This is a genomic window from Pseudomonas capeferrum, assembly GCF_000731675.1.
Classification (GTDB): Bacteria; Pseudomonadota; Gammaproteobacteria; order Pseudomonadales; family Pseudomonadaceae; genus Aquipseudomonas; species Aquipseudomonas capeferrum.
The window spans coordinates 1,531,125-1,758,649 of record NZ_JMIT01000001.1 but is presented as its reverse complement, the minus strand read 5'-3'; the positions used below and the strand labels follow the sequence as shown (position 1 = coordinate 1,758,649).

Here is a 227,525-nt window from a genome sequence, read left to right as displayed (position 1 = left end):
GTTGCCGTCGACGAACTGCAGGGCGGTGTGTTGCTCGAAAAAGGCGACCATGTGCGGGCAGGCCTGGAGGAAGGCATCCACCCGTTCAGCGTCGTAATGCGCGCCCAGCTCGTTGCGCAGGTAGGTGCGCGGCTGCTCGATGTCTTCTTCGATACCGGCGCGGCGCGCCAGCGGGTTGCGTGGCACCCAGGCCCAGCCGCCGGACCAGGCGGTGGCGCCGCCGAACACAGGCGCCTTCTCTACCAGCAGCACGCGTTGCCCATGCCAGGCAGCCGTTACTGCCGCGGCCAGGCCGGCTGCGCCGGAGCCAATGACCAGTACGTCGTATTCGGCTTGCAAGGTGTCGGTGGGCATTGCAGGGTCTCCGGGGCTATTATTGGAATGTGATTCCATATTTTTCCCGTGTGACGACTTAAGTTGCAAGCCGCGCCGCGTGGTAATGGTCGATTACCGGACACTTCAGCGTAGCGCTGCTGCACGGTGGCCTTGGTTGTGGAATCATCTTCCAGAATTCGCCACATTTTCAGGGACCTTAGTCATGGCTGGTAGTCAGATCGAACGCGCCTTCAGTCTTGTAGAAAGCCTTACCGGCGAGCCTGAAGGCCTTGCCCTGCAGACCCTGGCCGAGCGCCTGGAGATTCCCAAGAGCGCCACCCACCGCATGCTGGCCGAGCTGATTCGCCTGGGCTACGTGCGGCAGAACCGCGACAACAGCCGCTACCAGTTGTCTGCCAAGCTGGTGGCGCTGGGCTTTCGCTACCTCTCCAGCAGTGGTGCCGACATCATCCAGCCGATTCTCGACCGCCTGGCCCAGGACAGCGGCGAGCTGGTGCGCCTCGGTGTGATCGACGGTAGCCGCCAGACTTGGATCGCCAAGTCCCAGGGAGCGCGCTCGGGTTTGCGCTACGACCCCGACATGGGCCGCGATGCGCCCTTGTTCTACACCGCCTCCGGGCATGCCTGGCTGGCCAGCCTGAGCGATGCCGATGCCGTGCAGATGGTGTTGCGCCAGGGCATTGCCGACCCCGCGCAGTTCGGCCCGAATGCACCGCGCTCCACGGACGAGCTGCTGGGCTACCTGCAACGGGCACGCGAGCGGGGCTATGCCTGGGTCGAGCAAACCTCGGCAGTGGGCACGTCGGCGTTGGCCGCCGTGGTGCGGCGCCCCCGTACCGATGAAGTGATTGGCGTGCTGAGCATTGCAGGCCCCAGCGCACGGCTGGCGCCTACGCGTTTGCCTGAACTGGCGGCGCAGCTGTTGGCCGCAGCCGACGAGCTGTCCGCCGCCAGCCAGGCCAGCGAACTGTTTGCCTGACATGCGCAGGCCTGTGCATTTGTGGTCGATAACCGCACAGTCTGTGCGTGCGGTGCTTCTGTAAAGCGGAACGGGGTTCTAAATTGTTGATTGTGGATTCTGGAACGGCGTTCCGTAATCCGTGATCCGACAATAATGACAACAATGACAAGAGGACAGTCCGTTGAACGCACCGCTTCGTATCGCCCTGATTGGCGCCGGCATCATGGGCCGCCAGCACTACCAGCACCTGCGTCAGGTCCCGCAAGCCCAGTTGTGCGCGGTGGCAGACCCTGGCCCGCAGGCCGAGGCCTTCGCGGCCGAATGCGCGGTGCCTTGTTTTGCCGACCACCGCCGCATGCTGGAGGTAGTCCAGCCCGAGGCGGTGATCGTCGCCAACCCCAATAACCTGCATGTGGCCACCGCGCTCGATTGCATCGAGGCCGGTGTGCCGGTGCTGTTGGAAAAACCGGTGGGCGTGCACCTGGATGAAGTCCGTGCGCTGGTGGAGGCGTCTCGGCGCTGTGGCGTGCCCGTGCTGGTCGGCCACCACCGACGGCATAACCCTCTGATCGCCAGTGCCCGTGGGATGATCGCCGACGGCGCCCTGGGCAGGCTGATCAACGTCACCGCGCTGTGGCAGTTGCAGAAGCCCGACAGCTACTTCGACACCCCCTGGCGCCGTGAGCCAGGCGCTGGTTTCTTGTTGACCAACCTGATCCACGACCTGGATCTGCTGCGTTATCTGTGCGGCGAGGTGGTGCAGGTACAGGCGTTCACCCGCAACGATGTACGCGGTTATGCCAATGAAGACAGCGCAGCGGTACTGCTGCAGTTCGCCAACGGCGCGCTGGGCAGCCTGACGGGCTCCGACGCGGTGGCTGCACCCTGGAGCTGGGAGCTGACGTCTGGCGAGAGCCCGATCTACCCGCGCCAGGATGGCCAGCCCTGCTTCCTGCTGGCGGGCACCCAGGGGGCGCTGAGTATTCCGCAGCTCAAGCGCTGGCAGTACGCCGAAGCCGGCTCGGGTTGGCATACACCGTTGCTGCAAAGCGAGGCTGGCACCCCGGCGGGCGAGGCATTGACCTTGCAACTGCAGCACTTCGTGCGCGTTGCCCGCGGTGAAGAAGCACCGCTGACCGACGCCGCAGACGGCGCCCGTACCTTGGCCCTGGTCGAGGCGATCCGCCAGGCCGCCGAAAGCGGCCGAGCGTGTGCCCCCGCGATCATCGCCTGACGCGCGAGCAAAGCGCGACCTTCGATCACACCTTTTTTGCTTTCAGGTAACGAACATGACTGACCGTATTTTTTCCCTTGCCGCGCTGACGGTGCTCGAGCTTTCGCCGCCCGCCATGGTGGAAGCTGCCGCCCGAGCCGGCTACAGCCACGTGGGCCTGCGCCTGGTCGCGGCCACCCCGGAGGAACAGCACTTCCCGCTGGTTGCCGATGCCGAGTTGCGTCGCCAGACCCAGGCGCGCCTGCGCGACACCGGTATCAAGGTGCTCGACCTGGAAATCCTGCGCCTCAAGCCTGAAACCTGTGTGGCTGATTTCGAGGCCATTCTGGCGGTGGGTGCCGAGTTGGGGGGTACCGAACTGCTGGTTGCCGGCAACGACCCGGACGAGGCCCGCCTTACTGAGCGCTTTGCCGAGCTGTGCGACCTGGCGGCGGGTTACGGTATCCATCCGCACCTGGAGTTCATGCCCTGGACCGACGTTCGCGACTTGCGCCAGGCCATGCGTGTGGTAGCCAACGCTGGCCGGGAAAATGGCTGTGTGCTGGTGGACGCGTTCCATTTCAACCGCTCTGCCTCCTCGCTCGACGACCTGGCGCGCCTGGCACCACAGCGCATGCGTTACGCCCAGTTGTGCGACGTGGCCGGCCCGGTGCCGGAGGATATGGGCGAGATATTGCGCCAGGCGCGTAATGAACGGCGCTTCCCCGGTGATGGCGATGCTGACCTGGTCGGGTTGTTGCGCGGCTTGCCGGCAAGCGTGCCGCTGAGCCTGGAGATTCCGACGCGGCAGTTGCTGGAGCAAGGTGTCAGCGGCGAGCAGCGGGCGCGGCTGGCGCTGGAGAAGGCCAAGGCGGTGCTGGCGCGGGTGTGAGATAGGGTTGGGGCGGCTTAGTGCCTGGCTTGGGTTTTGAGGTGGTGCATAGATCGAGCGCCGCCCGCGCGGCGCTCGATCTATGCACCAACACACATCCAATGCCAGGCACTAAGCCCCCTCAACCCCACGCGGCGCCATGAAATACATCCACACCAGCGCCAGGAAGTACATCACCGGGATCATGGTAAACAGCACCGCATAATTGTTGTGGGTAACCGTCAGCACGCTGCCGACGATCTGCGTCATGAACATCCCACCGATGGCCGCACACATGCTGCCAAAGCCGAACACCGTGCTCACCAGGTGCTTGGGTGTGTAGTCCATGACCAGGCTCCAGATATTCGCGGTCCAGGCCTGGTGCGCGCCGACCGCCACGGCAATGGCGAGCACTGCGACCCACAGGCCACTGGCGTGGGCAGCAAAGACCACACTGACAATGGTGCAGGCAAAGATCAGCATCGAGATCAGCCGTGCGCGGATCGCACGTACGCCGCGGCCGATCAGCCACGACGAAAGTATCCCGCCGCCAATGCTGCCGAAATCCGCAGTCAGCCAGATCAGGATCAACGGGATACCCATCTGCGTCACGCTGATGCCCAGCGCGTACTGCTGGTTCAGAAACGGTGGCAGCCAGTAGAGGTAGAACCAGAACACCGGCGCCGTGATCGAGTAAGCCACGGCGAAGGCCCAGGTGCCGCGCTGGCGCAAGATGCGGCGAAATGGCATCGGCTTCGCTTCGGGCTCGTCATCCTGCTGGATATAGTCCAGCTCGCTCTGGCGCACGTGCGGGTGCGCTTCCGGGTTGAAGTACTTCAACCCCCACAACACCACCCACACCAGGCCAAGGCTGCCCATGGCAATGAACGCGGCCTGCCAGCCCCAGGCGGCCAGGATCAGCGGCAGCAGCGCCGGGGTGACCATGGCACCGACGTTGGTGCCGGCGTTGAACAGGCCGGTGGCGATGGCGCGTTCGCCGGCAGGGAACCACAACCGCGTGGTCTTCACGCAGGCCGGGTAGTTGGCCGCCTCGGTCAGGCCGAGGATGAAGCGGCAGACCATGAAGCCGGCCGCCGAGGTGGCCAGGCCGTGGGCGCCGGTGGCCAGGCTCCACAGCAGCACCGCAACGAAGAAGGCGTGCTTGACCCCAACCCTGTCGATCAACCGGCCCTGCAGCAGAAAGCCGATCGCGTAGCCGACCTGGAACCAGAAATTGATGTTGGCGTAGTCCATCGCCGTCCAGCCCATGTCCTTGGCCAGGACCGGTTGCATGATGCCGAGGGCGGCGCGGTCGATGTAATTCAGGGTGGTGGCGAAGAACACCAGGGCCAGCATGCCCCAGCGGGTCTTGCCGACGGCGAAGGCGCCACGCACCTTGTCACCGATGGAGCCATGGGCGAGGCGGGGGGTGGCAGTGTTGAACTTGGAAGGGGTCATGTGAGGTCGTTTCTTGAAATTGTTTTGAACGGCAGTGCGTCTGGAACGCGGTTTTGCCCATGGCAAGGATGGGCACGCAAGGTCATTTAATGGTGAGCAGTGAATGATTGAGCGTCAATTCAAAGATGGGGCTACTGTTCGCTGATCGAACAAAAGTGCTGCTGCGCTAAGTTGCGGGGCCGCACAGCGCTTTGCCCGCCAGGTAGCCGAAGGTCATGCCGGGGCCAAGGGTGATGCCGCCGCTTGGGTAGTGCCCGCCCATGATGCTGTGCATATCGTTGCCGACTGCATAAAGGCCGGGTATCGGGCGCTGTTCGCTGTCCAGGACCTGGGCAGAAGCCTCCGTGCACAGGCCGGCGAACGTCCCCAGGCTGCCCGGCAGCAGCTTCACCGCATGAAAGGGGCCGTGCAGCAGGGGCCGCAGTGACGGGTTGGGCGCTTGCAGCGGGTCGCCCTGCGCGCAGTTGTAGCGCGAGGCGCCGCGCTGGTAGTCCGGGTCTGTGCCCTGCGTTGCGTGGTAGTTGAAACGGGCCACGCTGCGCTGCAGTTGCTGGGCGTCGATCCCGCAGCGTGCGGCCAACTGCGCCAGGTTAGGGCCGCTGAACAGGTAGCCACGCCGTTCATAGAAGCCGGTAGGGAAGGGGAACGGCTTGGCCCAGCCGATGCCATGGCGGCGCTGCGCGGCGTGATCGCAGATCAGCCAGGCCTCAGGTGCCTCGCCTGGCGGCGTGGCCGCGAACAGCGCATTCATGAAGGCATGGTAGCTGTCGGCCTCGTTGACGAACCGCCGGCCGTCCCGGCGCACGGCAATGAAACCGGGCTTCGCACGGTCGATCAGGTGCGGAAAATGGCCGAGGCTACCGTCGCTTCGTGGCACCTGTGACACCGGCGCCCAGGCCCCGGCGTGGGCCGCCGTGGTGGCGACCTGTGCGCCAACCTGCTCGCCCAGGCGCAGGCCGTCGCCGCTGTTTTGTAAGGGTGCAGCGGAGTAGTGGCGATCGCCTTCGGGCGCATGGGGTATCAGTTGCGCGATGCGCTGGCGGTCATGCGGGAATCCGCCGCAGGCCAGCACCACACCGCGTCGTGTGTGGATCACCTGACCATCGCTGAACTGAACGCCAGTGATGCGCCCATCCCTGAGCAACCCGGTGGCCTGTCGCGCATGCAACAGCGTCACGCCCAGGTCGAGGGCGCTGCGCAGCAGGCGCGCCACCAGCGCATTGCCGTTGACCAGGTGCAGGCCGCGACGATGCAGCAGCAAGTCGCGCCCATGGCGCAGCAGGCGCTTGCCGACGTGCCAGGCGGCCTTGGGCGAACGGCTGGCATTGAAGAACGCGGCCATGTCCGCCCCACCGGCGATGCCCATGCCGGCCAGGCTGACGATGTCCAAAGGGGGGCGAAGGCGGTGCACCCAGTGCCCGAGCAGGCGCCCGTCGAATGGCTGCGCGCACAGGGAGCGCCCACCCGGTGCGCTGCCGTCGCCCTCGTGCATGTCGGGCATCTTCGTGCCGGACTGGAACTGCACAGCGGTGTGCTGCTGGAAGAACGCCACCATTTCCGGCCCATGGCGCAAGAACGCCTGCTGGCGCAAGTCCAGCTCGGCGACGTGGGTTTGCGCGCGCAGGTAGCGTTCGGGTGCGTCGTCGGTTTCGACGATGCCTTCGGCGATGGCCAGCGGGTTGCGGGGTATCCACAACCACCCCCCCGACCAGGCGCTGGTGCCGCCGAACTGGCTGGCCTTTTCGGCGACGATCACCTTCAGGCCATGATGCGCGGCGGTTACTGCGGCAGCCAGGCCAGAGGCACCGGAGCCGAGGACAAGTACGTCACATTCCAGGGATTGCATGGGTGCGCTCCGGTCAGGTGGGGGGCAAGGCATTCACTGCAGGGGCGAAAAGCCGGTCGGGCGCATTAGCCGCGATTGCAATCGCAGCACGGCGCCCAGTTCGCGATTGCGCTTGGAGAACTCCGCCCAGCGCGGGTCCGCAGCCATCGCTGCGCGGCGCTGCATGCGCTCGTCGAGGCTGGCATAGCCCCACAGGTGCACCACCTGGTTGACCTCGCCGAATTCGCTGGTGAAAAAGCCGACCAGGTTGCCCAGGTGTTCGCTCTGCACCGCCAGCGCATGGCTCTGGTACAGGGCCAGCCAGTCGGCCAATTTCAGCGGGTCGAGGGTGTAGGTTCTCAGTTCAAAATACATGCGACAGTCTCCGGATGAGGGGCCGACGCCTGCAGGCGTTCGGCAATAGGGCTGGCGACGAGCCAGCCGACGGTGAGGGCAGGGCCTCAGATCTCCAGCGGGGTGACGCCCATGAAGGCGCCGAGCAGTCCGAGTTGGGCAAAGGCCATCTGTGGCCCGGTCTGGATCGCACAACCGAGCTGGCGTGCCCTGTGCAGCAAGGGGGTGATCTCTGGCGAAGTGACCACGTCGGCAACCAGGGTGCAGGGCTGCAGGGTGTCCAGCAGGGCGCCAGGCAGAGGCAGCTCGTCGCTGCCGCCCATGCCGATGGGCGAAGCGTTGACCAGCAGGTCGAACGCCTCCAGCGAGTGGTATTGGGTAGCGACTTCGAGGTTGGGGAAGGTGTTGCCAAGCAGTTCGCAAAGCGCGCCCGCCCGTGCCGAGCAGGGGTCGCTCAGGGTGACCTGGCCCACGCCAGCCTCACCCAGGGCATAAGCGATGGCGCTGCCGACCCCACCACAGCCGATCACCAGTGCGCGTTTGCCCGCTGGCTGAAAGCCCTGCTTGCGCGCGGCGCTGAGGAAGCCTGCGCCGTCGACGTTGTCGCCCAGCAGGCACCCGTCGCTGCCGCGCCGCACCACATTGACCGAGCCCAGTGCGCCAGCGCGCTCGCTCAGGCCGTCCAGGCGCGTGGCCAGCGCCTGTTTGTAGGGCACGGTGACCACGCAACCGCGCAGGTTGCGCCAGCCCCGCAGGCTGTCGACGAAGGCGTCCAGCGCCGTTTCCTGCAAGTCGATGGGGAGCATCGCCAGGTCGCAGCCATGGCTGGCGAACCAGGTGTTGAAGTTTTCAGGCGATTTCACCTGGGCGATGGGTGAACCGACGATGGCGACCAGTTCTGTCGAACCCCGAATCATGCTGACCTCCGTGCTTGCTGTTGTTGTGCAGGCAAGGGTGGCGTGCGAGGGGGTGGGGGACAATGCGCTTGTCGGGCAAGTAGTGCGATAATCGCAGTTGCCTGGCGATTATCGAACCAGAGTGCTGAACAATGTACAGCCCGGATCACGACAGACCGCACGAGGTGAAGGCATGGACAAACCGCAGATCCACCCCCGCGACCTGATCGCCGGCTTGCAGAAAGGCCTGGCGTTGATGCAGCTGTTCAGCGTCGATCAGCCGCGCCTGACCGTGCCACAGGCGGCCAGGCAGTCAGGCCTTACCCCCAGCGCTGCGCGGCGCTTCCTGCTGACCTTGGTACACGAAGGCTTTGCCGACACCGACAGCCGCCATTACTGGCTCACGCCCAAGGCGCTGCGCATTGGCCAGGCCTACGTGGATTCGGCGCAACTGCCGCGCATGCTGCGGCCTATCGTCGAGCAGGTTGCCCGGCAGACCCAGGAACATGTCTCGGTCGGCACCCGAGACGGCGATGAAATCATCCACCTGGTGCGCAGCCGCTACAGCCACATCGCCTCGTTGTCGATCAGGCCCGGTTCGCGGGTGCCGATGTACTGCACGGCCGGGGGGCGAATCTGGCTGGCCGCGCTGAGCGAGGCAGCGCGCGACGCGTATTTCTCGCGCAACCCGTTACGCCAGCTCACGCCCTACACGCAGACAGACAGGGCGCTACTGGAGCAAGCGCTGCAACGTGTACGCCAGCAGGGCTTCTGCATCGTCGACCAGGAGTATGAAGTCGGCATGCGTGTGTTGGGCGTGCCGCTGCTGGACCGCAGCGGTGAATTGAAGGCGACCCTGACGATCACCACCCACGCCTCAAGGTTGAGCGTTGACGAGATACGGCTGCGCTATTTGCCGCCGCTGTATGAAGCGCAGGTGTTGTTGAGGCCAGTGGTTGGTTGATCTGCAGTCTGACTAGGTGCTTGGCTTGGTTTATTCAGGGGGGCGGATAAACCAAGCCAAGCACCTGGCGGCCCCGACAAACTTAAGCTTTGCCCCCCAGTAAACCCCGTGCAGGCCATTGGTGCAGAGGGCAATGGCTGCCGATCACTCTGACTGAACTCCCGGCCCCAGCGCTACGTCCCCCGAATGAAGGCACACAGTCCGGCACCTGCCGGTTGTTCATTTGCGAGGGATATGACCATGGAACGCGATCAAGGCTCGGCGGCACCGCCGAGCAGCCCCCAGGATCACCTGCACGCCATTACCGACGAGGCCGGCGCCCTACTGAGCGAGGCAAAGCACCAGGGCACCGAGCAGTACGAGCACTACCGCACCACAGCCGCCGAGCAACTTGACTCCTTGCAACAAGGTGCACGCTCGGCTGCATCCGCGTTGCAGGGCAACGACAGCCTGGGGCTTTCCCATTACCTGGGCGAAGCTGCCGAGTGGATGGGCAATTTTGCCGAGCAAATCCGCCATGAAAGTGCTGAGGACCTGCTGCACCGAGGGTCTCGCCTGGCGCGGGACAACCCGGCGCTGTTCCTGGCTGGCAGTGTGGCGGCAGGGTTTGCCTTGTCCCGCTTTCTGCGCGCCAGCGCCAGCCACGCCACTACGGCGCCGTCGCCGGTGCCAGGGCAAGGCAGCAGCGAGCCCAGGCACGCCGCTGCGCCGATGCCGGACCGCGCCAGCGACGTGTCCACGCACAAACCCTACACCCCGGTCGACCCTGTCGGCATGGGCGGCGGCACGCCGGTAAGCGGTGGCCCATTGGAGCGTGACCCGCTCAAAGGAGGTGAATGATGAACAAAGACCCTCTACAACCTGCGCCGGGGCTACATACCCCGGCAGAGGACACGGTCGGGGTGGGCGGTTTGCTGCGTCAGTTGATGCGCGAAATCCCAGAACTGTTCACCCAGGAGCTGGCCCTGGCCAAGGCCGAACTGCAGCGCAATCTCAACGCCTTGAAGGCCGGTACGGCAGCGGTGGCGGTAGGGGCCATCGTGCTATTGGCGGGCTTCATCATCCTGCTGCTGGCAGCGGTGTATGCCTTGTCGATGGTGCTCGTGCCCTGGCTTGCAGCGCTTATCGTCGGGGCGGTAACGGTGATCATCGGGTTCATCATGCTGCAGGCCGGCAAGAAGCAGTTCGAGCCAGCTCAACTGACCCCGGATCGCACGCTGCATGCCCTGCAGCAGGACAAGGATGCGCTGAAGAGGAAACTGCCATGAGCACTTCTTTCGAACAAGAAACGCAGAAAGACCCTGACCTGCTCGAGCAACAGATCAATGCCAAGCGCGAGCATATCAGTGACCTGGTCGATGCCCTGGAGCAGCGCCTGAGCCCCGGCCAACTGATGGACCAGGTATTGGCTTACAGCAAGGGCAGCGGCGGGGAGTTCTTCCATAACCTGGGCACCACCTTGAAAAACAACCCGGTGCCGACCACCCTCACGGTGCTTGGCCTGGCGTGGCTGGGCTTCAATCAGAATCGCCCGTTCAACCCTGGCCCTGCGCACACCGGCCCAGGCCTGGGCGAAAAACTGGGTGATGCGGTCGACAGTGTGAAGGGGGCTTTTGCCCATGCCACAGAGGCGCTGCACGATGCCGGCCACGCGGTGAGCAGCAAGGCCCATGACCTGCGTGACCGGGCTGGCGAGCTGGGGCAGGGCGCGCGCGACACGGTGCACGGGTCGGCTGACAGCCTGCGCGGCAGCGCCCAGCAGATCGGTGACCAGGCCACAGCCCTGAAGGGCCAGTTCGATCAGTTGCTCAAGGAGCAGCCTTTGGTGCTGGCGGCGCTAGGCATCGCGTTGGGTGCAGCCTTGGGCGCGGCATTGCCCGGCACCCGTAAAGAGGATGAGCTGATGGGCGCCAGCAGTGACCGCTTGACCGACACGCTGAAGGCCAAGGGTGAGCAAGCCAAGGAGGCGGTAAAAGAGTCGGTAAGGGAAGCCACCGCGAAAGAGGCGCCCACGGGCACGCATCGAACGGCGGACACTGACTTGTCTTCGGGGTTGGGCTTCCCGTCCTGAAAACCTCAGGGGGCGTCGCTGCCAGCGGGCGACGCCCTCTGAGGGGCTATTGGCCGCGGCGTTTTCGGCCGGCTTCGTAGCGCGCCAGCAGGGGCTGGACGCTTAGCCCATGCACCACGATGCTCAGCGCCACCACCGACAACGTGAGGTTGGTACTCGACGCGGCAACACTGGGCAGCATCGGGTGATTGAGCGCGTAGAACAGGTAGTAGAGGCTACCGATGCCGCGTATGCCGAACCAGCCAAGCAGGCCGCGCTGGCGCAGGTCCAGCAGGCCGCGCCCGGGGATCAGCAGCGTGCTCAGTGGCCGAATGATCACGAACAGCGCCGCGCCGACGACCAGCGCTCGCCAGTCCCAGTGCTCGATCAACACGACCCCGAGCAAGGTCACCAGAAAGACCTCCATCGCCCGCTCCACCAGCCCGCCAAAAGAGAGCATGTCGCCGAGCATGATGCCCGCTGCGACCTGGGTGTCTTCCAGTGCGGCGATATCCCCTTTCACCGCATGCTCCGGGGCGACATGCTGGTGACCGACGACGGGCTGTACAAGGTGCTCGGCGGGCGCTTGCGGGGTGGGGCTGGTGTGCACCTCGGCCTGTCGCAGGCCGAGCCCCGCCGCGAATACCGCAAGAAAGCCATAGCCATGGATCAGGTCGGCGACCACATAAGCCATGGCAATCAGCGCCAGTGCCAGGTAGTCGTTGGGCGAAAGCGTGCTGTCGGCATGCTGGGTGCGCAGGTACAGGCTCAAGTGCCCAAGGCCGCGGCCCATCCAGTAGCCACTGAGCAAGCCTGCGGGTACCGCCCACAGCACGTCCTGCAACAGCCAGTCGGTAAGCCACTGGCTGCCTTCGGCGCCCTGCACCAGCAGCAGGCCGAGGATCACGAACGGAAAGGCGATGCCATCGTTGAGCCCCGCTTCGCCCGACAGGCTGAAGCGCACCCGGTCGTAGTCCTGCGCGTCGTTGACCTGTACCAGCGTGGCCAGCACCGGGTCGGTCGGGGCCAGGATGGCGCCAATCAGCACCGATACTCCCCAACCCAGTTGCAGGCCGTAGTGCAGCACCAGGCTGACCCCCGCGATGCAGGCCAGCATCACGGGCCCGGCCAGGAAGAAGGCCACCCGCCAACTGCGGCTGCTCAGCGGCAGGCGCAGCTTGAGGCCGCTGACGAACAGGGAAAACAACACAGCGACCTCGGTCAGGTGCTCCATCCAGCCGCTGGCCTGGGGCAGGTCGAGTTGCAGCAGCCCGAGGCCACCCGGGCCAAGGCCTACGCCCAGCCCCAGGCACACCACCGAGGTAGTGACAGGGATCCAGCGCAGGTAAGAGGAGGTCAGCGCCAGCAGCAGCAAGACGGCGCCGAGCATGGCCACCCAGACAATGAAACTCATGTGCGCAGGTGCCTCCAGCGAGTCGGGTTGTGACGCGGGTACAGACAGTGAGTCTAGCCGTTGCTGTCGCGAAGCAGCGCCTTTGCGCTGTACAGGGCGGTTGACGTAGCGGCATTTTGATGGTCATCTGCGCGCCTGTTTCAGGTGCCCCCTGCCGCCGTGCATGGGGTGAAACGGGAAGCCGGTTCGTCATCGCGCGATGATCAGTCCGGCGCTGCCCCCGCAACGGTATGCGAGAGAAGTATTCAAGACACCACTGTGCCCCGGCATGGGAAGGTGAATGCTTCATGCCCCTCGCGAGCCCGGAGACCGGCCTGAAGCATCGTTTGGCAAACCCGCGGTGGGCGGGCGCAGGCCGGTTTCCGTAGGCGTGTGCGCCTGCGATGCCCCTTTGCGTTGTTCCCCCGGGATTCTTTCATTCCTGCTTCAAGTGGAACGACATGTCCCGTTATTCGCTGTTCAGTTCTCTGCCAGGCTCGCTGCTGCATGCAAGCCTGCTGCCCTGTGTTTTTATTAGCGTTGCCGCCCACGCCGCCGAGGCGGACAACGCCCTGGCGCTGCCGGCCACGGACATTACCGGCACGGCCGAGCGCAACCCGCAGCCCGACCTGCATACCCCAGGCACCAGTGGCTCGCGGCTTGGCCTGACGCCGCTGGAAACACCCGCCAGCGTGACCAGCATCAGTGCCGAGCAAATCCTCAAGCGCAACAACGCAACAGTTCAGGACGCGGTGACCCGTTCGCCCGGCATCACCTTCATCGGTACCCCCGGCAACGGCGGCACGGCGTTGTCGGCCCGCGGTTTTACCGGGCACAGTTCGACCATGCAGTTGTACGACGGCACCCGGCTGTACGTAGGCGCCGGCACGGTGACCTTCCCGGTGGACACCTGGTCGGTAGAACGCATCGATGTGCTGCGCGGCCCGGCATCGGTGCTGTACGGGGAGGGCGCCACCGGCGCGGTGATCAACGTGGTGCCGAAGAAGCCGTTCGAGGGTGAAATCCGCAACCACCTGCGCCTGGGCTACGGCTCGGATGACCGCCGGCAGATGGCCCTGGACAGCGGCGGTTCGCTGACCGATACCTTGAGCTATCGCCTGAACCTGAACAAACAGGCCAGCAACGGCTGGGTCGACCGCGGCGACTCGCAGAGCCTCGCCATCAGCGGCTCGCTGCGCTGGCAGCCCAGTGACGAGCTGAGCTTCACCCTCAGCCACGACTACGGTGACCAGAACCCGCAGCAGTACATGGGTACGCCGTTGGTGGGTGGGCACTACCGCGAGTCGCTGCGCGACCACAACTACAACGTCGACAACGCCGAGCTGCATTACAACGACCAGTCCACGCGCCTGGTGACCGACTGGGTGATCAACGACAACCTGACCGCCAGCAACCAGTTGTACTTCCTCAAGGCCCAGCGTCGCTGGCGCAACGCCGAGACCTACACCTGGTTGCCAGGTGACCAGGTGCGCCGTAGCAGCTTCATCAGCATCAAGCAGACCCAGGAACAGCTCGGTGACCGCCAGTCGTTCACCTTGCAACACTCGCTGTTCGGCCTGGACAGCCAGACCGTGGTGGGCGCCGACTACAACACGATCCGCTTCGTGCGCAAACACGACTTCGGCAACACCCTGACCGATACGGTGCCGTTGTCGGGTTCGGGGGGCGGCGAATACATCAGCAACGACCCCTTCCGCTCGCGCGAAGCCAACCAGGCCAAGCAGTTTTCGCTGTTTGCCGAGAACCGCACGCAGTTGACCGAGCGCCTGTCGCTGATCACCGGTGTGCGCCGCGACCAGGTGCACTTGCACAGCGACGACCTGGATACCGATACCCGCACCGACCGCAGCTTGTCCGGCAACAACTGGCGCGCTGGGTTGGTGTTCGCGGTTACCGAGGACTTGTCGGTCTACGGCCAGTACGCCACCAGTACCGAAGGCGTAAGCGACCTGCTGACCCTCGACGCCGCTCAGCAGCAGTGGGACCTGAGCACCGCCAAGCAAACCGAAGTGGGCATCAAGCAGATGCTGCCCGAGGGGCGAGGGGAGTGGACCTTGGCGGCGTACCACATCGTCAAGAAAAAGCTGCTAAGCACCGACCCGCTCAACCCGACGCTGCAACAGCAGGTCGGCCAGCAGTCGTCGGACGGTATCGAAGCCACCCTCGAACTGCGCCTGCCCTACGACGTGCAGCTGTCCGCCAACGCCGCCTGGGTGCGGGCGGAGTATGACGAATTTACCAATGGTACCGACGACTACTCCGGCAACCAGCCCACCGAGGTGCCTCGCCGTTCCGCCAACCTGTGGTTGAGCAAGGATTTCGGCCAACGCTTCAGTGCCGGTGCCGGGGCGCGTTATGTCGACAGCCGTTACGCCGACAACGCCAATACCGTTCAGGTGCCCAGCTACACCGTGGTCGACGCCACTGTCGACTGGCACGTGCAACCGGACCTGACCCTGGGCCTGCAGTTGAACAACCTGTTCGATCGCCAGTACGCCATCACCACCGGCAACAACGGCCGGCAGTGGTACCTGGGTGAGCCGCGCTCATTCTTCGTCACGGCTGATTACAGCTTCTGAGCCTGCCGCACCGGCCATTGGCCGGTGCCTCCTGGAGGTGATGCCCATGACGCAACTGCACATCGAGGCCCTCGCCTGGGCCCCGCAGGAACGGGGGCGGGCACCGCGCCCGCTGTTGCAAGGCGTGGACCTGCACGTGGGGCCGGGCGAGTTCGTCGGCCTGATCGGCCCCAATGGCAGCGGCAAGACCAGCCTGCTGCGCTGCGCCTACCGCGCCAACCCACCTGACCAAGGCCGGGTGAGCCTTGGCGCGGATGACATCTGGCTGCGCAGCGCGCGATGGTGCGCACAACGCATCGCGGTGGTGCTGCAGGAGTTTCCCGATGAGTTCGGCTTGAGCGTTGCCGAGGTGGTTGCCATGGGCCGCGCGCCGCACAAGGGCCTGTTCGATGGCGACAGTGCCGAGGATGCCCGGCACGTGGTGCAGGCACTTGCGCAAGTGGGCCTTGCCGAGCAGCGCGAGCGGGCGTTTGCCAGCCTGTCAGGAGGCGAGAAACAGCGCGTGCTGCTGGCCCGGGCCTTGGTGCAGGCACCGCAGTTGCTGATGCTCGATGAGCCGACCAACCATCTGGACCCACGCTACCAGCTGGAGCTGCTCCAGCACCTGCGCAGCCTGGGCCTGAGCATTCTGGCCAGCTTTCATGACCTTAACTTGGCGGCCGCGTTCTGTGATCGGCTGTACGTCATCGACGGCGGGCGCCTTGTTGCCAGCGGTACGCCGCAAGCGGTGCTGACCCCCGGCCTGCTCAGGCAGGTCTTCGGTGTCGAGGCGCTGGTCGACCGCCACCCCCTGCACACTTACCCACGTATTACCTGGATCACACGACCATGACCCTTCGCTACCTGATCGGCTTGCTGTCGATCCTGACCGCGCTGCCTGCCACGGCCAGCGACTACCCCTTGAGCGTGCGCAGCTGTGACCGCGACGTGACGTTCACCCAGGCACCGCAGCGGGTGGTGGTGCACGATGTGAACATGAGCGCAATGCTGCTGCACCTCGGGCTGCGCGAGCGCATCGTCGGCTACACCGGTTTCAGCGCCCGCAAGCACCGCGACCCGTGGCTGGACACGGCGCTGCAGGGCGTGCCGCAGCTGGCCAGCCGCTACCCGGCCATCGAAACCTTGCTGGCGGCTGAAGCCGATCTGTTTTTTGCCGGCTGGAACTACGGCATGCAGGTTGGCGGCCCGGTGACCCCCAGCACCCTTGCGCCATTTGCCATCCCGGTGTACGAGCTGAGCGAGTCGTGCTCGTGGGTCATGGCCCAGCAGCGGGCCAGCCTGGACGATGTCTACCGCGACCTGGGCAACCTGGGGCGGATATTCTCGGTCGAGCCCCAGGCCGACCGCGTGATCGCCAGCATGCGCGCGCGTATCGGTGAAGTGCAGCATCGGGTCGGGCAGGCGCGGTACATGCCACGGGTGTTCCTTTACGACAGTGGCGAAGATCGCCCCACCACCTCGGGAAGGCTTGGCGTGCCCCAGGCCCTGATCGAAGCCGCCGGCGGGCGCAACGTGATGGACGATGTGGCCGCCAGCTGGACCGAGGTGAACTGGGAAAGCGTGGTGGAGCGCGACCCGGAGGTCATTCTGATCGTCGACTACGGCCCCAGCAGTTGGCAGCAGAAGCGCGACTTCCTGGTGCGCCAACCTGCGTTGAAAGACGTGCGGGCGATTCGTGATCAGCGCTTCATTGTGCTGACCTACCTAGAGGTGACGCCTTCCGTGGAGAACGCAGTGGCCATCGAAAAGCTTGCCGATGCATTGCATCCCCCGTTGCTCCAAGGTGCTGCCCGATGAGGGTTGGGCACAGCACTGCGGCGTACCGGTGGCTGATCGTGCTGCTGAGCGTCGTGTTGCTGCTGTCGTGCCTGATCGCGCTTGCCTTTGGCCCCGCGTCGGTGCCGCTGGCCAAGGTTGCCGGTATTGTCGGCCAGCAACTGGGCATCGACATGCCGGGTGAGTGGAGCCAGAGCCAGGCCCATATCGTCTGGCTGATCCGCGCGCCCCGGGTGTTGCTGGGGGCTTTGGTGGGTGCCGGCCTGGCGCTGGTCGGCAGCGCGCTGCAAGCCGTGACCCGCAACCCCCTGGCAGACCCGCACCTGTTGGGTGTCAGCTCGGGGGCGGCGCTGGGGGCAGTGCTGGTGATGCTCTACCTGGGCGAATTCATCGGGGTCTTCAGCTTGCCACTGGCGGCGTTCATGGGCGCGGCGGCGAGCATGTTGCTGGTGATCGGCGTGGCCCGGCGCAATGGCCGCATGGAAACCGACCGCCTGCTGTTGGCGGGCGTCGCCGTGTCGTTCGTGCTGATGGCGGTGGTCAACCTGCTGTTGTACACGGGCGATCAGCATGCCGCCGCTTCGGTGGTGTTCTGGATGCTGGGTGGCCTGGGCGCGGCGCGCTGGCATGTCATCTGGCTGCCGGCGCTGTGCGTGGTGCTGGGGCTGGTCACGCTGCAAATGTTGGGGCGCGGCCTGAATGCGCTGATGAGTGGTGAGCAGACGGCGCTGAGCCTGGGTTTCAACGGCCGACGCCTGCGCCTGCAGGTGTTCACCTGCACCTCGCTGCTGACCGGCGTACTGGTATCGCTGTCGGGCGCCATCGGCTTCGTCGGCCTGATGGTGCCGCACATGGCGCGGGCGCTGGTGGGTGCGGAAAACCGCCGGCTGATGCCGGTCAGTGCACTGCTTGGGGCGATTTTTCTGGTTTGGGTGGATGTGGCTGCACGCACCTTGATCGCCCCGCAAGACTTGCCCATCGGCATTGCCACCGCAGCGCTTGGCGGGTTGTTTTTCATTGCCCTGCTCAAGCGCTGAACGGCTGTGGCAAACGCTACGGTTTCAGAAAATCGGTGACCGCGTTGGCGAACGCCTGTGGCTGGTCGAGCATGACGAAGTGGAAGCTGTCGTCGATGCGCTTGAAGCGGATGTGCGGGGTGGTGGCGTAGGCGTTGCGGAAGGTGGCCTCGACGTTGGCAGCGGGTATGCCGTAGCGAGGGTCGTAGGCATAGACGACTTCTACCGGCACCTTGATACGACCGAGCTCAGGGCGCAGGTCGGTGGTCATCAGTTCATAGGTGGCATCGGCCGTGGTCTGCCGGTCCGAGCCTAATGCCGCCGCGAGCAGTGCAGGCCTGGCCGCTTCGCTTTTTGCCAGGCGGGCTATGGAGGCGCGCTGCATGGCCTCGGTTTGCGCCGGCGGTGACGCCAGCAGCGCATCACGGAACGCCGCCGCATGCGGTGCGGCAGTTTCGCGAGTGGCGGCGGGGTCCATCAGCAGGGTGTAGAAGGGCAGGGCATCGACGATCATCAGGCGTGCGACCTGGTCGGGATGACGCGCACCGAGCATCAGCGCCACCTCGCCACCCAGCGAGTGGCCAATGATCACCGGGGCCTTGAGGTGCTGGGTGCGGATGTAGTCAGCGATGGCCTCGGCCGTTGGGGCGGCCACGTTGCCTTGCGGGTTGGAGACGGCCGGTGCTCCAGCAAAGCCTGCGACCTGCACCAGGTGCAGGCGGTAGCTATGCTTTAGCCTGGCGGCCAGGTCTTGCCACACTTCGCGGGAAGACGCCAAGCCCGGGATCAGGATGACATCCGGGCCGGCGCCCTCAACGGTTACCGAGATGCGGTCTTTGCTCAACGTTGCCGACGCCTGCGATGCGGGCTGGGTGGCTGATGCCGGGGCTGAGATCAAGGTGAAAGCGGTACCGATTGCCGCGAGGAGGGTGCGTGTGCGCATGACATTTTCCTTTTGTCCTTCGTTCGCCGTCCAATACCGCCAAACGGGTTGAAGTGTCGAGGATAACATCCAGCCCTGCGTCTTCGGCGTCGGCTGGCAGAATGACGTGAGGGGTCTGTTCGGTAGCGTACAGACCCCTACCGCCATTGCGCACATCCTTGAACAGTCAGCATCTCAGTGCAGCAACTGTGGGGTTTACTCAGGGAGTGCGGACATGGCAGATAAATATGTTGGGAAGATCGTCGGGGTGGGGACTGATAACGTGGTCTACGTGATCAACATTTATCAGGACGAGACGATTGAACGCTCGCCAAACGGCATGATTCGGCATGAAGGGCTGAAGCATTTCGAGATGCAATTTGGTGGGGCGGTGCGCAGGATTTCTGAATCCGAGTACGAAATTGCAAGCACGGGCGTCAGGGTTACTGTGCAGGAGGGGGACAGCTAGGGTGGTTAACCTCGCAGGCTGGCTGCGCCTGGCCGTAGTCGTTCTTCCTGTCGTCTGTGGGAGCGGGCTAGCCCCGCGAACACGGGCGTAGCCCGTGCCAGTCAACCCCATTTTCTGGCTCGGCCTCTTCGCGGGGCAAGCCCGCTCCCACAAAATGGACTGCCGATGGTGAGCCGTGTCAGGGTATAGGGTGAGGGCACCTAGCTGCCCTCACCCTATACCCCGACAAGCACATAGCAGCCCCACTTCCCCAACATTCCGTGAAGACCATAAAAAAGCCGAGGTCATTTTGGCCTCAGTCGCCCGTGCGGAAAGGGCCCTAGGTAAGTAATCTTAATTGGTATTTCTGAAACACCACACTAGCCTGTGTTGAGCAACAGCTTACGAGCCATAGCTATCAGGCAACGGGCCTTACACCGCATTGACACCCTCCAAAGTCGCAAAGGAAATGTCTTTTGCTGTAAGCAGGAAGTCCCTCATGTAAGGCATTTCCAGCATATCGCTGCGAACCGCCGCGAATAGCGTGGCCTGTAGCCCTTTCTCGCCCAGGCGCTTGGCAATGACATAGCCGCGCGAGGTGTATTCATGCACCGCCCAGTTCGGCAGGCAGCAAACCCCGCGGCCGCTGGCCACCAGCTGCATCATCATCACGGTCATCTCGGCGGTGCGTACCTGGGCGGGCTCGAGGTCGGCGGGGTCGAAGAAGCGGGTGAAGATGTCCAGGCGGTTGCGCTCGATCGGGTATGTGATCAGGGTCTGGCTGGCGATGTCGGCGGGTTCCAGGTAGGGCTTTTCGCGCAGGGGATGGTGCTTGTCAATGGCCAGCATTGCCTCGTAGCCGAACAGTGGTACGTAGGTGATACCTGGCAAGGTCACCGGGTCGGAGGTCACCACCAGGTCGAGGTCCCCCCGTTCCAGGGCCGGCAGTGGCGCGAACGACAACCCTGAGGCCAGGTCCAGTTCAACCTCTGGCCATGCCTCGCGGAAATCGTCCACCGAGGGCATCAGCCATTGGTAGCAACTGTGGCACTCGATGGCGATGTGCAGCCGGTCGGCCGTACCGCCAGCCAGTTTGCTCAGCTTGCGCTCCGTGGTGCGAATCAGCGGCAGCACCTGGTCGGCCAGTTGCAACAGCTTGAGGCCGGCCGTGGTGAAGCGCACCGGCTTGGACTTGCGCACGAACACGGGCATGCCGAGGCGACTTTCCAGCTCCCGGAACTGGTGCGACAGCGCCGATTGCGTCAGGTGCAGGAACTCGGCGGCCTCGGGTAGGCTGTCCGTTTCGCGCAGGGCATGAAGGGTGCGTAGGTGTCTCAAGTCGATCATGAGAAGAGGGCAACGCTCAAACCGCGCAATGCGCGGCGAGGTTGCAATATTGTCCTTTGAAATACAGCAAGGGTTGCGTAGCTGCGGCGTCCTGCACGTTCAGCGCTTTCACTTCGCCAATCACGATCACGTGGTCACCGGCTGCGTGTTCGGCGTGAATCTCGCAATCCAGCCAGTGCAGGCTGCCGGCAATGACCGGATTACCCAGCGGCGACGCCTGCCACTTGACCCCATGCCATTTGTCCGCGCCTTTGCGGGCGAACTGGTTGGAAATCCCCACCTGTTCACCCGAAAGGATATTGACCGCGAAGCGGCCCGCCTGGCGAATGCCGGGGTAGCTGGCCGAACTGGCCATCACGCTGAATGACACCAGCGGCGGGCTCATCGACACGCTATAGAACGACTGGCAGGTGAAGCCAATCGGCGCGCCATCAATGAGCGAGGTGATCACCGTGATACCGGACGCGTAGTGCCCGAGCGCTTCGCGAAAGCTCGATGGCGCGATGACAGTACTGGGAAGTGACATGGTAGGTCCTGACGTGAGGGGGCCTTTAATGGGCCAGGAGTTCTCTGCGCACGATGTCTGCGCCTGCACTCAGCGCATTCAACTTGCCCCTGGCGACCTGGCGAGGTAAGGGGGCCATACCACAGTTGGTGCACGGGTAGAGTTTGTCGGCATCTACAAATTGCAGTGCTTTGCGCAGGGTAGCAGCGACTTCCTCGGGGGTTTCAATGGTGTGGTTTGCCACGTCAATGGCGCCTACCATCACTTTCTTACCGCGAATGAGCGCCATCAGGTCCAGCGGGACGTGCGAGTTGTGGCATTCCAGCGAGATGATATCGATGCTGGATTTTTGCAGTTTGGGGAACGCTTCTTCATATTGGCGCCACTCACTGCCCAGGGTCTTTTTCCAGTCGGTGTTGGCTTTGATGCCATAGCCATAACAAATATGCACGGCCGTTTCACACGTGAGGCCTTCAATGGCCCTTTCCAGCGTGGCCACACCCCAGTCATTGACTTCGTCGAAGAAGACATTGAAGGCGGGTTCATCGAACTGGATGATGTCCACACCGGCAGCCTCTAGCTCAAGGGCTTCCTGGTTGAGAATCTTGGCGAATTCCCACGCCAGTTTTTCGCGGCTTTTGTAATGGTTGTCGTACAGCGTATCAATCATGGTCATGGGGCCTGGCAGCGCCCATTTGATGGGCTGCCGGGTTTGCTGACGCAAAAACTTGGCATCTTCTACAAACACTGGCTTTTGCCGAGCGACAGCACCCACCACCGTCGGTACGCTTGCGTCGTAGCGATCGCGGATGCGCACGGTTTCACGTTTCTCGAAATCAACGCCGCTGAGGTGCTCGATGAAGGTCGTCACAAAGTGTTGGCGCGTTTGCTCGCCATCACTGACGATATCAATGCCGGCGTGTTGCTGCTCTTGCAATGACAGGCGCAGTGCATCCTGTTTGCCTTCGGTCAACGCCTCGTCCTGCAACTTCCAGGGGGACCAAAGTGTCTCGGGTTGTGCGAGCCAAGAGGGTTTAGGCAAACTGCCGGCAGTCGACGTGGGTAACAGCTTTTTCATGAAAGAAGACCTTGTATTTGCGTAAGTCAGGAAGCGTAGTGGGCGGACCACTGCTCAAGCATGGCGTGGTAAGGTTTGATGAAGTGCTCTTCGACAAATCGTCCCTGTTCAATAGCCAGCCGGCTACGTTCTTCCCGATCATAAACAATGCGTGTCAGCGAATAATCTTCGTGCTTCAAGCTGGGCTGGTAGGACTTTCCTGCCACCGAGTTGGCATTGTAGATTTCGGGGCGGTAGATTTTCTGGAAGGTATCCATGGTGCTGATGGTGCTGATCAGCTCAAGGTTGCTGTAGTCACTGAGCAAATCGCCGGAAAAATAGAAAGCCAACGGCGCAGCGCTGTTCGCAGGCATGAAGTAACGCACTTTCAATCCCATCTTCCCGAAGTATTCATCGGTCAAGGAATATTCATCTTGCTGGTATTCAAAGCCCAGCACCGGGTGCTGGTTTTCAGTGCGATGGTAAGTTTTGCTGCTCGACACGCTCAGGCAGATGACCGGGGGCTTGTCAAAGTGCTGTTTGTAGGTGGCGGAGTTCACGAAGCGCTTGAACAGCTTGCCATGCAGCTCGCCAAAATGCTCAGGTGTGCTGAACGCTGGCTGGTTCTTGTTGTGCCCCAGTAGCAGTACGCTGAAGTCGTAATCGCGCACGTAGGACGAAAAATTATTCCCCACCATGCCGGCGATGCGCTCGCCGGTTTTTCGGTCGACGATGTGGGTTTTCAATATTTCAATCAAGGGCAGGGCGTGATCGCTGCGTTCAGCATCGATCGTCATCGCGACGGAAATTATCTCAAGCTCGACGCTGTAACGGTCGCCTTTTGGGTTGTCCCAATGCGCCAGGGCGTTGAAGCGGTTGTCGATCATCCCCAGGGTGTTGCGCAAGTTTTCCTGGCGGCTCGCGCCCCTCGCCAGATTGGCGAAGTTGGTCGTGAGGCGTGTGTTTTCGGCGGGGTGATAATGTTCGTCGAAACGAATGGTCTTGATGGAAAAGTTGAAATCTGTGTTCGTCATGGTCGGCTGTCCCACTCGAATATTTATAGGCTCTCTAGTTGAGACGTATTCTAGGTTGGGGCCTGATCGAGGGGTACTGAATTGATTTCACAGGGGCTTTAGCCATCTTCATGATGGCGGTGGCGATGAAGTGAACACTGTGCGTAAAGCCGCTCCCACAGGTACACCACGGGCCCTGAAACCCGTGGTGTCACCGATGGAATGCCGTCAAGGCCTCACGGCTTAGCGCGTGAAAATGACTCAGCAACCAGCTTGGCTACATATTCGTGCATCCAGGAATTGCCGCCAGCGAATTCAAGTTCATCGTCCAATACTAACTAGATTCATCGTGACATCCTTGTACGGTAAAAAATCTGACCACTCACCATTCGTCCAATTCAGTCAGGCGCTGGAGGGCCATGCGGTATCTGCAATATTGCGAAACGGAACCCCGAATAGTCCCAGCGATATTCTGTTCGTATAACCCATTGCATTCCGCCTCGGCGTATTGCTCCCAGAGGGCCTGAGACTGTTGAAGCATTTCTGGAACCCGCTCTGAGTCATTGGCCGCTTTGTGCTTGAGATCATCCAACGTACCGTCCAGCTTCGTTTGATACTTCTGATTCACAGCATCGAGCGCGCTGTTTGCCTTCATTCCCAAGCATACGTCAAAGTCATTTGTAGTCTTGGCTGTTTTCGCACAGTGTTGATACTGAGTCTCCAGCGAGGCCTCAAACTGCCGAATCGCCTCTCGCAACGCCTCTTCCCGCCCACGATCAGCATGAGCCAGCCCTCCGCACAGCAGTGTACTTGCGACGGCTAGCTTGATAGCACGGTTCATCATTCTCGCTCCTTGAGTAATGGGGCATTTAGTGTGGTGTTTCAGAAATACCAATGTGGGGTCGCTATGTGCTTGTCGGGAGATAGGGTGATGGCGGCTAGGCTCCTATCTTCGGTTTGGAGGTAGGGCGGCGCTCGATCTGATAGGCGCTGAAAATGCCAAGCCAGGCACCTGGTGGCCCCATATACAATCTCCAGGCATCCACCCCTCCCTTAAAAAGCCGAGACCATTCTGGCCCCAGTCATCCGTGCAGGAAAGGCCTTGGGCATGTAATTTTCATTGGTATTCTGAAACACCACACTTGTCTACACGGGCCTCAATGCATCATGCCCAGTTCCGCGTCGTCCATCAGCGCCTTGGCCAATGCGCTGAAGTTTTGCAGCCTGGTCTGGCCTCTTCGCGGGGCAAGCCCGCTCCCACAAGTACACATCAGGCTCGAGTCTGTGGTGATCCTGTGGGAGCGGGCTTGCCCCGCGAAGAGGCCAGACCAGGCAACACATCGCATAGGCCCTTAATGCCGAGTACGCGGCTCTGCTGGCATCTGCACCTGAATCAACGCCGACTCAAGCAGCACACGCAGCGCCTCCAGCTCATGCATGGTCGTCATCATAAGGATCGACACGGGGGACTTGGGCTGAAGCAGAATCGCCTGATGGGCCACGGTCTGTGCGCACAGCGCGTAGTCCGCAGCCTGGATGAGGGTGTCTTCGAGAGAGTGGTGGTTGTGGGGTGGATCGGGAACGACCTTTAACATCACTTAATCCTTTTCAAGGTGCGGCCACCTGCCTGCTGTCAAACAGAAGGGTGGCAGCTGTACGTGGGTTGACAGACCGGCGGATTAAGCAAAGTTCCGGCGCACGCAAGCGTGCCCGCACGTACAGCCGCCATAGAAGCGAGCCATATACTTAATACCGTCGCGGCCTGTCAAAGCCGATCGCTGTTTGCAGCGACAGGCCGAGACTAGAGCGGTGCCTGAGCGGCCGCAACGGAAAAAAGGCGGCAGGAGTATGTTTGGGAAAAGGCCTACAAGGAAGGGGTTAAATCTGATTATTCATCACTGAAAAGCAATACTTCCAGGTCACCAACGCCGTCACGTTGCGCGGCGCTCCATCGCCCGTGCCCTCGACCAGCGGCAGGTTGCCCCAGTTGAACCGGAGCGGGTGAGTACCCGCTCGTGGATTGATGCCGGTTTTTTACTACGGCCTGTCAGCAGGGCTGAACGGCCAATCGGTTAGTGACGCTACGCCCCAGCACCAGCACTGTGACAAAGCCGCAACCTACCAGCGCCGTGGCCAGGCTCAACAGCACCGAGCTGCCCAACTGGTCGACGATCTGCCCGCCGAAGAACGAGCCCAGCGCAATAATCACCTGGAACATCGCCACGAACAGGGGCATGCCGCGTTCGACATCCTTGGGCGCGACCACAAACATCCAGATACTGGCGCACGCCGGGAAGGCGCCGAAGGCGAAGCCCCACAGTGCGATCAGCATTGCAGCGCCGGTCATGCCCGTGGCGAAGTGGGGGAACAGGGCGGTGCTGACGCCAATCATCACGGCCACCAGCATCAGGGTGTGGCGCACGCTGCGGTTGGCGGCGAAGCCGGCGAAGATGTTGCCGATTACCCCGGCCACGCCATACAGCAACAGCAGCGAGCCAATCGTCGGCCCATCGAAGCCGGCGTTCTGTTTGAAGAAGGGTGCCACATAGGTGTACGCGGCAAAGTGCGCCAGGCCAATCAGCAATACCGCAATCAACCCAACCCGCGCTTGCGGGTTGATGAACAGGGCCGGCAGGTCACTGATGCGGATGGCCTTGTCCGGGTTGAGCCGCGGTAGCAGCAGGACCTGCGCCAGCAGCACCGGCACGCCCACCAGCGCGGTAACCAGGAAGGTCATGCGCCAGCCCATCAGGCCACTCAGCCAGGTGCCCACGGGCACGCCCAGCACGGTGGCCAGGGTTACCCCGACCATGATGATCGAGGTGGCCTGGGCAACGCCCACGCCTTTGGGTGCCAGGCGGCCGCTGAGGGCAATGGCCGTGGCCCAGAAACCGCCGATGCTGACGCCCAGCAGGACGCGGCCGAACAGCAGCAGGCTGAAGTCACTGGCGTAGGCCACCACCGCGTTGGCGATGATCATGATCAGCGTCAGGCCGATCAGCAGGTAACGGCGGTCCATGGCGCCAATGCCCACCGACAGCAAAGGGGCGGCGAGGGCGGCCATGATGCCGGGCAGGGTCACCATCAGGCCGGCCTGGCCTGCGCTGATGCCGAGGTCGCTGGCAACGTCGTTGAGCACGCCCACCGGCAGAAACTCACTGGTGACCAGGGCGAAGGCACCCACGGCGACCGAAAGAATCGCCAGCCACTGCTGTTTGACGCTTTGTTGGTTATGTTCGGGAAGGCCGCTAGGGGCCTGGCTGTCGCTTGGCATGATGCTGGGTTCCAAGGGGGATGTCGCCTGAAGCAGGCGAGGAGAGGGCGAAAATTGAAGGCGATTATACGAGTGGGTCGGCGCCACCACACAGGCGCGCCGCTCGATAGTAATCATCAGTACGATCGATAAGACGCCCAATGCAGAGCGCCTGCTGTTTGCTGCCGAGGGCTATGGTGTATGGTGCGGCCCCGAATTCGGCTTGCATTCATGGAGGATAAATTGCGTATCTACATTACAGGGGCATCGTGCGCCGGTGTGACCACGCTGGGTCAAAACCTCGCAAGGCAGCTCGGCTTGCAGCATGTCGATGTCGACGATTTTTACTGGATGCCCACCAACCCTCCATTTACCACCAAGCGGCCTGTCGATGAGCGCGTGGCTTTGTTGCAGCAAAAGCTGGGTGGCGACGATTGGGTGCTGACCGGTTCGTGCCTGGGCTGGGGCGATGCGCTGGTTGCCACTGTAGACCTTACGGTGTTCGTTGTCACACCAACGCCGGTTCGCCTTGAGCGGCTGGCCGCACGTGAAAAGGCGCGCTTTGGCGAGCGGATTGCACCGGGCGGTGACATGCACGCGATCCATGTGGCCTTCCGCGAATGGGCTTCGCAGTATGACGACCCGAGCTTTTCTGGCCGCAACCGGGCGTGGCATGAGGCGTGGTTGGCGGCGCGGACGTCTGCGGTTTTACGGGTGGATGGCGTGAGTAGTGCTGAGCAGATGGTTGCGCAGGTGATGCAGAGGTTGACGCAAGCAGCGCAGTCTACCTGACTGCTCGGTACTCCCCAGGCCACCCGCCGGCCAAACGGTCATGGCGGATCACCTTGAGGGGGCTATCGTTGCTGGGTTGGGCAACGACTACCGACCGAGGGCGGTGCCATGAACACTAGTGATTTACTCGAACAGTTACTTCGCGCCGGGCAGGGCTCACGGGCGCAACAAGGCAGTGGCAGCATGTCGTCGCAAGACGGCCTGGGTGGTTTGCTGGGCGGTTTGCTTGGCGGCGGCAATGCAACGGACGGCGGCGGTGGCCTGGGTGGTTTACTGGGCGGCCTGTTGGGTGGCCGTGGGGGCAGCAGCGCGGGCGGCAATAGCCAAGGGCGCTCCGCAGGTGGCGTCAATTATGCGGCCCTGGCGTCGTTGGGCATGATGGCTTACCAGGCCTATCAAAGCTGGCAGCGCAGCCAGGCGGCCGCTCCGCAACAAGCTGTGCGCACTGTGGATCAATTGAGCGGCCCCGAGGCCGAAGACCACAGCCATGCGATCTTGCGCGCGCTGATTGCGGCAGCCAAGGCCGACGGTCGCATCGACGAGCAAGAACAACAGTTGATCTACGCCGAAATCAAACGTCACACCAGCGACCCGCAGCTGCAGCAATGGCTGGATGAGGAAGTCAGCAAGCCACTCGATGCTGCAGAAGTGGCACAGTCGGCTCAGGACCCGGCCATGGCCGCGGAAATGTACTTGGCCAGTGTGATGCTGGTGGATGACCAGCAGCCCGCAGAGCGGGCCTACCTTGACGAGCTGGCCGGCGCACTGCAAATCGATCCGACATTGCAGGTGCACCTGGAACAGCAGGCAAAGAGAGCCGCCTGACCGGGCTGAGCGCGACTGAACTCAGTCTGTAGTCTGTTGCGCTGTGGTATCGGCGGCAGTGGCCGGGGCGCTCGCTTTTGGCTTCACACGATCACGTCGGCCCTGGCTGCGTTGCCGCGAAGCTTGTTGCTTCGCGTGCAGCGCCTGTGCGGCGGTCACGGTGCCAGAGGGTTGTCCACTCAAGTCCAAACGCGGCGCACCCTCCACCATGCTTGCCCAGTATCGAGCTCCGCGACACCAGGTAGAGATGCCCAGCTTAAGCTGCTCGCGGGTCAGACCCAGCAGCTCCAGGTGTTGCTCGGCATCCTTGAAAATACCCTCCTTGAGCGGCACCTTGGGGGCAGGGTTGACAGGGAAGGCCAACGGAAAATGCTTCTGCAATGGCCAGATCGCTTCCACCGCCGGATCCTGGGCACGAGGCTTCGCCTGCGGGGAAGGCTTGCGCTTGGGGTGTTTCGCGCTATCGGCCTTGACCTGTTGTTTTTCCGACCTGAGGCGGTCACGTAGCTCAGCTAGTTGTTCAAAACCCATCGTTCAATTCACTGCTTCGAAGTTGATTGCGTGGTGCAAGGATATTCCATAAAGCGCTTGGGAGCAGCCCAAACAGGATGAATCGCTGTTGTTTCCGTGAATGCGCCATGACCGGCTCGGCAGATTCTACCTGTCAGGGGCCGTGCACCTGTGGCGTGCCAGCTCCCGTTCAAGCGTTTTCAACCTGTGCCTTGTGGAACAGCGCAAACAGTTCTTGCGGCGATTTTACATTCAACTTCGCGTAGACATGCCGGCGGTGCACCTTGACGGTTTCGGCCGAGATCCCCAGCTTGCTGGCCACTTCCTTGTTCGAGCAGCCGCTGAGGATCAGGCGGATCACATCCAGCTCCCTGGCGGTCAGCGGCGTGCCGAGGCGCACCATGGCCTCTTCTAGGTTGGCTTGCCAGCGAGGTGCCTGGCGTGGCGCGCTTTCAGGCATCGCCGCCTCGAAAAACATGCGTTGGCGCATCAGGCCCACGACCCACGGGCGAATCATCTCCAGCAGCGAAACCTGCTCCGGCGTGAACAGGTGCCGGCTGCCCAGGGACAGGCACAGGCTGCGCACCTCATCGAGCCGCACGTTGTAGTGCAGTTCGTCCTGTTTCACATAATGGTTGAAGTAGCGCTGGTGGTATTCGGTGTCCCTGAAGCGCTCCGGCGCCACGTCCGCCAGGCGGAACAGCCCGGTGGCCGGTTGCTCGCGGTTGGCGATGTAGAAAGGGTCGAGTAGGTACATGCCCTTGATGTAGTCATGAAACAGCGGGTCGGGGCCTTCTCCCTCATACGGGCTTTCAGCGAATACAAACGGGCAACCCTCGCTGAACAACAGCACCGCCCAGTTATCGATCGGTACGTATTCGCCTATCAAGCGGCTCAAGGTTCGCCAGAAATCAGCCTTGTCCAGGTGTTCGATCACGTGGCCGGCAGCGCGATGCCAGGCCATGTCCTGGAGCGTTGGTGTCATGCATCTACCCCCTGGGGTTAACCACTCGACGTGATTGGAAACAGGCTGAAAAAACGCATAATTGCATCGACCTTTTGCAAAAGTCACTTATTTCCTGACCGGGAATCAGCCCGATAACAAGGTCCGAATATGAAGCTCGAACTGGTACAACTGGCGGGGCGCGATGGCGACACCGCCTACAATCTGCGACGTACCCTGGACGCCATCGCCCACTGCGCGCCAGGCGTCGATATCATCGTTTTTCCCGAAGCACAGGTCACCGGCTTTCTGAACCAGCAGAACATTGCCGAACAAGCCTTGACCCTCGACAGCCCCAGTATCCTGGCCATCCAGCAGGCCGCGCATGAGCGCCAGGTGGCGGTGGTAGTGGGGCTGATCGAGAACGACGGTGGGCAGTACTACAACACGACACTATTCATCACCCCCGAAGGGGTGCAGCTCGGTTACCGCAAGACCCACCTCTGGGTTTCCGAACCCGGGCTGGTGTTGCCCGGCGACCGCTATGGCACCGTGGCGTGGCGGGGCGTGCGCATCGGCCTGCTGATCTGCTACGACACCGAGTTCCCGGAAACCGCCCGGGCTGTGGCGGCCCTGGGCGCCGAGCTGATCCTGGTCACCGATGGCAACATGGAACCCTATGGCCACGTGCACCGCACCTCGGTCACCGCCCGTGCGCAGGAAAACCAGGTGTTTGCCGTGGTCGTAAACCGGGTCGGGGAGGGGGAGGACAATACCGTGTTCGCCGGTGGCAGTGCGGTGGTCGACCCGTTCGGGCAGGTGTTGCTGGAAAGCGGGCGCCAGGAGTGCCGGCATGTCATCGAGTTGGACATGACTCAACTGGCCGATGCCCGTGCGCTCTACCACTACCAGGCAGACCAGCGCTTCCAGCTGCCCGGTGAGCGCATCGAACATGCCGATGGCCGACGCGAACTGCTGATTCCCTGAGCAAGGCTTGACGTGCCCAGCACCACCGGGCTCACGCCAACGATAACAATAATCAAGCGACAGTCAGCGGACTGCACGGTCGCCAGCCGGCACTCCGCCAGGAGCCTTCCATGACGCTTCACCCTTTACTCAGGTTCGGTCTCATCGCACTGCTCGGCACCACCTTGAACGTTGCCCGCGCGGAGCCCGCCCGCGTGCACCTGTATAACTGGTCCGACTTTCTGGCACCGGAAACCCCCAAGGAATTCCAGGCAGATACGGGTATTTCGCTGATCTGGGACGCCTTCGACAATGCCGAAGTGATGCAAAGCAAGTTGATGGCCGGGCGCACGGGTTATGACGTGGTGATGGTACCCGACGACCTCTTGCCCAGCCTGGTCAAGGCTGGAGTGATACAGGCGCTAGACCGTGAACGCCTGGGCAACTGGACGCACCTGGCCCCGGAAATCCTGGAAAAACAGCAAGGCAACGACCCGGGCAACCGCTACGCCGTTCCCTACATGTGGGGCACGACGGGCATTGGCTATGACCAGGTCAAGGTCCGGCAACTGCTGGGTACGAACGCGCCGGTGGACTCCTGGGACCTGATATTCAAAGAAGAGAACATCGCGAAGCTCAGCAAATGCGGCGTGGCGATGCTGGATGCGCCCGTGGAGATCGTGCCTATTGCGCTGAGTTACCTGGGGCTGCCACCGAACAGCAAGGAGCCTGAAGACTACCGCAAGGCTGAAGCGTTGCTGCTCAAAGTCCGCCCGTACATCCGCTATTTCGATTCCTCGAAATTCACCACCGACCTGGCCAATGGCGACATCTGTGCCGTGGTTGGCTGGGGCGGCTCGGTGTACAACGCCAAGGTCACGGCAGACCACGCCAACAACGGCGTCAAGCTGGCCTACAGCATTCCGAAGGAGGGCGCGCCGGTCTGGTTCGAAAACATGGTGTTGCTCAAGGATGCACCGCACCCGCAGCAAGGTTATGACTTCATCAACTACATGCTGCGCCCGCAAGTGATCGCCAAAAGCTCCGACTACCTCGGCTACCCCAATGGCAACAAGGACGCCACGGCCTTCATCAATCCGCAGTTGCGCGACAACCCGGCGGTATACCTGCCGAAGGACGTCATGGCCACGCTGTACCCGCTCGAAACGTTGCCGCTCAAACTGGAGCGCGTGCGCACCCGGCTCTGGAGCAAGGTAAAGAGCGGTACTTGATGGTCGCACCTGACCCTTCGCATAACAAAAATCCGCTTGACCGGAGTACGCATGACTCTCTCTGCAGACTTGATCATTACCCACGCTGACATCCACACCATGGACCCTAACCTGCCCAGGGCCCAGGCCATCGCCGTGCACCAGGGGCGTATCGTCGCCGTGGGCGATAACGGCGATATCGAACGCATGGCAGGCGCCGATACGCGCCGCATCAACGCACAAGGGCGGCTGATGTTGCCTGGCCTGCAAGACACCCACGTGCACTTTCAGCTCAGCAGCGCCGACCTCTATCACAATGCCTCGCTATACGCCGCGAGTACTCTTGATGAACTGCTGAGTTGTATCCGCGCGTTCGCCGAACGCCACCCCGACAAGGCGTGGATTCGGGGCGTCGGCTTTTCCTCCAGCCTGTTCAGCCCGGACGTGCTCACCAAAGAGCTGCTCGACAGTGTGACGGGCGGGCGCCCGGCACTCATGCTTGCCAATGACTACCACAATGGCTGGGCCAACAGCGCCGCGTTCGAGGTGGCCGGTGTGCGCGCAGGAAGCCCTGAGCCGCAGAACGGCAGTTATGTGCGCAACGCCGACGGTACGCCCAAGGGGTGGCTGTTGGAGGATGCGATCTGGGCAATGAATCGTATCGCCCCCGGGTACACTGACGAGGAATACCTCGAGGCCATGCAGCACTTCAGCAAGGCATTCAACCGCCGGGGCATCACGGGCGTGCTGGATGCCATGGTCAACCGCAACTACATGAAAAACTACCAGGCGTCCTATGAGCGCGGTGACCTGACCCTGCGCGTTCGTGCCACCTCCAAGGTCTTCGCGCACAAGCCACTGGACGAGCAGCTTCGCGAACTCCAGGACCTGCGCAACACCTACCAGGGCGACCGAGTAAGCATGCACTCGGCCAAGTTCTTCCTCGACGGCGTGCTGGAAAGCGGTACGGCAGTGTTTCTGGAGCCGCGAAACGACACCGGTGGCAACGCCGAGTTGATGTTCACCCAGGCGCAGATCAACGAGTACTTCGCAGCCTTCGACCGGGAGAGGTTCCAGTTGCACGTACACACCATCGGCGACGGTGCGGTGCGTGCTGCGGTGGATGGCATTGACCACGCCCGCCAACAGAATGGCCAATGGGATTCGCGCCACCAACTCGCCCACCTGCAGGTGGTGGCCCCGGTCGACATTCCCCGCTTCACCACCCTGGGCATCCTGGCCAACTTCCAGCCTTTGTGGGCGCAGCCGCAACCTGAAGCCGACGCCATCGCCCACGCCATGCTGGGCGAGCAACGCAGCCAATGGATCTTCCCCATCGGTGAGTTCGTACGCAAAGGCGTGACGTGCATGATGAGCAGCGACTGGGGCGTGAGCACCTATGACCCCTTCCAGATCCTGCAATCTGCGGTCACCCGCCAGGCACTCGATGCCGGCCCCGACGACCCGGTGCACAACCCGCATCACCGCATCAGCATTGAAGATGCACTGCGTGGCTATACGCTCAATGCGGCCCACGCCGCCTGGCGGGATGACAGTACCGGCAGCCTCAGCGTCGGCAAGTACGCGGACCTGATCGTGCTTGACCGCAACCTGTTTGAGATCGCGCCCGGCGAGATCGCCCAGACCCAAGTGCTGCTCACCCTGCTCGAAGGCCAGGAAGTCCATCGAGACCCAGGCTTCGGCTGACGGGCCGCCCCGCAACGGGGCCAATCCCGCCACGCACCCCTCTATCTTGCGCCGGGCCTTCAGGCCCAGGGGGCAGTGCGCGCGCGAGGCACCGGGTTTGTCATTACAACAAGAAAAATCGGGAGTACTCAGCATGTCCTTCATCACCCCGGCACGGGCGCTTTCGGCGCTTGGCGCCTTACTCAGCCCGTGCGCCTTTGCCGGGTATACCTTCGAAGCTGGCGACGTTACAGGGGAAGCGACGCTGGCCGCAGGCATAGCCAGCATCAGCGCCCGCAACGTCAATTTCGGTGCCGGGCGCGTGGACCTGCGCAGTGGCCGCAATACCGGCGAGCGGGCTGTCTGGCAGGAGATGTACCTGAAGCCCGGCGCAACCCTGCGCTATCAGATCAGCCCCGAACTGGAAGTGTTCGGCGGCGCGTCTTCGGTGGGGGCTGCAACCTTTGGCGACGGCGATGCGGGCGGCTACACCCGCAGCTCCGATCATGGGCTGGCCATCGAAGCCTTTTACGGCGGCGTGCGCAAAGGGGATTGGTCGTTCAGCGCCGGGCGCCAGGACTACAAGGTCGGCACCGGTTTCATCGTCATGGACGGCAACCTCGACGTGCTCGACGATGCCGCCTACTGGATTGGCCCACGGACTGCGTTTCGCGACGCTGCGCTTCTGGGCTACAGCCACGGCCCGCTCAGCGCCCAGGCATTCAGCTTGCGCACGGATGATGACCTGGGTGACTTTCGCATGAACGGCCTGAATATCGACTACGACCTGGTCGGTACGGTAACCCTGGGCGCCATGGCGATGAAGGTCGACGCCCTGTCGCACGAAGCCGACAGGTTGACCCCGCGTGACGGCATGCAGGTGTACAACCTGCGCGCGCTGCAAGGCAAGGTGCCGTTTGTCGACGACCTCACGCTGCACGGCGAGTATGCCGTCCAGCGCGGCGCGGGTGCCGGTGTCGACTACGACGCCAGCGCTTGGTATGCCCAGGCCGACTATGCCTTTTCTTCCGTGCCCCTGCAGCCATTGCTGAGCTATCGCTATGCCGCCTTCTCAGGCGACGACGACCCGAGCGATGGCAAACAGCAGGCCTGGGACCCGCTTAGTAAAGGCTATGTCGACTGGGGTACCTGGTTGATTGGCGACGTCGTCGGTAACTATCTGCTGTTCAACAGCAACGAACGCGTAAGCCAGTGGGCACTACGCACGCACCTGACTCCCACGCTGAACCTGGGCGGCATTCATTACCAGTTCAACCTGGATGAAAAAGTGCTCAACGGTGGGGCCGTCAGCGATCGACGCTTCGCCGACGAAAACGTGCTGTTCGTCGAATGGACACCCACAGCCAGCGTTTACACCAGCGTGTCCTACAGCTGGGTCAAGCCCCTTGCCGCCGCCCGCGAAACCTACGGCAACGACGATTTCAGTGCATTCGAGATGTTCGTCTCGTACCGCTATTGAACCAAACCTGAAAGCGGATGCGGCCCGGACCGGCCGCATCTGCTTCATCACCAACAGGAACACCACCGTGATCAATGCAGCTTCCGTGGGCCGCAAGGCACCCCTCTACGCCGTCCCCCCGTTCATGACTGAAAGGGAGTTTTGACATGGCCGATAATCCCGTCAAATTGACCGCCAGCCTCAGCCTGACCTCGGTGGTCCTCTTCGGCCTGGCCTACATGGCGCCTAGCCTGGTGCTGGTGATTTTTGGTGTCATTGCCCAGGGCAGCGCCGGCACAGCGCCTAGCGCCTTCCTGTTGGCCACCGGCGCCATGCTGTTGTCGGCATTGAGCTACGCCAAGATGGCCAGGCTGTTTCCGGTTTCCGGGTCCGCCTACTTCTACGCCCGGCAAATGCTGGGCGGCCAGTTAGGGTTTCTGGTGGGCTGGCTGGTGTTGCTGGACTACCTGTTCATGCCCATGGTCGCCTGGTTGGTGCAGTCGGTATTTCTCCATGTGCAATTCCCTGGCATACCGTTCTGGGGGTGGATGTTGGTCAATATCGGGCTGACCACGCTGGTAAATGTCCTGGGGCTCAGCCTTGCCGATCGCACAAACAAGTTGCTGACAGGGCTGGGCCTCGCCCTGGTGTTGCTGTTTGTGGTGTTGTGCCTGATCCACCTGTTGCATCAGGCCCCGGTGTCCCTGACCGCGCCCCTGTGGAACGCCAGCAGCACCTTCATGGGTGTATCGGCAGCGGCAGCCGTGGCGGCCTATTCCTATCTGGGCTTCGATGCGGTCACCACCATGGCCGAGGAAACGCGCGACGCCAAGCGCAACATCCCGCGCGCCGTGGTGCTGGTGATGGCGACGGCAGGCCTGCTGTTTGCGCTGGTCGCGTACATCATGCAGCTGGTCCATCCCGGTGGCGTATTCGAAGATGCCCAGACGGCGGCCTACCTCATGTCCATCGAAGTAGGCGGGCAGGTCTTTGCGGACTGGCTTAACCTCGGTTTGATCATCTCCGGGTTCGCCTCAGGCCTCATCGTGCAACTCAGCACCAGCCGCCTGCTTTACTTCATGGGCCGGGCCGACATACTGCCCAAAACGTTTTTCGGCACGCTCAACCCCAAGACCGGGGCGCCGGTTTTCAACCTGTTGCTCACCGCAGTGATCGGGTTGCTGGGTTTGAACCTCACGCTCGAAATGGCGACCTCCTTCATCAACTTCGGCGCCTTCCTTGGCTTCACTGCGGTGAACCTGTGCGTCATCTGCTACTACTACCGCGCTCGCCGGCGCGAGCGTCTCGGGCTGGTGAGTTATCTGTTGTTTCCACTGCTGGGTATGTGCGTGAACCTTTACCTGGTAAGCCAGCTAAGTGCGACCGCGATTGTCATTGGGCTTTGCTGGCTTGCCCTTGGCGTGGTCTACCTCACCTGGCTGACACGCGGTTTCCGCCAGCCTGCGCCCGACCTTCGGCCGTAGACGCCTTGGGGTGGATAGCGACGGCCGTGTTTCGCCCGTCGCTGTGCGTTGTCAGACCCAATCTCAGCAGCGCTAAGGGTATATCGCGCGCTATCCGACCAAGCGATTGCCACATAGTGGCCCATTACGATGTGAGGAAGTTGGCGAACGAAGGTGCCCAAGTTGACGTCGCATCCACTGTTCCAGTCAAGCGTGCAATAGCCACCGTGTACGCCGGTGCGGAGTTTGGCTTCCATATAGATTCCGTTGTGAATCAGCGATGACGCAGGTGGCAGGACCTGCCGTCCATGACATGGAAGCCGCTTACACGCCTGCGCTGTGCATGTGGGGGCTGGGCTTGCCGGCGGTGGGCTGTGAAGTGCCCCAGCATCCAGGGTCTGCTCTGGGTCGATAGCCGTTATCCATATGAGCGGGCGCTTTCGACCTATGGCTGCGCTTCGCGGATCCGTGCCTTTCTGTTTGCCGATCAGCTAGGGATTGGTTCTTCTTGAGTACCAATTTATGAGCCGATCAGCTCTCTATCGCAGGCAAGAGGGTGGGTAGGATCAACACAGCCTTCCAGAAGGAACCGTTATCTCTTGTCGTTAATGAGGTGTGCCATGCCCAAGGTTGTTCACTTTCACCGTACCGGTGACGCTGATGTTCTGATCCTCGATGAAGTCGCAGTACCCACGCCGAAAAGCGGCGAGGTTCAGATCGAAGTAAAAGCTATCGGTTTGAATCGTGCAGAAATCATGTACCGCACTGGGCAGTACGTGATTGATCCCCAGTTCCCAGCGAAGCTGGGCTATGAAGCGGCCGGCATTGTACGCGCGGTTGGCAGTGACGTCCGCGACCTTGTTCCCGGTGACGTAGTTAGCGTCGTGCCGGCATTCTCTTTCGCTGATTACGGCATGTATGGCGAGGTGGTCAATGCGCCTGCGCATGCTGTCGTCAAGCATCCGTCCAACCTCAGTTTCGTGGAGGCAGCGGCCAGCTGGATGATGTTTGTTACTGCATACGGCGCCCTGATTGAGTACGGCAATCTACAGGTTGGCGAAACCGTGCTTATCCCGGCTGCGTCGAGCAGTGTCGGCCTGGCAGCGATCCAGATCGCCAACATGCAGGGAGCCATCCCGGTGGCCCTTACCCGCACAAGTGCCAAGCGTCAGGCGTTGCTGCATGCAGGTGCAAAACATGTCATCGCCACCCAGGAAGAGGATCTGATTGCCGAGGTGGCAGCGATCACCGAGGGCAAAGGTGCGCGTATTGTTTTCGATCCGGTTGGTGGCCCCGAGGCAACCAAGCTGATCAAGTCCATGGCCAACAACGGGATTTTCTTCCAGTACGGCGCTCTCGATCATCGCGATATCCCGGTTCCCGTCTTCGACATTCTTGGCAAACACCTGACCGTGCGCGGCTACGAGCTGTTCGAAATCACCACAGATATTCAAAAGCTGGCCAATGCCAAGGCATTCGTTGCCAAAGGCTTGGCAGGTGGTCAGCTCAAGCCCGTCATCGACCAAGTCTTCCCGCTCAATGAAATTGCGGCAGCACACCGCCGAATGGAGTCGAATTCGCAGATCGGCAAGATCGTCGTCGTGGTTGACTAAATAACATCCTGCGGCAGTGAGACTGGCGTCGTACGCCATCGCTGTTTGCTTCCAAGCAGTGATGGCTTACTTTGTTTTGGTGTCTGAGAGAGGGAGCCTAGCTTCGCTATCGTCCTCAGTGCAGAGTACGTCTGTCCCAATGCACAGGTAACTGGAAGATGGCGATGAACCTGATTGAAGCCATGCAAATGTTCGTGGCGGTGGTTGAGCATGGCAGCTACACCAAAGCGGCCGAGGCACTCAATGTACATCGCCCGGCACTCTCCAAGCTCATCCAAAATCTCGAGCACGAATTGGGAGTGCAGCTGTTACACCGCACCACGCGCAGAGTAAACACCACGCCCGCTGGCGATGAGTTCTACGAACGCAGCCTGAAATTACTCGCTGAACTAGCGGACACACTGGACTGGTTTTCGCCGACTCGTCCGCCGCGAGGCAAGCTCAGGATCGACATGCAGACCGTACTCGGTCACGCGGTGATAATCCCGCGACTGCCCGAGTTCATGGAGCGCTACCCTGGCCTGGAAATATCTCTGGCAACCTCTGACAACTTGAACGACCTTATCGCGGAAGGCATCGATTGTTCCGTGCGGCTCGGTGATCTGGATGATTCGAGCCTGGTTGCCAAACGTATCGGCGAGGTCGCTTTGGTGACCTGCGCGGCTCCCGCCTACGTAAAGAAACATGGTTTACCCGGCACGCTGGATGATCTGCAGGCGCACCTGGCAGTCAACTTCATGGTTGAGCAGCGCCGCCAGATCATGCCTTGGCGATTCAGGGCCAACGGTAAAATGATTAGCGTAAAGATGCGCAGCGGCATCGTCGTCGACAATGCCGAGGCTTTGCTCTACTGCGCACTGGCGGGGATCGGGATGGTACAGGGGCTGCGCCCGGCGTTGCAGCGATACATCGATAGCGGGCGTGTAGTGGAGGTTCTGCCGGATGTTCCAGTCGAGCCGAAGACCGTTTCCGTGCTGTTTCCAGATCGCCGTCATCTGTCACCCAATGTGAGGGTATTTGTCGAGTGGGTGAGTGGGTTGTTCCAAGAGGAAAGGTATTAGGGGCGGTTATCGAACGTCAGCGTTGGGTCGAAAGCTGCCGTTCGTGGAAGGCGGCTTTTCGACCCAACGCCGCCCATTATGCCCCCCCACTAATTCCACTCAGTTTCAGGTGGCAGCGGACTGCCTCAACCTGCGACTCGACCCAGGCGTCTTACCCGTAACACGCTTGAACGCCCGACTGAACGCCGCCTGAGACGTATAGCCCAAACGCTGCGCGACCTCTTCAATCGGCACCCTTTCCAGCGTCAGCCACTGGCTGGCAAGCCGCATTCGCACTTCGGTGACGTAGCGCAGCGGGGTCATGCCAATCGTCAATTGAAAACGCTCCGCAAAGACCGAGCGGGACGTATTGCATTGCTCCGCCAACTGCTCGACGGTCCAGTCGCGACCCGGTTGTTGATGCAGCGCCAGAAGTGCACCTGCCAGCCGCGGATCGCGCAGGGCGGCAACCAGGCCGGAGGCGTTGCCGCAGGCGCACTCGACCCAACCACGAACGACCATCGCGGCGACCACGTCGGCCAATCGCGCGAGGATGCCGGCGAAGCCGACGCGTGCGGCGCTGACCTCGCGCTCCATGGTGGTGAGAATAGGCACCAGCCCGGGGTAACGCTGGCCGCCGGCATCAATCAGCATCAGGCCCGGCATCAGCTTGCCAAGGCCATGGAGGCTGCCCAATTCGAATTCCATGCATCCACTGAACAAAAGCGTGGTCGGCATGGGGCCGGCATCGGTTCCGGTGGCCACCGCGCTGACGGTGTCGCCCAGAGGCTCGCCGCCCAGAAGGTCGATGTCCTGCACGGGCACGTGCGTATGCGAGAGCAATTGATGGGCCGCGCCATGGGAGATGAAGACGGCGTTACCGGCGCACAGCGCATACGTTGTCCCGTCTTCCATACGCAGCACCGCGTTGCCGACCGCCAGGAAGTGGAACCAGGCATGCCCGGGTTTGGCAGCGAAGCCCAAGCCGAAGGCCGGGCCCGCCTGGATACGCCGGTAGTCGACACCGCGCAGGCGCATGCCGCGCAACAGTTCGTTGATGAGGTCGGAAGAAAGGGCAAATTGGTCTGTCGACATTGCTCAGGTGTTTTGGTCAAAAAATTGAGTTTTTCGATCATAGATCATCCGGATTCTCGCGCCTAGACTACGGGTCGCAATTGAAGATTGGGAGATCCATGCAATGACTGACCTTGTATGCAATGCCGTACCCGACAGCCGTCCCGGCGCCGGGCCGGATGCAGAACCTGCAACCCCCGCGTGGATGGCCGTATTCTCGTTGGCCATGGGCGTGTTTGGCTTGCTGACCGCTGAGTACCTTCCGGCCAGCCTGTTGACGCCGATGGCGACCGAGCTGGGGGTATCCGAAGCGCTGGCTGGCCAAGCGGTAACGGTGACAGCCGTGGTGGCGCTGTTCGCCGGCCTGTTGGTGCCAGGCCTGACTCGCAGTATCGATCGCCGCTGGGTGTTGCTGGGTTTTTCCACGTTGATGATCGCGTCCAATCTGTTGGTCGCCGTTTCCTCCAGTTTCGCGGTGCTGTTGTTGATGCGTATCTTGCTGGGCATCGCACTTGGCGGGTTTTGGAGCATGGCGGCGGCGGTGGCGATGCGCTTGGTGCCGGGGGCTTTGTTGCCGCGCGCGCTCTCGATCATTTTCAGCGGCATCGCCATCGGGACGGTGGTTGCGGTCCCGCTGGGTAGTTATCTGGGCGGGCTATATGGCTGGCGCAGCGCGTTCTTTGCAGCGGCCGCGGTGGGGGTGGTGACCCTGGCTTTTCAGTCACTCACGCTGCCGAGCCTTGCGCCACGTCGGCCGGCACGCCTGCGCACGGTGCTTGAAGTGTTGCAGCGCCCAGGCATCGCTATGGGGATGTTCGGTTGTGTGCTGGTGCACAGCGGCCACTTCGCGATGTTCACGTATATTCGGCCATTCCTCGAAGGTACGACCGGCATTGGCCCGCAGGGGCTGTCGCTGATGTTGCTGGGTTTTGGTGTGGCTAATTTTGTCGGCACATTGGTGGCCGGGTGGATGCTTACTCGTCACCCGTTGGCCACCCTGGTGTTGATGCCCGCGCTGGTGGGCGTTGCGGCACTGGCGCTGGTCCTGTTGCCGGCGTCGGTGCCAGGGCAGGCCGTACTGCTGGCGGTCTGGGGCCTGGCCTTTGGGGGTGTGCCGGTGGCGTGGTCGAACTGGGTCGCCAGCGCGGTCCCTGACCAGGCGGAAAGCGCCGGGGGCATGGTGGTAGCGTCTGTACAGTCGGCCATCGCCACAGGCGCAGCCGCGGGTGGGGCAATGTTCAGCCTCGGTGGCAGCGCAGGCGTATTCGTGGCGGCGGCCGTGCTGATGCTGCTGGCCGCGTTGCTGATTGCACTGCGTGTGCGAGTGCCTTCGGTAGATGGCGCTGTACTGAACGGGTCGGCACTCCACCTGTGATTTAGCTCTCCAAGCGGCGCCGATACGCTTCCAAACGGCTTAACCCATGCTGCAGCACCGGCAGCATGTGCGGGATTTATCAGCGCGGGAACAACAGCGTCACAGCAAAGCGAAAGCCCCAGTCTTCTGGGCCATTATCCGGTGATTCGAGCCAGTAGCGCGGCCCAGCCTGGAGGGTGACCTATCGTTCCTGCAAGAGTTCCAGGGCCCGATCAAACTCGAAAAGTTCAACCTGTTCGGTCACCAGCGCCAGGCGTTTCGCCAGGCCCTGCTCCAGTGACAGCTTGCGCAGTTCGGCCAGCGCATTCACGGCCGCCGTGTCGCTTTCAGCCAGCAAGCCTTTTAGCCTGCTCAATTGCTCGCTCAACATACTACTGTCCCGCACGCCCTCCCCCCCCAGCGTGGGTGTGTGTACGTCCAAACCCGCCAGGGCAGATAGTGTCGGCAGCAGGCATCGTTCAACCGCGGCAGCCCTAGCCTGTATCACTGCAGCGGGATCACCGTTCTGACAGGCCTGCTCCAAGGCAGCGGCGGCCTGCGCCACGGCCCTGGCACCGAGGTTGCCGGCGGTGCCTCGCAGGCTGTGAGCCACACGTGCCGCCGCGCCAGGGTCGGAGTCAGCCAGTGCGGCCTGAAACTGCTGGGCAAAATCGGCCTGGTTGTTGCGGAAATTGCAGAGCAAGCGCAGGTAAAGCTCTCGCCGCCCCATGCAGGTTGCCAGGCCGCTCTCCAGGTCAATACCCTCCAGGCGATCCGGCAGCTCTTTCGGCTGGCCTGCACCGGGCGGTTCGGCAAGCGCTGGAATCACGGCGCGAGGCTTGATCCACCTGGCCAGGGTGGCGAACATGACATCGACATCGAGCGGCTTGGATATGTGGTCGTTCATGCCACTGCTCAGCGCCCGTTCTCGATCACCGTCCATGGCGTTGGCGGTCATGGCGATGACCGGCAAAACGTCGAACCGCGGCTGCTGACGAATGTGCTGAGTGGCCGTGTAGCCATCCATCACCGGCATCTGGCAATCCATAAGCACGCCATCAAAGTCGCCATCTTCGGCAAGAATATCTAACGCCTCCTGGCCGTGAACAGCGAAACGCAGACGAATCCCGACACTTTCAAGCAACTCAGTGGCCAGCTCTTGGTTCAGTTCATTGTCTTCCACCAAGAGAAGCCGAGCGCCGTTGAGGCTGTACAGCGTGTTTGCACTCTGCTTCGCACGCTCGCCAGCGCGAGTATCGGCCTGCGGTGCTGTGCCCAGCACCCCGCCAATGGCTTCCAGCAATGAAGATGGGGTGACCGGTTTGGTCAATACCACTGGCAACGGCATGCCTTGACGTTGCGCTTCTTCGCGCGCTTCCTCGCGGCCAAAGGCAGTGACCATAATCACCGACGGGGTATGCTTCAGGCTTGCGGTATACATACGTTTCATGGCTTCAATGCCGTCCATTCCGGGCATGCGCCAATCCATTAGCACCAAATCGTAGGGCAACGTCCTGTGCTCGGCATTAGCCAGCATTCGCAGCGCGTTACCACCATCCTGCGCTACATCCACTTCCAGGCCGAAGCTACGCGCCATGCCCGAGAGGATCTGCCGAGCACTGGCGTTGTCGTCGACCACCAATACTCGCATACCCCGTAATTCGTCGGCCTTGAACATGCGACGCGGCTCGATACCTGGCTGAACACCAAGGCGCACCTGGAAATGAAAGGTGGAGCCGACCCCCAGCTCGCTTTCAACCCAGATTCGGCCATCCATCAACTCCACCAACTTCTTCGAAATGGACAAGCCCAGGCCGGTACCGCCGTACTTGCGCGTGGTCGAGCTATCGGCCTGGCTGAAAGACTGGAACATGCGCGAGCACTGCTCGGCGGTCATGCCGATGCCTGTGTCGCGTACCCAGAAGTGCAGCTGCACGTGCTCCTCAGGCGAGTCGACTGCCTCCACGCCCACTACAATCTCGCCACGCTCGGTGAACTTGGCAGCATTGTTGCCCAGGTTGATCAGCACCTGGCCAAGTCGCAGTGAGTCGCCAAGCAGTGCGGTAGGCAAATCGGGCGGGGTCTGGAATAACAACTCCAAGCCCTTGCCCTCGGTTTTCAGGCCGATCATGGCAGCGATACTGTCGAGTACATCCTCCAGGCGAAAAGGCGTGTGCTCAAGGCTCATCCTGCCGGCTTCGATCTTGGAGAAATCGAGGATGTCGTTGATGATCCCCAGCAGGTTCTGCGCCGAACGGTGCACTTTATCAATGTAGTTGCGCTGGCGGTTATCCAGCTCTGTCAGCAGCGCCAGGTGGCTCATACCGATGATGGCGTTCATGGGCGTGCGGATTTCATGACTCATATTGGCGAGAAACTCGCTCTTGGCCTGAGTAGCCTGCTCGGCGGCGGCGCGTGCCTGCGCCAAAGCCGTCACATCGATATTGATGCCGGTTGCGCGCAGTGGCCTGCCGTCAGGGGTGCGCGAGAAGCGATTGAGCGATTTGAAGGTGCGCACCCCACCATCATCTTGCCGCACGATGCGAAAGTCGAGTTCTAAACGATCACCGCCACTGTGGACGGCGTGCTCGAAGGTACTGCTGACGCGCGCGACGTCATCAGGATGCAGCAGCGCCTGCCAGTGCTCCACGGTGCCACCGAAGGCGCCTGGCTCAAGGCCGAACATCGCTTCGAGCTGCGGCGTCCAGTAGTTTTCCCCGCTGACCAGATCGACATCGAACAAGCCGATGTCGCCGGCCTCCTGGGCCAGGTTCAATCGATCGCTCGCAGTGCGCAGCCTGGCTTCCATCATCCTGCGCTCATTCACGTCACGCACCGAGGCACACACACAGACGCCTCGCCCCTCAAGACGCGGTAGATGGGACAGGCCTATTTCTACAGAGAACAGGCTACCGTCCTTGCGCACGCCGCGCAGGTCATCCTGGTCCCCGCCCATCTGCCGGGTGCCGCCACTGGCAAGAAACGCGTCGCGCTGCTTGATATGCCGTTCGCGGGCGGCATGCGGTACCAGCCGCTCAATGCTGGCGCCGATCAACTCACCCGGTTCATAGCCAAACAGGGCATCCATCTGCGGATTGGTCATCAGAATGTGGCCATCGTCGCCCAGCACCAACATGCCATCGGGCGCCGCTTCGATAATGCCGCGGTACCACGCCTCGGTTTCACGCAGTGCTGCCTGCTGGGCCTCCAGCGTTTGAGCCTGGTGCTCCAATTGCAGAGCCTGGGCACTCATCTCGTCCGCCTGGCGGCGAGTTTCCAGCAACAGTGCCTGGGCGGCCTCGCTGCGCTCCATAATGGCCATGGCCCCGGCGAGGATGGGCAATACCTCTTGCAGCAACAGCGCCTGGTTCAGCTCCAGAGGGCGCAAACCAGCCATTTCCAGTACCCCGTGGAGGCGCTCTCCGCGTAGTACCGGCTCAACCAGCAGAAGGCTGGCGCACGCCTCGCCCAACTGTGCGCGCACCCGCCAGAACGGCTCAGGCAAATCGGTGAACTGTCGGGGTTGGCGATCCACGGCGCACTGCCCCAGTAGCCCTTCACCTAACTCAACCTCAGCGCGCAAGGGGCGCTCGCTGTCCACGGCGTAGCCACCGAGCAATTGCAGGCGTGGCGCCTCCTCGTACAGCACGTACAGCGCGCCCTGACAGATGCCCAACTGAGGGGCGATGCGGCAAAAAAACGCCTGGGCTAGCTGCGAGGGGGTTTGGGCCTGCAGCAGGTCCACCTGCAACAACGAAGCATGACCTTTGACCCAGCGCTGGCTTTCAAGTTGGCGGGCCTCCAGTTGCAGCGTGGCGATTGCCCGGGCAAGGTCACCGGTCTCGTTGCTAAGGTCGGTGTGAGGGATCTGGCTGTCCAGCTTGCCGGAAGCCAGCTCGTCCACCGCTATGCGCACACGGTTAAGCGGTACGCGGATTGAGCGGCTGACCAGCCAGGCAAGCATCAAGGCCAGCGTCGAGCCCCCCAGCAGCAGTATGTAAGTGAGTACGCTGCTGTGCTGCGCATAGTCGGCTAGGCTCTTCGCCGTATCATGAATATCCGCTTGCTTGTTGTTCTCTATCCGGATGAGCAGATCGTCGCACTCCTGTTCAAGTGCGATAAATGCCTGGCTCGTGAGGACGGTCAGCGCCCTGCCCAATTGACCGGTGCCCACCAACTCAAGCGCTTCATCGCCTTGTTTCTGCAGGCGCTGCAACGCCACTTCAAACTCCACCAGGCTGGTGACGCTGCTTTGTCGCCGCAGCGTCGGGCGCACTTGTGCAAGGGCCTCTTGCAGACGCTGCTGCGCAATGTCCATCTGCGTCCTGGCACTGACGCGAGTCTCGGCGTTGCTCGTTGCCACCGCGCGTTGAAGCGCCTGCACCAGGTGTGGCAACTGAACCCGGACTTCCTGTACATGCTGGATGCCGACCAGATCCTGCTGGTAGAGCTGTTGCATCTCGCCCCTGAGCGAAAACTGCGTGCGCAGGCTCTGCACGCCGAGCATCAGGAAAAGTGTCAACAACGCAGCAAAGCCGATAATCAATTTACTGCGCAGAGACAATCGCTCGAACAGCTCAAACAGTCTGTGCATACACCGCCTCAGTTCGTGTGACGTGCAGATTGGTACAAACGGCTTAATGCTTTTCAGCGACAGACTTGGCTTCAGCTAACTGCTTGACCAGATCCTGGTCGCTGTCGGCGAACTGCGCTGCAATTGCCAGAAAGCGCTCGGAATGGGCAAGGAATGCGTCGCAGATATCCGGGTCAAAATGCGCGCCGCGGCCTTCGCGGATAATCTCCACCGCCTGAGCGTGGGGCATGCCTGGCTTGTAAACACGGCGGCTGATCAGCGCATCGTAGACATCCGCCAGCGCCATCAAGCGAGCGCTGATGGGGATATCATCACCCGCCAAGCCCTGCGGATAACCGCTGCCATCCCATTTCTCCTGGTGGCTATAGGCGATTTCCTTCGCCAACTGAAGGAAGTCGACCGTTATGCCCAGCTGGTCCTCGGCGTGCTGAATGGCATCGCGCCCCAACGTCGTGTGAGTCTTCATTATTTCGAACTCTTCGGCGGTGTAACGTCCTGGTTTGAGCAGGATGCGATCAGGAATGCCAATCTTGCCGATATCGTGAAGTGGTGCCGATTTGAACAACAGTTTGATGGTTTCCTCATCGAGGAAGTGTCCAAAGCGCGGGTGCTCGCGCAGCAGCTCGGCCAACAACTTGACGTAGTGCTGAGTGCGACGGATGTGGTTGCCTGTTTCGTTGTCGCGGGTTTCAGCCAGCGATGCCATGGCGTGGATGGTGACGTCCTGGATGGCGGTCACCTCGCGGGTGCGGCGCTGCACTTCTTGCTCCAGGAAATCGTTCTGGTCGCGCAGGAAGTCCGCAGCTGCCTTGACCTTGATTTGTGTCTCAACCCTGGCCAAGAGGACAGGCGGGATGATCGGCTTGGTGATGTAGTCGGCAGCCCCCAGGCCAAGCCCGCGAATTTCGTCCTCGGCAGCAGCCATGGCGGTCAGGAAAATGATCGGGATGTTGCGGGTACGGGGGGCACGCTTGAGCTGCTTGGCAACATCGTAGCCCGACAAGCCCGGCATCATGATGTCAAGCAGGATCAGGTCGGGGAGTGCGTCGCCCTGCAGTAGGCGCAATGCTTTCTCGCCACTGTTGGCTGCTTTGACCCGATATCGATTCCTGAGCAAGTCGGCGATCAGCATCAGGTTGTCGGGCGTGTCGTCGACCACCAGAACCGTGGCTGATGGGTAAATGTAGTGCATGCCATCCATTGCCGTTGGTCCCTTGTTGGACGATTAATAGAGGGGCAGTCAGCATCGACCCCTGGCAAAGCGTAGCAGTGAAACTTGCTGGCTGGCCGCGGCCTGTCGTTGACTGCGTTGCTATATCCATTTCGAACCGCGGCTTTGTTTAAAGGGTTTGGCGATGCATTGCATGCCTGCGGCGAACACCCGCTTTGGGTCGATCGCTACCGGTCACGACAGACCGCTTTCGACCCAAAGCAGTCGCTGATGCAAGAAGGAAAACGTGCCTCCCTCCTACACCAGTAGACGACTGGTCTAATCTACGTTAGGCTTCGCTCACCATGAAGAAACCAGCCAACGAAATGCGTGAGCACATCCTCGATGTTGCCAGAGCACTAATGACCCACAAAGGCTATACGGCTGTCGGTCTCAACGAGGTGTTGAGCACGGCCGGAGTACCCAAGGGCTCGTTCTACCACTACTTCAAGTCCAAGGAAGAATTTGGCCAGGCATTACTCGACGTTTACTTCGACGAGTACCTGTCCCGTATCGAGCCGATCCTCAAGCAGCAGGCGAATGGTGCGCAAAGTCTTCTGAAGTACTTCCAGTACTGGAGCGAAACCCAGTATGACGAGGCCGTGGATAACAAATGCCTGGTGGTCAAGCTCGGCGCTGAAGTCTGCGACCTTTCTGAAGTGATGCGCCACGTGCTGGATAAAGGCACGTCCCGCATCATCAGGCTGATCAGCGATAGCATCGAGCGTGGTATCGCTGATGGCAGCATCGTTACCAAAGACAGCAAGGCGCTGGCCGAGTCGCTGTATCAACTGTGGTTGGGCGCATCGTTGATGGCAAAGGTGAACCGTTCTACCCAACCCTTCCAATCGGCGCTGGCCATGACGAAAAGCCTGCTCGGTTGAGCGGCTTTTTTTAACCAATTAATAGACGACTGGTCTACTTAGATGAATTTGATGGAACCACTCATGACTGATAACAGTACCCGTACCGACTTGTTCGAACCCACCCGGATGGGTGCCATCGAACTCACCAACCGCATCGTCATGGCACCCGTGACGCGCAGCCGTTACGCCGAGGATGGCGTGCCCAATGAACTGCATGCTACCTACTACGCTCAGCGCGCCTCCGCTGGCCTGATCATCGCCGAGGCGACCAACATCAGCGCCCAAGGCCGTGGCTACGCTGCGACGCCCGGTATCTGGAGCGCAGAACAAACGGCTGGCTGGAAGAAAGTCACCGAAGCTGTGCATGCCAAAGGCGGCAAGATCGTGTTGCAGCTGTGGCATGTCGGCCGCTTCTCAAGCGTCGAACTGCAGCCTGACGGTCAGGCACCGGTAGCCCCCTCTGCGATCCGGGCCGAGGGCAATACCTACACGGTCGACGGTTTCGTGCCAGTGTCCACACCGCGCGCGCTGGAAACTGACGAGATAGCCGGTGTTATCGAGCAATACCGAGTTGCCGCGCGAAACGCCATGCACGCGGGGTTCGATGGCGTGGAAGTGCATTCTGCCAACAGCTACCTGCTCGATCAGTTTCTGCGTGACTCTACCAATCAGCGCACCGACCAGTACGGTGGCTCGATCGAAAATCGAGCACGCCTCACCCTTGAAGTCACCCGCGCGGTGATCGAGATATGGGGGAGCGACCGGGTCGGCATCCGACTTTCACCGGTGACCCCGGACGCCGGTAACACACCTCCCGACAGCAACGTCATGGGCCTGTTCGGTTACTTGGTGCCCGAGCTGAACAAGCTCGACCCGGCCTACATGCATTTCGTGGAAGGCGCCACTGCGACTAGCCGCGATATCCCTGCGGGCGTTGATATGGATGCCCTCAGCGGCCTGTTCGCAGGGCCCTATATCGGTAACAACAACTACGACCTGGAAATGGCCATCGAGCGCCGCGCTCAGAACAGGATCGATGCAGTGGCCTTCGGCCGCTTGTTTATCTCCAACCCAGACCTGGTTGAACGCCTGCGCCATGGTGCAGAACTGAGCACCGCTCCCAGAGAGAGCTATTACGGCGGTGGGGCCAAGGGCTACACCGACTGGCCGAATGGCAACTACTGAAGCACCCGCAGTGGTACAGCGTTAACCGTCACAGATGCCCAGTTGGGCGTGAGACATGGCATTCGTGCAGGCGACTGCGGGGCTGCTTCTCGCGTAAACGGGCTGGCGCTTCCTAAATCTCACAACAGGGAAAAACACCATGAGCAACCCCACCTATGTACAGGAATACAAAGCCATCGTCGAAGTGCTGAACCGGTACAACGAAGGCGGCAAACAGGCCAATAGCAGCATCATGAAACCAGCTTTCAGCGGGCAGGCGACCATCTTTGGCGTGGATGCTGACGCCAAGCTGGTCGGCGGACCGATTCAAGGCCTGTTCGACACCATCGACAACCCCCCTTTCCGCCCGTCCCCCGAGGCTATGGGCGTGATCGTCAGTATCGATATCGTTGGCACCGCCGCCAACGCCCGTATCGACACCAACGATATCTCCGGTTTCTGCTTCACCGACTTTTTCAACTTACTAAAAGTCGAGGGTAAGTGGACGGTGGTCAGCAAGATCTACCACACCCACATCGCGCCCTGAACTGCGCGCTTCCGGGCTCCCGGTCCTCCGAAACCGGGCAGTCTTTCGGCGCATCATGCGTCTCCCAGCACCTGGGTAGCTAACCATGAGCAAAAACATCAAGACCGTTGCCATTGCCGAATGTAGTGCTTACGCCATGATCACATGCACGAACCGAGGCAGATATCTGGGCCACTCGGGTAAGGCGCCAAGTCTTGTCATTTGCCAGGGCTTGAGGCAGGGTCGATACCACTGACATCTCTGCCAAAGGAGTCACCCCATGTCGACGCTTTATCCCAGTATTGATCCTGAGGGGCTGGTCGAGTACTCGGTGGTCTACACCGACCGCTCGCTCAATCACATGTCACAGACATTTCAGGGCGTGATGAAGAACATTTCCAAGACCTTGAAACAGGTCTATGGCGCCGAAGCTGTTGCGGTAGTGCCGGGCAGCGGTACATTCGGCATGGAGTCGGTAGCGCGACAGTTTGCCACCGGCCAGCAATGCCTGGTGATACGCAACGGCTGGTTCAGTTATCGCTGGAGCCAAATCCTTGATACGGGCAACATCCCGGCGGCCACCACGGTGCTGAAAGCCCGACCGGTCGACACCGGGCGCCAGGCTGCCTACGCGCCCCCGCCGCTGGAGGAAGTGCTGGCGGCCATTCAGGCGCACAAGCCTCAGATTGTCTTCGCCCCCCACGTTGAAACCTCGTCAGGGATTATCCTGCCCGACGAGTACCTGCGGGCCGTCGGCGACGCCGTGCATGCGGTGGGTGGCCTGTTCGTGCTGGACTGCATCGCCTCTGGCACGCTTTGGGTTGATATGCAAAAGTGCGCAGTCGACCTGCTGATCAGCGCACCGCAGAAAGGCTGGAGCGCCTCCCCTTGCTGTGCCCTGGTGATGCTCAGCGCATTGGCCCTCGAGCGCATCGAGCACACGCAGAGCAGCAGCTTTGCCTGCGACCTGAAAAAGTGGCTGCAGATCATGCAGGCCTACGAACAAGGCGGACACGCCTACCATGCAACCATGCCCAGCGATTCGCTCGCCCGATTCAACGACGTGATGAACGAGATGCAGGCCTACGGTTTCGACAAGGTCCGCGACGAACAACAGGCGCTGGGTGATCGGGTGCGCGCCATGTTGACCGGTAAAGGTTTCAAGAGCGTGGCCGCAGCCGGCTTCCAGGCCCCAGGCGTCGTGGTCAGCTACACCGATGATGCCGACATCAAGAGCGGCAAGAAGTTTGCCGCTCACGGCCTGCAGATAGCCGCCGGCGTGCCGTTGCAATGCGACGAGCCGGCCGACTTCCAGACCTTCCGCATCGGCCTGTTCGGGCTCGAAAAACTGCACAATATCGAGCGCACGGTCAGCACCCTTGAGCAGGCACTGGACGAAGTGATGGCGAACTAAGCCATCAACCTCCTACCGTAAGGTGAATTTCAGGAAGGTAGCCTGCCAGGGTTACGGAGCGGCATTCGCTTCGTACGGCAGTGTTGAGCGCAGCAAGCTGCGAAGTGGCCCATAGCAGTCACCTTTATGCCGGGGCCGTTTCGCGGCCCATCGCCGGCAACAGAGCTTTGGGTCAGGTCCGCCTTGGGTCGAGAGCAGCCGGTCCCGGCTGGCCGCTTTCGACCCATAGCAGCCCTTTGAAGTGAGCAACTCACGGCGTTGGTTTCCCAGCGAATAATGCCGGTAGTTTCTGATCAATCCTCAAACGCAGCCGTAATTGCGGAGGAAAGCCCTAGCCAACATACCATTGAAGTCCTCCAGCTTGCTGAGCCTCCACGCTTCCCCGATGCTGATGAATTCACGATTAAGATACCCTGCAAATTCAGTGTTTATCAGGGAGCGGTCCATTGCCAACACGCCCCACTCTTCGAAAGCACTTTCATAGGCAAGCCATTCATGGGTCGGGCTGAATACCAAGTGCGGCAGTTCCAGCGGCGTGTTTGGTGGGCGGAATGATTGGCGCTGAAGCTCAAACACACTCTCCTCTGTGGAGCTACCATCGAACAGCCTGCCTGTGCAATCAGGGGTACCCCATGAAAACAGAACTCCCATTCCACTTGAGAATTGCCGATGGCTCTCGATCAACAGACTTTCGAGCAGGCCCAAGTCAGAAAGAAGCGACCGTTCAAAGAACCAATAATCTAGGTTTGGCTGAAGGAAGACGCGCGCGGGAAGGTCATTCGTGATGTCGAGTTTCAATGCCAGCTTCTGTCCGATGCGTTGGCAGTCCTCTGGGGCGATGGTAAACAGCATCGGCTTCTCCTGAACTAGGGCATTCGATTGTACACCTAGAGCCGCGCTTCCCGGCGATGGGCCGCTAAACAGCCGCAAGATCCAAGTGTCGGCTTTGGGTCGGTTAGCGACGGTCTGCCCTTGACCGTCGCTTTGGATGGTCAGACCTCCGTCTGCTCTGCCATCTCCAAGGCATCGTCGACCTCAATCCCCAGATATCTGACGGTGCTTTCAAGCTTCGTATGGCCAAGCAAGAGTTGGACTGCCCTCAGATTCTTGGTTCTACGATAGATCAACGAGGCCTTCGTTCGCCGCAGCGTGTGGGTGCCGTACAGCGCCGGATCAAGGCCAATGGCTGTCACCCAGGCTTTCACTATTCGAGCGTATTGCCTGGTGGAGAGATGATCTGAACCGTGTAGCCGGCTCGGAAACAGACAGTCCTCGCTACGGAGATGAGCCTGATGCATCCAGGCTTCCAAAGCCATACGGGTTTGCTCGGTGATCTCAAATTGCACTGGATGGTGAGTTTTCTGCTGCATCACGATCGCTCGTGACGACACATGCTCTCCATGGGCTACGTCCCGTACACGAAGCTTGGTTAAGTCGCAGGCTCGCAGCTTGCTGTCGATTGCCAAGTTGAACAACGCCAGATCCCTAGATTTCTCCGCGATCTGGAGCCTTACCCGGATGGCCCAGATATCTCTGAGTCGGAGCGGAGCTTTCTGCCCGACTAGCTTTCCCTTGTTCCATGGGCGATGGGTGTAGATAGCAGCGGTTTTCATGGGTTGTCCTCCGCGTTAGGGGAGAACAAGGGTGAACTCGATACGGTGGACGGTCGCTAACCGACCCATTGCGGCCGTTCACAGATGCCTGCTATCGGCTAGGAGTGGACACTCTAGGCGACCCAATTTTTCTGGAGATATCTTCGTCAAATGCGATGGATTTCGATCTGGAGCCCCTCATCCTTATCGGGCGGCTGAAAGTAGCTGGTGATCAGATCAAACTCTGCGTCGGTCGCAGCAAATTCATGTTCGGCACGGCGGTTACGAATATGCAATCTGCTTCGACAGACATCGTCGTGTACCTCGATGTAGTGAACGCAATGGGCAACCTCGGCCGCGTCAGCCAGGCCCCGCAACCATTGCCGATCCTGGAGAGTGTTGGCAGGGAAATCCAGGACGACTGTCACCCCGGCACGCAACACATCAGTGACGAGCGGGCCCACCACATCTCTAATCTGACGCGAGAAGCGTACGTAATCGGTTACTGACTTGATTTGGTCTGGGTAAAGCTTTGAGAGCCAATGATCCTCGCTTAGCAGAATCGCCGACAGTTCGGTAGCCAAACTTTTTGCCAAAGTTGATTTGCCGGATGCAATCTTGCCAGACATGAGATGAAGCACTGGTGTGGGCATGGGGACGTCTCCTTGTCGAGCCCAGATGATGCTCATTGAATAGCTTCGAAGCAACCAGCGGCCACCCACTGTCTATATTGGGTCCATAGGAGCCGGTGCCGATTGCCTTCTCTCGACCCATTGCAGCCTGCTAGCACGGACGGCCTTTCAGGCATGCTTGATTTCGGTTTGCGCGTCAGCCATGCAGCTGGTGTGGCAAACTCTCTCTTTTTGAAGAAGCCTTGAGAGGAGCACATGGTAATTCGACGATTCAGAATCGGGGATGAGATTGCGCTGTTCCGTGTTTTTTACTCTGCCATACATGACATCGCGTCACTCGATTACACTCGAGATCAAGTCGATGCCTGGGCTCCTGCCGATCTTGATCAAACGCTATGGGCGGAGCACCTTCGAAACCTCCGCCCGTTCGTGGCTGAGGTAGACGGGAAAATTGTGGGCTATGCCGACATTCAATCGAACGGTTACATCGACCATTTCTTTGTGTCGGGTACTCATCCTCGGCAAGGAATAGGCACTTTACTCATGAACCGTATCCATGAAGAAGCCAGGTTACTTGGCATTGATGAACTCACTTCAGACGTCAGCAAGACGGCTGAAGCGTTCTTTGAACTGCACGGTTTTCATGTCGTGCGGCGAGGATTTCCGATCCGCCTGGGCGTAACGCTTCAGAATGCATTTATGCAGAAAAACCTGAAATGCGGCGCATGAATGCCCCAGATCAAATGCGACTAACTGCATTCGCCCCGTTCAGACCTTCGTGACAGGAAACAACCAGTAAGAATTATTATTCCAGTAGCTTAGCGAAGCTCTGGTCAATGCATACTTATTGCTGGCAATGTCCTTTTGACGGATGATCCCGAGAGACTTATCCTGCGCTTATAGAGCTCGAATGAAAAATAGTTATGGACAGTGTTAAATTTGAAGAACCTATGTTTGATCAGTATCTGAAACGATGGGGACTGACAATCGACGGTGATGCTTTCGTCTCGCTGAACGGCAATCTACTACCCGTTCGCCAAGGCAATGTACCCGCCATGCTTAAAATCTCACAAGAGCCGGAGGAACAAGCAGGCAGCCAGCTCATGGCTTGGTGGGCCGGCGACGGTGCGGCGCCTGTGCTGGCCCACGAGGGTGAAGCTTTACTGATGAAGCGCGCGCAAGGCTCGGCCACGCTCATCCAGATGGTCAATAGTGGCCGGGATGACGAAGCCATTCGCATCCTCTGTGCGGTAGTAGCCCGTCTCCACATACCGCGCCCCAAGCCCATCCCTGAACTGGTTCCGCTCGTGCAATGGTTCGAATCGCTATTGAGTGCGGCAGCTACTCACTGCGGCATTCTTGAACACTGTGCGGGGGCGGCACGCGAGCTTTTGGCTGCTCCACGCGATGTCGCAGTACTTCACGGCGATATCCATCACGGTAATGTGCTTGATTTCGGCCAAGCTGGATGGCTTGCCATTGATCCCAAGGGGTTATGCGGCGAGCGCGGCTTTGATTATGCCAATATTCTCTGCAATCCCGACGAAGCAAGCGCGCTTGCACCGGACTGCTTCGCACGACGTATAGCACTCATCGCAGATGCTTCCGGTATTGATCGCCGAAGGTTGTTGCAATGGGTGCTCGCATGGACAGGATTGTCGGCAACCTGGATGCTCGAAGACGGTGCCGAGCCAAGAAGCAGGCTTGAGTTGGCAAAGTTAGCAGCTACGGCACTCAATATCAGCTTTTAGGTTGCAGAATGAGTTATCGGCCAATAACTGTAGATCTCACTTCATTAACCCCAGCATATGAGCGCGGGAGATGAGTATAAGGATATAGGTTGCGGGCGTCTGCTGTCGCCCCAAAACAGACGTATACATAAGTATGTAAGCTCCCAGGCGATTTATTGGAATTGGTGAGATGGCACAGGAGAGCATGGATTGATAGAAGTTCGCAGAGCAACTGTAGACGATGCTGAGGCGTTAGGTGTGATTGGTCCTGCTGCTTATGCGGCAGCATACCATTACCTCTGGAGCGACTGCGTAGCTCTAGTGTTGTGTTTCAGAAATACCACTTAAAATCATTTGCCCAGCGCTCGCGCCGCGCGAGCGACTGAGGCAAGGATGTCCTCGGCCTTCTTGTGCCACCGAAATGGCTTCGGGTTCTGGTTGTAGGTTTCCAGGTAGTACTCGATCGACGCCTCCAGATCTTTAACGCTGACATGTGCCTGCCGCTTGATCCACTTCTCGCTCAGCGTTGAGAAAAACCGCTCAACCAGATTCAGCCAAGATGCCGAGGTCGGCGTGAAGTGGATGTTGTAGCGCGGTCGCGCCGCAAGCCACGCCCTGACTTTGTCGGTCTTGTGAGTCGCGTAATTGTCCATGATCAGATGGATCGGCATATCGGCAGGCACTGACACATCGATCTCCCTTAGGAAGGCGAGAAACTCGGTACTGCGATGTTGTCGTTTGAGTCGGCCAATCACCTCACCGGTTGCCACATCCAGGGCTGCGAACAGCGAGGTCGTTCCGTGTCGTTTGTAGTCATGTGTGCGGGTTGCTGGGTTACCTGGGGAAAGCGGTAGGCCCGGCTGCGTGCGGTTCAGCGCTTGGATCTGGCTCTTCTCATCAACGCAAAGCACCAAGGCTCGTTCGGGTGGGTTCAAGTAGAGCCCAACGATGTCGTGAACCTTGTCGACAAACAACGGATCAGTGGAAAGCTTGAAGGTCTTTTCCAAGTGCGGCTTGATCCCGAACGCGTGCCAGATGCGCATCACGCTTGCAGGAGACAGGCCCGTCTCACGACTCATCCGTCGCGTGCTCCAATGACTGGAGTCGTCGGGCTTACCTTGCAGTACTTGGTTTACCACTTGCTGAACTTGCTCATCGGAAATAGTGCGAGGCCGGCCAGAGCGCGGTTCATCGTTCAGCCCCAGCAGCCCCAACTTAGAGAAGCGCTGACGCCACCGCGAAACCACATCCTTGCTCGTGCCTAAGCGCTGAGCGATGTCATTGCCTGATTCGCCTGCGGCACAGCCGAGAATTATCTCTGCGCGCAGGCGGGCATCCTGAGCGCCTTTGCGAAGTTTGATCCGGCGTAGCAGTTCCGACTTTTCAGTTTCGGAAAGGGTAATGACGGTTGCTGGTCGGCCCATGTCGATGCCCTTGGAGAGTTGGCTTCTACAGAGCCTAGCTCAGATTTTCAGTGGTATTTGTGAAACACCACACTAGGTACGGGGTCGCGTTTGAAGGGCAGCTATGGGTCGATAACGGCCCGTCATGCACGCCAATCGGCCCGCAAAATACCGTAATCGACACGCGCGGACTCAAGGGCTTGTTCCAATGACAACAGGCGAGGCTATAGATTATCTACTGACATGAACAAGCGTTGCTGTCTCTCTGAGCGGTGCTGAGCGGTGCTAGTCTCATTTCACCAACCACCCATCCACGCCTCACTCAGGAGGATGTATGTCAGTAGAAAAAGTAGCAATAGTCACTGCCGGTGGTAGCGGCATGGGAGCGGCAGCAGCACGTAGACTGGCTGCCGACGGCTTCAAGGTCGGTATTCTTTCTTCCTCTGGCAAGGGGGAGGCCCTGGCGCAAGCGTTAGGCGGTATCGGCGTAACCGGCAGTAACCAGTCAAACGAAGATCTGCAGCGCCTCGTCGATGCAGTCATTCAGAAATGGGGCCGTATCGATGTGTTGGTTAACAGCGCCGGCCATGGCCCGCGGGCACCGATCCTTGAGATCAGCGACGAAGACTGGCACCTGGGTATGGAGACCTACCTGCTCAACGTCATTCGCCCTACGCGATTGGTGACGCCGTACATGCAGCGCCAGAACGGCGGTGCAATAATCAACATTTCTACTGCATGGGTGTTCGAACCAAGCGAACTCTTCCCTACCTCGGCAGTTTTCCGTGCCGGTTTGGCGTCGTTCAGCAAAATCTTTGCTGACAAGTACGCCGCTGACAACATTCGCATTAATAACGTGCTGCCGGGTTGGATCGACAGTCTCCCTGCTACCGAGCAGCGTCGAGAAGGTGTGCCACTTAAGCGCTATGGCACGAGTGAGGAGATTGCCGCCACTATCGCCTTCCTGGCGAGCGAAGGGGCAGCCTACATTACCGGCCAGAACATCAAGGTCGACGGCGGCCTTACCCGCAGCGTCTGAGCCTCCGGGCCGCACCCCGTTCGCGGCCCTTTTTCATTTTTGGGCGATTGCCATGCTTGATCTGATATTGACCAAGGTATGGTCGGATTTATCTCTACCTGTTGGCGGTATTCCCAATCCCTTTCGCTTGATGCAACTGGCAACCGTCAATGCTGAAGGGCAACCCAAGGTAAGCACTGTGGTCTTGCGCCATGCGGATGAATCTACGAAGTCGATCATCTTTTATGCGGACAAGCGGTCGGCAAAATGCGCGGAGATACTTGCCGAACCTAGAGTCGGCATAACCTCCGTCGACCCATCCGGCAAGCTTCAGCTGCGGATGGAAGGCCGAGGTGAACCTGTGTCGGATGTTTCGTTACTTACCAAGCACTGGGAGCAGGCACGAGGAAGAACTCAAGCACTCTTTCGCCATGGAAGCATCCCCGGTGAGGCGATCTCTGCACCTTCATCAGCCTATGAAACGCACCTGGAGGGTTTCGAAAACTTCGCGTTAGTGACTGTCCACCTGAGAAAAATTGAGTGGCTCGACCTTACCCAGGATATCCACCAGCGGGCACGCTTCATTCTGCAAGGCGAACATTGGCAGGCGGGTTGGATCGCGCCCTAAGACAGGATCAATTTTGATGAGCAGAATGGGGCAGGGCAAATAGCTGGCCAAGGCAGCTGATCTCGTTGTGCGATGTTTGGAAAGTCGAAAGCAGCCACTCGCGATTGGCCACGTTCGACCCTAAGCTGACAGCTCCCCAGTCGCACAGCAGTTCGATGTCAGGCAAGTCACTTGTGTCAGCTGCTCATGCCAATACCCCGCAGCCGAGACGCTGCAGGTTCGCGCGCAGCCGATGCGCTGCACACGCACATTGCCGATTCATTGCGCGACCCACTGTGCAACTGAGCAGCGCGCTACCAGTCCTGCGAATGCGGTGCTGGCCCTGCCAGCGCCGGAAATAGCGGCAGTACCTCTTCTGCCAGTTCTTGAAGGATGTCCTGGGCCGGGCGCCGCGCCATCTGCACCCCCAATGCTGCATGGTTGACCCCGGCCTCGCGCCACTCGCCGAGCAGGTCGATCAACCCGTTGCGCCCGGTGCGCAGCACGTAGCCGCCTTGCAGCGGTGTACGCGGGAAGTTCGGGTCGTCGTCCAGGTCGATCCATTCGTTGGTCATGTGCGGGCGGAAACCACCGCCCGGTATCGCTGCGCGCCAGGCGCGGATTTTTTCGGCCAACCGTCGTGGTCCAAGCACGTTATGGGTGGCGTCGGGGTAAGTGAGCCAGCCATCGGCGTGTTCGCCCAGCCACTGCAGGCTTTGGCGTGACGAGCCGGTCACCACCAATGGGATGCGCCCTGACACTGGCCTTGGCAGCAGCCGGGCGCTGCCGAGTTGGCCCAGCGGCGACTGGATCGGCCCAGGGTGCTCGGCCAACAGTTGCCGGAAGTAGTTCACGCTTTGCGCAAAGCGCTCGCCGCGGCTGTCGTGGTCCAAGCCATAGGCTGGAAACTCCACGGGCCGGTCGCCCGAGGCGATGCCCAGCACCAGGCGCCCACCCGACAGTGTATCGAGGGTGGCAGCGGCCTTGGCCAGGTCGATCGGGTGGCGCAAGGCGAAGATCGCGCTGCCGGTCACCAGGGCAATGCGCTGAGTCTGCGCGGCCAGGTAGGCCAGGTAGGTGAACGGGTCGAATACCTGTCCGGCGTCACCGAAGGCCGGGTCGAACAAGGGCACATCACGCACCCAGGCGGCGGCAAAGCCCAGGCGGTCGATGTCGCCGACCAGCCGTGCCTGCCCGGCCAGTGCCTGCATGTTGCCGTCGTAGAAACGCAGCGGCATGAAGATGCCCAAGGTCAGATGATCGGGCGCGAACATGCGCCGGTAGCCGGGGTGCTGGGCGAAGGCGCTGGCGTTGGCGCCGCAGGTGGGAGTTGTAGGGTTCATGGCCGTTCCTTGATTGAGCGATTTCATGGGCCAGTGGCCGGGGCGGGCAGGCGGATACCCCGTTGCACGGCGGGGCGTTGCTCGACCTGGCGGTACCAGCGGGTCAGGTGGCGGTGGGGGCTGAAGTCGAAGCCCACCAGGGCGGCGATGTGCAGCCAGGCAAAGGTCGCGATGTCTGCGATCGAATAGCGCTCTCCGGCCAGCCATGGCTGGGTGGCAAGCTGCTGGTCGAGGACGCTGAAGGTGCCTTCGGTAAGGCTGCGGTAGCGCTTGAGCGCCGCAGGGTTGGGCGTGGCCTCGAAGCATTCGAAGTGCACGCGCTGGCCGAGCAGCGGCCCCATGCTGGCGCTGTGGTACATCAACCAGGTGATCGCCGCCCAGCGCGGCTGCGGCGCGGGGTCGAGCAATTGGCCGCTGAGCTGTGCCAGGTACAGCAAGATGGCAGCAGACTCGAACAGCACGATGTTGGCAGCATGGTCGACCAAGACCGGGATGCGGCCTGCCGGGTTGAGCGCGAGAAAGCCTGGTTGCAAATGCTCACCGTGCTCGATGCGAACATGCTCCAGGCGGTAGGGCAGGCCCATCTCTTCGAGAGCGATGGTGGCTTTGAAGCCGTTGGGCGAGCTGTCGGTGTACAGCACCAGTGAGGGATCATGCATGTCGAATAACCTCAGGAAAACTAACGCAAGTTGTTTGGCCTGAGCGCTATGCTATGCAGATCGAGCGCGATACTAAAACGATTGCTTCTTGTGCCAGCGTTAGTTTTTCTAAATCGAGGAGTTCCATGGGTGCCGTTCTGCCACTGCTTGCCTTGCGCGCCTTCAGCGAAACCACCCGTCTGGGCAGCCTGAAGGCTGCCGCCGAGCGCATGGGGGTTACCCCGGGGGCCATCAGCCAGCAGATTCGCCTGCTGGAGGACCGCCTCGGCGTCACCCTGCTGACACGCAGCCGCCATGGCGTGCAGCTCACCGAGGCCGGGGCGGGCCTGTACCCCGGCGTTTCGCGCGGTTTCGGCGAAATCGAGAGCGCCTTGCTCGACCTTGAAGCTTTGGCACGGGCCAGCACCCTCACCATCAGCACGCAACCTTCCTTCGCGTCCAGCTGGCTGGTGCCGCGCCTCAGTAGCTTCAGCGCGCTGCACCCTGGTATCGAGGTTCGTGTCGAGGCCACCGCGGCACTGGTCGACCTGCAGCGCGAACGTGTCGACATTGCCCTGCGCCATGGCCTGGGCGATTACCCGGGGCTGCAGTCGATGCCTTTGCTGGCGCCCGTGCTGCTCCCCGTTTGCAGCCCGGCGCTGCTCGCCAGTGGGCCGGCACTGGATGAATCCGTAGATTGCCTGCAGTACCCGCTGCTGCAGGATTCCGACCGTGCCGACTGGACGCTGTGGTTGCAGGCCCACGGCTTCGAGCCTGACAGCCGCAGCCGGCGTGGGCCAAGCTTTGACGAGGAGCTGCTGTTGCTGCGCGCGGCCGCGAGCGGTCAAGGCATCGCCCTGGTCCAGGCGCAGCATGCCGAGGACGGGCTGCGTGACGGCAGCCTGGTGGTGGCCGTGGATCGGCCCTGGCCGTCACGCTTTGCCTACTACCTGGTCGCCCGCAAGGAGCAGTTGAAGCGGCCCCAGGTGCGTGCCTTCATCGACTGGATCGAGGGGCAGCTTGCGGGAAGCCGTAGTACAGGGTAAGCCGAGCATGGTCAGACGCCAGCCTGGTGGATGCAGGTGTTCAGGTCTTCAAGAAACGCCCGCAGGATCGGTGGCGGCGACACGCCGCGCCGGGTGATTACATCGAAGGGGGAGGTCAGGTCCAGTGTGCTGGCGCCGAGGCGGCGCATTTCGCCGGTCTTGACCCACTGCTCGGCGAAGTGCACGGGCAGGAAACCGATGTAGGCGCCGGAAATGATCAGGATCGCCGCTGCCTCGATGTTCTCCACGGTTGCGGCGGCCTTGCTGATGCCCAATTGCTCCAGGTCGTACTGCTGCATGTAGCCACGCACGACGATGTGGCACTGGCGAACTTCTTCAAGCAGGCGGCCGTTGGCCGCCTTGCTGGCATACAGCGGATGGCGGCGGCCACAGTAGAGCCCCAGGGCTTCGTCGTACAGCGGCAGGTACGACAGCCCCGGCACGCGCAACGGGAAGTGGCCGATGGCCAGGTGCAGCCGGCTGTCCAGTACCCGCTCTTCGAGCTCCGCCGGGGCGCCGATGTAAATGTGCAGGTGGGCATCGTGCCCGCGTGAGACAAAGCGCTGGGTGGTGCGCGGCAGGGGCGAGGCGTTGTCGGTCAGGGTGGAGTCGATGATGCCCAGGTTGAGCTTGCCGCTGATGTGCTGCTTGAGCACGTCGGCATCCATGCAGAAACTCTCCACCGCGCCTAGCAGGCGCAAGGTGGCCTCATGGATGGCCACGCCCTGTTCGGTCAGGCGAAAGCCGCTGCGCCCGCGCTGGCAAAGCTTGACCCCCAGGCGGGTTTCCAGGTGCGTCATCTGTTCGCTGATGGTCGACTGGCCGGCGTTGAGTGCTGCCTGCGCGGCGGAAAAGCCCCCGCACCTGACGATGGTGGTGAACACCCTGAGAAGCTTCAGATCGACATCGTGGAGCTGGATCACTGTGGCCTCCTGGCGGTGCTTCACATCGCTGCGTCACATCGCGCTGGCTGATATGAGCGTCCGGCCATTGTTTTTTTTCAAGCTAACCACGCACCCGTGATCACTGCAATGCCTGGCGCCTGGAAATGCCGGCGGGCCTTTGGCATTCGGGCGAATACTTCGGGTTGCCCGATGTATGCATCTGCACTTGCGCATTTTTCCGCTGTTGGCCTGCCGCCATAGTGGCTGCAACGGCGGTCGAGCAGTCGCCCCGTCTCCTGACCAGAACAATAAGTGGAGAAACCTGAACATGGCAAAGCACGGTTATGAATCCGGCCGCCTGAACCTGCCCTTCGTCGGGCATTGCACCTTCGCCAAATCGCCCATCTGCACCGACTGGGATGCCATCGACGCCGATGTGGCGATCCTCGGTGCGCCCAACGACATGGGCACCCAATGGCGCTCTGGCGCACGTTTCGGACCGCGCGGCATTCGCGAGGCATCGACCCTGTTCTCGTTCGGCCATGCCGGCGCCTACGACTTCGAAGATGACGCCACCTACCTGACCGATGACCAACTGCGCATGGTCGATGTCGGTGACGCCGATATCGTGCACACCGACATGGCCAGCAGCAATGCCAACATCGAGTCGGCCGTGCGCCAGATTCTCAAGGCCGGCGCCATGCCGGTGGTGCTGGGCGGTGACCACTCGATCCATGCGCCGGTGATCAAGGCCTTCGAAGGCCATGGGCCGATCCACATCGTGCACTTCGATGCCCACCTGGACTTCGTCGACGAGCGCCATGGTGTGCGCTACGGCCACGGCAGCCCCCTGCGCCGCGCCTCGGAGCTGGACCACATCGTCGGCATGACCCAGATGGGCATCCGCAACGTGTCGTCCTCCAACCGCGATGACTACGATGCCGCGCGCGACGCCGGCTCGCAGATCCTTTCGGTACGCGACGTGCGCCGCCTGGGTTGTGAAGGCGTGATGGCGAAAATCCCCGAAGGCCGCGACTACTACATCACCATCGACATCGACGGTTTCGACCCGTCCATCGCCCCAGGTACCGGCACACCGAGCCATGGCGGATTCTTCTACTACGAAGTACTGGAGATCATCCAGGCGCTGGCCCGGCGCAGCCAGGGGCGGATCGTCGGCATGGACCTGGTGGAAGTGGCCCCGGCCTACGACCCGGCAGGCGTGACCTCGATTCTTGCCGCGCAGTTGCTGATGAACAGCATCGGCTTCATCTTCCACGCGCGCGCCAACGCCCGCTGATCCGGAGACTGTACCGTGGACAACAAGGTAAAAGCCTACCTGCAGGCCTTCGGGGTTTCAGAGGCCGCCCAGCGTTTTCTCAGCAAGCCCCAGCGCATGTTCATCGGCGGTGCCTGGCTGGAGGCCAGTGATGGTGCCAGCGCCGAGGTCATCGAGCCGGCCACCGAGGGCGTGCTGACGCGCATCCCCATGGGCACCCCGGACGACCTGGACCGTGCGGTGCGTGCCGCCCGCGCGCAATTCGATGGCGGCCCGTGGAGCCAGCTCAAGCCGCTGGAGCGCGAACGCCTGATTCATCGCCTGGCCGACCTGGTCGAGGCTAATGGCGATGAGCTGGCGCAGATCGAGTCGATCGACATGGGCAAGTCGGTCGCTCAGGCCCGTGCCGTGGACATCCAGGGCACCGTCGATACGCTGCGCTACTTTGCCGGCTGGGCCAGCAAGATCCATGGGCGCACCGTCGAGCCTTCGCTGCCGGGCAACTACCTGGCCTATACCCGCAAGGAAGCCGTCGGCGTGGTAGGGGCCATCGTGCCCTGGAACTTCCCCCTGCAAACCATGGCCTGGAAGCTCGGCGCGGCGCTGGCGACCGGCTGCACCGTGGTGGTCAAACCGGCGGAGCTGACCTCACTGTCGGCCTTGCGCTTTGCCGAGCTGGTGCAGGCGTCGGGCATCCCCGACGGTGTGCTGAACATTGTCACCGGGCGCGGCAGCGTGGTGGGCACGGCGATGTCCAGCCACCCGGGCATCGACAAGCTGAGCTTTACCGGTTCGACCCCGGTGGGCTGCTCGGTGGGCAAGGCGGCGATGGACCAGATGAAGCGCCTGACCCTGGAACTGGGCGGCAAGTCGCCGGTGATCGTGTTCGCCGATGCCGATATCTTTGCTGCGGCCGAGGCGGTCGCCAACGGTGTGTTCTTCAACTCGGGGCAGGTGTGCGATGCCGGTACCCGTGCTTATGTCGAGCGCAGTGTCTACCCGGCCTTCCTCGAAGCGCTGGCGCGCTACACGGCGACGTTGAAGATCGCCCCGGGGCTGGACCCGGACTGCTTCATCAGCCCCATGGTGTCGCGCCAGCAACAGCAGCGGGTGCTGGAATACATCGCCCTGGGCAAGGCCGAAGGGGCGCAGGTGTACTACGGCGGTGAGCCGGTCGAGGGCGCTGGCTTCTTCGTGCAGCCGACCATCTTTGCCCACTGCAACAACGACATGCGCATCGTCCGTGAGGAAATCTTCGGGCCGGTGTTGGTAACCATGCCTTTCGACGCCGAGGAACAGGCGCTGGCGCTGGCCAACGATTCGCAGTACGGCCTGGCGGCGGCGATCTACTCCAACGACCTGGGCAAGGTCCACGGGCTGATCCCGCGCCTGCGTGCCGGCACGGTCTACGTCAATGCCCACAGCACACTCGACCCGTCCATGCCGTTCGGTGGCTACAAGCAGTCGGGCTATGGCAAGGACATGGGCGCCGAACAACTGGAGTTTCTGCTGGAGACCAAGGCGGTCTGGATCACCTTGCCCTGAGGGACAGGGCCGGCCTGCGTCGCCTGGTTTGGCGAGCGACGCAGGCAACACGAACGCATCGAATTTCAAGAACAAGAACCCGTCGAGGTGATGCCCATGAACAGCCAAGTGGATACCGAGCGTGCACAAGACCTGGAACGGCGCCTGCGCGCCTATGAAGAACTGGAGGGCAGGGCGCACTGGCCCGGCGCGCTGAAGGCAACGGACGTCATCGCCCTTGCCGTGCTGACCCTGGTCATGGTGGTCGGCGCGTATGTGCTGGGGGGCCAGCCATGAGCCGGGCCAGAGAGCAGGAATTTCGCCTGGCCGCCGAACGCGGCGACACGCCCTTGCTGCCGGGTGAACGGGTCTGGGGCTTCTGGGGCTATGCCTACGCCAACTCGGCGTTGGCGGTGGCCACCTGGGTGTTTTTGATCGGCGGTGCCACCGCGCTGTTCGTCGGGCCGTTGCAAGGGATTGCCGCGATCATCATCGGCAACATCATCGGCGTGGTACTGGCGGCATCGTCCACCTGCCTGCCGTGTGGCAAATATGGCGTCGAGCAGTTCACCTTCCTGCGCAGCATGTTCGGCGTCAATGGCAGCCGCCTGGTGTACATCCTCTCGGTGGTGATACTGACCATGGGCTGGCTGGCGGTGCTGGGGTTGATGTGCGGGCGGGCGCTGGACAACCTGGAAACCCTGGTACAGCACAGCGAGCCCGACGCCGGCGACTGGCTGGTGACCGCCGGGGCCCTGCTGGCCATCGTGCTGGCGGCGCTGGTGGCCATGCGCGGGCCCGACATGATCCGCCGCCTGAGCGCGGTGATCGCGCCCAGCCTGATCCTGATCATGCTGGCGCTGATGTACTTCATCTCCCGCCGTTACAGCTTCGGCGAACTGTTGGCGATGCCGCCTTTGCAGCCACCCTTCGAAAACCCGCACGTCAACTTCATGATCGCGGTTGAAATCAACATCGCCGCAGGGTTCTCCTGGTGGCCCTACATCGGCAACCTGTCGCGCCTGTGCAGCAACCAGCGCACGGCCTTCTGGCCCAACCTGGTGGGCATCTTCGGCGCCGCTTCGCTGGGCGAGTCGGTCAGCCTGTTCGCCGCCACCACCCTGGGCAGCAGCGACCCTACGGCCTGGATGCGGCTGGCCGGCGGCATGACATTCGGCGTCATCGCCCTGAGCTTCCTGGCGCTGGCCAACCTGACCGGCATGGTCAACATCCTCTACACCGCGGTGATCGGCCTGCGGCAACTGGCCGGGGAGCGTTTGCGCAGCCTGGGCTGGGGGGTATTGATCGGGCTGTTCTGCATCATCCCGGTGGTGATCGTGCTGTTGGCCCCGGGTATCTACGACGGCTTCTTCATCTTCCTGGTGTGGACGTCGGCACTGAACAGCGCCCTGGCCGGCATTGGCATTGCCGATTACTTCTTCCTGCGCAAGCAGCGCCTGAACCTACGCCATCTGTATGCCGAGCAAAGCGGCTCGCCGCTGCGCTTCTGCAAGGGTTTCAACCCCATCGCGCTGCTGGCGCTGGTGGCAGGCTTTGCCATCTACGTGGTGGTGTTCAACCCGCAGACCCTGGCCCATACCGACTTCTTCACCTTCGCCACCGCCTCGCTGCCGTCCTGCCTGTTGGCCGGGCTGGTGCATTACGGGCTGACCCGTCTGCTGGCTACGCGCCTGGGCTGGGGCGGCTACCCAAAGGGCAATGAAAGCACCATCGAGGCCGCAGGCCTTCGCGTACAGGACTAGAACAATGAACAAACGATACGACTACATCATCATCGGCGCAGGCTCTGCCGGCTGCGTCCTGGCCAACCGCCTCAGCGAAGACCCTGCCACCACGGTGCTGGTGCTGGAGTTCGGCGGCAGCGACCGCAGTGTGCTGATCCAGATGCCCAGTGCGTTTTCCTTGCCGATGAACACCAAGAAGTACAACTGGCGCTACGAGACCGCCGCCGAAACCCACCTGGACGGCCGACGCTTGCACTGCCCAAGGGGCAAGGTGCTGGGTGGGTCGTCCTCGATCAACGGCCTGGTCTACATCCGTGGCCATGCCTGCGACTTCGATGAGTGGGAAAGCCTGGGCGCGAACGGCTGGGGTTATCGCAACTGCCTGCCGTACTTCAAGCGCGCCGAAAACTTCAAGTTCGGCGGCGACGACTACCGCGGTGGCGCCGGGCCGCTGGCCACCAACAACGGCAACAACATGCAGAACCCGCTGTACGGCGCCTGGATAGAAGCCGGTGCCGAGGCCGGCTACATCAAGACCGACGACTGCAATGGCTACATGCAGGAAGGCTTCGGCGCCATGCACATGACCGTGAAGGACGGGGTGCGCTGGTCCACCGCCAATGCCTACCTGCGCCCGGCCATGAGCCGGCCGAACCTGACCGTCGTGACCCACGCCATGACCCGGCGCATCCTGCTCGATGGCAAGCGGGCGGTTGGGGTCGAGTACGACGAAGGCGGCCAGACCCACACGGTTCATTGCAGCCGCGAAGTGCTGGTGGCATCCGGCCCGATCGGCTCGCCGCACCTGCTGCAGCGCTCGGGTATCGGCCCCGAGGCGGTGCTGAAAAAGGCCGGGATCAAGGTGCTTCATGCCCTGCCGGGTGTGGGCGAGAACCTGCAGGACCACTCGGAAATCTACATCCAGTACGCCTGCAAGGAGCCGGTGACGCTCAACGGCAAGATGAGCCTGCTGGGCAAGGCGATGATCGGCCTGCGCTGGTTGCTGTTCAAAGATGGCCTGGGCGCCAGCAACCATTTTGAGGCAGGTGGTTTCATCCGCTCGGCCAAGGGGCTGCGCTGGCCGGACATTCAGTTCCACTTCCTGCCGGCGGCGATGCGCTATGACGGCGACAAACCCTTCAAAGGCCATGGTTTCATGGTGCTGACCGGGCCGAACAAACCCAAGAGCCGCGGGCATGTGCGGGCGCTGTCGGCCGACCCTTACCAGCACCCGGAAATCCGCTTCAACTACCTGCAAAGTGAAGAGGACCGCGAGGGCTTCCGCCGCTGCGTGCGCCTGACCCGCGAGATCATTGCCCAGCCGGCGATGGACCGCTTCCGCGGCGAGGAGCTGGCGCCCGGACCGCAGGTGCAGACCGACGAGCAGATCGATACCTTCGTGCGTGCCAACATGGAAAGCACCATGCACCCCTGTGGCTCGTGCCGCATGGGCGAGGACGACATGGCGGTGGTCGACTCGGCGTTGCGTGTGCACGGCTTGCAGGGCCTGCGGGTGATCGACTCGTCGGTGTTCCCGAGCGAGCCCAACGGCAACCTCAATGCGCCGACCATCATGCTCGCCGAGCGCGCTGCCGACCTGGTGCGCGGGCGCGAGCCGATGGCGCCGGCCGATGTGCCGGTCGGGTTGGTAGAGGATTGGCAGGATCAACAGCGCAGCCGCGCACCACGGCGCGAGGTGCGCACAGGTTGAAACATCCCTAGAACGGACTGTAGGAACCCCAGCGGACGCGCTATTGCTGTGGGAGCGGGCTCGCCCCGCGAATGGCGCGGCGCGGTGTATGGCACCGGCTTCGCCGGTATTCGCGGGGGCACACCTGTTTTAGACGCTAAAGCAAGGCTTGGACTGATAGCGCTCCATTGTAGTGATATCAATACAGCGCAGGGCAGGGCACGGTATACGACGCCTCGGTGTCGTACACCGTGCCCTTTAGCCTTGCCACTGGAGTGGCTTCATTACAGTGGCAAAAGCTGATAGTTGCACAAAACCCCGTGTTTAGTGGCCTGTACTCCTTGGCATAGTCCTTGCTGATTCCCTTGTGCTCGTCCGGATGTTCCACGGCATATCCGGGCAGAAAGTTGAACTTGTGACGTTATAAAAACAATTAAACTAGCAAGGTAAATAACAATGAATAACCTGCCGCAGGGTCACTGTCCGCCTGAGGGTGACACGCACGAACTCAAGCGTAATCTTTCCAACCGCCACATCCAGTTGATCGCCATCGGCGGTGCGATTGGCACCGGCCTGTTCATGGGCTCTGGCAAGACCATCAGCCTGGCTGGGCCTTCGATCATCTTCGTCTACATGATCATCGGCTTCATGCTGTTTTTCGTCATGCGGGCCATGGGCGAACTGCTCTTGTCCAACTTGCAGTACAAGTCGTTCATCGATTTTTCCGCCGATTTGTTAGGCCCGTGGGCAGGCTTTTTCACGGGCTGGACTTACTGGTTTTGCTGGATTGTCACCGGGATTGCCGATGTGATCGCCATTTCCGCCTATTCACAATTCTGGTTCCCGGATATTCCCTTGTGGTTGCCGGCGCTGGGCTGCGTCGGGCTGTTGCTGAGCCTCAACCTGATGACGGTGAAGATGTTCGGTGAACTGGAGTTCTGGTTCGCCATGATCAAGATCGTGGCCATTTGCGCATTGGTCTGCACTGGGGTGTACATGGTGGCGGCAGCCTACCAGTCGCCCGCTGGCAACGTCGCCACGCTGGCCAACCTGTGGAACGACGACGGGATGTTCCCCCATGGCCTCATGGGCTTCTTCGCCGGCTTCCAGATTGCGGTGTTCGCCTTCGTCGGCATCGAGCTGGTCGGCACCACGGCTGCCGAAACCAAGAACCCGGAACGCAACCTGCCGCGTGCCATCAACTCCATTCCGCTGCGCATCATCGTCTTCTACGTGCTGGCGTTGATCGCCATCATGGCCGTTACCCCCTGGCGAGATGTGGTGGCCAACAAGAGCCCCTTCGTCGAGCTGTTCGTGCTGGCCGGGCTACCCGCCGCAGCAGGCATCATCAACTTCGTGGTGCTGACGTCAGCGGCGTCTTCGGCCAACAGCGGCGTGTTCTCGACCAGCCGCATGCTCTACGGCCTGGCGATGGAAGGTGATGCACCGGGCACGTTCAGCGCACTGTCGCGCCGCGCCGTGCCGTCCAACGGCCTGATCTTCTCTTGTGTGTGCCTGACCGCCGGTGCGCTGGTGATCTACCTGGTGCCCAACATGCTCGACGCCTTCACCCTGATCACCACGGTGTCGGCCCTGCTGTTCATGTTCGTCTGGTCGATGATCCTGCTGTCGTACCTGGCGTACCGCAAGCAGCGCGACCACCTGCACCGTGCGTCGAAATACAGGATGCCGGGCGGCACCATCATGTGCTGGGTGTGCCTGGCGTTCTTCGCCTTCATCCTCGGCTTGCTGGCCCTGGAAGCGGACACCCGCATGGCGTTGTTCGCCATGCCGGTGTGGTTCGCGCTGCTGGGCCTGTTCTACCGGTCCGTCCGCCAGAAAAGACAGGGGAACACTGCGTTGTCCTTCGAAGCGGATTGATCGCCAACGTCACGTTTACCCAGGGGGACAGCGCAGTGTGCGCCGTCCCCCTGTTGTCGTTTTGCCAACCAGGGAATCACGATGAGAATCCACGTCACCTTCATCGACCGCGTCGGCATCACCCAGGAAATCCTGGCACTGCTGGGGGCGCGCAACCTCAACCTGGATGCGGTGGAAATGATCCCGCCCAACGTCTACATCGACGCCCCGGCGCTGCAGCAGGCGGTGCTGGACGAACTGCATGCTGCGCTGTTGCGGGTGGCCGGTGTGCAGGCGGTCGAGCTGGTCGACTTCCTGCCCGGCCATCGCCGACGCCTGCAATTGGAGGCGCTGCTGGCGGCGATGAGTGACCCGGTGCTGGCGGTGGACGCTGGCGGCCATGTGCTGCTGGCCAACCCCACGCTGGTCAGCCTGATTGGCCGCGAGCCGGCTGGTGAGCCGTTATCGCGGCTGTTTGCCGAGGCAGACCTGGCCCAAACCTTGATCGACAAGGGCTTTCGCCTGCCCATGTGCGAGGTGGGTTTCCAGGGCCAGGCGCTGTTGCTGGAAGCCACGCCCATCAGTGGCGGTGCCGAGGCCCTGGTCGGCGGCCTGCTCACCCTTTACCCGCCAAGCCGCATCGGCGAGCGCCTGGCGTCGTTGCTGCACGACCCTGGTGAAGGGCTGGACGGGCTGCTCGGTGACTCGACCGCGCTCAAGGAACTCAAGGTGCGCCTGCACAAAGTGGCCGGCCTTGATGCGCCGCTGCTGATCCAGGGTGAGACAGGCACTGGCAAGGAGCTGGTCGCCCGTGCCTGCCATGCCCTCAGCGCCCGGCGTGATGCGTCGTTTCTGGCGCTCAACTGTGCGGCACTGCCAGAGAGCCTGGCCGAAAGCGAACTGTTCGGCTACGCCGCCGGCGCCTTCACCGGCGCCCAGCGCGGCGGCAAGCCTGGCCTGCTGGAGCTGGGCGATGGCGGCACGGTGTTTCTCGATGAGGTGGGGGAGATGTCGCCCTACCTGCAGGCCAAGCTGTTGCGTTTTCTCAATGACGGCAGCTTCCGCCGGGTGGGCGGCGGCGGTGAGGTGCGGGTGAATGTCCGGGTGGTCTGTGCGACCCACCGCAACCTGGAAAACATGGTGCTCGAAGGCAGCTTTCGCGAAGACCTCTACTACCGCCTCAACGTGCTCAACCTGAAGGTGCCGCCCTTGCGCGAGCGTGGCAAGGACATCCTGCTGCTGGCTGAGCACTTCCTGCGCCAGGCCTGCGCGCAGATCCAGCGCTCGCCCTGCCGGCTGGCGCTGGCCACCCACCCGTTGCTGCTGGGCAACCGCTGGGCGGGCAACGTGCGCCAGTTGCAGAACGTGGTGTTCCGTGCGGCAGCCATCAGCGAAGGGGAGGTGATCGACTGCGACGACCTGGAGCTGGCCGGCACCGCCTTGAGCAGCCAGCAGCCTGACGCCCAAGCGGTCATCAGCCTGGAAGCGGCGGTGCAGGGGTTTGAAAAGTCCCTGCTGGAAAACCTGTACGCGACGTACCCCTCGACCCGGCAATTGGCTGCGCGCCTGCAGACCTCGCACACCGCAATCGGCCAGCGCTTACGCAAATACGGCATCGCCAGCCGGCCCTCGTAGCCGCCCTGGTGCCAATACGTTCCAGTGGAGTGAATGCACTCCACTGGAACGGGGCCCCCACATTCATTGGCACGCCCCTTCAAGGGCGCCTCTCGGCGCGACGCACTGGAGCTGTTTCGTTCCGCAGAAGCCGTTTGAAAATGACCTCGATGTTCAACTAACTAGTTGAAATTAAAGGCTTTATACAAGTTGGCATCGCCCTTGCTATTGTGGTTTCAGTCCTGGACCGGGACCCACCTGATAACAAGAGAGGAAGACCCATGAGCACGCTGCGTTTTACCCCCGAGCACGAATGGCTGCGTCTGGAAGCGACTGGCGAGTTGACCGTCGGCATCACCACCTATGCCCAGGAGGCGCTGGGTGATGTGGTGTTCGTGCAGTTGCCGGAGCCGGGCGAGTACGCCGAGGGCAATGAAGTCGCGGTGCTGGAGTCGGTGAAGGCCGCCAGCAACATCAGCATGCCCCTGAACGGTAGCGTGGTGGCGGTCAACCAGGCCCTGGCCGACGACCCGGAACTGGTCAATGCCTCACCGATGAAGGACGGCTGGTTCTTCCGCATCCAGGTCGCCAACATCGCCGACCTCGACACCTTGATGGACCAGGAAGGCTATGAGCGCTTCCTGGCCGACAACGCCTGAACCTGGGTATCGACATGACCAACGCACCTGTCGCATTGACCACGGATAACGCGTTCATCGCACGTCACATCGGCCCTCGCGAGCACGACATCGAGGCGATGCTGGCGCTGACCGGCCACGACACCCTGGATGCCCTGATCGACAGCGTCATCCCCGACAGCATCAAGGGCACCAGCGTGCTCGCGCCGAGCAAAGGGCAGGGCGAGGCTGAAGCCCTGGCAGCACTCAAGGCCATCGCCGCGAAGAACCAGCTGTTTCGCAACCACATCGGCCAAGGTTACTACCCGTGCCATACGCCGACGCCGATCCTGCGCAACCTGCTGGAAAACCCGGCCTGGTACACCGCGTACACGCCTTACCAGCCAGAGATTTCTCAAGGCCGCCTGGAAGCGCTGCTCAATTTCCAGACCCTGGTCAGCGACCTCACCGGCATGCAGATCGCCAACGCCTCCTTGCTCGACGAGGCCACCGCCGCCGCCGAAGCCATGACCTTCTGCAAACGCCTGGCCAAGAGCAAGGCGCCGGCATTCTTTGCCTCCCGCCATTGCCACCCGCAGACCCTCGACGTGCTGCGCACCCGCGCCCAACCCCTGGGCATAGAAGTGGTCATCGGTGATGAAGCGGCGCTGCAGGGGCAAAGCCTTGAGCCGTACTTCGGCCTGCTGCTGCAGTACCCGGCCAGCACCGGCGCCATCGCCGACCACCGCAGCCTGGTAGCACGCGCCCATGCCGTCGGTGCGTTGGTGGCGGTGTCTGCCGACCTGCTGGCGCTGACCTTGCTGACCCCACCGGGTGAATTCGATGCCGATGTGGTGCTGGGCAGCGCTCAGCGCTTCGGCGTGCCGCTGGGCTTCGGTGGCCCGCACGCGGCGTATTTTGCAACCCGCGATGCGTTCAAGCGCGACATGCCTGGCCGCCTGGTCGGTGTGTCCATCGACCGCTTCGGCAAGCCGGCCCTGCGCCTGGCCATGCAGACCCGCGAGCAACACATCCGTCGTGAGAAGGCGACCAGCAACATCTGCACCGCGCAGGTGCTGCTGGCCAACATTGCCAGCATGTATGCGGTCTACCATGGCCCCGCGGGGCTGGCGCAGATTGCCCGGCGGGTACACCGCCTGACCGCGATCCTGGTGCAAGGGCTGCAGCAGCTTGGGCACCTGGTGGAGCAGGCGCACTTCTTCGACACCGTTAGCGTGGTGACTGCCCAGCCTGTGGCCGAGGTGCTGGCCGCCGCCCACGGTGCGCAGTTGAACTTGCGCCTGATTGACCAGACCCGCGTCGGCCTGTCGCTGGATGAAACCTGCGAGCAGGCCAGTGTCGAGGCCTTGTGGCAGGTGTTCGCCGCCCCTGGCCAGGCGCTGCCCGATTTCGCCGCCCTGGCCGCTGACAGTGGCGATCGCCTGCCGGCGCAACTGCTGCGCGAAACCGCGTTCCTACAGCACCCGGTGTTCAACCGCTACCACTCTGAAACAGCGCTGATGCGCTACCTGCGTAGCCTGGCCGACAAGGACCTGGCCCTGGACCGCACCATGATCGCGCTGGGCTCGTGCACCATGAAGCTCAACGCCGCCAGTGAGATGATCCCGATCACCTGGCCCGAGTTCGGCAACCTGCACCCGTTCGCCCCGGCCGAACAGTCACTCGGTTACCGCCAGTTGACCGATGAACTGCAGGCCATGCTCTGCGAGGCCACTGGTTATGACGCAATGTCGCTCCAGCCCAACGCCGGCTCCCAAGGTGAATACGCAGGCCTGTTGGCCATCCGCGCCTACCATGCCAGCCGCGGCGAAGCGGGCCGCGATGTGTGCCTGATCCCGTCGTCGGCCCATGGCACCAACCCGGCCACGGCTCAGATGGCCGGCATGCGTGTGGTGGTGGTCAACTGCGACGAGCGTGGCAACGTCGATGTGGCCGACCTGCAAGCCAAGGCCGAGCAGCACCGCGACCAGTTGGCCGCGCTGATGATCACCTACCCCTCGACCCATGGTGTGTTCGAAGCGGGCATCACCCGCATCTGCGACATCATCCATGCGCACGGCGGCCAGGTGTACCTGGACGGCGCCAACATGAACGCCATGGTCGGCCTCTGCGCGCCGGGCAAGTTCGGTGGTGACGTGTCGCACCTGAACCTGCACAAGACCTTCTGCATCCCCCACGGCGGCGGCGGCCCCGGGGTCGGCCCGATCGGTGTCAAGGCGCACTTGGCGCCGTTCCTGCCCGGCCACGCGCACATGGCGCACAAAGAGGGCGCTGTCTGCGCGGCGCCTTATGGCAGCGCGAGCATCCTGCCGATCACCTGGATGTACATCCGCATGATGGGTGGGGAAGGGCTCAAGCGCGCCTCGCAGCTGGCCATTCTGAGTGCCAACTACATTGCCCGGCGGCTGGAGGAGCACTACCCGGTGCTGTACACCGGCGAGAACGGCCTGGTGGCCCACGAGTGCATCCTTGACCTGCGCCCGCTAAAGGACAGCAGTGGCATCAGCGTCGAAGACGTGGCCAAGCGCCTGATCGATTTCGGCTTCCACGCCCCGACCATGTCCTTCCCTGTGGCGGGCACGTTGATGGTCGAGCCGACCGAGAGCGAGTCCAAGGAAGAGCTCGACCGCTTCTGCGAGGCCATGATCTGTATCCGTGAGGAAATCCGCGCGGTGGAGAACGGCACCCTCGACAAGCTCGACAACCCGCTGAAGAACGCACCGCACACCGCCAGCGAACTGGTCGGCGAATGGCCCCATCGCTATGCCCGCGAGCTGGCGGTGTACCCGCTGCCAGCGCTGCGTGATAACAAGTACTGGCCGCCGGTGGGGCGCGTGGACAACGTCTACGGTGACCGCAACCTGGCGTGCGCCTGCCCACCCCTGTCGCTCTACCAGGATGCCTGACCGCTCGGGCCCGGACCCGGTCCCGGTCCGGGCCTTGCCTGCCCACAACAACAAGGAAGCACACGCATGTTCCATAAAAGCCTGACCCTGTCCGATTTCGACCCTGTACTGCAAGCGGCCATCAGCCGCGAAGTGCAGCGCCAGGAAGACCATATCGAGCTGATCGCCTCGGAGAACTACACCAGCCCGCAAGTGATGCAGGCCCAGGGCACCGAGCTGACCAACAAGTACGCCGAAGGCTACCCGGGCAAGCGCTACTACGGCGGCTGCGAACACGTCGATGTGGTTGAACAGTTGGCCATCGAACGTGCCAGGCTGCTGTTCGGTGCCGATTACGCCAACGTCCAGCCGCACTCTGGCTCTTCCGCCAACAGCGCGGTGTACCTGGCCCTGCTGCAAGCTGGCGATACCCTCCTGGGCATGAGCCTGGCCCACGGCGGCCACCTGACCCACGGCGCCAAGGTGTCGTCTTCGGGCAAGCTTTATAACGCTGTGCAGTACGGCATCAACAACGACACCGGCCTGATCGACTACGACGAAGTCGAGCGCCTGGCGGTCGAGCACAAGCCAAAGATGATCGTTGCCGGCTTCTCGGCCTACTCCAAGACCCTCGACTTCCCACGCTTTCGCGCTATCGCCGACAAGGTCGGTGCGCTGCTGTTCGTCGACATGGCCCACGTCGCCGGCCTGGTTGCCGCTGGCCTGTACCCCAACCCGCTGCCGTACGCCGACGTGGTCACCACCACCACCCACAAGACTTTGCGCGGCCCGCGTGGCGGCCTGATCCTGGCCAAGTCCAACGAAGCGATCGAGAAAAAGCTCAACGCTGCCGTATTCCCAGGCGCCCAGGGTGGCCCGCTGATGCACGTCATCGCCGCCAAGGCCGTGTGCTTCAAGGAAGCGCTGGCGCCTGAGTTCAAGCGCTACCAGCAACAGGTCATCGAAAACGCCCAAGCCATGGCCCAGGTGTTCATCGAACGCGGTTACGACGTGGTGTCCGGCGGCACCGACAACCACCTGTTCCTGGTCAGCCTGATCCGCCAGGGCCTCACCGGAAAAGACGCCGACGCCGCCCTTGGCCGCGCGCACATCACCGTCAACAAGAACGCCGTGCCCAACGACCCGCAGTCGCCGTTCGTGACATCGGGCCTGCGCATCGGCACTCCGGCCGTCACCACCCGCGGCTTCAAGGTTGCAGAGTGCGTGGCCCTGGCGGGCTGGGTCTGCGACATCCTCGACCACCTTGGTGATGCCGATGTCGAGGCCCAGGTGGCCGGGTCGGTGGCCAAGCTGTGTGCGGAATATCCGGTCTACCGCGCCTGAATCGGCCGTGGATGAAGCCTCGTGGATGAAGCAACCGTGGATGAAGCCCTGACTGGCGGAGCATGAACATGAACCAGACCCTGACTGCGGCCACGCGCCCGCAGCCCCTGCAAGCCGGCGTGAAACTGCGCGGCGCCGAAAAGGTGGCGCGCATCCCGGTGAAGATCCTGCCCACCGAGGAAGTGCCGCGCAAACCCGACTGGATCCGCGTGGAAATCGCCACGTCACCCGAGGTCGCCCGGGTCAAGGCGCTGCTGCGCAAGCACAAGCTGCACAGCGTCTGCGAAGAAGCCTCATGCCCGAACCTGGGCGAGTGCTTTTCCGGTGGTACGGCGACCTTCATGATCATGGGCGACATCTGCACCCGGCGTTGCCCGTTCTGCGACGTCGGCCATGGCCGGCCGAAACCGCTGGATGCCGATGAGCCGAAGCACTTGGCGATCGCCATTGCCGAGCTGCGCCTGAAGTACGTGGTAATCACCTCGGTGGACCGTGACGACCTGCGCGACGGCGGTGCCCAGCACTTCGTCGACTGCCTGCGCGAAATCCGCAAGCTGTCGCCGGGCACGAAGCTGGAAACCCTGGTGCCGGATTATCGGGGGCGCATGGACGTGGCCCTGGCCATCACCGAACAGGCGCCGCCGGATGTGTTCAACCATAACCTGGAGACCGTGCCGCGCTTGTACAAGGCGGCACGGCCGGGGTCGGACTTCGAGTGGTCGCTGGACCTGTTGGAGAACTTCAAGCGCCGGGTGCCCGGGGTGCCGACCAAGTCCGGGCTGATGCTGGGCCTGGGGGAAACCGACGAGGAGGTGCTGGAAGTGATGCAGCGCATGCGCGAGCATCAGGTCGGCATGCTGACCCTGGGGCAGTACCTGCAGCCTTCGCGCAGCCACCTGCCGGTGCAGCGGTTCGTGCACCCGGATACCTTTGCCTGGTTCGCCGAGCAGGCTGTGGCGATGGGCTTCAGGAATGTGGCGTCGGGGCCGCTGGTGCGCTCGTCCTACCATGCCGACCAGCAAGCCTTGCACGCGGTTCGGTAAACGCCGGGGCTGCTGCGCAGCCCATCGCGGCGCAAGGCCGCTCCCACATTGTGGACTGCCCCCAAGAAGTTGGACAAAAAATCCAACCCTTGGGGGGACCGATGGGCAAATACACAGAGCAGTTCAAACTCACAGCCATCTCAGCCTACCTAGATGGTAGCGATGGCTTCCGAAAAGTAGCCCAGCGTTTCGGTATCGACGTCAGTCTGCTGCGCCGGTGGGTCTCCAGCTATCAGAGCAAGTCCAGCCTTAGTCCGCGCTCGCACGGGCAGCGCTATGACGACGACTTCAAGCGCCAAGTGCTGAGCCACATGCACGAGCATCGTCTCTCTCTTCGCCAAACCGCTGCGCATTTTGGCCTCGGCCAGTCCTCGCAGATAGGCAACTGGCAGCGGCAGTACTACAGTGGTAGCCCTGTAGCCCCTGTCATCCGCCAGAAAAAGCCGATTAAAGTGTTGAAGAAGATTAAACCAGCAAAGCCCACAGATACCGACGATTCGCAAAAGCCCAGAGACCAGCTGATGGCTGAGCTTGAGTATCTGCGCATGGAGAACGCTGTCCTAAAGGAGCTCAAGGCTCTGCGCGAGGAAAAGGAACGAATACCGGCGAAAAAGTCCTGATCGTTTCCAAACTCAAACGTAGATTCCCTTTGCCTGACCTGCTGCGGCTGATCGGACTGGCTCGCAGCACTTTTTACTACCAGGTACAGAGCCAACAGAAGCCGGATAAATACGCGGAGCTTAAAGAGAGAATTCGGCAGGTCTATCACAAAGAGAAGGGGCGTTACGGGTATCGGCGCGTTGCACTAGCAATCAGAAAAGAGGGGCCGCTAGTCAACAAGAAGGTCGTTGAGAAACTGATGACTGGGCTGGGTCTGAAGTCACTGGTGCGACCCAAGAAATATCGGTCGTACCGAGGTACTGTCGGCAAGATAGCGATGAATCTGCTGGAGCGTAATTTCGTCGCCCAGCGCCCCAACCAGAAATGGGTGAGTGACGTAACCGAGTTCAAGGTGGCGCAACAGAAGCTCTATCTTTCGCCTGTGATGGATTTGTATAACGGGGAAATCATCGCCTACGAGACGGCCAGTCGCCCACAGTACAGCCTGGTTGGGAACATGCTCGACAAGGCACTCAAGACCCTGGGGGAGAAGCCGAAACTCGTGCTCCACACCGATCAGGGGTGGCAGTACCAGCAGGCTCAGTATCGCCAGAAACTGCGCAGTTGTGGAGTGAAGCAGAGCATGTCTCGTAAAGGCAATTGCCTAGATAATGCAGCTATGGAAAGCTTCTTCGGCACGCTCAAGTCAGAATTTTTCTACCTCAAGCGGTTTGAGAATGTTGATGAATTGAAAGCGGGCTTGGATGAGTACATCCACTACTACAACCATGACCGCATCAAGCTGAGGCTCAATGGCCTGAGCCCTGTCGAGTACAGGACCCAGGCGGCAGCATAGAACTGTCCAACTTTTTGGGGGCAGTCCATTGACGGTGTATGCCCATATTCACAGGGTAGGTGCGGCCAGTGTGGGAGCGGCCTTGTGCCGCGATGGGCTGCGCAGCAGCCCCCCAGAAGCCATTAAAAAAAGCGCCCCTAAGTCCCTTATTGCATCGTTTTTCAGGGGCGTATGTGCGCTCTATAGTCCTCGCAGACCAGTCGAAACACCGTCGTGTTTCATCGATGCGAGACAATTACATGAATAACCAAGCAAAGGTCGCCCACGGCGTGCAGCCCGGTATCGGTACCCAGGTGGTGTGGGAGGGTGAACAGGTCGAGCACCCCTACAACGCCACCCAAACCCCGATCATCGCCAGTGCCGCCTACGGCTACCAGGACATCGACGCCTGGTACGACATCGCCCTGGGCAAACAACCTGGCTTCATCTACAGCCGCATGAGCAACCCGACGGTTGCGGTCCTTGAAGACAAACTGTGCGCCCTGGAACACGCCGAGTCGGCCGTGGCCTTCAGCACCGGCATGGCCGCCATCAGCGGTGTACTGCATACCTTCCTGTGCAACGGCAAGCGTGTGGTCTCGACCCGCGACAGCTACGGCGGCACCAACAAGATCTTCGAAGAGTTTCTGCCCCGCCAGGGCATCGAGGTGACGCTGTGCGACACCCTCGACAGCGAAGCCATGGAGCGTGAAATCGCTCGCGGTTGCGATGTGGTCTACCTGGAGACGCCGAGCAACCCGACGCTGAAAATCCTCGACATCCGCCGCCTGGTAGCCGCCGCCAAGCGTGTGGGGGCACTGGTGGTTGCCGATAACACCTTCGCCACGCCGCTGAACCAGAACCCGCTGCTGCTGGGCGTCGACGTGGTGGTGCACAGCGCGACCAAATTCCTGTCCGGGCATGGCGATGTGCTGGGCGGTGTCGTCTGCGGCGCCGAAACCTTGATGGCGCAGGTGCGTCACTACCGTGAAATCAACGGCGCCTCGCTGGACCCGTTCTCCGCCTACCTGATCATTCGCGGCATCAAGACCCTGGCGCTGCGCCTGCGTCAGCAACAGGCCAGCGCCCAGGCCCTGGCCGAATACCTGTGCACCGAGCCGCTGGTGGAGGCGGTCAACTACCCCGGGTTGCCGCAGCACCCCGGCCACGCGATCGCCAACGCGCAGATGCGCGGTTTTGGCGCGATCGTCAGTTTCGTCCTGGCAGGCGGGATGGACACCGTCGTCGCGCTGCTGCCTAAGCTGCGCTATGCCCACCGCGCCGGCAACCTCGGTGCAGTGGAAACCATCTACGGGCCGGCACGGACAACCAGCCACGTGGAAAACACCCTGGAAGAGCGCCAGGCACTGGGCATTTCCGAAGGCCTGGTGCGGGTTTCGGTCGGCATCGAGGATACCGCTGACCTGCTGGCAGACCTGCGCCAGGCGTTCGCGACAGTGCGCGCCCAGCAGGGGCAGGGCAGCGACCGCTGCGATCGGCACGTTGAAGTGTCGACCTGAGGCGTTGGGCGCGCCCTTCCTGATTCATGAAAGCCATAACAATAACAGCCGCTGACACATCGACGGGGTCGGCCCCAGGGCCGCTTGCCGGTCGATTGCCAGCCACTTCATGAGAACTCGATTATGTCCACCGAACAATCAAAGCCGGCGTCGGCCCACGCGGCCGGGTACAAGAAAGAGATGCACACCCGCCATATCGTCATGTTGGCGCTGGGCGGGGTGATCGGCACGGGCCTGTTTCTGACCTCGGGCTACACGGTCAACCAGGCTGGCCCACTGGGCGCGGTGATCGCGTATTGCGTCGGCGCGGTGATGGTCTACCTGGTCATGGTCTGCCTGGGTGAGCTGGCGGTGCAGATGCCCGAAACCGGCTCGTTCAGCAGCTATGCCACCCGCTACCTGGGGCCAGGCACCGGCTACACGGTGGCCTGGCTGTACTGGCTGACCTGGACCGTGGCCATCGGCTCGGAGTTCACCGCGGCGGGCATCCTGATGGTCCGCTGGTTTCCCGACACGCCGGTGTGGATCTGGAGCGCGCTGTTCGCCATCACGGTACTGGTCAGCAACGTGGTGTCGGTGCGCCTGTTCGCCGAGACCGAATTCTGGCTGTCGCTGGTCAAGGTGCTGACGGTGATTGCCTTCATCGCCATCGGCGCTGGCGCCATCTTCGGCCTGTTCGATGTGCAGCATGTGCAGGGTATCGGGCTGTCCAACTTCACCCGTGAGGGGTTGTTCCCGACCGGCGTGCTGCCGATTGCGATGACGCTTCTGGCGGTGTCCTTTGCGTTTTCCGGTACCGAACTGATCGGCATTGCCGCCGGCGAGGCAAAAGACCCGCAGGTGAGCGTGCCCAAGGCCATTCGGACCACGGTGGTGCGCCTGGCGCTGTTCTTCGTCGGCACCATCATCGTGCTGGCCACCTTGCTGCCGCGCGAACAGGCAGGCCTGGTCGAAAGCCCGTTCGTCATGGTCTTCGACCTGATCGGCATCCCGTATTCGGCAGACATCATGAACTTCGTGATCCTCACCGCCTTGCTGTCGGCCGCCAACTCCGGGCTGTACGCGGCCTCGCGGATGCTGTGGACGCTCAGTGACCAGGGCCATATGCCCAAGTGCTTCGCCCGCCTGTCGCCGCGTGGCACGCCGGTCAACGCGATCGTGCTGAGCATGGCCGGGGCCGCGGCGTCACTGCTCAGCAGCGTGCTGGCACCGGACACGGTGTACCTGGCGCTGGTGTCGATTTCCGGCCTGGCGGTGGTGGTGGTGTGGATGAGCATTGCCGGCAGCCAGATCGCCTTCCGCCGCCATTACGTGGCCAATGGCGGGCGGGTCGAAGACCTGCACTTCAGGGTGCGCGGCTACCCCTGGGTGCCGCTGGGCGCGATTGCCTGCTGCGTGCTGGCCTGTGTCGGCATCGCCTTCGACCCCGAACAACGCGTCGCCCTGTACTTCGGCATCCCGTTCATTGGCTGGTGCTACTTCGTCTACTGGGTTACCCGCAACAAGCGTGCACAGCGGCTGGCGGCCCTGGCGCCGGCAGGTTCGAGTGTTGGCGTGAGCTGAGCCTTCCGGTTCATGATGCACGGACCCCACTGTGAACGAGGTCGTGTCGATGAAGCAAAAAACCCTGCCGCCGCTCAACTGGCTGCGGTCTTTCGAAGTGTCGGCACGCGCCTTGAACTTTACTCACGCAGCCGAGGAGCTGCACCTCACCCAGGGGGCGGTGAGCCAGCAGATCCGGCAACTCGAACACCACCTGGGCGTGGCCTTGTTCAAGCGCCTGCCCAGGGGCCTGGGCCTGACCGAAGAGGGGCAGTCCTACCTGCCGGTGGTGCAGGATGCGATCAGCCGCCTGGCGGTGGGCACCAACGAGATCTTCGGTCAGCACCAGCGCGGGCCGGTGAAGGTGCGCGGCAGCTTGTCGTTCCTGCAGTACTGGCTAGCCCCGCGGCTGCCCGACTTCAGCCGCCAGCACCCGCACATCGACATCCGCTATATCAGCAACCTGTGGGTCAAGGCGCCGGATGGCGAGGACGACCTGGAGGTGCGCTGGGGCAATGGCGAATGGCCCGGGCTGCATGCCCAACGCTTGACCTGGGACGTGCTGGTGCCGGTCTGTTCGCCGGCGCTGATGGCGCGCTCGCCCATTCGCCAGCCGCGCGACCTCAGGCACCACCCGCTGCTGCATGTGCTGGGCTACGAGGAGGGCTGGGGCTACTGGCTCAAGCGGGTAGGCGCGGACGATGTCGACTACTCGCGGGGGCTGCAGTTCGACACGCTGGTGTCCACCATCCGCATGGCCGAACTGGGGCAGGGGGTGGCGCTGGCGCGATCGTCCGTGGTCGAGGACCTGCTCAGGGACGGCCAGCTGGTCGCACCCTTCAGCCAGCGCATCGAAGCGAGCGAATCGTTTTACCTGGTACGCGAGCAAGGGCGGCCACTGCCACCCGATGCTGCGCTGTTTTCATCCTGGCTGGTGGCACACGCGCACCGGCCTTCGTAACCCTGGGGAGTTTTCATGCATTACGTCAGTACCCGCAACGCTGATGTGCGAGCGGACTTCCGTGAAGTCGTGCTGTCGGGGCCTGCCGCCGATGGCGGGCTGTATGTGCCGGCGTACTTGCCGGTAATCAGCCCTGAGGCAATTGCCAGTTGGTCCTGGCTGCCCTTCGATGAGCTGGTCTGGCGGGTCATCGCGCCCTTTGTCGGCGATGCCATTGATGACCCGTGCTTGCGCGTGCTGCTCAGCGACAGCTACCAGGCCTTCAGCCACCGCGCGATCACACCCTTGCAGCAGATTGGCCATAACGAATGGATCCTGCAGTTGTTCCATGGCCCCACACGCACCTCGAAGGACTTCGCCGCGCAGCTCCAGGCACGGCTGGTCAGCCACTTTCTGACGCGCTCCGGCGGCGAGGCACTGGTGGTCGGGGCCACCAATGGTGATACCGGCATTGCCGCGATCGAGGCCTTTGCGTCCAGGCCCAATGTGCGCCTGGCCATTCTCTACCCGCAGGGCGAGATCCCGGCAGACCGCCTGGCCGCCTTGCAGGCGGCGGACCCCGCCAGTGTTCAGCTGCTGCCGGTGGAGGGCAGTTTCGACGACTGTCAGACCCTGGTAGCACGGCTGTTTCGTGCCTGGCCGCTGGAGGGTTTGATACCGGTGTGTTTCAACTCGACCAACTGGGTAGGGGTGCTGGCGCAGATCGTGTTCTACTTCCACGCGGCCCTGCAATTGGGTGGCGGCACCCGGCCGGTTGCATTCAGCGTACCGGCGGCAAGCTTCGCGGAAATCTACGCCGGCTTCATTGCGCAGAAAATGGGGTTGCCGATCAACCAGGTGATCGTTTCGACCAACAGCAACGATGCCCTTCACCGTTTCCTTCATCGCAACCGCTACGCCCCCCATGCCAGTCAGCGCACGTCGTCACCGGCCATGGACTTTTCGCTGTATTCGAACCTGGAGCGCTTCATCTGGGAGCTGTATGGGCGCAGCGGCAGCCGTGTCGCAGCGCTGATGGAGCATTTCGAGGCCTGTGGTGAATTGAGCATCGGCAATGCGCAATGGCTTGAGGCGCGGGTGTTGTTCGACTCCTATGCGGTGGACGACGCCGAAGTACGCCGCGAAGTCATCACCCTGCGCGAGCAAGCGGCAACGTTGGTCGACCCTCATACGGCCGTCGGCGCACTGGCGGGCCGCATGCATCGGCGCAGCCTGGGTGCGCCGATGGTGACCCTGGGCCAGATCGCGCCAAGCAAGTCTGCCGCGCTGCTGGCGCAGCTGGGTGTCTGGGAGGGTGAGCTGGCCTGCCTGCCACCGGTGCAAGAGGGCCCACCGGCGTTGCATCGGGGTGACCTGGATGGCTTGTGCAAGGCCTTGCTGGCGGCGCAGTCGAGGCCCGCATGAAGCGTATTCTCGACCCGCTGGACGAGCGCATCCTTGCCGAACTGACCGCCAACGCACGCATCGCCCACGCCGAGCTCGGGGCCAAGGTGAACCTGTCGCGCAATGCGGTGCGCCAGCGTATCGAACGGCTTGAGCGCGACGGTGCGATACAGGGCTATACGGTTAGGCTGGGGGACGCCCGCCGGCCATCGTCGTTGATCAGTGCGGTGATTTTCGTCTATCGCTACGACCGCATGCGCGGTGACGACGTGCTGGCCACCTTGCGGAGCATCCCCGAGGTGGTGCAGTGCGAAGTGCTCAGCGGCGAGTTTGACCTGATGCTCAGGGTTGCTGCCGCTACCCCGGAGCGGGTCCACGCCGTGTGGAAAGAAATCGCCGGCATCAAGGGTGTTGAAAACACCGTCACCTCCTTCGTCCTCTCCGCCGTCTTTTAACCCTGCTTCTATCCCCCCGAACAAAATTTATCTCATTGATTACGCAGCGACCCTGTGGGCGCGGGCTTGCCCCGCGAACACCGGCAAAGCCGGTGTCAGCTACCGCGTGGCCCCATTCGCGGGCCTGCGAGCCTGTGCAGATCGCCCAATAAATACGGCGTTTTGGCCAATTCTACTGCCCGCCGCCACCTCGTACGCTGAGCCCATCAAACAACAGCAAAAAGGAACGCCTTCGTGACTGAATACAAAATTGCCCTGGTAGGTTTTGGCGGTGTCAACAGAGGCCTGGCCCAACTGATTGCAACGAGCAACGACAGCTGGCAGGCCACCCTCGGCTTCAGCCTGAAAATCGTCGGCGTCACCGACCTGTTCCTCGGCTCGCTGGTCGACCGCAATGGCCTGGACGCTGCCGCACTGGCGGCCTTGCCAGCCGAAAAGGGCGCGTTTGCACAGCTGCCAGGCGGCACCGCCGAGGCGTTCAACGAAACCGTCATCAAGCAGTCCGGCGCCGACATCATCGCCGAGGCCACCTTCACCAACCCGGTCGATGGTGAGCCGGCCGCCACCTTCTGCCGCTGGGCGCTGGAGAGCGGCATCCATGTGGTGACCACCAACAAAGGGCCGATCGCCTTGCACGGTGCCGAACTCAAGGCGCTGGCCCAGCGGCACAACGTTGCGTTCGAATACGAAGGCGCAGTGATGAGCGGCACGCCGGTGATTCGCCTGGCCAAGCAGGCCCTGGCGGGTGCGCAGATACAAGGCTTCGAGGGCATTCTCAACGGCACCTCCAACTATGTCCTGACCCGCATGAAAGACGGCTTGTCGTTCGCCGATGCCGTGGCCCAGGCGCAGCAGCTGGGGTATGCCGAAGCCGACCCGACGGCCGACGTCGAAGGCTATGACGTGCGCCTGAAGGTGGTGATCCTGGCCAATGAGTTGCTGGATGCACGCTTGAACGTCAGCGATGTGACGTGCTCGGGCATCAGCGGCATCAGCGCGTCGGACATCGTCAAGGCGCAGGCCACAGGCCAGTGCTGGAAGCTGATCGGTGCTGCCAGCAAGGCGGCTGACGGTGCGGTGTCTGCGAGTGTCGAAGCCCGCTTGCTGCCACTTGAGCATCCGCTTGCCGGCATCAGCGGCGCAATTAATGCGGTGTCGTTCGACACCGGGCTGCTGGGTGCTGTCACGGTGTCCGGGCCGGGCGCAGGGCGCATCGAGACGGCCTACGCCTTGCTCTCCGACATCATTGCCCTGCACACCACCCACCGTCAGTAACGGAGCCTTTATGAGCGTATCTCGCATGGCCAGTGTTCACGCTGTAGCGCCAAGCCACATAGACGTGTTCAGCCCCTTTGACGGCCGCCTGGTGGGACGTGTGCCCTGCCTGGACGCCAGTGCAGTGCCCGCCTTGCTGGCGCGTGCACGGGCGGGGTGCCTTGAAAGTGCAGCAATGCCCCGGCACCGTCGCGCGCGCATTCTGGAAGAGGCGGCGCGGTTGGTGGAAGCCGATGCTGCCGCGTTCGCCGAGCTGATCGTGGCCGAAGCCGGTAAAACCCTGCGTCAGGCCCAGAAGGAGGTAAAGCGCTGTGTGAACACGCTGAAGCTGTCCGCCGAGGAGGCGCGGCGTAATGCCGGCGAAGTGGTGCCGTTCGAAGCCTATGAAGGCTCCGAGGCCCGCCAGGGCTGGTTCAGCCGCGAACCGCTGGGGCTGATTGTGGCGATCACACCCTACAACGACCCGCTGAACCTGGTGGCGCACAAGTTGGGCCCCGCGATTGCCGGTGGCAATGCGGTGATCCTCAAGCCGTCCGAACTGGCGCCGCTGTCGGCGTTGAAACTGGTCGATTGCCTGGTACAGGCCGGGCTCGGCGAAAACGTGGTGACTACCGCCACCGGCGGTGTCGAACTGGGCAAGGCGCTGGTCGAACTGCGCGAGGTGCGCATGGTTTCCTTCACCGGCGGCTTTGCGACCGGCGAGTCGATCGCCCGCAGCGCAGGGTTGAAAAAACTTGCCATGGACCTGGGCGGCAATGCGCCTGTGCTGGTGCTGGCGGACTGCGACTTGGAGCAGACGGTAGAGTCATGTGTCTCGGGTGCCTTCTGGGCGGCGGGGCAGAACTGCATCGGCACGCAACGGATCCTCGTGCAGCGCGCGGTGTACGCGGCATTCCGCGAACAGTTCGTGGCGCAGTCCAAGGCGTTGCAGTTGGGTGACCCGGCGAACCTGGAAACGGATGTCGGCCCCATGGTCACCGAACAGGCGGCCCGTCGCACCGAGCAGTGGGTGGACGAGGCGCTGGGGCAGGGTGCAACGCTGCTTTGTGGCCATCGCCGGCAAGGCGCCCTGTATGCGCCCACTGTGCTGGAGCAGGTCAGCCACAGCAGCCGTATCTGGCTACAGGAAGTGTTCGCGCCGGTGGCGATCCTTGAGCCGTTCGACACCTTGGATGAGGCCGTTGCCCTGGCCAATGCGCCGGAATACAGCCTGCATGCGGGAGTGTTTACCCGGGACCTGTCGACGGCGCTGAAGCTGGCGCGGCGGATCGAGGCGGGGGGCGTGATGATCAACGACTCGTCCGATTACCGCTTCGACGCCATGCCGTTTGGCGGCTTCAAGTACGGCAGCCTCGGCCGCGAGGGGGTGCGCTTTGCCTATGAAGACATGACCCAGCCCAAGGTGGTGTGCATCAACCATCTGGATTCGCAGTAACGGCCTGGCTGGCCTTGACTCTCCTGTTACGGGCAGCCTTTACCCTGAAGGCTTCACGTTCAGGATGTGGTCATGATGAGTAAGCGCGTACTGGTGGTGCTGGGCCACCCTTCTGGCGATAGTTTCTGCGGTGCTTTGGCCGCGCGTTACGTCGAGGCAGCCAGCAGTGCCGGGCATGATGTACGGGTGTTACGCCTTGGTGCCTTGAACTTCGACCCGGTGCTGCGCGAAGGCTACAGGCAGGTTCAGCCACTGGAGCCCGACCTGCTCAAGGCCCAGGCAGACATCACCTGGGCTGAGCACCTGGCCTTCATCTACCCGATTTGGTGGGGCGGCATTCCCGCTTTGATGAAAGGTTTTTTCGACCGGGTGTTCCTGCCCGGTTTTGCTTTCCAGTACCGCGCAGGCAAGGCCTTCCCCGAGCAACGCCTGAAAGGGCGAACGGCGCATCTGCTGGTAACGATGGACACTCCCCCGTGGTATTACAGATGGGTTTACCGCATGCCTGGCCTTCATCAGGTACGCAAGACGACGTTGCAGTTCTGCGGCATAAAACCCTTGAAGACCCTGACGTTCGGGCCGCTGCTCGGCTCCAGCCCGCGGCAACGCGAAGCCTGGCTTGCGAAGGCCAACAGTATCGCCAGCCGCTGACCAGGCCCGGGTGGTTCCCGATCCGGCAGCGCTATGTGAAGATGCGGCGCACCCGAACGAAAAAGGACGTTCATGTACATCGGCAAAGCCGCCCAGCTGTCGGGCACCACGGTCAAGACCATCCGCCACTATGAAGCGATTGGCCTGCTGCCGCCGCCCGAGCGTCAGGGAAAGTACCGCGTTTACAACCAGCAAAGCGTTGAGCTGCTGACGCTCATCAAATGCGCGCAGCAGTTGGGCTTCAAACTCAAGGAAATGCAGGCGATCCTCCAGGGGCACCGTGGGCAAGCATTGCCGTGGGCGCTGGTGGGCAAGGCCATTGCCGACAAGAAGCTTGAAGTGATGGCGCAGATCAGTGGGTTGCAGCAGGTGTACGCGGGGCTTGAAGCGTTTGAAGCCAGCCTTGAGAGTGCCAGCTATCAGTGCGGCGCTGAGCGCCTGCCAGTCATTTCAGGATCAGGGGGTTCTTGAAATCACACCGGTCATGTATTGGTTCAGGTCGCGAAAATCGTTAACGCTCCAGGCGTGCGGCGGTATTTTTACACCGTTCTGCTGGAGCGTCTTTGGGATCAAGTTGCCATTGGGGCGAAGTATCACCGACGCGACGATAACGCCTGGATAATTGCTCAGCCGCTTTTTGAAGGCAGCGCTTGTAAGGTCGGGGGTTGGCGGGTTGCTTTTATTGGCCAGCGGCCCTGTTCCCTTGATATCGGCACCGTGGCACACGGCACATCGTTGTACGTAGAGGTTTTTGCCATTGGTCATGTCGGCGACGGCGTGCGGTGTTTGCGTGAGTGAGAAAACCCCTAGTAACGCGATGAGGGATACTTTAATGGGGTGGTGGTGTTGAATCTGGTTTTGCAGCATCCCGTTCTTCCTTGGGTGACAGTGCAGGGGCAATACCGAACAGTCCGAAGATGCGTTGTGGCGATTGTTCTGTAGGGTTTGATAGGGGCGTTAGTGTACCGGCATTCTGAGGGAATGAATGTACGTCGGGAGATCGGGTGAGGGCGGCTAGGTGCTTGTCTTTGGTTTTTACAGCGCCTATGAGATCGAGCGCCGCGCGGGCGGCGCTCGATGTACGCCCCACCACTAATCCCACGACAGGCACCTGGCAGCCCTTACCCAAATAACAATTAACCATCCAGTTACTTCACCCGAACTAATCCCCTATAACTAATATGGCGTGTCGCCATATCAACTTTATATGTCCCCTCCATGATAGTTACGAAATCCCTGAACTAATTATTTGTCCTCAGCGATTCCACAGTCTGAACAGCATCACCAGAATGCCCGCCCTCAATTTGAACCGTCAGCCTGACGCGATGGCCACAAAGTTGGCCACGGGGGCTGTCGGCCAGCCTATGGCCCATTGTCTGGGCTGATGCAACCCACACCGAATGCTTGGAAAGGAAAGTGTCATGGGAATGACAAGGCGTAAATTTTTGATTGGCGGCGGCGTCGTGGCCGCTGCGGCGGGTGCGGGTATTCTGACGCCTATGCTGACGCGCGAAGGTCGGTTGATCCCCGGCAAACCGCGCTTCGGTTTTGTACAGGGCACCGAGGGCACGCTGCCCAAGCAAGCGGACGTGGTCGTCGTTGGCGCTGGCATTCTGGGGCTCATGACCGCGATCAACCTCGTCGAGCGTGGCCTCTCCGTCGTTGTCGTCGAAAAAGGTGAGATTGCCGGCGAGCAGTCGTGCCGGTTCTATGGTCAGGTCATGACCTACAAGATGCCTGATGCGACGTTCCAGTTGCACCACCTGGCCAAGCAACGCTGGCGTGAAATGAACGCCAAAGTAGGTGCGGATACCAGCTATCGCACACAAGGCCGGGTCGAAGTGCCTTTCGATGAAGAAGACCTGGAAGGCGTCAGAAAGTGGATCGATCTGAAAACCCGCGAAGTCGGCTCGGACATCCCCTTCAAGACGCGCATCATCCAAGGCAATGAGCTCGATCAACGGCTGCGCGGTTCAGCCTCCAGCTGGAAGGTCGCAGGCTTCGAGGAAGACTCCGGTAGCCTGGACGCCGAGCGCGCGTCGTACGTCATGGCCGAGTACGCCAAGAAAATGGGTGTGCGTATCTACACCCACTGCGCGGCAAGGGGCCTGGAAACCCAGGCAGGTGCCATCTCTGATGTGGTGACCGAGAAGGGCGCCATTCGCGCGTCTCGCGTGATCGTCGCGGGCGGTGCCTGGTCCCGGTTGTTCATGCAGAACCTGGGCGTCGACGTGCCGACCTTGCCTGCCTACCAATCCCAGCAAATCATCAGCGCTGCGCCCCGCGCACCGGGTGGCAACGTTGCATTGCCGGGGAATATCTACTTCCGCGAGCAGGCTGACGGCACCTACGCCACCTCGCCGCGCGTTGTCGTTGCGCCGGTGGTCAAAGAGTCGTTCATGTATGGTTACAAGTACCTGCCACTGCTGGCCATCCCCGACTTCCCGGTACACATCTCGCTGAACAAGCAGCTGATCGACTCGTTCACTCAGCCAACCAGCTGGAGGCTGGATGAGGTGTCGCCGTTCGAGAAGAACAGGCTGATGACCGCGGCCCCTGATATTCCAGAGCTCGATGCATCCCTGGCCAAACTCAAGGTCGAATTCCCTGCCTTCAACGACTCGAAGCTGATCGATCAGTGGAGCGGCGCCATGGCCATCGCCCCGGATGAGAACCCCATCATTTCGACGGTCAAAGAGTACCCAGGCCTGGTCATCAACACCGCGACCGGCTGGGGTATGACGGAGAGCCCGGTGTCCTCCGAGTTGACGGTTGACCTGCTGCTGGGCAAGGCGCCAGTGCTTGATCCAGAGCCGTTTAGCTTGTACCGATTCTAAACCTGCTACGACAATGGAATGACCCGTGCACGCGTCATCGATGCGTGCGCATCACCCTTGGTAATCATTTAGGAGAAACACATGAAGGTCGCTTTCAAGACCGTTGCTGCATTGGCCCTGACGATCGCCGGTGCCGGGAGCGTTCATGCACAGGATGTTGTGCGCCATAGCGCAGGTAGTTTCCCCATTTCGGCCGCTGTGGAAGTGCCTGCTGGCAAGACAGTCGTTTACCTGAGCGGCTCCGTTCCGTCGGTCATCCACCCCGACGCCGCCAAGGATTCGCTGGAATCCTTCGGTGATACCAAAGCCCAGACCATCAATGTGCTTGAAAACATCCAGAAGCAGCTCAAAGACCTCGGTCTGGGCCTCAAGGATGTGGTGAAGATGCAGGTATTCCTGGTAGGCGGGCCGGAGAACGGCGGCAAGATGGACTTCGACGGCTTCATGGCCGGCTACACCCAGTTCTTCGGGCCAGCGGCCAAGCAGCCAGTACTGCCTGCCCGCTCGGCGTTCCAGATTGCAGGCTTGGCACACCCAGCCTGGCGCGTCGAGATCGAAGTCACGGCGGTTCGTCCCTGACAAGACCGTTGCTTGAAGCAGGCGTGGCCCAGCCACGCCTGCCTGCGTACCTTGCCTCAGCGTGGGTTGACCACCGCAGCCGAGGTGCGCAGCACCAGCAAGGCGCCCAAGGCGATCACCAACGACAACAAGTAGAGCGCCAGGCTGGCGCTTTGAGTGTTGTCGCGCATCCAGCCGATCAGGTAAGGCGCGACAAACGCCGCCACGCTGCCCAGCGAGCTGATCAGGGCCAACCCAGGCGCCAGTATCGGCCCGGCCAGGTAGGCCGGAGGCAATTGCCAGAACATCGGCAACGCACTGCTGGCACCCATGCCGGCAATGGCCAGGCCTGTCATCACCCACAGCGGTGACTGCGGCTGCAGGCCGGTCAGGGTCAACCCCACCGCGCACATCAGAATCGGCACGCACAGGTGCCAGCGCCGCTCTTTGTGGTGGTCGGAAGAACGCCCCACGGCAATCATGAAGAAACACCCGGCCAGATAGGGCAGTGCACTGAGCAGGCCGATCTGGCTGTCGTGGGCAACGCCCGCGCCGTGGATCAGGGTCGGCATCCAGAACGCCAGGGTGTTGACCGCCAGCATGACCGCGAAATAGATCGCCACCAGCAGCCAGACCTGGCCATTGGCAAAGATCCCGCGCCAGGAACTGATCTGTTTGCGTGCTTCTTCACGGGCCAGCGTCTGGCGCAGGGCGTGCTTCTGTTCGTCGCTGAGCCAGCGTGCGTCTTCGATGCGGTCGTCCAGCCGCGCCAGTATCACCAGGCCCAAGGCCACGACCGGCAGGCCTTCGATCAGAAACATCCACTGCCACCCGCGCAGCCCGGCGGTGTCTTGCATGTGTTCGAGGATCCAGCCCGATACCGGGCCGCCGACCACGCCGGCCATGGGGACTGCCAGGGTGAACAGGGCGGTGATCGAGGCCCGGCGCCCGGCCGGGAACCAGCGGTAGAGGTAGACCAGAATGCCCGGGAAGAAACCGGCCTCGGCCACCCCCAGGCCGAAACGCAGGGCATAGAAGCCGTGGGCGCTTTCAATCAGCAGCATGGCGCTGGAGAGCAGCCCCCAGGTCACCATCATCAGGGCGATCCAGCGCCGTGGGCCGAGCTTGTCGAGCACCAGGTTTGCCGGCACGCCGAACATCGCGTAGGCGACGAAGAACAGCCCGGCACCCAGGCCGTAGACGGTGTCGGAGAACTGCAGGTCGTTGCTCATCTGCAGCTTGGCGAAGCCGATGTTGATGCGGTCCAGGTGGGCGAAAACGTAGCTGATCAGCAGCAGCGGCATGATCCGCCAACTGATCTGGCGGTGGGTATTGGCAGTGCTCTGCGCGTGTTGCAGAGACTCGAAGGTCTGGCTCATGGGGTTACCTCGAAGGGCAGGTGTAAGGGGGTCACCAGAGTTTCAGGGTGTAGCTGAGGATCAGCCGGTTCTCGTCCATGTCGCTGGCGTAGCTGGAGCGATAGGCCGCGTTGCGCCAACGCACGCCCAGCCCTTGGAAGTAGCCGGCCTGGATGACGTAGGCGAGGTCTGTGTCGCGTTCCCACTCATGGCCGTCGGCCGCGCGGGTGCGGATGTCGTCGCCGCGCACGTAGCGGGTCATGAAGCTCAGCCCGGGTAGCCCGAGGGCGGCGAAGTTGTAGTCATAGCGGGCTTGCCACGACACTTCGCCAGCGCTGGTGAAGGTGCCGATCGTGACCAAGTTGGCGGTGTAGGGCGGGGTGTAGCCGTTCAGGGTGGGGAAGGCATCGTTGCCGTACATGCGCTGGTAGCCCACGCCGACCTTGTGCGCACCCACGCTGAGGGTGCTCATCATGTTGAAGTTGCGGTTGTCGACGCTGCCGGCCTTGGCAGTGCCGGCGCTGGTGCTGTCGAAGTAACGCAGGTCGGTGAGCAGCGACAACCCCGGCCCTAATGGCAGCGTGTGCACCAGGCCGTAGAAGTCTTGCCGGTACACGTCATGCAGCTCGCCGCGAAAGGCACTGGCGATCAAGCCGTGGCCCACGTCATAACTGGCGCCCAGCACATCGAAGGCGCCGCTGTCGAACGCGGCGCTGCGCCCGGCCAGGTACATGCGGTCGCTGCCCGACGACTCACGGGTGCGCGAGCGCCAGAGCTGCCCGGCGGTCAGGGTCAGCCGCTCGACGTCCTGCGATTGCAGCAGCGCGCCATCGAACGTCTGGGGCATCAGGCGCATGTCATCGCGAAAGACCACGGGCAGCGTCGGGGTGAGGATGCCGACATCAAGGCGGGTCTTCGACACCCGCAGCTTGCCGGTGACACCCATGTGGCTGAAGTCGTCCACCGGCCGGCCTGACTGCGAACCGAAGGGCAGCGTGCCGTCCCCGCTGCGGCCGCGCCCCGAGTCGAGCTTGACCCCCAGCAGGCCCAGGTAGTCCAGGCCAACGCCGACCGGCCCTTCGGTGAAGCCCGATTGCATTCGCAGCATGAAGGCTTGCGACCAGTTGCCGACCTGGGAAGCCTGGGCCCCGTGCTGGCGATAATCGCGGTTCTGGTAGAAGTTGCGCAGCTCCAGGCTGCCCTGGCTGTCGCCGATGAAGTCGGCGCGGGCGGGCAGTGGCAAGGCCAGCGCTGCCACCAGCGCCAGGCGCAGGCAGGTGATAGCCGGTTCAGGCTTGAACATGTGATGTCCCTTTTATTGTTGTTATGGACGGCGGCCAGCGCTGCCTTCAGCCGACCTTGCGGCTGTCGTGCTGGCGCTCGGCATCGGCGCGTTTCTTCAGGTAGAGGCGGGTGGCGACGGCAGGGGCGTCGCTGGCCACGGATATTTCGTAGTGATGGTCGTCGCGGTCGTCGAGCGCGGCCTCCAGTGCACCGAGGCCTTCCACGTCTTCGTTGAAGGCGGCGAACAGCTGCTCGTGCATGTACTCGCCCAGGGCTTCGTCGTGCTGGGCGAAGTCGCGCCCATGGACGATGAAGTAGTGCAGGCTGTTGGCGGTTTCCGGGGTCAGGATATGCGCGGTGCGGATGTGGAACTGCTGGCGCTGCTCCAGCGGCTGGGCGCTGTCGTAGAAGGTCACGCTGACCCGGTGCAGCCCCGGCGAAAGAAACTCCGACGTGGCAATGCGTGCCGCGCTGGGGCAGCCTTCCAGCCCTGTGGTCTTGCCCCACACTGGCGACAGGGTGGTCGGCACCACTTCGCGGATCAGGGTGTAATGGCCTTCCTTGAGGTCCAGCTTGTAGGGCGCGCTGGCGTAGTCCGGGGTGCCGATGGTGTTGGCATGCAGGAAGCTCAGGTGGGTCAGGTCCATGAGGTTTTCATGCAGGCTGACGTAGTTGCCCGGGTGATGGAAATACCCGGAGGTGCAGGCCCAGGCCGGGTCGTCGATCCATGCCTGATGGGGGATCTGCGCCGCGTCGGCGAGGGCCTCCTCGCCCAGCCAGATCCACAGTAACGGCCCTTGGCGCACCAGCGGGTACCGGCGTACGCCAATACCACGTGGGCAGTTTTTCTGTGACGGCACCTCGGTCAGGTCGCCGGCGGCGTCGTAGCGGAAGCCGTGGTAGCCACAGACGATGGTGTCGCCTTGCAGATGGCTGCGCGAGAGCGGGAACGAGCGGTGCGCGCAGCGGTCTTCCAGGGCGATCGGCTCGCCTGCCTCTGTGCGGTACATCACCACGCGGCGGTCGAGCAGGCGCCGGGCCAGCAAGTGCCGGCCGACTTCATCGTCAAAGGCGGCGACATACCACTCATTGTAGATGAACGGGGTCTCGCGGTTGGCCATCGGTTCGCTGGCTTTGCGGGCATGCGCAATCAGGTTGCTGGTGGGCAGTGACATGGGGATGCTCCTTGAAAAAGGGTGAGGCGGTTCAGAGGTCCAGCACCAGGCTGTCGCCCAGGGCACGCGAGACGCAGATCATCAGGCTCTGGCCTGCGGCCTTGTCGGCATCCGAGAGGATCAGGTCGCGGTGGTCTGGCACGCCTGCGCAGACGCGGGTCTGGCAACTGCCGCAGATGCCGGCCCGGCATGAAAACGGCAGCTCGATGCCGTGGGCCTCTAGGGCTTCGAGGATGCTTTGTTGGGGGGCGACCCAGATGCTGCGGTCGCTGAGGTTCAGGTGCACGGTGAAGCCACTGTCGCCCTCGGTGCTGGCCGGTGCGGCGCTGAAGCGTTCGATGTGCAGGCGTTCGGCGCGTGGCCCGGCAGCGGCTTGCAAGGCGTCGAGCATCGGCGCTGGCCCGCAGGCGTACAGGTGCTCGCCATCGCGCAGGGTGTCGAGCAGTTGCGCGGTATCCAGATGGCCGCCCGCTTCGTCGTCGAAGTGCAGTTGCACCCGGGCAGGGTCCAGTGCGCGCAGGGTTTCGTAGAACGCGGCGCGTTGCCGGTTGCGGGCGCTGTACACCAATCGCCAGTCCTTGTCGTGCGCCTGGCACCAGCGCAGCATCGCCAGTATCGGCGTGATGCCGATGCCGCCCGCCACTAGGCAATAGCGTTGCAGGTGCTCGTCCAGCCCGAAGTGGTTGCGCGGCAGGCTGCAGGCGAGGGTGTCGCCCAGGCGCAGTTGCTGATGCATGAAACGCGAGCCGCCGCGGCTATCAGGTGCCAGGCCCACGCCGATCAGGTAGCGGTCGTGTTCATCGGGCGCGTTGAGCAGTGAGTAGTGGCGCGGCAGGTCGCCTGCGACGAGGATTTCCAGGTGGGCACCCGCGCTGAAGGGCGGCAGTGCCCGGCCATCGTCTGCACGCAGCTCGATCAGTGCCACGTCCTTGGCTTCTGCGGCGTAGCGCGTGACGCGCAGGTTCAGTGGGTGCTGGTTCATGGGTGTTCCCGATCATTGTCGTTGTCGGGGCCAGCTTACGGACGCGCGTTTGCCAGGGCTGTCACCCGTGAGGTGGACAAGGTCGTGGATTGGCGGCAGACTGATAGTTAATAGGTTAACTATTTATCGGGCGCTGTTCGCCCGAGCCAATAACAATAAATATCCGAGTGCCGCCATGATTCGTCTCAGCACCCCACAGGCATCGACCTTGCCCGCGCAAATTCGCGCTTTCAGCGACCTGACCCGCACGTTGGGCACGCCTGGCTTTCCCGCTGCGTTGCTGGACTGCCTGGGCCAGTGGGCGGCCTGCGAGCATTTTTCCGTGTTGCGCATGGACGGCGCGCGGCCGCAGCTGCTGGCGGCCGGCACCCGCCACCCTGACGCCAGCCTGGTGCTGCGCTGCGGCCAGGCGTACATCGAGCACTACCATCGTTATGACCCCTTGTTCGAGCCGTTGAAGGAGGCCCCCGGGCAGGTCGGCCACCTGCTGGCCCAGGACATCCGCCATGGGCCATACCGCGAGGCGATCTACCAGCGCAATGGCATGATCGAACGGTTGTCCAGCGTGTACCTGGACGAACAGGCGCGCCCAGTGCAGTTCAACCTCTACCGGCACCACGATCAGGGTTTTTTCAACGACCAGGAATTGCAGATGTGCGAAGCGCTCAGCCCGGCGCTGCTGCAGCTGTTGCGCGGGCACCTGGCGCTGAACAGCCTGAACCCGGTCAAGAACCCTCAGCAGCAGTTGCTGCAGCGCTGCCCCGAGCTCACCACGCAAGAGTTGAACATCTGTGCCCGCCTGCTACAGGGCATGACCCATGCCGGCATCGCCGCCGACCTGGGCATCAAGGAAAGTACCGTGAAGACTTACCGTAACCGGGCGTTCGACCGGCTAGGCATCCACTTTCGCAGCCAGCTGTTCGCGTTGTTCTCGGCCCAGGGGTAGGGCGCCCTGGCAGCACGATCAAATGTGCTTGTCGGGAGATGGAGTGATGGCGGCTAGGTGCCTGTCTTGGGTTTGGAGGTGGGGCAGATATCGAGCGCCGCCCGCGCGGCGCATCGCGACGCAAGGCCGCTCCTACATTTGTTTCGGGCCAGTTACGTCTGAAGTATTGGCGCGCGGCCCCTTGGCGCCCGCCTCGATTTCGCGCCGTACAAACAAGGGCTCGCGCGCGCTGGCACAGACATGACTGGCCCGAAACAAATGTAGGAGCGGCCTTGCGTCGCGATGCGCCGCGCGGGCGGCGCTCGATCTGATAGGCGCTGAAAATGCCAAGCCAGGCACCTGGTGGCCCCGAATAGAATCTCCAGGCGTTTCATTGGTGTTTCTGAAGCACCACAGATTTGGCCGGCCTGGCTTGCCCAACCAGAATGTCTTCGAAAAACGCCCCGACCGGCTCCGTGGGGTGGCACAGCTGAATCTCCAGTACCCAGACCATCTCGCTCGGTACGATGTCCAGGTCGGCCAGTTTGTCCTGGCCGAACAGCGCATGGGGGAAGTCGGCGATGCGGTGCCCGGCCAGGTTGCGCTCCAGCTGCCAGCCTTTGGCCAGGGCGCTGCGCTCGGCGACGTCGTACAGTTCACGGCCGGTCAGCCCGTCGCACCAGGCTTGGCGCGTCTCTTCGAACACCTCGTGCAGGGCGGTGACGCAGGCCTGATACAGCGGGTGCTCGCCGAACACGAAGGTGTCGCCATAGTCGCCTTCATAACCATCCCACACCGGGCCGAGGTCGACCACGGCGATGTCGGTGGCACGCAGCCGGCGCTGCAGGTCGATGCCCTGGCGCGGTGTGCGGATGGTGTCGTCGCCAAAGCGGATATAGGTCGGGTGCCAGGTGTGCGACGCGCCCATTGCCTGCAACGTCTGGCCTGCCATGTGCAACGCCTCGGCGGTGGTCATGCCGACTTTCAGCTGGCTGGCGATGGCCGCCAGGGCCCGCACCGACTGCTCGCGGGCGGCGAGCATGCCGTCCAGCGAGTAGCGCGGGCCGACTTTTTCCAGTACCGGGTCCAGCGTGTCGAGCATCGCGGCCGCCGGTACCGATGCGCCGCTGGGCACAAACGCCTCGGCGACAAAACGGTGTGCCTGCACGCCCGCTGCAAGGCACAGCGCGCGGGCCTGGCTGATCATCGCAGGGTTGCCGCAGGCATAGACCTGGGTGTCGGCCCACGGGTGAGCGTGCGTCAGCGCAACCTGTTGCACGCGGGCTTGTGCCGACAGCACCCGGTGCCAGCGAAACCGTGGATGGGCCTGGCTGGCCTGGTCGAGAAACGCGCTGTCATAGAAGTCGGCCTGCGCTGAACCGCCCCAATACAACGTGACCTGGGCAGTGCCAGACAGGGCCGTCAGCAACAACGGCTTGATGCCGGCATAGCCGGTGCCGGTGGCGAACAACACCACGGGGCGTTCACCTTCGTGTTGCCAGGTGCAGGCGCCCACGGGCCCTGCGAGCTGCAGCGCGTCGCCCACCTGCAGGGACGGCAGGGTGCCTGCGGTGAACAGCCCGCCGCTGAGGGTACGAATATGAAACACCAACCGCCCTTGGTCCTGCGCTGGCAGGTTGGCGATGGAGAAACAGCGGCTGTCGCCGTTGGCCAGGCAAAACCTCAGGTACTGGCCGGCGCGTACCTCGAGGGGCTGCGTGGGTTGCAGCACCAGTTCGGTGATGTCCACGCTCAGGGCGCGTTTGCTCAGCACATGGGCGCTGATCTGCAGGGTCGGCGTGTCCACTGACCAGCCGGGTATTTCCAGGCGCATGTCGCTGCAGGCATGGCTCTGGCACAGCAGCATCTCGTTGGCGGCGAGGGGGTAGCAGGGCGCGGGCGTGTCGTCGCTGCGTTGTTTGGCCCGATACTGGCCCGCCACCACCTTGACCTTGCACGACCCACAGGCGCCGCGGCGGCACGAGAAGGGCACGGACAGGCCGCTGGCGAGCATTGCATCGAGCAGCAAGCCTTCGGCGGCTTCGAAGCGCTTGCCCGAGGGCGAGAGTTCAATGACATGGCGATCGTGCATACAGACCTCAGGGCGCAAGGGTGGGCTGGAGAGGCCTGATTGTTGCGTTTAGACTAGGACCACAAGAACCTCCAGTTCTGGATAATTCACATGGTCCAGCTTCGCAAATGGCGGCCGCTGCTCAAGCTCGATGGGGCTCAGCCGCAGGCCTCGTACCGCAAGATCGTCGAAGGCCTGGTGACCGCCATCGTCGAGGGCCGCCTGCGCCCCGGCACACTGTTGCCCGGCACGCGGGAGATGGCGCAACTGCTTGACGTCAATCGCAAGACGGTGATCCTCGCCTACGAAGAGGCGGTCACCAAAGGCTGGCTGGAGAGCGTGCAGCGCCGGGGCACCTTCGTCAGTACCCGGCTCGCCGCGGGCACGCTGCCTGCGCGCGGCGCGCCGCCGACCTTCGCCCTGGCGCTGAACGACGCGCCAGCGGTGGCGTATTTCACCCACAGCGAGCAGGTGACGACGCTGCACCATCGGCCGGGCGCGCTGTTTTTCGATAACGGCGCCTGTGACCATCGCCTGCTGCCCCAGGCTGTGTTGCATCGCTATTACCGCAAGGCCTTGCGCACCAGTTTCACCACCAACACCGTGCGCCATGGCTGCGAGGGCAGCAGCCAATACCTGCGCAGCGCATTGGCCGACATGCTGCGCCATAACCGCAGCCTGAACGTGGGAGCAGAACACATCTGCCTGACCCAAGGCGTGCAGATGTCGCTGTACCTGACGGCCAGCGCATTGCTCAAGCCGGGTGATGTGGTGCTGGTCGAGCGCCTGAGCTACCCGCCGGCGTGGGAGATATTCCGCCAGTTGGGGGCGCGGCTGGTTACCGTCGACCTGGACGAGGAGGGTTGCCGGGTCGATCAGGTCGACGCGTTGTGCCGGGCACACGACGTTCGCATGATGTACCTCACCCCGCATCACCAGTTCCCGACCACGGTCAGCCTGCATGCCGCACGCAGGCAGCAATTGCTGGAGCTGGCCAGGCTGCATGATTTTTGCGTGATCGAAGAAGATTACGACCACGAGTATCACTTTGCCGGACGCCCCTACTTGCCGCTGGCCAGCGACCCTTCGCAGCGCCATGTGATCTACATCGGTTCGCTGTCCAAGTCGTTGGGCAGCACCTTTCGTTGCAGCTTTATCGTGGCGCCGCCGAATGTGATCGAGGTGCTTGAGCGTACCGCGGTGCTGACCTTGGGGCAGGGGGATGCGGTCATGCAACGGATGCTGGCGGACCTGATCAATGACGGCGAGCTGAAAAAGCACCTGCGGCGGGTGTCCAGCGAGTACCGTCGGCGTCGGGAGACCTTGTTGAGTTGCCTGCGCGATGCCTTTGGCGAGCAGATAGCGGTGCAGGCACCGGAAGGCGGGTTGGCACTGTGGGTGACGTTCGACGATGCGATCGATGTCGACCAGTTGGCGGCCAAAGCGTTGCAGCTGGACCTGGTGCTGCGCGGCGGCGGCCAGTTTTCACCGTTCGGCCACCGCGAAAATGCCTTGCGCCTGGGCTTCGCCTCGCTCGATGTGGACGAGATCCGCCGTGCGACCCAGCGGCTGGCACAGGCGGCAAGCGACCTGGGCAGCCTCAGTCGGCCGCAGCTGCCCGCACCGTCCGAAACCCCACATGAGACGTTGCCAGGTACACCGTCTGCGGCTGCCGTGCCGAAGGCCGGTAGCGCATGCAGGCATCCGCCGAGCACAGGTGTGAACCCCCCTTGATCACCACCACCGGCGTACCGGGTTGTACGGGGTCGTAGCTGTCGCCCAGCGCCGGGCCCGTGGGGTCGAGGGCGGCGTCGCGTGCCTCATCATGCCCGGGGCGATAGCCGCTGCGCGTCAGCTCCCAGACGTTGCCGCCCGCGTCGAACAGGCCAAAGCCATTGGCCACGAAGCAGCCCACCGGGGAGGTGCCGGTGAAACCGTCGAGCGCTTGATTGTGATACGGGAACTGGCCCTGCCAGGTATTGGCCATGGGGTTGCCGTTGGGCCGCTCAGCCGTGCCCCAACTGAAGTCCGCATCCTGCAGGCCACCGCGCATCGCGTATTCCAGCTGCGCCTCGCTGGGCAGTGTGCGCCCGGCCCAGCGGGCGTAGGCCTGGGCATCGCGCAGGGTCACCTGCACCACCGGGTGGTTGGCCCGATCGTGCCAGTGGCTGCCGGGCCCCAGGGGGTGGCGCCAGTTCGCCCCGGCAACGAATTGCCAGCCGGGCCGCAACACCTGCGCGCCTTGCTTGAACACCATTGCGCCTGGCACCCGCAGCGGGTCTGGCAGGTCGGGGGCGGCCTGTGCGTCGATGCCCTGTTCGGCCTGGGTCACGTAGCCGGTGGCCTGTACGAAGCGGGCGAACTGGGCATTGGTGACCGGGTGCACGTCGACCCAGAAGGCCGAGACCTTGGCCCGGTGCGGCGGGCGTTCTTCGCTGTAGAAGCGGTCTGAGCCGAAGCTGAACGTGCCCCCGGCAACGCGGACCATACCGTCTCGCCAAGGCCCCTGGTGGGGCTCTGGCACGCCGCTGTAACTGCTGCATAGCAGCGCCGGTGCAGGGGGCACCGGCCAGGCGGCATACGCGGCGGCAAGCACGCCGAGGGCGAGTACCACACCCCCGAGCCTCCGGGGGGTCATGGCTTGCGGACCAACGCGGGGGAAACAGGCCGCCCCTCGGCCGTGGTCACGATGTTGTTGCGCTGGGCGTAGCTTTTCCAGTCGCGCAGCAGTTCGGCCACTTGCATGGGCTGTTGCGGGGCCAGGTCATGGCGTTCGCCTGGGTCCTTGCTCAAATCGAACAAACGCCAGGCCGGCGCTGCGTCGGTGGTATCGAACAACAGCTTGAGGTCGCCCTTGCGCAAGGAGGCATTCCCGTTGATTTCCCAGCCCAGGGCCTCGTCGCGGGGGTGGATCTGGGTGTCCTTGCCTTCGAGGTAAGCCAAAGCTGATGTGCCTTGGGGGGGCACGATATCGCGGTCGCGGTACTTGATGCCTGGCAAGGACGCACCGGCCAGTTGCAGCAAGGTCGGCATGATGTCGCGGACGCTGGCGAGCGCTTCGCTGCGCCCGGGTTTTATCGTCGCCGGGTAGTGGACGAAGGCCGGTACGCGAATTCCGCCCTGGTAGGTGGTCATCTTGTAGCGGCGGCTGGGCAGGGCGCTGACCTGGGCCCAGGCCGAGCCGATCATCAGGAAAGAATCGGGCCGGCCGTAGTTTTCCAGGCGGTTGTCGAAGTTGCTTTTGATCCACGCCGGGTCTACACGGTTGGCATTTTCCGGGCCATTGTCGGACATGAACAACACCAGGGTGTTGTCGAGTTCGCCCGTGGCCCGCAGATGCTCCACCAAGCGTCCGACCTCGGCGTCCAGCGCCGCTACCATGGCTGCGTAAACCTCCATGGTGCGGGCTGACTGCTGCTGTTGCTCAGGGCTCAGCGACGCCCAGGCCGGCACGCCTTCCAGTTGCGGCTCAATCGGGAAGTCGGCGGGCACCAACCCCGCCTTGCGCTGGCGCTCAAGCCGTTCGCGGGCAATCTGCTCATAGCCTTGGTCATAGCGGCCGCGGTATTGCGCCAGGTACGCGTCGGGTGCCTGCAGCGGCCAGTGCGGTGCGGTGTAGGCGGCAAAGGCGAAGAACGGCTTGTGGCTGGCCTTGCCCTGGTCGATGGCGTCGATCAGGCGGTCGGTGAACCAGCGGGTCGAGTAGAAATCGTTAGGCAGCTCCACCGGCTCGCCGTTGTGGCGGAAGGTCCAGCTGTAGTTAGGCAGCAGGCCCATGTTGGTTTGCTTGAAGTGCGCCGCCCCCCCTTCGAGCAGTACATAAGCCTGGTCGAAACCGCGGTTCTGCGGCTGCTGCGCCGGGGTCATGCCCAGGTGCCATTTGCCGGCGATGTAGGTGCGGTAGCCGGCATCGCGCAACAACTCGGCGAGCGTGGCCACGTTGGCCCCCAGCACACCTTCATACCCCGGTTGCACTTCGCTGCCCGCCGGCAGCCGCCCGCGCGACTCGGCCATCATGCCAACCCCGGAGAGGTGCGGGTCGTTGCCGGACATCAGCATGGCGCGGGTGGGGGAGCAGCTGGGTGCGGCGTGAAAGTCCAGCATCAGGCGCCCGTCCGCCAGCAGCTTGTCCAGGTGGGGGGTAGCGATTTCACTGCCCAACGCAGACAGGTCGGAAAACCCCAGGTCATCCGCGACCACCAGCAGAATGTTGGGTTGTTTAACGGTTGGCGCGGCGAACGCTTGGCTCGCGCCGAGCAGAAGCAGGCCGAAAGCAAGCAAGGGCTTAGAGGGTGTCATGGGGTTCTCTTTATTATTGTGGGTGGAATGCACCACATGATTTTTTTATTTAATGATCTTGTCAAGGAAAGCAAATCGCAGGCGCCCGTGGCTGAAACGCTTCTTTACGGGCTTTGCCAGGCAACGGCCCTGAATCGGGGGTTTCAAAAGTGTTCGATCAGCGAACACTGATCGCGCAGCCGCAGCGGTGATATGCGCTGGCGCCTATTGACGGCACCATCGTTAATCAAAATAATCGTTAACAGAGTTATCCATTTTCACAACAACAAGAAAGGATATTCTGATGACCAAGCCGTTGACGGGGGCATGTCTGTCCCTGGCGCTGTTATCAATCGCTCCGCTTTCACAGGCTGCCAGCCCCTTGGAGGACAGTCGGCCGGGGCGTCCCGGCGCGCCGCGCTGGGTCGAGGACTACCGCTTTCTGGATGCACCGGGCAAAGCCACCGATCCGTTCGATGGCCTGCGCTACCATCGCTTGTCCGACAGCGCTTGGCTGCAATTGGGCGCAGAGGCGCGCTACCGCGCCGATGCAATGGACAAACCGTTCTTCGGCTTGCGCGGCATCAAGGACGATTCCTACCTGATGCAGCGCCTGCAGGCGCACGCCGACCTGCACCTGTTCGACGATGCGCTGCGCGCCTTCGTGCAGGTCGAGAACACCCGCGCCTTCGGCAAAGACCTGTACTCGCCCAATGACGAAAGCCGCAATGAAGTGCGCCAGGCCTTTATCGACCTGAACCATGACTTTACCGGTGGGCGCTACACCACACGCGTCGGCCGCCAGGAAATGGCCTATGGCAACCAGGTGTTCGTGACCTACCGCGATTCGCCCAACATCCGCCAGACTTTCGATGGGCTGCGCGCCAGCCTCAACCTCAAGGACGGGCGCAAGCTCGATGCCTTTGCCGTGCGGCCCGTAGAAACCGGCGAGGACAGCTGGGATGACGGCAGCAACAATGCAGTCAAGTTCTATGGCCTGTATGGCACGCAGCCGCTGACCCAGGCGTGGAACATCGACCTGTTCGCCTTCGGCCTGGAAACCGACGACCGCACCCTGGCGGGGGAAACCGGTGACGAGAAACGCTACACCTTCGGCACCCGCGTGTTCGGCCGTTACCAGGCCATCGACTGGAGCTGGGACCTGGCGGCCCAGCGCGGGCACCTGGGCAACGCCGACATTCGGGCCTGGGCGGTGTCCAGCGACACCGGGTACACCTTCAGCCATCCGTGGAACCCGCGCCTGGCCATGCGCCTGGACGCCGCCAGTGGTGACAGCGAGGTGGGCGATGGCAAGGTCGGTACCTTCGACCCGTTGTACCCGCGCAATGGCGTCTACGGCGAGGCCAGCCTGACCACCTTGAGCAACGTCATCGTCATTGGCCCGACCTTCGGTTTTTCACCTTGGCGCAACCTGCGCTTCGAGCCCGGCGTGTTCGAAGTGTGGAAACAGAACACCAGCGACGGGGTATACATGCCTGGCATGAGCGTACTTGCCAACACCCGCGGCACTGGCCGGCACGTGGGCACCATCTACCGGGTCAACACCCGATGGTTGCCAACGCCTAACCTGACGCTCGACCTGGACCTGAAGTACTACGACATAGGCGCTGCCATTCGCGATGCCGGGGGCGACGACGCCTCGTTCGTGTCCATGCGCGCCACCTTCAGGCTCTGATTACCTTACGCATAACAACAAGAGGGCTGCACATGAGTGGTTCAATCGCACATTCGCACCGACCGGTACTGACTATCGGTTTGTGCTTTCTCGTCGCCCTGCTCGAAGGGCTCGACCTGCAAGCCACCGGTATTGCGGCGCCGCACATGGCCAAGGAATTCGCCTTGACTCCGGCGATGCTGGGGTGGGTGTTCAGTGCCGGCTTGCTCGGCCTGTTGCCTGGCGCCTTCGTTGGCGGCTGGCTGGCTGACCGCCTGGGCCGCAAACGCATCCTGATCATGGCCGTGTTGCTGTTCGGGCTGTTCTCCCTGGGCACCGCACATGCCTGGGACTATGCCTCGCTGCTGGTTGCCCGGCTGATGACCGGGCTGGGGCTGGGGGCGGCATTGCCGATCCTCATCGCCATGGCCAGTGAAGCGGCCCACGAACGCTTGCGCAGCACGGCCGTCAGCCTGACTTACTGCGGTGTCCCCCTAGGCGGCGCCATCGCGTCGGTGATTGGCATGGCAGGCTTGGGTGAGGGCTGGCGCCTGGTGTTCTATGTCGGCGGTTTCGCACCGATCGCGATTGCCTTCGTGCTGATGGCCTGGCTGCCTGAATCCCAGGCGTTTCGTGCCCAGGCCGCGACCACGGGCACGCAGAACGGGCTGGCAGCGCAACTGTTCGGCCCAGGCCGGGCGAGCCGCACGCTGCTGCTGTGGCTGGCGTGCTTCTTTACCTTGACCGTGCTGTACATGCTGCTCAACTGGCTGCCTTCGCTGTTGATTGGCCAGGGCTATACGCGGCCGCAGGCCGGCGCGGTGCAGATCCTGTTCAACCTGGGCGGCGCGGCGGGGTCATTCCTCACCGGGCGCATGATGGACCGTGGCCATGCGGGGCGTGCGGTGTGCATCGCCTATGCCGGCATGCTCGCCTCGTTGGCAGGCCTGGGCCTGTCCACCAGCTTCGGCTTGCTCTTGCTGGCGGGCTTTACCGCAGGCTATTGCGCCATCGGCGGCCAGTTGGTGCTGTATGCGCTGGCCCCCACGCTGTACCCGACACACGTGCGCGCCACGGGGGTGGGCGCGTCGGTGGCCGTGGGCCGGTTGGGGTCGATGGCCGGGCCGTTGGCGGCCGGGCAGATCCTCGCTGCCGGCGCAGGCGTAGGCGGTTTGTTGCTGGCGGCCTCACCGGGGCTGGTGGTGGCTGCCGTAGCGGCGATGGCACTGCTGGGGCGCGGTGCAGCGCAGGCCGAAGCTGCAGCCTCGGGAGGTGTTGCGCCATGAGCCTGGGTAAAGCACTTGCCGTCATGCTGTTGAGCGGTTGCGCCGCACTGGCCCAGGCGGCCAGCTATGAACCGCCGCCGCTCAAGCTTGAGCCACTGGCGCGCTTCAGTGTCGACCTGGTGGCACCCATCTGGGAGCTGGGCAGCACCAGCGGGCAGGGCAAGCGGCGCATCATCCCCATCACGGGTGGGCATTTCGAGGGCGCTCGGCTCAAGGGCACCATCCTCAACAACGGCGCGGACTGGCAAGTGGTCACCCCAGAGGGGGTGGCCATTATCGACACCCGTTACCTGCTGCAGACCGATGACGGTGCGTTGATCTACCTGCGCACCGAGGGCTACCGCTTCGGCCCGCCCGAGGTAATGAAGAAAGTCGCCGCCGGCGAGGACGTCGACCCCAGCCTGTACCAGTTCCGCATCACGCTGCGCTTTGAAACCTCGGCCCCGCAATACGCCTGGCTGAACCGCACGGTGGGCGTGGGCAGCGCCATGCGCCTGGGCAATGCCGTGGTCTACGACGCATTCGAAGTAAAATAGATAATTTCATTAATGGTTAATTGACTTAACTATCTGGCCGGGCTAATGTTCGGCCAACCACAAAGAACAATCAGTACAAGAGGTGTGTGATGGGCCAATACGACAACCGCTGGCAGACCGTGAAAGTCACCGTCGAGCAAGGCATCGCCTGGGTCAGCTTCAACCGTCCTGAAAAGCGCAACGCCATGAGCCCAACGCTCAACCGTGAAATGCGCGATGTACTGGAAACCGTCGAGCAGGATGCCGACGCACGCGTGCTGGTGTTGACCGGTGAGGGCAGCGCCTGGACCGCCGGCATGGACCTCAAGGAGTACTTCCGCGAGGTGGACGCAGGCCCCGAGATCCTTCAGGAGCGTATCCGTCGCGATGCCTCGGAATGGCAGTGGAAGCTGCTGCGCTTCTACAGCAAACCCACCATCGCCATGGTCAACGGCTGGTGCTTCGGCGGTGGTTTCAGCCCGCTGGTCGCTTGCGACCTGGCTATCTGCGCCGACGAGGCCACCTTCGGCCTGTCTGAAATCAACTGGGGTATTCCACCGGGCAACCTGGTCAGCAAGGCCATGGCCGACACCGTGGGCCACCGTGAATCGCTGTACTACATCATGACCGGCAAGACCTTCGACGGGCAGAAAGCCGCGCAGATGGGGCTGGTCAACAAGAGCGTGCCGTTGGCGCAGTTGCGCGATGAAGTGGTGCTGCTCGCCCAGGACCTTCTCGACAAGAACCCGGTTGTGCTGCGCGCCGCCAAAAACGGCTTCAAGCGCTGCCGCGAGTTGACCTGGGAGCAGAACGAGGACTACCTGTACGCCAAGCTGGACCAGGCCCAGCTGCGTGACCCGGAGCACGGCCGCGCGCAAGGCCTGAAGCAGTTCCTCGACGACAAAAGCATCAAGCCAGGCCTGCAAGCCTACAAGCGCTGAGCGGCCGCGGTTTTCATTCCCGAACAATCAGAAAAGAGGAATGCCCGATGTTCGAGGTGCCCTTGTTAATTGGCGGTAAGGCCCGTGCGGCCAGCGACGGCGGCACGTTCGAGCGTCGCCATCCTGTCAGCGGCGAGGTGGTGTCGGTGGTGGCCGCCGCCACCCTGGCCGACGCCGACGCGGCGGTCGAAGCGGCGCAGGCGGCGTTCCCCGCCTGGGCCGCGCTGGGGCCGGGCGAGCGCCGTGCGCGCTTGCTCAAGGCAGCCGATGCGCTGGATGCCCGGCGCGACGAATTCCTGGCCATGGCCGGGGAAACCGGGGCCAAGGCCAACTGGTACGGTTTCAATGTGATGCTGGCGGCCAATATTCTGCGTGAAGCGGCGTCGATGACCACGCAGATACAGGGCAGTGTCATCCCCTCCGACGTGCCTGGCAGCTTTGCCATGGCCCTGCGCCAACCCTGTGGGGTGGTGCTGGGTATCGCCCCCTGGAATGCCCCGGTGATTCTGGCCACACGCGCTATTGCCATGCCCCTGGCGTGCGGTAATACCGTGGTGCTCAAGGCCTCCGAAGCCAGCCCGGCGGTGCATGGCCTGATCGGTCAGGTATTGCAGGCGGCCGGTTTGGGCGACGGTGTGGTCAACGTCATCTGCAATGCCCCGCACGATGCACCGGCAGTGGTTGAGCGTCTAATCGCCCATCCGGCGGTGCGGCGGGTGAATTTCACCGGGTCTACCCATGTCGGGCGCATCGTTGGGCAACTGGCGGCGCGTCACCTCAAGCCTGCAGTGCTCGAACTGGGTGGCAAGGCACCGTTCCTGGTCCTGGCCGATGCCGACCTGGAGGCTGCGGTCGATGCGGCGGCCTTTGGTGCCTACTTCAACCAGGGCCAGATCTGCATGTCGACCGAGCGGCTGATCGTCGACCAGGCGGTGGCCGATGAGTTCGTGGCCAAGCTGGGTGAGAAGGTGCGCCGCTTGCGTGCGGCAGACCCCTCGCAACCCGACGCGCCGCTGGGCTCTTTGATCGATGCCGGGGCCGGTGAGCGCATACAGGCGCTGGTCGATGACGCCGTCGGCAAGGGTGCGACCCTGGTGGCAGGCGGCGAACGTACGGGCAGCGTCATGCAGCCGGTACTGCTTGACCACGTCAATGCGGGCATGAAGCTGTACCGCGAAGAGTCGTTCGGGCCGGTGGCAGTGGTGCTGCGCGCCAGCGGCGACGAAGCGCTGCTGGCCCTGGCCAACGACTCCGAGTTCGGCCTGAGCGCGGCGATCTTCAGCCGTGATACCCAACGTGCCCTGGCCCTTGCCCAGCGCCTGGAGTCGGGCATCTGCCATATCAACGGCCCGACGGTGCATGACGAAGCGCAGATGCCGTTTGGCGGGGTCAAGGCCAGCGGTTACGGCAGCTTCGGCAGCACGGCGGCTATCGATGCCTTCACCCAGTTGCGCTGGGTTACCGTGCAGCATGGCGCGCGGCACTACCCGATTTGACCCACAACCTCACAACAACAAAAGCGAATGCGCCTGGCGCCCCCTCGGCCCTTGGCGCACTCACGCAGAGGTAGCCTTCATGGACTGCGAAACCCTCTCCGTTGCCCAGCGTGCGCCGTTGCGCGCCGTCAAGATCGGGCAGCCCCAGGTACAGGTGCGCCAACAGGGCGACGTGCTGTACCTGGACCCCGTGGAAACGCTCGATGCCTACCCTGCACGGCTGATGGAGCGCTTGCTGCATTGGGCGCAGCAGCGCAGCGAGCAGACGTTTGTCGCGCGCCGCGCTGCCGACGGGCAGTGGCAGCACATCACTTACGCCGCCATGTTGCAGCGTGTTCGACGGATCGCCACGTGGCTGCTGGGCCAAGGCCTGAGCGCCGAACGCCCGCTACTGATCCTCTCGGGCAACGACCTTGAGCACGTGCAACTGGCCACGGCCGCGCTGTATGCCGGTATTCCCTATTGCCCGGTATCGCCAGCGTATTCACTGTTGTCCCAGGATTTTGGCAAGCTGCGCCATATCGTCCAGACACTGCAACCGGGCCTGGTCTTCGCGGCTGATGCCGCCTACGGCAGGGCCATCGACGCGGTGTTCGAACCCTCGATTAACCTGGTGCTGGGCCAGGGCGAGCTGGCGGGTTGGGCGAGCACGCCATTCGCCGAGGTACTGGCCACCGTCGCCCAACCCTGTGCCGACCAGGCTTTTGCCGCCTTGCGCCCGGACAGCCTGGCCAAGTTCCTGTTCACCTCCGGCTCCACCAAGCTGCCCAAGGCGGTGGTCACCACCCAGGGCATGCTGTGTGCCAACCAGCAGATGCTGTTGCAGACCTTCCCGGAGTTCGCCGAAGTGCCGCCAGTGCTGGTCGACTGGCTGCCGTGGAACCACACCTTTGGCGGCAGCCACAACGTCGGTATCGTGCTGTACAACGGCGGCACGCTGTACATCGACGATGGCAAGCCGACGCCGCAGGGCTTTGCCCAGACGCTGCACAACCTCAAGGACATTTCCCCCACGGCGTACCTGACCGTGCCCAAAGGCTGGGAGGAACTGGTCAAGGCACTGGAGCAGGACAGCGCCCTGTGCGAGCGGTTCTTCCAGCGCATGAAGCTGTTCTTTTTCGCCGGTGCCGGGTTATCCCAGGCCATCTGGGACCGCCTTGACGCCGTGGCCGTGGCCCACTGCGGCGAACGCATCCGCATGATGGCGGGGCTGGGCATGACCGAGACTTCGCCGTCGTGCACCTTCACCACCGGGCCGCTGTCGGTGGCCGGCTACATCGGCCTGCCGGCCCCGGGGTGCGAGGTCAAGCTGGTGCCGGTGGACGGCAAGCTCGAGGCGAGGTTTCGCGGGCCCCACGTGATGCCGGGGTACTGGCGCTCATCGCAGCAGACCCAGGAGGCGTTCGACGAAGAGGGGTTTTACCGCAGCGGTGATGCGGTGCGCCTGTGCGACCCCGGCAATCCGCAGCTGGGTTTGATGTTCGACGGGCGCATTGCCGAGGACTTCAAGTTGTCCTCCGGGGTGTTCGTCAGCGTTGGGCCGATGCGCACCCAGGTGATCTTGCAGGGTGCGCCCTATGTGCTGGATGTGGTGGTGTTGGGCCCGGACCGCGAATGCCTGGGTTTGCTGATCTTCCCGCGCTTGCCGGAATGTCGGCAGTTGTCCGGGCTTGGCGCCCAGGCCAGTGACGCCCAGGTGCTGGCATCGCCCGCCGTGCGTGACTGGCTGGCCAGCCTGCTGGCCACGCTCAACCGGGGCGCGACAGGCAACGCCAGCTACATCCGCTTCGCCGGCCTGGCCGCCGAAGCACCGTCCATCGACCGTGGTGAGATCACCGACAAGGGCTCGCTCAACCAGCGCGTGGTCCTGCAATTGCGGCACGGCCTGATCGACAGCCTGTATGCAGGGCCTGGGCCGTTGCGTGTAGACGCACCATGACGGCCCGGGGGCAGTTCCGCACGTTTGCGGCGACCGCGTTGCTAGAGGGCATCCGTACGCCGTGGGTCGATATCAATGGCGCATTCGGCCTGGTCTCGCCGACCGACCTGGGCATCAAGGCCGGCCGCGCGGTGTTGCAGCGTGCCAGGCTCGATGCCGGCGAAGTCGACAGCGTACTGGCCGGCTCCATGGCCCAGGCAGACTTCGATGCCTACATGCTGCCCAGGCATATCGGGCTTTATTGCGGTGTCGACCAGGCAGTGCCGGCGCTGATGGTGCAACGGATCTGCGCCACCGGTTTCGAGCTGCTGCGCCAGGCTGGTGAGCAGATTCAGGCGGGGGAGGCGGGCACCGTGCTGTGCGTGGCCACCGAGTCGATGTCGCGTAACCCGATTGTCGCCTACACCCACCGTGGCGGGTTCAAGCTGGGCGGCGAGGTCGGCTTCAAGGACTTTCTGTGGGAGGCATTGTTCGACCCTGCGGTGGGCATCAGCATGATCCAGACCGCCGAGAATATCGCCCGGCAATACCGCATCCCCCGCGAGGCCGTAGACGCCTGGGCTGCCATGAGCTTTGCGCGGGCCATGGAGGCGCGGGCGCGCGGGTGGTTCAGCGACGAATGCGTCAACGTCTGCAGCGAAGTGTTCGAAGCGTCCGGCTTGCTGGCGCGCGGTATTCGCCTGCCGCGTGGCGTTGAAGCCGTCACTGAAGACAGCCACCCACGTGCGACCGCGTTCGAACGTCTGCAGCAACTGCCCGCGCTTTACCCGCAGGGGGTACAGACTGCGGGCAACAGCTGTGCGGTGGTGGATGGGGCGGCGGCGGTGCTGATGTGTTCGGCCGACGCGCTGGCCGGGCGTACGCCTTTGGCCTGGTTGCGGGCCAGCAGTGTGGTGGGCGTGGCGCCCGAGGTGATGGGGCTGGGCCCGGTACCGGCCATCCGCTTGCTGCTGGCGCGGGCTGGGCTGGCGCTGGACGACATTGCCTGCTTTGAAATCAATGAAGCCCAGGGGGCGCAGATCGTAGCGGTGCAGCAAGCGCTGGGCATTGCCCCTGAGCGTTTGAATGCCTGCGGCGGCGCCATCGCCTTGGGCCATCCGCTGGCCGCTACCGGCCTGCGCCTGGTCATCAGTGTGGCCCGGCAACTGCGCGCCAGTGGCCAGCGTTTTGGTGTGGTCTCGGCCTGCGTCGGTGGCGGCCAGGGCATGGCCTTGCTGCTGGAAAACCCGCTGGCCATGGTTTGACAAGGAGTTTCACGTGCACAGCTATCGCGCTCCGCTGCAAGACATCCGTTTTGTGATCGATCATTGGCTGCAGGCACCGGCGGCGTGGGCCGAATGCGAGTGCTTCGCTGGCGTCGACAGTGCCCTGGCGCAACAGTTGCTGGAGGAGGGCGCGCGCTTTGCAGAACAGCAACTAGTGCCGCTGAACAGGCCCGGTGATCGCGAAGGCTGCCGGTTCCAGGACGGCCATGTGAGCACGCCAACCGGGTTTCGCCAGGCTTACCAGCGTTATGTGGACGGCGGCTGGCCAGGCTTGGCCTGCGCGCAGGCGCACGGCGGGCAGGGCCTGCCGCTGCTGCTCGGCGCTGCGCTGCACGAAGTGATCTACGCCTGCAACCATGGCTGGGCCATGTACAGCGGCATTGCCCATGGCGCCTACGAATGCCTGCGTCAGTTTGGCTCTGCCGAGCTTCGCCAGGCCTGGCTTGGCAAAATCGTCAGCGGTGAGTGCCTGCCCACCATGTGCCTGACCGAACCCCAGGCCGGTAGCGATGTGGGGCTGCTGCGCACACAGGCGCGGGTAGATGAAGCCGGGGCTTATCGGCTGACCGGCAACAAAGTATTCATTTCCGGCGGCGAGCACGACCTGACCGACAATATCCTGCACCTGGTGTTGGCGCGGTTGCCCGATGCGCCCGCAGGCAGCCGTGGGATTTCGCTGTTTCTGGTACCCAAGCTGACTGAGCAAGGCCGGCTTAATGGCGTTCATTGCACCGGCATCGAACACAAGATGGGTATTCACGCCAGCGCCACCTGCAGCCTGAGCTTCGACCAGGCCGAAGGCTGGCTTGTCGGCGAGCCGCAGGGTGGCTTGGCAGCGTTGTTCGTGATGATGAACAGTGCCCGTACCTACGTGGGCCTGCAGGGCTTGGCCCATGCCGAAAGCGCTGGCCAGCGCGCCTTGGCGTATGCGCAGGCGCGCCTGCAGATGCGCGCGGTGCTACGCCCCGAAGGTGCATTGGCCGCGGCGGCGGACCCTGTGGCTTTTCACCCGGCCGTGCGCCAGGTGCTCTGGCAGTCTCGGGCGATGACCGAAGGCATGCGGGCCATCGGTTATTGGAGCGCCCACCTGATTGACCTTGCCGAGCAGGCGCAAGGCATGGCCCGGCAAGCGCTGGAGGCGCGCATCGCCTTGCTCACCCCGGTGGTCAAAGCCTTTTTCACCGAGCAAGGGTTTCAACTGGCCAGTGACGCGCTGCAGGTGTTCGGCGGTTACGGCTATGTTACCGAGTCGGGCATCGAGCAAACCGTGCGCGACAGCCGCGTGGCGATGATCTACGAGGGCACCAACGAGATCCAGGCCAACGACCTGTTGCTGCGCAAGGTCTTGGGCGATGGTGGCGAGGCCCTGCAAGCACTGTTGGCCCACGTGCTGGAAGAAGCAGGCCTGGCCAGCGACGCTGAAGGCATGCGCTGGGCGCAGCAGCTGCGCGTTGCCAGCGACGGCTTGCAGGCGTGGGTGGGTGGGCTTGTCGAGCACGATGACCAGGAGTACGCCTACCGCGCTGCGGGTGATTTTCTCCAGGCATTGGCAATGTTGTTGCTGGGCCATGCCTGGGCCCGGTCGGCGCGCCTGGCACTGGTGCACGCGGATCAACCGTTCTACCGGCGCAAACGCCAGACGGCGGCGTATTTCTTTGACCATCTGTGGTTGCGTTTTGCCTATCGGCTGCAGCAGCTGCACGCGGCGCAGCTGCCATTGCCGTTCGTGGGCTGACACCACCCTTCAAGCCTGCTCTGGAACCTGTGGGAGCGGGCTGGTCCCGCGAATGGGGCCACGCGGTGCCTGGCACCGGCTTAGCCGGTGTTCGCGGGACCAGCCCGCTCCCACAGGTTCTCTGCGCGACAGCGCAGTTCAAAGGGCTGGGCAACCCTTCCGGCAGCCTAATAAGCCTTGCGCAGCAGGGCGAGCAACTGCTGGCGCTCGTCATCATTCAGGTTGGCAGTGGCGGCGCGGTCGCTTTCTTCGGCGACGCCGTACAGCGTTTTCAGCAGCTTTTCACCCGCCTTGCTCAGGTACAGGCCATACGAGCGCTTATCTGCCTTGCTGCGCACCCGCAGGGCCAGCCCGGCTTCTTCCAGTTTGTTGAGCAGGGGCACGACCTGGGGCGGCTCGATGTTCAGCGCCTTGGCCAGCTCGGCCTGCGTGGGGCCGGGGTTCTGCGCGATGATCGCCAACGCGGAGAACTGTGCAGGCCGCAGTTCGTACGGTGTCAGGCAATCGACAAGGTGCTGGAACACCTTCATCTGCACGCGACGCAAGGCGTAGCCAACCAGGTCATTGAGGTCTGCCGGCGCGCTGGCCTCGCTGCCGTCGGCGCCCGATTGGAGTGCAGGGGAAGTCTTCATGCGGTCTCGTGTGTCAGGGGTGGTAGGGACAAAAATGATTAACAAGTATAACCGATGCCGAGCGCCTGCAAACAGCGCCACCTTCCGGGTGAGGGGCAGCCTTCGCAACCGGCTGCCACCGCTCAGGCTTACTCCATGGCCTCCGCCACCCCCTGGTCCTCACCCAGGAACCCGCCACTCTGGTGCTGCCAGAGCCTGGCGTAGGTGCCGTTGCGGGCCAGCAGTTCGGCGTGGGTGCCTTGCTCGATGATGCGCCCCTCATCCATGACGATAAGCCGGTCCATGGCCGCGATCGTGGACAGCCGATGGGCGATGGCGATGACGGTCTTGCCTTGCATCATCTCGTTGAGGCTTTCCTGGATGGCGACTTCGACTTCCGAATCCAGCGCGCTGGTGGCTTCGTCGAGCAACAGGATCGGCGCGTTCTTGAGCATCACCCGAGCAATGGCAATGCGCTGGCGTTGGCCACCGGAGAGCTTGATACCGCGTTCACCCACCAGCGTGTCGTAGCCGCTATGGCCTTGCCGGTCGCTCAATTGTTCGATGAAGCCGTCGGCCTGGGCATTGGCCGCAGCCGTGCGGATTTGCGCGTCGGTTGCGTCGGGGCGGCCGTAGGCGATGTTGTCGCGGATCGAGCGGTGCAGCAGGGAAGTGTCTTGCGTGACCATGCCGATGGCGCTGCGCAGGCTGTCCTGGGTGACCTGGGCGATGTTCTGCCCGTCGATGCGAATCTCGCCGCTGTCCACGTCATAGAACCGCAGCAGCAGGTTGATCAGCGTCGACTTGCCGGCGCCGGAGCGCCCCACCAGGCCGACTTTTTCGCCCGCGCGAATGTTCAGGCTCAGGCCGTCGAGCACCTGCCGTTCACCGTTGTAGTTGAAGCTGACCTTGTCGAAGGCCACTGCGCCGCCGCGGGTTTCCAGCACGCTCGCGTTCGGCGCATCCTGCACCTTGGGGCCGCGGGTCAAGGTGGCCATGCCGTCCTGCACGGTGCCGATGTTCTCGAACAGGGCGGTCATCTGCCACATGATCCAGTGCGACATGCCATTGACACGCAAGGCCATGGCGGTAATCGCCGCCACGGCGCCGGTGCCTACCTCACCCTGGTGCCAGAGCCACAGGGCATAGCCGCCTGCGCCAAGGATCAAACCGACCACCAGGGCCTGATTGACGATCTCGAACTGGCTCACCAGGCGCATCTGGCGAAAGCCGGTTTGCTTGAAATCCTCCATCGCCGCACGCGCGAAGTGCGCTTCGCGCTTGGAGTGCGAAAACAGCTTCACGGTGGTGATATTGGTGTAGGCGTCGGAAATTCGCCCGGTCATCGATGAGCGCGCATGGGCCTGCTCCTGGCCGACTTTGCCCAGGCGTGGCACAAAGTACACCATCGCCAGCCCGAATAGCGCGACCCAGGCAATGAACGGCAGCATCAGCTTCAAGGCGAAGCCGCCCGCCAGGGCGATGATGGCGATGAAGTACACACCGATACCGGGGGCGATCTCGATGAGGGTGAACAGCACTTCGCGCACTGCCAGCGCCGTCTGCATCACCTTGGTGGTGACCCGGCCAGAGAACTCGTCGGAAAAGAACGACAGGCTTTGCCGCAGCATCAGGCGATGGAAGTCCCAGCGCAGGCGCAGCGGCAAATTGATCGCCAACACCTGGTGCTGCACCATCGTGCGCAGTGCCACCAGCCCGATACTGGTCATAAGCACGATGCCGATACCCCACAGCACGCTGCGTTCCTGCCCGGCTGCAGCGCCGCCGGCCTGCCAGGTCGAGAGCAGGTCGACGACCTGGCCAAGGAAGGAAAACAACCAGGCTTCGTAGATCGACACCGCCGCGCTGAGCAAGGCCAGCGCAAGCACATAGCCACGGGCACCACGCGTACACGCCCAGAGGAAGCGCAGCAGGCCGACCGGTGGCGGCGGCGCCTCGTCGGGTGGGAAGGGGTCTAGCCGTCGTTCAAAAACACCAAGCATGGTGGGCTCCCAAAAGGTTCAGTTGTACCGCGCGCTGGCGTCAGATGCCAGACCGACATGGAAACCGAACCCCTCAGGCTTGCCACTGGCCCATGCGCTGCGCGGGTCAGGCCTGCGCCGCACGCATCCCATCTGAGGCCACGGATTGCTTGCGCACTGCCCGATAGAGCAGGCTGGACACCATGAACCCTGCAAGGGCCAGCAGGCTCATCAAGGTGAAGACGACGGTATAACCCTGCTGGCCAGGGAAGTGGTCGAGGATCGCGCCGTAGATGACGTAGGCAAACATGCCGGGTGCGTAGCCGATCAGGCAACCGATGCCGAAGGCGGACCCGGTGATGTGCTGGGGTATGCCGACTTCACCCATGGGCGCCCAGAACACGCCGCGCATGGAGAACACGATCAGCGCAAAGGACAGGGTGGCGGCCATGCCGGCATAGATGAAGCCCGGGCTTTTGGGGATCAGCAGGATCACTGCCATCACTGGCAACAGCGCCAGAAATGCCCATTTCAGGTAGCGGCTGGTGCTTTTGAACTGTTTGTCGGCAATGAAACCGCCGGCAGGCCCGCCCAGGATCTTCAGGAAGTACTGGTTGATGATGCCGTAGGCACCCACCAACGCCACGGGCAAGCCGTACATTTCCTTGAGGTAGGGGATGAAGTAGGTCAGGCCGCAGTAGACGATGTAGACCATGAACACGTTCAGGCTGACCAGCCAGATCCCCGGTACCTTGATCGCTTCCATCAGGTTCGCCAGGCCGTTTTTCGGTTTGGCCACCGACGGCGCGTTGCCGCCTTTGAGCAGGAACCAGGTCAGGGTGCCGGCCAGCAAGTCGATCACCGAGTAGAACAGGATCGCCGACTTCAGGCCGTTTTCGCCCGAGCCCATGGCAACGAACACCCCCAGTGCGGCAAAGGCGACCAGTGTATCCACCACGCCACGCCCGCCTTCGAGCAGGCCGAACAGGCGCCCTTGCTCCTGGTCGTTACCCAGGTTGCGGATAGCCTTGAGCAGCGAGGGCCAGAACAGGCAATCGGCGCACACGGCCAGCAGGCTGAACACGATCAACAAACTGCTGAACGGGGGGAAGGTTGCCAGGTACACGCCCAGGCAACCGGTGCCGATTAGCCCGAGGGGGATCAGCTTGCGCGTCTCGAAGCGGTCGGCGAGCAGGCCGCCAACCACGAACAGGGCTGTGGCGATGACCGCGTTGGCACTGAGCAGCAGGCCGATTTCAGTGTGGCTCAGGCCCATGAATTCCTGCATGGGAACGTAGAAAGCGTCCTTCAGGTTCGCCAGCTTGTAGACGGTGCCGCCGCCCAGGATGAGGATCAGGAATCGGAGCCATTTGGCTTTGTTCTGGGATGTCATTGTTGTTCTCCGCAGGTAATCGGGTCGCCAGGGTCAAGCGTTGGCCAAGGTCAGCTCGGCCAGGGTGCGAAATTCGCCCAGCAGGCCGCGCACGTAGGCCACCTGGTTGTTGGCCCAACGGTGTTCGTCGGCCAGCATGCGCGCCAGGGTGAAACCGGCAGGCAGCGGGGTTTCGCTCATTTCCCGATAAGCGATGAAGGGGTCGGCCGCTTCCTGCTGTTGGCGGAAGGCCGGGGCCACGTAGTGGTTTTCCTGTTCGAGGATGAAGGCGATCACCTGCGGGGCTGTGTCGCCCAGCATCAGCAATTCGTACAGCATGCGTGCACTGGGCAGGTCGTCCTCGGCGCTGCCCTGCAGCACGCCGTAATGGCCGAAGCCGTTCTGTTCGGCGACGATGCGCACCCCCTTGAGGTGGCTTTGGCGGATGTGCGGCGCCAGGTTGCGCAGGGCTTGCAGCGGCTGTTCGCAGGCATTGATCATGTTGCCGAAGTCGAACAGGGCATGCAGGCGTGGGTGGTCGAGGCGCTTGAGCAGTTGGGCGATCTCGTCGCTCTTGAGCTCTTCGTGCTGCTCGAAGTCAAAGTACAGGTCGTGGGCGTCGGCCTGTTGCGCCAGGTAGTGCAGGTCGCTCTCGATGATGTCCATGACCCGCGACAGCGTGCCCTCGTAACGCGAGTAGACGCGGATGTTGCGTACCCCCAGGGCCTTGGCGATGGCGATCACCTGGTCGACATCCTGTTTCAGCGTGCTGCTGATTTCCACGTGCACGTCCAGCCCCAGTGCCTGGGCCTTGTCGGCAAACGCCTGGAGCTGGCCGGGGGACATCTGGCTCAGGCTGTTCTGCTCGCCGTCGAGCACGTGCAGGCTCAGGCCTTGCAGTTCGTGGCGATAGGCGAAGTCCAGCAGGTCGGCGGGGGTGACGTGGCCGTGGGTGAGGTTGGTCAACAGCGGATAGGCGTGGGCAAACAGGCGCACCTGTGCAAGGCGTTCGAGCAACCGTTGGGCCAAGGCGGGCGTCAGCATGGGGGCTGCCGCGTGTTCGACCACGTTGTGGCTGAGCAAGGCGTTGAAACGTTCCTGGATCTTATTGTTCATTAGCGTCGTTCCTGGTTCAGACGCCGGGTTTTGCCGGCCCAGCCTTTATCGCGCCAGTCAGGAACGTTCGATAGATCCATTATCCATCAATCGATAGGACCACTTGCCCGGCCTCAAGCGCTGCCGGGCAGATACCCCAGTGCGCGCAGGGCCCGGGCCAGCGCCTCGACCCGCGTCGCGGCCTGGTTTTCAGGCGTGCCGGCAAAGCCGATCAGCAGCGCCGGCGGTTGCGCATGGGCGATGCTGTAGTCGCTCAAGGGGTAGGTGTGGATGCCATGCTCGGCCAGTTGCCGGGCGATGTCTGCGTCGCTGAGGTGGGTGGGCAACCAGGCGATCAGGTGCATGCCGGCATCGGCCGGGGTGAGGGTGAAGAAGCCGCCAACCTGCAGTTCAAGTTGTTCGATCAACGCCTGCTGGCGCGCCTTGTACAGGCCGCGTATGCGGCGGATGTGGCCAATGAAGTGACCTTGGGCCATGAAGTCTGCGGTGGTTGCCTGCAGCAGCGTCGGCGGGCTGCGGTCCATGACTGCACGCAGGGTGCAGAAGGGCTCGACCAGCGCCGGCGGCAGAATCACGTAGCCCAGCCTGAGTGATGGAAACAGCACTTTGCTGAAGGTGCCGACATAGATCACCCGGGCCATCTGGTCCAGTGCGTACAGCGCGGGCAGCAGGCGGCCGCTGTAGCGCAACTCGCTGTCGCAATCGTCTTCGATGATCCAGCTCTGTTGCTGTGCGGCCCAGTCGATCAGTGCCTGGCGCCGCGCATAGCTCAAGGTGACGCCCAGCGGGTGCTGGCGCGAGGGTGTGCAAAACACCAGCCGCGCCTCAGGGCACTCGCTCAGCCCTTGTTCGACATCGATCCCGTCTGGGTCGACACGCAACGCCGTCACCCGTGCCCCTTGCGCCTGCAACGCAATGCGCGCGGCGATGTGCCCCGGGTCTTCCATCCACACGTTGTCCTGAGGGTTGAGCAACAGCATGCCCAGCAGGTTGAACGCTTGCTGCGCGCCGGACACGATCACCACCTGCCCGGCCTCGCAGTCAATGCCACGGGCATCGAACACGTACTCGGCGATCGCGCTGCGCAGGGCGTGCAAGCCTTGCAACTCGCCGTACCCCAGCATCGCCTTGGTGGGTTTGAGCAGGTGCTGGTTCATCAGGCGTCGCCAGACCGCCTGGGGGAACGCTTCATAGGTGCTGTGGCTGGGCAGGAAAGACGTCGGTGTGGCGGGGTCCCAATCGGCGTACGAAATGCCGCGAAAATGGTCGCTACGCAGGGACAGCATCGACTGGCTCAGGTCGGACAGGCGCGGTGGCGGCTGCTGTTGCTCGGCCTGGCCGCCCCGGCTCTCCCACTCGCTGCCGACATAGGTGCCGGCGCCGGTGCGCGAGGCCAGGAAACCTTCGGCAATCAACTGATCGAACGCGTTGAGAATGGTGATTCGCGACAGCCCCAACTCGTGGCTCAACGTGCGGGTCGAGGGCAGGCGGACGCCGCCCTGCATCCTGCCGTTGAGTATCTGCTTGCGAATCTGCAGGTACAGTTGGCGGTACAGGGGAAGGGGGCTGGCGCGGTCCAGCTCGATGGCCGACAGCAGCAAACCTGCGGCAGTTTTCATGGCATGTTCGTCTGCGGGGGAAGTAATTGAGCCTGAAACCCTCAGGCCTGCAGAAGCCAAGGGTATCGGGCGTTACGCGATAAGTCATCCGTAAGCTGAGCATGGCTGTGCTCGCCGCTCAGGGCTGCGCCCGCAGCCGCCGCCACAGGGTGCTGCGGCTGACGCCCAGGCTACGTGCGGCTTGCTCCATGTTGCCGTCGTAGCTGGCCAGCGTACGCCGGGCATGCGCCGCCTCGGCGGCCTTGCCCAGGCTGCGCAGGTTGTCGTTGAAGGTCAGTGGCTGGGTGGGGGCCTGCGGCTGTTGGAAAAACTCCGGGAACAGGCTGGCCAGGGCGATGCCATCGGCGCCCTCCAGGGCGGGGGCACACAGGGCGGCGCGCTCGGCAATGTTGTCCAGCTCACGGATGTTGCCCGGCCAGCTGTGGCGCAGCAGCATGGGCAGCAGCGGCTGCAACTGCGGTGCGCCAAGCCGTGTTGTGCCGTGCCGGGCGAGCAGCGCTTCGAACAGCGGCAGGATGTCTTGAACCCGCTCACGCAGGGGCGGCACCACCAGGCGCAGGATGTTCAGCCGGTAGAACAGGTCGGCGCGAAACTGCCCGCTGGCGATGCGCGCAGGCAAGTCGCAATGGGTGGCGGCAATCACGCGGATATCCACCGGTGTCGGCTCACAGGCGCCCAGGCGCAGCACCTCGCGCTCCTGCAGCACGCGCAGCAGGCGGGTTTGCAGGGCCACGGGCATGTCGCCGACTTCGTCGAGGAACAGCGTGCCACCGTGGGCCAGCTCGATCAGGCCAGGCTTGCCACCCTTGCGCGAGCCGGTGAACGCGCCATCTTCATGGCCAAACAGCTCGCTTTCGAGCAACGACTCAGGCAAGGCCGCGCAGTTGATGGCCACGAACGGCCCCGGCTGGCGGGCGCTGGCGTGGTGCAGGCTCTGCGCCAGCCATTCCTTGCCGGTGCCGCTTTCACCGGTGATCAGCACCGTGGCGTTGCTGGTGGCGTAGCGCTGCGCCAACTGCACGGTCGCGCGAAACGCCGGGGCGTCGCCGAGCAACTGATCGAAACGATAGCGGGTGGTGAACGGCTGTGGGGTGGGCGGCTTGCGCGCGCGCCGGGACCGCGCGCGCAGGCGGTCGAAGGCCTGGCGCAGGCTGTCGCTGTCCAGGGCGAGCACGCCTTCGGCGCCGGCCGCATCAGCCAGCTGGCAGACCGTAGGCGAACCGATGATGACTTCGACGCCGTCCTGCACCAGGCGCTCGACCTGCGCCCGGGCTTGTTCCAGGCTGGTATAGGTGTGTTGCTGAACCCGCAGGTCGAACAGTGGCGGCAGGGTGGCCGGGCCGGGGTGCTGGCCAAAGTTGAGCACGCCGACCCGCTTGGCGCGGCGGCGGGCCAGGGTGAGGGCGCGGGCCAGGTCGCATTGGCCTGGGTGCAGGGCCAGCACCTTGGTCGTCAGGTGCTGGCGCAAGTACTCGGCGACGGCACCGGAACACAAAATGATGTCTGCCCGCTGGTGGCGGTCCAGGTCGCGCGCCAGCGGCAGCAGTTCGGCCAGGGTGGTTTCGATCACCTCGATATGGGCCTGCTGGCGGTAGTCGGCGCTGACCTGTTCGATCAGGCGCGCCATGCGGCTGGGGGCCGGTGGTTGGCGCAAGTGGGTGACCAGCGCGACCACGCGTGGCAGGTAGGCGGCAACGGGCATGCAGGCTCCTTGCTATAACGGGTTGACCAGGTGCCCGCCATCCACGGCCAGGACACTGCCGGTCATGAAGCCACCGGCGTCACTGGCCAGTAACAGCACAGGCCCGTCCAGCTCGCTCAATTGGCCCAGACGCCGCATCGGCACGTGATCCTTGATGTAGCCCTGGCCGGCCTCACTGTCGAAGTAGGCCTCGTTCATTTCGGTCTTGAAGTAACCCGGGGCGATGGCATTGACCCGGATCCGGTGGCGGGCCAGCTCCAGCGCCATGGCCTTGGTCAACTGCACCACACCGGCCTTGGCCGTGCAGTAGTGGCTCAGGCCGGTGCCAACACGCAGGCCCAGGATCGAGGCGATGTTGATGATGCTCCCGGCGCGGCCGGCCTTCACCAGGCGCTGGCTGGCGCATTGCGCCACATGAAACACGCCGTCGAGGTTGGTCGAGAGCATGTGCTGCCAGTCCTGCCCGCTCAGTTCGAGGAAGCGCCCAGGGTCGCCGATGCCGGCGTTGTTGATGACCACATCGACCACGGCAAAACGCGCCTCGGCCTGGTCGAACGCCTGTTCGACACTGTCGCGCCGGGTGACATCGAGCACCACGGCCAACGCTTCTCCGCCTTGGGCTTGAAGTTGTTCGACCAGCGCCTGCAAGCGCTCGGCCCGGCGCGCCGCCAGCACCACGCGGGCGCCTGCGGCCTGGGCCAGGCGCGCGAAGTGGGCACCCAGGCCGCTGGAGGCACCGGTCACCAGCACGGTCTTGCCGGCCAGGGTAAAGGGGGTAGCTAGCATGGTTTCTCCTTGTTCGATGATCAAGCTGGGACTTGTGGACGGCTGGGGCTTCTTCACAGCACTTCGAACAGGCCGGCCGCACCCATGCCGCCGCCTACGCACAGGGTCACCACCACATAGCGCACCCCGCGCCGTTTGCCTTCGAGCAGGGCATGCCCGACCATCCGCGCGCCGCTCATGCCATAGGGGTGACCGATGGCGATGGCCCCACCGTTGACGTTCAGGCGCGCCGGGTCGATGCCCAGTTTGTCGCGGCAGTACAGCACCTGGCAGGCAAAGGCTTCGTTCAGCTCCCACAGGCCGATGTCGGCGACCTTCAGCCCGTGTTGCTTGAGCAGGCGCGGCACCGCATACACCGGGCCGATGCCCATCTCTTCCGGTGCCAGGCCGGCCACGGCGATGCCCCGATAGAGGCCCAGCGGCCTGAGGTTGCGCTGTTCGGCCAGGCGCGCATCCATCAGCACGCAGGCGCTGGCACCGTCGGACAGCTGGCTGGCATTGCCAGCGGTGATACAGCCGCCCTCGACCACCGGCTGCAAGCCTGCCAGGTCGTCAAGGCGAGTCTGCGGGCGGTTGCCTTCATCTTGCGTCAGGGTCACCTGGCGGTAGCTGACTTCGCCGGTGTGCCTGTCCTTGATCCTCTGCTGGGCGGTCACTGGCACGATCTCGGCCTCGAACAGCCCGGCTTGCTGGGCGGCGGCAGTGCGCAACTGCGATTGCAGGGCGTAGGCATCCTGCGCAGCACGGCTGATACCGTAGCGTTGGGCAACATGCTCGGCGGTGTGCAGCATCGGCATGTAGGCGTGCGGTACCTGTTGGATAACCGCGTTGTCTTGCTCGGCCAAGGCCCATTCGAGGTTGCGCACCTGCACCGCGCTGATGTTTTCCTGGCCGGCGCCGACGGTAACGTGCATGCCATCGACAATGATCTGCTTGGCGGCGGTGGCAATCGCCATCAGCCCGGAGGCGCATTGCCGGTCCAGGGTCTGGCCACTCACCGAAACCGGCAGGCCGGCCGCCAGCGCGCTCATGCGGCCCAGGTTCCAGCCGGCGGTGCCAGAGGGCATCGCGGTGCCCATCACCAGGTCTTCCACTTCGTCGGCGGCGATGCCGGCGCGGGCAACGGCAGCCTTGATGGCATGGGCGGCCAGGCTGGGTGAGCGCAGGTTGTTGAGGGCACCGCGAAAGGCCTTGCCAATCGGGGTGCGGGCGGTCGAGAGAATGACGGCTTCTTTCATCAGGGTTTCCTTGTTGGCGAGGTTTTTTGCAGCTCAGTGGCCTTGCACGCGCAGCTTGCCGCTGCCGGCCAGGCGCCGTAGCAAGGGCGCTGGCTGCAACCACAGTTGGCCATAGGCACCGAGGCGCTCGCGCAGTTGCTCAATGCCTGCCAGCACGTTGTCCAGGCCCAGGTCGCGGGCATAGTGCAGCGGGCCGCCACGCCAGGCAGGGAAGCCGTAGCCGTTGGTCCAGACCAGGTCGATGTCGCCACTGCGCAAGGCAATGCCTTCGTCGAGCAGTTGCAGGCCTTCGTTGATCAGCGTGAACAGGCAGCGGTCGTGGATTTCTGCGTCACTGATGCTGCGCCGGTTGATGCCCAGCTTGCCGGCCAGTCGCGCTGCGATCTGCACCACCTCGGGGTCTTCGATGCGCTCGCGGCCTTCGTAGCGGTAGAACCCGCGCCCGCTCTTCTGGCCATGGCGGCCCAGGCTGTAGAGTTCGTCGGCCAGGCGGAAGTAGCTCGGATCGTGGGCCAGTTCGTTGCGCCGCGCCTGCCGCACCAGGTAGCCCACATCGATGCCGGCCAGGTCGTACATGGCGAATACCCCCATGGCCAGGCCCAGGTCGGTGAGCACCTTGTCCACCTGGGCCGGCGAGGCGCCTTCGAGCACCAGGCGATGGGCTTCGCGGGCGTAGGGTTCGAGCATGCGGTTGCCGATGAAGCCGAAGCACACGCCAGACACCACCGGCAGCTTGCCGATGCGCTTGGCGATTTTCAGCGTGGTGGCCAGTACGTCGGGCGCCGTGGCCCGGCCACGTACCACTTCGAGCAGGCGCATCACATGGGCCGGGCTGAAGAAGTGCAGGCCGACCACGTCTTGCGGGCGGCGGGTGCTGGCGGCGATGCGGTCGACATCCAGGGTCGAGGTGTTGCTGGCCAGGATCGCGCCGGGCTTGCACACCCGGTCGAGGGTGCGAAACACCGACTGCTTGATCGACAGGTCCTCGAATACTGCCTCGATCACCAGGTCAGCGTCAGCCAGGTCGGCATAGTCGAGGGTGCCTTGCAACAGGCTCATGCGCTGTTCGAGTTGCGCGGGGGTCAGCTTGCCGCGGGTGATGCTGCTTTCGTAGTGTTTGCGGATCTGCGCCAGGCCACGGTCCAGCGCCTCGGGCTTGAGCTCCAGCAGGCGCACCGGCAGGCCCGCGTTGATGAAGTTCATGGCGATGCCGGCGCCCATGGTGCCGGCGCCGATCACGGCGACCTGAGCGATGCTGCGCAGCGCGGTGGCAGCGTCGATACCCGGCACCCGCAAAGCCTCGCGTTCGGCGAAGAACTGGTGACGCAATGCCGTGGCCTGGGGGTCTTGCAGGGCTTCGCGGAACAGTGCTTGCTCGCGTGCCAGGCCCTCGGCCAAGGGCAGCTCGCAGGCCGCGCGCAGCGCTGCCAGCACCCGCAGCGGTGCCCGTTGGCCGGGTTTGCGTGCAGCCAGTTGCGCCGCGTGCGTGTCGAAGAAGTCATCGGCCAGGCCCTGTGACAGCGGCGCAGGCGTGAGCGCAGGGGCGGGGTGCGCGAGCTGCCTGCGGGCAAAGGCGCAGGCCTGTTCGAGCAGGTCGTGGCCGGGCTCTACCAGCTGGTCCACCAGGCCCAACGTCAGGCCCTGGCGGGCATCGATCGGCTCGCCGCCGAGCATCAGTGCCAGGGCGGGTGCCACGCCGATCAGCCGTGGCAGGCGCTGGGTACCCCCGGCACCGGGCAGCAGGCCCAGGCGCACCTCCGGCAAGCCCAGGCGGGCAGTGGCGCTGGCGACCCGGTGTCTGCAGGCCAGGGCCAGTTCCAGGCCGCCACCCAGGGCCACACCGTCGAGCGCGGCGATCAGCGGTTTGCTGAAGCGGGCCAGTTCATCCAGCAGTTGGGGCAGGGCGGGTTGCTGCCAGGTGCGTGGGCTGCCGAATTCGCTGATGTCGGCGCCGGCACTGAACGGCAGGTGGTGCCCATGCAGGATAATGGCCTTCACTTCAGGGTCGGCGGCGGCCCGTGTGCAAGCCTGCATCAGCGCCTGGCGCAGGCCGTGGCCGAGGGCATTGACCGGGGCGTTGCACAGGCCGATCAGGGCCAGTTGGTTGTCGCGACGGTAGTCGATCAGTTGCATGGGAACCTTCTTGTGAGTGTCCTGGAAAAACAGGTGGTGGCCCGGAGCCTTGGCCACCACCGGAAAAACCGCTGCCGTGCAGGGTCAGCGGGCGAAGGCGCTGTCGCTGATGCGCATCAGGTTGTCACTGCCGGTGCGGATCAGCGTTTCGTGCAGGCTTGCCCTGGGCAGCAGGCGCTGCAGGTAGAAGCGCGCGGTCTCGCGTTTGCCCTGGTAGAACGCGACGTCCTCGCTGCCGGCCGCCAGTGCCTGTTCGGCGACGCAGGCGGCACGCAACCACAAGTAGCCAATCAAGGTGTAGCCGCAGAGCATCAGGTAGTCGTACGCGCTGGCACCAACCAGGTTGGCATCCGTGGCGCTGGCGTCGCGCAGCCACTCGCTGACCTCGCGCCAGGCGATCACACGGTCGTGCAAAGCCTGGGCGAGGTCGGCCGACGCCGAAGTGGTGTGGATGAAGGTTTCGATTTCAGCCAGCAGTTCGGACAAGGCCTCGCCGCCATCGGCCAGTACCTTGCGGGTCAGCAGGTCGATGCCCTGGATGGTGTTGGTGCCTTCGTAGATCGCGGTGATGCGCACATCGCGGGCGATCTGCTCCATGCCCCATTCGCGGATGAAACCGTGGCCGCCGAATACCTGGATGCCCAGCTGCGCCGCCTCGTTGCCGGTCTCGGTCAGGAAGCCCTTGGCAATCGGCGTGAGCAGGGCCAACCGGCGTGCTGCCGCCTGGCGCACGCCCGGGGTGGCGCCGTGGTGCAGCAGGTCGACGCCTTTGGCACAGGTGTAGGCGAGCATGCGACCGCCTTCGGCGTAGGCCTTCTGGGTCAGCAACATGCGCCGTACATCGGCGTGGCCGATGATCGGGTCGGCCGGCTGGTCGGCCCGCAGGCGCGGTGTGGTGCGCATCTGCAGGCGGTCGCGGGCATACGTCAGGGCACCCTGGAACGAAGCTTCAGCGTGGGCCTGGGCTTGTTGTGATACGGCCAGCCGCGACTCGTTGATGTAGGTGAACATGGCGTTCAGGCCACGGTTGGCCTCGCCCAGCAGGTAACCGGTGGCGCCATCGAAATTGAGCACGCAGGTGGCGTTGCCGTGGATGCCCATCTTGTGCTCGATGGCGCCGCAGCTGACGCCGTTGGGTTGGCCCAAGTTACCGGCTTCATCCACCTGGCGCTTGGGCACGGCGAACAGCGAAATGCCTTTGACCCCCGCTGGCGCGCCTTCGATGCGTGCCAGCACCAGGTGCACGATGTTTTCCGTCAGGTCGTGCTCACCCGCCGAGATGAAGATCTTGCTGCCGTTGATGCGGTAGCTGCCGTCGGCCTCGGGCCGGGCGCTGGTGCGCAGCAGGCCGAGGTCCGAGCCGCAGTGGGCCTCGGTCAGGCACATGGTGCCGCTCCAGCGGCCGGCAATCATCGGCGGCAATAAACGCTGGCGCAGCGCCGCGTCGGCATGCTCGCTGAGGGTGCTGATGGCGCCACCGGTGAGGTTGCCGTACATGCCCCAGGCGTGGTTGGCGCTGCAGACCATTTCGTGGTTGACGAAGCCCAGCGAAGGCGGCAGGCCCTGGCCGCCGTAGGCGGGGTCCTTGTCCAGGCCCAGCCAGCCATTGGCGGCGAAACGCTTGAAGGCATCGGCGAAGCCCGGCGGGGTGCTGACCTTGCCATCCTGCCATTGGCAACCGTGCTGGTCGCCGACGGCGTTGAGCGGCGCCAGTACCTGTTCGGCGAACTTGGCGCCTTCCTCGACGATGGCGGCGAAGGTGGCCGCGTCGGGGGCTTCGCAGCCGGCCAGCTGTTGATAGTGGCTGCTCAGGTCGAGCAGTTCCTGGGCAACGAAGGTGATATCGCGCAACGGGGCTTTGTAGCTGGGCATGCCGGACTCCTGGCTGGGTGGATTCGGCATGTTGTAGCAGGCAGGCCTGGGTGCCGCGTCCACCCCCCCGGTGGAATGGGGGGTGGAATCGGCGTTGCACGGGGTGGAGTCAGTTCAGCAGTTGCAGTTCGCGTGCCGAGCACAAGGCGCTGTCGCGGTCGACCACGTCGAGTTTGCGGAACAGGTTGTTGATGTGGGTCTTGACCGTGCTCAGGCTGATGAACATCGCTTCGGCGATCTGCCCGTTGCTCTGCCCACGTGCCATGCGTTGCAGCACCTCCAGCTCACGGCGTGACAATGGCACGATCAACGCGCTGTCGGCGTGCTCTCGGCCGGCCAGCAACGGGCGGAACAGGCTGTTGAGGCGTTCGCGTGGCGGTGCCGGGGCGGCCAGGGCCAGGCGTTCGCGAACCTGCGGCAGCAGCAGTTGGCGCAAGGCTTCGAGGAAGGCGTCGCCCTCGTACTGCAACAGTTGCCCGAAACCGTGCTGACACGCCAGTTGCAATGCTTGTTCCAGGCTGTGCAGGGCGTCGTCGTGGGCGCCGCGGTCCTGGTGCAGGGCCGCGTCGAGCAACAGGGTGTCGAGCAACAGCCGGCGGTTCAGCTGGGCCTGGGCCTGAGCCTGCAGTGTTGCCAGGATCTGCCGCGCCTTGTCCCGCTGCCCCAGGTGGCGCTGCACCCAGGCATAGGCCAGCCACTCCTCCGGCAGCAGCTGCTGGTCATACTGGCGGTTGCACCAGTGCCACTGGTCGAGCCAGCCAGGCAGGTAGTCCGGGTCGTTGTCGCGCAGCGCCAGGCGCGCCAGCCAGGCCCCGGCCTGGCGATACAGGGTGAACAAGCGGTACTGCAGGGCCAGGCGCCGCACTTCGGCCCAGCGCGCCTTGGCCTGGCTGGTCTCGCCCAGCGCCCAGTGCAGGCAGGCCTGGTGGTGGAACACCCAGGGCAGCGCGGCGCTGTGCGGGAAACCCAGGGCCAGCACTTCGGCCTGGGCCAAGGCGTGGCGCGCCTGGGTCAGCTGGTTGGCCTGCAGCAGCGCCAGCCCTTTACCCAAGTGCCGGAACAGTTCGTAGAAGCGCCCCGAGCTGCCGGCGGCGGGCAGTTCGGCCATGTTCTGCAGGCGCGCCCAGGCCGCTTCGCTGGCACCTTGGGCCAGCTCGATCTGGCCCAGCAGCAGTTGCAGCAAGTTGGTGTAGCCGCTCAGGCCGAAGCCCTGCAACTCGACCAGGGCACGGCTGGCTTCGGCGTGGGCCGGTTGCAGTTGACCCAGGGCCGCCAGGCAGTTGGCCCGGTCGAAATACAGCACCGAACGCGCCGCGTTGTGTTGCCCCAACTGCTGCAGTGCCCGCGCCGCAAGGGCCAGGCCGTGCGCCAGGTTGCCGCCCAGGTAGGCCAGGCGGCTGCGCAGGAACATCACCGTCTGCTGTACCCGCTCGGGGTGCCGCGGCACTGCCTGGCGACGCTGCAGGGCGTACAGCTGGCGAAGGCATTGGCACGCCTGGGCGATATCGTTGGTGACCATCACCGTGGAGGCTTCGGTCACCGCCAGGGTGAAGCTGTCGTTGCCGGCATGGCCGGCCACTTCGTCGAGTACATCGACCAGGGTGTTGACCTTGCCCTCGCGCAACAGCTCGAAGCCATGCCGGTCGACGATGCCGAGCACGGCATCCAGGTCTCTGGCCCGGCCGAACTGGTAGATCGCCTCGGTGTAGCGCCGCTGCACCAGCAGCCAGTTTGCCGCCTGGCGATGCAGCAGGCGCAGGCGCTGCGGGTCGCGTTGTTCGAGGCGCTGGTAGAGGCTGTTGCGCAGGGCAGGGTGGTAGCGGTATTCGGCGTGGCTGGCGTGCGGCACTTCGATGATCAGGTCCAGGCGCTGCAACTGGCGCAGCGCGGCCGCGACATCGGTGTCGGCGGCCAGTTCGCGAGCGAGGCCTGCATCGAACACCTGGGCCACGGCGGTATGTTCGAGAAAGCTGCGTAGCGCCGTGGGCAAGTGGCGCAGGCGTTCTTCTTCAAGAAACTGCCGGGCATGGGCATAGGCCTGGCGGGTGATCGGGCGCAGGTCGGCGGGTGGCTGGCCGGTACTGTGCAGTGCCTCGCGGTAGGCCTCGAACCAGAACAGCACGCCACTGGGCCAGCCCTCGCTGCCAGCGCGCAGTTGGTACAGCGCATCGCTGCCCAGCCTGACATCGCGGGCCAGTGCCAATTGCCGGGTCTCTTCGCTGTCCAGGGCCAGTTCACGGGCGCTCAGCAGCACCAGCCGACCGTTACGGCGCAGGTGGGCCAGCGGCAGTGGCGGTGGGCCTTCGCTGGCGGCAATCAGGCGCAGTGCCGCGGGCGGGTCGTGCAGCAGGGTGTCGAGGTAGTGCCAGGCCTGGGCGGCGTTGAGCAGGTGCAAGTCGTCGATCAGTAAGGTCACGGGTGCCTGGCGGGCTTCGAGGTCGGCCAGGATCTGGCTCCACAGCAGTTCGCCCTGGGGCGTGTCGCGCGCTTGCGCGGGCAACTGCAGCGCTGCGTGCAGGTGCAGCAGCAGGGCCAGGGGCTGGTTCTCGGCACGGGTCAGTCGCAGCCAGGCGAAGGGGCCTGCCAGGCGGCGGGCGAACTGGCCAAGCAATGTGCTTTTGCCATAGCCCAAGGGCGCTTGCAGGAGGATGACAGCGCCGTCGTCCAGCGCACTGGTCAGCTGGTCGAGCAACCGTATGCGCAGTAGGCCCTTGGGGGGATCTGCGGGCGGGCGCAGCTGGTTCGGTTTGAGCGCGGGAAGGTGCATGGCAAGCAGTGCTCCGTCGGGTCAGCCAGACATCCTAGCCGAGGGGGCGCTTGGTGCGTGGGAATTTTGGTTGTTGGTTGGGGGGGCGGGGTGTAGTCGGGGGATCAGGGGGCTGCAAGGCGCTTGGCTCAGGTGTTGAGGTGGGGCGTAAATCGAGCGCCGCCCGCGCGGCGCATCGCGACGCAAGGCCGCTCCTACATTTGTTTCGGGCCAGTGAGGTCTGTGGCATTGGCGCGCGAACGCCTTGTTTGTACGACGCGATATTGAGACAGGCACCCAGGGGCCGCGCGCAAATGCCTCAGGAATAATTGGCCCGAAACAGATGTAGGAGCGGCCTTGCGTCGCGATGCGCCGCGCGGGCGGCGCTCGATTTCATAGGCGCTGAAGATGTCGTGTCGAGCGTGCACCCCTGAACAACCGTTTCAAAAATGAAACCGCCCCGTTCAAACCTGCCCAGAACACCCCGCAAAACCATACCCAACCCATTGATAAACAAGACTTAACTAAATATCAAAAAACCTGGCAGTCATCTTGCTATTGCCCTGTTCACCTACGAACAGCCAACTGGACCGCCTATGCCAACCCGTCACCACGCGCCGCAACCCAGCGCTCGCCTCGACATCGCCAGCGCCCATGAGCCACTGTCTACCTACCTGACTCAGCAATTCGACACCCCGCCAGTGCACATCACCCGCAGTGAGCGATTGTCAGGCGGTGCCATCCAGGAAAACTGGCTACTCGAAGCCGATGTCGCCGGCAAGCCCCAGCGTTGGGTCCTGCGCACTGACGCGGTGTCCGCTGTGGCTGCCAGCCTGAGCCGCGCGCAAGAGTTCGCGGTGCTCAGCGCCGTTCACCAGGCCGGCGTCAAGGTGCCCAAGCCACTCTGGCTGTGCCAGGACGTGCAGGTGATCGGCCGCAGCTTCTTCATCATGCAGGCCCTCGACGGCAATGCCAGCGGCCACCGCCTCACCCACGACCACGCCGCGCCTGAGGGCAACTCGGCGCTATGCCGGCAGTTGGGTGCCAACCTCGCGCGCCTGCATCAGTTGCGTCCGCCGCAACCGGCGCTGGCGTTTCTGCCCGCTGCAGCGCCTGACGCGGTGCAGGCCAGCGTCGATCAGTACCGTAGCTTTCTGGATGCCTTGCCAGGTAGCCATCCGACACTGGAGTGGGGCTTGCGCTGGTGCGAGCTGAACAAGCCTGCGCCCTTGCCCGCGTGCCTGATCCACCGCGACTACCGCACCGGCAACTACCTGGTCGAGGCCGGCGCGTTGACCGGCGTGCTGGATTGGGAGTTCGCCGGCTGGGGTGACCCGCGTGAAGACCTGGGCTGGTTCACCGCACGTTGCTGGCGGTTCGGCCGGCCGGACCTGGAGGCCGGCGGCGTCGGCCGCCTGGATGACCTGCTCGCCGGATACCGCAGCGTGTCGGCGCTGGAACTGGACCGCCAGGCGCTGCGCTTTTGGCAAGTCATGGCCCACCTGCGTTGGGCAGTGATCGCCCTGCAGCAGGCGCAACGCCACGTGTCGGGCCAGCAACGTTCGCTGGAGCTGGCGTTGACCGGGCGGATGGTCAGTGAACTGGGACAGGAAATCATCTTGCTCACCCGTGGAGGCCACGCATGAACCAGCCCGATGCCCATGACCTGCTTGTGACGGCGCGCGAAGCCCTGCTCACGCACTTGCTGCCGGCGTTGCCGCAAGGGTTGCACTACGAAGGGCGAATGGTCGCCAGCGCCATGCTGATCGCCAGCCGCGAACTGGCGCAGGCAGCGGACTGTACCGAGGTCGAGCGCCAGGCCCTGGAGGCCTTGCTGGCACGGGGCGGCCAGGCAGTGACCGAGCTTGAGCAGGCCCGCGAGTGGCTAGCGCGGAACATTCGCCAAGGGGCCTACGATCAGCACGCTACGCGCTTGCTGGAGGCACTGCGGGCAATCAACCGGGCGCAGTTGAGCATCAGCAACCCCAAGGTGCTGGCCCATGACTGAATTGCCCGTACAGCGTCGCCGCTGCTATCTGGTTCGGCATGGCCATGTCGATTACTTCGACGCCGACGGCCGCCCACTCGACCCGCGCACTGTACCGTTGTCGGCGCAAGGCGTGGCCCAGGCCCAGGCGTTGGGCCGTGTGCTGGCGCACACTCGGTTCGACCGTGCGGTGTGTTCGGACTACCCGCGCACCCGCCAGACCCTCGACCAACTGCTGGGCCACCGCGCCCTGGAGGTGGAACAGCGCGCCGCCTTGCGCGAAGTGCGGGCCGGCCGCCTGCGGGAAATCCCCCTGGATTGCCTGTACCGCGAAGTGGCCCAGGCCTACCAAATGGCCGACCACCACGGCGCTGCCTTTCTGCGCGGTGAACCCTGGGCGGCGTTCCAGCAACGGGTATTAGACAGTTTCCAGCAATTGCTGGCTGAGCCCGGCTGGGCATCGCTGCTGCTGGTCAGCCACGACGCCGTCAACCGCATCCTGCTGGCCTGGGCCAGCGGAGCCGGGCTGGGCGGGCTTGCCGCCTTCGAACAAGACCCTGCCTGCCTGAACATCGTCGATATCGACATGGCGGGCGCGCAGGTAACCCACGCGTGCATACGCACCTTCAACTACACCCCCTACGACCCCGGCAAGGCATCGATCGACAAGACCGTCATGGAGCAGTTGCATGCCGCCATCGACCCGCGTCGCCTGCACGCCTGAGCCTCTACAAGGAACCCCACCATGCATTTTGCCCTCCCAGCCGAACAGCTCGCCCTGCAAGCCAAAGTCCGGCACTTCATTGCCGAATCGGTACTGCCGATGGAGCATGACCCCCGCCAGACAGCCCATGGTCCATCGCCTGAGCTGCGCCAGACGCTGCTCGACAGGGCCCGTGAACACGGCCTGCTGACCCCGCATGCCTCGCGTGAAATGGGCGGCCTGGGTTTGAGCCATATCGAGAAGGCGATCATTTTCGAAGAGGCGGGCTATTCGCCACTGGGGCCCGTCGCCCTGAACATCCACGCGCCCGACGAAGGCAATATCCACCTGTTGGAACACGTGGCCACGGCGGCGCAGAAAGACCGCTGGCTGCGGCCACTGGTGCAGGGCCACATCCGCTCGTGCTTCGCCATGACCGAGCCGAGCCCAGGTGCCGGCTCCGATCCCTCGATGCTGACCACCCAGGCCGTGCGTGACGGTGACGACTACGTCATCAATGGCCAGAAGTGGTTCATCACCGGTGCCGAAGGCGCGCAGCTGGCGATCATCATGGCGCGCATGGAGGACGGTAGCGCGTCCATGTTCCTGACCGACACCGACCGCCCGGGGTTTATCCTGGAACGCATGATGGGCTCGCTGGACAGCTGCTTTGCCGGCGGCCATGCGGTGTTGCGCTTCGACAACCTGCGGGTGCCGGCCAGCGATGTGCTGGGCGAGGTGGGCAAAGGTTTCCGTTACGCCCAGGTGCGCCTGGCGCCGGCCCGCCTGACCCACTGCATGCGCTGGTTGGGCCAGGCCCGCCGCGCCCATGACGAGGCCTGCCACTATGCCAACCGGCGAATGTCGTTCGGCAAGCCGCTGGGCGAGCATCAGGGTGTGGGCTTCATGCTCGCCGACAACGAAATCGACCTGCATACCACGCGCCTGGCTATCTGGCATTGCGCCTGGGTACTGGACCAGGGCGAGCGTGGCAATTTCGAGTCGAGCATGGCCAAGGTGCTCAGCTCCGAGGCCATCTGGCGGGTGATCGACCGCTGCGTGCAGGTGCTGGGCGGGCAGGGCGTCACGGGCGAATCGATTGTCGAGCGGATCTTCCGTGATGCCCGTAGCTTCCGTATCTATGACGGCCCCAACGAAGTGCACCGGATGAGCCTGGCGAAGAAGATCCTCGCCCGTGCCGCCACGGGGGGCGGGCAATGTGTGCCCGCGAAAACAGCTACATGACCGGCCAGGCCATCGCCGTCGATGGTGGCCTTTCAGCGCTCTGAGCGCTTGTGCCATGCGCGCTGTCATCAACTGAAAAACCGTTGTCGTCCGATGATAAGCGCCGCTTGGCGCAACGGCCTAAATTGCCCTTCAACACGCGGTTTATCGGTTAACAAGAACGACAAGAAAGGAGATTGGCATGGCCAAAGCGGTACGTTTCTACGAAACCGGAGGGCCTGAGGTCCTGCGCTACGAAGACGTCGAAGTCGGCGAGCCGGGCCCTGGGCAGGTGCGCCTGCGCCACGTGGCGGTTGGCCTTAACTACGCCGACACTTATTTTCGCAACGGCACCTACCCGATCCCGCTGGCCAATGGCATGGGCGTGGAAGCGTCGGGTGTGGTGCAGTCGGTGGGCGAGGGCGTCAGCCATGTGGCCGTTGGCGACCGGGTGACCTACACCGGCTTTATCAACACCCTCGGCGCCTACAGCACCGAACGCCTGATCCCCGCAGCAGCACTGATCAAACTGCCGGAAACCCTATCCTTCGAGACCGCCGCCGCCATGACCATGCGCGGCCTGACGGCGTCGTACCTGATGCGCCGCCTGTACGACTTCAAGCCGGGTGACAGCATCCTGCTGCACGCTGCGGCGGGCGGCGTCGGCCTGATCGTTTCGCAGTGGGCCAAACTGCTGGGCCTGACCGTGATCGGCACGGTGTCCACCGACGCCAAGGCCCAGGTGGCACGCGCCCATGGTTGCGACCACACCATCAACTACAGCCACGAGGATGTGGCCAGCCGCGTGCGTGAGCTGACCGACGGCGTGGGCGTCAACGTGGTCTTCGACAGCGTCGGCCGCAACACCTTCATGGGCTCGCTGGACTCGCTCAAGCGCCGCGGCCTGATGGTCTGCGTGGGCACTGCGTCCGGCCCCATCGAACCGTTCGACCCGCAGATCCTGGCGATCAAGGGGTCGCTGTTCATGACCCGGCCGGCCCTGGCCGACTATATCGCCGAGCCGGCGGAAAAAGCCCGCCTGGCCAGCGAGCTGTTCGACCATGTCAGCAGTGGCCGCATCCGCATCGAGATCAACCAGCACTACGCCCTGCAGGATGCGGTGCAGGCCCACCGTGACCTGGAGTCACGCAAGACCACGGGTTCGTCGATCTTCGTCATCTGAGGGGGCACTGCCATGCAAGTCGAACAACTGACCTGCGCCATCGGTGCCGAACTGGTGGGCGTCAGGCTGGCCGATGCCATTCATGATGACGGCCTGTTCGCCGAGATCCGCGCCCAACTGCTCAGGCACCGGGTGCTGTTCTTGCGTGACCAGGCCATCAGCCGCGCTGAGCATGTGGCCTTTGCTCGCCGCTTCGGCGAGCTGGAAGACCACCCGGTCGCCGGCAGCGACCCGGAGCACCCCGGCCTGGTGCAGATCTACAAGCGCCCCGACCAGCCGGCCGACCGCTATGAGAATGCCTGGCACACCGACGCCACCTGGCGCGAAGCGCCGCCGATGGGCTGCGTGCTGCGCTGCGTCGAATGCCCACCGGTAGGCGGCGACACCATGTGGGCGAACATGGTGCTGGCCTACGACAACCTGCCGGCCGAGATCAAGGCCAGGGTCGAAGGGCTGCGCGCCCGGCACAGCATCGAGGCCAGCTTTGGTGCGGCCATGCCGCTGGACAAGCGCCTTGCGCTCAAGGCGCGTTACCCCGACGCCGAGCACCCGGTGGTGCGCACCCACCCGGAAACCGGCGAGAAGGTGCTGTTCGTCAATGCCTTCGCCACCCATTTCAGCAATTACCACACCCCCGAACGCGTGCGTTTCGGCCAGGACGCCAACCCCGGTGCCGCCGACCTGCTGCGCTACCTGGTGAGCCAAGTGTATATCCCCGAGTATCAGGTGCGCTGGCGCTGGACACCCAACAGCATCGCCATCTGGGACAACCGTAGCACCCAGCATTACGCCGTCATGGACTACCCGGCCTGCCATCGCAAGATGGAGCGTGCCGGGATCATGGGCGACAGCACCTTCTGAACAGACAAGAACAAGACTGAGGATCAGACATGCAATTCTTCGACGACTCGCTGCACCCGGAAAACATGGAAAAGGTAGTCATCACCGTGGCGCCCTATGGCCCCGAGTGGATGCCGGATGATTTCCCGCAGGACATCCCGGTCACCATGGATGAGCAGGTGCAAAAGGCAGTCGACTGCTATGAAGCGGGCGCCACGGTGCTCCACCTGCACGTGCGCGAACTCGATGGCACCGGCTCCAAGCGCCTGTCCAAGTTCAACGAACTGATCGCCGGGGTCCGCGAAGCGGTACCGGACATGATCATCCAGGTGGGTGGCTCGATTTCCTTTGCGCCCGAAGGCGAAGGCGAAGCGGCCAAGTGGCTGAGCGACGACACCCGGCACATGCTGGCCGAGCTGACCCCCAAGCCGGACCAGGTGACGGTGGCGATCAACACCACCCAGATGAACATCATGGAGCTGCTGTACCCGGAGTACCTGGAAGGCACATCGCTGGCCAGCCCCGGGATCCAGGCCGCCTACAGTGAAATGACCGTGCCTGCGGGGCCGGCCTGGGTCGAAGAGCACCTGCGCCGCCTGCAGGCGAGCCACATCCAGCCGCACTTCCAACTGACTGGCATGCATGCCCTGGAAACCCTCGAGCGCCTGGTGCGCAAGGGGGTTTACAAAGGCCCGCTGAACCTGACCTGGATCGGCATTGGTGGCGGCTTCGACGGCCCCAACCCGTTCAACTTCTTCAATTTCGTGCACCGGGCGCCGGACGGTTGCACCCTGACTGCGGAGTCGTTGCTCAAGAACGTGCTGCCGTTCAACACCATGGCTCTGGCCATGGGCTTGCACCCGCGCTGTGGCATCGAAGACACCATCATCGACCAGCACGGCAAGCCGTTCACCTCGGTGCAGCAGATTCAGCAGACCGTGCGCGTGGCGCACGAACTGGGGCGTGAGGTGGCCAGCGGCAAGGAAGCGCGCGCCATCTACCGCATCGGCGAGCAGTACGCGACCGTCGAGCAGACCTTGCTGGCCAACGGCATGGCGCCGAACCGCCGGCCAGGGCAGAAGGGCGTGCCACAGCGCGCGTGATGAATGAGCAGGGGCTTGTGGGAGCCGCTTGAGCAAGGCAGTTGCTCCCACATGTTTTTGCAGGGCCCATAGAGCGCTGTTGTTCTTCCAGTAGTACCTGATCGGCTGTTACCCATAACAACAAAAACAACCCAAGCCAGATACCCGAGGAGGCAGCATGGCCACCTACCACGCCAGTGCGTCAGAACCCGGCGCTGATACATCACTGGGCATCCCCCGGCGCTACGCCTGGATCGTCTTTGCCCTGACCTTCGGTTTGTTGATCTCCGACTACATGTCGCGGCAAGTGCTGAATGCCGTGTTCCCCCTGCTGAAGCAGGAGTGGCAGCTCAGCGACAGCCAGCTCGGCCTGCTCAGTGGCATCGTCGCCTTGATGGTCGGCCTGCTGACCTTTCCGCTGTCCTTGCTCGCCGACCGCATCGGCCGGATCAAGAGCCTGACCTTCATGGCGGTGATGTGGAGCCTGGCCACGCTGGGCTGCGCTGTCGCCGAGAACTACCAGCAGATGTTCATCGCGCGCTTTCTGGTCGGCGTCGGCGAGGCCGCTTACGGCAGCGTCGGCATCGCCGTGGTGGTGGCGGTGTTCCCGCGCGAGATGCGCGCCACCCTGGCCGGCTCGTTCATGGCCGGTGGCATGTTCGGCTCGGTGCTGGGCATGGCGTTGGGCGGCGTGATGGCCCAGCACCTGGGCTGGCGCTGGGCGTTTGCCGGCATGGCGTTCTTTGGCCTGGCCCTGGCGGTGCTCTACCCGTTGATCGTGCGTGAGGCGCGCATTGCCCCGAGGGGCCTGGCCGATGCCGCCGACAAGGCTGCGCTGAAGGCATTGCGGCCGTTGCGCACGCTGTATTCCAGCCGTTCGGTCATCAGCGCCTACGTGGGCAGCGGCTTGCAGCTGTTCGTCGGCGGCACGGTGATCGTCTGGTTCCCCAGTTACCTGAACCGTTACTACGCCATGAGCACCGACCAGGCCGGCGCGGTGGCGGCGCTCATCGTGCTGTGCAGTGGGGTGGGCATCGTGCTGTGCGGCATGCTGTGCGACCGCATGGGGCGCAACCGCCCTGATCGCAAGATCAGCCTGGCCATCGCCTATTGCCTGGGCAGTTGCGTGCTGCTGTCGGTGGCCTTCGCCTTGCCGGCGGGCATGCCGCAACTGGTGCTCATCTGCCTGGGCATGATGATAGCCGCCGGCACCAATGGCCCGTCCAGCGCCATGGTCGCCAACCTGACCCACTACACGGTGCATGGCACTGCCTTCGCCACCCTGACCTTGAGCAACAACTTGCTCGGCCTGGCCACCGGCCCGTTGATCACCGGCAAGGTGTCCGACCTGATCGGCTTGCAGGCCGCCTTTGAACTGGTGCCGTTGATCAGCATCGCCGCCGCGGCGGTGTTCTTCTACGCCAAGCGCCACTACCACCGTGACATGGCGCGCCTGGACCTGGGCGAAAGCATGCCAGCGCCTGTCGAGCCTGTACTGGAGGCCCGAACGTGAACCCTTCATTGTCGATTGATGTGTACGTCGATTTCATCTGCCCGTGGTGCCTGATCGGCAAGCGGCAATTGCAGCGTGCGTTGGCGCAATTGCGCGAAGCGCGGCCAGAGGTCGTGATCAACCTGGCTTGGCAGGGCGTGCAGTTGTTGCCCGACCTGCCTGTGGCCGGCCAGCCGTTCGCCGCGTTCTACCGGCGCCGCCTGGGCAGTGACGAGGCGGTGCGCCAACGCCAGGCCCAGGTACAGGAGGCCGCCAGTGCGGTAGGTGAACAGCTCGATTTCAGCCGCATTGCGCGCATGCCCAACACTGCAGACGCCCATCGCTTGCTGTTGCATGCTGCCGACCTGGGCAGCGAGCAGCAGCTCGAAGCGCTGCTGGAGCGGCTGTTTGCAGCGTATTTCCGGCTGGGCGAAGACCTGGGCGACCGCGCCACGCTGTTGCGTATTGCCGAGCAGTGCGGTTTTGCGCCTGCCGCGCTGGCCGGCAGCCTGCGCGGCGATGGCCGGCCGTTTGCCAGTGCCAGCGCGAACATCGCCAGCCGGGGTGTGCCGTGTTTCGTGTTCGACGATCATCTGCCCGTGTTCGGTGCGCAGCCGCCAGAGGCGTTGCTCGACGCCATGCAACTGGCGCTGTCGCGTTCGGCAGCAGCGGGGGCCGGCGCATGACGCAGCGTATCGAGGTGCCGGCCCAGCGCGTGCCCACGGTCGGCGGGCGCGCGTTGTTCGAGCATGCAGGCAAAAGCCTGGCGCTGTTCAATATCGCCGGGCGTTTGCTGGCCATTGACGACAACTGCCCGCACCAAGGGTCGTCGCTGTGCGCCGGCCAGCTGGACGGTGGTGTGATCCAGTGCCGGGCCCATGGCCTGCGCTTTGACCTGGCCAGCGGCTACCTGCTCAATTCCACGGCGCTCAAGGTGGCCAGCTACCCCGTGGAGGTGGAGGGTGACCGGGTGTTCATCGTGATGGCCTGCCAGGAGACCCTGTCATGAACAGCCTGGCGCTTGCCCAGGCGATGGAGGCCAGGATGCCCTCGGCTTTTTAGGTTTCTTCACGGAATGTTGGGGAAGTGGGGCTGGTAGGTGCTTGTCGGGAGATAGGATGATGGCGGCTAGGTGCCTGTCTTCGCTTTGGAGGTGGGGCGGAGATCGAGCGCCGCCCGCGCGGCGCATCGCGACGCAAGGCCGCTCCTACATCTGTTTCGGGCCAGTTATGCCTGTGACAAAAGCGCGCGACCGCCTTGTTTGTTCGACGCAACATTGAGGCGGGCACCAAGGGGCCGCGCGCAAATGCCTCAGGAATAATTGGCCCGAAACAGATGTAGGAGCGGCCTTGCGTCGCGATGCGCCGCGCGGGCGGCGCTGGATCTGATAAGGGCTGAAAATGCCAAGCCAGGCACCTGGTGGCCCCAAATACAATCTCCAGGCATCCACAACTCCCACTACACCAGGCGCTCAACGCGTGGTGACAGGCCCTTGCGCGGCGCTGCGGGCGCGTTTGTGCGGCGTGTGCAGGTCATGCTGCACACGCCAGGTGGCCGGTGGCTGGCCGAACTGGTTGATGAACCAGCGGGTGAATGAACTGTGCATGGAATAGCCAAGCATGTCGGCGATACGCCCCAGTGAATAGCCGGGGCTTTCCAGGTAGCGCAGCACCAGGTCGCGACGCACGCTGTTGACCAGCTCGCTGAAGGTGGCGCCATCCTCTTCCAGGCGGCGCTGCAAGGTGCGCACGTTCATGCCCTGGGTCTGGGCGATGTGCTCGATGGTGGCGCGGCCCATCGGCATCAGCAGAAAGATCGATTTGCGCACCTCGTGCACCAGCGAAGGGTTGCCGTCATCCTGCAGGGCACACACGTAGCGTTGGGCCAGCCGCGCCATGGCTTCGTTGGCCTGTGGGTTGGTCGTGTCCAGGTCGGCGGCGGAACAGACGATGCCATTGAAGTCGCTGTTGAACTCCAGCTTGCAGCCGAAGATGCGGCGGTGGATGGCCAGGTCGGCGGGGGCAGCGTGAGTGAAATTGGCGCTGACCGGGTGCCAGTGCGCGCCCAGCAACGCCGAGCAGAAGCGGTGCATGACACCAATGGCCAGCTCGATGGCCTGGCGGCTGTGCATGGGCTGCTCGGTGATGACTTCCTGGCGAATGATCACCGTCTTGCCGGTTTCTTCGACGTGAATCGCCAGGGCATTGTTGAGCACATGGCGATATTGCACGATCACCTGCAGCGCATCGCGCAGCGAATGCTGGTGGCTGATCAGCAGGCTGACTTCACCAAAATCCGACAACTGGCGCAGTTCGGCCATGCGCAGGCCGAAGGCTTCGCAGCCGCTCAGGCGCGCCGACTCTTCGAGCACGTTGATGGCAGCAGCGACTGGAATGCGCTGGTCGGGGGCTTCGAGCAATGAAGCGCTGAGGCCAGCCTGGGCCAGCAGCCCATGGCCATTGAGGCCCAGATGGCGGGAGACTTCCAGGTAATTGGTCAGCGAAGCAGCACGGGCGAGCACGGTCATATTTGTTGTTTTCCACGTGTTCTTGATGGGCGTCCCGCTGCGCTGGCGGGTAGTCACTTATAGCGTTTGTGTCATCGGATGCAAAGCCATTTTCAGACCGCTGGTCCCACTCACCAAGGGCGTGCGGGCCGCCATGCCAACTGTGTCATCAACTGAAAAATGGCTGACGCGCAATGTAAAGCGTGTGCCGGAACGACGCTTTACTCTGGCCCTCAAGCAGTCGGCAATCGACCGAGTGATCCAGAGCAAAGGGCCCTGACATGGAAAAACTGCAAACCGCCGCTACCGTGCTGATCGTTCCCGGTCTGCGCGACCATGTGGCAGAACATTGGCAAACCCTGTTGCAGGCTCGCCTGGCCAAGGTGCGTGCCGTGCTGCCGCTGACAACCGACACGCTCAGTTGCACGGCGCGGGTCGAGGCGATCGAGCGTGAACTGGCCGCAATCGATGGCCCGGTGATCCTGGTCGCGCACAGTGCCGGTGTGCTGATGGTGGTGCACTGGGCCGCACGTTATCAGCGCCCGATCAAGGGCGCCTTGCTCGCCGCCCCCCCTGACCTGCAAAGCGACTGGCCGCAAGGCTACCCCAGCCCTGACAGCCTGCGCGCCCACGGCTGGGCGCCGCTGCCGGGCGGCCCGCTGCCTTTCCCAAGCCTGCTGGCGGCAAGCAGCAATGACCACCTGGCCAGCCCCGCCGCAGTGGCCGGCATGGCCGCGCAGTGGGGCAGCGAGCTGGTCGAGCTCGGTGCCGTCGGCCACCTCAACCCTGCCTCGGGCTACGGCCCATGGCCCCACGCCGAGGCCCTGATCCGGCAACTCGATTACTAGGGCGCATCTATCACCCAAGCAGAGACTCACCCAAGCAGAGACATCGCATGAACAACAATAAGAACGTTCTCTTCTGCCTTCCCCGCTTTAACCTCATGGCCACGCTGCTGCTGATCGCCGGTGCACCCGCTGCCCAGGCATTTCAGCTGGACATCGCCGACCCCGACTGGAGCGTGCGCTTCGACAACACCGCCAAGCTGAGCTATGGCCAGCGGGTCGAAGGCGAAAACGCCAAGGTCGCCCGCACCTCCAATCTCAATGACGGCGACAAGAATTTCAGTGTGGGTAGCGCGGTTACCCAGCGCCTGGACCTGCTCACCGAGCTGGATATCGTCTATCAGGGCAGCATGGGCATGCGCGTCAGCGCCGCCAGCTGGTACGACCATGCTTATGACGACGTCGGCTCGAACAGCAACCCGTTCCCCGGCCAGCAGGGCAATGCCGGCAACCTGGTGCTGGCGCGCCCGGCCGCAGGCTTGCCGGCGGGCACCGTGTTGGCCGGCGGCCCGGCGCGTCATCATGGCCTGAGCCGTTACAGCGACCGTTACTACAATGGGCCGTCCGGCGAGTTTCTCGATGCCTTCGTCTTCTACAACACCGAGATCGGCGACGAGTCGATGTTGAGTGGCAAGCTTGGCTGGCACTCAGTGTACTGGGGCGAGACATTGTTCAACGCCGCCAACGGCATCAACTATGGCCAGTCGGCACTGGACCTGGCCAAGCTGTACAACGTGCCGGGCACCGAAACCAAAGAGCTGTTCCTGCCGCGCAAGCAGCTGTCGTTGAGCTTCACGGTCAACCCCGAGCTGACGGTGGCGGCGCAGTACTTCCTCGAGTTCGACAACTCGCGCCTGCCCGAAGGCGGTACCTACATGGGCGCCTACGACATGCTCGGCGAGGGTGGCGATATCTTCTGGCTGCCGGTGCCCAATGCCGTTGGCGGGGCCGGTGCGTTCTACGGTGCACCCCGCGGGCATGACATCCGGCCACGCAACGCGGGCGACTTCGGCCTGATGGCCAAGTGGAGCCCGGAATGGCTCGACGGCACCCTGGGCTTCTACTACCGCAACACTTCCGACCCGACCCCGGCCGTGCTGATCAATGCGCCCAACCTGCACACCGGCAGCCTGGACGGTACCAGCTATATGGCGGCCTACGCCGACGACATCGATATCTACGGCATCAGCCTGGCGAAGAACGTCGGGCCGGTGAGTGTCGGGCTGGACGTCAACTACCGCGAGAACATGCCGCTGATCAGCAACTTCACCACCATCAACGGGCCGCTGTACCAGGCCTTGGTGGGCACGGCGGGCGGCACCAACCTGATCGGCGAGGTGCCGGGCAACGGCGAGACCGGCCTGGCCCGCGGCAAGACCTTGCATGTGGTGCTCAACGGCCTGGTCACGTTCGGTGCCACGCCACTGTGGGACGCCTCGTCGCTGGCGGTGGAGGGCGCCATGACCCACCTGGTCAGCGTCGACAAGGGTGAGCAGACCTTCAAGGGTGATTCCAGCTACGAGGGTGTCGACAAGGTCACCACCAACGCCTACACCCTGGCGGTCAACTTCACGCCGACCTGGTTCCAGGCGCTGCCTGGGGTCGATATCTCCATGCCGCTGTCCTACAACGTCGGCCTCAAGGGCAACTCTGCCGTGCAACTGGGCGGCAACGAGGATTCGGGCAGCTACTCGGTGGGCATCGCCGCCGATGTCTACCAGAAGTACAAGTTCGACCTGAAGTATGTCGACTCCTTCGGCAAGTTCGATACCTGCGAAACCGGTACCGACAACAACACCCCAGGCACCAACGGGCGCTACCAGTGCATCCCCGGCCAGATTACCTCGCAGGCAGGCCTGGCGCCGTTGTTGAAGGACCGCGGCATGGTCACCGCATCGTTCAAGACCACCTTCTGAAACGCCACTACAACAACAAGCGGAGAAACGCGATGAAGCATCTCAACAGCCTGCTGTGCGCCTCGCTGGCGGTCATCTTCGCCGGGCATGCCCACGCGGGCGCACCGGCCCAGGACGTCGCCCGGCTGGGCAAGGACCTGACCGTGGTGGGGGCCGACCAGGCGGGCAACGCCGACGGCTCCATCCCGCCCTACGAGGGCGGCCTGAACACCCCGCCTGCCGGTTTCAAGCAAGGCGATACCCTGCGGCCTGACCCCTACACGGCGGAAAAGCCACTACTGGTGATCGATGGCAAGAACGTCGAGCAGTATCAGGGCTCGCTGACCGCCACCACGGTGGAGCTGGCCAAGCGCTTCCCCACCTTCCGCATCGAGGTCTACCCGAGCCACCGTACGGCGGCATTGCCCAAGGCGCTGCTGGACAACACCCTGAAAAATGCCGCCAACGCCAAGTCGCTAGAGGATGGCCTGGCCATCGAGAATGTGTTGCCTGGCGTGCCGTTCCCCATCCCGCAGTCGGGCGCCGAAGCCATGTGGAACCACCTGCTGCGCTACCAGGGCGTAGCGCAGAAGGCCAAGTACGATTCGTGGAACGTCGACGCAGCCGGTGTGGCAGCCCTGGCCACCACGGGCCTGGCCTACAACGCCTACCCGATCTACGAGGACCTGAACAAGGTCATCGGAGCCAAGGACATCTATTTCCAGACCAAGCTGTACTTCGAAGGCCCGGCACGCCGTGCCGGTGAGTCGATGATGCTCAAGGATGCCGCCAACCCTCTGGTGCAGGAACGCCGCGCCTGGCAGTACCTGCCGGGCCAGCGCCGGGTGAAGTTGGCACCGAACCTGGCTTACGACACGCCAAACCCCGGTACGGCCGGCTCCGGTACCTTCGATGATGTGTATGTGTTCAACGGTGCGCTGGACCGCTATGACTGGCACCTGGTGGGCAAGCGCGAAATGTACGTGCCGTACAACACCTACCGGTTGACCTACATTCACGACCCGAAAAGCCTGACCACGCCCAACCACCTGGCGCCAGACCAGGTGCGCTGGGAGAAGCACCGGGTCTGGGTGGTCGAGGGCACCCTCAAGGGCAATGCCCGGCACATCTATGCCAAACGCCGCTTCTACCTGGACGAGGACAGCTGGTTCGCCCTGGCGTCCGACCAGTACGACGCCCGAGGCCAGTTGTATCGCGGCTCCTACAGCTTCTTCACGCAGAGCTACGACGTGCAGATCCCCAACAACAACCCGCATGTGGTCTACGACCTGGTCGGCGGCAGCTACAACATCAACGGCCTGATCGGCCCGCACGGTGGTATCGAGTACATCAGCCCTCTGTCCAAGGCGCAGTGGTCGCCCGAAGCCCTCGCCGGCGCCGGTATTCGCTGACCCCCGACGATCAACCTGCCGGCCGCGCCAGAAGGGCAGCCGGCAGAGTCTGCAGAGGATGTGGCATGGCTTGTTCAAGAAAATGGGCGCCCTGGGCGCTGGCGTTGGCCATGGCTGTGGCTGGCGTTCAAGGCCCGGCGCGGGCGGCTGGGTATGTCGATGTGCTGGACTTGCCGGCCAAGCCGAGTGCGCTGGCGGTGCTCAGCCCCTTGCGCGATGTGACGCGGGCGGGGGATCGGCTGGTGGCGGTGGGGCCGCGTGGGCACATCGTGTATTCCGACAACCAGGGCCAGGACTGGCACCAGGCCAGTGTGCCGGTCAGTGCCGACCTCAACGCCCTGGTGTTTGCGAATGCGCGCGAAGGCTGGGCGGTGGGCAACGATGGCGTGGTCCTGCACAGCCGCGACGGGGGGGCGAGTTGGGCCCGGCAGCTTGACGGCCGGCAGATCGGCACGCTGGTCGAGGCGCATTACCAGGCCTTGGCCAAGGCGCATCCGGACGACCCCCAATGGCCGGCATTTGCCGCCGAAGGCCAGCGGCTGGTGGAGGAGGGCGCCGACAAACCCTTGCTTGGCGTGTGGTTCGTCGACGCCCGGCACGGTTACGTAGTGGGCGTGTTCAACCTGATCCTGCGCACCGACGACGGCGGCAACAGCTGGGTGCCGATGCAGGACCGCACCGACAACCCGCAAGGCCTGCACCTCAATGCCATCCATGCAATCGGTGATGAGCTGTACGTGGCCGGTGAACAGGGCTTGCTGCTCAAGTGGCAGGCTGGGCAACAGCGTTTCGTCAGCTTGCCCAGCCCCTACCAAGGGACCTGGTTCGGGGTGCTCGGTAAACCCGGCGAAGTGCTTGCGTATGGCCTGCGTGGCCATGTGGCGCGCAGCAGTGACGGCGGGCAGAGCTGGGCCCGGGTGAACACGGGGGTTACGCAAAGCATCACGGCTGCCAGCATCGACAGCAACGGCGACTACTGGTTGTTCAGCCAGGCCGGCCAGGTACTGCGCAGCCGCGACGGCGGCCTGAGTTTTGCCGTGCAGCCGCAGGTGCCGCCGGCGCCGGTGACCGCTGCGGTGCAGGCCCGCAGCAACGGCACCGTACTGGTGGGTGAACGCGGTGTACGCGTGCTGCCGGCCCGATAACAACCCCAAGCATTCGAAGAGAACTCGTGATGGCCAACATCAAGCAAGACACCCTGCCGGTGATCCGCGACCTGAAGGATTTCGATCCCCGCTCCGGCAACCTGCTGGAGCGCATGGTCTTCAACTACCGCCCGCTGTTCATGCTGTTCATGGTGCTGGTCACGGGGGTATTGGGCTACCTGGCGCTGACCCGCCTGGAGTTGCGGCCCAGTTTCGAGAAAATGATCCCGCAGAGCCAACCCTACATCCAGAACTACCTGGACAACCGCAAATCGCTGCGCGGCCTGGGCAACTCGGTGCGGGTGGTGGTGGAGAACACCCAGGGCGACATTTTCGACCCTGAGTACTTGACTGTGCTCAAGCAGATCAACGACGAGCTGTTTCTCGCCCAGGGCGTGGACCGCGCCTGGATGAAGTCGTTGTGGAGCCCCGGGGTGCGCTGGACCGAAGTCACCGAGGAGGGCTTTCAGGGCGGCACGGTGATGCCCGACGACTACCAGGGCAAGCCGGCCGACATCGAGCAGCTGCGGCAGAACATCAACCGTGCCGGCATCGTCGGCAGCCTGGTGGCGACCGACTTCAAGTCGAGCATGCTGGTGGTGCCGCTGCTCGACCACGACCTGGCCACCGGCCGCGGCATCGACTACCGGCAGTTCTCGCAGATGCTCGAACAGCAACTGCGCGACAAGTACGAGTACGCCGGCGACAGCAAGGCGCGCAGGGCAGGCGAGGAGGGCCACGGCAAGTACAAGGTGCGGGTCATCGGTTTTGCCAAGCTGATGGGCGACCTGAGCGACGGGCTGGTCCAGGTGATGATGTTCTTCGCCTTGGCGGTGGGCACGTCGCTGCTGATCATCTACCTGTATACCCGCTGTGTGCGCAGTACCTTGCTGGTGGTGTGCTGTTCGCTGGCGGCGGTGGTGTGGCAACTGGGTATCGTCGGCTGGCTGGGGTATGCCATCGACCCTTATTCGATCCTGGTGCCGTTTCTGATCTTCGCCATCGGCGTCTCGCATGCGGCGCAGAAGATGAACGGCATCATGCAGGACATCGGCCGCGGCACGCACAGGCAGGTAGCCGCGCGCTACACCTTCCGGCGCCTGTTCGTGGCCGGGGTCACCGCGCTGCTGGCCGACGCCGTGGGCTTTGCCGTGCTGATGCTGATCGACATCCCGGTGATCAAGGACCTGGCGATCACCGCGAGCATTGGGGTTGCGGTACTGATCTTCACCTCGTTGCTGTTGATACCGGTGGCGCTGTCGTATGTCGGCGTGGGCCGCAAGGCCGCCGAGCGCGCCCTGCGCATCGACCGCCGCGCCGCCGAGCACCGCGGCTTCGGCAAGCTGTGGGATGCGCTCGACCGCTTCACCACGCGCAAGTGGGCGACCGGCGCGGTGCTGGTGGCCGTGCTGATGGGCGCAGTTGGTTTCTGGGCAAGCCTGCAGCTGAAGATCGGCGACCTCGACAGCGGCGCGCCGGAGCTGCGCGCCGACTCGCGCTACAACCGCGACAACGCCTACATCACCCGCCACTACGCACTGTCCAGCGACCTGTTTGCGGTGATGATCAAGACCCCACCCGAAGGCTGCCTGAGCTACCAGACGCTGATGCTCGCCGACCGCCTGGCCTGGGAGCTGCAGCAGTACCCGGGCGTGCAGACCACCGTTTCGTTGGTCAACGCCGTGCGCCAGATCACCGCAGGCTCGTTCGAGGGCAACCCGAAGATGAGCAGCCTGCAGCGCAACCAAGACATGCTCAACTATGCCGCCCAACAAGCGTCGGTCAACGCCCCGGAGCTGTTCAACAACGACTGTTCGCTGATGCCGGTGATCGCCTACCTCAAGGACCACAAGGCCCAGACCCTCGACGATGTGGTGGCTATCGCCGACCGCTTTGCCCGCGAAAACAGCACCCCAGAGCGCCAGTTCATGCTTGCGGCCGGTAGCGCCGGCATCGAGGCGGCAACCAATATCGTGGTCCGTGACGCCAACCGCACCATGCTGCTGTTCGTCTACCTGGCGGTCACGCTGTTTTGCCTGATCACCTTCCGCAGCTGGCGAGCGACCTTGGTGGCGCTGTTGCCGCTGGTGCTGACCTCGGTGCTGTGCGAGGCCTTGATGGTGGCGATGGGCATTGGCGTGAAAGTGGCCACGTTGCCGGTCATCGCCCTGGGTGTCGGCATTGGCGTGGACTACGCCTTGTACCTGCTCAGCGTGCAGTTGCACTACCAGCGCCAGGGCCGCTCGTTGGGCGAGGCCTACCAGAACGCCGTGGCCTTCACCGGCCGGGTGGTCGGCCTGGTCGGCATCACGCTGGCGGCGGGCGTGGTCGGTTGGGCGTGGTCGCCGATCAAGTTCCAGGCCGACATGGGCATCCTGCTGACCTTCATGTTCCTGTGGAACATGCTGGGTGCCCTGGTGCTGATCCCGGCGTTGTCGTACTTCCTGCTGCCGGACAAGCGCTTTGTTGCCGCCGAGCCCGAGACGTGTGCTGCGCCGACGCCACCTGACGAGCGCGTGTGCCAACCCCAGGCGCCCACGCGGATGAGCGCGTGAGTGCCCTTTAGTCGAACCGAACACGAATAACTGGAAGCTACCTACATGGCCAAGACAAAAATAATGCCGCCGGCAGCCGGTGCCTATGCCTACCCCCTGCTGATCAAACGCCTGCTGATGTCAGGGGTACGCCACCAGCCGGAACAGCAGATCGTCTACGCCGACAAGCTGCGCTACACCTACCGCGACCTCGACCAGCGGGTCCGGCGCCTGGCCAATGCGCTGCGTGCGGCCGGGGTGCAGGCCGGGGATACCGTGGCGCTACTGGATTGGGACAGCCACCGCTCGCTCGAGTGTTTCTTTGCCGTGCCGATGCTGGGTGCGGTGTTGCACACGGTGAACGTGCGCCTGTCCCCCGAGCAGGTTGCCTACACCATGAACCACGCCGAAGACGACCTGGTGCTGGTGCATGACGACTTCGTGCCGCTGCTGGAGCAGATTCACGGTCAGCTGGGGACCGTGCGCGGCTACGTGCAGCTTACGGACGCGCAGGCGCCGGCCACTTCGTTGCCCGTGCTGGGCGAGTACGAAGCGCTGCTGGCCGCCGCCAGCCCTGAAGCCGAGTTCGACGACTTCGACGAGCATTCGGTGGCGACGCTGTTCTACACCACCGGCACCACGGGCAACCCCAAAGGGGTGTACTTCTCCCACCGCCAGTTGGTGCTGCACACCCTCAACGAGCTGGGCACCTTCGCCGCCTACGATGGCCAGCCGCTGTTACGGTCCAGCGACGTGTACATGCCCATCACGCCGATGTTCCATGTGCACGCATGGGGCGTGCCTTACGTGGCCACGATGCTGGGGGTCAAGCAGGTGTACCCCGGGCGCTACGAGGCGAACACCCTGGTGCGGTTGTACCGCGACGAAGGGGTGACGTTCTCCCACTGCGTGCCCACCCTGTTGCAGATGATGCTGGACTGCGAGCAAGGCCAGCACACCGATTTCAGCCGCTGGAAGATCCTGCTCGGTGGCAGCGCGTTGACCCACGGCCTGGCCCGCCAGGCCAGCGAGCGTGGCATGTTGATCTACAGTGGCTACGGGATGTCCGAGACCTGCCCGCTGCTGACCCTGACCCACTTGCGCGAAGCCGACCTGGCCTTGCCCATGGCCGAGCAGGTCGCGCAGCGGATCAGAACCGGCGCCCCCGTGGCGATGGTTGACCTGCGCATCGTCGATGCCCAGGGTAACGCCATGCCCCACGACGGTGAGTCGCTGGGTGAAATCGTGGTGCGCTCACCCTGGTTGACCCAGGGCTACCTGCACGAGCCGCAGAAAGGCGCCGAACTGTGGCAGGACGGCTGGCTGCACACCGGTGACATGGGCTCGATCGACCGCCACGGGGTGTTGGAGATCAAGGACCGGATCAAGGACGTGATCAAGACCGGCGGGGAGTGGATCAGCTCGTTGACCCTGGAAAACCTGATCAGCCAGCATGCGGCGGTCAGCGCCGTGGCGGTGGTCGGCATCCCTGACGAGCAGTGGGGCGAGCGGCCTATCGCCCTGGTGGTGCGTGCATCAGACGGCAGCCTTGACCAGCCGATGCTCGAGGCGCACCTGAAGCAGTTCGTCGACTGCGGGCAGATCAACAAGTGGGCGATTCCGCGACAGGTGCATTTCGTTGCCGATATCCCCAAGACCAGCATTGGCAAGATCAACAAGAAGCTGATTCGCGAGATGCACATGGGGGCTTGAGGCGCCGTTGCAGGCGGTGCTGCCTTCAAGGTGGCGCCGTCGGCGTATCCGCAAGCCTCTGTAGCAATGTTGCAAAGCCCGTTATGATGCGCGCCATGCGAGCCCATGACTTCCTAGCTGTGATGACCTGTTCATGGGCACGTTCTGCATTGGCCTAAGAGTACCTGCACAGTGAATATCAGGCGGATCGAGTGCTTTCTTGCAGTGGTCGATCTAGGCACCGTGACCGCGGCCTCTCATAAACTGCACCTGGCTCAGCCAGCGCTGAGCCGTCAGATCCAGACCCTGGAGCAGGAGCTGGGCCTGCAGCTGTTCGAGCACCATCGCAACCGCTTGGCCCTGACTGCTGCGGGCCATACCCTGGTGCCGCTGGCGCGGCAGTTGCTGGAGAAGGCGCGCAGTATCCGCATTGCCGCGCAAAGCCTGGCCAGCGGCCAACTGCGCGACCTGCGCATCGCCGCCACGCCTGCCACCATCAGTGAGTTGATCGCGCCATTCATCACTACGCTGGGCAGGGACGACCCGATGATCCTCACCGTGGATGCGCCTCATGCCGATCTGCTTGAGCGCTTTCATCAAGGCATGGACATGGTGGTTACACCCAGCGCCCTCGACAGCGACCTGCGTAGCCTTTACCTGGGACGGGCGCCCTTGCGCGCCTATGTCTGGGCAGCGCACCCATGGGCGCTCGAAGGGCGCAGCGAGATAGCCTTGGCCGAGCTGCTGCAACACGACTTGCTGCTGCTCGGCAGCCAGAACATCAGCCGCATCCAGCTGGACCTGGCGGTGGCTCGTGCAGGGCTGGCTTACCGTGGGGTGAGCGAATGTGGCCACGCCACTGTGTTGCAAGCGCTGTGCGCAGCCGGGCGCGGCATTGGTATCGTGACCGACCTGCCGCGCTTCGGTGCGTACAGCCTGCGGGTCATTGACCCGCTACCCAGCCCTGCGCAACCTTACCTGGGCATTGACCTGCACGCCGGTTGGAGCGCTGAACATTACTGCCCGCAAGCCCTGGAGGCCATCGCCTTGCGGCTGGCAGGCTTTCTGCAATGCATCGATTAAGCGCCGGGCACGGTGGCCAGCCTCACCTGCTGTGGCGCGCGCGCGATGCCAGACACGACACCCCAATAGAAGCATGCCAGCGACAACACCAGAACCAAGGCCTGGTCCCACGGCGCCGGCATGAGCCCGCTGCCACCGAAGTTGCCAAGGCAGCTGATCAGCATCAAGCCCAGGAAGTAGGCGACGATCCAGGCGCTTGAGCGCAGCTGCTGGGCAAAGCCAACCCCCGCGACTTGTCTGCCTCGGGCCACCAGGCAATAGACCAGCATCAATAGCAGGAACGCGCCGAGCATCCACGACAGGGTCTTCCAGCCCACCCAATAGAAGATGAACGTTGCACTCACGAATGCCAGTGGCGCGATCAGGCCGATGCCGCGGATCCGATAAGGCCTCGGCAGGTCGGGCGCGTTGAGGCGCAGGGTCATCACGCAGATGGGTAGCAGCGTGAACAGCATCACCCCAGCTGCCGAGTTCACCTGCACCAAGGCCTCCCAGGAGGGAAACGGCAACGTCCAGAACAGCGCCATGAACAGCGACAGCCACAGGGCCAGCCGGGGGACGCCGGTGTTGGCGTCCAGTGCGGTGAAGCGTTTGAAGAACGTGCCATTGCGCGCCCATGCATACACCTGTCGTGCGGTTGCCGCCAGGTACACGTTGCCGGTGCCGGCGGGTGAGATCAGGGCATCGGCCATGATCACTTTGACCAGCCATGCCAGGCCCAGCATGCTGGCCAGGTCGGCGAATGGCGTACTCATCTGCAGGGCGCCCCAGCCTTGGTTCAGCATTGCACTGGGCACCGCCCCGATGAAGGTCACTTGCAGCAGCACATACACCAGCGTGGTGATCAGCAACGAGAAGAAGATCGCCAGGGTAATGGTGCGCGAGGGGTTCCTGACCTCGGCGCTGAACATCACGATGTTCTGGAACCCGCCAAAGGCAAAGATCAGCCCCGCAGTGGAAACGGCGGCGGTGATACCGCTGACGCCGTTTGGCGCGAACGCATGGGCGGTGAAATTGCTGGGTTCGAAATGCAAGGCCAAGGTCACGATCACCACCGCCGGCACCCCCAGCTTGATGACGGTTACCAGCGAATTGGCCTTGCCGAACGACTTGACCCCGAAGTAGTTGATCAGGAAGAACACCCCGATCAAGCCGGCCTGGAACCACCAGCCGAGCAGGGTGGGTTCTGCACCGCCCAGCGCGGGCAGCCAGGCGCTGGCGTAGGTGCGCACCGCCACGGCCTCGAGCCCGGCCACGCACGAGTACATGATGAACGCCGCAAAGCTGACGATAAACCCGATCAGAGGCCCGTGGGTCATGGCCGGGTATCGGACCAACCCGCCGGTCTTGGGCAGCGCACTGCCCAGTTCGGCCAGGGTCATGGCGATGAAGAAACTGGCGAATGCAGCGATCAGCCAGGAAATCCAGGCGGCCGGACCGGCGATCTTCACCGCCAGTAGCGATGAAAACAGCCAGCTTGAGCCAATCATTGACCCGACGCCGATCAGGGTCAGGTCGAGCAGCCCCAGGTTGCGCTTGAAGGTAGCCGTATTGCTCATGGATGCCCCACTGTTTGGAATATGTTGTTCTTGTTGGCGACGCAGGCAAAGCGCTGATTGTCGGCGACCGGGCACGTGGGCCTCGGTCGCACGTGTGCCGGAAGTCAGGCAACCTTGTGCAGGCTGCGCGTTGCCCGGCCATCTTTGGTCAGGCTGTACAGGTCCTTGGGGTCGGGCAGTTCAGGGACCAGTTCGATGCTGCTGCCAAGGCCTTCCTGGCTGCTCAGCTCGTAGAGCAGGCGCAGGGCCGAGTAGTCCTCAAGGGCGAAGCCCACCGAATCGAACACGGTGATCTCGTCCTTGCTCGTGCGACCGTGACGGTCATTGGCGATCAGGGTCCACAGTTCGGTAACCGGAAAATCACCGGGCAGTTGCTGGATATCGCCTTCGATACGCGTCTGTTGCTCGTACTCGACGAACACCGTGCCTTGGCGCAGCACCTGCGGGTCAAGCTCGGTCTTGCCGGGGCAGTCGCCGCCCACGGCGTTGATGTGCATGCCTGGCGCCACCATGTCCGAGGTGAGGATGGTGGCCAGGCATTTGTCGGCGGTTACCGTGGTGATGATATCCGCGCCGTGCACGGCCGCCTCGGCCGATTCACAGGCAACCACCTCAAGGCCTGGATAGTCCTTGAGGTTGTGCAGCAGCTTTTGCGTGGCGCGAGGGTCCACATCGAAACACTGCACCCGTTGAATACCCAGCAGGGTGTGAAACGCGATGGCCTGGAACTCGCTCTGGCAGCCATTGCCGATCAAGGCCATCACCTTCGCGTCGTCACGGGCCAGGTACCTGGCCGCCAGTGCTGAAGTGGCAGCGGTGCGGATTGCAGTGGTCAGGGTCAGTTCCGAGAGCAGCAGCGGGTAGCCGGTGGCGACATCGGCCAGCACGCCGAAGGCCATGACCGTGGACAAGTTGTGCTCGATGTTGCCTGGATGGCCATTGACGTACTTGAAGGCATAACGCCCGGCATCGGCGATGGGCATCAGTTCGATGACGCCGACATCGCTATGGTTGGCCAGCCGTGCAGACTTGTCGAAGGCCTGCCATCGACGGAAATCATCTTCGATGTAGTCGGTCAGGCGGCGCAGCAGGGTATCGACCCCATGACCGGACAAGTACTCGCTGAGGTCTGAAACGCTGATGAATCGGGTCATGATGTCAAAGGCTCTTGTTGCTGAAGGATTGTTGCTTGTTCCACAGTGCGGGCGTGAACACCCCGCAGTGGCGTTCGATGTCTGCTGCCAGTTGCAGGCAGCGCTCGTCTTCCAGGGGGGCGCCGATCAGTTGCACACCTTGCGGTACGTCTGCCTGCACGTCGGTCGGCACGGCAACCGCTGGAAAACCCAGCAGGTTCACCAAGTACAGCGCGCGTTGGGCCTCAAGCAGCGCTTCGAGCTGCGCCGGGGCGCCAAGGTCGTAGTTGTCCGCGAACGGCGCCTGGGCCGAGACCGGCATCAGCACGGCGTCGTAGGCCTGCAGCCACAGGTTCCATTGGCGACGGATCAGGTTGCGCAGGCGCAAGTCGCGCAGCAGCTGACCGGCATCGGAGGCACCGAAGTGGGCATTCATGCCGTTGACCACCTCGTTGATCTGCGCTGAGCCATGGCGTGCGACACCCTCTACGAACAATGCAGTGGATTCGGCGGCGACCAATCGCCCCCAAAGCATCGCGCCTTCCAGGGCCAGTGGCGGGCGAACCTGTTCTACCTGGTGCCCGGACTCGGTCAGCGCCAGGCACGCGGTGGCTATGGCACGTTCCACTGCCGGGCTGACACCGCTGTCGAACGGGTCGATGCAGCAGGCCACGCGCATGGGGCGATCGATGCGCCCGGCGTTGCGCCCGGCGCGCCAGTCCGGGTCGAGGGCGGCGGGCTGGCTCATCGACGCAAACGCCAGTTGCAAGTCCTGCACATTGCGCGCGATCGGACCCTGCACCGAAAACAGTTGGGAAATCGGCGGGCGGCCCTGTTCACAGGCGGGCGAACCGTTCGCGATGCGGCCCATGGACGGGCGCAAGGTGGTCACGCCACAGCAGTACGCCGGGTAGCGCAGCGAGCCGCCCATATCGTTGCCATGGGCGATACAGCCAATGCCTGACGCCACGGCCGCCGCTGCGCCACCTGACGAGCCACCCGGCGTCAGCGCCGCGTTCCAGGGGTTGGAGGTGGCACCGTGCAGCGGGTTGTCAGTGAACCAGCGGGTGCTGAACTCCGGCGTGTTGGTCTGGCCAATGATGATCGCCCCATCCTTGCGCAGGTTGGCCACTACGGGTGCGTCGTGTTCGCAGCGTTGCGCGGCCAGGGCGGGAACCCCATCGGAGTTGGCGTAGCCTGCCTGGTCGACATTGATCTTTACCGTGACCGGCACGCCGAACAGTGGCGGCAGCGTGTCACCGGCGCGGCGCTGCTGGTCCATCCGCCGAGCCTGCGCGAGGCTTTGTTCGTAGTTGCGGGTGACCACAGCGTTGATGCTGGGGTTGATCGCCTCGCAGCGATCGATGTGCTGCGTGACGACTTCTGTGCAGCTGACTTCACCTGCCGCGATCCGTGCACGCGTTTCGGTGGCACTCCACTTCCAGATTTGCATTGTTCATCTCTCTGATCAAAGCTGCGCGGCGCGGCACCCGGGGTGATAGCGCGCGCGTAGCGGGTGGGCTTGAAGCAAACTCAACGCACGGCCTGGCGCGCTTGGGCGTAGGCCGGGTAGGCCAGCACAAACTCGACGTGGGCGCGTACACCGGTGCTCAGCGTGGCTTCATCCACAGTGAACGACGGGCTGTGGTTGACCGGTGCGCTGCTCATGTCCTGGCCGGCAGGGGTGGCACCCAGCAGCACGAACAGGCTGGGCACCTGGGTGGCATAGTGGGCGAAGTCTTCGCTGGCGGAGAATGTGTAATCCAGCCGCGCTGCCTTGCCATCGGAGGCGCGCTGCAGCGCCGTAACCATTGCCTGGGTCAGCGCTGGGTCGTTCATCAGCACGGGGGCGTATTCCGACAGCTCCACCTTGGGGGCCACCCCGTGGGCGAGGGCGATGTGCTCCACCAGGTTTGGCAAGTCGCCGAGCAGGGTCTTGCGGATGTCGTTGTTGCTGGTGCGGAGGGTGCCCAGCATCGTCAGGTCCTGCGGGATGACATTCGGCGCAGTGCCACCGTGAATGCTGCCGATGGTGACAGCTGCCATGCCTTGGGTCAGGTCTGCCCGGCGGCTTACCAGGGTTTGCAAGCTGGTGACCACCTGCGCTGCGGCGACTACCGGGTCCTTGCTCTTCCACGGCATCGAGCCGTGGGCCTGCACACCTTGCAGCGATATACGCACCCCATCGGCGCTGTTCATGGTCGCGCCGGGGCGGTAGCGCAGCTCACCGGTCGGGATGCCAGCCACCACATGCAGGCCGAACAGCGCCTCGATCGGCGGGTCGGTCAGCACGCCTTCGGCGATCATCTTGCGTGCCCCCACCTCGGCACCCTGGGTGAAATTGTCGATGTCCGCGCCACCTTCTTCAGCCGGCTGGAAGATGAACACCACGGTCCCGGCCACCTGTTCGCGATGCTCGGCCAGTAACCGTGCCGCCCCGAGCAGCATGGCCGTGTGGGCATCGTGGCCACAGGCATGCATGACTGGGGATGATTTGCCCTGGTACTGGGCAACCGTGTTGCTGGCAAACGGCAGGCCGGTCTGTTCCTGCACGGGCAAAGCATCCATGTCGGCACGCAAGCCCATGACCGGCCCAGGCTTACCGCCCTTGAGCACGCCGACCACGCCGGTACGGGCAATGCCGGTGCGCACCTCGATGCCCAGTTCACGTAGCTGCTTGGCAACCAGCTGGGCCGTTTGGAACTCCTGGTTGCCCAGCTCCGGATGCTGGTGAATCTGTCGCCGGATCCGCACGACCTCGTCCTCGACCTTCAAGGCAGCGTGCTTTACCCAGGTGCCATCAGGCATGCTGGCCCAGGCCTGCACGCTTGGCGCGCCTAGCAGGGAGCCGATCAGTACGGCAAACAAGGGTTTCATGGAGGTTCTCCTTAGAAGGGGGGCGTTGCTGCAGCGCTCAGAAGAGCTTCACTGGCAGGTTGACGATGAGGCGGAACTCTTCGAGATTGCCTTCGATCTGGTTGCGGCTCGCGCGATGCCAGGCGTTGCCGGTGAGGACGCTGAGGTTCTTCATGCGCCCGGACTGCACCACGTAGTTGAGAAAGGCGCCCACTTCGTAGTGGCTCTCGCCGTTTTGGCTCGACGCCCAGCCGTAGGCTGCGTTGGCGCCGCCGTCGTAAGCGGTGCCGTCGATGTTCCAGCCCTTGATGTACCAGAGGATGGTTTTCAGGCCGGGCACGCCGTAGGCGGTGAAGTCATTGGTGTACTTGACTTGAAACGAACGCTCGTTGGGGCCGTTGTAGTAAGAGAGCATGGTGTTGGGCAGTGAAATGGCGTTGGATTCGCCGACATAATCGAAGTACTCGTCCCCGACCACCTGCTGCAGCCCGAACTTCACCGAGTGGTTGAGGTAACGCTGGGTCAGGCTCAGGCCGTAGACCTGTTGGTCGATTGCCCCGGCCAGTTCACGCCCGCTGGAACGGGTGTGATACAGGTCGGCCTGCACTTCGCTAGCCCAGGCAGCGTTCCACTCGTGGCGGGAGTTGAAGCCCAGATAGGCGCGGTCCCATATGGCATCGAAGCGGGAAAGATAGAGGCTGGCCGTTGCTGCCGTGTTCAGGTTGTAATCGCCGCCGGCATAGGCAACCCAATCGCTTTCAACCTTGCGCGTGGTCATGGTCGACGTCAGGTCTTCGCTGCCTGCGCCGGTGCGTGGCGTGGCCCGGTCGAAGTAGCCCGCCTTGAGCGTCAGTGCGCCGAGGTCGTGGCTTTCCAGCGACACGCCGTCGAACGACGCAGGTAAGGTCCGGGTGTCCGCATAGTCCATGACGGGGGTGCGTACCTGCTGCCTGCCGACCTTGATCACGGTTTGGCCGGCCTTGAGTTTGGCCGCTGCGATACCGACCTTGCCCCAGTCGTCGACCACATCGCCGTCGCGCTCCACGAGCAGCCTGCTGCTGCCGCCGGCTGCCGCCAACCCACTGCGTTCAAGCGCTACCGCGCCATACAGCGACAGGTCGATACCCAGGCCAACCGGGCCTTGGGTATAGCCTGAGACGAAATCGAGCCTGGCGCCTTGCAACCAAGCCGTACGGTCGTTGACCGGCTTCGCGCTTCCTTTGTCTGGAGCCAGGAAATAGGTGCTTTTATGGCCTGTCTCATGGGAGTACCAATGGCGCAGGTTCATGGTCAGCGAACTGTCTTCGAGCAAGCCTGGCTGGGCCTTGCCCATAACCGGGGAGAGGGAGAAAAAAGTCGCAAGGGTGCCGGCAAGCCAGCGAGCGTTAGCCTGTTTGTTAAGCATCGGTGAGTGCCTGTTAGTTATTTTTGTGGCAGGGCGCAACAGGGAGGGGCGGGCTAGGAACATGTGTGCACATGCAAGGCCGCCGGGTGAGGGGAAGACTAAAACGGCATAACTATGCCGTCTAATACCGATATTCTTCTATTACCATGCTGTTACGGCATACAGGTTGGTACCTAGGGGGCAGAGTCGCCGCGTACCTGTGCGCGCCTCAATCCAGGGTAGGTACGAATACTCCCGTCTTCACATTGCTCATCGAGACCAGCGTCTTGAACCGCTTCACGTTGTTGCTCTGAAAAAACAGTTCACGCGTGAGCTGCGTGTACTGCTCCATGTCGCGCACCAGCAGGATCAGCACAAAGTCGCACTCGCCGGCGACATAAAAGCACTGCTGCACCTGCGGGCAGGCCAGAAAGGTCTTTTTCATGGCGTCGAGTAAATCCAGTCGCTCGTTCTCGAATTCCACCTGGGCGATGACCGTGAGTGTGTAGCCAAGCTTTTGCGCATCTACCTGTGCAACGGTGCCGCGAATGACGCCATCCTCGGTCATCTTTTTCAGCCGCCTGTTTACCGCTGCGGAGGAGAGATTGACCTGGCTGCCAAGGTCCAGTTGTGAAGTACCAGCGTCGCGCTGCACCGCGTCGAGCAAGGCCAGGTCGAAGTGATCGAGGGGCATGGTGAATAGTCCGTAATGGAAAGGGTGTGGAGTGATGTAAATCGTAATAGAAGTTCATGTCTTCACTGAAAATCAAGATTCTAGTGCGCAGCAGCTGAATAGAATTTCTCCATAGGTTGATCAGGGTGCAAGACCGGGGCTTCCGGCACCGTTTGCGCACCATCGGCTGATTCCTTCTCTCGATCCCAACCCGCTGAGGCCTGAATGCAGCGGTAGGGGCGTCTTGTTGCCTGTTGAAAGGAGTGCTGCATGTTTATCGCCAACCCCAAGGCCAGCCGCCAGCCTTACCCGGACTCGCTAAAAGCGGTCATGAGCATCGCCAAGGCCCATGAAAGCCGCCAGTGGCTGTCCCACTGGTCACAGCTCAATGCGGGAGCAACACCCTTGTATTCCCTGCCTGACCTGGCAGGTGCGCTTGGTGTGGCGCAGATCATGGTGAAAGACGAATCCGTGCGCTCGGTGTTGGGCAGTTTCAAGGCTTTGGGCGCACCCATCGCGCTGGTGCGGCTGGTCTTGCGGACCTTCCCTGAACAGCAGTTTGACCCGCATGGGCTGCTGGACGGTAAATACGCCGGGGTGCTGGCGGACTTCACCGTGGTCAGTGCCACCGATGGCAACCACGGCAAAGGGCTGGCGGCTGCCGCGCAAAGCATGGGTTGCCGCTGCGTGATCGTGCTGCATGCGCAGGTCAGTATCGAGCGCGAGCAGGCCATCGCCGCCTACGGCGCACAGATCGTGCGGATCACTGGCAACTATGACCAATCTGTCGAGCACGCTGCTGCCCTGGCCGCCAGCAACCACTGGGTGGTGGTTTCCGATACCTCCTACGACGGTTACGAGGTGATCCCCCGTGATGTCATGCAGGGCTACGGCACTATCGCGGCGGAAATCGTCGAGGCGACGGCTACGGCTGCGGCACAACCTGCTTTCACCCATGTTTTTCTGCAAGGCGGGGTAGGTGGCCTGGCGGCAGGCATCGTCAGCTACCTGTGGGAGCGGTACGGGGCAGACCGGCCGACCTTCATCATGGTTGAGCCGGTGCAGGCCGATTGCTTGTACCAAAGTGCGCTTGCCGGCAGACCGGCACGGGCGACCGGCTCGGTGGACTCGGTGATGGCCGGGCTGGCGTGTGGCGAAACCTCGCCGTTGGCCTGGCGGTTCCTGGCCGCCAGTGTCGATTACTTCATGACCATCGAAGATGACCAGGCCATCGCAGCCATGCGCCGCCTGGCCGCTGGCAGTGCGCGGGACATTCCACTGGTGGCGGGTGAATCGAGTGTCGCCGGGCTGGCTGCTCTCGGTTGCCTGGTCGAAGGCGCAGGCCGCGCTACAGACCTGGGCATCAACGCCAATTCACGGGTGTTGTTGATCAGCACCGAAGGCGCCACCGCCCCCGGTGTCTACGCCGAGCTGCTGGGCGAGAGCGCGGAGTCGGTGCTGGCCCGCCAGAGCGCCTGGGCGCCCGCCGCCTGAGCCCTAGGCAGGTTTACCCAAGGGCTTGGGCCAAGCGCTTGGGTGCTCCACACAAGAACAACAATCGGAGACTCCATGAACACGATAAAACGAGACATCAGCCCGTGGTCGCTGATGCTGACCGGCCTCGGCTCCATCATTGGCTCAGGCTGGCTGTTTGGCGCCTGGCACGCTTCGGCCATTGCCGGGCCGGCTGCAATCCTGGCATGGGTGATTGGTGCAGTCGTCGTCCTTGCGATCGCCCTCACATATGCCGAAATGGGCGCCATGTTCCCGGAATCAGGCGGCATGGTGCGCTACGCACGGTACTCGCATGGATCGCTGGTGGGTTTCATGGCCGCATGGGCAAACTGGATCTCGATCGTTTCAGTCATCCCCATCGAAGCGATTGCCTCGGTCCAGTACATGGCCTCCTGGCCATTCCCCTGGGCGAGGGCGTTGGTGCATCAGGGTGAACTGACCAGCACAGGGCTGGTCGGCAGCGGGGCATTGGTACTGGTGTATTTCGCCCTCAATTACTGGGGGGTGAAACTGTTCGTCAAGACCAACACGGCCATTACCGTGTTCAAGCTGGTGGTGCCTGCATTGACTGCGGTGGCGTTGAGCATGGCCAGCTTCAACAGCGAGAACTTTGGTGACGGTTCAGTCTCCAGTTTCGCCCCCTATGGGTGGTCAGCCGTGTTCACGGCCGTTGCCGCCAGCGGCATCGTATTCAGTTACAACGGTTTCCAGAGCCCGGTCAGCCTCGCCGGGGAGGCCCGCAACCCGGGGCGTAGCATCCCGTTCGCGTTGATCGGCTCGGTGCTGATCGCTTTGATCATCTACGTGCTGCTGCAGGTGGCCTTCATCGGGGCAGTAAGCCCTGAAAGCATTGCTTCGGGCTGGCACAGCCTGAACTTTGACTCGCCGTTGGCGCAGCTGGCCTTGGCGCTGAACCTCAACTGGCTGGCGATGCTGCTTTATCTGGACGCGTTCGTGAGCCCATCGGGTACGGGGGCGATCTATACCGCGACCACTGCGCGAATGATCTATGCGATGGAGAAGAACAACACGCTGCCCAAGGTGTTCGGCAACCTCCACCCCCTGTATGGCGTCCCGCGTCAGGCGATGTGGCTGAACCTGGCGGTGAGCTTTGTCTTCCTGTTCTTCTTCCGGGGGTGGGGCACGCTGGCTGCGGTGATTTCTGTCGCGGTGATCATTTCGTTTTTGACAGGCCCCGTCAGCGTAATGTCCTTGCGGGTGCATGCAGCCGATGTCAAACGCCCTCTGCGTTTGAAGGGCATGCCCGTCATAGCGCCATTTGCCTTCATCTGTGCATCGCTGGTGTTGTACTGGGCGCGCTGGCCATTGACCGGCCAGGTCATCCTGCTGGTGATCGGTGCTTTGCCCCTGTACTTCTACTACCAGGCCAAAAGCGGCTGGACGGGGTTTGCTCGTGAGGTGCGTGCCGCAGTGTGGTTGATCGGCTATTTGCCGGCCATGGCGCTGGTGTCCTGCATCGGCAGTGAAGCATTTGGCGGGCTTGGCATCTTGCCTGAGGGTGTGGACATGGCCGTCGTGGCAGCTGTCGCATTCGCGTTCTATCGCTTGGGGGTTCGCAGTGGCTACCGCACCCCGTATCTGGCCGAGAGCAGTGTCTGGCACAACGACGACGCGGCGCACTCGATACCTCAACCGTCTGATCGACACCCTTCGCTGACCCAGTAACAGGAGACTTCCAGCATGAGCAACGAGCAAGCATTCGAGCAGCGCATCAAGCAATGGCGGCACACCTTCCATCGCCACCCTGAAACCGGATTCGAAGAGTTCACGACAGCAGACGAGGTTGCCAGCATCCTCACAGGTCTAGGCCTGGAAGTGCACAGGGGAATAGGCGGAACAGGGGTTGTCGCAAGCCTGACAGTCGGGGAAGGGCGTGGGGTAATCGGCATTCGCGCCGACATGGATGCCTTGAACATCACCGAGCAGGCGAAAGGGCGCGCTCACGCGTCCTGCAACCCTGGAAAGATGCATGCCTGTGGCCACGACGGGCACATGGCAATGGTCCTGGGCGCTGCAGCGCTTCTGTGCAGTCGGCGCGACTTCGAGGGTACCGTCAGGTTCATCTTCCAGCCGGCCGAGGAGCACGGCCGCGGTGCCAAGGCGATGATGGCGGACGGGTTATTCGAGCGCTTTGCGGTGGATGCCATCTACGGTGCCCACAACATGCCAGGCATGCCGGCAGGCCATATCGCCACGCGCGCCGGGGGGATCATGGCCAGCGAAGATAACTTCGTCATCCATATCCAAGGGCGGGGCACCCATGCGGCTCGGCCGCACATGGGTATCGACCCCTTGGTGATTGGCGCCGAGATCGTACTGGCGTTGCAAACCATCGTTTCGCGCAACGTCGACCCCAGCTTGCCTGCAGTGGTTTCCTGCACCGAATTCATCACCGACGGTATTCGCAACGCCATCCCCACGCATGTGACGATCAAAGGGGACACCCGCAGTTACAGCCCTGAGGTGCAGCGTCTGCTTGAGCAGCGCATGCGCGAGATCAGTGAAGGCATCTGCCGAATGCATGGCGCCACCTGCAGGTTCGAGTACAGCCACGAGTTTGCGCCGACCGTGAACTGGGCGAACAATACCGACATTGCCATTGCAGCTGCACGCAATGTGGTGGGTGACAAGGCCGTAGACCCAGAGGTGTCACCCATGATGATTTCCGAAGACTTCGGCGCATTCCTCCAGACGGTGCCAGGCAACTTCGTGTTCATTGGCAACGGCGCAGAGGGGCAGGACGGAGCGACGCCCCTGCACAATGCCGGCTATGACTTCAACGATGAAATACTGGTGACCGGTGCGCGGTACTTTGCCGAGTTGGTGAGGATCAGTCTTCCTGGAACACACGTGAAAGAGTAAGAAAGTGTAATTCGGCGCCTGTGATCGCATTCTGGTCTTGGGTTGCCCGACCAAAACCCGCACAATCGCCGGCTTTTTTCGCCACAGGAAGCCGCCATGCAACGGATTGTGATTCTGGGAAATGCCGGCAGCGGCAAATCGACCCTTGCCCGCGCCTTGGGCAAGCGCCTCGGCCTGCCGGTGGTTCACCTGGACACCCTGTTCTGGGAGCCCGGCTGGGTCGAGCCTGACGCCGAGCAGTTCCGCACCCGGGTGGGTGCAGCGATTGCGGGGCAGGCCTGGGTGTGTGAAGGCAACTATGCCCGGCGCACCTTCGACCTGCGCCTGCCCCGTGCCGACCTGGTCATCTGGCTCGATACGCCTCGGCTGACCTGCTTCAAGCGGGTGATCGTACGCAGCGTGATGAACCGGCCCCGGTCGGACCTGCCCGCGGGGTGTACAGAGAAGCTCGACCGGGCGTTCCTGACGTTCCTGAATTTCGTGTGGCAGTTCGACCGTGGCTACCGCCCAGGTATCGATGCACTGCGCCAGGCGCTCGGGCCCGATGTTCCTACCGTGCACTTGCGCGGCGGCCGGCAGATCGATGCATTTCTAGAAAGCTTGCCCGCAGCCGGCATGCTCGCCTCAGGCGGGCAGTAGCGCCCGCAACGCGGCGGTCACGATGATGGCGAACAGCACCACCGGTAACAGGCAATACCGTGAAGCGGCATACGCGGTGAGCGCCAGGGCGACGAGGTCGGCTGGGGAGCCAGAGACCAACCAGGGCGCTAGCAAGGCGACCAGCAGGCAGCCCGGCGCGGCGCCGATCATGGCTTTGCCCATAGATAAGCGCCGACCAGGCCCGCCAGCGTACCCGCCAGCACGTACCAGGCACCGGGAATCAGCAGGTAGAACAGGTCAGCCGTGATCAGGCTGAACAGCCAGGGCATGGCGGCGTGCACGCCTCGCCACATGCCGTTGAGCAGCACCAGCAAGACTGCGCTAAAGGCCATGTCCAATCCGTAGCTGCGCAGGTCGCCCAGCAGCGGCAGCACCAGCGCGGGTGAAGCGTTCAGTAAGGGTTCAAGGGTTGTCATGGCTTCCTCCAGTGGAGGCAAATTATTTCAATGTATCGCTGAAATTGGCTTGCGTAGTTGCGCGCATGCGCCGAGGATTTGGCATCAGATGCCGAGAAACTCCATTTAAAGGTTTTGCATGCCAATCAAACTCGACGCTATCGATCGCCGTATCCTGCGGGCGCTGCAACGCGACGGCCGTCTACAGAACCAGGAGCTGGCCAAGCAGGTGGGGCTATCCCCCTCGCCGTGCTTGCGGCGGGTGCGCCTGCTGGAAGAAGCGGGGGTGATCGAGCGCTACGTGGCGCTGGTGGACCCGGCCAAGGTGGCGCTGGGCCTGACCCTGTTCGTGCGGGTGTGGCTCAAGCGCCAGGACCAGCAGACCACCGATGAATTCGTCGAGGCAGTGCGCCTGCTGCCCGAAGTGGTGGAGTGCCATGTGATGGCGGGCGATTGCGATTTGCTGCTGCGGGTGGTCGCGGCGGACCTGGACGCTTACCGTCGGTTCCAGATCGCGCACCTGACCAGCCTGAGCGTGGTGCAGAACGTCAAGACTGAAGTGCCTATGGAGAAGATCAAGTTGACGACCGAGTTGCCGGTTTGAAAGGCGCTTCGGGCATTGGTGGGAAGGTAGTAGGGCTGCGATGTGCTTGGCGGGAGATAAGGGGAGAACACTAGCCGCCGCCACCCTATCTCGAAGACGGTCGCCACCAACGCACCCCACAAACTTGGCCTAAAGTTAGTCCCACACACGGTGGCGCAATGCAATTATTTGCCGATCGCCACAACTATTCTCATCGGCAAATGTCACTTTCCGGAGCCGGCACGATTCTCGGGGCACCGGCTAGGCATATCGGAGCGAACTTGACATGGCAGCACTGCAAAGCAGTACGTTGGAAGCGATTGTCGGCAATCAGGCGCAGTTGCAGCGTAGTTGGCTTGAAGCTCTCGAAGCCAAGGGGGCGGCGCGTAATATCCGTGAACAGGACCTGCGCCAGGAGACCCGTGATTTCCTGCAATTGGTGATCGACGGCCTGGGCCGTGAGAGCAGCACCCACATTGGCGCCGAAGGCTGGGAGGAGACGCGCCGCTTCCTGGAAAAACTCTCTGCCAGCCGTGCGCAGGTCGGTCAGGAATCCCACCAGACCGCGTTCTTCATCTTTGCCCTGAAAGGGCCGCTGTTCGACCTGCTTCAAGCCCATTACCGCGAGCAGCCCGCGCTGCTGGCCGAACAGCTTTGGGAAATATCTTCACTGTTCGATGCCTTCGGGCTGCACACCATCCGCACCTACCAAAAAAACCGCGAGGCAGTGATCAAGCGTCAGCAAGAGGAACTGCTGGAGCTGTCCACCCCGGTGGTGAAACTGTGGGAGGGCGTACTGGCGCTGCCATTGATCGGCACGCTTGACTCCCAGCGCAGCCAGACGGTGATGGAGTCGTTGTTGCAACGCATCGTCGACACAGGCTCGGAAATCGCCATCATCGACATCACCGGTGTGCCGACGGTCGATACCCTGGTGGCCCAGCACCTGCTCAAGACCGTAACCGCCATCCGCCTGATGGGCGCCGACTGCATCATCAGCGGCGTGCGCCCGCAGATTGCGCAAACCATCGTGCACCTGGGCCTGGACCTGGGCACCCTGACCACCAAGTCCAACCTGGCCGATGCGCTGAAACTGGCGCTGTCGCGCCTGGGTACCACTGCTGGCGAGCGAGTGTGAGGCAATGGAGCGTATCCCCATATTGCAAATGGGCGAGTTCCTGCTGGTGACCATCCAGGTCGACATGCATGACCAACTGGCACTGCGCCTGCAGGACGATCTTACCGATCGCATCGAACACACCAGCGCCCGGGGCGTGCTGATCGACATCTCGGCGCTGGACATGGTCGATTCGTTCATCGGCCGCATGATCGCCACTATTTCGGGGTTGTCACGGATCATGGATGCCGAGACCGTCCTGGTCGGCATGCAGCCAGCGGTCGCGATCACTTTGGTGGAGCTCGGGCTAACCCTGCCCGGGGTCAGCACTGCACTCAATGTCGATCGTGGCATGCACCTGTTGCGCAAGCGGGTAGGCCGCCCATGACCATTCGCGAGCATGGCAGCCAGCCGGTACGCATCGAACAGGACGTCGTGCTGGCCCGCCAATTGACGCGCAAGCTCGCCAGTGACTGCGGCATGCGCCTGGTCGACCTGACCAAGCTGGTCACGGCCGTCAGTGAACTGGCCCGCAATACCGTGGTGTACGGCGGGGGTGGCGACATGGACTGGGAGGTCATCGAAGAGGCCGGCCGTACTGGTGTACGTCTGGTCTTCCGGGATGAGGGGCCAGGCATTGCCGACATCAAACTGGCGTTGACCGATGGCTGGACATCCGGCAGTGGCTTGGGCCTGGGCCTGACCGGGGCGCGACGCCTGGTCGATGAGTTCGAGCTGGATACCGCTCCCGGGCGAGGCACCCGGGTAATGATCACCCGATGGATATGAACCTGACTGCAAGCCTGACCCAGGTCCTGCGCATTGACGATGCTACCCAGGTCGGGCACGCCCGACGGGTCGTGCAGAAACTCGCCGAACAGCAGGGCTTTGACGCCACCGATGCGGGCCGGGCGGCCATTGTCGCGACCGAACTGGCCAGCAATGTGCTCAAGCATGCCAAATGCGGCGAACTGCACCTGCGCGTGCTTGGCCCTGCCAGCCAGCCTGGCATCGAACTGCTGGCGGTGGATCGCGGCCAAGGTTTCGACCTCAACCATTGCCTGGTCGACGGTTACTCCACCGGCGCAACCGCGGGTATTGGCCTGGGCGCTGTCAGCCGCTTGGCGCAGGTATTCGATGTGCACAGCGATGCCCAAGGGGCCGTGGTGCTGGCGCGCCTTTATAAACAGGCTGATACGCCCAGGGACATTCGCCTGGGTATCAGCCAGCATTCGCTGCATGACGACCCGGCCTGCGGTGATACGTGGCACGTGACGCTCGGCGAGCAGCGTTTGAGTGCGTTGCTGATCGACGGCCTGGGCCATGGCGAGGAGGCTGAACGCGCCGCCAAGGCCGGTGCCCAGGCGTTCGCCCAGAGCCCGTTCAGTGCACCGCTTCATCTGCTGGGCGAATTGCACCAGGCCATGGCAGGTACGCGCGGTGGGGCTGTTGCGATTGCCCAGTATGAAGGGGGGCACGACAGCGTGAAGTTCATCGGCATCGGTAACATTGGCGCAACATTGGTCGGTGGCGATAGACCGCGTGGCCTGGCCTCTCACCCGGGCATCGTCGGTGGGCAGTACCGCAAGGGGCAAGTGTTCGACTACGCTCATGTGAAGGGGAATCTGTTGATCATGTTCAGTGACGGCCTGCAATCTCGCTGGAACCTCCAAGCCTACCCGGGCCTGGTGCACCGCCACCCGGCCGTGATCGCTGCGGTACTGCATCGCGACTTCTGCCGTGGGCGGGACGATGTGACTGTGCTGGTGCTCGACCTGGAGACCGTGCATGCCTGAGTCAACGCCCGAAAACCGCGCCGCGCAGGCTGCCTGTGTGGCACGCCTGCAGGCCGAAAATGAAGCGCTGCGCGCAGAACTGGAAGAAACCAACCAGGGGGTGCTGGCGCTCTACGCAGAGCTGGACACCCAAGCCGAGCAGTTACGCCAGGCATCGGACCTGAAAAGCCGCTTCCTTTCCTACATGAGCCATGAGTTCCGCACGCCGCTGGGCTCGATCCTGAGCATCACCAGCCTGCTCGCCGATGAGGTGGACGGGCCGCTGAGCAAGGAGCAGCAATTGCAGGTGGCCTTCGTCAGCATTGCAACGCGCGAACTCAGCGACATGGTCGACGACCTGCTCGACCTGGCCAAGATCGAGGCCGGCCGTATCACCATCTCGCCAGCCTGGTTCGACATGCTCGACCTGTTCGCCGCCTTGCGCGGGATGTTCCGGCCGATTGTCGACACCGGTAGCGTGGACCTGATCTTCGAAGAGCCGGAGGGGTTGCCGCGGATCTACACCGATGACAAGAAACTGGCGCAGATCCTGCGCAATTACATCGCCAATGCCCTCAAGTTCACCACCCGCGGTGAGGTGCGGGTGTCGGCGCAACTGCTGGGCAGCGACCAGATCCGTTTCGCTGTCACCGACACCGGCATCGGCATCGCCGCTGAGCTGCTGGGTGGCTTGTTCGAAGACTTCGCCCAGATCGACTCGCCGCTGCAAAAACGCCTGCGCGGCACCGGCCTTGGTCTGTCACTGTGCAAACGCTTCGCGGCCTTGCTGGGCGGCGAGGTGGGGGTGGAGAGCGTGCCGGGCGCCGGTTCCACGTTCTTTGTCATCATTCCGCTGGCTTTGGCTCAGGAGGGCGCTGATGAACCCTGACATTCGCCTGCTCATCGTCGACGACAACGCAGCCACCCGGTATGCGCTGCGTCGGCGCCTGGCGTTGCATGGCTATCAGATCCTCGAAGCGGGCACCGGTGGCGAGGGGTTGGCACTGATCCACAGTGAGCAGATCGATGGGTTGATCCTGGATGTCAACCTGCCCGACATGAGCGGCTTCGATGTTGTCCGGTTGCTCCGTGCCGACCCTGAGACCGCCTTGCTGCCGGTGATTCACGTGTCGGCGGCGTCGATCCAGACCGGCGACATCATTACCGGGCTCGATGCCGGTGCCGACGCCTACTTGGTGCACCCGGTGGACCCGGATGTACTGGTCGCCACCCTGCGGACCCTGATGCGGGTGCGCGATACCGAGCGGGCACTGCGCGCAAGCGAGGCCAACTTCCGGGAAATTTTCAACAATGTGTCGGCACCGATCGCCGTGCTCGATGCCGGGCTCAAGGTGCATGAGTGCAACCGTGCATTTGCCCAGCTGATCCAGGACAACCGCAACCCCGACACACTGCAGGAGTGCTTTGTCGACGGCCAGCATGCCGCCATTGTCGCCTTGCGCCAGCACATGGCCGATGGCCGGCGCTGGCGTGGCACCCTGGGCATGAGCGTGCGCGGCCTGCAACGCGACACCGAATGGCAGCTCTCGCCCTACCGGGCGCCGGGGTTATGCCTGGTGTTTGTCGAGGACGTCACCGAGCATCGCCACCGTGAGCGCTCGCACCTGGCGCGCCTGGACGACGCCAATACCCGCCTGGCGCGGGAAATGGCGCAGCGGGCGCAGACCGAGGCGCAATTGCTGCAATTGCAGAAGATGGATGCCCTGGGCAGCCTCACAGGCGGGATCGCCCATGATTTCAACAACCTGCTGACCGGTATCATTACCAGCCTGGAACTGATCCGCAAACGGGTGGGGCAGAACCAACTGGAGAAAATCCCCACCTACGCAGACGCTGCGCTCAGTTCGGCCATGAGCGCGGCATCGCTGACCCACAGGCTGTTGGCGTTCGCACGTCAGCAACCGCTCGACACCCGCCCAGTGGACGTCAACGAACGGGTTCGTTCGCTTGAAGAGCTGATCACCCGCACCATTGGCGAACGTATCGTGCTGCAGCTGGCGCTTTCCAGCGAGCCGACGATTGCCCTGGTCGACCCGATCCAGCTGGAGAGCGCAGTGCTCAACCTGGTGATCAACGCCCGTGATGCCTTGGCCCAGGGTGGGCATATCTGGGTCAACACTGCCGCGAGTTGGTCGCACGGCAATGCCTACCTGCAAGACGGCCCCTATGTGGCGGTGACCGTACGCGACGATGGCGCTGGCATCGAGCCTGAGGTTTTGGAAAGGGTCTTCGACCCCTTTTTCACCACCAAACCGGTCGGCCAAGGTACCGGGCTGGGGTTGTCGACCATCTACGGCTTTGCCCGCCAATCGAGCGGGCATGTGTCGATCCGCAGCGTGCCAGGGCAGGGCACCGAGGTGACGTTGATGTTGCCGGCCAGTAGCCGTCAGGTGGCCTGTGAGGAGCAAGCGTCGCCGTTGAACCACCAGGGCGCCGGCGAGCATGTGCTGGTTGTCGAAGACATGGCCTCGGTACGCCTGTCGGTGGCAGAAGTGCTGGCCGATGCGGGTTATCGTTGCACCTTGGCGGAAACCACCGAACAGGCGCTGGACTGCTTGCGTGAAGACGCCAGTATCGAATTGCTCTTGACCGATGTCGGGCTGCCAGGCATGAGCGGCCGCGAACTGGCGGATATGGCGCGTAGTTACCGCCCGGCGCTACCGGTGCTGTTCATGACCGGCTACGCCGAGACTGCGCTGGATCGTCAGGCGTTCCTGGATACCGGGATGGACCTGCTGATCAAACCGTTTCAGGTCAGTGACCTGCTCCATAAGGTGCGAATTGGCCTTGGGTAGCGCAGGGCGCATCTGCTTGCCGCGCAGTTAGACTGTTTTCGTCGTTGCGCCCAGGCGATGAGCGGTGATAAACCAGATAGCTGAATTCACGTCTGTCAGCCATGTTCTTAGCTTGGCATCTGCTGCTATGTTACTTGACGTCTGGCACAGCGGCGCAACCGTTTCAGCGTGCATCTCAACCAGCTTTGGATATCGTCCCCATGCATCAAACCCCTGACGAAACGATTCGCGCCGCGTTGCAGAAGTCGCACGCCAGGCTTCATCGCCAGCATGAACTGGTAGTCGAGTACGGCGTCATGTCACTCAAGTCGTCTGACCTGGATACGTTGCTGACCCAAGCCTGCTCTGCCGTGGCCAAGGGCATGGACACCCGCTTTGCCAAGGTGCTTACGCCGATACCCGACAGCGATGAGTTTTTGCTGTCCCATGGTGTGGGTTGGGATGACGCTGATATCGGGCACGCCACGGTGGGTGGCGATATCGCCAGCCCTGCGGGCTACGCCATCTCGACCTACAGGCCTGTGCTGTCGAACCATCTGGGGCAGGAGCAACGTTTCAGAACCCCCTCGCTGCTCAAGAAATACGGCATCGAGCGAGCGATCAACGTGCCTATTCGAGGCACCACCGCCCCCTTTGGCGTACTCGAAGCGGACAGCAGCAATGGCGAAGACTTCATCGAAAGCGACCTGGTGTTCCTGGAAGGCATTGCCAATGTCATCTCCATGGCGGTGGAAAGGATCACGGCAGGCGCAGAAATGCAGTCTACGGACCCGTATTCCGAAAGTGTGCTGAACGCCAGCCCTGACTGCGTGAAAATCCTCTCGGCGAGCGGCGATATCGAGTTCATGAACGATGCTGGCATGTGCCTGTTGCACATCGGCGACCTCGCTCAGATACGTGGGGTGGCGTGGCCGCAGATCTGGCCAGATGAATCCCGCAGTGTGGTGCTGGACGCTATCAGAAGAGTAGCGGGTGGGGAGTCAGCGCGCTTCGAGGCGTTCTGCCCGACCCTGCAGAATGAGCCGAAATGGTGGGATGTGACGGTTGCGCCAATATTTGGCGAGCAGGGCGAATTTGCAAAGATTATCGCCGTGTCGCGTGACATTACCGAACGTCGGCATCATGAAGCCCAATTGTTATCGTTGATCGATGCACAAAATACCAAGTTGAATAAAACCGACCTGCACCTGGAAGAAATCCACCACCGGGTGAAGAACAGCCTGCACTTGGTCAACACCTTATTGCTGTTGCAGGCAAACATGGCCGCTGATGAAGCGGTCAAACTGCAACTGGAAACAGCCGCGACCCGGGTATTGACCATTGCCAGCGTCCATGAGCGTCTTTATCAGAATGCTGAAACGCAACACGTGCGCGTCTCGGATTATCTAGAGGCGCTACTGGGTGATCTGGGCAAGGCATTGGCCGACCGCAAGATAGTGCTGCATGCTGACACGTTCATTCTTGCGCCCGAAAGAATGGCGCCACTGGGCCTGGTGATATCCGAACTGATCACTAACTCGCTGAAGTATGGAAGAGGCACGGTGGATGTCAGCGTAATGGGCCACGGTGATCATGCCCTGATCACGGTATCGGACGAGGGCGATGGCTTTCCGGAGTCTTACCCCAAACCTACCGGTACCGGGCTGGGCATGCGCCTGGTAAAAAGCTATTCGGGCTATGGCAGCCTGGCGATCACGGTGGATCGCAGTGAACGTAAAAGCACGATTCACGTGCGCTTCAAACTCTAGCGACATGCGCCTGCGTTCTGGCCCCAGGGCAGCAATGCCACCCCGGGGTCAATGGCATCAACGATTTTTGTCCTGGTGCTGCGTATCGCCTTGATCGGCTTGACCGCCGCCCATACGGCCAGGGTCAGACGGGTTTTGCCCGGTGGGTTGATCAGTACCTGCCTGACCTCCCTTGCTACCGGTGTCGCTGGAGCGTTCCCAATCCTTGTTCATCTTGTCTTCAGGCTTTTGCCCAGGTTGCTGGCTGCCTTTTTGTTTGTCGGGCATGTCACCGCCTGCACCCTGGCCACCTCTTTGGCCTGCATCGCCGGCCTTGGAGTCGGCGTTGTCGCCTTGATTTGCGCCCCTGTCCTGATTGTTAGCCATGACCGCATACCTCTATTCGAACACAGGAAGGTCTGTGTTCAGTTGTGACTCCGTGACCGTTTGAGGCTGTTCATTTATTGCGCCAGATTCAGACAAAACGCCTGAACAACTGGGGGAGCGGCATTTGTGGCTCCAATAGCCTCGGTGCTGTTGGCATTGGAGGCTGCGAATTAAAAACTTTGCATGAGTCGTCTTGAGTCTTTGTCATAGTCAGACTAATACTAAAGAACTGCCGGAAGAGGGCTGATCATGCATAGGCGATTTGTTGTGGTTCCCGCCGTACCTCGTCAGAAAGAGATCTTGCCTCGGCGCATCGGTTTCCCCAGTGCCCTGGGCGAGGGCTACGACTTATACGACACACAAGACAAGATCCGCCTCAGTTTGAGTTTTTCAACACGCGCCGAAGCCGAGTTCGAATGTGCAACCCGCAACACTTACGACGATGCCAATGATGTGAACTTCGCCGGCAGCGGTTGAGCTGGCAAAGGCCAGGGCGTTTCCCTGGGCATTTCACAGCACAGGCTTGCCGCCCGTTACTGCGTAGCGCGCGCCAGAGATATAGCTGGCCTCATCGGACCCGAGCAATACGTACACCGGCGCCACCTCGACGGGCTGCCCCGGCCTGCCCATCGGGTAGCCCGAGCCAAAGTTCTTCACAGCCTCATCGGGCATGGTCGCCGGGATCAGCGGCGTCCAGATTGGCCCAGGGGCAACGCTGTTGACCCGGATGCCCTTGTCTGCCAGCAATTGCGCCAGGCCTGCAGTGAAGTTGGCGATGGCGCCTTTGGTGGCGGCATAGGCCAGCAACTTGGGCGAGGGGTCATCGGAGTTGACCGAACTGGTGTTGATGATCGAGCTGCCTTTGGGCATCGACGGCAAGGCCCGTTGGCAAATGCGGAAGATAGCAGTGATATTGACATCAAAGGTCATCACCCACTCGTCATCGTCGATTTCATCCAGCGACTCATGTGCCATCTGAAACGCCGCGTTGTTGACCAGGATGTCGATACGGCCAAATTGCGCCACGGTCTTGTCGACGATGTCGTAGCACTGCTGTTTTTGCCGCAGGTCACCGGGCAGCAGCAGGCATTGCCGGCCTGCGGCCTTGACCCAGCGCGCGGTTTCCTGGGCATCGTCGTGCTCATCGAGATAGGCAATGGCAACGTCTGCCCCTTCGCGGGCATAGGCAATAGCCACCGCACGGCCGATGCCGCTGTCGGCACCGGTAATCAGCGCGATCTTGCCATCGAGCCGGCCGCTGCCGGTGTACGTCTGCTCGCCACAATCGGGGTAGGGCTCCATCTTGCGTTGAGCGCCTGGCACGTTTTGCGGCTGTGACGGGAAGGGTGGGGTGGGGTAGTCGCGCATGGCAGAAGCTCCTTCAGCTGAGAACGTTCATACCGATTCGAAAGGGGTGTAGCGCGAGTGTTGGAGTGGATGCCGGGTTTCAACGACGGACGGTCAGGCCAGGCAGATACACTGAATTTTTCGCTCGCTCGATGGTTCTATCGCTGAACAGCCCGCATTTCGCGCAAGGCTTAACGACACTGGAGCCTGCAAGTGCCTCGTATCATCACGCCATCGACGCCTGAACATGAGATCGAGGAAAAGAATGCAAGAATGTTTGGTACCGCCAAGGAACGTCTTGATTTCTATCGAAGGGAAATCCAGTACGAAACCACCATCCTGGCCAACCGTACCGACGCCTATCTTGCTGCACAGTCTTTTCTGGTGATTGCGTTCGTGTCATCCATGGGCAACCTGAACCAGAGCTGGGGTGAGATGTTCACCCTGATCGTGCCTGCCTTTCTCGCGCTGCTGGGTGTTTTGAGTTCGCTCAATGCCTGGCCGGGTATTCGCGCTGCCTATCGGATCATCGATCACTGGCAGCTCAAGCAAAGCCACCTGCTGCGCAGTGAGCCGATGATGGGCTTGGCCTATGACGAATCGCCGCTGTTCTGTGAGGCTGAAACCTCCCGGGCAGGGCATCGAAAATCCCTGCTGTTCTCACTTCGCACGCCTTGGATCTTTCTCGGCTTCTGGGTGCTGCTGGGTACTTACGCGGTGTACATCCAGCTGGCCTGATCGGTTGGGGAGGGCGGGACTTGATTGCACCGCCCTCATCAGCGCTATGCGAAGTCGCTGCCCAGGGTTCCGGGTGCCGCCCCCGGAACAAGAATGACTTTTCGGCAACTGTCCTGTTTCTGGTCGAACAGCTTGTAGCCAAGGGCTGCTTCTTCCAGGGCAAGTCGGTGCGTAACGATCATCTCAGGTTGCAGGCGCCCGGCCTCGATATGTTCCAGCAGTTCAGGCAGGTACTTGTGCACATGGGTCTGGCCCATCTTGAACGTCAGGCCCTTGTCGAACGCGTCACCGAACATGAAGGCATGAATGAAGCCGGCATACACCCCGGGCACGCTGACCACGCCGCCGCGGCGCACGGCAGCGATGCTTTGGCGCAAGGCCTTGCCGCTGCTGCCCTCGATCTTCAGCGCCGTCATCACGGTTTCTGCGGTGCTGCCCTTGGCCTCGAAGCCGACTGCATCGATCACGGCATCCACACCGCGCATCCCCGGTGTGTGGCGGATGATGCTGTCGGCCGGGTCGTCATCCTGCTCGAAGTTGATCGGGACAACCCCGTAAGCCTCTTGGGCATACGCCAGGCGGTAGTCATTGTCATCGACCATGAACACGGTCTGTGCCCCAAGCATTCGCGCACAGGCAGCGCTCAGCAGCCCCACCGGCCCGGCACCGTAGATTGCCACCGACGAACCCGGGCCGACTTCAGCATTGATCACCGCCTGCCAGGCGGTCGGCAGGATATCGGAGAGAAACAGCACCTTGTCATCGGCCAGGTCGGTGGGCACTTTGAACGGGCCGACATTGGCTTTGGGCACGCGCACATAGTCGGCCTGCCCGCCAGGAATGCCGCCATACAGATGACTGTAGCCAAACAAGGCAGCCCCCGGTGGGATGCCTTTCTTGTTGACGATGGAGCCGCGCCCCGTATTGGTGGTTTCGCACGCGGCAAACAGATCGTGCTGGCAGAAGAAGCAATTGCCGCAGGCGATGACGAAGGGGATCACCACACGGTCGCCAACCTGCAGGTGGGGGACGTCCTTGCCGGTGGCCTCGACGATGCCCATGAATTCGTGGCCGAAGATATCGCCCGATTCGGTCTGCGGGATCTTGCCCCGATAGAGGTGCAGGTCCGAGCCGCAGATGGCGGTGGCCGTCACCCTGAGGATGATGTCGTCCGGCTCCTGAAGGCTGGGGTCAGGCACGGTATCGACCCGGACATCGTTGGCTCCGTGATAGGTCAACGCTCTCATGGCATGCATCTCCTGCAGTGGTGGATGTACGAGGCTAAGCAGAGGAAACTGGCGGGCACGGCAAAGTTCAGACCAACAGGTTCAGCGGCGACTTCGACCGTTGATAGTTCTGAATGAACCTATCTTGCTGCCGACGGCTCGATTGTCAGAAGCGCGCGGGATGACCGGGATGAATGCGTTTACACAGCAGGCAGGGCTGGCGCAGCGCCGCCTCGAAGCCATCAACCGATGGTTCCAGCATTTCGACGACCAGCAATTGCGCCGCGATTGCCCCAGCAGCTATCACGAGCAGCTGCTACGCCAGGCCGATGAAATGGACCGCTTGCACCTGATCGAATGGCAAGAGTGGCGTGACTTGCGGCGCCTGGCCGATTGGGCCTTTCTCAAGGCGGTGGCGGGCCTGGATTATCATGCTTTTCATACCCCCGTTGTGCATGCATACGGGCGTGTTACAGCGCCGGCACCTCATTCAGGAACACCAGGATGATTGATTTTCAGGTCGCCTGAGTGGCTGCCAGCCCGGCGCGGTTTGAGGCCGATACAAAACCTGGCGGCACGGCTGCAGCGCAGCCATGCCGCGGGGGGCCGACCTGGTGCATCTTCGACAATACCGCTTCGGGCGCAGCCTTGGGCAATGCCCTGACAACGCTGGCCTGCCTGAGCTGAGGGCGTGCTACAGCAGCTTATCGAGCGTGATCGGAAATTCCCTCACCCGCTTGCCGGTGGCGTGGTAAATGGCGTTGGCCACCGCCGCTGCCACCCCGACCACACCGATTTCCCCCACGCCCTTGGAGCCCAGCTCGTTGACGATGTCGTCGTGCTCTTCGACGAAGATAACCTCGATTTCACCGCTGTCGGCGTTTACCGGTATGTGGTATTCCGCCAGGTTGTGGTTGAGGATTCGCCCCAAGCGGTGATCGGTTTGCGTCGCTTCGTGCAATGCCATGCCGATACCCCAGATGACACCGCCGAGGATCTGGCTGCGTGCGGTCTTGGGGTTGACGACGCGGCCCGCTGCCACAGCGCTGACCACCCGGGTGACCTTGACCGAGCCCAGGTCTTCATCGACCTGCACCTCGACGAACACGGCGCAATGGGTCGCGGTGGCGAAGGGTTTGCGCTTGGCGCTGGGCGCTGCTTCGACCTGCACCTCGAAAAACCCCTCGGGGGCACTGGCCACGATGTCCGCAAGTGCAAGGCGGTGGTTGCCTGCCTGTAGGTAGCCGTCAGCGAACGTGATTTTTTCAACCGGCGCTTTACCGACCTCAGGGTAATGCTGGCGTGCATGCGCAAGCACCTTGCTGCGCAGGGCCAGGCACGCCTGGCGCACGGCCGAACCTACCGACGACACCGTGAAAGACCCACCCTGCAGCGGCGCGGTCGGCAGCGAAGAGTCCCCCAGCACAAAGGTCACGTCTTGCACACGGGCGCCAGCGGCGTCGGCCGCGATCTGCGTCATGACGGTGTAGGTGCCGGTGCCGATGTCGGTAGTCGCGCTGCTGACGGTCAAATGCCCTGCGCCATCGATGCGCGCCTTGGCACTGGCTTTCATCTGCATGGCCTCCCAGACCCCGCCTGCCATGCCCCAGCCAACCAACTGCTGCCCATGGCGCATGCTGCGGGGTTGTGGGCGGCGGTTGCCCCAGCCAAAACGCTGGGCACCCTGGTCATAGCAGGCCAACAGCTCCTTGCTCGAATAGGGTTTGCCCTCGTTGCCATTGATGGCAGCGAAATTGCGACGGCGCAGCTCTAGCGGGTCGATATCGGCTGCGCACGCCAGCTCATCCATGGCGCATTCCAGGGCGATCATCCCGGACGCGGCGCCCGGTGCGCGCATGTCCAGCGGGGTGTACACATCCAGGGGCGCAAGGCGGTAGCTCAGGGCAACGTTGTCGCACTGGTAGAGCATGCCGCTCCATTCCACCAGGTGCTCGGTGAAGTCCTCGAAGCGTGAGGTCTGGCCAAGCGCGTCATGGGCAATCGCCAGCAACCGCCCCTGCGAATCGGCCCCCAGGCGCAGCCGTTGCTGGGTGCGGGGCCGGTAGCCGAAGGTGAACATCTGCTGGCGGGTCAGCGTGACACGCACCGAACGTTGCAGGTGCAAGGCCGCCATCACCGCCAGGGGCAGCTGGTACTGCGGGCGCAACCCCGAGCCGAAGGCACCGCCGACGAACGCTGCCAGCACCCGGACTTTTTCCTTGGGCAGGTCGAATACCTTGTGCAGGTAGTCCTGGCAATTTTGCGTACCTTGGGTTTTGTCATGGATTTCCAGGCTGCCGTCGGCCTGGTACAGCACCGTCGAAGCATGGGGCTCCATCGGGTTGTGGTGTTCGTTGGCAGTGAGGTAGGTCGCGTCTACCTGCACCGCGGCGTTGGCAAACTGCCCGGTAAAATCGCCGCGAGGGGCGGGCGTTTCGGCGGGTGCCGGGTGCGTTTTGTCGAGTACGCTGGCCAGGTCGGTTTCATGGGGTTCTTCGAGGTACTCGACCTTCACCAGCGAGCCTGCATACCTTGCCAGCTCCAGGCTTTGCGCGACCACCAGCGCCAGGGGCTGGCCGCTGTACAGCACGCGATCGTTGAACAACGGCCGAAATGGCGTGCCCTCGGCCGAGTCGGCGTCACTGTAATCGTCGTCGTAACTGGAAATGCGAGGGCGATGGGCATGGTCCAGCACGGCGATTACCCCCGGCACGCTCAGTGCCTGGGCAGTGTCGATGCTCAGCACCCGCCCACGGGCGATCGTGCTGGACACCACGCTGCCATGCAGCAACCCGGCCTGTGGGTACTCGCCCGCATAGCGCGCCTGCCCGGTGACTTTCGCCACACCGTCGACACGGTCCATGGCCGTGCCCACTACCGCTGTTTTGATGTTCATGAAGTTGCCCCCCTGGCTTTTGCCCCGAGCGCCGCATCGCTTAATGCGCGCACGATGGCACGTTGCGCGAGGGGCACCTTGAAGCCGTTGTGGGCCAAGGGTTCTGCCCCTTGCAGCAGGGCGTCGGCCGCTTGGGTGAACAGCGCCTGCGTGGGCGCCTGGCCGATCAACGTGCGTTCGACAGCCGGGTCTCGCCAGGGCTTGTGGGCCACGCCACCCAGCGCCAGGCGTGCGTCCTGGATCACGCCGCCATTGAGGTTCAACCCGGCGGCAACCGATACCAGTGCAAACGCATAAGACGCCCGATCGCGGATCTTCAAATAGCGGTAGTGGTCTTCGAACGTGGGGGGCGGCAGTTCGAGGGCGGTTATCAGCTCATCGGCGGCCAGTTGATTGTCGCGCTCCGGTGCGTCCCCGGGCAGGCGGTGGAAGTCGGCGAAGGGTATCTGGCGTTTGCCGGCCCGGCCCTGCACATGGACCACGGCCTCGAGCGCTGCCAGCGCCACACACATGTCCGAAGGGTGTGTCGCAACGCAGGCATCGCTGGCACCGAGGATGGCGTGGATACGGTTCAGGCCTGTGCGCGCCGGGCAGCCGCTGCCTGGCTCGCGCTTGTTGCAGGGTGTGCCGGTGTCATAAAAGTAGTAACAGCGGGTACGTTGCAACAGGTTGCCGCCGGTACTGGCCATGTTCCGCAACTGCGGCGAGGCGCCTGCCAGAATGGCCTCGGCCAGCAGGGGATAGTGCTGTTCGATCACAGAGGCCCAGGCCAGCTCGGCATTGCTGACCAGTGCGCCGATCAGCACGCCACCGTTCGCGGTGGCCTGAATACCGTTCAACCCGAGGCCTGTTATGTCGATCAGGCGCTCGGGGCGCACCACGTTTTCTTTCATCAGGTCGACGAGGTTGGTGCCACCGGCGATGAAACGTGAGGACACGTCGGCCAGGCCGACGGCTTCGCCGACCGATGCCGGCTTGTGGTAGCTGAACGGCGTCATGCGCGCGGCCCTCCCTGCAGGTTGGCCTTGGCGCGCATCAGCGGCAGTGCTTCTTCCACCGCCGCGATGATGTTGCTGTAGGCCCCGCAGCGGCAGAGGTTGCCGCTCATCTGCTCGCGAATGGCTTCGCGCGTGCAGGCGCGCCCTTCTTCTGCCAGGCCAACGGCGGAGCAGATCTGGCCTGGGGTGCAGTAACCGCACTGGAAGGCATCATGGGTAATGAATGCGCGCTGCAGGGGGTGCAGTTCGTCACCCTTGGCCAGGCCTTCGATGGTGACCAGGTCAGCGCCGTCACACATGACGGCCAGGGTCAGGCAGGCGTTGACGCGTTTGCCGTCCCGTAACACCGTGCAGGCACCGCATTGGCCATGGTCACAGCCTTTCTTGGTGCCGATCAGGTCCAGTTGCTCGCGCAGTAGGTCGAGCAGTGTCGTCCAGGGGTAAACCTGCAGCGACCTGGCCTGGCCGTTGATCGTCAGGCGGAGGGGGTGTGCTTCGCCACTCTGGGGGGAGTTTGCGCTCATTGGGTGTCCTCACGATTGGGGGGCGCACAGTCGACTGCGTCTACGGTGTGCGACTGACCCTGGCGGGCAAACGTTCAGCGTTTCTGCCCAGCTGCCGTCACTTCTTCCCCGGTAACACCGAACTGAGCACCTGCTTGGCCGTCTGCACGATGACCCCGGCCTGGTCAGGGTCGCCCTTGAGCAAGGTACTGGCGAATTTCTTCGCCTGTTCCAGCTTGATATGCGGCGGCAGGGGCGGCACGTTGGGGTCGGTCTTGAACTCGATCAGCACCGGGCGATCGGCGTTCAGTGCGCGTTCCCAGGCGGCTGCGATGTCTTCTTCACGGTCGACGAAAATGCCCTGCAGGCCGATGGAGATTGCGAACAGGTGGTAGGGCACGTCGGGAATCGACTGCGACGCTTCGAACTTGGGGTCGCCTTCCATGACCCGCTGTTCCCAGGTGACCTGGTTGAGGTCCTCGTTGTTGAACACCGCACAGATCCATTGCGGGTTCTCCCACTGCTGCCAGTACTTGGCCACGGTGATCAGCTCGGCCAGGTTGTTCATCTGCATCGCGCCATCGCCGACCAGGGCCACCACCGGGCGCTGCGGATGGGCGAATTTCGCGGCAATGGCATAGGGCACGGCGGCGCCCATGCAGGCCAGGCCGCCGGACAATGAACACTGCATGCCTTGGCGAATCTGCAGGTCGCGCGCATACCAGTTGGCGCAAGAGCCGGAATCACTGGTCACAATGCTGTCGTCTGGCAGGCGCGGGGACAGCTCGTACACCACGCGCTGCGGGTTGATCGGCTCGGCATGGACCATGGCACGTTTGGCCAGGGTGTTGTCCCAGCGTGCGCGCCAGCCTTCGACCTTCTTGCGCCAGCGCCGGTCGGTCTTGTGTTGCAGCAGGGGCAGCAATGCACGCAAGGTCTCGCCAGCGTCACCGACCAGGTTGACCTCCATGGGGTAGCGCAGGCTCAGCATGTCGGGTTGCAGGTCGATCTGCACGCCACGGGCCTGGCCCTCCTTGGGCAGAAACTCGGCATAGGGGAACCCCGAACCGACCATCAGCAGGGTGTCGCATTCGTTCATCATCTGGTAGCTGGGCTCGGTCCCCAGCAAGCCGATGGCGCCGGTCACCCAGGGCAGGTCATCGGCTACTGCAGCCTTGCCCAGCAGCGCCTTGGCCACCCCAGCGCCCAACGTGTCTGCGATGGCGATGATTTCATCGGTTGCCTGCAAGGCCCCGGCGCCCACCAGGATGGCGACCTTGCGCCCGGCGTCGAGCACTTCGGCGGCGCGTTGCAGGTCGCTGTCATAGGGCACCACCTTGGGTTTGCTGTAGCCGATGCCCGAATGCACGGTGCCGTGGGCACGTGGCGGTTCGTGGTAGGGCAGGTCCTGCAGGTCATTGGGCAGAATCACCGCCGTCACCCGTCGCTCGCCGACGGCAGTGCGCACGGCGCGGTCGAGCAGGTGGCGTACCTGCGAAGGTGTGGAGGCCTGCTGGACGAATGCACCGGCCACGTCCTTGAACATCGACAGCAGGTCCAGCTCCTGCTGATAGTGGCCACCCAGTGCCGCCCGTGCCTGTTGGCCGACGATGGCCAGCACCGGCATGTGGTCCATGCGCGCGTCGTACAGGCCCGTGAGCAAATGCGATGCGCCGGGGCCTGAAGTGGCAATGCACACGCCCAGTTCGCCGGTGAACTTGGCGTGGGCACTGGCCATGAACGCGGCCATCTCCTCGTGGCGCGCCTGGATGAACTGGATCTTGCCGTTGGCCCGGCTCAGCGCGCCGAACACGCCATTGATGCCGTCGCCGGGGTAGCCGAAGATGCGCCGCACCCCCCATTGATACAAACGCTCCACCAGAAAGTCGCCTACCGTGCCCGTCATTGTCTGCTCCCGTGCTGTGGTCGATAGGGGTCTGGACTGGGCTTGCGCTGGGAAAGTTTCAACGGTGTGAACAACTGCTAGCGCGGCGGCTGGCGTGACGACCCCGCAGCTTCAACCATTGGCAGGGCAAGTGCCGCTTGACGACGCGGCGGCCTGGCTGATCAGGGCCGCCAGGCGCTTGACGTTGGCTTGCTGGGCAATCACCACGTCATCGATGCTGCTGCCAGCGGCGGTCTGCAAGGTGCTGCGGCAGGTCAGCTGGGTATTGGCTTCGCGGGCGCGCAAGCGCCACCTGGCGTCCAGCAGTGCGTACTGCCCCGGCAGTGAATCGAAGCGTTGCACATCCACGCGCAGGGACAGCTTGCGAGCGGGGCGGGTATTGCTCAGTTGGTCGACCAACGCGCTGCGCAGCTCATCCACCAGCGTGGCGCCCCACCACTGCGTCTCGAGAATCGCCAGGCTGCTGTCGCCCTGGCGGATCACCAGCTGTGGCCGGTCGACCTGTGGCGGAACGCTGACACTTTCGATCAGGATCTCGTCCGCGGCGTTGTGCGACGTGGGTGCCGGCTGCGCCGGCGTGAGGGTATGGAACTGGATCGGGTCGCTGCGGCAAGCGCCCAGGGCCAATAGCGCGACCAGCAGGGTAATCCTTGGCAGCTGGGTCATGTTCAACACTCCTGTGGTCATTTGCGGGGCGGCCCTTGCAGGTCCATCGGCCCCGCGTTGTCCGGGCGGCCACGGATCAGCGACTCGGGGTTGCGGCCCAGGTAGTCGGCAAGCTCGCGCAGGGAGCGCGACATGCGCCCCAGCTCGTCGAGCGTCTGGGTCAGCTGTTCACGCTGTGGCGAGTCTTCGGCCAGGGTCGAATTGGCCGACTTCAGGGTATTGCTGACCTCTGCCAGGGTGTTCTGCACCCCTGGCAAGGTCCGTGCGTTGAACTGGGTCAGGCCCTTGCGCAGCTCTACCAGGTTGGCATCGAGGTTACCGGCAATACGCTCCAGCGGCAGCCGGTTGAGCTTGTCGACCATGGTCTGCAACTGCTCCTGAAGCAGCTCCAGGCTGCCTGGTATGGTCGGGATGACCACCGGGCGGGCCGTCGGGTCGAAGGCCACCTTCTCGGCTTTGGGGAAGAAGTCCAGGGCGATGTACAGCTGGCCGGTGAGCAGGTTGCCACTGCGCGCCTGGGCACGCAGGCCGTTGTCGATGAAGGTGCCGATCAGCTTGGCGGCGGAGGCTTCGTCATTGGGGTCGTGCTGCAGGGCCTTGATCATTTTCTCGTGCGCACGGCCCAGGCGCTGAGGGTAGATGACGATGCCGACATTCACCGGGAAACTGCGTTTGACTTCATCGTAGTCCAGGTTCACCGCGACCACTCGGCCAATCTCCACGCCCAGGAACTCGACCGGCGCACCGACCTTGAGGCCGCGCATCGCCTGGTCGAAGCGTAGCGCCAGGTACTGCGCCTTGCCGGCGGGCGGGGCCAATGCACCGGCCTGGTCGGCGAACAGTTCAAAGCGCTGGTTCTCGCTGGCGGCCGTGTCGTTCGGGTTGTAGTCCGGCGCGCGGAAGGCGATGCCGCCGACCAGGATCGACGACAACGACTCGGTTTTCAGCGCAAAACCATTGGCGCCGACCTCCACATCAATGCCGCTGGCGTTCCAGAAGCGTGTGTTGGCGCTCACGAAGGCGTCGTTGGGTGCATGGATGAAGATCTCCACGTCCACCCCTTTACCTTCCTGGTCGAGGGCGTAGGCGACCACCTGGCCGACCGGGATCTTGCGGTAATACACGGGCGAACCGATGTCCAGCGAGCCTAGGTCCTGGGTGTGCAGGGTGAAGTGCTTGCCGGGCTCGCCGTAGGTGATGGCCGGCGGGTTCTCCAAGCCGATGAAGTGCTTCACGCGGGTGCTCGACTGGCCGATGTCGGCGCCGATGTAATCGCCCGAAAGCAGGGTGTCGATGCCCGACACGCCACCGGCGCCGATGCGCGGGCGGACTACCCAGAACTTCGAGTCCTCGCGGGTGAAGCTCTCGGCCTGCTTGTCGAGCTTGACGGTGGCGTTGACGTTTTTCTGGTCGTCACTCAGGGCCACTTCGGTGACGTGACCGATCACCACGTTACGGTAGCGTACCTCGGTCTTGTTGGCCGCCAGCCCCGCGCCGGTCTTGAAGGTGAGGGTGATGGTCGGGCCTTCCTGCATCAGGTTGTGCACGACCAGGGAAAGCCCGACCAGCACGGCCACGATGGGCACGATCCACACCAGGGAAAAGCCGAAGCGCCGAGTCTTGACCGGTGCAGGGCCGGGAATGGGCGGGCGGTCATTGCTGGATGGGGTCATCCATGAGCTCCTTGTCAGGTGGCGTGTCCCAGATCATGCGGGGGTCGAAACTCATCGCTGAGAGCATGGTGAACACCACCACCAGGCCAAAGAACAGGATGCCCGGACGCGGCTCGATGTCACCCAGCGATTGAAACTTCACCAGCGCCGCGACCAGCGCTACCACCAGCACATCGAGCATCGACCAATAGCCGATCAGTTCAACGAAACGGTAGAGCTTCGAGCGCTGCTGTTGCGCCCAGGTACTGCCGCGCTGGACGGTGATCAAGAGCATCGACAGGGCCACGAACTTCACCCCCGGCACAGCGATGCTGGCGATGAAGATGATCAGCGCAATGTCCCAGGCGCCGTGCTCCCAGAACTCCAGCACGCCGCTCATGATGGTGCTGTCGGCGCCGCTGCCGAGCATCATGGTGTTCATCACCGGCAGCACGTTCGCCGGTACATAGAAGGCCAGGGCGGCCAGCAGGTAAGCCCAGGTGCGGCCCAGGGAATTGGTCTTGCGCCGATGCAAAGGGGCGTCGCAGCGCGGGCACTGGTGCGGTTCGTCGTGCATGTCGCAGGCCAGGCCACAGCTGTGGCACAGGCACAGGTCAAGCTCGCTGGCGGTTGGTGGCCGGCTCATGGCATGTCCCACAAGTCACGAATATCGCGCCCGGCGATACGGATCATCAACAGGCTCAACACGGCCAGTGCGAGCAGGCCGATACCCGGCAGTACATCGAGCATACCGGCGAGTTTGAACACCGCCACCATCGCCCCCAGCAGGCACACTTCGAGCATGCTCCAGGGGCGCAAGGTCTCCAGCCAGCGCATGCACAGCTTGAACGCGGGGGAGCGGCGGGCGGTGAGGGCAAAACCTAGCACCCAGATGAGCAACAGCAGCTGGAAGGCGGGGGCGATGATGATCGAAATGGCCGCGACCATGGCCATGAAGGTAATCGGCCCCTGGCTCAATGCCAGCACCGAGTCCCATAACGTGGCACTGTTTTTAAGCCCCTGCAGGCTGATGCTCATCACCGGGTAGAAGTTGGCAAACAACCACAGCACCGCAGCCGTGAAGCTTAATGCCAGGCGTTGTTCCACCGTCAAGCCGTTGTGCCGCTGCAGCACACCGCCGCAGCGCGTGCACACGGTTTTCTGATGTTTGGCGAGCAATGCCTTCTGATAAACGCAATCGCAGTGCTCGCAGATGATCAATTGCTCGGGTGTGGACATCATGATGCTCTGATCAACCGGCAGTGAGGCCTTTCTGAATATAGAAGCGCTCTAGCATTAGGCAAATGGCCGGCGGACGAAACACGGATTGGCCCTTGGCTGGCCAGGGGGCGTACGCGGAGTGTTCGCCTTGGGGTTTTCAGTGCCTATGAGATCGAGCGCCGCCCGCGCGGCGCATCGCGACGCAAGGCCGCTCCTACATTTGTTTCGGGCCAGTGAGGCCAGTGGCATTTGCGCGCGACCGCCTTGTTTGTACGACGCGATATTGAGGGGGGCACCAAGGGGCCGCGCGCCAATGCCACAGGAATAATTGGCCCGAAACAGATGTAGGAGCGGCCTTGCGTCGCGATGCGCCGCGCGGGCGGCGCTCGATCTCATAGGCGCTGAAAATGCCAAGCCTGGCACCTGCGGCGCTCGATCTCATAGGCGCTGAAAATGCCAAGCCTGGCACCTGCGGCGCTCGATCTCACAGGCACTGAAAACCCCAAGCCTGGCACCTGCAAGCCCTAACCCTATCTCGCGCCAAGCCCCAATCCGCCCCCCCTCTACACCCATCGAACCCCAAACCCGCTACCCAAGTAGCATTCGTCCCCCCGTGCGTCCTCCGTACACTCAAGCCTCAGACACCCCGCGCCGGAGACCACGATGCAGCAGGCCCAAAACGACGGTGTTGTCAGCGCCATGTCACAGGCAACCGACGCGCGGCTGGCGGCCCAGGACCTGGCGCGGCAACTGCTGCACCCGCACCTGGGCTTCGTGCTGTTCTTCTGTTCGGCCGAATACAATCTACGCGAGCTGGGCGAGGCCCTCGAACAAGGTTTCGGCGGCATCCGCCTGGTCGGTTGCACCAGTGCCGGCGAAATCACCCCGCTGGGCTACGGCCGCAATTGCGTGACGGCAGTGGGGTTCGATCATCGGCATTTCTCCATCGCCACCGAACTGATCGATGAAATGGAGCACTTCAGCCTGATCGACGCCCAACAGCGGGTCGAGCGCCTGGTCGGCACCTGCCGCAGCAATACCCTGGCGCCGATCAAAGGCCACAGCTTTGCCCTGACCCTGCTCGACGGTTTGTCCAGCCGCGAGGAGATGATCCTCGCCGCCCTGAGCGCAGCACTGGGGGACATCCCGCATTTCGGCGGTTCGGCCGGCGATGACAACTACCTGACCCGCACCCATGTGTACTTCGGCGGCGCCTTCCACAGCGGTGCGGCGGTGGTGGTGCTGGTCAACACCTGGCTCGATTTCGAAGTGTTCACCACCCACCACATCCTGCCGCGCCAGGAAAAGTTGGTGGTGACCGGCGCCGACAGTGCCCAGCGCCGGGTCTTCGAGCTCAATGCCGAACCCGCTGCCGAGGAGTACGCCCGGCACATCGGCGTGCCGGTGGCCGAGCTCGATCACCGGGTTTTCGCCGCCCACCCGCTGGCAGTACGTCTCCACGACCAGTACTACGTGCGGGCGATCCAGCAAGTGCACCCGGACCTGAGCCTGAGCTTCTACTGCGCGGTGGAGAACGGCATCGTGCTCACGGCCATGGCCCCAGGGCCACTGTTGCCGAACCTGCACAACGTGTTCGATGGCTTGCACCGGCGCCTCGGCCCGTTGCTGCTGACCATCGGCTGTGACTGCTTCCTGCGGCGCCTGGAGCTGGAAGCCCAGGGCAGCCTGGCGCAGGTCGGCGGGTTCTTGCGCGAGCAGCGGGTGATGGGCTTCAACACCTACGGAGAGCAGTTCAATGGCATGCACATCAACCAGACCTTCACCGGGGTCGCCATTGCCCGCAACCGAGCTGCGCTCAGCCGCTGAACTGCAGGCCGAGGTCGCCCGGCTGCAGCACGAAAACCATAAGCTGCAGCGGATCAATGGCGCACTGATCGAGCGCATCGAGTCCGGCGTGACGCGTGGCAACGACCCGTACGCGGCGTTCCAGCATTCGGTAGTGCTGGCCGAGCAGGTGCGTGAACGCACCGATGCCCTGAACCAGGCCATGGCCGAGCTCAAGGCCGGCAACCATCTGCTCGGCGAAGCCCGACTGCGGGCCGAGACGGCCCACCAGCACCTGATCGACGCCATCGAAAGCATCTCGGACGCCTTCGTGCTGTTCGATCAGAACCAGCGGATCGTGCTGTGCAACAGCCGCTTCAAGGCCTTCTGGGCCAACACCCGGGTGCGCATCATTGCCGGCATGCGCCTGGCCGAGGTCAAGCGGCTGATGACGGCCAGTGGCCTGTTCAGCGAAGAAACCCGCGGGCACGCCGACGAGCACCTGCTGTACCGGCTGTATAACGGGCGCTGGCTGCAAGTCAGTGAACGGCCGACCTGCGAAGGCGGGCGAGTGATCCTGTTTACCGATATCACCGAGGTCAAGCTCAGCGAAACCCTGCGCCGCGAGCAGGCCGTGGCACAGAAGTCGCACCTGTTGCAGCGGGCGGTGGACAACCTGTCCCAGGGGGTGGCCATGGTCAATGCCGAGGGGGTTCTGGAACTGTGGAACCGGCGTTTTTTGGAGCTCAGCGGCTTGGCTCCAGTCGCTGCCCACCGGCCCTTTGCCGAGGTGATCGGCGACAGCGAACTGAGCCTGTTGACCCCAGACAGCCGCGACGCCAACGGGCGGGTCATCCACGAGTGCGAACAACGCCTGTACGACGGGCGCATGCTGGAAATCCGTACGCATCCGCTGCCCACCGGCGGTTTCGTCAACACCTTCACCGATATCACCGAGCGCTACCAGCACGCCGAAGCCCTCAGCGAAAGCGAGCGCTGGATACGGCTGATTACCGACCATGTGCCGGCGCTGATCGCCTACCTCAATGCCGACCTGGTCTACGAGTTCACCAACAAGGTCTATGAACAGTGGTATTGCTGGCCGCGCGGCGTAATGCTCGGCCAGAGCCTGCGCGAGGCCCACAGCGAGCAGCATTACCAGCGCCTTGAAGCCTACGTGGCGCGGGCGCTGGCGGGGGAGAGCGTGACGTTCGAGCTTGCCGAAACCAACATCAACGATCAGGAGCGCTACATGCTGCGCTCCTACGTCCCCAACCGCCTGGCCAACGGTGAAGTGGTGGGGATCTTCGTGCTGATCCGCGACATTACCGAGCGCCGCAAGACCGCCGAGGCCCTGCACCAGGCCTACCAGAACCTGGAGCAACGGGTGCGCGAGCGCACCGCCGAACTGACCCGCCTCAACGACCAGCTGCTGCGCGAGATCGATGAGCGCAGCCACGCTGAATCGCGCTTGCGCGAGGCCAAGCGCGAGGCCGAGCAGGCCAACCTGTCGAAAACCAAGTTCCTGGCCGCCGTCAGCCATGATCTGCTGCAACCCTTGAACGCGGCGCGGCTGTTCACCAGCGCCTTGCTCGAGCGCCGCGAGCCGCAGCAGAGTGTTCAACTGGTGCGTAATGTCAGCAATTCCCTTGAAGACGTGGAAAACCTGTTAGGCACCCTGGTGGACATTTCCAAGCTTGATGCCGGGGTGATCAAGGCCGATATCGCACCCTTCGCCCTCAGCGAGCTGATGGACAACCTCGCCGCCGAGTACGCCCAGGTGGCGCGCAGCGAAGGGCTTGAGTTGCACTTCGTGGGCTGTTCGGCCGTGGTGCACAGCGACATCCAGCTGCTGGCGCGGATTCTGCGCAACCTGCTCAGCAATGCCATCCGCTACACCCGCAGTGGCCGCGTGGTGCTGGGCTGTCGGCGCCAGCACCGCGGCCTGTGGATCGAGGTGTGGGACAGCGGGATCGGCATCGCCGAAGAACGCTTTGACGAAATGTTCCAGGAGTTCAAGCGTGGCGATGTGCAGCGCCCGGACCAGGACCGAGGCTTGGGCCTGGGTTTGGCTATCGTGGAGAAGATCGCCGGCATCCTCGGCCATCGGATCCGTGTGCGCTCATGGCTCGGCAAGGGCTCGGTGTTCGCTGTCGAGGTGCCGCTGAGCGCCACCGCGCCCAAGCCACAGCCGAGCCTGGCAATCAGCGAGCCGATGCTCGAACGCCTGCGCGGGGCGCGGGTCTGGGTGCTGGATAACGACGCGGCGATCTGCGCCGGCATGCGCACACTGCTGGAAGGTTGGGGTTGCCGGGTGGTCACGGCACTCTCGGAGCAAGACCTGGCGCGCCAGGTGGACAACTACCACGCCGAAGCCGACCTGCTGATCGCCGACTACCACCTGGGCAACGGCTGCAATGGCGTTGATGCGGTGGCGCGGATCAATGCCCGCCGTGCGGTGCCGTTGGCGGTGATGATGATCACCGCCAACTACAGCAACGAACTCAAGCAACAGATCCGTGAGTTGGGCCACACCCTGATGCACAAACCGGTGCGGCCTATGAAACTCAAGACCGCGATGAGCCACCTGCTGGCCGGCAACGCCACGCAGCCTGATCAGCGGCGCAGGTAGTCGCCGAAGTCGATATCGCCGGCACTGAGGATCGCCTGTACACGATTGTGCACATTGAGTTTGCGCAGAATCGCCGAGACATGGGCCTTGACCGTGGTTTCGGCGATATCCAGGGTGTAGGCGATCTGCTTGTTCGACTCGCCCTTGGTCATGCGTTCCAGTACCAGCAGTTGCTTGCGGGTCAGGGCCTGGAGCATCTCCGGCGGGAAGCTCGGGGCCTCGTTCAGGCGTCGGCTGGTGCCGGGCTTCTGGGCGCGGATGATGTCTGGGGGCAGGTAGACATTGCCGTTGAGGATCTGCTCGATCGCTTCGATCATCTGTGAGCGCGGCGAGGACTTGGTGATGAACCCCACGGCGCCATAGGTGATGGCCTGCAGCACGATCTGTTTTTCCTGCTCGGCCGAGACGATCACCACCGGTGTGGTCGGTGCTTCGTTGCGCAAGGTGATCAGGCCATTGAGGCCGTGCATGCCTGGCATGTTCAGGTCGAGCAGGATCAGGTCGAGGTCGTCATGCGCTTGGGTCAGCGCCAGGGCGCTGTCCAGGTCGGCAGTTTCCATGACTTCGCTGCCTTGGAAACCATCGCTGATGACGTTGTGGATGGCTTCGCGAAACAGTGGGTGATCGTCGGCAATCAGAATTTTGTACATGGCCTTTTCACCTCGTTGTTCTTGGATGGGGCGGGCACGCGTTCGCAGGCGGTCAGTTCAGGGAAAGGGCTCTGGCTGCGCGGCTTGCAGCGGCAGCTTGGCGTTTTGCCAGGCGTCCAGGCCATCGCGATACCAATACAGGTTCTTATAGCCCAGGGTCGCTGCGCGTTTTACCGCGTTCCAGCTTAACCAGCAATCGGCGCGGCAGTAAAAGACCAGCGGTTGATCCATATGGCCGCCGGTGGCTTTTTGCAGATGGCGTGCGAAGTAGGCTTGCCAGGGCGGGCTCAGCTCACCGTCACCGGTGTTGGCCAGCCAGTAGCTGCCGGGGAGGTTGGTGTGGGGGTGGTCTTCGATGAAGCGCCCTTGCAGCCATTGCCGGCGATAGACATCGACCAGCACCGGCCTGGGCTGTTGCCCCAGCAGGCCCTGCAGTGTGGCGGTATCGATAACCTGGGCGCCCTCGACCTGGTGCGGGGTCGGGCTGCGATAGAGGGCGGTGCGATAGCCCTCGGCGGAGAACAGCGGCGTCGTGTCGGCCTGGGCGACGCCCAGCGACAGACTCAGCGAAAGGGCCGCCAGCAAAGGGCGCGGCAGCCTGGGCAGGGCACGTGGCATGGCTTTGTCCTTTTTGTTATAGGCCCATTACATGCCAGCAGGGGTGCTTTGTGAATGCGACGATAGACAGCAAAGCCAGTACTAAAGTAGTAGTTGGCCGTGGCTGATGACCCCAGTGGGTTGCGGGCCTATGCAGAAAGTAGCGGTTACCCGGCACCAAGGTAGTAAATCCGCTGGGGGTGCTCGGTTCTACGATGGGCAGCAGCGCACCCCAGGCTGGGCGCGCAACCCTTGAGGAGAACCGCCTATGCGCCTGGTCAAAGTGCTGCTTCTGCCGTTGCTGCAGATCCGCTGGGCGGTGCGCCGGGGCAGGGGGTTGCTGGATGAGCTGGCCCAGGCCCAGGCCGCCAATGCCCAGCTGACTCAGGCCCTGCTGGCGGTGCAGGAGCAGGAGCGCACACGGCTGGCGCAGGCCCTGCACGATGACCTCGGGCAATACCTGGCGGGCATCCGCGCCCAGGCCTGCCTGCTGCGCAGGGTGGCCGACCAGCCTGCGCGGGTGGAGCAGACCGCGCAGGCCCTGGCACTCCATTGCGATCACCTGCAGCAGGGCTTTCGTGCGCTGGTGCACGACCTGTATCCGGTGGCCTTGCACCAGGTACCGCTGGCCGAAGCCTTCGGCCAGTTGGTAAGCCAATGGCAGGCCAGCCAGGGCATCGATTGCCGCCTGCGGGTCGCTGAGCACCTGCCGACGCTGAGTGGGGCAAGCCGGGTGCACTTGTATCGGTTGCTGCAGGAGGCGTTGACCAATGTCGCCCGGCATGCCGGCGCCAGCCAGGTGCGGGTACGCCTGCAACGCAGCGCCAAGGGCGTGCGCCTGCTGATCCGCGACAACGGCTGCGGCGCATGCCAGCCCCAGCGCCCCGGGGTGGGGCTGCATTCGATGGCCGAGCGCGCCCGCAGCCTGGGCGGCGAATTGCGCATCCTCAGCCGGCCGGGTGCCGGTTGGGCGCTGGCCCTGAACATGCCCGTGGAGGTCTGATGAATATCGTCCTGGTCGATGACCACGCGGTGGTCCGTCAAGGTTACGCCAGTCTGCTGCGGGCAGTGCTGCCGGCGTTGCAGGTGCGCGAGGCCGCCAGCGGCGAAGAGGCCCTGGCCCGGGTTCAGGAGCAAGTGCCGAACCTGGTGATCATGGACTTTGGCCTGCCAGGCATCAGCGGCCTGGAAACCACCCGCCGCCTGCGCCAGCGCCTGCCACAGTTGCGGGTGCTGTTTTTCAGCCTGCACGATGAACTGCCCCTGGTGCGCCAGGCGCTGGATGCGGGGGCCTCGGGTTACCTGACCAAGAGCGCGGCGCCCGAGGTGTTGATCGAGGCGGTGCAGCGGGTGTTGGCCGGGCATGCCTACATCGAACAAGGGTTGGCCACCCAGCTGGCGTATACCCCACAACAGAGCGCCAGCGACCCGCGCATGCGGCGCATGACCCAGCGTGAAATGGAGATTTTCGTGATGCTGGCCAAGGGCACACCGATGCGGGTGATTGCCGAGCAGTTGTGCATCAGCGCCAAGACTGTGTCCAACCACCTGACGTTGCTCAAGAGCAAGTTGCAAGTCAGTTCCCATGCCGAGCTGGTGCATCTGGGAATCGACATGGGGGTGGTGAGGGTGGCGGGGTGAGGGTGGGGATGAGGATTGTGGGGGGCACACAAAAAATCTGGCAGGCCCCAAGCGTTCGGCTTGATAGGTTTGGCGCTCGATCTCACAGGCGCTAAAAACCCCACGGCGAACACCCCAACTCATTTATCCCAAGTCTCAGGACACCCCGCACACCCCTCCATATTCGCCTCCTGGAAATTCCCATAATGCTGCCGCGCCCCGCGCAGGTCGGCCCCTGCCAGGTTGCTCTGGCCAAACTTGGCTTCCTGCAGGTTGGCATCGCCAAGCTTGGCCCCTTGCAGATCTGCCTTGCTCAGCCAGGCCATCTCCAGGTCCGCCGCCTGCAGGTTGGTCTGGTGCATCTTCGCCCCAGAAAGCCTGGCGAACTGCAGGTACGCAGCGCTCAGGTCGGCACTTTCAAACTGCGCACCTTGGGCGAACAGGCCCCAGCCTTGAATGGCAATGAGCCGGGCATGGCTCAGGTCTGCCAAGCGCAGGTTGCTCTGCTGCAGGCTGGCGCGGGTCAGGTTGGCGCCCTGCAAGCGTGCTTTTTCCAGGTTGGCCAGGTCCAGCTGGGCATGGCGCAGGTCGGCCTCGCGCAGGTCGGCGCCGGCCAGGTTCATCTTGCGCAGGTCCTGGTTGGCCAGGTTGGCGCCACGCAGATTGGCCCCCGGGCACTGGCTCGCTTCGGCGATGACACAGCCGTTGACGGTCAAGGGGGTATCGTTGCCATCGTCGTCGGCGTTCGCGGCCAGGGCAGGTGTCAGGGCCAGCAGCAGGGCAAAAGGCAGGTAGTTCATGGCAAAAGGCTCTCGGCGAAAGGAGGGCTGTTGCGGGGCGCGGGCTGGCCGCGCCCCGCAGGGATCAACGCTGAGCGGTCTTGGTGTCCCAACTCGGGATCTTGAACACCCAGAACGAGCCGCCCTGGGCCACCGGCTTGGTCAGCTCGGCCATGTCGCCGCCCCACAGCGGCACGGCGCCGCCGTAGCCCACGGTCACGCCGATGTACTGCTCGCCGTCCTGTTCCCAGGTGATCGGCGGCGAGACGATGCCGCTGCCGGTCTGGAACTTCCACAGCTCCTTGCCCGTCTTGGCGTCGAAGGCCTTGAAGAAGCCGTCGCCCGTGCCGGTGAACACCAGGTTGCCCTTGGTCGCGAGTACGCCGGCCCACAGCGGCAGGTGCTCCTTGTGCTCCCAGACCAGCTTGCCGGTGCTCGGGTCCATGGCGCGCAAGGTGCCGACGTGGTCGTCATACATGCGCTTGATGCGAAAACCCATGCCCAGGTAGGCCGAGCCCTTCTTGTAGTTCACCTCCTCTGTCCAGTACTCCTCTTTCCACTGGTTGCCGGGGATGTAGAACAGGCCGGTGTCCTGGCTGTAGGCCATGGGGTTCCAGTTTTTACCGCCCAGGAACGGCGGCGAGACTTCCACTGGCTTGCCCTTGGTTTCACCCGGTAGCGGCTTGGCCGGACGCTGGCCGGGGTTTTCGACCGGGCGCCCGGTCTTGAGGTCGATATGGCTGGCCCAGGTGATGTTGTCGACGAAGGGGAAGGCGTTCTGCAGTTTGCCGTTGTTGCGGTCCACCACGTAGAAGAAGCCGTTGCGGTCGGCGTGGCCGGTGGCTTTGACCACCTTGCCGTCCTTGTCCTTGTAGTCGAACAGCACCAGTTCGTTGTTGCCGGAGAAGTCCCAGGCATCGTTCGGCGTGTGCTGGTAGAACCACTTCACCTCGCCGGTGCTCGGGTCGACGCCGACCTGGCCCGAGGTATAGAGGCTGTCGTAGTCGTGGGGGTTGCCATCCTTGGAGGTGCGCGCCCAGGTATTCCAGGGGCCAGGGTTGCCTGCGCCGACAATGATGGTATTGCTCTCGGCGTCGAAACTGGCGCTCTGCCAAGGGGCGCCGCCGCCGTGGCTCCAGGCCTCGACCTTGCCGGTTTCGGTGGTGGCGTCGTCTGGCCAGGACGGCGCCTTGACGTCGCCGGTCGGCGTGCTGTCCTTGCCGTTCAGGCGGCCCATGTGGCCCTCCACGAAGGGCCGCATCCACACTTCTTCGCCCGTGTCCGGGTCACGGGCGAACAGCTGGCCGACCACGCCGAACTCATCGCCGGAGCTGCCGTGGATCAGCAACACCTTGCCGCTGGTCTTGTCCTTGATCAGCACCGGGGCGCCGGTCATGGTGTAGCCGGCGCTGTGGTCGCCGAACTTCTTGTTCCACACCACCTTGCCGGTGCGCTTGTCCAGGGCGATGAGGCGGGCGTCGAGGGTGCCGAAGTAGATCTTGTCGCCGTAGATCGCCGCCCCGCGGTTGACCACGTCGCAGCACGGGCGAATGTTGTCCGGCAGGCGGTGGTTGTAGGTCCACAGGCGTTTGCCGGTCTTCGCATCGAGGGCGAACACCCGTGAGTACGAGCCGGTGACGTAGACCACACCGTCGCTGACGATGGCCTGGGATTCCTGGCCGCGCTGCTTCTCGTCGCCGAAGGAATACGACCAGGCCGGGGTCAGCTTGAACACGTTCTGGTCATTGACCTGGGCCAAGGGGCTCCAGCGCTGGGCGTTGGTGCCCATGCCGTACTGCAGTACGTCCTGGGTGGTCAGGTGGTCGTTGGCGATGTCTTCCCAGGTCACGTTCTTGCCGGCCGGTGCCGCGGTCGCGCTGGCCGCCGTGGCCGCCGTGCAGAGGGCCAGGCTACCGGCCAGCAGCAGGGCCCGCACGCCCAGGGCCAGAGGGGAAAGGGCGGGTAGCGATCTTATTGTCATGGTTGCAGTTCCCTGTGGAGTTTTGGCCTGCACAGGGTGGGGCGGGGCGGCTGTCGGGGATACGGAAAAAGTCCCGCCCTTGCCGGGAAAAGTTCCCGGTCGGCACCTCATTTGGCCCTTCGCCACAAGCCCTACTACCAAGGGAGTACGGCCCGGCCACCAAAGCAGCATACGGCCGCCTGCGGGCTGTTTCTAAGATGGCGGCACGGCCTCTGTGGTTGAGGCCTTGCGTGCAACTTGAGGGCATAACAATGACAACAAAACGCAACGTCTTGCTCGCTACAGGCCTGCTGACCGGCGCTTTGCTGACCGGTACGGCCTGGGCCCATGGCAACGTGGTGCCCCAGGCAGTGGAAACCAAGGGCTTGACCCCGATCAAGGACGCCGGGGTCAGCCTGGACGGCGACGGCTGGGCGGCGGTCAACCCGTACCGTACCTCCGCCGAGCACGACAAGGCCGTGGAAATCGGCGCCTCGGCGTACAACCAGAACTGCGCTGCCTGCCATGGCCTGGAAGCCAAGTCCGGCGGCATCGCCCCGGATTTGCGCATGCTCGATGTCGGCGAGGCAGGGGATGAGTGGTTTGTCGAGCGGGTGCGCCACGGCGCGGTGCGTGACGGGCGGGTGTACATGCCAAAGATGGCCGACTACCTGAGCCAGGAAGCCCTGTGGGCAGTGCGCACCTACCTGGACAGCGTGCACGTCGAGGAGTGACAACCCTAGGAGCAGGTGATGAACTGGCGAACGACTATGCTGCTGGCCTGCTGGATGCCCTGGGCAGCGCAGGGCCTGGCCACTGAAGCGAGTGCCCACCCGGACCCGGTACCGTCGGTGATGTGGGACTTCTACCACAAGCAGTTGCTGGGGCAGGCCGCTTTCGTCTTCGATGATCGGGTCAAGCTGCTGGCGCCGCCCTTTGCCGAGGACGCACGCCAGGCGCCGCTGGAAATCGACGCCCGGGCGTTCACCGGCGAGGTGGTACGCATCATTGCCTGGGCCGAGCTCAACCCGCTGCCGCGCATCGTCGATTTCGAGCCGGGCGAGCGCGTGCTGCCGTGGCTGTCGGTGCGCATCCGCATTGAGCAGGCCACGCCGCTGCGTGCGGCGGTGCTGACCCGCGACGGCCTTTGGCATGTCGGCTCGACCTTGATCGATGCTGCAGGTGGAGGCTGTACGGCGCCCAGCGTGGTGCGCAGCCAGCCCGGCTGGGAGGAACACCTGGGTGAAGTGCTGGGCGGTCGCTACCCGCGAGGCGATACCAGCCGCCTGCGTTTGCAGGTGGCCCACCCGATGGACAACGGCCTGGTCAGCGGCATCCCCGAATTCTTCCTCAACCATGCCGAGTTGCAAGACGCGGATGGCCAGCGCCTGGCCAGCCTGGAACTGTACCCGGCGGTCAGCGAAAACCCCAACCTGGGCTTCGATATCCAGGGCCCTGGGCTGACCCGGCTGGTGTTGCAGGACAACAGTGGCAACCGCTTCGAGGCGACCGTTCGTTGAGCGTGTTGCTCGCTTTCATTCCCCGACCCGAGGCGCCCGCCATGCGTTGGACCTTGCTGTTGCTGCTATGCCTGGGCCTGCCGGCCTGGGCCGACCTGGACTATCGCCTCACGCCCCGGCAGATCGCGCAGGGCACCTGGTTGCTGGAGGGCAGCACCGACAATTTCGCCAAGGGCAATGGCGGCAATGTCGTCAACACGGCGTTCATTGTCACCGACTGCGGCGTGGTGGTGATCGACAGCGGGCCGTCCAAACGCTATGGCGAGGCCTTGCGCCAGGCCATTGCCGCGATCACCGACAAGCCGGTGGTCGAACTGCTGCTGACCCACCACCACCCCGACCATGTGCTAGGCAACCAGGCGTTTGCCGATGTGCCGATTGGCGCCCTGGCAGGCACTGGCGAGCTCTTGCGCCAGCAGGGCGACGCCATGGCCGAGAACATGTACCGCCTGGTCGGCGACTGGATGCGCGGCACCGAGGTGGTGCTGCCGACCCGAGTGCTGGAACCAGGCGTTCATGAGGTTGGCGGCCACCGGCTGCGGCTGTTGGCGTTGGGCGGGCATACCGGCGCTGACCTGGCGATTTTCGATGAGCAGACGGGCGTGCTGTTTGCGGGTGACCTGGTGTTCCATGAGCGTGCTCTGACCACGCCCAACAGCCCGGGGCTGGAGGTTTGGCTCAAGGACCTGGATACCCTGCAAGCCTTGCCCTGGAAGGTGGTTGTACCCGGGCACGGGCCGGTGGCCAGCGATGCGCGGCCGTTTGCGCAGATGCGCGACTACCTGGGCTGGCTCGATGGTCTGATGCTTGAGGGTGCGGCGCGGGGGGATGACATGGTCGAGATGATCCGCAGCCCGATACCCGAGCGGTTTGCCGGTATCAGCTTGAGCCGGTATGAATTGATCCGCAGTGTCAGCCATCTTTATCCGCGTTATGAACGTCAGCGGTTGCAGCGGGTTGATGGGGGGAGGGTGGGGTTGTAGCGATCGGTTTGGCATTTTTGGCGCCTGGGTCATCGAGCGCCACAACCCTCAAACTGAACCCCGACCCTTCGCGCCCCTACTACCAAATGACGAGACCTCCACTGCCAACGATGCATTCGTCTGGCACGCGGGGCTTTTTACCATGGCTCCATCGCCCGTCGTCGGACAGGCATCGACCCGCAGAGGCTCAGCATGATCTACGCACAACCCGGAACGCCAGGCGCTGTCGTGGCCTTCAAACCCCGCTATGGCAATTTCATCGGCGGCGCGTTTGTGCCACCGTTGGGTGGCCAGTACTTCACCAACAGCTCGCCGGTCAATGGCCAACCGATTGCCGAATTCCCACGCTCCACTGCCCAGGACATCGACCTGGCCCTGGACGCCGCGCACGCCGCCGCCGAAGCCTGGGGCAAGACCTCGGTGCAGGAGCGCGCGCGGGTGCTGCTGAAGATCGCCGACCGCATCGAGCAGCACCTGGAAGTGCTCGCTGTGACCGAAAGCTGGGACAACGGCAAGGCCGTACGCGAAACCCTCAATGCCGACGTGCCGCTGGCAGCAGACCACTTTCGTTATTTCGCCGGCTGCATCCGCGCCCAGGAAGGGGGCGCGGCAGAGATCAACGAACTGACCACGGCCTACCATTTCCATGAACCGCTGGGCGTGGTCGGGCAGATCATCCCGTGGAACTTCCCGCTGCTGATGGCCGCCTGGAAACTTGCCCCGGCCCTGGCCGCCGGTAACTGCGTGGTGCTCAAACCCGCCGAGCAGACGCCCTTGTCGATCACGGTGTTTGCCGAGCTGATCGCCGACCTGCTGCCCGCAGGTGTGCTGAACATCGTCCAGGGCTTCGGCCGTGAAGCCGGCGAGGCCCTGGCCACCAGCAAGCGCATTGCCAAAATTGCCTTCACCGGTTCCACCCCGGTGGGCTCGCACATCATGAAGTGCGCGGCCGAGAACATCATCCCGTCCACCGTGGAGCTGGGCGGCAAGTCGCCGAATATTTTTTTCGAAGACATCATGCAGGCCGAACCTGCGTTCATCGAAAAGGCCGCCGAAGGCCTGGTGCTGGCGTTCTTCAACCAGGGCGAGGTTTGCACCTGCCCTTCACGAGCGTTGATCCAGGAGTCGATCTACGAACCGTTCATGGCCGAGGTGATGAAGAAGATCGGCAAGATCACCCGCGGCAACCCGCTGGACACCGAAACCATGGTCGGCGCCCAAGCCTCGCAGCAGCAGTACGACAAGATCCTCTCCTACCTGCAGATCGCCCAGGACGAGGGGGCGCAGTTGCTCACCGGCGGCGGCGCCGAGCGGCTCGACGGCGACCTGGCCAGTGGGTACTACATTCAGCCGACCCTGCTCAAGGGCCACAACAAGATGCGCGTCTTCCAGGAAGAGATCTTCGGCCCGGTGGTGGGCGTGGCCACCTTCAAGGACGAAGCCGAAGCCTTGGCGATCGCCAACGACAGCGAGTTCGGCCTGGGCGCAGGGCTGTGGACCCGAGACATCAACCGCGCCTACCGCATGGGCCGGGCGATAAAGGCCGGTCGCGTGTGGACCAACTGCTACCACCTGTATCCGGCGCATGCGGCGTTTGGTGGTTACAAGAAGTCTGGGGTGGGCCGCGAGACCCACAAGATGATGCTCGACCATTACCAGCAGACCAAAAACCTGCTGGTGAGCTACGACATCAATCCGCTGGGCTTCTTCTAAGCGCACACAGGCCCAGCGGTAGGGTGCCGCTGGGCCTGGATGCAACGACGCACGCGCAGAGGGCTCTGGGTGGGCGCCTCTGCGCGCGCGTCACCCGTTTGCGTAATGTCCCGTGTCACCCCCTACCAACGCACCCCGCAAGCTCGTTCCAAAGTAGCATTCGGCCCGTCGCCCCCCCGTGCATTAATGCCTCTACCGGAATCGCCCGGCAATAGAAGAGGACTGCCCCATGTGGACTAAACCCGCTTTTACCGACCTGCGCATTGGCTTCGAAGTGACGATGTACTTCGCCAATCGTTGATGGCCTTGCGGCCATCGTTGCGATGGCCGTTTCTTCTCTGGGAATTGCAGCCCATGCTGGAGATCCTCCAGTTCAAGCTCGATGTGCTGTGGAGCATGCTCGATGCCATGAGCATGGCGTATGAGCTGCAGCGGCTGCCGTATCACAGCGTCACTCGGGACAACGTCTGGCATCGGGGGATTATCCTGTGAAGCTGATCGAGCGTGAGCAGGCGCTGGCCTTGCGCCGCGGTTTTCGCCTGCAATGGGAGCCACGCCAGGATTGCCATGTGCTGCTGTACCCCGAAGGCATGATCACCCTCAATGCCAGCGCCGGCTGGGTCCTCGAATTGCTCGACGGCCAGCGCAGCGTGGCGCTGATCATCGACAGACTGGTGCAACGCTTCCCCGGCGTGCCGGGGCTGGATGAAGATGTGCTGGCGTTTCTGGAGGTGGCCCGTGCCAAATACTGGATCGAATGAGCCACGCCCGGGGCCGCCGCTGTGGTTGCTGGCGGAACTGACCTACCGCTGCCCGCTGCAGTGCCCGTATTGTTCCAACCCGCTGGACTTTGCCCAACAGGGCGAGGAGCTGACCACTGAAGAATGGATCCGGGTGTTCCGCGAGGCGCGGGCGATGGGCGCCGCGCAACTGGGCTTCTCTGGCGGCGAACCGTTGGTGCGCCAAGACCTGGCAGTGCTGATCGAGGCCGCGCGGGGCATGGGTTACTACACCAACCTGATCACCTCCGGCATCGGCCTGACCGAACAGAAAGTCCGCGACTTCAAGCGCGCCGGGCTTGACCATATCCAGATCAGCTTCCAGGCTGCCGACGAGGCGGTCAACAACCTGCTGGCCGGCTCGCGCAAGGCGTTCGCGCAGAAGCTGGCGATGGCCCAGGCGGTCAAGGCCCAGGGTTATCCGATGGTGCTGAACTTCGTGACCCATCGGCATAACATCGACCAGATTGCCGAGATCATCGAGCTGTGCCTGGCCTTGCAGGCGGACTTCGTCGAGTTGGCGACGTGCCAGTTCTACGGCTGGGCCGAGCTCAACCGTGCAGGCCTGTTGCCGACCCGTGAGCAGTTGCAACGGGCCGAACGGATTACCCAGGTTTATCGCCAGCGGTTGGAGGCCGAGGGACATCCATGCAAGCTGATTTTCGTCACGCCGGACTACTACGAAGAACGCCCAAAGACCTGCATGAACGGCTGGGCCAATCTGTTTCTCGACATCACCCCGGATGGCACTGCGCTGCCGTGCCACAGCGCCCGGCAGCTGCCCGTGAGCTTCCCCAACGTGCGCGAACACAGCATCGAGCATATCTGGAACGACGCCTTCGGCTTCAACCGTTTTCGCGGCACGGCCTGGATGAAGGAGCCCTGCCGCTCCTGCGATGAAAAGCACCAGGACCTCGGTGGCTGCCGCTGCCAGGCCTACATGCTCACCGGCAATGCGGCCAATGCCGACCCTGTGTGCAGCAAGTCGCCGCACCACGGCGTCATCCTCCAGGCCCGGCAGGAGGCGCAGGCAGCGGGGCAGGGCATGGTGCAACTGACCTTGCGCAACGAAAAGGCGTCGCGCCTGATTTTTCGGGGCTGAGCCCTTGCCACCCTTTGGTCTGGTTACTTTCGTTGCGGGATGCTTTACGCTGGCGGTTACCTTTCAGAACAAAAAAAACAGGCTTTCCGATGAGCCAGAGCTTCAGCCCGCTTCGCAAGTTCGTTTCGCCTGAAATCATCTTTGGTGCCGGCTGCCGGCATAACGTCGCCAACTACGCCAAGACCTTCGGTGCCCGCAAGGTGCTGGTGGTCAGCGACCCCGGCGTGATTGCCGCCGGTTGGGTGGCGGATGTCGAGGCCAGCCTGCAGGCGCAAGGCATCGATTACTGCCTGTACAGCGCCGTGTCGCCCAACCCGCGGGTCGAAGAGGTAATGCTCGGCGCCGAGATCTACCGGGAAAACCACTGCGACGTGATTGTCGCCGTCGGCGGCGGCAGCCCGATGGATTGCGGCAAGGCGATTGGCATCGTGGTCGCCCACGGGCGCAGCATCCTTGAGTTCGAAGGCGTGGACATGATCCGGGTGCCCAGCCCGCCACTGATTCTGATCCCCACCACGGCCGGTACCTCGGCCGACGTCTCGCAGTTCGTGATCATTTCCAACCAGCAGGAGCGCATGAAGTTCTCCATCGTCAGCAAGGCCGTGGTGCCGGACGTTTCGCTGATCGACCCGCAAACCACCCTGAGCATGGACCCCTTCCTGTCTGCCTGCACCGGCATCGACGCGCTGGTGCATGCCATCGAAGCCTTCGTCTCCACCGGCCACGGCCCGCTGACTGACCCCCATGCGCTGGAGGCCATGCGCCTGATCAATGGCAACCTGGTGCAGATGATCGCCAACCCGGGCGATATCGCCCTGCGCGAGAAAATCATGCTGGGCAGCATGCAGGCCGGCCTGGCGTTCTCCAATGCGATTCTTGGCGCGGTGCACGCCATGTCCCACAGCCTGGGCGGGTTCCTCGACTTACCCCATGGCTTGTGCAACGCCGTGCTGGTGGAGCACGTGGTGGCGTTCAACTACAGCTCGGCCCCGGAGCGCTTCAAGGTGATTGCCGAGGTATTTGGCATCGACTGCCGCGGTCTCAACCATCGGCAGATCTGCGCGCGCCTGGTGGACCACCTGATCGCGTTGAAGCGCGCTATCGGCTTCCATGAAACCCTTGGTCTGCATGGGGTGCGCACGTCCGACATTCCGTTTTTGTCGCAGCACGCGATGGGTGACCCGTGCATCCTCACCAACCCTCGCGAGTCGAGCCAACGTGATGTCGAGGTCGTCTATGGCGAGGCCCTCTGACGAGCAGCAGCGGGCACTGGCCGGGCTTTTGGGGCTGGGCGACCACTCGGCGCGCAAGAGTCATTACCCGGAACTGGCGGCGCGCCTGGACGAACTGGAAGCCGAGCGCAACCGTTACAAATGGCTGTTCGAGAACGCCGTCCACGGGATTTTCCAAGCCAGCCTGCAAGAGGGCATGCGTGCCGCCAACCCGGCGCTGGCGCGCATGCTCGGTTACGAGAGCCCGCAGGCGGTGTTGTTTTCCCTGACCGACCTGGCCGCCAACCTGTTTGTCGGCGGCGCCCAGGAACTGCAAGCGATTACCGCAGCCTTAGCACGCGAACACAGCCTGCACGGCTACGAGACCCGCTTGCGGCGCAAGGACGGCAGCCACCTCGATGTGCTGATGAACCTGCTGCTCAAACCCGGCCAGCAAGGGCTGGTGGAAGGTTTTGTCGCCGACATCACCGAACGCAAGCAGGCCCAGCAGCGCCTGCAACAGCTCAATGACGAACTGGAGCAGCGGGTGGCTGCCCGTACCGATGAACTGCTGGAGGCCAACCGCAACCTGCAACAGCAGATTACCGAGCGTAAACAGATCGCCCGAGCCCTGCGCGACGCTCGCGACGCCGCGGAAACCGCCAACCGCAGCAAGGACAAGTACCTGGCTGCCGCCAGCCATGACCTGCTGCAACCGCTCAATGCCGCACGCCTGCTGATCTCGACCTTGCGCGAACGGCCATTGCCGGAGGCCGAGCAGGTGCTGGTGGAGCGTACCCATCAGGCTCTGGAGGGCGCCGAAGACCTGCTCACCGACCTGTTGGACATTTCCCGGCTCGACCAGGCGGCGGTCAAGCCTGACGTGGCGTTGTACCGTCTCGATGAACTGCTCGGGCCGCTGGTCTCGGAATTCCGCTCGGTGGCCGACGCGGCAGGCCTTAAACTGCGGGCACGCATCGGTGACTACGCTATCAGCACCGACCTGCGGCTGATGACGCGGATCCTGCGCAACTTTCTCAGCAACGCCTGCCGTTATACCGACCAGGGCCGGATCTTGCTGGGGGCCAGGCGTCGCGGCGCCTGTTTGCGCCTGGAGGTGTGGGACACCGGGCGTGGCATCGCGCAGGATCGGCTGGAGGCCATTTTCCTTGAGTTCAACCAATTGGACGTTGGCCGCGCCGCTGATCGCAAAGGCGTAGGCCTGGGTTTGGCCATCGTTGAGCGGATCGCCAAGATTCTCGGTTACCGGATCCAGGTGCGGTCATGGCCGGGCCGTGGCTCGATGTTCAGCATCGAGGTGCCGATCGGCGAGAAAGTACCGTTGCCAATCCACCAGAGCGCGCCGCAGCCCGGCGCCGGTAACCCGTTGCCCGGCCGCCGGCTGCTGGTGCTGGACAACGAAGTGAGCATTCTCGAAAGCATGCGCGCGCTGCTGGCTCAGTGGGGCTGCGAGGTGGTGACCGCGACCGACCAGGCAGGGGCCTTGTTGGCCTTGCAGGGGCAGGCACCGGAGCTGATCCTGGCGGATTTTCACCTGGATCACGGGGTTGTGGGTTGCGAGGTGGTCCGGCACTTGCGTGAGCATTTCAACGCCCCCATCCCTGCGGTGATCATCACCGCAGACCGCAGCGATCAGTGCCGGCGTGCTTTGCAAAAGCTCGGTGCGCCGCTATTGAACAAGCCCGTCAAACCGGGGAAATTGCGCGCGGTATTGAGCCAGTTGCTGGGTTAACAGGCCCCTGCAGCCAAGGTGAACGTCACGACTGGAGCTCGGCAGCCGTGTTCTTCTTCCAGCCCCTGAGGTTCATGAGGCATAGCACTACCTGCAGCACAATCAACGCCCAGGCCTGAGCGTGCCAGCCCCAGACTGACCATAGTAGGTTGCTGGCAATGAAACAGCAGAAGCCAATCTTGCGACGCCCGGCGCGGCGCGAGCCTATGCACCAGGCGGCCAGTACCGTGACCGCCATGGCAGGCCATTCCAGCAATTCGATCCAGTTCGCCATCAACGCCAATCCCAACGCATTTTCTTACTGGGCGCCTGCCAGGGCGAGCCGAGAGGGCCCCGGCACGGCGCACTCGATTCAAGCGGCGCGCTGCTCGCTCTTGAGCAGTTTCTTCTGCGCTTCCATGGCCAGCCCCAGCTCTTCAAGCTGGCCCTTGCCCAGCAGCTTCTTGGCCGTCGGGAACAGCTCGCCTTCCTCTTCCTCGATGTGATGCTCCAGCAGCTCTTTCATCACCTTGACCCGCCCGGCGAATTCGAGGGTGCCGGTTTCGGTATGAAGCAGATCAGGCAACACCAATGAATCGACGGTGCGGTGCTCTTCCTTCGCTTCGTAATACATCTTGGCTTCTTCCTTGCCACCGGCCTGCTTGATCGCAGGGTAGAGGATGTCTTCCTCCAGGGCGGTGTGGACTTGCAGTTCCTGTTCAATCCGATGCAGCAGTTCAGCGCGTTTCTTTACGGCACGTTCAGTGGTCGAAGACAGTTCTTCCAGCAGCTTTTTCACCACGTTGTGGTCTTGAACCAGCAGATCGATAGCATTCATGTCGTCACCTCAGTGCGGGCGGGTTAGTACAGGCTTACTAGGCATTGAGTCGACCTTGTGCAGCAGGGTTCAACAAGGATGATGGTTGGCGTGCTTGTCTTGGGCTTGGAGGTGTCGCGAAGATCAAGCGCCGCCCGCGCGGCGCTCGATCTGACAGGCGCTAAAAATGCACTGGCGGGCACCTTGTAGCCCAAATGCAATCCCCCCCCAAAAAAAACAGGGAATTTCGAATTGGCATGGAAATCTCTTGGTAACTATGAGAAATAGTTCATCTCAATAACCCTGTTTCAACCTCCTACCAAAAATAAGCAGAAGGGGGCTTCATGAGTTGTCTGATTTGCGCGGGAAGTGCCGAATCCGTCGAGTGTTCGACGGGGTGGGAAGAGCGTCACTGTTCGCAATGCGGGTGCTACCGAATGTCCCAAGCGCTGATTCTGGTGATGATGGAAGAGGGGCAGATCTTCGATACTGCACGGATGCGTGAGTGGCTGACGACGCGGCGCAGTGTGGTGCCCGTCCCGTCTATCGAGGTTCATCACGCCATCCTGGTTCAGTAAACCTAGGACGAGACTGTGGCCCTCATGAAGTGTCCGTTATTCAGGCGCGGTCCCCGCGCAGCCAGCGCTCGTAGTAGTGACTCAGTCGGGTCAGCCCATACAGGGCGCCCTCGTGCATGACCTGCGCACGTTCCCCAAAGAATCGCTGGGTACGGGTAAACACTGCGATGGGTTCGCCGGCAAAAGCCCAGGCAAAGCACAGTGTGCCGGGTAAAACCCCCGATGCCTGGCCAGGCCCGGCTACGCCGGTGGTTGCGATGACGACATTGGCATCGCTGTCCTTCAACGCACCTAATGCCATTTCCCAGGCCACGGCCTCGCTGGTCAGGCCATAGCGCTCGATGGTTTGCGGGTTCACGCCCAACAGACGCTTCTTGGCCGTGGGTGAGTACACCACGTAGCCGCTTTCAAGCACTTCCCCTGCACCCGGGTAGGCGGCCAGCAATGCAATCATGCAGCCTGCCGTGCAGGATTCTGCGGTGGTGAGTACCAACTGGTGGTCTTTGAGGTAGCCGAGCACTGCCAGCACGGGATCGCACGCCATTTTGGTTTCGACTCATGAATGCTTTTGCGGTGGACGTGGCACACAGGCAAATGGTTCAGCGCGTTATTGCCCGTTTCGTCTGAGCTCAGGCGCAGGCCCCTTGAGCGATGCAAGGGGCTGCAAGGGGCAGGTTCAACCTGCCAGGGCGCTGATCAACTGCTGGTTGAACGCGGGAATATCATCTGGCTGGCGGCTGCTGATCAGGTTGCCATCAACCACCACCTGTTCATCCACCCAGGTGCCGCCGGCGTTGCGGATATCATCCTGCAGTGTCTTGTAACTGGTCATCCGCTTGCCTTTGACCAGGCCACTGGACACCAGTAGCCATGCACCATGGCAGATCACCGCTAGTGGTTTACCGGCCGAATCGTGGGCTTTTACCAGTTCCTGCGCGCCGGCTATCAGGCGAATGGTGTCGGAGTTCTGTACGCCGCCAGGCAGTACAAGGGCATCGTAGAGGTCGAGCTGGGCATCGTCGAAGGTTGCATCCACGGTAAATTCGTCGGCAGGCTTGTCATGATTCCAGCCGCGAACGGTGCCTGGCGTGTCACTCAGGATATCGACCACTGCGCCGTTATCTTTCAAGGCATCACGAGGACCGGTCAGTTCCACCTGTTCGAAACCATCGGTGACTAGAAAGGCCACGCGCTTGCCACTGAGTTGCGCACTCATCGGGTATCTCCTTTTATCAATACACCTGAGAAAGAAGGCCTGCGACAAGCCAGCAAAGTTCCGACGCTGTGCGTCAGCGTCCTCACATTTTTTTGTGCAGGGGTGCATCCAAACAGGACGGTGGCGGGTAATCAGGGCAGGGCAGCCTTGCTGCAGCCCCGACCACCCCCTATCAGGAGTTTGCACGATGACCTTCACATCCGTTCCCTGCTCGCTCGTCGCTGGCCTGGCCCTGGTTCTGGCCTCACACACAGCCCACGCTCAACAAGGCCTGCCTGATGCCGTGAAGGTGCCCGAAGGCCACAAGGTGGTCCTGGAAACCGTGGGCGTGGGCGAAATCACCTACGAATGCCGCGACAAGGCCAGCATGCCGGGGCAGACCGAGTGGGTTTTCGTAGGCCCGAAAGCGGTGCTCAATGACCGTTCGGGCAAGGCAGTGGGCGACTACTTCGGCCCGCCTGCCACCTGGCAAGCCAAAGACGGTTCGAAAATCACCGGGACCCAGCTCGCTGTGGTGCCCGTGGACAAGACCGCGCTGCCGTATCAACTGGTGAAGGCCAACCCCGCCGAAGGCCCAGGTGCCATGCACGGCGTCAGCTACATCCAGCGCGTTGCGACCCGTGGTGGCGTTGCGCCGCAAAGTGGCTGCATGGCGCAGAACAAAGGCGAGCGACAAATCGTCAAGTACCAGGCTGACTACGTGTTCTGGGCCGCCAAATGATTGATGTTGTGGCAGCCGGCGGGTGATTGATCATCTACCCTTACCGCCAGACCTGGCCTCAAGGCTGGGGCTGCACTCGGTAATGCTAGGAGTGATCGAACGTTGAACCTGCCTGTTACCCCCTTCGATTTTCAGGCATGCCTGGCGGCGTGCGCTCAAGGCGATCGGCGCGCCTTGCAGGCGCTCTACACCCATGAAGGCGCACGCTTGCTGGGCGTCACGCGGCGCATCGCCAGGGATGACGCAACCGCCGAGGATATCGTCCACGATGCCTTCATCCGCATCTGGACCCGCGCCGCGAGTTTCGACCCGGCGCGCGGTTCGGCACGGGGTTGGATCTACAGCATCACCCGGCACCTGGCGTTGAATCACATACGTGACGTGCGCTGTGAAGTCGCTTTTGACGAAAGCGATATCGACGCCATCGGCGCCGTGTTCCCGGGTGCCGATGATGAGGCATGGTCGGGTTCGAGCAGGATCTACCGCTGCCTGGAGCAACTGCAGCCTTCACCTCAACGGTGCATCCTGCATGCTTATGTGGACGGGTGCAGCCACATCGAGATCGCTAGCCTGCTCGACGCGCCACTAGGCACCGTCAAAGCCTGGATCAAGCGAAGCCTCAAGGCTCTCAGAGAGTGCATGGGATGAAAGCGGATGCTGCCGATCAAGACCAGGACGCGCTGGAGGCGCTGGCAGGGGAGTACGTACTCGGCACACTGCCTGCCGACCAGCGCGCGGCGCTGGCCGCGCGCATGGCGCATGACCCGCGCCTGCAGCGGGCTGTGGATGCGTGGGAAGAACGCCTGCTGGCCCTGACCCGTGTTGCCCAACCCTCAACACCCAGCCCCCGCTTATGGGGGCGTATAGAGCGCAGCCTGGACGAGCGCGCGGGGTGGTTTGCCAAACCGTCCGTGGCGTGGTGGCAGCGTCTTCGCCTGTGGCAGGGGGTGAGTGCCGTGGGCATCGCAGCGAGCCTGGTGCTGACGTTTCTGTTGCTGGTCAGCCCGGCACCGTCGCCGCGCTACCTGGTGGTGCTGGTTGCACCGACGGACCAGGCGCCGGGATGGGTGGTGCAGGCAAGCGATGGGCGGGCCTTGGAGCTCATCCCCCTGGGCCAGGACGCTGTACCTGACGGCATGGCACTGCAGTTCTGGACCAAGGGCTCGCAATGGCCCGCACCCGTTTCGCTGGGGTTGATCAAGCCAGGCGAGCAATACCGCGTCCCCGCCAGCAGCATGCCGCCTTTAGAACCCGACCAACTGTTCGAGCTGACGCTTGAAAAAGCCGGTGGCTCGCCCACCGGGCGGCCGACCGGGCCGGTGAAATTCATAGGCCGTGCGGTGAAGGTTATTTGAGCATGGAGGCTGCTCGGTCGCCAGCCGACGGCATGTTTCGACCTCGCTCATTGGGCCATGAAATCCCGTGGGGGTGGCGTGAGTTCGGCCAGCAGGTTTTTCAAGCCATCACCCCATTGCTTGCGGATCTGGCTGTAGTAAGGGTCGTCATGATGAATGCGAACCGGCTCCCTGGCTGTGCAGCTGTCTTTGCCATACACCAGCAGATCCAGGGGCATGCCCACGGACAGGTTGCTGCGGATGGTGGAGTCGAATGAGATCAGGCCGCAGCGCACCGCCTCGTCCAAGGGCGTGTGGTAGGTGAGGTTACGGTCCAGGATCGGCCTGCCGTACTTGCTCTCGCCCAATTGCAGGAAGGGGGTGTCTTGGGTGGCCTGGAAGAAGTTGCCCTGGGCATAGACGTTGTAGATGCCCATGGGGCTGCCAGCGATCTGCCCGCCCACCATGAACGAGGCGCTCAGATCGATCTGGGCTGTCAGCTTGCTGCGGTCACGGGCGACCACTTCGCGCAGGGTTTCGGCCACCAGTACCGTTGCATCGTAGAGCGTGGCGACGTTCAGCAGGTGGGTGCCGGAGCCCCGGCTGCGTTGTTCGAGCAGGTTGACCACCGATTGCGAGGTGGCGAGGTTGCCGGCGGTCTGCAGGACGATCAGCCGCTCGCCGGGCACGCTGAAAACGAACAACTTGCGAAACGTGGATATCTGGTCGATGCCGGCATTGGTGCGTGAGTCGCAGATGAATACCAGCCCGTCCGCCACGTGCATAGCGACACAGTAGGTCATGCTGTTTACCTTGTGCTTTGAATGGAGGGCCCCGCCGCACACGGCATGCCGGGGCCTGCTGGTGTTGCGCCAGGGGGCTACTGGCGATGCACCTGAACGCTTGCCTGCATGGATTCGACGCCGCCACCCCGGCGCACTCCGCGGACTGGGCAGGCATCGAGGTAATCCAGCCCGACGGCCAGTTTAAGGTGACGCTCGGGCCGGGTGAGGCGGTTGGTGACGTCGAAGCTGTACCAGGCTTCATCGATCCAGGCTTCAGCCCAGGCGTGGCTGGCCAGGTGGGTTTCGTCTTCGGTGCACAAGTAGCCGGACACGTAGCGTGCGGGGATACCCAGGCTGCGGGCGCAGGCCAGGAACGCGTGGGTATGGTCCTGGCACACCCCGGCACCGCCGGCAAACGACTCGATGGCGGTGGTGCCCACCGAGGTCGCGCCTGGGCTGTAGGGCATATGGTCGGCCAGGCCTTGCATCAGTGCAGTCAACGCTGCCCGGTCGCGGCGCTCGCCACACTGCTGAGTGGCGAAGGCCTTGAGCGCGTCACTGGCCTGGGTGAGGTGGCTGCTGCGCAGGAACGGCAGGGGCGACTGGCTGCCGGCCTCGTGCTCGCAATCCGGGTCGATTTCCACCTGGCCGCTGGCCGTCAGGGCCAGGTGGCCATGGGGCTTTTCCAAGGTCAGCACGTGCAGGATGTTGCCATAGGGGTCGATCTGGCTGTTCACCTTGCAGGGCAAGTCCAATTGCCAGTCGAGGATACGTTGGCGCTCGCTGCTGCGCGGTGTCAGGCGCAGGAACTGGATGCTGTTGCAGACGTCACTGGCGTAGCTGTAGGTGGTGTCGTGGCGGATGGACAGTTTCATATGACCTCCAGATAGGCGTTATGGACGGTCTGGCCCAGTTGGTGGATGCGGCCGATGAAGTCGGTCAGCCACAGGTGCAGCCCGGCTTCGAGAATCTCGTCGATGGCGGTGTAGCGCAGTCGTGCGTTGAGTTCGGCGGCCAGCCTTTGTGCGGCGCGGCCGGTATTGCCAGGCAGGCCGGCAAGAATCTGGTCGAGCTCATCAATGCAGGCATGCAGCGAACGCGGCACGTCAACGCGCAGCAGCAAAAGCTCCGACACCGGTCGCGCGCTGGGCGCGTTGCGGTAGATTTCATTGAAGGCTTCGTAGGCGGTCAGGGCGCGCAACAAGGCGCTCCACTGGTAATAACCGCGTGCAGAGTCGTCGCTGACCTCCTCGGAGGTTTCCCCGAACATTTCATAACGGGCATCGAGCAGGCGCAGGGTGTTGTCTGCCCGCTCGAGGAAGGTGCCCAGGCGAATGAAACTGTAGGCATCGTTGCGCATGATGGTGCCGGAGGTCGCGCCACGGAACAGGTGCGAGCGTTCCTTGACCCAGTCGCAGAACTGGCTGATGCCGTAGCGCCCAAGGCCGTTGCTGGCGATGTTGCGCATTTCGATCCAGGTGGCGTTGATGTTTTCCCACATGTCGGCGGTGATCCGCCCACGTACAGCATGGGCGTTGGTACGGGCAGCTTGCAGGCAGCAATAGATGCTGCTGGGGTTGCTCGCGTCCAGCGCAAAGAAGTGCAGCATGCGCTCGGGGTCCAGCTCGGTGTGCTTGCGGATGTAATCGTCCAGCGTACCGGACGCCAGCAGCGACATGGCCAGCTCGGCGTGGCCATCCGAACGCCCGGCTTGCGGCATCAGAGACAGCGAGTAGCTGACCTCGAGCATGCGTGCGAGGTTTTCGGCGCGTTCCAGGTAGCGGGACATCCAGTACAGATCGGAAGCTGTTCTCGAAAGCATGGGTCAGTCCTCCACCACCCAGGTGTCCTTGGTACCGCCGCCTTGCGACGAGTTGACCACCAGCGAGCCTTCTTGCAGCGCAACGCGGGTCAGGCCACCGGGCACCAGGCGGGTTTCACTGCCTGACAGCACAAACGGACGCAGGTCGATGTGGCGCGGCGCAATGCCGCTTTCGACGAAGGTCGGGCAGGTGGACAGGCACAGCGTGGGCTGCGCGATGTAGGCGTGCGGGCGCGCCTTGATGCGGGCGCGAAAGTCTTCGATCTGCGCCGCTGTGGCGGCAGGGCCGACCAACATGCCATAGCCGCCGGAGCCTTGGGTTTCCTTGACCACCAGCTCGGGGAGGTGGGCCAGGACGTGGGAAAGGTCCTGTGGCTTGCGGCATTGCCACGTGGGCACGTTCTTCAGGATCGGCTCCTCGCTCAGGTAAAAGCGGATCATGTCGTCGACATAGGGGTAGATCGACTTGTCGTCGGCAACGCCGGTGCCCACCGCGTTGGCCAGCACCACGTTGCCAGCCCGGTACACCGAGATCAGCCCCGGTACGCCCAGCATCGAGTCAGGGTTGAACGACAGTGGGTCGAGGTATTCGTCGTCCAGGCGGCGGTAAATCACATCCACCTGCTGTGGGCCGGCGGTGGTACGCATATAGAGATGGTCGTTGCGCACGAACAAGTCGGCGCCTTCGACCAGCTCGATGCCCATCTCCCGGGCCAGGAATGCATGCTCGAAGTAGGCGCTGTTGAAGCGCCCCGGAGTGAGCACCACGGCGGTCGGGTTGTCCAGCGGGCTGGCACTCTTGAGTGTGTCCAGCAGCAGGTTGGGGTAGTGGTCGATGGGGGCGATGCGCTGGGCGGCGAACAGCTCGGGGAACAGGCGCATCATCATCTTGCGGTCTTCGAGCATGTAGCTGACGCCGCTGGGCGTGCGCAGGTTGTCTTCCAGTACGTAATACGTACCGTCACTGTCACGCACCAGGTCGACGCCGGCGATATGGGCGTACAGCCCACGGTGCAGATTCAGGCCCTGCATGGCGACCTGGTAGCCCTCGTTGGCCAGCACCTGCTCGGGCGGAATGATGCCGGCCTTGAGAATGCGCTGTTCGTGGTAGATGTCCTGCAGGAACAGGTTCAGCGCCTGGACGCGCTGGATACACCCGCGTTCGACGATGCGCCATTCGCTGGCGCGGATGCTGCGCGGGATGATATCGAAGGGGATCAACCGCTCGGTGTCTTGCTGGTCACCGTACAGGGTGAAGGTGATGCCGGCCCGATGAAACAGCAGGTCGGCTTCGTGCCGCCGCTGCTCCAACAATGCCAGCGGCGTGTTCGCTAGCCAGCGGGCGAACTCCTGATAGTGCGGGCGGCAACTTCCGTTTGCCTCATACATTTCATTGAAAAAAGCCCGGGACATACCCACTCCTTGCCACGACTCGTCGGCAGTGTTGTTGCACATTCATCCATTCACAACGCGGTGCGGTACTGCATTTACTTGTGGATGCGGTTTTTATGGATCGCCTCGGGTTAAGGGGTGAACTCGCTTTGCAATGACAATGCCGGAACGGGCAGGGCGGATGAATCGGGAGGGAAAATGGCGCTAAAAAAGCAGATGTGCGCGGTTTAATAGCAGAAACGCGACGGTATCAGACGAATTGGCGGGGATTTATGGCACCTGGATGTAGGGGCGAATGCCGAGCGCGCGGCTGCCCTGCATCAATTGAGTGCAAGGTTTGGCGTGATGGCAGGGTTGAACCAAATCTGGGCAGGCTTGCCTCTTGTCAGACGGCGGCGTGCATCTGGTCGACGACCATCACTCGGTTACGGCCGGATGCCTTGGCGTGGTACATGGCTTTGTCTGCGCTACTGAGCAACGCACCGAGTTCACTCGTGGGGGCTGTTGCGAACGCCAGGCCTATGCTTGCGGTCACCGGGTGTTCAACGTTGACGTTCAGTTTGGCTATCAGGGCCCGCAGGCGCTCGGCGATCTCGGTGGCGGTGTGCAGAGGCGTATCGGGCAGCAGGATGGCGAACTCCTCGCCGCCCAGCCTGCCGGCTATGTCGTCATCCCGCAGGCTGGCGCTGATCACGGCACCGATCCGCTGTAGCACCTGGTCGCCCGCCGCGTGCCCGGCCGTATCGTTGATCTGCTTGAAATGATCGACGTCCAGCATCAGCACGGCCACGAAGGTACAACCCTCCCTGCAGCGGGCGTGCTGCACCGATGCAGAGTCGAAAAAGGCACGTCGGTTGTTCAGCCCGGTCAGTTCGTCCGTGCACGAAGCCACCATGGCAAGCCGGTGAGCGTGTTCCATTTCGTGTTTCAGGCGCCACGCGGTCAACAGGGCTGAGGACAGGCTTTGCGTCGCGTTGACGACGAACGATGCGAACACCAGTACCGCCAGTGCGATCCCCTGCTGCAGCGCGGAAGGCTGCACCACCAGCCAACCGGTGCAGGGCAGCAGCACCAGGGCGATCGATACCACGGTCATGTTGCGGTATGACGAGTAACACGACACGGCGCTGACCGACATGCCCACGGCAAACAGCATGATCAATGTCTGCCCCAGCAGGTCGTCGGCCGGCATCACAGCCAATGCACCCAAGCCCCAGGTTGCCGCCGACAATACCAGCGTGGCCCAGTAGCGCCACTCCCAGCGTTCAGCCGTGCGCTGGCTGGCGGGGGCGCGCAGGTAGGTGATGAACATGGCGGTACGCAGGGCCGTCGAAAGGCTGAGTACGGCCATCCAGGCGACCACCTTTTGCTGGTCGAAACGCTCCCAGCCCAGCCAGCACAACATGATGGCTGCCAAGTAGCTGCCCAGCACAGCGGGCGCTGACTGGACGAACAGCTGTTTCAGGCGGTCCGTCCTTACCGAGTGCGCTATCTCATCGCGAGGATCAAGGCCTGTCATGGCTGCCGCCGCCACGCTTGAACGGTAGCGCGTTGCGGCACTTCGCAGGCACCTGCAACGGTTGTCAGCAGTTCACGTTGCTGCATGAGGTTTCCCTTGATCGAAGTCGGTGCTGGCGACGCGCGGCCGAGCTTCGCCGAACATAGCCTGTTTCATGACAATCCGAAAGCCAGGCACGCGGGTGTCAGTGCCGGCTGTTCCCCGCCGGTGAGAGGGTGTTTGAATCTCAGAGCAGGATGTAGTCGCTGTATTGACGCAGCCCGCCATGGGCACCTTCGATCAAGTGCACATAGCGCCCGCCCACCAGGTCGACGGGCAGGCAGTCGTCTACTTCCAGTACTGCATCGGTATGCGGTTTGAGCCAGGCCGACTGCAAGCGTTGCTTGCCCAGTTGCTTGGCTTGGGCCTTGTCCCTGGCCACCACCAGCAGGTAGCGGTGCGCCTCGCCAAACACGTTGGGCTCGTAGCCGCCCAGGTTGATGAAGAACAGCCGTGGGTCATCCGCGCCTGGCGCCAGCGGGCTGAACGCGACACGGTAGCGATCGATACCGTCGACTTCCAGCCACGAGTCGATGTGCAGGCCCGCACGGCTGCCGAACCAGTCCTGGCGCAGTTGCGGGTACGCCTGCTCCAGTGAATCGGCCTGTGCGAACAGCACGTCGTGTACCTCGATACTGGCCCGTGGGTGGCGGCCACCGAGCATGACTACGTACAGCATGAGCAATTCCTTCAGGGGGCAGTAGACGGCGTATTTTGCGGGATTAGCAGGGCGTGTGTGGAGTGCGTAGAAATCTGTACAAATTCATCTAATATCTATGCAATAAGTTAGTATTGTATAGTATTTTTCGAGGTGTCGAGGCCTGCAGGGCGTTCTTCGCCCTCTGGCTCGATCCGCAGTCCAGGGACCCGCAACTGCCTCAGCGCCTCCTCGGGCTGGCAGCGGGCAACGACCGAGGTAGCTGAACATGTACAAAGCGCTGTTGCTGTTTGCCTGTCTGCTTCTGGGAAGCTGTGGCAATGTCGGTGTCGAGCACTATGCCCAGGCGCAACCGAAGCTGGACCTGGCGGCGTTCTTCTCGCGCCCGGTGCAGGCCTGGGGGATGTTCCAGAAGCGTTCCGGCGAAGTGGTGAAGCGCTTCCACGTGCGCATCGACAGCCGCCGCGAAGGTGAGCGGCTGATCCTCGACGAGCATTTTCTCTACAGCGATGGCACGCGCCAGCAGCGTACCTGGACACTGGTGCCGGACGGCCCTGGCCGCTGGCGGGGGACAGCGGGGGACGTGATCGGTGAGGCGCGCGGCGAAGTGGCGGGGAATGCGCTGCGTTGGCGTTACCAGCTTGACCTGCCGGTCGACGGGCGGCACTGGCAGGTGGACATGGACGACTGGATGTACCTCATGGATGAAGACACGCTGATCAACCGCACGAGCATGAGCAAACTGGGCGTGGAAGTTGGCCAGATCACCCTGTTCTTCCGCCGCTTGCCAGCGGGCACGCCCTGAAGCTGATCGCGCTTGCCCCGCTCAACGTGAGGGCGACGCCGCGAGACGCGAAAGCAGTGGCAGGGCCAACGCCCACACCGGCATCAATAACAGGCCGGTTTCCATCGTGCCCAAAGGCAAGGCGACATCCGCCAGCCTGGCGCCGCCGACATACGCCAACGGGCCGCCGAATGCGCCCAGCAACGCGCCGAGCCAGTAGCGCTTGCCGGCCCATGCCAGGCTGTGGCGCATGCCGCTGGCCAGCACCCACCACAGCAGTGCCAGCCACAGCGGCAGCGGCCAGGCGTCGAAACCGAACACGCCCAGTACCCCCAACACGCTATCGAGCAGGCAGCCGGCCAACGCAACGCGCCACAGTGCCTTGCCCTCGGCGTTGAAGTTCGGGCACAGGCGCAGGTGCACGGCCAGGCCCAGAGGCACCAGCAGCAGCAACCAAGGGCGTTGCGCGCCCAGCACGCAGGCCCACCAGCCGGCCTGTAACCAGAGCGCATTGGCGACCAGCCAGCAGCTGCGCATCACGCACTGCCAGGCCAGGGGGCGCGCCGTGCCTGGGGGGCCGCCCACAGCAGGTGCGCGACACCGATGGCGCGCTCCTCGAAGCCGCCTTGGCAATAACACAGGTAGAACTCCCACAGGCGCTGGAACATGTCGTCGTAGCCCAGGTCCATCAGCGCTGTGCGCGCCTGGCGCAGGTTTTCGCGCCAATGCTGCAAGGTGTGGGCATAGTCCAGGCCAAAATCCTCCAGGTGCACAAGGTTGAGTGCAGTCTGCCGGCTGGCGGTGTCCAGCATCACGCTCAGCGAGGGCAGGGCGCCACCGGGGAAGATGTAGCGCTGGATGAAGTCTACCGAGCGCCGTGCCTGGGCATAGCGCTGGTCGCGGATGGTGATCGCTTGCAACAGCATCAGGCCTTCGGGCTTGAGCAGCGAGGCGCACTGACGGAAGTACACCGGCAGGTAACGGTGCCCGACAGCCTCGATCATCTCGATCGATACCAATTTGTCGAAGCTGCCTTGAAGGTCGCGGTAGTCTTCGCGCAGCACCGTCACGCGCTGCGCCAGCCCCAGGGCCTGAACGCGCTGCAAGGTATGGGCGTACTGGGCTTCGGAGAGTGTCGTGGTGGTGACCCGGCAGCCGTACCGGGTGGCGGCGTGGATTGCCAGGCTGCCCCAGCCGCAACCAATCTCCAGCAGGTGATCGTCAGCGCGCAGTTCGAGCTTCTGGCAGATGCGCTCCAGCTTGTGCAACTGGGCGTGCTCCAGGGTTTGCCCGGGGTACTCGAACTGGGCGGCAGAATACATCATGGTCGGGTCCAGTAGCCGCTCGAACAGGGCATTGCCCAGGTCGTAGTGCGCCAGAATGTTGCGCCGGGCGCCGCGCCTGCTGTTGCGGTTGAGCCGGTGCAGCAGGCGCAGGGCAGGGCGGCCGAAGCGAGCCAGGCCACCTTCGAGCGCATCGAGCACTTCCAGGTTGGCGACGAACAGTCGCGTCACCAGTGCCAGGTCGGGGCTTCGCCAGTAGCCATGGATGTAGGCTTCGCCCGCGCCGATCGAGCCATTACCGGCGATCAGGCTCCAAGTGGCGTCATCGAGGATCTCCACCTCGGCCTGGAGCAGGCTTTCGGCATCACCGAAGCTCCACTGCTGCCCGTGGCTGAGCAGACGCAGGTGGCCGTGGCGCAGTTTGCCCATCTGGGCCAGCACGGCGCTTCGTGCAAGCCCGCCGAGTAAGGGCGCAAGGCCGGCGAACTTGCTAACGCTCAGGGTGGGATTCGACATGTTCAGGGTCCTCGCAAGGTTGGCCGAGCGCCAGGTCACCCTGGCGGGTGGTGTGGTCATGGACGGGGGTGCGTTTGAACAACAGGCGCAGCGCTTGCCAGTAGATGGCCAGAACGGTGTGCAGGCTCATCCAGGGAAAGGTCAGCACGTAGCGGCGCAGCGCGGGTGCATCCAGTGGCTGGCGCTGCAAGGTGAGGTCGGCCTCGAACACCTTGCGGCCGCCTTGCCAGTTCTGCATGTGAATGCGTACATGCGCCGCGTCCAGGCGGAAGCGCAGGTGATAGTCCATGTCCAGGGGCATGAACGGCGACACATGGAAGGCCTTGGCTACGGTGAAGCGCTTGGCAAGGTTGCCCTGCACTGGCAGCACGTAGTGAAAGCGTTCACGCCACGGCGTGTTGCGCACCTCCAGCAGAATCGCCGCCAGGCGCCCGTCGCGGTCATGGCAGAAGTAGAAGCTCACCGGGTTGAACGACAGCCCCCAGCAACGCAGTTGCGTGAGCAGGCGCACCGGGCCTTCGGGCATATGCCCTGTCGCCTGGTGGACCAGCAAGCGTGCGGCCTGGGCCAGCGGTTCGCCCTGGCGGGTCAGCGCGGGCAGGTAGTCGGTCTCGCGCCAACACAGCGGTGCCAGGCGCCAGCGCCCCAGCCAGAGAGACAGTTTCAGCAGCCAGGTTTGCTCGTCCAGGTCCAGGTAGAACATGCCGATCCGGTAACGGAACGCGTGGCGCCGCGGCGTCAGGCGCCGGTGGCTGACCCAGCCCAGGCAAAGGCTGCTGTTCACAGCTGCTCTCCAAAGTGCGCGGCCACTTTCAGCGCGCTGACTACCCCGTCTTCGTGAAAACCATTACCCCAGTAGGCGCCACAGAAGTAACTGTGTTGCTGGCCCTGCAACTGCGCCTGGCACGCCTGCGCGGCGGAGGCCGCAAGGCTGTACTGCGGGTGGGCGTACTGGAAGCGGGCGATGATCTGTGCCGGGTCTACCTGCGCGGTCTGGTTGAGGCTCACGCAGAAGGTGGTCGGCGCCTTGATGCCTTGCAGCAGGTTCATGTTGTAGGTCAGCGCCGCGGGGGCCTGCTCTGGGCCGCCCAGGCGGTAGTTCCAGCTGGCCCAGGCGCGCCTGCGGCGTGGCAGCAGACGGGTATCGGTGTGCAGCACCACGTCGTTGCTGGCGTAGCCGATGGCGCCGAGCACGGCGCGCTCCTGCGGGCTTGGGGTGTCCAGCAGCGCCAGGGCCTGGTCGCTGTGGCAGGCGAACACCACATTGTCGAAGCGTTCGCTGCCGGCAGCGCTGACCAGGGTGACGCCACCTTCGTCGCGGCTGACCCGGTAAACCTTGCAGTTGAGGCGGATGCGTTCGGCAAACGGTCGGCACAGCGGCGCAACATAGCCGCGCGAACCCCCTTTGATCACCCGCCACTGCGGCCGTTGGGTGACCGACAGCAAGCCGTGGTTGCGACAAAAGCGCACGAAGAACTCAAGGGGGAAGCCGAGCATGTCTGCGCGGGACATCGACCAGATGGCCGACCCCATTGGCACGATGTAGTGGTCGATGAACCGCCGCCCATAGCGGTGCGCCTGAAGGTAGGCGCCCAGGGTGGTGTTGGCGTCGATGCGCTGGGCGTCGAGGTCGGCGACTGCCTGGCGGTTGAAACGCAGAATATCCCGTAGCATCCCCCAGAACCCTGGGGACACCAGGTTGCGTCGTTGGGCGAACAGTGTGTTCAGGTCATGACCGTTGTATTCCAGGCCGGTGATCGGGTCATGCACCGAGAAACTCATCTCGGTCGGCTGCGAGGCGACCTTGAGCTGGTCGAGCAACCGGATGAAGTGCGGGTAGGTCCAGTCGTTGAAGACGATGAAACCGGTGTCTATTGCATGGCGCTCACCTTGCCAGATCACATCGAAGGTATGCGTGTGCCCCCCGACCCATTGCTCGGCCTCGAAAACCGTCACTTCGTGCTTGCGTGACAGCAGATGGGCGCAGGTCAGCCCCGCGATGCCACTGCCGATGATTGCTATACGCATGGATCATCATTCCTGTTCATGACGGGCAAGGCGTTGGCCCAGTGCCAGGCGCAGGCGCGCGGGCAGTGCCCCGAGCAGGCGCAACGCCCAGGTAAAAAAGCCGGGGAAATTGATTTCCAGCGGGCGGCGCTGCAGACGCCTGGCGATATGCTGGGCTGCGCGGTGCGCGGGCCACAGCTGCGGCATGGGGAAATCGTTGCGCCGGGTCAATGGCGTGTCGACGAAGCCGGGGCTGACCAGGGTGACCGCGATGCCCTCGTGTGCCAGGTCGATGCGCAGTGACTCCACCAGGTAACGCACCGCAGCCTTGGACGCGCCGTAGGCGCCAGCGCGAGGCAAGGCCAGCCAGCTCACCGAACTGCCCATCACCACCAGGTGGGGACGTTGGCCGGCGCGAAGCAAGGGCAGTGCCGCCGCCAGGCAGTAGCTGGCACCCAGCACGTTGGTGCGCAGCACACGTTCGACCACGGCCGGATCAAAATGGCCCGGCTCCAGGTATTCGCAGGTGCCTGCATTGAGAATGGCCATGTCCAGCCCGCCCCAGGCCTGCTCGATGCGGGCAGCGATAACGGCCACCTGCTGCGGGTCGTCAATATCGCCAATGGCCAGCAATACCTGCCCGGGGAACCGTTCAGCCAAGGGGGCAAGGCGCTCCGCGTGGCGCCCCCCCAGGGCAACCTGGTGGCCTTGCTCCAGCAGTATATGCGCGAGTGCGGCACCGATACCGCTGCTTGCGCCGGTCAGCCAGCAGCGGCTCATGCCAGCCTGCCTTTGAGCCAGCGGATAGCACTGCCCATGACCGGAAGGTGTTCATACAGCAGGGCGCCGGCGTCGAAATAGTCCTGGTGAAAATGCACGCGGTCGCGCCAATGCAAGCAGCTGCAGCCTTGCAAGGTGATCTGCTGGCCGCGGGCCAGGCGTGGGTGGCAAAACTGCAGGGTCCAGCGCAGGTAACCCTGCCCGGGCCTCACCTCGTCGGCGCTGGTGAAGGCGTAGCGGATATCGTGGGCGTTGGCGTACAGCTGCTCGAAGTAGGCCCGCAGGGCCGGCAGCCCCTGTATCTGATGCAGGGGATCGCGAAAGGTGACCTCTTCGCTGTACAGTTTTGCCAGCGTGTCGAGGTTGCCCCCATCGAGGCTGGCGAAGCGCTCGGCGAATTGCTTTAGGTACGCTGACATGCTGGGCTCCAGTCAATCCTGTACAACGATGCTTTGTTGTACAGGTATAGCTGAAGCCTAAGTCTTAATCTATACAAATTAACGATCGTGTATAGTTTTTTTGGGTCAGCCCTTGGCCTGGCCCAGTTGCCGGCGCAATTCAGCCACTTCCGCCTCCAGCTCGCGAACCTTCTCCTCGGCGAATACCTGCGCTGTGACATCGCGCTGGATGCCGATGTAGTACGTCAGTTTGTCCGCTTCGTTGTGCACGGGCGTGATGGACAACTCGTTCCAGAACAGGCTGCCGTCCTTGCGGTAGTTGCGCAGTACCTGGCAGCAGGGGCGACCTTCGCGGATTGCCTCGCGGATGGTGGCGATGGCCACCTGGTCATGATCCTCGCCCTGAAGAAAGCGGCAGTCCTGGTAGAGGATGTCGTCGGCGCTGTAGCCGGTCAGGCGCTCGAAGGCCGGGTTGACGTAGATAAGGATGCTGTCATTGCCCTCCTGCTCGGCGACGACGACGCCATCGTTGGAATGCTCGACCATCAGTTGCAGGAGTTTTGCGTTGATCATAGGGCCCACCCACAGAAATCTCGTATGCGATATGCGCAGCGTAGCCTCTGTGCAGAAGGCTTCGGCGCCGTGTGCTGTATGATGAACCAAGGTTGCTCGCCGCAGAAGGTGCAGATGGGTTTAGAATAGGGCACCCCCCGGAAGCCCACTCGCCATGACAGACGCCACCCCACCCGATTTGCTACCCATGCGCGACGTGGTCAGCCTGACTGGCATCAATCCGGTGACCTTGCGTGCCTGGGAGCGGCGCCACGGGCTGATCCGCCCGCAGCGCACCGAGGGCGGCCATCGCCTGTACACGGCCCGGGATGTGCAGCGTATACGTGACATCTTGCGCTGGACCTCCAAAGGCCTGCCCATCAGCAAGGTCGGTGACATGCTCGTAGGCCAGCCTGAGGCGTCTGTGCAGCCGCATTCGGCCTTTGACGATTGGCGCGCCGCCGTAGTGCGCGCAACCCAGGCATTCGATGCGCAGGCGCTGGAAGGGATCCATGGCCAGTTGTTCACACTCATGCCCAAGGCCACTGTACTGCGTGAAGTGCTGATGCCGGTGTGGCATGAGCTGGCTTCAGGCAGTGCGTTCGGCCAGCGTAGCCAATGGCTGTTTCTCGATACGTTCCTGCGCGCCCGCTTGCTGCTGCGCCTGCAGATGAACCAGCCCGATGCGCCGCGCGTACTGCTGGCGGGCACCGAAGGGCAAGCCGAACTGCAAGTGTTGTGTGCCGGGCTGCTGTTGAGCGGCGAGCAACAACGCATCGAGGTGCTCGGCTGCGGGCAACCGCTGGAAGAGCTGCCCCTGTTGTGTGCGGCGATGCAGCCGGCGGCACTGGTGATTGCGCTGCAGGCACCGGTTGGCCCCGTGTTGGCCAGGCGCCTGCGCGCGTTGCAGATGGAGATTGCCTGCCCGCTGGCGCTGATAGGCGCAGGCCTAGCGGGCTCTCAGGCGGCGTTGCAAGGCATTGCGTTGTGCCTGCTGGACGAGCAAGGCGCCGACGTCGCGGGCAAACTCAACGCCTTGCTCAGCGGCGCCCTGGATTTCTGACCCTCTAGCGGCAGGGGCTCTGTACAAAAAGTTTTGTGAGAGCAACTGCCTTGCTCAAAACTCTAAAACAGGCATGACCCCCGTGGGAGCGGGCTTGTCCCGCGAACACGGGCGAAGCCCGTGCCATCGTTCGCGGTGCCTGCTTCGCGGGGCAAGCCCGCTCCTACAACGATGGATGACCATACTTTCGTACAAAACCTAGGAAGGCACGCGATCTTCAGCTACCACACGGTTACGCCCATTTTCCTTGGCCAGGTACAGGCGCTCGTCGGCACGCTTGAGGATGGCTGCGGCGGTGGGGGTCTCTGTACTGCGGTAAGCCACACCGATAGATAGCGTCAGTGTGCCGACCTGCTTCATGGGCGTGGCGCTCAGCGTCGAGCGAATACGCTCGGCGACCTCTTTCGCAGTACTCGGCCCGGTGTTCGGCAGCAGCAGGCAGAACTCTTCGCCGCCGGCCCTGCAGGGCAGGTCCCCTGCACGGGTACAGTCACGGATCACCTGCGCCACCTGCTGCAGGGCCAGGTCGCCGACATCATGGCCGAAGGTGTCGTTTACCCGCTTGAAGTGGTCGATATCCAACGCCAGTACCGCATAAGCCTGCTGCGATGCATCCAGGGCCTCAAGTGCTGCCTTCATCGCGCGCCGGTTGCCCAGGCCGGTCAAGAGGTCGGTTTCGGCGGCGGCGTTCAAGGTGCCGATCTTCTGTTGCAGGTGTTGCGCCTGCATCACCAGTGCCTGGCGGATCGCCGCAGCCTCTGCGTACCAGGCCTTGATCGCGGACAGTTCTGCCGTTGCATTGGGCGCCGAAAGGTCGATGGCATGGCCGGCCAGCGCACGTAACGGGCGGGTGATCAGCATCACGCCGAGCAGTATCAGAGCTAAACCGACCACCCCGGCCGGGATGATCTTGATCAGCATGTCGCGCATCAGCTTGGCCAATGGCGCCAGTGCCTGTGCCCGCGGTTGTTGCACCACCACAGCCCAGTTGGAGCCTTGCACATGGGCAAACCCGGCGAGCATCGGTACCCCCCGGTAGTTGACGGTCTCCAGGGTGCCGTTTTCACCGTGCAGGGCGATGTCCACCGTCTCGCTCCAGCCGAGCACTTCACCGATGCGCTGTTGGTCGCGGTGGTAAAGCAAGCGGCGGTTGCCGTCGGCGACGAAGGCGAAGGTGCCATCGAGGTGATGTTCGCCAATCAGCGAATGCATCACGCCACGCTGCTGCAGGTACACCGAACCGCCCACCAGCCCGAGAAACTGGCCGGCCGGGTTGAAGATCGGCTGCGACACGAAGACGATGAGCTTGCCGTTGGCCGCGGTGAATGCCTGGCTGACCAAGGGCTGCCGTTGTTTGAGTGCTGCGTGCAACTCAGTAGAAGCCACCGTCGAACCGATCTGCACCCCGGGCGGGTATGCCTGCAGGATCTTGCCTGCAGGGTCGGTGATCAGCACGCTGTTCAGTTCCGAGTCCTGGGCCTGCAAGCGAAGTGCTTCCTCCTCTAGCAAGGCTGGGTTGGCAATGTCGCGGCCCAGGCGCTGGCTGCTGTATTTCAGGCGTTCATTGACCGAGTACAGGAACCCATCGATGCTGGAGGCCACCTTGAAGGCATAGGCACGGTTGGCTTCTAGCGCCGAGTGGACCAAAGCATCGCGTTGCACGCCGTAGGCCGTGATCAGGCCATTGCACAGGGTGCCCAGCACGGCAAGTAGAACAAAGCTCAAAATCAGGCCACGCAGGCCGATATGTGATGACAGAATGTTGCCCATGAGTACGTCGTAAGCCTCAACTGCTGGAAATGCTGGCAGAAGCTTAGACAGGAATCGGGTTGTGCACCGAAACCAAGCCAGGCCCCCCTTCCCCATACGCCTCACAGGCCTATCCGAACATCTCCTTGCAATTAATTACATTTGAGTGCGCCAGCATTTTGCCTCCGTGCTGTAAGATTGACGGTTAAGCTAAATCGCATGTTAATTTGCTATTTTTTTGACGAAGATCAAAATGCCACCCTAGCGCGCATGCGATATTCCTCCCGAAATCCGTTTCAATTCTTAATTCAGAGCCAGTGTTTTGACGAATGGAATGCCGTTGTTGGCAATCTCCGGCTTAGGCGCCGAAAGCAGCCAGCTTCATCTACAAGGACTGTATTGATTGGCCTGTGACACCGCAGAAGACGCCACCTTGCTCTGCCGCCAGGTGGTGGAGGGGTTGCCCGAACCAACGCGGGCAGCCCTGATCGCCGATGCGCAAGGCATGGGTGATGTGCTGAGTGCACTGGATGCCGCAAAGGGCCCGGGCGAGCTGGCGCTGTATGAAGCCAA

At 63.1% G+C, this 227,525-nt stretch carries 201 protein-coding genes, 4 pseudogenes and 1 riboswitch (2 of these 206 cut by a window edge); of the genes and pseudogenes, 118 read left to right on the top strand and 87 right to left on the bottom strand.

Annotation, left to right across the window (positions count from 1 at the left end; all coding sequences use genetic code 11):
* Positions 1–354, bottom strand: partial view of an FAD-dependent oxidoreductase gene (locus PC358_RS07915; RefSeq protein ID WP_033698695.1) — the 5' portion only. 1,359 nt of this gene lie to the left of the window's left edge; 354 of the gene's 1,713 nt are visible here — the first part of the coding sequence; it begins with the start codon at positions 352–354; its stop codon lies beyond the left edge, outside the window.
* Positions 355–538: 184 nt separating this feature from the next.
* Between PC358_RS07915 and PC358_RS07910 the strand changes: the two genes are divergently transcribed.
* The 3 genes from PC358_RS07910 (at position 539) to PC358_RS07900 (ending at position 3,402) form a co-directional block, all read left to right on the top strand.
* Complete coding sequence (locus PC358_RS07910; protein ID WP_033698693.1) at positions 539–1,315, top strand: IclR family transcriptional regulator; 777 nt, start codon at positions 539–541, stop codon at positions 1,313–1,315.
* 163 nt (positions 1,316–1,478) lie between these two features.
* Positions 1,479–2,531, top strand: a complete 1,053-nt coding sequence (locus PC358_RS07905) for a Gfo/Idh/MocA family protein (protein ID WP_033698692.1) — start codon at positions 1,479–1,481, stop codon at positions 2,529–2,531.
* A 55-nt stretch (positions 2,532–2,586) separates the two neighbouring features.
* The gene (locus PC358_RS07900; protein WP_033698690.1) at positions 2,587–3,402 is read left to right on the top strand and encodes a sugar phosphate isomerase/epimerase family protein; all 816 of its coding nucleotides are present in this window, start codon (positions 2,587–2,589) and stop codon (positions 3,400–3,402) included.
* Positions 3,403–3,513: 111 nt separating this feature from the next.
* On the opposite strand, the gene PC358_RS07895 is transcribed toward PC358_RS07900, so the two are convergent.
* From PC358_RS07895 to PC358_RS07880, 4 genes are all read right to left on the bottom strand, one after another.
* Positions 3,514–4,839: an MFS transporter gene (locus tag PC358_RS07895; protein WP_033698689.1), complete on the bottom strand. Its 1,326-nt coding sequence runs from the start codon at positions 4,837–4,839 to the stop codon at positions 3,514–3,516.
* A 166-nt stretch (positions 4,840–5,005) separates the two neighbouring features.
* A complete protein-coding gene (locus tag PC358_RS07890) occupies positions 5,006–6,685 on the bottom strand; it encodes an FAD-dependent oxidoreductase (protein ID WP_033698687.1) in 1,680 nt (559 codons plus the stop codon).
* 33 nt (positions 6,686–6,718) lie between these two features.
* Entirely contained in the window at positions 6,719–7,039 is a 321-nt protein-coding gene (locus PC358_RS07885) for an NIPSNAP family protein (protein ID WP_033698686.1), read from the bottom strand.
* 86 nt (positions 7,040–7,125) lie between these two features.
* Positions 7,126–7,935, bottom strand: coding sequence for a shikimate dehydrogenase family protein (locus PC358_RS07880; protein ID WP_033698685.1), 810 nt, complete (start codon positions 7,933–7,935; stop codon positions 7,126–7,128).
* 172 nt (positions 7,936–8,107) lie between these two features.
* On the opposite strand from PC358_RS07880, the gene PC358_RS07875 reads away from it, so the two are divergent.
* From PC358_RS07875 to PC358_RS07860, 4 genes are all read left to right on the top strand, one after another.
* The gene (locus tag PC358_RS07875; protein WP_033698684.1) at positions 8,108–8,878 is read left to right on the top strand and encodes an IclR family transcriptional regulator domain-containing protein; all 771 of its coding nucleotides are present in this window, start codon (positions 8,108–8,110) and stop codon (positions 8,876–8,878) included.
* Positions 8,879–9,118: 240 nt separating this feature from the next.
* Positions 9,119–9,718, top strand: coding sequence for a hypothetical protein (locus PC358_RS07870; RefSeq protein WP_033698683.1), 600 nt, complete (start codon positions 9,119–9,121; stop codon positions 9,716–9,718).
* The gene (locus tag PC358_RS07865; RefSeq protein ID WP_033698681.1) at positions 9,718–10,146 is read left to right on the top strand and encodes a phage holin family protein; all 429 of its coding nucleotides are present in this window, start codon (positions 9,718–9,720) and stop codon (positions 10,144–10,146) included. The genes PC358_RS07870 and PC358_RS07865 overlap by 1 nt, the downstream gene beginning before the upstream one ends.
* Complete coding sequence (locus tag PC358_RS07860; RefSeq protein WP_033698680.1) at positions 10,143–10,949, top strand: DUF3618 domain-containing protein; 807 nt, start codon at positions 10,143–10,145, stop codon at positions 10,947–10,949. Before PC358_RS07865 ends, PC358_RS07860 begins: the two co-directional genes overlap by 4 nt.
* Positions 10,950–10,995: 46 nt before the next feature.
* Here PC358_RS07860 and PC358_RS07855 read toward each other — a convergent pair whose 3' ends face one another.
* On the bottom strand, positions 10,996–12,342 hold the full coding sequence (locus tag PC358_RS07855; RefSeq protein WP_033698678.1) for a cation:proton antiporter: 1,347 nt from the start codon (positions 12,340–12,342) through the stop codon (positions 10,996–10,998).
* A gap of 125 nt (positions 12,343–12,467) precedes the next feature.
* Positions 12,468–12,674, top strand: a riboswitch (cobalamin riboswitch).
* 108 nt (positions 12,675–12,782) lie between these two features.
* Between PC358_RS07855 and PC358_RS07850 the strand changes: the two genes are divergently transcribed.
* Genes PC358_RS07850 through PC358_RS07835 form a run of 4 tightly spaced genes read left to right on the top strand, consistent with a single transcriptional unit; the run spans position 12,783 to position 17,734 of the window.
* Entirely contained in the window at positions 12,783–14,921 is a 2,139-nt protein-coding gene (locus PC358_RS07850; protein WP_033698677.1) for a TonB-dependent receptor, read from the top strand.
* A 46-nt stretch (positions 14,922–14,967) separates the two neighbouring features.
* The gene (locus tag PC358_RS07845) at positions 14,968–15,753 is read left to right on the top strand and encodes an ABC transporter ATP-binding protein (protein WP_033698676.1); all 786 of its coding nucleotides are present in this window, start codon (positions 14,968–14,970) and stop codon (positions 15,751–15,753) included.
* Positions 15,750–16,718, top strand: coding sequence for an ABC transporter substrate-binding protein (locus tag PC358_RS07840; protein ID WP_033698675.1), 969 nt, complete (start codon positions 15,750–15,752; stop codon positions 16,716–16,718). The genes PC358_RS07845 and PC358_RS07840 overlap by 4 nt, the downstream gene beginning before the upstream one ends.
* Positions 16,715–17,734 carry a FecCD family ABC transporter permease gene (locus PC358_RS07835; RefSeq protein ID WP_033698673.1) on the top strand — a complete coding sequence of 340 codons (1,020 nt, stop codon included), beginning with the start codon at positions 16,715–16,717 and terminating at the stop codon, positions 17,732–17,734. The genes PC358_RS07840 and PC358_RS07835 overlap by 4 nt, the downstream gene beginning before the upstream one ends.
* Positions 17,735–17,750: 16 nt before the next feature.
* On the opposite strand, the gene PC358_RS07830 is transcribed toward PC358_RS07835, so the two are convergent.
* Entirely contained in the window at positions 17,751–18,656 is a 906-nt protein-coding gene (locus tag PC358_RS07830; RefSeq protein WP_033698672.1) for an alpha/beta fold hydrolase, read from the bottom strand.
* A 214-nt stretch (positions 18,657–18,870) separates the two neighbouring features.
* Here PC358_RS07830 and PC358_RS07825 point away from each other — a divergent pair, with 214 nt between their 5' ends.
* Entirely contained in the window at positions 18,871–19,104 is a 234-nt protein-coding gene (locus tag PC358_RS07825; protein ID WP_033698671.1) for a hypothetical protein, read from the top strand.
* A 411-nt stretch (positions 19,105–19,515) separates the two neighbouring features.
* Here PC358_RS07825 and PC358_RS07820 read toward each other — a convergent pair whose 3' ends face one another.
* The 7 genes from PC358_RS07820 to PC358_RS07790 all read right to left on the bottom strand — a co-directional run bounded on the left by PC358_RS07820 (position 19,516) and on the right by PC358_RS07790 (position 26,279).
* Complete coding sequence (locus PC358_RS07820; RefSeq protein WP_033698670.1) at positions 19,516–20,430, bottom strand: LysR family transcriptional regulator; 915 nt, start codon at positions 20,428–20,430, stop codon at positions 19,516–19,518.
* 16 nt (positions 20,431–20,446) lie between these two features.
* Complete coding sequence (locus PC358_RS07815) at positions 20,447–20,956, bottom strand: flavin reductase family protein (RefSeq protein WP_033698668.1); 510 nt, start codon at positions 20,954–20,956, stop codon at positions 20,447–20,449.
* A 25-nt stretch (positions 20,957–20,981) separates the two neighbouring features.
* A complete protein-coding gene (locus PC358_RS07810; RefSeq protein ID WP_033698666.1) occupies positions 20,982–22,013 on the bottom strand; it encodes a methionine synthase in 1,032 nt (343 codons plus the stop codon).
* A 26-nt stretch (positions 22,014–22,039) separates the two neighbouring features.
* Positions 22,040–23,026 (bottom strand): DUF1852 domain-containing protein, encoded by a 987-nt coding sequence (locus PC358_RS07805; RefSeq protein ID WP_033698665.1) that lies wholly within the window; start codon positions 23,024–23,026, stop codon positions 22,040–22,042.
* A 361-nt stretch (positions 23,027–23,387) separates the two neighbouring features.
* Entirely contained in the window at positions 23,388–23,846 is a 459-nt protein-coding gene (locus PC358_RS07800; RefSeq protein WP_160177291.1) for a lysozyme inhibitor LprI family protein, read from the bottom strand.
* A 511-nt stretch (positions 23,847–24,357) separates the two neighbouring features.
* Positions 24,358–24,600 (bottom strand): hypothetical protein, encoded by a 243-nt coding sequence (locus PC358_RS07795; RefSeq protein ID WP_033698660.1) that lies wholly within the window; start codon positions 24,598–24,600, stop codon positions 24,358–24,360.
* A gap of 452 nt (positions 24,601–25,052) precedes the next feature.
* Positions 25,053–26,279 carry an MFS transporter gene (locus PC358_RS07790; RefSeq protein WP_033700140.1) on the bottom strand — a complete coding sequence of 409 codons (1,227 nt, stop codon included), beginning with the start codon at positions 26,277–26,279 and terminating at the stop codon, positions 25,053–25,055.
* A 222-nt stretch (positions 26,280–26,501) separates the two neighbouring features.
* On the opposite strand from PC358_RS07790, the gene PC358_RS07785 reads away from it, so the two are divergent.
* Positions 26,502–27,050: an ATP-binding protein gene (locus PC358_RS07785; protein ID WP_033700138.1), complete on the top strand. Its 549-nt coding sequence runs from the start codon at positions 26,502–26,504 to the stop codon at positions 27,048–27,050.
* A 108-nt stretch (positions 27,051–27,158) separates the two neighbouring features.
* Positions 27,159–27,875 (top strand): tellurite resistance TerB family protein, encoded by a 717-nt coding sequence (locus PC358_RS07780; protein ID WP_033698659.1) that lies wholly within the window; start codon positions 27,159–27,161, stop codon positions 27,873–27,875.
* 21 nt (positions 27,876–27,896) lie between these two features.
* Here PC358_RS07780 and PC358_RS07775 read toward each other — a convergent pair whose 3' ends face one another.
* Positions 27,897–28,406 (bottom strand): ProQ/FinO family protein, encoded by a 510-nt coding sequence (locus PC358_RS07775; RefSeq protein ID WP_033698657.1) that lies wholly within the window; start codon positions 28,404–28,406, stop codon positions 27,897–27,899.
* 169 nt (positions 28,407–28,575) lie between these two features.
* Positions 28,576–29,370 (bottom strand): helix-turn-helix domain-containing protein, encoded by a 795-nt coding sequence (locus PC358_RS07770; protein WP_033698655.1) that lies wholly within the window; start codon positions 29,368–29,370, stop codon positions 28,576–28,578.
* A gap of 129 nt (positions 29,371–29,499) precedes the next feature.
* On the opposite strand from PC358_RS07770, the gene PC358_RS07765 reads away from it, so the two are divergent.
* The 7 genes from PC358_RS07765 to PC358_RS07735 all read left to right on the top strand — a co-directional run bounded on the left by PC358_RS07765 (position 29,500) and on the right by PC358_RS07735 (position 38,787).
* On the top strand, positions 29,500–30,315 hold the full coding sequence (locus tag PC358_RS07765) for a carbon-nitrogen hydrolase family protein (RefSeq protein ID WP_033698654.1): 816 nt from the start codon (positions 29,500–29,502) through the stop codon (positions 30,313–30,315).
* A 110-nt stretch (positions 30,316–30,425) separates the two neighbouring features.
* Positions 30,426–31,526, top strand: a complete 1,101-nt coding sequence (locus PC358_RS07760; RefSeq protein ID WP_033698652.1) for a polyamine ABC transporter substrate-binding protein — start codon at positions 30,426–30,428, stop codon at positions 31,524–31,526.
* A 51-nt stretch (positions 31,527–31,577) separates the two neighbouring features.
* Positions 31,578–33,212 carry an amidohydrolase gene (locus PC358_RS07755; protein ID WP_033698650.1) on the top strand — a complete coding sequence of 545 codons (1,635 nt, stop codon included), beginning with the start codon at positions 31,578–31,580 and terminating at the stop codon, positions 33,210–33,212.
* Between the two features lie 133 nt (positions 33,213–33,345).
* Positions 33,346–34,671 carry an alginate export family protein gene (locus PC358_RS07750; RefSeq protein WP_033698649.1) on the top strand — a complete coding sequence of 442 codons (1,326 nt, stop codon included), beginning with the start codon at positions 33,346–33,348 and terminating at the stop codon, positions 34,669–34,671.
* A 146-nt stretch (positions 34,672–34,817) separates the two neighbouring features.
* On the top strand, positions 34,818–36,134 hold the full coding sequence (locus PC358_RS07745) for an APC family permease (protein WP_033698648.1): 1,317 nt from the start codon (positions 34,818–34,820) through the stop codon (positions 36,132–36,134).
* A gap of 599 nt (positions 36,135–36,733) precedes the next feature.
* Positions 36,734–37,726, top strand: coding sequence for a zinc-dependent alcohol dehydrogenase family protein (locus PC358_RS07740; protein ID WP_033698647.1), 993 nt, complete (start codon positions 36,734–36,736; stop codon positions 37,724–37,726).
* A gap of 164 nt (positions 37,727–37,890) precedes the next feature.
* A complete protein-coding gene (locus tag PC358_RS07735; protein WP_033698646.1) occupies positions 37,891–38,787 on the top strand; it encodes a LysR family transcriptional regulator in 897 nt (298 codons plus the stop codon).
* A 105-nt stretch (positions 38,788–38,892) separates the two neighbouring features.
* Here PC358_RS07735 and PC358_RS07730 read toward each other — a convergent pair whose 3' ends face one another.
* Entirely contained in the window at positions 38,893–39,861 is a 969-nt protein-coding gene (locus tag PC358_RS07730) for an AraC family transcriptional regulator (RefSeq protein ID WP_033698645.1), read from the bottom strand.
* A 103-nt stretch (positions 39,862–39,964) separates the two neighbouring features.
* Between PC358_RS07730 and PC358_RS07725 the strand changes: the two genes are divergently transcribed.
* A complete protein-coding gene (locus PC358_RS07725) occupies positions 39,965–41,215 on the top strand; it encodes an MFS transporter (protein WP_033698644.1) in 1,251 nt (416 codons plus the stop codon).
* Between the two features lie 181 nt (positions 41,216–41,396).
* Here PC358_RS07725 and PC358_RS07720 read toward each other — a convergent pair whose 3' ends face one another.
* Both PC358_RS07720 and PC358_RS07715 read right to left on the bottom strand, forming a co-directional pair.
* Positions 41,397–45,788 (bottom strand): response regulator, encoded by a 4,392-nt coding sequence (locus PC358_RS07720; protein ID WP_033698642.1) that lies wholly within the window; start codon positions 45,786–45,788, stop codon positions 41,397–41,399.
* Positions 45,789–45,831: 43 nt separating this feature from the next.
* The gene (locus PC358_RS07715) at positions 45,832–46,989 is read right to left on the bottom strand and encodes an HD-GYP domain-containing protein (RefSeq protein ID WP_033698641.1); all 1,158 of its coding nucleotides are present in this window, start codon (positions 46,987–46,989) and stop codon (positions 45,832–45,834) included.
* 314 nt (positions 46,990–47,303) lie between these two features.
* Here PC358_RS07715 and PC358_RS07710 point away from each other — a divergent pair, with 314 nt between their 5' ends.
* From PC358_RS07710 to PC358_RS07695, 4 genes are all read left to right on the top strand, one after another.
* Positions 47,304–47,882, top strand: coding sequence for a TetR/AcrR family transcriptional regulator (locus PC358_RS07710; protein ID WP_033698640.1), 579 nt, complete (start codon positions 47,304–47,306; stop codon positions 47,880–47,882).
* 63 nt (positions 47,883–47,945) lie between these two features.
* A complete protein-coding gene (locus tag PC358_RS07705) occupies positions 47,946–49,049 on the top strand; it encodes an alkene reductase (protein ID WP_033698638.1) in 1,104 nt (367 codons plus the stop codon).
* 139 nt (positions 49,050–49,188) lie between these two features.
* Positions 49,189–49,575: a nuclear transport factor 2 family protein gene (locus PC358_RS07700; RefSeq protein ID WP_033698636.1), complete on the top strand. Its 387-nt coding sequence runs from the start codon at positions 49,189–49,191 to the stop codon at positions 49,573–49,575.
* Positions 49,576–49,834: 259 nt separating this feature from the next.
* Positions 49,835–50,968, top strand: a complete 1,134-nt coding sequence (locus PC358_RS07695) for an aminotransferase class V-fold PLP-dependent enzyme (protein ID WP_033698635.1) — start codon at positions 49,835–49,837, stop codon at positions 50,966–50,968.
* 300 nt (positions 50,969–51,268) lie between these two features.
* Here PC358_RS07695 and PC358_RS07690 read toward each other — a convergent pair whose 3' ends face one another.
* From PC358_RS07690 to PC358_RS26995, 3 genes are all read right to left on the bottom strand, one after another.
* A complete protein-coding gene (locus PC358_RS07690; protein WP_033698634.1) occupies positions 51,269–51,820 on the bottom strand; it encodes a hypothetical protein in 552 nt (183 codons plus the stop codon).
* Between the two features lie 140 nt (positions 51,821–51,960).
* Positions 51,961–52,581, bottom strand: coding sequence for a tyrosine-type recombinase/integrase (locus tag PC358_RS07685; protein ID WP_033698632.1), 621 nt, complete (start codon positions 52,579–52,581; stop codon positions 51,961–51,963).
* A gap of 146 nt (positions 52,582–52,727) precedes the next feature.
* Positions 52,728–53,213, bottom strand: coding sequence for a P-loop nucleotide/nucleoside kinase family protein (locus PC358_RS26995; protein ID WP_077068457.1), 486 nt, complete (start codon positions 53,211–53,213; stop codon positions 52,728–52,730).
* A 234-nt stretch (positions 53,214–53,447) separates the two neighbouring features.
* On the opposite strand from PC358_RS26995, the gene PC358_RS07675 reads away from it, so the two are divergent.
* Both PC358_RS07675 and PC358_RS07670 read left to right on the top strand, forming a co-directional pair.
* Positions 53,448–53,921 carry a GNAT family N-acetyltransferase gene (locus tag PC358_RS07675; RefSeq protein ID WP_033698630.1) on the top strand — a complete coding sequence of 158 codons (474 nt, stop codon included), beginning with the start codon at positions 53,448–53,450 and terminating at the stop codon, positions 53,919–53,921.
* A 221-nt stretch (positions 53,922–54,142) separates the two neighbouring features.
* On the top strand, positions 54,143–54,943 hold the full coding sequence (locus tag PC358_RS07670) for an aminoglycoside phosphotransferase family protein (RefSeq protein ID WP_177447968.1): 801 nt from the start codon (positions 54,143–54,145) through the stop codon (positions 54,941–54,943).
* A gap of 329 nt (positions 54,944–55,272) precedes the next feature.
* Here PC358_RS07670 and PC358_RS07665 read toward each other — a convergent pair whose 3' ends face one another.
* Positions 55,273–56,346, bottom strand: a complete 1,074-nt coding sequence (locus PC358_RS07665) for an IS630 family transposase (protein WP_033698628.1) — start codon at positions 56,344–56,346, stop codon at positions 55,273–55,275.
* Positions 56,347–56,659: 313 nt separating this feature from the next.
* Here PC358_RS07665 and PC358_RS07660 point away from each other — a divergent pair, with 313 nt between their 5' ends.
* Together PC358_RS07660 and PC358_RS07655 are read left to right on the top strand one after the other, a co-directional pair.
* Entirely contained in the window at positions 56,660–57,364 is a 705-nt protein-coding gene (locus PC358_RS07660; RefSeq protein ID WP_033698627.1) for an SDR family oxidoreductase, read from the top strand.
* A 52-nt stretch (positions 57,365–57,416) separates the two neighbouring features.
* Entirely contained in the window at positions 57,417–57,971 is a 555-nt protein-coding gene (locus PC358_RS07655) for a pyridoxamine 5'-phosphate oxidase family protein (RefSeq protein WP_033698626.1), read from the top strand.
* A 293-nt stretch (positions 57,972–58,264) separates the two neighbouring features.
* Here PC358_RS07655 and PC358_RS07650 read toward each other — a convergent pair whose 3' ends face one another.
* Complete coding sequence (locus PC358_RS07650; RefSeq protein ID WP_033698625.1) at positions 58,265–59,293, bottom strand: LLM class oxidoreductase; 1,029 nt, start codon at positions 59,291–59,293, stop codon at positions 58,265–58,267.
* A 23-nt stretch (positions 59,294–59,316) separates the two neighbouring features.
* Complete coding sequence (locus PC358_RS07645; RefSeq protein WP_033698624.1) at positions 59,317–59,952, bottom strand: glutathione S-transferase family protein; 636 nt, start codon at positions 59,950–59,952, stop codon at positions 59,317–59,319.
* A gap of 125 nt (positions 59,953–60,077) precedes the next feature.
* On the opposite strand from PC358_RS07645, the gene PC358_RS07640 reads away from it, so the two are divergent.
* Positions 60,078–60,977, top strand: coding sequence for a LysR substrate-binding domain-containing protein (locus tag PC358_RS07640; RefSeq protein WP_033698622.1), 900 nt, complete (start codon positions 60,078–60,080; stop codon positions 60,975–60,977).
* A gap of 11 nt (positions 60,978–60,988) precedes the next feature.
* On the opposite strand, the gene PC358_RS07635 is transcribed toward PC358_RS07640, so the two are convergent.
* Entirely contained in the window at positions 60,989–61,900 is a 912-nt protein-coding gene (locus PC358_RS07635) for a LysR family transcriptional regulator (protein WP_033698621.1), read from the bottom strand.
* Between the two features lie 289 nt (positions 61,901–62,189).
* On the opposite strand from PC358_RS07635, the gene speB reads away from it, so the two are divergent.
* The 21 genes from speB to PC358_RS07525 all read left to right on the top strand — a co-directional run bounded on the left by speB (position 62,190) and on the right by PC358_RS07525 (position 88,611).
* Positions 62,190–63,161 carry an agmatinase gene (gene speB, locus PC358_RS07630; protein ID WP_033698620.1) on the top strand — a complete coding sequence of 324 codons (972 nt, stop codon included), beginning with the start codon at positions 62,190–62,192 and terminating at the stop codon, positions 63,159–63,161.
* 15 nt (positions 63,162–63,176) lie between these two features.
* Positions 63,177–64,685 (top strand): aldehyde dehydrogenase family protein, encoded by a 1,509-nt coding sequence (locus tag PC358_RS07625; RefSeq protein ID WP_033698619.1) that lies wholly within the window; start codon positions 63,177–63,179, stop codon positions 64,683–64,685.
* Between the two features lie 96 nt (positions 64,686–64,781).
* Positions 64,782–64,961: a hypothetical protein gene (locus PC358_RS07620; RefSeq protein WP_033698618.1), complete on the top strand. Its 180-nt coding sequence runs from the start codon at positions 64,782–64,784 to the stop codon at positions 64,959–64,961.
* Positions 64,958–66,427: a cytosine permease gene (locus tag PC358_RS07615; RefSeq protein WP_033698617.1), complete on the top strand. Its 1,470-nt coding sequence runs from the start codon at positions 64,958–64,960 to the stop codon at positions 66,425–66,427. The genes PC358_RS07620 and PC358_RS07615 overlap by 4 nt, the downstream gene beginning before the upstream one ends.
* Positions 66,428–66,431: 4 nt before the next feature.
* The gene (gene betA / locus PC358_RS07610) at positions 66,432–68,120 is read left to right on the top strand and encodes a choline dehydrogenase (RefSeq protein WP_033698616.1); all 1,689 of its coding nucleotides are present in this window, start codon (positions 66,432–66,434) and stop codon (positions 68,118–68,120) included.
* Positions 68,121–68,555: 435 nt separating this feature from the next.
* Positions 68,556–69,980, top strand: coding sequence for a D-serine/D-alanine/glycine transporter (gene cycA / locus PC358_RS07605; RefSeq protein ID WP_033698615.1), 1,425 nt, complete (start codon positions 68,556–68,558; stop codon positions 69,978–69,980).
* Between the two features lie 81 nt (positions 69,981–70,061).
* Positions 70,062–71,594: a sigma-54-dependent transcriptional regulator gene (locus tag PC358_RS07600; RefSeq protein ID WP_033698614.1), complete on the top strand. Its 1,533-nt coding sequence runs from the start codon at positions 70,062–70,064 to the stop codon at positions 71,592–71,594.
* A gap of 260 nt (positions 71,595–71,854) precedes the next feature.
* Positions 71,855–72,232, top strand: a complete 378-nt coding sequence (gene gcvH, locus PC358_RS07595) for a glycine cleavage system protein GcvH (RefSeq protein ID WP_033698613.1) — start codon at positions 71,855–71,857, stop codon at positions 72,230–72,232.
* A gap of 14 nt (positions 72,233–72,246) precedes the next feature.
* A complete protein-coding gene (gcvP, locus tag PC358_RS07590; protein ID WP_033698611.1) occupies positions 72,247–75,117 on the top strand; it encodes an aminomethyl-transferring glycine dehydrogenase in 2,871 nt (956 codons plus the stop codon).
* A 66-nt stretch (positions 75,118–75,183) separates the two neighbouring features.
* A complete protein-coding gene (gene glyA, locus PC358_RS07585) occupies positions 75,184–76,440 on the top strand; it encodes a serine hydroxymethyltransferase (RefSeq protein WP_033698610.1) in 1,257 nt (418 codons plus the stop codon).
* Positions 76,441–76,508: 68 nt separating this feature from the next.
* The gene (lipA, locus tag PC358_RS07580) at positions 76,509–77,483 is read left to right on the top strand and encodes a lipoyl synthase (RefSeq protein ID WP_033698609.1); all 975 of its coding nucleotides are present in this window, start codon (positions 76,509–76,511) and stop codon (positions 77,481–77,483) included.
* Between the two features lie 101 nt (positions 77,484–77,584).
* A protein-coding gene (locus PC358_RS27725) for an IS3 family transposase (RefSeq protein ID WP_156056779.1) occupies positions 77,585–78,939 on the top strand; the annotation gives its coding sequence in 2 pieces (ribosomal slippage) (positions 77,585–78,055 and positions 78,058–78,939; 1,353 coding nt in all).
* A 239-nt stretch (positions 78,940–79,178) separates the two neighbouring features.
* Entirely contained in the window at positions 79,179–80,438 is a 1,260-nt protein-coding gene (locus PC358_RS07565; protein ID WP_033698607.1) for a cystathionine gamma-synthase family protein, read from the top strand.
* A 123-nt stretch (positions 80,439–80,561) separates the two neighbouring features.
* A complete protein-coding gene (locus tag PC358_RS07560; protein WP_033698605.1) occupies positions 80,562–82,001 on the top strand; it encodes an amino acid permease in 1,440 nt (479 codons plus the stop codon).
* Between the two features lie 49 nt (positions 82,002–82,050).
* Positions 82,051–82,941, top strand: coding sequence for a LysR substrate-binding domain-containing protein (locus PC358_RS07555; RefSeq protein ID WP_033698604.1), 891 nt, complete (start codon positions 82,051–82,053; stop codon positions 82,939–82,941).
* A gap of 15 nt (positions 82,942–82,956) precedes the next feature.
* A complete protein-coding gene (gene thrC, locus PC358_RS07550; RefSeq protein ID WP_033698603.1) occupies positions 82,957–84,345 on the top strand; it encodes a threonine synthase in 1,389 nt (462 codons plus the stop codon).
* Positions 84,342–84,779, top strand: a complete 438-nt coding sequence (locus PC358_RS07545) for an Lrp/AsnC family transcriptional regulator (protein WP_033700137.1) — start codon at positions 84,342–84,344, stop codon at positions 84,777–84,779. Before thrC ends, PC358_RS07545 begins: the two co-directional genes overlap by 4 nt.
* A gap of 234 nt (positions 84,780–85,013) precedes the next feature.
* The gene (locus PC358_RS07540) at positions 85,014–86,054 is read left to right on the top strand and encodes a homoserine dehydrogenase (RefSeq protein ID WP_033698601.1); all 1,041 of its coding nucleotides are present in this window, start codon (positions 85,014–85,016) and stop codon (positions 86,052–86,054) included.
* A gap of 10 nt (positions 86,055–86,064) precedes the next feature.
* Positions 86,065–87,489 carry an aldehyde dehydrogenase family protein gene (locus PC358_RS07535; protein ID WP_033698599.1) on the top strand — a complete coding sequence of 475 codons (1,425 nt, stop codon included), beginning with the start codon at positions 86,065–86,067 and terminating at the stop codon, positions 87,487–87,489.
* Positions 87,490–87,561: 72 nt separating this feature from the next.
* Positions 87,562–88,140: an NAD(P)H-dependent oxidoreductase gene (locus PC358_RS07530; RefSeq protein ID WP_033698598.1), complete on the top strand. Its 579-nt coding sequence runs from the start codon at positions 87,562–87,564 to the stop codon at positions 88,138–88,140.
* Between the two features lie 72 nt (positions 88,141–88,212).
* Positions 88,213–88,611 carry a MerR family transcriptional regulator gene (locus tag PC358_RS07525; protein ID WP_033698596.1) on the top strand — a complete coding sequence of 133 codons (399 nt, stop codon included), beginning with the start codon at positions 88,213–88,215 and terminating at the stop codon, positions 88,609–88,611.
* Here the strand turns inward: PC358_RS07525 and PC358_RS07520 are convergent.
* Positions 88,597–89,007, bottom strand: coding sequence for a c-type cytochrome (locus tag PC358_RS07520; protein ID WP_152604614.1), 411 nt, complete (start codon positions 89,005–89,007; stop codon positions 88,597–88,599). The genes PC358_RS07525 and PC358_RS07520 overlap by 15 nt on opposite strands.
* Positions 89,008–89,561: 554 nt before the next feature.
* On the opposite strand from PC358_RS07520, the gene PC358_RS07515 reads away from it, so the two are divergent.
* The gene (locus tag PC358_RS07515; protein WP_033698595.1) at positions 89,562–90,977 is read left to right on the top strand and encodes an NAD(P)/FAD-dependent oxidoreductase; all 1,416 of its coding nucleotides are present in this window, start codon (positions 89,562–89,564) and stop codon (positions 90,975–90,977) included.
* A gap of 81 nt (positions 90,978–91,058) precedes the next feature.
* Positions 91,059–91,556 (top strand): RidA family protein, encoded by a 498-nt coding sequence (locus PC358_RS07510; RefSeq protein ID WP_033698594.1) that lies wholly within the window; start codon positions 91,059–91,061, stop codon positions 91,554–91,556.
* 56 nt (positions 91,557–91,612) lie between these two features.
* Here PC358_RS07510 and PC358_RS07505 read toward each other — a convergent pair whose 3' ends face one another.
* The 4 genes from PC358_RS07505 to PC358_RS07490 all read right to left on the bottom strand — a co-directional run bounded on the left by PC358_RS07505 (position 91,613) and on the right by PC358_RS07490 (position 96,334).
* On the bottom strand, positions 91,613–92,839 hold the full coding sequence (locus tag PC358_RS07505) for an MFS transporter (RefSeq protein ID WP_371925449.1): 1,227 nt from the start codon (positions 92,837–92,839) through the stop codon (positions 91,613–91,615).
* A gap of 106 nt (positions 92,840–92,945) precedes the next feature.
* A complete protein-coding gene (locus PC358_RS07500) occupies positions 92,946–94,196 on the bottom strand; it encodes an OprD family porin (RefSeq protein WP_050506077.1) in 1,251 nt (416 codons plus the stop codon).
* A 46-nt stretch (positions 94,197–94,242) separates the two neighbouring features.
* Positions 94,243–95,352: an aromatic ring-hydroxylating oxygenase subunit alpha gene (locus PC358_RS07495; protein ID WP_033698592.1), complete on the bottom strand. Its 1,110-nt coding sequence runs from the start codon at positions 95,350–95,352 to the stop codon at positions 94,243–94,245.
* A 31-nt stretch (positions 95,353–95,383) separates the two neighbouring features.
* Entirely contained in the window at positions 95,384–96,334 is a 951-nt protein-coding gene (locus PC358_RS07490; RefSeq protein ID WP_033698590.1) for a PDR/VanB family oxidoreductase, read from the bottom strand.
* 175 nt (positions 96,335–96,509) lie between these two features.
* On the opposite strand from PC358_RS07490, the gene PC358_RS07485 reads away from it, so the two are divergent.
* Positions 96,510–97,280 carry a helix-turn-helix domain-containing protein gene (locus tag PC358_RS07485; protein WP_050506076.1) on the top strand — a complete coding sequence of 257 codons (771 nt, stop codon included), beginning with the start codon at positions 96,510–96,512 and terminating at the stop codon, positions 97,278–97,280.
* Positions 97,281–97,650: 370 nt separating this feature from the next.
* On the opposite strand, the gene PC358_RS07480 is transcribed toward PC358_RS07485, so the two are convergent.
* Complete coding sequence (locus PC358_RS07480) at positions 97,651–99,351, bottom strand: M24 family metallopeptidase (protein WP_033698586.1); 1,701 nt, start codon at positions 99,349–99,351, stop codon at positions 97,651–97,653.
* A 90-nt stretch (positions 99,352–99,441) separates the two neighbouring features.
* Here PC358_RS07480 and pdxR (PC358_RS07475) point away from each other — a divergent pair.
* Positions 99,442–100,926, top strand: a pseudogene (pdxR, locus tag PC358_RS07475) (MocR-like pyridoxine biosynthesis transcription factor PdxR); the annotation flags it as partial.
* 4 nt (positions 100,927–100,930) lie between these two features.
* Here pdxR (PC358_RS07475) and PC358_RS28110 read toward each other — a convergent pair.
* Together PC358_RS28110 and PC358_RS07465 are read right to left on the bottom strand one after the other, a co-directional pair.
* Positions 100,931–101,944, bottom strand: coding sequence for a formylglycine-generating enzyme family protein (locus tag PC358_RS28110; protein ID WP_033698585.1), 1,014 nt, complete (start codon positions 101,942–101,944; stop codon positions 100,931–100,933).
* 20 nt (positions 101,945–101,964) lie between these two features.
* Positions 101,965–103,629 (bottom strand): arylsulfatase, encoded by a 1,665-nt coding sequence (locus PC358_RS07465; protein ID WP_033698584.1) that lies wholly within the window; start codon positions 103,627–103,629, stop codon positions 101,965–101,967.
* A 283-nt stretch (positions 103,630–103,912) separates the two neighbouring features.
* On the opposite strand from PC358_RS07465, the gene PC358_RS07460 reads away from it, so the two are divergent.
* The 8 genes from PC358_RS07460 to PC358_RS07425 all read left to right on the top strand — a co-directional run bounded on the left by PC358_RS07460 (position 103,913) and on the right by PC358_RS07425 (position 114,460).
* A complete protein-coding gene (locus PC358_RS07460) occupies positions 103,913–105,304 on the top strand; it encodes an alginate export family protein (protein ID WP_033698582.1) in 1,392 nt (463 codons plus the stop codon).
* Positions 105,305–105,336: 32 nt separating this feature from the next.
* Entirely contained in the window at positions 105,337–106,569 is a 1,233-nt protein-coding gene (gene mhpT, locus PC358_RS07455; RefSeq protein WP_033698581.1) for a 3-(3-hydroxy-phenyl)propionate transporter MhpT, read from the top strand.
* Entirely contained in the window at positions 106,566–107,105 is a 540-nt protein-coding gene (locus PC358_RS07450; protein WP_033698580.1) for a DUF3237 domain-containing protein, read from the top strand. Before mhpT ends, PC358_RS07450 begins: the two co-directional genes overlap by 4 nt.
* A gap of 89 nt (positions 107,106–107,194) precedes the next feature.
* Positions 107,195–108,025, top strand: a complete 831-nt coding sequence (locus PC358_RS07445) for a p-hydroxycinnamoyl CoA hydratase/lyase (protein WP_033698578.1) — start codon at positions 107,195–107,197, stop codon at positions 108,023–108,025.
* A 47-nt stretch (positions 108,026–108,072) separates the two neighbouring features.
* Positions 108,073–109,521, top strand: a complete 1,449-nt coding sequence (locus PC358_RS07440; RefSeq protein WP_033698576.1) for an aldehyde dehydrogenase — start codon at positions 108,073–108,075, stop codon at positions 109,519–109,521.
* 79 nt (positions 109,522–109,600) lie between these two features.
* Complete coding sequence (locus PC358_RS07435; RefSeq protein ID WP_033698575.1) at positions 109,601–111,460, top strand: feruloyl-CoA synthase; 1,860 nt, start codon at positions 109,601–109,603, stop codon at positions 111,458–111,460.
* Positions 111,457–112,704, top strand: coding sequence for a thiolase family protein (locus PC358_RS07430; protein WP_033698574.1), 1,248 nt, complete (start codon positions 111,457–111,459; stop codon positions 112,702–112,704). The genes PC358_RS07435 and PC358_RS07430 overlap by 4 nt, the downstream gene beginning before the upstream one ends.
* A gap of 13 nt (positions 112,705–112,717) precedes the next feature.
* Positions 112,718–114,460, top strand: a complete 1,743-nt coding sequence (locus PC358_RS07425; protein WP_033698572.1) for an acyl-CoA dehydrogenase — start codon at positions 112,718–112,720, stop codon at positions 114,458–114,460.
* A gap of 167 nt (positions 114,461–114,627) precedes the next feature.
* Here PC358_RS07425 and PC358_RS07420 read toward each other — a convergent pair whose 3' ends face one another.
* From PC358_RS07420 to PC358_RS07370, 11 genes are all read right to left on the bottom strand, one after another.
* Entirely contained in the window at positions 114,628–115,092 is a 465-nt protein-coding gene (locus PC358_RS07420) for a MarR family winged helix-turn-helix transcriptional regulator (protein ID WP_033698571.1), read from the bottom strand.
* A gap of 128 nt (positions 115,093–115,220) precedes the next feature.
* Positions 115,221–117,074, bottom strand: coding sequence for an ABC transporter ATP-binding protein (locus PC358_RS07415; protein ID WP_033698570.1), 1,854 nt, complete (start codon positions 117,072–117,074; stop codon positions 115,221–115,223).
* Between the two features lie 106 nt (positions 117,075–117,180).
* On the bottom strand, positions 117,181–118,446 hold the full coding sequence (locus PC358_RS07410; RefSeq protein WP_033698568.1) for an MFS transporter: 1,266 nt from the start codon (positions 118,444–118,446) through the stop codon (positions 117,181–117,183).
* 33 nt (positions 118,447–118,479) lie between these two features.
* Entirely contained in the window at positions 118,480–119,541 is a 1,062-nt protein-coding gene (locus tag PC358_RS07405) for a sugar phosphate isomerase/epimerase family protein (RefSeq protein ID WP_033698567.1), read from the bottom strand.
* A 113-nt stretch (positions 119,542–119,654) separates the two neighbouring features.
* Positions 119,655–121,160, bottom strand: a complete 1,506-nt coding sequence (pdxR, locus tag PC358_RS07400) for a MocR-like pyridoxine biosynthesis transcription factor PdxR (RefSeq protein ID WP_033698566.1) — start codon at positions 121,158–121,160, stop codon at positions 119,655–119,657.
* 118 nt (positions 121,161–121,278) lie between these two features.
* The gene (locus tag PC358_RS07395) at positions 121,279–122,862 is read right to left on the bottom strand and encodes a sigma-54-dependent Fis family transcriptional regulator (RefSeq protein ID WP_033698565.1); all 1,584 of its coding nucleotides are present in this window, start codon (positions 122,860–122,862) and stop codon (positions 121,279–121,281) included.
* A 12-nt stretch (positions 122,863–122,874) separates the two neighbouring features.
* The gene (locus PC358_RS07390) at positions 122,875–123,648 is read right to left on the bottom strand and encodes an SDR family NAD(P)-dependent oxidoreductase (protein WP_033698563.1); all 774 of its coding nucleotides are present in this window, start codon (positions 123,646–123,648) and stop codon (positions 122,875–122,877) included.
* 53 nt (positions 123,649–123,701) lie between these two features.
* Positions 123,702–124,886: an acetyl-CoA C-acyltransferase gene (locus PC358_RS07385; RefSeq protein ID WP_033698562.1), complete on the bottom strand. Its 1,185-nt coding sequence runs from the start codon at positions 124,884–124,886 to the stop codon at positions 123,702–123,704.
* A 33-nt stretch (positions 124,887–124,919) separates the two neighbouring features.
* On the bottom strand, positions 124,920–127,019 hold the full coding sequence (locus tag PC358_RS07380; RefSeq protein ID WP_033698560.1) for a 3-hydroxyacyl-CoA dehydrogenase NAD-binding domain-containing protein: 2,100 nt from the start codon (positions 127,017–127,019) through the stop codon (positions 124,920–124,922).
* An 84-nt stretch (positions 127,020–127,103) separates the two neighbouring features.
* On the bottom strand, positions 127,104–128,891 hold the full coding sequence (locus PC358_RS07375) for an acyl-CoA dehydrogenase C-terminal domain-containing protein (protein WP_033698559.1): 1,788 nt from the start codon (positions 128,889–128,891) through the stop codon (positions 127,104–127,106).
* 109 nt (positions 128,892–129,000) lie between these two features.
* On the bottom strand, positions 129,001–131,658 hold the full coding sequence (locus PC358_RS07370) for a LuxR C-terminal-related transcriptional regulator (protein WP_033698558.1): 2,658 nt from the start codon (positions 131,656–131,658) through the stop codon (positions 129,001–129,003).
* Positions 131,659–132,233: 575 nt separating this feature from the next.
* On the opposite strand from PC358_RS07370, the gene PC358_RS07365 reads away from it, so the two are divergent.
* The 10 genes from PC358_RS07365 (at position 132,234) to PC358_RS07320 (ending at position 141,157) form a co-directional block, all read left to right on the top strand.
* Positions 132,234–133,283, top strand: coding sequence for a phosphotransferase family protein (locus PC358_RS07365; protein WP_033698557.1), 1,050 nt, complete (start codon positions 132,234–132,236; stop codon positions 133,281–133,283).
* Complete coding sequence (locus PC358_RS07360; protein WP_033698556.1) at positions 133,280–133,645, top strand: DUF6285 domain-containing protein; 366 nt, start codon at positions 133,280–133,282, stop codon at positions 133,643–133,645. The genes PC358_RS07365 and PC358_RS07360 overlap by 4 nt, the downstream gene beginning before the upstream one ends.
* On the top strand, positions 133,638–134,348 hold the full coding sequence (locus tag PC358_RS07355) for a histidine phosphatase family protein (RefSeq protein WP_033698555.1): 711 nt from the start codon (positions 133,638–133,640) through the stop codon (positions 134,346–134,348). The genes PC358_RS07360 and PC358_RS07355 overlap by 8 nt, the downstream gene beginning before the upstream one ends.
* A gap of 21 nt (positions 134,349–134,369) precedes the next feature.
* Positions 134,370–135,572 carry an acyl-CoA dehydrogenase family protein gene (locus PC358_RS07350; protein WP_033698553.1) on the top strand — a complete coding sequence of 401 codons (1,203 nt, stop codon included), beginning with the start codon at positions 134,370–134,372 and terminating at the stop codon, positions 135,570–135,572.
* Between the two features lie 181 nt (positions 135,573–135,753).
* On the top strand, positions 135,754–136,734 hold the full coding sequence (locus PC358_RS07345; protein WP_033698552.1) for a quinone oxidoreductase family protein: 981 nt from the start codon (positions 135,754–135,756) through the stop codon (positions 136,732–136,734).
* Positions 136,735–136,746: 12 nt separating this feature from the next.
* Positions 136,747–137,595 carry a TauD/TfdA dioxygenase family protein gene (locus PC358_RS07340; protein WP_033698551.1) on the top strand — a complete coding sequence of 283 codons (849 nt, stop codon included), beginning with the start codon at positions 136,747–136,749 and terminating at the stop codon, positions 137,593–137,595.
* 29 nt (positions 137,596–137,624) lie between these two features.
* A complete protein-coding gene (locus PC358_RS07335) occupies positions 137,625–138,677 on the top strand; it encodes a beta-keto acid cleavage family enzyme (protein WP_033698550.1) in 1,053 nt (350 codons plus the stop codon).
* Between the two features lie 157 nt (positions 138,678–138,834).
* Positions 138,835–140,169, top strand: a complete 1,335-nt coding sequence (locus tag PC358_RS07330) for an MFS transporter (RefSeq protein WP_033698549.1) — start codon at positions 138,835–138,837, stop codon at positions 140,167–140,169.
* Entirely contained in the window at positions 140,166–140,834 is a 669-nt protein-coding gene (locus tag PC358_RS07325) for a DsbA family oxidoreductase (protein ID WP_033698547.1), read from the top strand. Before PC358_RS07330 ends, PC358_RS07325 begins: the two co-directional genes overlap by 4 nt.
* Complete coding sequence (locus PC358_RS07320; protein WP_033698544.1) at positions 140,831–141,157, top strand: Rieske (2Fe-2S) protein; 327 nt, start codon at positions 140,831–140,833, stop codon at positions 141,155–141,157. The genes PC358_RS07325 and PC358_RS07320 overlap by 4 nt, the downstream gene beginning before the upstream one ends.
* Positions 141,158–141,619: 462 nt before the next feature.
* On the opposite strand, the gene PC358_RS07315 is transcribed toward PC358_RS07320, so the two are convergent.
* On the bottom strand, positions 141,620–142,675 hold the full coding sequence (locus PC358_RS07315) for an AraC family transcriptional regulator (protein ID WP_033698543.1): 1,056 nt from the start codon (positions 142,673–142,675) through the stop codon (positions 141,620–141,622).
* 260 nt (positions 142,676–142,935) lie between these two features.
* Between PC358_RS07315 and PC358_RS07310 the strand changes: the two genes are divergently transcribed.
* The 7 genes from PC358_RS07310 to PC358_RS07280 all read left to right on the top strand — a co-directional run bounded on the left by PC358_RS07310 (position 142,936) and on the right by PC358_RS07280 (position 153,260).
* Positions 142,936–143,502: an RBBP9/YdeN family alpha/beta hydrolase gene (locus tag PC358_RS07310; RefSeq protein WP_033698542.1), complete on the top strand. Its 567-nt coding sequence runs from the start codon at positions 142,936–142,938 to the stop codon at positions 143,500–143,502.
* 47 nt (positions 143,503–143,549) lie between these two features.
* On the top strand, positions 143,550–145,415 hold the full coding sequence (locus PC358_RS07305) for a DUF1302 domain-containing protein (RefSeq protein WP_033698541.1): 1,866 nt from the start codon (positions 143,550–143,552) through the stop codon (positions 145,413–145,415).
* 32 nt (positions 145,416–145,447) lie between these two features.
* Entirely contained in the window at positions 145,448–146,806 is a 1,359-nt protein-coding gene (locus PC358_RS07300) for a DUF1329 domain-containing protein (RefSeq protein ID WP_033698539.1), read from the top strand.
* 65 nt (positions 146,807–146,871) lie between these two features.
* Positions 146,872–147,951 carry a WD40/YVTN/BNR-like repeat-containing protein gene (locus PC358_RS07295; protein WP_033698538.1) on the top strand — a complete coding sequence of 360 codons (1,080 nt, stop codon included), beginning with the start codon at positions 146,872–146,874 and terminating at the stop codon, positions 147,949–147,951.
* Positions 147,952–147,980: 29 nt separating this feature from the next.
* On the top strand, positions 147,981–150,506 hold the full coding sequence (locus PC358_RS07290; RefSeq protein WP_033698536.1) for an efflux RND transporter permease subunit: 2,526 nt from the start codon (positions 147,981–147,983) through the stop codon (positions 150,504–150,506).
* A gap of 45 nt (positions 150,507–150,551) precedes the next feature.
* Positions 150,552–152,198 (top strand): fatty acid--CoA ligase, encoded by a 1,647-nt coding sequence (locus PC358_RS07285; protein WP_033698535.1) that lies wholly within the window; start codon positions 150,552–150,554, stop codon positions 152,196–152,198.
* Between the two features lie 171 nt (positions 152,199–152,369).
* Positions 152,370–153,260, top strand: coding sequence for a LysR family transcriptional regulator (locus PC358_RS07280; protein WP_077068455.1), 891 nt, complete (start codon positions 152,370–152,372; stop codon positions 153,258–153,260).
* Here PC358_RS07280 and PC358_RS07275 read toward each other — a convergent pair.
* The 6 genes from PC358_RS07275 to PC358_RS07250 form a co-directional block, all read right to left on the bottom strand.
* Positions 153,257–154,819: an APC family permease gene (locus PC358_RS07275; RefSeq protein WP_050506075.1), complete on the bottom strand. Its 1,563-nt coding sequence runs from the start codon at positions 154,817–154,819 to the stop codon at positions 153,257–153,259. The two genes, PC358_RS07280 and PC358_RS07275, sit on opposite strands and share 4 nt — an antisense overlap.
* A gap of 104 nt (positions 154,820–154,923) precedes the next feature.
* The gene (locus tag PC358_RS07270; RefSeq protein ID WP_033698531.1) at positions 154,924–155,973 is read right to left on the bottom strand and encodes an ornithine cyclodeaminase; all 1,050 of its coding nucleotides are present in this window, start codon (positions 155,971–155,973) and stop codon (positions 154,924–154,926) included.
* Positions 155,974–155,977: 4 nt separating this feature from the next.
* Positions 155,978–157,405, bottom strand: a complete 1,428-nt coding sequence (locus tag PC358_RS07265) for an amidase (RefSeq protein WP_033698530.1) — start codon at positions 157,403–157,405, stop codon at positions 155,978–155,980.
* An 80-nt stretch (positions 157,406–157,485) separates the two neighbouring features.
* A complete protein-coding gene (locus tag PC358_RS07260) occupies positions 157,486–158,829 on the bottom strand; it encodes an amidohydrolase (protein ID WP_050506074.1) in 1,344 nt (447 codons plus the stop codon).
* A gap of 37 nt (positions 158,830–158,866) precedes the next feature.
* The gene (locus PC358_RS07255) at positions 158,867–160,213 is read right to left on the bottom strand and encodes an OprD family outer membrane porin (protein ID WP_033698528.1); all 1,347 of its coding nucleotides are present in this window, start codon (positions 160,211–160,213) and stop codon (positions 158,867–158,869) included.
* 208 nt (positions 160,214–160,421) lie between these two features.
* Positions 160,422–160,886 carry an Lrp/AsnC family transcriptional regulator gene (locus tag PC358_RS07250; RefSeq protein ID WP_033698527.1) on the bottom strand — a complete coding sequence of 155 codons (465 nt, stop codon included), beginning with the start codon at positions 160,884–160,886 and terminating at the stop codon, positions 160,422–160,424.
* A 249-nt stretch (positions 160,887–161,135) separates the two neighbouring features.
* Between PC358_RS07250 and PC358_RS07245 the strand changes: the two genes are divergently transcribed.
* From PC358_RS07245 to PC358_RS07230, 4 genes are all read left to right on the top strand, one after another.
* The gene (locus tag PC358_RS07245; RefSeq protein WP_033698526.1) at positions 161,136–162,359 is read left to right on the top strand and encodes a diaminopropionate ammonia-lyase; all 1,224 of its coding nucleotides are present in this window, start codon (positions 161,136–161,138) and stop codon (positions 162,357–162,359) included.
* A gap of 75 nt (positions 162,360–162,434) precedes the next feature.
* On the top strand, positions 162,435–164,066 hold the full coding sequence (locus PC358_RS07240; protein ID WP_081874723.1) for an APC family permease: 1,632 nt from the start codon (positions 162,435–162,437) through the stop codon (positions 164,064–164,066).
* 15 nt (positions 164,067–164,081) lie between these two features.
* Entirely contained in the window at positions 164,082–165,263 is a 1,182-nt protein-coding gene (locus tag PC358_RS07235; RefSeq protein WP_033698524.1) for a M20 aminoacylase family protein, read from the top strand.
* A 96-nt stretch (positions 165,264–165,359) separates the two neighbouring features.
* Positions 165,360–165,902, top strand: a complete 543-nt coding sequence (locus tag PC358_RS07230) for a P-loop NTPase family protein (protein WP_033698523.1) — start codon at positions 165,360–165,362, stop codon at positions 165,900–165,902.
* Here the strand turns inward: PC358_RS07230 and PC358_RS07225 are convergent.
* Both PC358_RS07225 and PC358_RS07220 read right to left on the bottom strand, forming a co-directional pair.
* A complete protein-coding gene (locus tag PC358_RS07225) occupies positions 165,888–166,085 on the bottom strand; it encodes a hypothetical protein (protein ID WP_050506073.1) in 198 nt (65 codons plus the stop codon). The genes PC358_RS07230 and PC358_RS07225 overlap by 15 nt on opposite strands.
* The gene (locus tag PC358_RS07220) at positions 166,070–166,339 is read right to left on the bottom strand and encodes a hypothetical protein (protein ID WP_033698522.1); all 270 of its coding nucleotides are present in this window, start codon (positions 166,337–166,339) and stop codon (positions 166,070–166,072) included. The genes PC358_RS07225 and PC358_RS07220 overlap by 16 nt, the downstream gene beginning before the upstream one ends.
* Positions 166,340–166,457: 118 nt before the next feature.
* Between PC358_RS07220 and PC358_RS07215 the strand changes: the two genes are divergently transcribed.
* From PC358_RS07215 to PC358_RS07180, 8 genes are all read left to right on the top strand, one after another.
* On the top strand, positions 166,458–166,922 hold the full coding sequence (locus PC358_RS07215; protein WP_081874722.1) for an Lrp/AsnC family transcriptional regulator: 465 nt from the start codon (positions 166,458–166,460) through the stop codon (positions 166,920–166,922).
* Positions 166,923–167,187: 265 nt separating this feature from the next.
* Positions 167,188–168,039, top strand: a complete 852-nt coding sequence (locus PC358_RS07210; RefSeq protein ID WP_033698521.1) for an STAS domain-containing protein — start codon at positions 167,188–167,190, stop codon at positions 168,037–168,039.
* Between the two features lie 4 nt (positions 168,040–168,043).
* Positions 168,044–168,406 (top strand): STAS domain-containing protein, encoded by a 363-nt coding sequence (locus PC358_RS07205; protein ID WP_033698520.1) that lies wholly within the window; start codon positions 168,044–168,046, stop codon positions 168,404–168,406.
* Entirely contained in the window at positions 168,403–168,807 is a 405-nt protein-coding gene (locus PC358_RS07200; protein ID WP_033698519.1) for an ATP-binding protein, read from the top strand. The genes PC358_RS07205 and PC358_RS07200 overlap by 4 nt, the downstream gene beginning before the upstream one ends.
* Entirely contained in the window at positions 168,798–169,814 is a 1,017-nt protein-coding gene (locus PC358_RS07195; protein ID WP_177326499.1) for an ATP-binding protein, read from the top strand. The genes PC358_RS07200 and PC358_RS07195 overlap by 10 nt, the downstream gene beginning before the upstream one ends.
* Complete coding sequence (locus PC358_RS07190; RefSeq protein WP_033698517.1) at positions 169,807–170,682, top strand: sensor histidine kinase; 876 nt, start codon at positions 169,807–169,809, stop codon at positions 170,680–170,682. The genes PC358_RS07195 and PC358_RS07190 overlap by 8 nt, the downstream gene beginning before the upstream one ends.
* The gene (locus PC358_RS07185) at positions 170,672–172,609 is read left to right on the top strand and encodes a response regulator (protein WP_033698515.1); all 1,938 of its coding nucleotides are present in this window, start codon (positions 170,672–170,674) and stop codon (positions 172,607–172,609) included. Before PC358_RS07190 ends, PC358_RS07185 begins: the two co-directional genes overlap by 11 nt.
* A gap of 200 nt (positions 172,610–172,809) precedes the next feature.
* Positions 172,810–174,357: a sensor histidine kinase gene (locus PC358_RS07180; protein ID WP_033698512.1), complete on the top strand. Its 1,548-nt coding sequence runs from the start codon at positions 172,810–172,812 to the stop codon at positions 174,355–174,357.
* A gap of 57 nt (positions 174,358–174,414) precedes the next feature.
* Here the strand turns inward: PC358_RS07180 and PC358_RS07175 are convergent, their stop codons facing one another.
* Complete coding sequence (locus tag PC358_RS07175) at positions 174,415–174,723, bottom strand: hypothetical protein (protein WP_033698510.1); 309 nt, start codon at positions 174,721–174,723, stop codon at positions 174,415–174,417.
* A gap of 243 nt (positions 174,724–174,966) precedes the next feature.
* On the opposite strand from PC358_RS07175, the gene PC358_RS07170 reads away from it, so the two are divergent.
* Positions 174,967–175,200 (top strand): hypothetical protein, encoded by a 234-nt coding sequence (locus PC358_RS07170; RefSeq protein ID WP_033698508.1) that lies wholly within the window; start codon positions 174,967–174,969, stop codon positions 175,198–175,200.
* Positions 175,201–175,233: 33 nt separating this feature from the next.
* Here the strand turns inward: PC358_RS07170 and PC358_RS07165 are convergent, their stop codons facing one another.
* A complete protein-coding gene (locus PC358_RS07165) occupies positions 175,234–176,091 on the bottom strand; it encodes an SDR family oxidoreductase (protein WP_033698506.1) in 858 nt (285 codons plus the stop codon).
* Between the two features lie 192 nt (positions 176,092–176,283).
* On the opposite strand from PC358_RS07165, the gene PC358_RS07160 reads away from it, so the two are divergent.
* Positions 176,284–176,808 carry a hypothetical protein gene (locus tag PC358_RS07160; protein WP_033698504.1) on the top strand — a complete coding sequence of 175 codons (525 nt, stop codon included), beginning with the start codon at positions 176,284–176,286 and terminating at the stop codon, positions 176,806–176,808.
* 44 nt (positions 176,809–176,852) lie between these two features.
* Here PC358_RS07160 and PC358_RS07155 read toward each other — a convergent pair whose 3' ends face one another.
* Positions 176,853–178,055, bottom strand: a complete 1,203-nt coding sequence (locus PC358_RS07155; protein ID WP_033698502.1) for a zinc-dependent alcohol dehydrogenase — start codon at positions 178,053–178,055, stop codon at positions 176,853–176,855.
* 124 nt (positions 178,056–178,179) lie between these two features.
* On the opposite strand from PC358_RS07155, the gene PC358_RS07150 reads away from it, so the two are divergent.
* Positions 178,180–178,542: a hypothetical protein gene (locus tag PC358_RS07150; protein WP_320326799.1), complete on the top strand. Its 363-nt coding sequence runs from the start codon at positions 178,180–178,182 to the stop codon at positions 178,540–178,542.
* Between the two features lie 186 nt (positions 178,543–178,728).
* Here the strand turns inward: PC358_RS07150 and PC358_RS07145 are convergent, their stop codons facing one another.
* The 8 genes from PC358_RS07145 to PC358_RS07110 all read right to left on the bottom strand — a co-directional run bounded on the left by PC358_RS07145 (position 178,729) and on the right by PC358_RS07110 (position 187,894).
* Complete coding sequence (locus PC358_RS07145) at positions 178,729–180,930, bottom strand: xanthine dehydrogenase family protein molybdopterin-binding subunit (protein WP_033698501.1); 2,202 nt, start codon at positions 180,928–180,930, stop codon at positions 178,729–178,731.
* Positions 180,927–181,928, bottom strand: coding sequence for an FAD binding domain-containing protein (locus tag PC358_RS07140; RefSeq protein WP_033698500.1), 1,002 nt, complete (start codon positions 181,926–181,928; stop codon positions 180,927–180,929). The genes PC358_RS07145 and PC358_RS07140 overlap by 4 nt, the downstream gene beginning before the upstream one ends.
* A complete protein-coding gene (locus PC358_RS07135; RefSeq protein WP_033698499.1) occupies positions 181,925–182,452 on the bottom strand; it encodes a (2Fe-2S)-binding protein in 528 nt (175 codons plus the stop codon). The genes PC358_RS07140 and PC358_RS07135 overlap by 4 nt, the downstream gene beginning before the upstream one ends.
* A gap of 97 nt (positions 182,453–182,549) precedes the next feature.
* Positions 182,550–184,337: a thiamine pyrophosphate-requiring protein gene (locus PC358_RS07130; RefSeq protein ID WP_033698497.1), complete on the bottom strand. Its 1,788-nt coding sequence runs from the start codon at positions 184,335–184,337 to the stop codon at positions 182,550–182,552.
* 111 nt (positions 184,338–184,448) lie between these two features.
* On the bottom strand, positions 184,449–185,003 hold the full coding sequence (locus PC358_RS07125; protein ID WP_033698495.1) for a PqiC family protein: 555 nt from the start codon (positions 185,001–185,003) through the stop codon (positions 184,449–184,451).
* Positions 185,004–185,020: 17 nt separating this feature from the next.
* On the bottom strand, positions 185,021–186,676 hold the full coding sequence (locus tag PC358_RS07120; protein ID WP_033698494.1) for a PqiB family protein: 1,656 nt from the start codon (positions 186,674–186,676) through the stop codon (positions 185,021–185,023).
* Positions 186,657–187,301 carry a paraquat-inducible protein A gene (locus PC358_RS07115; RefSeq protein ID WP_033698493.1) on the bottom strand — a complete coding sequence of 215 codons (645 nt, stop codon included), beginning with the start codon at positions 187,299–187,301 and terminating at the stop codon, positions 186,657–186,659. The genes PC358_RS07120 and PC358_RS07115 overlap by 20 nt, the downstream gene beginning before the upstream one ends.
* A complete protein-coding gene (locus tag PC358_RS07110; RefSeq protein WP_033700120.1) occupies positions 187,298–187,894 on the bottom strand; it encodes a paraquat-inducible protein A in 597 nt (198 codons plus the stop codon). Before PC358_RS07110 ends, PC358_RS07115 begins: the two co-directional genes overlap by 4 nt.
* A gap of 645 nt (positions 187,895–188,539) precedes the next feature.
* Between PC358_RS07110 and nosP the strand changes: the two genes are divergently transcribed.
* Positions 188,540–189,703, top strand: coding sequence for a nitric oxide-sensing protein NosP (gene nosP / locus PC358_RS07105; protein WP_033698491.1), 1,164 nt, complete (start codon positions 188,540–188,542; stop codon positions 189,701–189,703).
* The gene (gene nahK, locus PC358_RS07100; RefSeq protein ID WP_077068451.1) at positions 189,633–192,293 is read left to right on the top strand and encodes a hybrid sensor histidine kinase/response regulator NahK/ErcS'; all 2,661 of its coding nucleotides are present in this window, start codon (positions 189,633–189,635) and stop codon (positions 192,291–192,293) included. Before nosP ends, nahK begins: the two co-directional genes overlap by 71 nt.
* Here the strand turns inward: nahK and PC358_RS07095 are convergent.
* Together PC358_RS07095 and PC358_RS07090 are read right to left on the bottom strand one after the other, a co-directional pair.
* Positions 192,278–192,943 carry a response regulator transcription factor gene (locus PC358_RS07095; protein ID WP_033698488.1) on the bottom strand — a complete coding sequence of 222 codons (666 nt, stop codon included), beginning with the start codon at positions 192,941–192,943 and terminating at the stop codon, positions 192,278–192,280. The two genes, nahK and PC358_RS07095, sit on opposite strands and share 16 nt — an antisense overlap.
* Positions 192,944–193,000: 57 nt before the next feature.
* Positions 193,001–193,561, bottom strand: coding sequence for a PQQ-dependent catabolism-associated CXXCW motif protein (locus PC358_RS07090; RefSeq protein ID WP_033698487.1), 561 nt, complete (start codon positions 193,559–193,561; stop codon positions 193,001–193,003).
* A 265-nt stretch (positions 193,562–193,826) separates the two neighbouring features.
* On the opposite strand from PC358_RS07090, the pseudogene PC358_RS07085 reads away from it, so the two are divergent.
* Together PC358_RS07085 and PC358_RS07080 are read left to right on the top strand one after the other, a co-directional pair.
* A pseudogene (locus tag PC358_RS07085) lies at positions 193,827–194,543 on the top strand (sensor histidine kinase); the annotation flags it as partial.
* The gene (locus tag PC358_RS07080; RefSeq protein ID WP_033698486.1) at positions 194,543–195,181 is read left to right on the top strand and encodes a response regulator; all 639 of its coding nucleotides are present in this window, start codon (positions 194,543–194,545) and stop codon (positions 195,179–195,181) included. The pseudogene PC358_RS07085 and the gene PC358_RS07080, both read left to right, overlap by 1 nt.
* A 119-nt stretch (positions 195,182–195,300) precedes the next feature.
* On the opposite strand, the gene PC358_RS07075 is transcribed toward PC358_RS07080, so the two are convergent.
* On the bottom strand, positions 195,301–195,960 hold the full coding sequence (locus tag PC358_RS07075; protein ID WP_033698485.1) for a pentapeptide repeat-containing protein: 660 nt from the start codon (positions 195,958–195,960) through the stop codon (positions 195,301–195,303).
* 64 nt (positions 195,961–196,024) lie between these two features.
* Complete coding sequence (exaA, locus tag PC358_RS07070) at positions 196,025–197,920, bottom strand: quinoprotein ethanol dehydrogenase (RefSeq protein ID WP_033698484.1); 1,896 nt, start codon at positions 197,918–197,920, stop codon at positions 196,025–196,027.
* Positions 197,921–198,171: 251 nt separating this feature from the next.
* Between exaA and pedF the strand changes: the two genes are divergently transcribed.
* The 10 genes and pseudogenes from pedF to PC358_RS07030 all read left to right on the top strand — a co-directional run bounded on the left by pedF (position 198,172) and on the right by PC358_RS07030 (position 206,960).
* The gene (gene pedF / locus PC358_RS07065; RefSeq protein WP_033698482.1) at positions 198,172–198,633 is read left to right on the top strand and encodes a cytochrome c-550 PedF; all 462 of its coding nucleotides are present in this window, start codon (positions 198,172–198,174) and stop codon (positions 198,631–198,633) included.
* Positions 198,634–198,651: 18 nt separating this feature from the next.
* On the top strand, positions 198,652–199,419 hold the full coding sequence (locus PC358_RS07060) for a quinoprotein dehydrogenase-associated SoxYZ-like carrier (protein ID WP_033698481.1): 768 nt from the start codon (positions 198,652–198,654) through the stop codon (positions 199,417–199,419).
* Between the two features lie 41 nt (positions 199,420–199,460).
* On the top strand, positions 199,461–200,402 hold the full coding sequence (locus PC358_RS07055; RefSeq protein ID WP_033698480.1) for a quinoprotein relay system zinc metallohydrolase 1: 942 nt from the start codon (positions 199,461–199,463) through the stop codon (positions 200,400–200,402).
* Between the two features lie 192 nt (positions 200,403–200,594).
* The gene (gene exaC / locus PC358_RS07050) at positions 200,595–202,115 is read left to right on the top strand and encodes an acetaldehyde dehydrogenase ExaC (RefSeq protein ID WP_033698479.1); all 1,521 of its coding nucleotides are present in this window, start codon (positions 200,595–200,597) and stop codon (positions 202,113–202,115) included.
* A 229-nt stretch (positions 202,116–202,344) separates the two neighbouring features.
* Positions 202,345–202,416, top strand: coding sequence for a pyrroloquinoline quinone precursor peptide PqqA (gene pqqA, locus PC358_RS26990; RefSeq protein WP_003253598.1), 72 nt, complete (start codon positions 202,345–202,347; stop codon positions 202,414–202,416).
* Between the two features lie 53 nt (positions 202,417–202,469).
* Positions 202,470–202,607, top strand: a pseudogene (locus tag PC358_RS26985) (pyrroloquinoline-quinone synthase PqqC); the annotation flags it as partial.
* On the top strand, positions 202,604–202,876 hold the full coding sequence (gene pqqD, locus PC358_RS07045) for a pyrroloquinoline quinone biosynthesis peptide chaperone PqqD (protein WP_033698477.1): 273 nt from the start codon (positions 202,604–202,606) through the stop codon (positions 202,874–202,876). The pseudogene PC358_RS26985 and the gene pqqD, both read left to right, overlap by 4 nt.
* Entirely contained in the window at positions 202,854–203,996 is a 1,143-nt protein-coding gene (pqqE, locus tag PC358_RS07040; RefSeq protein ID WP_033698475.1) for a pyrroloquinoline quinone biosynthesis protein PqqE, read from the top strand. Before pqqD ends, pqqE begins: the two co-directional genes overlap by 23 nt.
* A gap of 89 nt (positions 203,997–204,085) precedes the next feature.
* Positions 204,086–205,249 carry an alcohol dehydrogenase-like regulatory protein ErcA gene (gene ercA / locus PC358_RS07035; RefSeq protein WP_033698473.1) on the top strand — a complete coding sequence of 388 codons (1,164 nt, stop codon included), beginning with the start codon at positions 204,086–204,088 and terminating at the stop codon, positions 205,247–205,249.
* On the top strand, positions 205,233–206,960 hold the full coding sequence (locus PC358_RS07030) for a PAS domain-containing hybrid sensor histidine kinase/response regulator (protein WP_033698472.1): 1,728 nt from the start codon (positions 205,233–205,235) through the stop codon (positions 206,958–206,960). Before ercA ends, PC358_RS07030 begins: the two co-directional genes overlap by 17 nt.
* A 25-nt stretch (positions 206,961–206,985) precedes the next feature.
* Here the strand turns inward: PC358_RS07030 and PC358_RS07025 are convergent, their stop codons facing one another.
* Positions 206,986–207,234: a hypothetical protein gene (locus PC358_RS07025; RefSeq protein ID WP_033700117.1), complete on the bottom strand. Its 249-nt coding sequence runs from the start codon at positions 207,232–207,234 to the stop codon at positions 206,986–206,988.
* Between the two features lie 78 nt (positions 207,235–207,312).
* A complete protein-coding gene (locus tag PC358_RS07020) occupies positions 207,313–207,777 on the bottom strand; it encodes a hemerythrin domain-containing protein (protein ID WP_033698471.1) in 465 nt (154 codons plus the stop codon).
* Between the two features lie 416 nt (positions 207,778–208,193).
* Between PC358_RS07020 and PC358_RS27910 the strand changes: the two genes are divergently transcribed.
* On the top strand, positions 208,194–208,334 hold the full coding sequence (locus tag PC358_RS27910; protein WP_167334458.1) for a hypothetical protein: 141 nt from the start codon (positions 208,194–208,196) through the stop codon (positions 208,332–208,334).
* A gap of 40 nt (positions 208,335–208,374) precedes the next feature.
* On the opposite strand, the gene PC358_RS07015 is transcribed toward PC358_RS27910, so the two are convergent.
* Positions 208,375–208,878 (bottom strand): CinA family protein, encoded by a 504-nt coding sequence (locus tag PC358_RS07015; RefSeq protein WP_033698470.1) that lies wholly within the window; start codon positions 208,876–208,878, stop codon positions 208,375–208,377.
* 132 nt (positions 208,879–209,010) lie between these two features.
* Positions 209,011–209,550 carry a type 1 glutamine amidotransferase domain-containing protein gene (locus tag PC358_RS07010; protein WP_033698468.1) on the bottom strand — a complete coding sequence of 180 codons (540 nt, stop codon included), beginning with the start codon at positions 209,548–209,550 and terminating at the stop codon, positions 209,011–209,013.
* Between the two features lie 187 nt (positions 209,551–209,737).
* Here PC358_RS07010 and PC358_RS07005 point away from each other — a divergent pair, with 187 nt between their 5' ends.
* The 3 genes from PC358_RS07005 (at position 209,738) to PC358_RS06995 (ending at position 211,626) form a co-directional block, all read left to right on the top strand.
* Positions 209,738–210,271 (top strand): DUF3455 domain-containing protein, encoded by a 534-nt coding sequence (locus tag PC358_RS07005; protein ID WP_033698466.1) that lies wholly within the window; start codon positions 209,738–209,740, stop codon positions 210,269–210,271.
* Between the two features lie 102 nt (positions 210,272–210,373).
* Entirely contained in the window at positions 210,374–210,919 is a 546-nt protein-coding gene (locus PC358_RS07000; protein WP_033698465.1) for a sigma-70 family RNA polymerase sigma factor, read from the top strand.
* Positions 210,916–211,626 carry an anti-sigma factor gene (locus PC358_RS06995; protein ID WP_033698464.1) on the top strand — a complete coding sequence of 237 codons (711 nt, stop codon included), beginning with the start codon at positions 210,916–210,918 and terminating at the stop codon, positions 211,624–211,626. The genes PC358_RS07000 and PC358_RS06995 overlap by 4 nt, the downstream gene beginning before the upstream one ends.
* Positions 211,627–211,673: 47 nt before the next feature.
* On the opposite strand, the gene PC358_RS06990 is transcribed toward PC358_RS06995, so the two are convergent.
* The 6 genes from PC358_RS06990 to PC358_RS06965 all read right to left on the bottom strand — a co-directional run bounded on the left by PC358_RS06990 (position 211,674) and on the right by PC358_RS06965 (position 217,841).
* The gene (locus PC358_RS06990; RefSeq protein WP_033698463.1) at positions 211,674–212,408 is read right to left on the bottom strand and encodes a proteasome-type protease; all 735 of its coding nucleotides are present in this window, start codon (positions 212,406–212,408) and stop codon (positions 211,674–211,676) included.
* A 77-nt stretch (positions 212,409–212,485) separates the two neighbouring features.
* Positions 212,486–213,265 (bottom strand): transglutaminase family protein, encoded by a 780-nt coding sequence (locus PC358_RS06985; protein ID WP_033698462.1) that lies wholly within the window; start codon positions 213,263–213,265, stop codon positions 212,486–212,488.
* A complete protein-coding gene (locus tag PC358_RS06980; RefSeq protein WP_033698461.1) occupies positions 213,262–214,212 on the bottom strand; it encodes an alpha-E domain-containing protein in 951 nt (316 codons plus the stop codon). Before PC358_RS06980 ends, PC358_RS06985 begins: the two co-directional genes overlap by 4 nt.
* A 3-nt stretch (positions 214,213–214,215) precedes the next feature.
* Complete coding sequence (locus PC358_RS06975; RefSeq protein ID WP_033698460.1) at positions 214,216–215,625, bottom strand: circularly permuted type 2 ATP-grasp protein; 1,410 nt, start codon at positions 215,623–215,625, stop codon at positions 214,216–214,218.
* 364 nt (positions 215,626–215,989) lie between these two features.
* A complete protein-coding gene (locus tag PC358_RS06970; RefSeq protein WP_033698459.1) occupies positions 215,990–217,036 on the bottom strand; it encodes a GGDEF domain-containing protein in 1,047 nt (348 codons plus the stop codon).
* Positions 217,037–217,349: 313 nt separating this feature from the next.
* Positions 217,350–217,841 carry a DUF1543 domain-containing protein gene (locus PC358_RS06965; protein ID WP_033698458.1) on the bottom strand — a complete coding sequence of 164 codons (492 nt, stop codon included), beginning with the start codon at positions 217,839–217,841 and terminating at the stop codon, positions 217,350–217,352.
* Between the two features lie 146 nt (positions 217,842–217,987).
* Between PC358_RS06965 and PC358_RS28550 the strand changes: the two are divergent.
* Positions 217,988–218,086 (top strand): annotated as a pseudogene (locus PC358_RS28550) (chalcone isomerase family protein); the annotation flags it as partial.
* A 2-nt stretch (positions 218,087–218,088) separates the two neighbouring features.
* A complete protein-coding gene (locus PC358_RS06960) occupies positions 218,089–218,625 on the top strand; it encodes a DUF3833 domain-containing protein (RefSeq protein WP_033698457.1) in 537 nt (178 codons plus the stop codon).
* 21 nt (positions 218,626–218,646) lie between these two features.
* On the opposite strand, the gene PC358_RS06955 is transcribed toward PC358_RS06960, so the two are convergent.
* From PC358_RS06955 to PC358_RS06925, 7 genes are all read right to left on the bottom strand, one after another.
* Positions 218,647–219,141: a DUF2878 domain-containing protein gene (locus PC358_RS06955; RefSeq protein WP_033700116.1), complete on the bottom strand. Its 495-nt coding sequence runs from the start codon at positions 219,139–219,141 to the stop codon at positions 218,647–218,649.
* Positions 219,141–220,403, bottom strand: a complete 1,263-nt coding sequence (locus PC358_RS06950; protein ID WP_033698455.1) for an SAM-dependent methyltransferase — start codon at positions 220,401–220,403, stop codon at positions 219,141–219,143. The genes PC358_RS06955 and PC358_RS06950 overlap by 1 nt, the downstream gene beginning before the upstream one ends.
* Complete coding sequence (locus PC358_RS06945; RefSeq protein WP_033698454.1) at positions 220,378–221,187, bottom strand: DUF1365 domain-containing protein; 810 nt, start codon at positions 221,185–221,187, stop codon at positions 220,378–220,380. Before PC358_RS06945 ends, PC358_RS06950 begins: the two co-directional genes overlap by 26 nt.
* Positions 221,184–222,431 (bottom strand): NAD(P)/FAD-dependent oxidoreductase, encoded by a 1,248-nt coding sequence (locus PC358_RS06940; protein ID WP_033698452.1) that lies wholly within the window; start codon positions 222,429–222,431, stop codon positions 221,184–221,186. Before PC358_RS06940 ends, PC358_RS06945 begins: the two co-directional genes overlap by 4 nt.
* 6 nt (positions 222,432–222,437) lie before the next feature.
* Positions 222,438–223,190, bottom strand: a complete 753-nt coding sequence (locus tag PC358_RS06935) for an SDR family NAD(P)-dependent oxidoreductase (RefSeq protein WP_033698450.1) — start codon at positions 223,188–223,190, stop codon at positions 222,438–222,440.
* Positions 223,187–223,609 carry a nuclear transport factor 2 family protein gene (locus tag PC358_RS06930; protein WP_033698449.1) on the bottom strand — a complete coding sequence of 141 codons (423 nt, stop codon included), beginning with the start codon at positions 223,607–223,609 and terminating at the stop codon, positions 223,187–223,189. The genes PC358_RS06935 and PC358_RS06930 overlap by 4 nt, the downstream gene beginning before the upstream one ends.
* 105 nt (positions 223,610–223,714) lie before the next feature.
* Complete coding sequence (locus PC358_RS06925) at positions 223,715–224,161, bottom strand: PAS domain S-box protein (protein WP_033698446.1); 447 nt, start codon at positions 224,159–224,161, stop codon at positions 223,715–223,717.
* Positions 224,162–224,315: 154 nt separating this feature from the next.
* On the opposite strand from PC358_RS06925, the gene PC358_RS06920 reads away from it, so the two are divergent.
* Entirely contained in the window at positions 224,316–225,203 is an 888-nt protein-coding gene (locus PC358_RS06920; protein WP_033698443.1) for a MerR family transcriptional regulator, read from the top strand.
* Between the two features lie 198 nt (positions 225,204–225,401).
* Here PC358_RS06920 and PC358_RS06915 read toward each other — a convergent pair whose 3' ends face one another.
* On the bottom strand, positions 225,402–226,973 hold the full coding sequence (locus PC358_RS06915; protein ID WP_033698442.1) for a sensor domain-containing diguanylate cyclase: 1,572 nt from the start codon (positions 226,971–226,973) through the stop codon (positions 225,402–225,404).
* A gap of 382 nt (positions 226,974–227,355) precedes the next feature.
* Between PC358_RS06915 and PC358_RS06910 the strand changes: the two genes are divergently transcribed.
* A protein-coding gene (locus tag PC358_RS06910) for a BcsE family c-di-GMP-binding protein (protein ID WP_241381002.1) crosses the window boundary here: on the top strand, positions 227,356–227,525 show its beginning. Its footprint extends 1,252 nt past the window's final position; the window shows 170 of its 1,422 coding nt (coding positions 1–170); it begins with the start codon at positions 227,356–227,358; the stop codon falls past the right edge of the window.

Excerpts from the sequence above, each read along its gene's own strand:
- PC358_RS07640 (WP_033698622.1), top strand. The coding sequence starts at position 60,078 with ATGGGTGCCGTTCTGCCACTGCTTGCCTTGCGCGCCTTCAGCGAAACC.
- PC358_RS07355 (WP_033698555.1), top strand. The coding sequence starts at position 133,638 with ATGACTGAATTGCCCGTACAGCGTCGCCGCTGCTATCTGGTTCGGCAT.
- PC358_RS07210 (WP_033698521.1), top strand. The coding sequence starts at position 167,188 with ATGGCAGCACTGCAAAGCAGTACGTTGGAAGCGATTGTCGGCAATCAG.
- exaA (WP_033698484.1), bottom strand. The coding sequence starts at position 197,920 with ATGACAATAAGATCGCTACCCGCCCTTTCCCCTCTGGCCCTGGGCGTG.
- nahK (WP_077068451.1), top strand. The coding sequence starts at position 189,633 with ATGGCATGCACATCAACCAGACCTTCACCGGGGTCGCCATTGCCCGCA.
- gcvP (WP_033698611.1), top strand. The coding sequence starts at position 72,247 with ATGACCAACGCACCTGTCGCATTGACCACGGATAACGCGTTCATCGCA.
- PC358_RS07805 (WP_033698665.1), bottom strand. The coding sequence starts at position 23,026 with ATGACGAACACAGATTTCAACTTTTCCATCAAGACCATTCGTTTCGAC.
- PC358_RS06985 (WP_033698462.1), bottom strand. The coding sequence starts at position 213,265 with ATGAAACTGTCCATCCGCCACGACACCACCTACAGCTACGCCAGTGAC.
- PC358_RS07665 (WP_033698628.1), bottom strand. The coding sequence starts at position 56,346 with ATGGGCCGACCAGCAACCGTCATTACCCTTTCCGAAACTGAAAAGTCG.
- PC358_RS07055 (WP_033698480.1), top strand. The coding sequence starts at position 199,461 with ATGCGTTGGACCTTGCTGTTGCTGCTATGCCTGGGCCTGCCGGCCTGG.
- PC358_RS07485 (WP_050506076.1), top strand. The coding sequence starts at position 96,510 with ATGATTCGTCTCAGCACCCCACAGGCATCGACCTTGCCCGCGCAAATT.
- PC358_RS07505 (WP_371925449.1), bottom strand. The coding sequence starts at position 92,839 with ATGCCGCTGCTGCTGATCAGCTACGTTTTCGCCCACCTGGACCGCATC.
- PC358_RS07705 (WP_033698638.1), top strand. The coding sequence starts at position 47,946 with ATGACTGATAACAGTACCCGTACCGACTTGTTCGAACCCACCCGGATG.
- PC358_RS07845 (WP_033698676.1), top strand. The coding sequence starts at position 14,968 with ATGACGCAACTGCACATCGAGGCCCTCGCCTGGGCCCCGCAGGAACGG.
- PC358_RS07855 (WP_033698678.1), bottom strand. The coding sequence starts at position 12,342 with ATGAGTTTCATTGTCTGGGTGGCCATGCTCGGCGCCGTCTTGCTGCTG.
- gcvH (WP_033698613.1), top strand. The coding sequence starts at position 71,855 with ATGAGCACGCTGCGTTTTACCCCCGAGCACGAATGGCTGCGTCTGGAA.
- PC358_RS07330 (WP_033698549.1), top strand. The coding sequence starts at position 138,835 with ATGGCCACCTACCACGCCAGTGCGTCAGAACCCGGCGCTGATACATCA.
- PC358_RS07135 (WP_033698499.1), bottom strand. The coding sequence starts at position 182,452 with ATGAGCGCAAACTCCCCCCAGAGTGGCGAAGCACACCCCCTCCGCCTG.
- PC358_RS07360 (WP_033698556.1), top strand. The coding sequence starts at position 133,280 with ATGAACCAGCCCGATGCCCATGACCTGCTTGTGACGGCGCGCGAAGCC.
- cycA (WP_033698615.1), top strand. The coding sequence starts at position 68,556 with ATGAATAACCTGCCGCAGGGTCACTGTCCGCCTGAGGGTGACACGCAC.
- PC358_RS07370 (WP_033698558.1), bottom strand. The coding sequence starts at position 131,658 with ATGCACCTTCCCGCGCTCAAACCGAACCAGCTGCGCCCGCCCGCAGAT.
- PC358_RS07340 (WP_033698551.1), top strand. The coding sequence starts at position 136,747 with ATGCAAGTCGAACAACTGACCTGCGCCATCGGTGCCGAACTGGTGGGC.
- PC358_RS07515 (WP_033698595.1), top strand. The coding sequence starts at position 89,562 with ATGGGAATGACAAGGCGTAAATTTTTGATTGGCGGCGGCGTCGTGGCC.
- PC358_RS06980 (WP_033698461.1), bottom strand. The coding sequence starts at position 214,212 with ATGCTTTCGAGAACAGCTTCCGATCTGTACTGGATGTCCCGCTACCTG.
- PC358_RS07480 (WP_033698586.1), bottom strand. The coding sequence starts at position 99,351 with ATGCACGATCGCCATGTCATTGAACTCTCGCCCTCGGGCAAGCGCTTC.
- PC358_RS07290 (WP_033698536.1), top strand. The coding sequence starts at position 147,981 with ATGGCCAACATCAAGCAAGACACCCTGCCGGTGATCCGCGACCTGAAG.
- speB (WP_033698620.1), top strand. The coding sequence starts at position 62,190 with ATGGCAAAGCACGGTTATGAATCCGGCCGCCTGAACCTGCCCTTCGTC.
- PC358_RS07660 (WP_033698627.1), top strand. The coding sequence starts at position 56,660 with ATGTCAGTAGAAAAAGTAGCAATAGTCACTGCCGGTGGTAGCGGCATG.
- lipA (WP_033698609.1), top strand. The coding sequence starts at position 76,509 with ATGAACCAGACCCTGACTGCGGCCACGCGCCCGCAGCCCCTGCAAGCC.
- PC358_RS07185 (WP_033698515.1), top strand. The coding sequence starts at position 170,672 with ATGAACCCTGACATTCGCCTGCTCATCGTCGACGACAACGCAGCCACC.
- PC358_RS07125 (WP_033698495.1), bottom strand. The coding sequence starts at position 185,003 with ATGACCCAGCTGCCAAGGATTACCCTGCTGGTCGCGCTATTGGCCCTG.
- PC358_RS07795 (WP_033698660.1), bottom strand. The coding sequence starts at position 24,600 with ATGTTAAAGGTCGTTCCCGATCCACCCCACAACCACCACTCTCTCGAA.
- PC358_RS06925 (WP_033698446.1), bottom strand. The coding sequence starts at position 224,161 with ATGATCAACGCAAAACTCCTGCAACTGATGGTCGAGCATTCCAACGAT.
- PC358_RS06965 (WP_033698458.1), bottom strand. The coding sequence starts at position 217,841 with ATGCTGTACGTAGTCATGCTCGGTGGCCGCCACCCACGGGCCAGTATC.
- PC358_RS07345 (WP_033698552.1), top strand. The coding sequence starts at position 135,754 with ATGGCCAAAGCGGTACGTTTCTACGAAACCGGAGGGCCTGAGGTCCTG.
- PC358_RS07885 (WP_033698686.1), bottom strand. The coding sequence starts at position 7,039 with ATGTATTTTGAACTGAGAACCTACACCCTCGACCCGCTGAAATTGGCC.
- PC358_RS06995 (WP_033698464.1), top strand. The coding sequence starts at position 210,916 with ATGAAAGCGGATGCTGCCGATCAAGACCAGGACGCGCTGGAGGCGCTG.
- PC358_RS07890 (WP_033698687.1), bottom strand. The coding sequence starts at position 6,685 with ATGCAATCCCTGGAATGTGACGTACTTGTCCTCGGCTCCGGTGCCTCT.
- PC358_RS07765 (WP_033698654.1), top strand. The coding sequence starts at position 29,500 with ATGAAGCTCGAACTGGTACAACTGGCGGGGCGCGATGGCGACACCGCC.
- PC358_RS07495 (WP_033698592.1), bottom strand. The coding sequence starts at position 95,352 with ATGTCACTGCCCACCAGCAACCTGATTGCGCATGCCCGCAAAGCCAGC.
- PC358_RS07815 (WP_033698668.1), bottom strand. The coding sequence starts at position 20,956 with ATGTCACTTCCCAGTACTGTCATCGCGCCATCGAGCTTTCGCGAAGCG.
- PC358_RS07895 (WP_033698689.1), bottom strand. The coding sequence starts at position 4,839 with ATGACCCCTTCCAAGTTCAACACTGCCACCCCCCGCCTCGCCCATGGC.
- PC358_RS07220 (WP_033698522.1), bottom strand. The coding sequence starts at position 166,339 with ATGACAACCCTTGAACCCTTACTGAACGCTTCACCCGCGCTGGTGCTG.
- PC358_RS07615 (WP_033698617.1), top strand. The coding sequence starts at position 64,958 with ATGAGCCGGGCCAGAGAGCAGGAATTTCGCCTGGCCGCCGAACGCGGC.
- PC358_RS07820 (WP_033698670.1), bottom strand. The coding sequence starts at position 20,430 with ATGATCGACTTGAGACACCTACGCACCCTTCATGCCCTGCGCGAAACG.
- PC358_RS06990 (WP_033698463.1), bottom strand. The coding sequence starts at position 212,408 with ATGACCTACTGTGTCGCTATGCACGTGGCGGACGGGCTGGTATTCATC.
- PC358_RS07730 (WP_033698645.1), bottom strand. The coding sequence starts at position 39,861 with ATGTCGACAGACCAATTTGCCCTTTCTTCCGACCTCATCAACGAACTG.
- PC358_RS07745 (WP_033698648.1), top strand. The coding sequence starts at position 34,818 with ATGGCCGATAATCCCGTCAAATTGACCGCCAGCCTCAGCCTGACCTCG.
- PC358_RS07110 (WP_033700120.1), bottom strand. The coding sequence starts at position 187,894 with ATGTCCACACCCGAGCAATTGATCATCTGCGAGCACTGCGATTGCGTT.
- ercA (WP_033698473.1), top strand. The coding sequence starts at position 204,086 with ATGAGCCAGAGCTTCAGCCCGCTTCGCAAGTTCGTTTCGCCTGAAATC.
- PC358_RS07620 (WP_033698618.1), top strand. The coding sequence starts at position 64,782 with ATGAACAGCCAAGTGGATACCGAGCGTGCACAAGACCTGGAACGGCGC.
- PC358_RS07560 (WP_033698605.1), top strand. The coding sequence starts at position 80,562 with ATGTCCACCGAACAATCAAAGCCGGCGTCGGCCCACGCGGCCGGGTAC.
- PC358_RS07145 (WP_033698501.1), bottom strand. The coding sequence starts at position 180,930 with ATGAACATCAAAACAGCGGTAGTGGGCACGGCCATGGACCGTGTCGAC.
- PC358_RS07255 (WP_033698528.1), bottom strand. The coding sequence starts at position 160,213 with ATGCTTAACAAACAGGCTAACGCTCGCTGGCTTGCCGGCACCCTTGCG.
- PC358_RS07240 (WP_081874723.1), top strand. The coding sequence starts at position 162,435 with ATGAACACGATAAAACGAGACATCAGCCCGTGGTCGCTGATGCTGACC.
- PC358_RS07790 (WP_033700140.1), bottom strand. The coding sequence starts at position 26,279 with ATGCCAAGCGACAGCCAGGCCCCTAGCGGCCTTCCCGAACATAACCAA.
- PC358_RS07735 (WP_033698646.1), top strand. The coding sequence starts at position 37,891 with ATGAACCTGATTGAAGCCATGCAAATGTTCGTGGCGGTGGTTGAGCAT.
- PC358_RS07200 (WP_033698519.1), top strand. The coding sequence starts at position 168,403 with ATGACCATTCGCGAGCATGGCAGCCAGCCGGTACGCATCGAACAGGAC.
- PC358_RS07655 (WP_033698626.1), top strand. The coding sequence starts at position 57,417 with ATGCTTGATCTGATATTGACCAAGGTATGGTCGGATTTATCTCTACCT.
- PC358_RS07310 (WP_033698542.1), top strand. The coding sequence starts at position 142,936 with ATGGAAAAACTGCAAACCGCCGCTACCGTGCTGATCGTTCCCGGTCTG.
- PC358_RS07800 (WP_160177291.1), bottom strand. The coding sequence starts at position 23,846 with ATGAACCGTGCTATCAAGCTAGCCGTCGCAAGTACACTGCTGTGCGGA.
- PC358_RS07645 (WP_033698624.1), bottom strand. The coding sequence starts at position 59,952 with ATGCATGATCCCTCACTGGTGCTGTACACCGACAGCTCGCCCAACGGC.
- PC358_RS07305 (WP_033698541.1), top strand. The coding sequence starts at position 143,550 with ATGAACAACAATAAGAACGTTCTCTTCTGCCTTCCCCGCTTTAACCTC.
- PC358_RS07130 (WP_033698497.1), bottom strand. The coding sequence starts at position 184,337 with ATGACGGGCACGGTAGGCGACTTTCTGGTGGAGCGTTTGTATCAATGG.
- PC358_RS07060 (WP_033698481.1), top strand. The coding sequence starts at position 198,652 with ATGAACTGGCGAACGACTATGCTGCTGGCCTGCTGGATGCCCTGGGCA.
- PC358_RS07675 (WP_033698630.1), top strand. The coding sequence starts at position 53,448 with ATGGTAATTCGACGATTCAGAATCGGGGATGAGATTGCGCTGTTCCGT.
- PC358_RS07195 (WP_177326499.1), top strand. The coding sequence starts at position 168,798 with ATGGATATGAACCTGACTGCAAGCCTGACCCAGGTCCTGCGCATTGAC.
- PC358_RS07275 (WP_050506075.1), bottom strand. The coding sequence starts at position 154,819 with ATGAGCAATACGGCTACCTTCAAGCGCAACCTGGGGCTGCTCGACCTG.
- PC358_RS07115 (WP_033698493.1), bottom strand. The coding sequence starts at position 187,301 with ATGAGCCGGCCACCAACCGCCAGCGAGCTTGACCTGTGCCTGTGCCAC.
- PC358_RS07860 (WP_033698680.1), top strand. The coding sequence starts at position 10,143 with ATGAGCACTTCTTTCGAACAAGAAACGCAGAAAGACCCTGACCTGCTC.
- PC358_RS07180 (WP_033698512.1), top strand. The coding sequence starts at position 172,810 with ATGCATCAAACCCCTGACGAAACGATTCGCGCCGCGTTGCAGAAGTCG.
- PC358_RS07295 (WP_033698538.1), top strand. The coding sequence starts at position 146,872 with ATGGCTTGTTCAAGAAAATGGGCGCCCTGGGCGCTGGCGTTGGCCATG.
- PC358_RS07500 (WP_050506077.1), bottom strand. The coding sequence starts at position 94,196 with ATGTTCAAGCCTGAACCGGCTATCACCTGCCTGCGCCTGGCGCTGGTG.
- PC358_RS07865 (WP_033698681.1), top strand. The coding sequence starts at position 9,718 with ATGAACAAAGACCCTCTACAACCTGCGCCGGGGCTACATACCCCGGCA.
- PC358_RS07090 (WP_033698487.1), bottom strand. The coding sequence starts at position 193,561 with ATGCCACGTGCCCTGCCCAGGCTGCCGCGCCCTTTGCTGGCGGCCCTT.
- PC358_RS07270 (WP_033698531.1), bottom strand. The coding sequence starts at position 155,973 with ATGACCCGATTCATCAGCGTTTCAGACCTCAGCGAGTACTTGTCCGGT.
- PC358_RS07190 (WP_033698517.1), top strand. The coding sequence starts at position 169,807 with ATGCCTGAGTCAACGCCCGAAAACCGCGCCGCGCAGGCTGCCTGTGTG.
- PC358_RS07420 (WP_033698571.1), bottom strand. The coding sequence starts at position 115,092 with ATGAAGACTTCCCCTGCACTCCAATCGGGCGCCGACGGCAGCGAGGCC.
- PC358_RS07900 (WP_033698690.1), top strand. The coding sequence starts at position 2,587 with ATGACTGACCGTATTTTTTCCCTTGCCGCGCTGACGGTGCTCGAGCTT.
- PC358_RS07530 (WP_033698598.1), top strand. The coding sequence starts at position 87,562 with ATGATGAGTAAGCGCGTACTGGTGGTGCTGGGCCACCCTTCTGGCGAT.
- PC358_RS07690 (WP_033698634.1), bottom strand. The coding sequence starts at position 51,820 with ATGCTGTTTACCATCGCCCCAGAGGACTGCCAACGCATCGGACAGAAG.
- PC358_RS06915 (WP_033698442.1), bottom strand. The coding sequence starts at position 226,973 with ATGGGCAACATTCTGTCATCACATATCGGCCTGCGTGGCCTGATTTTG.
- PC358_RS07015 (WP_033698470.1), bottom strand. The coding sequence starts at position 208,878 with ATGGCGTGCGATCCCGTGCTGGCAGTGCTCGGCTACCTCAAAGACCAC.
- PC358_RS07410 (WP_033698568.1), bottom strand. The coding sequence starts at position 118,446 with ATGACATCCCAGAACAAAGCCAAATGGCTCCGATTCCTGATCCTCATC.
- PC358_RS07120 (WP_033698494.1), bottom strand. The coding sequence starts at position 186,676 with ATGACCCCATCCAGCAATGACCGCCCGCCCATTCCCGGCCCTGCACCG.
- PC358_RS26995 (WP_077068457.1), bottom strand. The coding sequence starts at position 53,213 with ATGCCCACACCAGTGCTTCATCTCATGTCTGGCAAGATTGCATCCGGC.
- PC358_RS07300 (WP_033698539.1), top strand. The coding sequence starts at position 145,448 with ATGAAGCATCTCAACAGCCTGCTGTGCGCCTCGCTGGCGGTCATCTTC.
- PC358_RS07555 (WP_033698604.1), top strand. The coding sequence starts at position 82,051 with ATGAAGCAAAAAACCCTGCCGCCGCTCAACTGGCTGCGGTCTTTCGAA.
- PC358_RS06940 (WP_033698452.1), bottom strand. The coding sequence starts at position 222,431 with ATGCGTATAGCAATCATCGGCAGTGGCATCGCGGGGCTGACCTGCGCC.
- PC358_RS07740 (WP_033698647.1), top strand. The coding sequence starts at position 36,734 with ATGCCCAAGGTTGTTCACTTTCACCGTACCGGTGACGCTGATGTTCTG.
- PC358_RS07315 (WP_033698543.1), bottom strand. The coding sequence starts at position 142,675 with ATGACCGTGCTCGCCCGTGCTGCTTCGCTGACCAATTACCTGGAAGTC.
- PC358_RS07760 (WP_033698652.1), top strand. The coding sequence starts at position 30,426 with ATGACGCTTCACCCTTTACTCAGGTTCGGTCTCATCGCACTGCTCGGC.
- PC358_RS07770 (WP_033698655.1), bottom strand. The coding sequence starts at position 29,370 with ATGACACCAACGCTCCAGGACATGGCCTGGCATCGCGCTGCCGGCCAC.
- PC358_RS07840 (WP_033698675.1), top strand. The coding sequence starts at position 15,750 with ATGACCCTTCGCTACCTGATCGGCTTGCTGTCGATCCTGACCGCGCTG.
- PC358_RS07755 (WP_033698650.1), top strand. The coding sequence starts at position 31,578 with ATGACTCTCTCTGCAGACTTGATCATTACCCACGCTGACATCCACACC.
- PC358_RS07880 (WP_033698685.1), bottom strand. The coding sequence starts at position 7,935 with ATGATTCGGGGTTCGACAGAACTGGTCGCCATCGTCGGTTCACCCATC.
- thrC (WP_033698603.1), top strand. The coding sequence starts at position 82,957 with ATGCATTACGTCAGTACCCGCAACGCTGATGTGCGAGCGGACTTCCGT.
- PC358_RS07375 (WP_033698559.1), bottom strand. The coding sequence starts at position 128,891 with ATGCCCAGCTACAAAGCCCCGTTGCGCGATATCACCTTCGTTGCCCAG.
- PC358_RS07235 (WP_033698524.1), top strand. The coding sequence starts at position 164,082 with ATGAGCAACGAGCAAGCATTCGAGCAGCGCATCAAGCAATGGCGGCAC.
- PC358_RS27910 (WP_167334458.1), top strand. The coding sequence starts at position 208,194 with ATGTCCCAAGCGCTGATTCTGGTGATGATGGAAGAGGGGCAGATCTTC.
- PC358_RS07215 (WP_081874722.1), top strand. The coding sequence starts at position 166,458 with ATGCCAATCAAACTCGACGCTATCGATCGCCGTATCCTGCGGGCGCTG.
- PC358_RS06960 (WP_033698457.1), top strand. The coding sequence starts at position 218,089 with ATGTACAAAGCGCTGTTGCTGTTTGCCTGTCTGCTTCTGGGAAGCTGT.
- PC358_RS07080 (WP_033698486.1), top strand. The coding sequence starts at position 194,543 with ATGAATATCGTCCTGGTCGATGACCACGCGGTGGTCCGTCAAGGTTAC.
- PC358_RS07245 (WP_033698526.1), top strand. The coding sequence starts at position 161,136 with ATGTTTATCGCCAACCCCAAGGCCAGCCGCCAGCCTTACCCGGACTCG.
- PC358_RS07030 (WP_033698472.1), top strand. The coding sequence starts at position 205,233 with ATGGCGAGGCCCTCTGACGAGCAGCAGCGGGCACTGGCCGGGCTTTTG.
- exaC (WP_033698479.1), top strand. The coding sequence starts at position 200,595 with ATGATCTACGCACAACCCGGAACGCCAGGCGCTGTCGTGGCCTTCAAA.
- PC358_RS07545 (WP_033700137.1), top strand. The coding sequence starts at position 84,342 with ATGAAGCGTATTCTCGACCCGCTGGACGAGCGCATCCTTGCCGAACTG.
- PC358_RS07250 (WP_033698527.1), bottom strand. The coding sequence starts at position 160,886 with ATGCCCCTCGATCACTTCGACCTGGCCTTGCTCGACGCGGTGCAGCGC.
- PC358_RS07810 (WP_033698666.1), bottom strand. The coding sequence starts at position 22,013 with ATGAAAAAGCTGTTACCCACGTCGACTGCCGGCAGTTTGCCTAAACCC.
- PC358_RS07910 (WP_033698693.1), top strand. The coding sequence starts at position 539 with ATGGCTGGTAGTCAGATCGAACGCGCCTTCAGTCTTGTAGAAAGCCTT.
- PC358_RS07095 (WP_033698488.1), bottom strand. The coding sequence starts at position 192,943 with ATGTACAAAATTCTGATTGCCGACGATCACCCACTGTTTCGCGAAGCC.
- PC358_RS07870 (WP_033698683.1), top strand. The coding sequence starts at position 9,119 with ATGGAACGCGATCAAGGCTCGGCGGCACCGCCGAGCAGCCCCCAGGAT.
- PC358_RS07335 (WP_033698550.1), top strand. The coding sequence starts at position 137,625 with ATGCAATTCTTCGACGACTCGCTGCACCCGGAAAACATGGAAAAGGTA.
- PC358_RS06975 (WP_033698460.1), bottom strand. The coding sequence starts at position 215,625 with ATGTCCCGGGCTTTTTTCAATGAAATGTATGAGGCAAACGGAAGTTGC.
- PC358_RS07365 (WP_033698557.1), top strand. The coding sequence starts at position 132,234 with ATGCCAACCCGTCACCACGCGCCGCAACCCAGCGCTCGCCTCGACATC.
- PC358_RS07670 (WP_177447968.1), top strand. The coding sequence starts at position 54,143 with ATGTTTGATCAGTATCTGAAACGATGGGGACTGACAATCGACGGTGAT.
- PC358_RS07445 (WP_033698578.1), top strand. The coding sequence starts at position 107,195 with ATGGGCCAATACGACAACCGCTGGCAGACCGTGAAAGTCACCGTCGAG.
- pedF (WP_033698482.1), top strand. The coding sequence starts at position 198,172 with ATGACAACAAAACGCAACGTCTTGCTCGCTACAGGCCTGCTGACCGGC.
- PC358_RS07395 (WP_033698565.1), bottom strand. The coding sequence starts at position 122,862 with ATGCCCGTTGCCGCCTACCTGCCACGCGTGGTCGCGCTGGTCACCCAC.
- PC358_RS07465 (WP_033698584.1), bottom strand. The coding sequence starts at position 103,629 with ATGACACCCTCTAAGCCCTTGCTTGCTTTCGGCCTGCTTCTGCTCGGC.
- PC358_RS07775 (WP_033698657.1), bottom strand. The coding sequence starts at position 28,406 with ATGGGTTTTGAACAACTAGCTGAGCTACGTGACCGCCTCAGGTCGGAA.
- PC358_RS07710 (WP_033698640.1), top strand. The coding sequence starts at position 47,304 with ATGAAGAAACCAGCCAACGAAATGCGTGAGCACATCCTCGATGTTGCC.
- PC358_RS07720 (WP_033698642.1), bottom strand. The coding sequence starts at position 45,788 with ATGCACAGACTGTTTGAGCTGTTCGAGCGATTGTCTCTGCGCAGTAAA.
- PC358_RS07350 (WP_033698553.1), top strand. The coding sequence starts at position 134,370 with ATGCATTTTGCCCTCCCAGCCGAACAGCTCGCCCTGCAAGCCAAAGTC.
- PC358_RS07850 (WP_033698677.1), top strand. The coding sequence starts at position 12,783 with ATGTCCCGTTATTCGCTGTTCAGTTCTCTGCCAGGCTCGCTGCTGCAT.
- PC358_RS07075 (WP_033698485.1), bottom strand. The coding sequence starts at position 195,960 with ATGAACTACCTGCCTTTTGCCCTGCTGCTGGCCCTGACACCTGCCCTG.
- betA (WP_033698616.1), top strand. The coding sequence starts at position 66,432 with ATGAACAAACGATACGACTACATCATCATCGGCGCAGGCTCTGCCGGC.
- PC358_RS06950 (WP_033698455.1), bottom strand. The coding sequence starts at position 220,403 with ATGTCGAATCCCACCCTGAGCGTTAGCAAGTTCGCCGGCCTTGCGCCC.
- PC358_RS07700 (WP_033698636.1), top strand. The coding sequence starts at position 49,189 with ATGAGCAACCCCACCTATGTACAGGAATACAAAGCCATCGTCGAAGTG.
- PC358_RS07415 (WP_033698570.1), bottom strand. The coding sequence starts at position 117,074 with ATGCTTGGTGTTTTTGAACGACGGCTAGACCCCTTCCCACCCGACGAG.
- PC358_RS07435 (WP_033698575.1), top strand. The coding sequence starts at position 109,601 with ATGGACTGCGAAACCCTCTCCGTTGCCCAGCGTGCGCCGTTGCGCGCC.
- PC358_RS07020 (WP_033698471.1), bottom strand. The coding sequence starts at position 207,777 with ATGAATGCTATCGATCTGCTGGTTCAAGACCACAACGTGGTGAAAAAG.
- PC358_RS06955 (WP_033700116.1), bottom strand. The coding sequence starts at position 219,141 with ATGCGCAGCTGCTGGCTGGTCGCCAATGCGCTCTGGTTACAGGCCGGC.
- PC358_RS07430 (WP_033698574.1), top strand. The coding sequence starts at position 111,457 with ATGACGGCCCGGGGGCAGTTCCGCACGTTTGCGGCGACCGCGTTGCTA.
- PC358_RS07205 (WP_033698520.1), top strand. The coding sequence starts at position 168,044 with ATGGAGCGTATCCCCATATTGCAAATGGGCGAGTTCCTGCTGGTGACC.
- PC358_RS07600 (WP_033698614.1), top strand. The coding sequence starts at position 70,062 with ATGAGAATCCACGTCACCTTCATCGACCGCGTCGGCATCACCCAGGAA.
- PC358_RS07175 (WP_033698510.1), bottom strand. The coding sequence starts at position 174,723 with ATGGCTAACAATCAGGACAGGGGCGCAAATCAAGGCGACAACGCCGAC.
- PC358_RS07715 (WP_033698641.1), bottom strand. The coding sequence starts at position 46,989 with ATGGATGGCATGCACTACATTTACCCATCAGCCACGGTTCTGGTGGTC.
- PC358_RS07460 (WP_033698582.1), top strand. The coding sequence starts at position 103,913 with ATGACCAAGCCGTTGACGGGGGCATGTCTGTCCCTGGCGCTGTTATCA.
- PC358_RS07165 (WP_033698506.1), bottom strand. The coding sequence starts at position 176,091 with ATGCGCGACTACCCCACCCCACCCTTCCCGTCACAGCCGCAAAACGTG.
- PC358_RS07510 (WP_033698594.1), top strand. The coding sequence starts at position 91,059 with ATGAAGGTCGCTTTCAAGACCGTTGCTGCATTGGCCCTGACGATCGCC.
- PC358_RS07285 (WP_033698535.1), top strand. The coding sequence starts at position 150,552 with ATGGCCAAGACAAAAATAATGCCGCCGGCAGCCGGTGCCTATGCCTAC.
- PC358_RS07010 (WP_033698468.1), bottom strand. The coding sequence starts at position 209,550 with ATGAGTGCGCAACTCAGTGGCAAGCGCGTGGCCTTTCTAGTCACCGAT.
- PC358_RS07535 (WP_033698599.1), top strand. The coding sequence starts at position 86,065 with ATGAGCGTATCTCGCATGGCCAGTGTTCACGCTGTAGCGCCAAGCCAC.
- PC358_RS07565 (WP_033698607.1), top strand. The coding sequence starts at position 79,179 with ATGAATAACCAAGCAAAGGTCGCCCACGGCGTGCAGCCCGGTATCGGT.
- PC358_RS07875 (WP_033698684.1), top strand. The coding sequence starts at position 8,108 with ATGGACAAACCGCAGATCCACCCCCGCGACCTGATCGCCGGCTTGCAG.
- PC358_RS07140 (WP_033698500.1), bottom strand. The coding sequence starts at position 181,928 with ATGACGCCGTTCAGCTACCACAAGCCGGCATCGGTCGGCGAAGCCGTC.
- PC358_RS07260 (WP_050506074.1), bottom strand. The coding sequence starts at position 158,829 with ATGAAACCCTTGTTTGCCGTACTGATCGGCTCCCTGCTAGGCGCGCCA.
- PC358_RS07405 (WP_033698567.1), bottom strand. The coding sequence starts at position 119,541 with ATGAACAATAAGATCCAGGAACGTTTCAACGCCTTGCTCAGCCACAAC.
- PC358_RS07390 (WP_033698563.1), bottom strand. The coding sequence starts at position 123,648 with ATGCTAGCTACCCCCTTTACCCTGGCCGGCAAGACCGTGCTGGTGACC.
- mhpT (WP_033698581.1), top strand. The coding sequence starts at position 105,337 with ATGAGTGGTTCAATCGCACATTCGCACCGACCGGTACTGACTATCGGT.
- PC358_RS07650 (WP_033698625.1), bottom strand. The coding sequence starts at position 59,293 with ATGAACCCTACAACTCCCACCTGCGGCGCCAACGCCAGCGCCTTCGCC.
- glyA (WP_033698610.1), top strand. The coding sequence starts at position 75,184 with ATGTTCCATAAAAGCCTGACCCTGTCCGATTTCGACCCTGTACTGCAA.
- PC358_RS07780 (WP_033698659.1), top strand. The coding sequence starts at position 27,159 with ATGAACACTAGTGATTTACTCGAACAGTTACTTCGCGCCGGGCAGGGC.
- PC358_RS07450 (WP_033698580.1), top strand. The coding sequence starts at position 106,566 with ATGAGCCTGGGTAAAGCACTTGCCGTCATGCTGTTGAGCGGTTGCGCC.
- PC358_RS07685 (WP_033698632.1), bottom strand. The coding sequence starts at position 52,581 with ATGAAAACCGCTGCTATCTACACCCATCGCCCATGGAACAAGGGAAAG.
- PC358_RS07025 (WP_033700117.1), bottom strand. The coding sequence starts at position 207,234 with ATGGCGAACTGGATCGAATTGCTGGAATGGCCTGCCATGGCGGTCACG.
- nosP (WP_033698491.1), top strand. The coding sequence starts at position 188,540 with ATGCAGCAGGCCCAAAACGACGGTGTTGTCAGCGCCATGTCACAGGCA.
- PC358_RS07695 (WP_033698635.1), top strand. The coding sequence starts at position 49,835 with ATGTCGACGCTTTATCCCAGTATTGATCCTGAGGGGCTGGTCGAGTAC.
- PC358_RS06920 (WP_033698443.1), top strand. The coding sequence starts at position 224,316 with ATGACAGACGCCACCCCACCCGATTTGCTACCCATGCGCGACGTGGTC.
- PC358_RS07440 (WP_033698576.1), top strand. The coding sequence starts at position 108,073 with ATGTTCGAGGTGCCCTTGTTAATTGGCGGTAAGGCCCGTGCGGCCAGC.
- PC358_RS07385 (WP_033698562.1), bottom strand. The coding sequence starts at position 124,886 with ATGAAAGAAGCCGTCATTCTCTCGACCGCCCGCACCCCGATTGGCAAG.
- PC358_RS07265 (WP_033698530.1), bottom strand. The coding sequence starts at position 157,405 with ATGCAAATCTGGAAGTGGAGTGCCACCGAAACGCGTGCACGGATCGCG.
- PC358_RS06930 (WP_033698449.1), bottom strand. The coding sequence starts at position 223,609 with ATGTCAGCGTACCTAAAGCAATTCGCCGAGCGCTTCGCCAGCCTCGAT.
- PC358_RS07525 (WP_033698596.1), top strand. The coding sequence starts at position 88,213 with ATGTACATCGGCAAAGCCGCCCAGCTGTCGGGCACCACGGTCAAGACC.
- PC358_RS06935 (WP_033698450.1), bottom strand. The coding sequence starts at position 223,190 with ATGAGCCGCTGCTGGCTGACCGGCGCAAGCAGCGGTATCGGTGCCGCA.
- PC358_RS07225 (WP_050506073.1), bottom strand. The coding sequence starts at position 166,085 with ATGGGCAAAGCCATGATCGGCGCCGCGCCGGGCTGCCTGCTGGTCGCC.
- pdxR (WP_033698566.1), bottom strand. The coding sequence starts at position 121,160 with ATGAAAACTGCCGCAGGTTTGCTGCTGTCGGCCATCGAGCTGGACCGC.
- PC358_RS07155 (WP_033698502.1), bottom strand. The coding sequence starts at position 178,055 with ATGAGAGCGTTGACCTATCACGGAGCCAACGATGTCCGGGTCGATACC.
- PC358_RS07005 (WP_033698466.1), top strand. The coding sequence starts at position 209,738 with ATGACCTTCACATCCGTTCCCTGCTCGCTCGTCGCTGGCCTGGCCCTG.
- PC358_RS07725 (WP_033698644.1), top strand. The coding sequence starts at position 39,965 with ATGACTGACCTTGTATGCAATGCCGTACCCGACAGCCGTCCCGGCGCC.
- PC358_RS07520 (WP_152604614.1), bottom strand. The coding sequence starts at position 89,007 with ATGCTGCAAAACCAGATTCAACACCACCACCCCATTAAAGTATCCCTC.
- PC358_RS07835 (WP_033698673.1), top strand. The coding sequence starts at position 16,715 with ATGAGGGTTGGGCACAGCACTGCGGCGTACCGGTGGCTGATCGTGCTG.
- PC358_RS07490 (WP_033698590.1), bottom strand. The coding sequence starts at position 96,334 with ATGAACCAGCACCCACTGAACCTGCGCGTCACGCGCTACGCCGCAGAA.
- PC358_RS07750 (WP_033698649.1), top strand. The coding sequence starts at position 33,346 with ATGTCCTTCATCACCCCGGCACGGGCGCTTTCGGCGCTTGGCGCCTTA.
- PC358_RS07825 (WP_033698671.1), top strand. The coding sequence starts at position 18,871 with ATGGCAGATAAATATGTTGGGAAGATCGTCGGGGTGGGGACTGATAAC.
- PC358_RS07830 (WP_033698672.1), bottom strand. The coding sequence starts at position 18,656 with ATGCGCACACGCACCCTCCTCGCGGCAATCGGTACCGCTTTCACCTTG.
- PC358_RS07380 (WP_033698560.1), bottom strand. The coding sequence starts at position 127,019 with ATGCAACTGATCGACTACCGTCGCGACAACCAACTGGCCCTGATCGGC.
- PC358_RS07320 (WP_033698544.1), top strand. The coding sequence starts at position 140,831 with ATGACGCAGCGTATCGAGGTGCCGGCCCAGCGCGTGCCCACGGTCGGC.
- PC358_RS07230 (WP_033698523.1), top strand. The coding sequence starts at position 165,360 with ATGCAACGGATTGTGATTCTGGGAAATGCCGGCAGCGGCAAATCGACC.